General features: G+C 68.7%; 214 protein-coding genes, 3 tRNA genes, 1 pseudogene and 1 riboswitch (2 of these 219 only partly in view). Of the genes and pseudogenes, 138 read left to right on the top strand and 80 right to left on the bottom strand.

What is annotated here, in order from left to right:
- Window positions 1-770: the 5' portion of a S1C family serine protease gene (locus UC35_RS08540; RefSeq protein WP_158513875.1), read on the bottom strand. It extends 508 nt beyond the left edge of the window; the window shows 770 of its 1,278 coding nt (coding positions 1-770); it begins with the start codon at window positions 768-770; its stop codon lies off the left edge, out of view.
- Between the two features lie 67 nt (window positions 771-837).
- A complete protein-coding gene (gene ffh / locus UC35_RS08535; RefSeq protein ID WP_061498035.1) occupies window positions 838-2,220 on the bottom strand; it encodes a signal recognition particle protein in 1,383 nt (460 codons plus the stop codon).
- Between the two features lie 83 nt (window positions 2,221-2,303).
- On the opposite strand from ffh, the gene UC35_RS08530 reads away from it, so the two are divergent.
- The 8 genes from UC35_RS08530 to UC35_RS22980 all read left to right on the top strand — a co-directional run bounded on the left by UC35_RS08530 (window position 2,304) and on the right by UC35_RS22980 (window position 12,234).
- Window positions 2,304-3,101 (top strand): inner membrane protein YpjD, encoded by a 798-nt coding sequence (locus UC35_RS08530; RefSeq protein WP_061498033.1) that lies wholly within the window; start codon window positions 2,304-2,306, stop codon window positions 3,099-3,101.
- Complete coding sequence (locus UC35_RS08525) at window positions 3,098-3,349, top strand: PP0621 family protein (RefSeq protein WP_321572382.1); 252 nt, start codon at window positions 3,098-3,100, stop codon at window positions 3,347-3,349. The genes UC35_RS08530 and UC35_RS08525 overlap by 4 nt, the downstream gene beginning before the upstream one ends.
- A gap of 5 nt (window positions 3,350-3,354) precedes the next feature.
- Window positions 3,355-5,061: a two-component system sensor histidine kinase NtrB gene (locus UC35_RS08520; protein ID WP_061498028.1), complete on the top strand. Its 1,707-nt coding sequence runs from the start codon at window positions 3,355-3,357 to the stop codon at window positions 5,059-5,061.
- Window positions 5,061-6,470 (top strand): sigma-54-dependent transcriptional regulator, encoded by a 1,410-nt coding sequence (locus UC35_RS08515; protein ID WP_061498026.1) that lies wholly within the window; start codon window positions 5,061-5,063, stop codon window positions 6,468-6,470. Before UC35_RS08520 ends, UC35_RS08515 begins: the two co-directional genes overlap by 1 nt.
- Window positions 6,463-7,035 carry a 1,6-anhydro-N-acetylmuramyl-L-alanine amidase AmpD gene (gene ampD / locus UC35_RS08510; RefSeq protein WP_061498024.1) on the top strand — a complete coding sequence of 191 codons (573 nt, stop codon included), beginning with the start codon at window positions 6,463-6,465 and terminating at the stop codon, window positions 7,033-7,035. The genes UC35_RS08515 and ampD overlap by 8 nt, the downstream gene beginning before the upstream one ends.
- A gap of 328 nt (window positions 7,036-7,363) precedes the next feature.
- Entirely contained in the window at window positions 7,364-10,231 is a 2,868-nt protein-coding gene (locus tag UC35_RS08505; protein WP_265331340.1) for a ribonucleoside-diphosphate reductase subunit alpha, read from the top strand.
- Between the two features lie 153 nt (window positions 10,232-10,384).
- Window positions 10,385-11,596: a ribonucleotide-diphosphate reductase subunit beta gene (locus UC35_RS08500; RefSeq protein WP_061498019.1), complete on the top strand. Its 1,212-nt coding sequence runs from the start codon at window positions 10,385-10,387 to the stop codon at window positions 11,594-11,596.
- A 164-nt stretch (window positions 11,597-11,760) separates the two neighbouring features.
- Window positions 11,761-12,234: a histone H1-like DNA-binding protein gene (locus UC35_RS22980; RefSeq protein ID WP_082792952.1), complete on the top strand. Its 474-nt coding sequence runs from the start codon at window positions 11,761-11,763 to the stop codon at window positions 12,232-12,234.
- Window positions 12,235-12,318: 84 nt separating this feature from the next.
- On the opposite strand, the gene UC35_RS08490 is transcribed toward UC35_RS22980, so the two are convergent.
- The 3 genes from UC35_RS08490 to UC35_RS08480 are packed head-to-tail and all read right to left on the bottom strand — an operon-like array spanning window position 12,319 to window position 14,767.
- Window positions 12,319-12,966, bottom strand: a complete 648-nt coding sequence (locus UC35_RS08490; protein WP_061498018.1) for a hypothetical protein — start codon at window positions 12,964-12,966, stop codon at window positions 12,319-12,321.
- Window positions 12,963-13,946 (bottom strand): MlaD family protein, encoded by a 984-nt coding sequence (locus UC35_RS08485; protein WP_061503745.1) that lies wholly within the window; start codon window positions 13,944-13,946, stop codon window positions 12,963-12,965. Before UC35_RS08485 ends, UC35_RS08490 begins: the two co-directional genes overlap by 4 nt.
- Window positions 13,947-13,966: 20 nt before the next feature.
- A complete protein-coding gene (locus tag UC35_RS08480) occupies window positions 13,967-14,767 on the bottom strand; it encodes an MlaE family ABC transporter permease (RefSeq protein ID WP_061498015.1) in 801 nt (266 codons plus the stop codon).
- Window positions 14,768-14,905: 138 nt separating this feature from the next.
- Between UC35_RS08480 and UC35_RS24385 the strand changes: the two genes are divergently transcribed.
- Both UC35_RS24385 and UC35_RS08470 read left to right on the top strand, forming a co-directional pair.
- Window positions 14,906-16,924, top strand: coding sequence for a DUF6600 domain-containing protein (locus UC35_RS24385; RefSeq protein WP_061498013.1), 2,019 nt, complete (start codon window positions 14,906-14,908; stop codon window positions 16,922-16,924).
- Between the two features lie 91 nt (window positions 16,925-17,015).
- On the top strand, window positions 17,016-18,746 hold the full coding sequence (locus UC35_RS08470) for a DUF6600 domain-containing protein (RefSeq protein ID WP_145979381.1): 1,731 nt from the start codon (window positions 17,016-17,018) through the stop codon (window positions 18,744-18,746).
- Window positions 18,747-18,757: 11 nt separating this feature from the next.
- Here UC35_RS08470 and UC35_RS23485 read toward each other — a convergent pair whose 3' ends face one another.
- Window positions 18,758-19,018 (bottom strand): hypothetical protein, encoded by a 261-nt coding sequence (locus UC35_RS23485; protein ID WP_145979380.1) that lies wholly within the window; start codon window positions 19,016-19,018, stop codon window positions 18,758-18,760.
- Window positions 19,019-19,161: 143 nt separating this feature from the next.
- Between UC35_RS23485 and UC35_RS08465 the strand changes: the two genes are divergently transcribed.
- Window positions 19,162-20,655: an AMP nucleosidase gene (locus UC35_RS08465; RefSeq protein WP_061503744.1), complete on the top strand. Its 1,494-nt coding sequence runs from the start codon at window positions 19,162-19,164 to the stop codon at window positions 20,653-20,655.
- Window positions 20,656-20,846: 191 nt separating this feature from the next.
- Here the strand turns inward: UC35_RS08465 and asd are convergent, their stop codons facing one another.
- On the bottom strand, window positions 20,847-21,710 hold the full coding sequence (gene asd / locus UC35_RS08460) for an archaetidylserine decarboxylase (protein WP_061498010.1): 864 nt from the start codon (window positions 21,708-21,710) through the stop codon (window positions 20,847-20,849).
- Window positions 21,711-21,928: 218 nt separating this feature from the next.
- On the opposite strand from asd, the gene UC35_RS08455 reads away from it, so the two are divergent.
- The 5 genes from UC35_RS08455 (at window position 21,929) to UC35_RS08435 (ending at window position 27,987) form a co-directional block, all read left to right on the top strand.
- A complete protein-coding gene (locus UC35_RS08455) occupies window positions 21,929-22,852 on the top strand; it encodes an ATP-binding cassette domain-containing protein (RefSeq protein ID WP_061498008.1) in 924 nt (307 codons plus the stop codon).
- A 104-nt stretch (window positions 22,853-22,956) separates the two neighbouring features.
- Entirely contained in the window at window positions 22,957-23,769 is an 813-nt protein-coding gene (locus tag UC35_RS08450; protein ID WP_061498006.1) for an ABC transporter permease, read from the top strand.
- Window positions 23,766-24,254, top strand: a complete 489-nt coding sequence (locus tag UC35_RS08445; protein WP_061498004.1) for a hypothetical protein — start codon at window positions 23,766-23,768, stop codon at window positions 24,252-24,254. The genes UC35_RS08450 and UC35_RS08445 overlap by 4 nt, the downstream gene beginning before the upstream one ends.
- Window positions 24,251-25,588, top strand: a complete 1,338-nt coding sequence (locus tag UC35_RS08440; RefSeq protein WP_061498003.1) for a GAF domain-containing protein — start codon at window positions 24,251-24,253, stop codon at window positions 25,586-25,588. The genes UC35_RS08445 and UC35_RS08440 overlap by 4 nt, the downstream gene beginning before the upstream one ends.
- 74 nt (window positions 25,589-25,662) lie before the next feature.
- Window positions 25,663-27,987 (top strand): xanthine dehydrogenase family protein molybdopterin-binding subunit, encoded by a 2,325-nt coding sequence (locus UC35_RS08435; protein WP_061498001.1) that lies wholly within the window; start codon window positions 25,663-25,665, stop codon window positions 27,985-27,987.
- Between the two features lie 63 nt (window positions 27,988-28,050).
- Here UC35_RS08435 and UC35_RS08430 read toward each other — a convergent pair whose 3' ends face one another.
- On the bottom strand, window positions 28,051-28,770 hold the full coding sequence (locus UC35_RS08430) for a hemerythrin domain-containing protein (protein WP_061497999.1): 720 nt from the start codon (window positions 28,768-28,770) through the stop codon (window positions 28,051-28,053).
- 135 nt (window positions 28,771-28,905) lie between these two features.
- Window positions 28,906-30,555: a GMC family oxidoreductase gene (locus UC35_RS08425; protein WP_061497997.1), complete on the bottom strand. Its 1,650-nt coding sequence runs from the start codon at window positions 30,553-30,555 to the stop codon at window positions 28,906-28,908.
- Between the two features lie 116 nt (window positions 30,556-30,671).
- Between UC35_RS08425 and UC35_RS08420 the strand changes: the two genes are divergently transcribed.
- From UC35_RS08420 to UC35_RS08405, 4 genes are all read left to right on the top strand, one after another.
- Entirely contained in the window at window positions 30,672-31,481 is an 810-nt protein-coding gene (locus tag UC35_RS08420) for a crotonase/enoyl-CoA hydratase family protein (RefSeq protein WP_061497994.1), read from the top strand.
- An 83-nt stretch (window positions 31,482-31,564) separates the two neighbouring features.
- Window positions 31,565-32,011, top strand: a complete 447-nt coding sequence (locus UC35_RS08415) for a MarR family winged helix-turn-helix transcriptional regulator (protein ID WP_061497992.1) — start codon at window positions 31,565-31,567, stop codon at window positions 32,009-32,011.
- 46 nt (window positions 32,012-32,057) lie between these two features.
- Window positions 32,058-32,474: an organic hydroperoxide resistance protein gene (locus UC35_RS08410; RefSeq protein ID WP_061497991.1), complete on the top strand. Its 417-nt coding sequence runs from the start codon at window positions 32,058-32,060 to the stop codon at window positions 32,472-32,474.
- 40 nt (window positions 32,475-32,514) lie between these two features.
- Entirely contained in the window at window positions 32,515-33,603 is a 1,089-nt protein-coding gene (locus UC35_RS08405; protein WP_061497989.1) for a DUF2855 family protein, read from the top strand.
- Window positions 33,604-33,634: 31 nt separating this feature from the next.
- Here UC35_RS08405 and UC35_RS08400 read toward each other — a convergent pair whose 3' ends face one another.
- Window positions 33,635-34,813, bottom strand: coding sequence for an acyl-CoA dehydrogenase (locus tag UC35_RS08400; RefSeq protein WP_061497987.1), 1,179 nt, complete (start codon window positions 34,811-34,813; stop codon window positions 33,635-33,637).
- Between the two features lie 96 nt (window positions 34,814-34,909).
- Here UC35_RS08400 and UC35_RS08395 point away from each other — a divergent pair, with 96 nt between their 5' ends.
- The 9 genes from UC35_RS08395 to UC35_RS08355 all read left to right on the top strand — a co-directional run bounded on the left by UC35_RS08395 (window position 34,910) and on the right by UC35_RS08355 (window position 41,621).
- Complete coding sequence (locus UC35_RS08395) at window positions 34,910-35,845, top strand: LysR substrate-binding domain-containing protein (protein ID WP_061497985.1); 936 nt, start codon at window positions 34,910-34,912, stop codon at window positions 35,843-35,845.
- A 36-nt stretch (window positions 35,846-35,881) separates the two neighbouring features.
- Window positions 35,882-36,631 (top strand): metallophosphoesterase family protein, encoded by a 750-nt coding sequence (locus UC35_RS08390; RefSeq protein ID WP_061497983.1) that lies wholly within the window; start codon window positions 35,882-35,884, stop codon window positions 36,629-36,631.
- Between the two features lie 267 nt (window positions 36,632-36,898).
- Entirely contained in the window at window positions 36,899-38,365 is a 1,467-nt protein-coding gene (locus tag UC35_RS08385; RefSeq protein WP_061497981.1) for a serine/threonine protein kinase, read from the top strand.
- The gene (locus UC35_RS08380; protein WP_061497979.1) at window positions 38,362-39,372 is read left to right on the top strand and encodes a serine/threonine protein kinase; all 1,011 of its coding nucleotides are present in this window, start codon (window positions 38,362-38,364) and stop codon (window positions 39,370-39,372) included. The genes UC35_RS08385 and UC35_RS08380 overlap by 4 nt, the downstream gene beginning before the upstream one ends.
- Window positions 39,373-39,384: 12 nt before the next feature.
- Window positions 39,385-39,786, top strand: coding sequence for a VOC family protein (locus UC35_RS08375; RefSeq protein ID WP_061497977.1), 402 nt, complete (start codon window positions 39,385-39,387; stop codon window positions 39,784-39,786).
- Window positions 39,787-39,818: 32 nt separating this feature from the next.
- Window positions 39,819-40,259 carry a GFA family protein gene (locus UC35_RS08370; RefSeq protein WP_061497976.1) on the top strand — a complete coding sequence of 147 codons (441 nt, stop codon included), beginning with the start codon at window positions 39,819-39,821 and terminating at the stop codon, window positions 40,257-40,259.
- A 14-nt stretch (window positions 40,260-40,273) separates the two neighbouring features.
- The gene (locus UC35_RS08365) at window positions 40,274-40,534 is read left to right on the top strand and encodes a hypothetical protein (protein WP_061497974.1); all 261 of its coding nucleotides are present in this window, start codon (window positions 40,274-40,276) and stop codon (window positions 40,532-40,534) included.
- Between the two features lie 10 nt (window positions 40,535-40,544).
- Window positions 40,545-41,024 carry a GNAT family N-acetyltransferase gene (locus tag UC35_RS08360; protein WP_227820504.1) on the top strand — a complete coding sequence of 160 codons (480 nt, stop codon included), beginning with the start codon at window positions 40,545-40,547 and terminating at the stop codon, window positions 41,022-41,024.
- 126 nt (window positions 41,025-41,150) lie between these two features.
- Window positions 41,151-41,621, top strand: a complete 471-nt coding sequence (locus tag UC35_RS08355) for a GNAT family N-acetyltransferase (RefSeq protein WP_227820503.1) — start codon at window positions 41,151-41,153, stop codon at window positions 41,619-41,621.
- A 9-nt stretch (window positions 41,622-41,630) separates the two neighbouring features.
- On the opposite strand, the gene UC35_RS08350 is transcribed toward UC35_RS08355, so the two are convergent.
- Window positions 41,631-42,554, bottom strand: a complete 924-nt coding sequence (locus tag UC35_RS08350; RefSeq protein ID WP_082792947.1) for a LysR family transcriptional regulator — start codon at window positions 42,552-42,554, stop codon at window positions 41,631-41,633.
- A gap of 106 nt (window positions 42,555-42,660) precedes the next feature.
- On the opposite strand from UC35_RS08350, the gene UC35_RS08345 reads away from it, so the two are divergent.
- The 6 genes from UC35_RS08345 (at window position 42,661) to UC35_RS08320 (ending at window position 48,571) form a co-directional block, all read left to right on the top strand.
- Window positions 42,661-43,629, top strand: coding sequence for a Bug family tripartite tricarboxylate transporter substrate binding protein (locus UC35_RS08345; RefSeq protein WP_061497968.1), 969 nt, complete (start codon window positions 42,661-42,663; stop codon window positions 43,627-43,629).
- A 61-nt stretch (window positions 43,630-43,690) separates the two neighbouring features.
- A complete protein-coding gene (locus UC35_RS08340) occupies window positions 43,691-45,061 on the top strand; it encodes an MmgE/PrpD family protein (protein ID WP_061497966.1) in 1,371 nt (456 codons plus the stop codon).
- A 7-nt stretch (window positions 45,062-45,068) separates the two neighbouring features.
- Window positions 45,069-46,151 (top strand): isocitrate/isopropylmalate dehydrogenase family protein, encoded by a 1,083-nt coding sequence (locus UC35_RS08335; protein WP_061497964.1) that lies wholly within the window; start codon window positions 45,069-45,071, stop codon window positions 46,149-46,151.
- An 11-nt stretch (window positions 46,152-46,162) separates the two neighbouring features.
- A complete protein-coding gene (locus UC35_RS08330; protein WP_061497962.1) occupies window positions 46,163-47,188 on the top strand; it encodes a zinc-binding dehydrogenase in 1,026 nt (341 codons plus the stop codon).
- Window positions 47,189-47,291: 103 nt separating this feature from the next.
- On the top strand, window positions 47,292-48,089 hold the full coding sequence (locus UC35_RS08325; protein ID WP_227820501.1) for a metal-dependent hydrolase: 798 nt from the start codon (window positions 47,292-47,294) through the stop codon (window positions 48,087-48,089).
- A gap of 143 nt (window positions 48,090-48,232) precedes the next feature.
- Window positions 48,233-48,571, top strand: coding sequence for a DUF2845 domain-containing protein (locus tag UC35_RS08320; RefSeq protein WP_082792944.1), 339 nt, complete (start codon window positions 48,233-48,235; stop codon window positions 48,569-48,571).
- Here UC35_RS08320 and UC35_RS08315 read toward each other — a convergent pair.
- Window positions 48,550-49,398: an AraC family transcriptional regulator gene (locus UC35_RS08315; RefSeq protein ID WP_082792942.1), complete on the bottom strand. Its 849-nt coding sequence runs from the start codon at window positions 49,396-49,398 to the stop codon at window positions 48,550-48,552. The two genes, UC35_RS08320 and UC35_RS08315, sit on opposite strands and share 22 nt — an antisense overlap.
- Before the next feature lie 75 nt (window positions 49,399-49,473).
- Between UC35_RS08315 and UC35_RS08310 the strand changes: the two genes are divergently transcribed.
- Both UC35_RS08310 and UC35_RS08305 read left to right on the top strand, forming a co-directional pair.
- Window positions 49,474-50,679, top strand: coding sequence for an MFS transporter (locus UC35_RS08310; RefSeq protein ID WP_061497957.1), 1,206 nt, complete (start codon window positions 49,474-49,476; stop codon window positions 50,677-50,679).
- Window positions 50,612-53,527, top strand: a complete 2,916-nt coding sequence (locus UC35_RS08305; protein ID WP_321572381.1) for a cation-translocating P-type ATPase — start codon at window positions 50,612-50,614, stop codon at window positions 53,525-53,527. Before UC35_RS08310 ends, UC35_RS08305 begins: the two co-directional genes overlap by 68 nt.
- Window positions 53,528-53,566: 39 nt before the next feature.
- Here UC35_RS08305 and UC35_RS08300 read toward each other — a convergent pair whose 3' ends face one another.
- Window positions 53,567-54,139: an NADPH-dependent FMN reductase gene (locus tag UC35_RS08300; protein WP_061497955.1), complete on the bottom strand. Its 573-nt coding sequence runs from the start codon at window positions 54,137-54,139 to the stop codon at window positions 53,567-53,569.
- A 213-nt stretch (window positions 54,140-54,352) separates the two neighbouring features.
- Between UC35_RS08300 and UC35_RS08295 the strand changes: the two genes are divergently transcribed.
- On the top strand, window positions 54,353-54,925 hold the full coding sequence (locus tag UC35_RS08295; protein WP_061497953.1) for a GAF domain-containing protein: 573 nt from the start codon (window positions 54,353-54,355) through the stop codon (window positions 54,923-54,925).
- Between the two features lie 40 nt (window positions 54,926-54,965).
- On the opposite strand, the gene gdhA is transcribed toward UC35_RS08295, so the two are convergent.
- Window positions 54,966-56,309 (bottom strand): NADP-specific glutamate dehydrogenase, encoded by a 1,344-nt coding sequence (gene gdhA, locus UC35_RS08290; protein ID WP_061497951.1) that lies wholly within the window; start codon window positions 56,307-56,309, stop codon window positions 54,966-54,968.
- Between the two features lie 173 nt (window positions 56,310-56,482).
- Between gdhA and UC35_RS08285 the strand changes: the two genes are divergently transcribed.
- Window positions 56,483-56,812 (top strand): DUF962 domain-containing protein, encoded by a 330-nt coding sequence (locus UC35_RS08285; RefSeq protein ID WP_061497945.1) that lies wholly within the window; start codon window positions 56,483-56,485, stop codon window positions 56,810-56,812.
- Window positions 56,813-56,846: 34 nt separating this feature from the next.
- Here the strand turns inward: UC35_RS08285 and UC35_RS08280 are convergent, their stop codons facing one another.
- Entirely contained in the window at window positions 56,847-57,722 is an 876-nt protein-coding gene (locus UC35_RS08280; RefSeq protein ID WP_061497943.1) for a fumarylacetoacetate hydrolase family protein, read from the bottom strand.
- A gap of 63 nt (window positions 57,723-57,785) precedes the next feature.
- Between UC35_RS08280 and UC35_RS08275 the strand changes: the two genes are divergently transcribed.
- Genes UC35_RS08275 through UC35_RS08265 form a run of 3 tightly spaced genes read left to right on the top strand, consistent with a single transcriptional unit; the run spans window position 57,786 to window position 60,467 of the window.
- Entirely contained in the window at window positions 57,786-58,766 is a 981-nt protein-coding gene (locus tag UC35_RS08275) for a Bug family tripartite tricarboxylate transporter substrate binding protein (protein WP_061497941.1), read from the top strand.
- A gap of 50 nt (window positions 58,767-58,816) precedes the next feature.
- Window positions 58,817-59,782 (top strand): tripartite tricarboxylate transporter substrate binding protein, encoded by a 966-nt coding sequence (locus UC35_RS08270; RefSeq protein ID WP_145979379.1) that lies wholly within the window; start codon window positions 58,817-58,819, stop codon window positions 59,780-59,782.
- Window position 59,783: 1 nt separating this feature from the next.
- Complete coding sequence (locus UC35_RS08265; RefSeq protein ID WP_061497936.1) at window positions 59,784-60,467, top strand: molybdate ABC transporter substrate-binding protein; 684 nt, start codon at window positions 59,784-59,786, stop codon at window positions 60,465-60,467.
- Here the strand turns inward: UC35_RS08265 and htpG are convergent.
- The 6 genes from htpG to UC35_RS08235 form a co-directional block, all read right to left on the bottom strand.
- Complete coding sequence (gene htpG / locus UC35_RS08260) at window positions 60,464-62,377, bottom strand: molecular chaperone HtpG (RefSeq protein WP_061497934.1); 1,914 nt, start codon at window positions 62,375-62,377, stop codon at window positions 60,464-60,466. The two genes, UC35_RS08265 and htpG, sit on opposite strands and share 4 nt — an antisense overlap.
- 124 nt (window positions 62,378-62,501) lie before the next feature.
- Entirely contained in the window at window positions 62,502-62,795 is a 294-nt protein-coding gene (locus UC35_RS08255) for a DUF4148 domain-containing protein (protein WP_061497932.1), read from the bottom strand.
- A 163-nt stretch (window positions 62,796-62,958) separates the two neighbouring features.
- Window positions 62,959-63,327 carry a DUF4148 domain-containing protein gene (locus UC35_RS08250; protein WP_061497929.1) on the bottom strand — a complete coding sequence of 123 codons (369 nt, stop codon included), beginning with the start codon at window positions 63,325-63,327 and terminating at the stop codon, window positions 62,959-62,961.
- Between the two features lie 270 nt (window positions 63,328-63,597).
- Entirely contained in the window at window positions 63,598-65,019 is a 1,422-nt protein-coding gene (locus tag UC35_RS08245; RefSeq protein WP_082792941.1) for a sensor histidine kinase, read from the bottom strand.
- Window positions 65,016-65,714, bottom strand: a complete 699-nt coding sequence (locus UC35_RS08240; protein WP_061497927.1) for a response regulator transcription factor — start codon at window positions 65,712-65,714, stop codon at window positions 65,016-65,018. Before UC35_RS08240 ends, UC35_RS08245 begins: the two co-directional genes overlap by 4 nt.
- Window positions 65,715-65,732: 18 nt before the next feature.
- Window positions 65,733-65,951, bottom strand: a complete 219-nt coding sequence (locus tag UC35_RS08235) for a hypothetical protein (RefSeq protein ID WP_061497925.1) — start codon at window positions 65,949-65,951, stop codon at window positions 65,733-65,735.
- Window positions 65,952-66,303: 352 nt separating this feature from the next.
- On the opposite strand from UC35_RS08235, the gene UC35_RS08230 reads away from it, so the two are divergent.
- The 5 genes from UC35_RS08230 to UC35_RS08215 are packed head-to-tail and all read left to right on the top strand — an operon-like array spanning window position 66,304 to window position 71,339.
- The gene (locus UC35_RS08230) at window positions 66,304-66,831 is read left to right on the top strand and encodes a hypothetical protein (RefSeq protein ID WP_061497923.1); all 528 of its coding nucleotides are present in this window, start codon (window positions 66,304-66,306) and stop codon (window positions 66,829-66,831) included.
- Between the two features lie 51 nt (window positions 66,832-66,882).
- Window positions 66,883-67,377 carry a hypothetical protein gene (locus tag UC35_RS23480; protein WP_145979378.1) on the top strand — a complete coding sequence of 165 codons (495 nt, stop codon included), beginning with the start codon at window positions 66,883-66,885 and terminating at the stop codon, window positions 67,375-67,377.
- A 44-nt stretch (window positions 67,378-67,421) separates the two neighbouring features.
- Window positions 67,422-68,147, top strand: a complete 726-nt coding sequence (locus UC35_RS08225) for a molecular chaperone (protein WP_061497922.1) — start codon at window positions 67,422-67,424, stop codon at window positions 68,145-68,147.
- 28 nt (window positions 68,148-68,175) lie between these two features.
- Window positions 68,176-70,500 (top strand): fimbria/pilus outer membrane usher protein, encoded by a 2,325-nt coding sequence (locus UC35_RS08220; protein WP_158513874.1) that lies wholly within the window; start codon window positions 68,176-68,178, stop codon window positions 70,498-70,500.
- On the top strand, window positions 70,497-71,339 hold the full coding sequence (locus UC35_RS08215; RefSeq protein ID WP_061497918.1) for a spore coat protein U domain-containing protein: 843 nt from the start codon (window positions 70,497-70,499) through the stop codon (window positions 71,337-71,339). Before UC35_RS08220 ends, UC35_RS08215 begins: the two co-directional genes overlap by 4 nt.
- Before the next feature lie 2 nt (window positions 71,340-71,341).
- Here the strand turns inward: UC35_RS08215 and UC35_RS08210 are convergent, their stop codons facing one another.
- Window positions 71,342-72,106: a pseudouridine synthase gene (locus UC35_RS08210; RefSeq protein WP_061497916.1), complete on the bottom strand. Its 765-nt coding sequence runs from the start codon at window positions 72,104-72,106 to the stop codon at window positions 71,342-71,344.
- 9 nt (window positions 72,107-72,115) lie between these two features.
- Complete coding sequence (locus UC35_RS08205; protein WP_061497914.1) at window positions 72,116-72,829, bottom strand: Crp/Fnr family transcriptional regulator; 714 nt, start codon at window positions 72,827-72,829, stop codon at window positions 72,116-72,118.
- A 163-nt stretch (window positions 72,830-72,992) separates the two neighbouring features.
- Between UC35_RS08205 and UC35_RS08200 the strand changes: the two genes are divergently transcribed.
- From UC35_RS08200 to UC35_RS08155, 10 genes are all read left to right on the top strand, one after another.
- On the top strand, window positions 72,993-74,939 hold the full coding sequence (locus tag UC35_RS08200; RefSeq protein ID WP_061503738.1) for an AMP-dependent synthetase/ligase: 1,947 nt from the start codon (window positions 72,993-72,995) through the stop codon (window positions 74,937-74,939).
- The gene (locus tag UC35_RS08195) at window positions 74,936-75,796 is read left to right on the top strand and encodes an ABC transporter ATP-binding protein (RefSeq protein ID WP_227820500.1); all 861 of its coding nucleotides are present in this window, start codon (window positions 74,936-74,938) and stop codon (window positions 75,794-75,796) included. Before UC35_RS08200 ends, UC35_RS08195 begins: the two co-directional genes overlap by 4 nt.
- Window positions 75,797-75,809: 13 nt before the next feature.
- Complete coding sequence (locus UC35_RS08190; RefSeq protein WP_061497912.1) at window positions 75,810-76,739, top strand: branched-chain amino acid ABC transporter permease; 930 nt, start codon at window positions 75,810-75,812, stop codon at window positions 76,737-76,739.
- Window positions 76,740-76,752: 13 nt separating this feature from the next.
- Window positions 76,753-77,829 carry a branched-chain amino acid ABC transporter permease gene (locus UC35_RS08185; RefSeq protein WP_061497910.1) on the top strand — a complete coding sequence of 359 codons (1,077 nt, stop codon included), beginning with the start codon at window positions 76,753-76,755 and terminating at the stop codon, window positions 77,827-77,829.
- A gap of 38 nt (window positions 77,830-77,867) precedes the next feature.
- Window positions 77,868-79,196, top strand: a complete 1,329-nt coding sequence (locus tag UC35_RS08180) for an ABC transporter substrate-binding protein (protein ID WP_061497908.1) — start codon at window positions 77,868-77,870, stop codon at window positions 79,194-79,196.
- Between the two features lie 144 nt (window positions 79,197-79,340).
- Window positions 79,341-80,150 carry an ABC transporter ATP-binding protein gene (locus UC35_RS08175; RefSeq protein WP_061497905.1) on the top strand — a complete coding sequence of 270 codons (810 nt, stop codon included), beginning with the start codon at window positions 79,341-79,343 and terminating at the stop codon, window positions 80,148-80,150.
- Window positions 80,151-80,167: 17 nt separating this feature from the next.
- The gene (locus UC35_RS08170; RefSeq protein ID WP_061497903.1) at window positions 80,168-81,415 is read left to right on the top strand and encodes a phenylacetate--CoA ligase family protein; all 1,248 of its coding nucleotides are present in this window, start codon (window positions 80,168-80,170) and stop codon (window positions 81,413-81,415) included.
- A gap of 129 nt (window positions 81,416-81,544) precedes the next feature.
- The gene (locus UC35_RS08165; RefSeq protein ID WP_061497901.1) at window positions 81,545-82,534 is read left to right on the top strand and encodes a tripartite tricarboxylate transporter substrate-binding protein; all 990 of its coding nucleotides are present in this window, start codon (window positions 81,545-81,547) and stop codon (window positions 82,532-82,534) included.
- On the top strand, window positions 82,531-82,914 hold the full coding sequence (locus UC35_RS08160) for a hypothetical protein (RefSeq protein WP_145979377.1): 384 nt from the start codon (window positions 82,531-82,533) through the stop codon (window positions 82,912-82,914). The genes UC35_RS08165 and UC35_RS08160 overlap by 4 nt, the downstream gene beginning before the upstream one ends.
- A gap of 41 nt (window positions 82,915-82,955) precedes the next feature.
- Window positions 82,956-83,918 (top strand): Bug family tripartite tricarboxylate transporter substrate binding protein, encoded by a 963-nt coding sequence (locus UC35_RS08155; RefSeq protein WP_227820554.1) that lies wholly within the window; start codon window positions 82,956-82,958, stop codon window positions 83,916-83,918.
- A 154-nt stretch (window positions 83,919-84,072) separates the two neighbouring features.
- Here the strand turns inward: UC35_RS08155 and UC35_RS08150 are convergent, their stop codons facing one another.
- Together UC35_RS08150 and UC35_RS08145 are read right to left on the bottom strand one after the other, a co-directional pair.
- Window positions 84,073-84,396 (bottom strand): DUF1840 domain-containing protein, encoded by a 324-nt coding sequence (locus UC35_RS08150; RefSeq protein WP_061497897.1) that lies wholly within the window; start codon window positions 84,394-84,396, stop codon window positions 84,073-84,075.
- Window positions 84,397-84,403: 7 nt separating this feature from the next.
- The gene (locus tag UC35_RS08145) at window positions 84,404-85,666 is read right to left on the bottom strand and encodes a class I SAM-dependent methyltransferase (protein ID WP_082792937.1); all 1,263 of its coding nucleotides are present in this window, start codon (window positions 85,664-85,666) and stop codon (window positions 84,404-84,406) included.
- A 139-nt stretch (window positions 85,667-85,805) separates the two neighbouring features.
- Between UC35_RS08145 and UC35_RS08140 the strand changes: the two genes are divergently transcribed.
- The 23 genes from UC35_RS08140 to UC35_RS08030 all read left to right on the top strand — a co-directional run bounded on the left by UC35_RS08140 (window position 85,806) and on the right by UC35_RS08030 (window position 114,048).
- Window positions 85,806-86,276: a MarR family winged helix-turn-helix transcriptional regulator gene (locus UC35_RS08140; protein WP_061497894.1), complete on the top strand. Its 471-nt coding sequence runs from the start codon at window positions 85,806-85,808 to the stop codon at window positions 86,274-86,276.
- Window positions 86,273-87,907 carry an AMP-binding protein gene (locus UC35_RS08135; RefSeq protein WP_061497891.1) on the top strand — a complete coding sequence of 545 codons (1,635 nt, stop codon included), beginning with the start codon at window positions 86,273-86,275 and terminating at the stop codon, window positions 87,905-87,907. Before UC35_RS08140 ends, UC35_RS08135 begins: the two co-directional genes overlap by 4 nt.
- A 126-nt stretch (window positions 87,908-88,033) precedes the next feature.
- Window positions 88,034-89,260 carry a type II secretion system inner membrane protein GspF gene (gene gspF, locus UC35_RS08130; protein ID WP_061497890.1) on the top strand — a complete coding sequence of 409 codons (1,227 nt, stop codon included), beginning with the start codon at window positions 88,034-88,036 and terminating at the stop codon, window positions 89,258-89,260.
- A gap of 15 nt (window positions 89,261-89,275) precedes the next feature.
- The gene (locus tag UC35_RS08125) at window positions 89,276-90,172 is read left to right on the top strand and encodes a 5'-nucleotidase (RefSeq protein WP_061497888.1); all 897 of its coding nucleotides are present in this window, start codon (window positions 89,276-89,278) and stop codon (window positions 90,170-90,172) included.
- A gap of 284 nt (window positions 90,173-90,456) precedes the next feature.
- Window positions 90,457-92,145, top strand: coding sequence for a DUF1302 domain-containing protein (locus UC35_RS08120; RefSeq protein ID WP_227820499.1), 1,689 nt, complete (start codon window positions 90,457-90,459; stop codon window positions 92,143-92,145).
- A 32-nt stretch (window positions 92,146-92,177) separates the two neighbouring features.
- Entirely contained in the window at window positions 92,178-93,530 is a 1,353-nt protein-coding gene (locus UC35_RS08115; protein ID WP_061497886.1) for a DUF1329 domain-containing protein, read from the top strand.
- 110 nt (window positions 93,531-93,640) lie between these two features.
- On the top strand, window positions 93,641-94,813 hold the full coding sequence (locus tag UC35_RS08110) for a WD40/YVTN/BNR-like repeat-containing protein (RefSeq protein ID WP_227820498.1): 1,173 nt from the start codon (window positions 93,641-93,643) through the stop codon (window positions 94,811-94,813).
- Window positions 94,810-97,161 (top strand): efflux RND transporter permease subunit, encoded by a 2,352-nt coding sequence (locus tag UC35_RS08105; RefSeq protein WP_061497881.1) that lies wholly within the window; start codon window positions 94,810-94,812, stop codon window positions 97,159-97,161. The genes UC35_RS08110 and UC35_RS08105 overlap by 4 nt, the downstream gene beginning before the upstream one ends.
- A gap of 247 nt (window positions 97,162-97,408) precedes the next feature.
- Window positions 97,409-98,380 (top strand): ABC transporter substrate-binding protein, encoded by a 972-nt coding sequence (locus tag UC35_RS08100; RefSeq protein WP_061497879.1) that lies wholly within the window; start codon window positions 97,409-97,411, stop codon window positions 98,378-98,380.
- Between the two features lie 21 nt (window positions 98,381-98,401).
- Window positions 98,402-99,427, top strand: a complete 1,026-nt coding sequence (locus UC35_RS08095) for an amidohydrolase family protein (RefSeq protein WP_061497877.1) — start codon at window positions 98,402-98,404, stop codon at window positions 99,425-99,427.
- Between the two features lie 4 nt (window positions 99,428-99,431).
- Window positions 99,432-100,277 carry an amidohydrolase family protein gene (locus UC35_RS08090; RefSeq protein ID WP_061497875.1) on the top strand — a complete coding sequence of 282 codons (846 nt, stop codon included), beginning with the start codon at window positions 99,432-99,434 and terminating at the stop codon, window positions 100,275-100,277.
- Window positions 100,278-100,298: 21 nt separating this feature from the next.
- Window positions 100,299-101,558: an MFS transporter gene (locus tag UC35_RS08085; protein ID WP_061497873.1), complete on the top strand. Its 1,260-nt coding sequence runs from the start codon at window positions 100,299-100,301 to the stop codon at window positions 101,556-101,558.
- A 52-nt stretch (window positions 101,559-101,610) separates the two neighbouring features.
- Complete coding sequence (locus UC35_RS08080; RefSeq protein WP_061497871.1) at window positions 101,611-102,609, top strand: protocatechuate 3,4-dioxygenase; 999 nt, start codon at window positions 101,611-101,613, stop codon at window positions 102,607-102,609.
- A gap of 27 nt (window positions 102,610-102,636) precedes the next feature.
- Entirely contained in the window at window positions 102,637-103,497 is an 861-nt protein-coding gene (locus UC35_RS08075; protein ID WP_061497869.1) for an HpcH/HpaI aldolase family protein, read from the top strand.
- Window positions 103,498-103,500: 3 nt separating this feature from the next.
- Window positions 103,501-105,045, top strand: coding sequence for an acetolactate synthase large subunit (locus UC35_RS08070; protein ID WP_061497867.1), 1,545 nt, complete (start codon window positions 103,501-103,503; stop codon window positions 105,043-105,045).
- Between the two features lie 27 nt (window positions 105,046-105,072).
- Window positions 105,073-105,966, top strand: a complete 894-nt coding sequence (locus UC35_RS08065) for a hypothetical protein (protein ID WP_061497865.1) — start codon at window positions 105,073-105,075, stop codon at window positions 105,964-105,966.
- 41 nt (window positions 105,967-106,007) lie between these two features.
- Window positions 106,008-106,940 carry a helix-turn-helix domain-containing protein gene (locus tag UC35_RS08060; RefSeq protein ID WP_227820497.1) on the top strand — a complete coding sequence of 311 codons (933 nt, stop codon included), beginning with the start codon at window positions 106,008-106,010 and terminating at the stop codon, window positions 106,938-106,940.
- A 113-nt stretch (window positions 106,941-107,053) separates the two neighbouring features.
- The gene (locus tag UC35_RS08055) at window positions 107,054-108,229 is read left to right on the top strand and encodes a lactonase family protein (RefSeq protein ID WP_227820496.1); all 1,176 of its coding nucleotides are present in this window, start codon (window positions 107,054-107,056) and stop codon (window positions 108,227-108,229) included.
- A 26-nt stretch (window positions 108,230-108,255) separates the two neighbouring features.
- Complete coding sequence (locus UC35_RS08050) at window positions 108,256-110,175, top strand: PD40 domain-containing protein (RefSeq protein ID WP_082792935.1); 1,920 nt, start codon at window positions 108,256-108,258, stop codon at window positions 110,173-110,175.
- A 67-nt stretch (window positions 110,176-110,242) separates the two neighbouring features.
- Window positions 110,243-111,376 (top strand): ABC transporter substrate-binding protein, encoded by a 1,134-nt coding sequence (locus tag UC35_RS08045; RefSeq protein WP_061497863.1) that lies wholly within the window; start codon window positions 110,243-110,245, stop codon window positions 111,374-111,376.
- Window positions 111,377-111,386: 10 nt separating this feature from the next.
- A complete protein-coding gene (locus UC35_RS08040) occupies window positions 111,387-112,355 on the top strand; it encodes a Bug family tripartite tricarboxylate transporter substrate binding protein (RefSeq protein ID WP_061497862.1) in 969 nt (322 codons plus the stop codon).
- 16 nt (window positions 112,356-112,371) lie between these two features.
- Window positions 112,372-113,811 (top strand): aldehyde dehydrogenase family protein, encoded by a 1,440-nt coding sequence (locus tag UC35_RS08035; protein WP_061497857.1) that lies wholly within the window; start codon window positions 112,372-112,374, stop codon window positions 113,809-113,811.
- Between the two features lie 9 nt (window positions 113,812-113,820).
- A complete protein-coding gene (locus UC35_RS08030; RefSeq protein ID WP_061497855.1) occupies window positions 113,821-114,048 on the top strand; it encodes a LuxR C-terminal-related transcriptional regulator in 228 nt (75 codons plus the stop codon).
- 36 nt (window positions 114,049-114,084) lie between these two features.
- Here the strand turns inward: UC35_RS08030 and UC35_RS08025 are convergent, their stop codons facing one another.
- From UC35_RS08025 to UC35_RS08015, 3 genes are read right to left on the bottom strand one after another with little or no spacing between them, the layout of a single operon-like run.
- Entirely contained in the window at window positions 114,085-114,693 is a 609-nt protein-coding gene (locus UC35_RS08025; protein ID WP_061497854.1) for a DUF6064 family protein, read from the bottom strand.
- A gap of 6 nt (window positions 114,694-114,699) precedes the next feature.
- Window positions 114,700-115,602 carry an aldo/keto reductase gene (locus UC35_RS08020; protein WP_061497853.1) on the bottom strand — a complete coding sequence of 301 codons (903 nt, stop codon included), beginning with the start codon at window positions 115,600-115,602 and terminating at the stop codon, window positions 114,700-114,702.
- Window positions 115,603-115,654: 52 nt separating this feature from the next.
- Window positions 115,655-116,584, bottom strand: coding sequence for a DMT family transporter (locus UC35_RS08015; RefSeq protein ID WP_227820495.1), 930 nt, complete (start codon window positions 116,582-116,584; stop codon window positions 115,655-115,657).
- A gap of 104 nt (window positions 116,585-116,688) precedes the next feature.
- A riboswitch (FMN riboswitch) is annotated at window positions 116,689-116,860 on the top strand.
- 122 nt (window positions 116,861-116,982) lie between these two features.
- On the opposite strand from UC35_RS08015, the gene ribB reads away from it, so the two are divergent.
- From ribB to UC35_RS07995, 4 genes are all read left to right on the top strand, one after another.
- Window positions 116,983-117,642, top strand: a complete 660-nt coding sequence (gene ribB, locus UC35_RS08010) for a 3,4-dihydroxy-2-butanone-4-phosphate synthase (protein WP_415752704.1) — start codon at window positions 116,983-116,985, stop codon at window positions 117,640-117,642.
- A gap of 148 nt (window positions 117,643-117,790) precedes the next feature.
- On the top strand, window positions 117,791-118,540 hold the full coding sequence (locus UC35_RS08005; protein ID WP_061497852.1) for an electron transfer flavoprotein subunit beta/FixA family protein: 750 nt from the start codon (window positions 117,791-117,793) through the stop codon (window positions 118,538-118,540).
- 1 nt (window position 118,541) lies between these two features.
- Window positions 118,542-119,474, top strand: coding sequence for an electron transfer flavoprotein subunit alpha/FixB family protein (locus UC35_RS08000; protein ID WP_061497851.1), 933 nt, complete (start codon window positions 118,542-118,544; stop codon window positions 119,472-119,474).
- Window positions 119,475-119,484: 10 nt separating this feature from the next.
- Window positions 119,485-119,715, top strand: coding sequence for a hypothetical protein (locus UC35_RS07995; protein WP_061497850.1), 231 nt, complete (start codon window positions 119,485-119,487; stop codon window positions 119,713-119,715).
- Between the two features lie 106 nt (window positions 119,716-119,821).
- Here UC35_RS07995 and UC35_RS07990 read toward each other — a convergent pair.
- Together UC35_RS07990 and UC35_RS07985 are read right to left on the bottom strand one after the other, a co-directional pair.
- Window positions 119,822-119,898, bottom strand: a tRNA-Met gene (locus UC35_RS07990).
- Window positions 119,899-119,967: 69 nt separating this feature from the next.
- A complete protein-coding gene (locus UC35_RS07985; RefSeq protein ID WP_061497849.1) occupies window positions 119,968-120,747 on the bottom strand; it encodes an enoyl-CoA hydratase in 780 nt (259 codons plus the stop codon).
- A 96-nt stretch (window positions 120,748-120,843) separates the two neighbouring features.
- On the opposite strand from UC35_RS07985, the gene UC35_RS07980 reads away from it, so the two are divergent.
- Genes UC35_RS07980 through paaK form a run of 3 tightly spaced genes read left to right on the top strand, consistent with a single transcriptional unit; the run spans window position 120,844 to window position 123,438 of the window.
- Window positions 120,844-121,647, top strand: a complete 804-nt coding sequence (locus tag UC35_RS07980) for an enoyl-CoA hydratase-related protein (RefSeq protein ID WP_061497847.1) — start codon at window positions 120,844-120,846, stop codon at window positions 121,645-121,647.
- Window positions 121,647-122,081, top strand: coding sequence for a hydroxyphenylacetyl-CoA thioesterase PaaI (gene paaI, locus UC35_RS07975; RefSeq protein ID WP_061497845.1), 435 nt, complete (start codon window positions 121,647-121,649; stop codon window positions 122,079-122,081). The genes UC35_RS07980 and paaI overlap by 1 nt, the downstream gene beginning before the upstream one ends.
- A 58-nt stretch (window positions 122,082-122,139) precedes the next feature.
- Window positions 122,140-123,438, top strand: a complete 1,299-nt coding sequence (gene paaK, locus UC35_RS07970) for a phenylacetate--CoA ligase PaaK (RefSeq protein WP_061497844.1) — start codon at window positions 122,140-122,142, stop codon at window positions 123,436-123,438.
- Window positions 123,439-123,474: 36 nt separating this feature from the next.
- Here paaK and UC35_RS07965 read toward each other — a convergent pair whose 3' ends face one another.
- From UC35_RS07965 to UC35_RS07935, 7 genes are all read right to left on the bottom strand, one after another.
- On the bottom strand, window positions 123,475-123,738 hold the full coding sequence (locus UC35_RS07965) for a hypothetical protein (RefSeq protein ID WP_061497843.1): 264 nt from the start codon (window positions 123,736-123,738) through the stop codon (window positions 123,475-123,477).
- A gap of 420 nt (window positions 123,739-124,158) precedes the next feature.
- Window positions 124,159-124,752, bottom strand: coding sequence for a hypothetical protein (locus tag UC35_RS07960; protein WP_061497842.1), 594 nt, complete (start codon window positions 124,750-124,752; stop codon window positions 124,159-124,161).
- A gap of 66 nt (window positions 124,753-124,818) precedes the next feature.
- Window positions 124,819-125,901 carry a hypothetical protein gene (locus UC35_RS07955; protein WP_145979376.1) on the bottom strand — a complete coding sequence of 361 codons (1,083 nt, stop codon included), beginning with the start codon at window positions 125,899-125,901 and terminating at the stop codon, window positions 124,819-124,821.
- Between the two features lie 109 nt (window positions 125,902-126,010).
- A complete protein-coding gene (locus UC35_RS07950; protein WP_061497838.1) occupies window positions 126,011-127,135 on the bottom strand; it encodes a DUF3108 domain-containing protein in 1,125 nt (374 codons plus the stop codon).
- Window positions 127,114-128,871, bottom strand: a complete 1,758-nt coding sequence (locus tag UC35_RS07945) for a M61 family metallopeptidase (protein ID WP_061497836.1) — start codon at window positions 128,869-128,871, stop codon at window positions 127,114-127,116. The genes UC35_RS07950 and UC35_RS07945 overlap by 22 nt, the downstream gene beginning before the upstream one ends.
- Window positions 128,868-129,551: a DsbC family protein gene (locus UC35_RS07940; RefSeq protein ID WP_227820553.1), complete on the bottom strand. Its 684-nt coding sequence runs from the start codon at window positions 129,549-129,551 to the stop codon at window positions 128,868-128,870. Before UC35_RS07940 ends, UC35_RS07945 begins: the two co-directional genes overlap by 4 nt.
- Before the next feature lie 48 nt (window positions 129,552-129,599).
- Entirely contained in the window at window positions 129,600-130,691 is a 1,092-nt protein-coding gene (locus tag UC35_RS07935) for an FAD-dependent monooxygenase (RefSeq protein WP_061497832.1), read from the bottom strand.
- 36 nt (window positions 130,692-130,727) lie between these two features.
- Here UC35_RS07935 and UC35_RS07930 point away from each other — a divergent pair, with 36 nt between their 5' ends.
- Window positions 130,728-131,588 carry an MOSC domain-containing protein gene (locus UC35_RS07930; RefSeq protein WP_061497830.1) on the top strand — a complete coding sequence of 287 codons (861 nt, stop codon included), beginning with the start codon at window positions 130,728-130,730 and terminating at the stop codon, window positions 131,586-131,588.
- Here UC35_RS07930 and UC35_RS07925 read toward each other — a convergent pair.
- Complete coding sequence (locus UC35_RS07925) at window positions 131,566-133,410, bottom strand: 7TM diverse intracellular signaling domain-containing protein (protein ID WP_061497827.1); 1,845 nt, start codon at window positions 133,408-133,410, stop codon at window positions 131,566-131,568. The two genes, UC35_RS07930 and UC35_RS07925, sit on opposite strands and share 23 nt — an antisense overlap.
- A gap of 31 nt (window positions 133,411-133,441) precedes the next feature.
- On the opposite strand from UC35_RS07925, the gene ychF reads away from it, so the two are divergent.
- The 3 genes from ychF (at window position 133,442) to UC35_RS07910 (ending at window position 135,906) form a co-directional block, all read left to right on the top strand.
- Window positions 133,442-134,536 (top strand): redox-regulated ATPase YchF, encoded by a 1,095-nt coding sequence (gene ychF, locus UC35_RS07920; protein WP_061497825.1) that lies wholly within the window; start codon window positions 133,442-133,444, stop codon window positions 134,534-134,536.
- Window positions 134,537-134,705: 169 nt separating this feature from the next.
- Window positions 134,706-135,329 (top strand): hypothetical protein, encoded by a 624-nt coding sequence (locus UC35_RS07915; RefSeq protein WP_061497823.1) that lies wholly within the window; start codon window positions 134,706-134,708, stop codon window positions 135,327-135,329.
- Window positions 135,313-135,906, top strand: a complete 594-nt coding sequence (locus UC35_RS07910) for a hypothetical protein (RefSeq protein WP_061497821.1) — start codon at window positions 135,313-135,315, stop codon at window positions 135,904-135,906. The genes UC35_RS07915 and UC35_RS07910 overlap by 17 nt, the downstream gene beginning before the upstream one ends.
- A gap of 108 nt (window positions 135,907-136,014) precedes the next feature.
- On the opposite strand, the gene UC35_RS07905 is transcribed toward UC35_RS07910, so the two are convergent.
- Window positions 136,015-136,482, bottom strand: coding sequence for a YqaA family protein (locus tag UC35_RS07905; RefSeq protein WP_061497819.1), 468 nt, complete (start codon window positions 136,480-136,482; stop codon window positions 136,015-136,017).
- 127 nt (window positions 136,483-136,609) lie between these two features.
- On the opposite strand from UC35_RS07905, the gene dusB reads away from it, so the two are divergent.
- From dusB to purH, 3 genes are read left to right on the top strand one after another with little or no spacing between them, the layout of a single operon-like run.
- Window positions 136,610-137,656 carry a tRNA dihydrouridine synthase DusB gene (gene dusB, locus UC35_RS07900; RefSeq protein ID WP_061497817.1) on the top strand — a complete coding sequence of 349 codons (1,047 nt, stop codon included), beginning with the start codon at window positions 136,610-136,612 and terminating at the stop codon, window positions 137,654-137,656.
- Window positions 137,653-137,892 (top strand): Fis family transcriptional regulator, encoded by a 240-nt coding sequence (locus UC35_RS07895; RefSeq protein WP_061497815.1) that lies wholly within the window; start codon window positions 137,653-137,655, stop codon window positions 137,890-137,892. Before dusB ends, UC35_RS07895 begins: the two co-directional genes overlap by 4 nt.
- 35 nt (window positions 137,893-137,927) lie before the next feature.
- A complete protein-coding gene (gene purH / locus UC35_RS07890) occupies window positions 137,928-139,499 on the top strand; it encodes a bifunctional phosphoribosylaminoimidazolecarboxamide formyltransferase/IMP cyclohydrolase (protein ID WP_061497813.1) in 1,572 nt (523 codons plus the stop codon).
- Window positions 139,500-139,633: 134 nt separating this feature from the next.
- Here purH and hemL read toward each other — a convergent pair whose 3' ends face one another.
- A complete protein-coding gene (gene hemL / locus UC35_RS07885; protein WP_061497811.1) occupies window positions 139,634-140,935 on the bottom strand; it encodes a glutamate-1-semialdehyde 2,1-aminomutase in 1,302 nt (433 codons plus the stop codon).
- A gap of 38 nt (window positions 140,936-140,973) precedes the next feature.
- On the bottom strand, window positions 140,974-141,909 hold the full coding sequence (gene thiD, locus UC35_RS07880) for a bifunctional hydroxymethylpyrimidine kinase/phosphomethylpyrimidine kinase (RefSeq protein WP_061497809.1): 936 nt from the start codon (window positions 141,907-141,909) through the stop codon (window positions 140,974-140,976).
- A gap of 94 nt (window positions 141,910-142,003) precedes the next feature.
- Here thiD and UC35_RS22970 point away from each other — a divergent pair, with 94 nt between their 5' ends.
- The 12 genes from UC35_RS22970 (at window position 142,004) to UC35_RS07825 (ending at window position 156,420) form a co-directional block, all read left to right on the top strand.
- Window positions 142,004-142,177 (top strand): rubredoxin, encoded by a 174-nt coding sequence (locus tag UC35_RS22970; protein WP_082792933.1) that lies wholly within the window; start codon window positions 142,004-142,006, stop codon window positions 142,175-142,177.
- Between the two features lie 71 nt (window positions 142,178-142,248).
- Window positions 142,249-142,641 carry a response regulator gene (locus tag UC35_RS07875; protein WP_061497807.1) on the top strand — a complete coding sequence of 131 codons (393 nt, stop codon included), beginning with the start codon at window positions 142,249-142,251 and terminating at the stop codon, window positions 142,639-142,641.
- Complete coding sequence (locus tag UC35_RS07870) at window positions 142,641-143,006, top strand: response regulator transcription factor (RefSeq protein ID WP_061497805.1); 366 nt, start codon at window positions 142,641-142,643, stop codon at window positions 143,004-143,006. Before UC35_RS07875 ends, UC35_RS07870 begins: the two co-directional genes overlap by 1 nt.
- Window positions 143,007-143,024: 18 nt before the next feature.
- Window positions 143,025-143,555, top strand: coding sequence for a chemotaxis protein CheW (locus UC35_RS07865; protein WP_061497803.1), 531 nt, complete (start codon window positions 143,025-143,027; stop codon window positions 143,553-143,555).
- A gap of 205 nt (window positions 143,556-143,760) precedes the next feature.
- Complete coding sequence (locus tag UC35_RS07860) at window positions 143,761-145,842, top strand: methyl-accepting chemotaxis protein (protein WP_415752703.1); 2,082 nt, start codon at window positions 143,761-143,763, stop codon at window positions 145,840-145,842.
- Between the two features lie 44 nt (window positions 145,843-145,886).
- Window positions 145,887-151,742 (top strand): Hpt domain-containing protein, encoded by a 5,856-nt coding sequence (locus UC35_RS07855; RefSeq protein WP_061503731.1) that lies wholly within the window; start codon window positions 145,887-145,889, stop codon window positions 151,740-151,742.
- A 73-nt stretch (window positions 151,743-151,815) separates the two neighbouring features.
- The gene (locus tag UC35_RS07850; protein ID WP_061497799.1) at window positions 151,816-152,412 is read left to right on the top strand and encodes a YqgE/AlgH family protein; all 597 of its coding nucleotides are present in this window, start codon (window positions 151,816-151,818) and stop codon (window positions 152,410-152,412) included.
- On the top strand, window positions 152,409-152,822 hold the full coding sequence (gene ruvX, locus UC35_RS07845; protein ID WP_061497797.1) for a Holliday junction resolvase RuvX: 414 nt from the start codon (window positions 152,409-152,411) through the stop codon (window positions 152,820-152,822). Before UC35_RS07850 ends, ruvX begins: the two co-directional genes overlap by 4 nt.
- Window positions 152,819-153,319 (top strand): bifunctional pyr operon transcriptional regulator/uracil phosphoribosyltransferase PyrR, encoded by a 501-nt coding sequence (gene pyrR / locus UC35_RS07840; protein WP_227820494.1) that lies wholly within the window; start codon window positions 152,819-152,821, stop codon window positions 153,317-153,319. The genes ruvX and pyrR overlap by 4 nt, the downstream gene beginning before the upstream one ends.
- Before the next feature lie 86 nt (window positions 153,320-153,405).
- A complete protein-coding gene (locus UC35_RS07835) occupies window positions 153,406-154,368 on the top strand; it encodes an aspartate carbamoyltransferase catalytic subunit (protein WP_061497794.1) in 963 nt (320 codons plus the stop codon).
- A gap of 28 nt (window positions 154,369-154,396) precedes the next feature.
- Window positions 154,397-155,689 (top strand): dihydroorotase, encoded by a 1,293-nt coding sequence (locus tag UC35_RS07830; RefSeq protein WP_061497791.1) that lies wholly within the window; start codon window positions 154,397-154,399, stop codon window positions 155,687-155,689.
- Window positions 155,689-156,420, top strand: a complete 732-nt coding sequence (locus tag UC35_RS07825; protein ID WP_061497790.1) for a lysophospholipid acyltransferase family protein — start codon at window positions 155,689-155,691, stop codon at window positions 156,418-156,420. The genes UC35_RS07830 and UC35_RS07825 overlap by 1 nt, the downstream gene beginning before the upstream one ends.
- 9 nt (window positions 156,421-156,429) lie before the next feature.
- Here UC35_RS07825 and UC35_RS07820 read toward each other — a convergent pair whose 3' ends face one another.
- Window positions 156,430-156,660, bottom strand: coding sequence for a hypothetical protein (locus UC35_RS07820; RefSeq protein WP_145979375.1), 231 nt, complete (start codon window positions 156,658-156,660; stop codon window positions 156,430-156,432).
- Between the two features lie 218 nt (window positions 156,661-156,878).
- Window positions 156,879-157,433 (bottom strand): HdeD family acid-resistance protein, encoded by a 555-nt coding sequence (locus UC35_RS07815; protein ID WP_061497786.1) that lies wholly within the window; start codon window positions 157,431-157,433, stop codon window positions 156,879-156,881.
- A gap of 182 nt (window positions 157,434-157,615) precedes the next feature.
- Between UC35_RS07815 and UC35_RS07810 the strand changes: the two genes are divergently transcribed.
- A complete protein-coding gene (locus UC35_RS07810) occupies window positions 157,616-157,945 on the top strand; it encodes a hypothetical protein (RefSeq protein WP_061497785.1) in 330 nt (109 codons plus the stop codon).
- A 114-nt stretch (window positions 157,946-158,059) separates the two neighbouring features.
- Here UC35_RS07810 and ygiD read toward each other — a convergent pair whose 3' ends face one another.
- On the bottom strand, window positions 158,060-158,965 hold the full coding sequence (ygiD, locus tag UC35_RS07805; protein WP_061497783.1) for a 4,5-DOPA dioxygenase extradiol: 906 nt from the start codon (window positions 158,963-158,965) through the stop codon (window positions 158,060-158,062).
- Between the two features lie 160 nt (window positions 158,966-159,125).
- On the opposite strand from ygiD, the gene UC35_RS07800 reads away from it, so the two are divergent.
- Window positions 159,126-160,805: an alkaline phosphatase family protein gene (locus UC35_RS07800; protein ID WP_158513873.1), complete on the top strand. Its 1,680-nt coding sequence runs from the start codon at window positions 159,126-159,128 to the stop codon at window positions 160,803-160,805.
- Window positions 160,806-160,863: 58 nt separating this feature from the next.
- Here UC35_RS07800 and UC35_RS07795 read toward each other — a convergent pair whose 3' ends face one another.
- Together UC35_RS07795 and UC35_RS07790 are read right to left on the bottom strand one after the other, a co-directional pair.
- Window positions 160,864-162,390: an arylsulfatase gene (locus UC35_RS07795; RefSeq protein WP_061497780.1), complete on the bottom strand. Its 1,527-nt coding sequence runs from the start codon at window positions 162,388-162,390 to the stop codon at window positions 160,864-160,866.
- Window positions 162,391-162,997: 607 nt separating this feature from the next.
- Window positions 162,998-163,072, bottom strand: a tRNA-Arg gene (locus tag UC35_RS07790).
- A gap of 78 nt (window positions 163,073-163,150) precedes the next feature.
- On the opposite strand from UC35_RS07790, the gene UC35_RS07785 reads away from it, so the two are divergent.
- Entirely contained in the window at window positions 163,151-163,408 is a 258-nt protein-coding gene (locus UC35_RS07785; protein ID WP_061497778.1) for a hypothetical protein, read from the top strand.
- A 9-nt stretch (window positions 163,409-163,417) separates the two neighbouring features.
- On the opposite strand, the gene UC35_RS07780 is transcribed toward UC35_RS07785, so the two are convergent.
- The 4 genes from UC35_RS07780 to UC35_RS07765 are packed head-to-tail and all read right to left on the bottom strand — an operon-like array spanning window position 163,418 to window position 166,978.
- Complete coding sequence (locus tag UC35_RS07780; protein WP_061497776.1) at window positions 163,418-164,608, bottom strand: vWA domain-containing protein; 1,191 nt, start codon at window positions 164,606-164,608, stop codon at window positions 163,418-163,420.
- Complete coding sequence (locus UC35_RS07775) at window positions 164,602-165,546, bottom strand: CPBP family intramembrane glutamic endopeptidase (protein ID WP_061497774.1); 945 nt, start codon at window positions 165,544-165,546, stop codon at window positions 164,602-164,604. The genes UC35_RS07780 and UC35_RS07775 overlap by 7 nt, the downstream gene beginning before the upstream one ends.
- Complete coding sequence (locus UC35_RS07770; RefSeq protein WP_061497773.1) at window positions 165,543-166,136, bottom strand: GNAT family N-acetyltransferase; 594 nt, start codon at window positions 166,134-166,136, stop codon at window positions 165,543-165,545. The genes UC35_RS07775 and UC35_RS07770 overlap by 4 nt, the downstream gene beginning before the upstream one ends.
- Window positions 166,136-166,978, bottom strand: coding sequence for an AAA family ATPase (locus UC35_RS07765; protein WP_061497771.1), 843 nt, complete (start codon window positions 166,976-166,978; stop codon window positions 166,136-166,138). Before UC35_RS07765 ends, UC35_RS07770 begins: the two co-directional genes overlap by 1 nt.
- Before the next feature lie 146 nt (window positions 166,979-167,124).
- Between UC35_RS07765 and UC35_RS07760 the strand changes: the two genes are divergently transcribed.
- Window positions 167,125-167,832, top strand: a complete 708-nt coding sequence (locus tag UC35_RS07760; RefSeq protein ID WP_061497769.1) for a c-type cytochrome — start codon at window positions 167,125-167,127, stop codon at window positions 167,830-167,832.
- Between the two features lie 61 nt (window positions 167,833-167,893).
- On the opposite strand, the gene UC35_RS07755 is transcribed toward UC35_RS07760, so the two are convergent.
- Entirely contained in the window at window positions 167,894-168,325 is a 432-nt protein-coding gene (locus tag UC35_RS07755; protein ID WP_061497767.1) for a DUF1841 family protein, read from the bottom strand.
- A gap of 105 nt (window positions 168,326-168,430) precedes the next feature.
- Here UC35_RS07755 and pcaF point away from each other — a divergent pair, with 105 nt between their 5' ends.
- From pcaF to UC35_RS07740, 3 genes are read left to right on the top strand one after another with little or no spacing between them, the layout of a single operon-like run.
- Window positions 168,431-169,636 carry a 3-oxoadipyl-CoA thiolase gene (gene pcaF / locus UC35_RS07750; protein ID WP_061497766.1) on the top strand — a complete coding sequence of 402 codons (1,206 nt, stop codon included), beginning with the start codon at window positions 168,431-168,433 and terminating at the stop codon, window positions 169,634-169,636.
- A complete protein-coding gene (locus UC35_RS07745; protein WP_061497763.1) occupies window positions 169,636-170,907 on the top strand; it encodes a serine hydrolase domain-containing protein in 1,272 nt (423 codons plus the stop codon). The genes pcaF and UC35_RS07745 overlap by 1 nt, the downstream gene beginning before the upstream one ends.
- Window positions 170,904-171,665: a sulfite exporter TauE/SafE family protein gene (locus UC35_RS07740; RefSeq protein WP_061497761.1), complete on the top strand. Its 762-nt coding sequence runs from the start codon at window positions 170,904-170,906 to the stop codon at window positions 171,663-171,665. The genes UC35_RS07745 and UC35_RS07740 overlap by 4 nt, the downstream gene beginning before the upstream one ends.
- A 29-nt stretch (window positions 171,666-171,694) precedes the next feature.
- Here the strand turns inward: UC35_RS07740 and kefC are convergent, their stop codons facing one another.
- The gene (gene kefC, locus UC35_RS07735) at window positions 171,695-173,572 is read right to left on the bottom strand and encodes a glutathione-regulated potassium-efflux system protein KefC (RefSeq protein WP_061497759.1); all 1,878 of its coding nucleotides are present in this window, start codon (window positions 173,570-173,572) and stop codon (window positions 171,695-171,697) included.
- Window positions 173,565-174,194 carry an NAD(P)H-dependent oxidoreductase gene (locus tag UC35_RS07730; protein WP_061497758.1) on the bottom strand — a complete coding sequence of 210 codons (630 nt, stop codon included), beginning with the start codon at window positions 174,192-174,194 and terminating at the stop codon, window positions 173,565-173,567. Before UC35_RS07730 ends, kefC begins: the two co-directional genes overlap by 8 nt.
- 62 nt (window positions 174,195-174,256) lie before the next feature.
- On the opposite strand from UC35_RS07730, the gene UC35_RS07725 reads away from it, so the two are divergent.
- Both UC35_RS07725 and UC35_RS07720 read left to right on the top strand, forming a co-directional pair.
- Window positions 174,257-174,880: a ParA family protein gene (locus UC35_RS07725; RefSeq protein ID WP_061503730.1), complete on the top strand. Its 624-nt coding sequence runs from the start codon at window positions 174,257-174,259 to the stop codon at window positions 174,878-174,880.
- 22 nt (window positions 174,881-174,902) lie between these two features.
- Complete coding sequence (locus UC35_RS07720; protein WP_061497756.1) at window positions 174,903-175,358, top strand: MaoC family dehydratase; 456 nt, start codon at window positions 174,903-174,905, stop codon at window positions 175,356-175,358.
- Here UC35_RS07720 and UC35_RS07715 read toward each other — a convergent pair.
- Both UC35_RS07715 and UC35_RS07710 read right to left on the bottom strand, forming a co-directional pair.
- Window positions 175,339-175,815 (bottom strand): tRNA (cytidine(34)-2'-O)-methyltransferase, encoded by a 477-nt coding sequence (locus UC35_RS07715; protein WP_061497754.1) that lies wholly within the window; start codon window positions 175,813-175,815, stop codon window positions 175,339-175,341. The two genes, UC35_RS07720 and UC35_RS07715, sit on opposite strands and share 20 nt — an antisense overlap.
- 16 nt (window positions 175,816-175,831) lie before the next feature.
- Entirely contained in the window at window positions 175,832-176,536 is a 705-nt protein-coding gene (locus UC35_RS07710; protein WP_061497752.1) for a phosphoribosyltransferase family protein, read from the bottom strand.
- 89 nt (window positions 176,537-176,625) lie between these two features.
- Between UC35_RS07710 and UC35_RS07705 the strand changes: the two genes are divergently transcribed.
- The 8 genes from UC35_RS07705 to UC35_RS07675 all read left to right on the top strand — a co-directional run bounded on the left by UC35_RS07705 (window position 176,626) and on the right by UC35_RS07675 (window position 182,886).
- Window positions 176,626-177,513 (top strand): methyltransferase domain-containing protein, encoded by an 888-nt coding sequence (locus UC35_RS07705; protein ID WP_061497750.1) that lies wholly within the window; start codon window positions 176,626-176,628, stop codon window positions 177,511-177,513.
- Between the two features lie 80 nt (window positions 177,514-177,593).
- A complete protein-coding gene (locus UC35_RS07700; protein ID WP_061497748.1) occupies window positions 177,594-178,070 on the top strand; it encodes a DUF2244 domain-containing protein in 477 nt (158 codons plus the stop codon).
- 73 nt (window positions 178,071-178,143) lie between these two features.
- A complete protein-coding gene (coxB, locus tag UC35_RS07695) occupies window positions 178,144-179,301 on the top strand; it encodes a cytochrome c oxidase subunit II (protein WP_061497746.1) in 1,158 nt (385 codons plus the stop codon).
- A 33-nt stretch (window positions 179,302-179,334) separates the two neighbouring features.
- On the top strand, window positions 179,335-180,981 hold the full coding sequence (gene ctaD, locus UC35_RS07690) for a cytochrome c oxidase subunit I (protein ID WP_061497743.1): 1,647 nt from the start codon (window positions 179,335-179,337) through the stop codon (window positions 180,979-180,981).
- 33 nt (window positions 180,982-181,014) lie between these two features.
- Window positions 181,015-181,131, top strand: coding sequence for a cytochrome oxidase small assembly protein (locus UC35_RS24205; protein ID WP_227820493.1), 117 nt, complete (start codon window positions 181,015-181,017; stop codon window positions 181,129-181,131).
- A gap of 8 nt (window positions 181,132-181,139) precedes the next feature.
- The gene (locus UC35_RS07685; RefSeq protein ID WP_061497741.1) at window positions 181,140-181,718 is read left to right on the top strand and encodes a cytochrome c oxidase assembly protein; all 579 of its coding nucleotides are present in this window, start codon (window positions 181,140-181,142) and stop codon (window positions 181,716-181,718) included.
- Between the two features lie 58 nt (window positions 181,719-181,776).
- Window positions 181,777-181,956, top strand: coding sequence for a DUF2970 domain-containing protein (locus tag UC35_RS07680; RefSeq protein ID WP_061497740.1), 180 nt, complete (start codon window positions 181,777-181,779; stop codon window positions 181,954-181,956).
- 48 nt (window positions 181,957-182,004) lie between these two features.
- On the top strand, window positions 182,005-182,886 hold the full coding sequence (locus tag UC35_RS07675) for a cytochrome c oxidase subunit 3 (protein ID WP_061497738.1): 882 nt from the start codon (window positions 182,005-182,007) through the stop codon (window positions 182,884-182,886).
- A gap of 63 nt (window positions 182,887-182,949) precedes the next feature.
- Here the strand turns inward: UC35_RS07675 and UC35_RS07670 are convergent, their stop codons facing one another.
- A complete protein-coding gene (locus UC35_RS07670) occupies window positions 182,950-183,168 on the bottom strand; it encodes a twin transmembrane helix small protein (RefSeq protein WP_061497737.1) in 219 nt (72 codons plus the stop codon).
- 15 nt (window positions 183,169-183,183) lie between these two features.
- Here UC35_RS07670 and UC35_RS07665 point away from each other — a divergent pair, with 15 nt between their 5' ends.
- From UC35_RS07665 to UC35_RS07640, 6 genes are read left to right on the top strand one after another with little or no spacing between them, the layout of a single operon-like run.
- Window positions 183,184-183,909: an SURF1 family protein gene (locus tag UC35_RS07665; RefSeq protein ID WP_227820492.1), complete on the top strand. Its 726-nt coding sequence runs from the start codon at window positions 183,184-183,186 to the stop codon at window positions 183,907-183,909.
- Window positions 183,857-184,588 (top strand): SCO family protein, encoded by a 732-nt coding sequence (locus UC35_RS07660; protein ID WP_061497735.1) that lies wholly within the window; start codon window positions 183,857-183,859, stop codon window positions 184,586-184,588. Before UC35_RS07665 ends, UC35_RS07660 begins: the two co-directional genes overlap by 53 nt.
- Before the next feature lie 8 nt (window positions 184,589-184,596).
- On the top strand, window positions 184,597-185,748 hold the full coding sequence (locus tag UC35_RS07655) for a COX15/CtaA family protein (RefSeq protein WP_061497734.1): 1,152 nt from the start codon (window positions 184,597-184,599) through the stop codon (window positions 185,746-185,748).
- On the top strand, window positions 185,745-186,650 hold the full coding sequence (cyoE, locus tag UC35_RS07650; protein ID WP_173861252.1) for a heme o synthase: 906 nt from the start codon (window positions 185,745-185,747) through the stop codon (window positions 186,648-186,650). The genes UC35_RS07655 and cyoE overlap by 4 nt, the downstream gene beginning before the upstream one ends.
- 4 nt (window positions 186,651-186,654) lie before the next feature.
- Complete coding sequence (locus UC35_RS07645) at window positions 186,655-187,248, top strand: SCO family protein (RefSeq protein WP_061497732.1); 594 nt, start codon at window positions 186,655-186,657, stop codon at window positions 187,246-187,248.
- 10 nt (window positions 187,249-187,258) lie between these two features.
- On the top strand, window positions 187,259-188,071 hold the full coding sequence (locus tag UC35_RS07640; RefSeq protein WP_061497725.1) for a hypothetical protein: 813 nt from the start codon (window positions 187,259-187,261) through the stop codon (window positions 188,069-188,071).
- A 25-nt stretch (window positions 188,072-188,096) separates the two neighbouring features.
- Here UC35_RS07640 and UC35_RS07635 read toward each other — a convergent pair whose 3' ends face one another.
- From UC35_RS07635 to UC35_RS07620, 4 genes are all read right to left on the bottom strand, one after another.
- Window positions 188,097-189,080 carry a Bug family tripartite tricarboxylate transporter substrate binding protein gene (locus tag UC35_RS07635; RefSeq protein ID WP_061497722.1) on the bottom strand — a complete coding sequence of 328 codons (984 nt, stop codon included), beginning with the start codon at window positions 189,078-189,080 and terminating at the stop codon, window positions 188,097-188,099.
- A gap of 10 nt (window positions 189,081-189,090) precedes the next feature.
- Complete coding sequence (locus UC35_RS07630; protein WP_145979374.1) at window positions 189,091-190,803, bottom strand: 7TM diverse intracellular signaling domain-containing protein; 1,713 nt, start codon at window positions 190,801-190,803, stop codon at window positions 189,091-189,093.
- Between the two features lie 160 nt (window positions 190,804-190,963).
- Window positions 190,964-191,896: an RNA polymerase sigma factor RpoH gene (gene rpoH / locus UC35_RS07625; protein ID WP_061497718.1), complete on the bottom strand. Its 933-nt coding sequence runs from the start codon at window positions 191,894-191,896 to the stop codon at window positions 190,964-190,966.
- A 199-nt stretch (window positions 191,897-192,095) separates the two neighbouring features.
- A complete protein-coding gene (locus tag UC35_RS07620) occupies window positions 192,096-192,557 on the bottom strand; it encodes a DUF962 domain-containing protein (protein ID WP_061497716.1) in 462 nt (153 codons plus the stop codon).
- 48 nt (window positions 192,558-192,605) lie between these two features.
- Between UC35_RS07620 and cutA the strand changes: the two genes are divergently transcribed.
- A complete protein-coding gene (gene cutA, locus UC35_RS07615; protein ID WP_061497714.1) occupies window positions 192,606-192,941 on the top strand; it encodes a divalent-cation tolerance protein CutA in 336 nt (111 codons plus the stop codon).
- On the opposite strand, the gene selD is transcribed toward cutA, so the two are convergent.
- The gene (gene selD / locus UC35_RS07610) at window positions 192,931-193,980 is read right to left on the bottom strand and encodes a selenide, water dikinase SelD (RefSeq protein WP_061497712.1); all 1,050 of its coding nucleotides are present in this window, start codon (window positions 193,978-193,980) and stop codon (window positions 192,931-192,933) included. The two genes, cutA and selD, sit on opposite strands and share 11 nt — an antisense overlap.
- Before the next feature lie 3 nt (window positions 193,981-193,983).
- A complete protein-coding gene (gene ftsY, locus UC35_RS07605) occupies window positions 193,984-195,120 on the bottom strand; it encodes a signal recognition particle-docking protein FtsY (protein WP_061497710.1) in 1,137 nt (378 codons plus the stop codon).
- Between the two features lie 28 nt (window positions 195,121-195,148).
- Here ftsY and UC35_RS07600 point away from each other — a divergent pair, with 28 nt between their 5' ends.
- From UC35_RS07600 to coaD, 4 genes are read left to right on the top strand one after another with little or no spacing between them, the layout of a single operon-like run.
- Window positions 195,149-196,558 carry a M16 family metallopeptidase gene (locus UC35_RS07600; RefSeq protein ID WP_061497708.1) on the top strand — a complete coding sequence of 470 codons (1,410 nt, stop codon included), beginning with the start codon at window positions 195,149-195,151 and terminating at the stop codon, window positions 196,556-196,558.
- 1 nt (window position 196,559) lies between these two features.
- Window positions 196,560-197,936, top strand: a complete 1,377-nt coding sequence (locus tag UC35_RS07595) for a M16 family metallopeptidase (RefSeq protein WP_061497706.1) — start codon at window positions 196,560-196,562, stop codon at window positions 197,934-197,936.
- A gap of 10 nt (window positions 197,937-197,946) precedes the next feature.
- Entirely contained in the window at window positions 197,947-198,519 is a 573-nt protein-coding gene (rsmD, locus tag UC35_RS07590; protein ID WP_082792929.1) for a 16S rRNA (guanine(966)-N(2))-methyltransferase RsmD, read from the top strand.
- 33 nt (window positions 198,520-198,552) lie between these two features.
- Window positions 198,553-199,050: a pantetheine-phosphate adenylyltransferase gene (gene coaD, locus UC35_RS07585; protein WP_061497703.1), complete on the top strand. Its 498-nt coding sequence runs from the start codon at window positions 198,553-198,555 to the stop codon at window positions 199,048-199,050.
- A gap of 16 nt (window positions 199,051-199,066) precedes the next feature.
- Here coaD and UC35_RS07580 read toward each other — a convergent pair.
- From UC35_RS07580 to UC35_RS07545, 8 genes and pseudogenes are all read right to left on the bottom strand, one after another.
- Window positions 199,067-199,807: pseudogene (locus tag UC35_RS07580) on the bottom strand (alpha/beta fold hydrolase); the annotation flags it as partial.
- The gene (locus tag UC35_RS23475; protein WP_061497700.1) at window positions 199,771-201,099 is read right to left on the bottom strand and encodes a tetratricopeptide repeat protein; all 1,329 of its coding nucleotides are present in this window, start codon (window positions 201,097-201,099) and stop codon (window positions 199,771-199,773) included. The pseudogene UC35_RS07580 and the gene UC35_RS23475, both read right to left, overlap by 37 nt.
- Window positions 201,089-202,519 carry an amidase gene (locus UC35_RS07570; RefSeq protein ID WP_061497697.1) on the bottom strand — a complete coding sequence of 477 codons (1,431 nt, stop codon included), beginning with the start codon at window positions 202,517-202,519 and terminating at the stop codon, window positions 201,089-201,091. The genes UC35_RS23475 and UC35_RS07570 overlap by 11 nt, the downstream gene beginning before the upstream one ends.
- 14 nt (window positions 202,520-202,533) lie before the next feature.
- The gene (locus UC35_RS07565; protein WP_061497696.1) at window positions 202,534-204,036 is read right to left on the bottom strand and encodes an ABC transporter substrate-binding protein; all 1,503 of its coding nucleotides are present in this window, start codon (window positions 204,034-204,036) and stop codon (window positions 202,534-202,536) included.
- A gap of 371 nt (window positions 204,037-204,407) precedes the next feature.
- Entirely contained in the window at window positions 204,408-205,214 is an 807-nt protein-coding gene (locus UC35_RS07560) for an ATP-binding cassette domain-containing protein (protein ID WP_061497694.1), read from the bottom strand.
- Between the two features lie 58 nt (window positions 205,215-205,272).
- On the bottom strand, window positions 205,273-206,301 hold the full coding sequence (locus tag UC35_RS07555) for an ABC transporter ATP-binding protein (protein ID WP_061497692.1): 1,029 nt from the start codon (window positions 206,299-206,301) through the stop codon (window positions 205,273-205,275).
- Window positions 206,302-206,314: 13 nt separating this feature from the next.
- The gene (locus UC35_RS07550; protein ID WP_061497691.1) at window positions 206,315-207,190 is read right to left on the bottom strand and encodes an ABC transporter permease; all 876 of its coding nucleotides are present in this window, start codon (window positions 207,188-207,190) and stop codon (window positions 206,315-206,317) included.
- A complete protein-coding gene (locus UC35_RS07545; protein WP_061497689.1) occupies window positions 207,187-208,137 on the bottom strand; it encodes an ABC transporter permease in 951 nt (316 codons plus the stop codon). Before UC35_RS07545 ends, UC35_RS07550 begins: the two co-directional genes overlap by 4 nt.
- A gap of 24 nt (window positions 208,138-208,161) precedes the next feature.
- On the opposite strand from UC35_RS07545, the gene UC35_RS07540 reads away from it, so the two are divergent.
- A complete protein-coding gene (locus UC35_RS07540) occupies window positions 208,162-208,419 on the top strand; it encodes a YfhL family 4Fe-4S dicluster ferredoxin (protein ID WP_061497687.1) in 258 nt (85 codons plus the stop codon).
- Between the two features lie 13 nt (window positions 208,420-208,432).
- Here the strand turns inward: UC35_RS07540 and UC35_RS07535 are convergent, their stop codons facing one another.
- The 8 genes from UC35_RS07535 to UC35_RS07500 all read right to left on the bottom strand — a co-directional run bounded on the left by UC35_RS07535 (window position 208,433) and on the right by UC35_RS07500 (window position 214,793).
- Window positions 208,433-208,807, bottom strand: coding sequence for a hypothetical protein (locus UC35_RS07535; RefSeq protein WP_061497685.1), 375 nt, complete (start codon window positions 208,805-208,807; stop codon window positions 208,433-208,435).
- Window positions 208,804-209,436 carry an aminoacyl-tRNA hydrolase gene (gene pth / locus UC35_RS07530; protein ID WP_061497684.1) on the bottom strand — a complete coding sequence of 211 codons (633 nt, stop codon included), beginning with the start codon at window positions 209,434-209,436 and terminating at the stop codon, window positions 208,804-208,806. Before pth ends, UC35_RS07535 begins: the two co-directional genes overlap by 4 nt.
- A 79-nt stretch (window positions 209,437-209,515) precedes the next feature.
- Complete coding sequence (locus UC35_RS07525) at window positions 209,516-210,205, bottom strand: 50S ribosomal protein L25/general stress protein Ctc (protein ID WP_061497682.1); 690 nt, start codon at window positions 210,203-210,205, stop codon at window positions 209,516-209,518.
- An 89-nt stretch (window positions 210,206-210,294) separates the two neighbouring features.
- The gene (locus tag UC35_RS07520; RefSeq protein WP_061497681.1) at window positions 210,295-211,275 is read right to left on the bottom strand and encodes a ribose-phosphate pyrophosphokinase; all 981 of its coding nucleotides are present in this window, start codon (window positions 211,273-211,275) and stop codon (window positions 210,295-210,297) included.
- 56 nt (window positions 211,276-211,331) lie between these two features.
- Window positions 211,332-211,408, bottom strand: a tRNA-Gln gene (locus UC35_RS07515).
- 18 nt (window positions 211,409-211,426) lie between these two features.
- Complete coding sequence (gene ispE / locus UC35_RS07510; RefSeq protein ID WP_061497679.1) at window positions 211,427-212,287, bottom strand: 4-(cytidine 5'-diphospho)-2-C-methyl-D-erythritol kinase; 861 nt, start codon at window positions 212,285-212,287, stop codon at window positions 211,427-211,429.
- Window positions 212,288-212,559: 272 nt separating this feature from the next.
- On the bottom strand, window positions 212,560-213,054 hold the full coding sequence (locus UC35_RS07505; protein WP_061497678.1) for an outer membrane lipoprotein LolB: 495 nt from the start codon (window positions 213,052-213,054) through the stop codon (window positions 212,560-212,562).
- Complete coding sequence (locus tag UC35_RS07500) at window positions 213,051-214,793, bottom strand: tetratricopeptide repeat protein (RefSeq protein ID WP_061497676.1); 1,743 nt, start codon at window positions 214,791-214,793, stop codon at window positions 213,051-213,053. The genes UC35_RS07505 and UC35_RS07500 overlap by 4 nt, the downstream gene beginning before the upstream one ends.
- A gap of 23 nt (window positions 214,794-214,816) precedes the next feature.
- Here UC35_RS07500 and mutM point away from each other — a divergent pair, with 23 nt between their 5' ends.
- Genes mutM through mutY form a run of 3 tightly spaced genes read left to right on the top strand, consistent with a single transcriptional unit; the run spans window position 214,817 to window position 218,710 of the window.
- Window positions 214,817-215,632: a bifunctional DNA-formamidopyrimidine glycosylase/DNA-(apurinic or apyrimidinic site) lyase gene (gene mutM / locus UC35_RS07495; protein WP_061497674.1), complete on the top strand. Its 816-nt coding sequence runs from the start codon at window positions 214,817-214,819 to the stop codon at window positions 215,630-215,632.
- Between the two features lie 49 nt (window positions 215,633-215,681).
- Window positions 215,682-217,679, top strand: coding sequence for a dynamin family protein (locus UC35_RS07490; RefSeq protein ID WP_082792926.1), 1,998 nt, complete (start codon window positions 215,682-215,684; stop codon window positions 217,677-217,679).
- Window positions 217,676-218,710: an A/G-specific adenine glycosylase gene (mutY, locus tag UC35_RS07485; RefSeq protein ID WP_061497672.1), complete on the top strand. Its 1,035-nt coding sequence runs from the start codon at window positions 217,676-217,678 to the stop codon at window positions 218,708-218,710. Before UC35_RS07490 ends, mutY begins: the two co-directional genes overlap by 4 nt.
- Before the next feature lie 178 nt (window positions 218,711-218,888).
- Here mutY and rapZ read toward each other — a convergent pair whose 3' ends face one another.
- The gene (gene rapZ, locus UC35_RS07480; RefSeq protein WP_082792924.1) at window positions 218,889-219,779 is read right to left on the bottom strand and encodes an RNase adapter RapZ; all 891 of its coding nucleotides are present in this window, start codon (window positions 219,777-219,779) and stop codon (window positions 218,889-218,891) included.
- A gap of 14 nt (window positions 219,780-219,793) precedes the next feature.
- Window positions 219,794-220,784: the 3' portion of a DNA repair protein RecN gene (gene recN / locus UC35_RS07475; protein ID WP_061497670.1), read on the bottom strand. It continues 683 nt past the right edge of the window; only the last 991 of its 1,674 coding nucleotides appear in the window; its start codon lies off the right edge, out of view; the stop codon is at window positions 219,794-219,796.

Genomic DNA, 220,784 nt, shown 5'->3' with positions numbered 1-220,784 from the left:
GTGGCCACGCCGGCGCGCAGCAGCGTCACGTTCTTGTTCAGGGCTTCACCGCCGGGCCGGGCGCCGGCGAGCTTGAGGACCTCCATCCCGGTCGCGGCGCCCTGCGGCGCGGCCGCGGCGGGCACGGCGAGCACGGCGGCCTGAAAGCGCTCGTCGGCCAGCAGGTTGCGCGAGGCGGCGGCGAAGGCGCGCACGAAGAAGGTGGTGAGGGGCGTCTTCTCCGGCGTGCCTGGCTGGTAGCTGCCTTCGGTCGTGGTTTCGAAGATGACTTTCTGGGTGTCGACCTGCAGCACCTGCCAGAACAGCTGCATGTAGACGCCGCCGCTGGTCTCGCCGCTGCGCACGCAGAAATTGGCGCCGACGTCCTTGATCAGGACGCCCACATGCAACTGGGCCGATGAGCGCTGGCGCTCGCGGTCGGCCGGGGTGTCGAAGATCGCATCGGATTGCACGGGCACCGGGTAGCCGGCCGTTTCCAGCTCGGCGCGGAAGGTGCGCGACAGCTGCGTGTTGAACGCCTGGTACAGCTTGTCGTTCCAGGTGGCGGTGCCCCGGGTGCTGCAGAACAGGCCGTCCTGCAGCACGCCGATGCGCGCCGGCGGCGTCTCGAAGCGCGTCTTGATGGTGCGCAGCATCAGGGGCCGTCCGCCGGACCCCGCCGGCAGGGCGAGGGGCGTGCGCGCCTCGACTTCCTTGACCCGCGGCACCTCGGCATGCGCCGCCGCCGCGATCATCGTGCAGGCGGCCAGTGCCGCCCATGCTGCTTGCATTCCCCTCATCGCGCTCCTCCGCGTCCCGCCACTGCGCGGGAGTATTGTGCAGCCGCCGGCAGCGGCGTCAGAACGGCAGTTTGGGCATCCCGCCCTTGCCCCCCTTGCCGCCCATCCCGCCCATGCGCTTCATCATCTTCATGAGGCCGCCGCCCTTCATCTTCTTCATCATGCCCTGCATCTGCTCGAACTCGTTGAGCAGGCGGTTGACTTCCTGGACCTGGACGCCGGCGCCGGTGGCGATGCGGCGCTTGCGGGTGGCCTTGATCAGTTCGGGCTTGCGCCGCTCCAGCGGCGTCATGCTGTTGATGATGCCTTCCTTGCGGCGGATGTCGCGCTCGGCCTTGGCCATGTCGACGTTGCCGGCCTTGGCGGTCATCTGCGCCGGCAGCTTCTCCATCAGGCTGGACAGGCCGCCCATCTGCTTCATCTGCTGGATCTGCGCCAGGAAGTCGTTCAGGTCGAACTCGCCGGTCTTGACCTTGGCGGCGAGCCTCTGCGCCGCCTGCACGTCGACGCCGGCGGTGACCTGCTCGACCAGCGCCACGATGTCGCCCATGCCCAGGATGCGACCGGCGTGGCGCTCGGCGTCGAACACCTCCAGGCCGTCGATCTTCTCGGACACGCCGGCGAACTTGATCGGCGCGCCGGTGACCTGGCGCACCGACAGCGCGGCGCCGCCGCGCGAGTCGCCATCCATCTTGGTCAGGATGATGCCGGTCAGCGGCAGCGCCTCCTTGAAGGCCTTGGCGGTGTTGATCGCGTCCTGGCCCTGCATGGCGTCGACCACGAACAGCGTCTCGACCGGGTTGAGCGCGGCATGCAGCTCGCGGATCTCGCGCATCATGGCCTCGTCCACCGCCAGCCGGCCGGCGGTGTCGACCAGCAGCACGTCGAAGTACTGCCTGCGCGCGAAATCGACCGCGGCGCGGGCGATGTCCACCGGCTTCTGCTCGGGCGAGCTGGGGAACCATTCGGCGCCGGCCTGCCCGGTCACCGTTTTCAGCTGCTCGATGGCGGCCGGACGGTAGACGTCGCCCGAGACCGTCAGCACCTTCTTCTTGCGCTTTTCGATCAGGTACTTGGCGAGCTTGGCCGTGGTGGTGGTCTTGCCCGCGCCCTGCAGGCCGGCCATCAGGATCACCGCCGGCGGCTGCGCGGCCAAGTTGATGTCGGACACGCCTTCGCCCATGGTGGCGGCGAGCTCGCGGTTGACGATGCCCACCAGGGCCTGTCCGGGCGAGAGCGAGCCCAGCACCTCCTGGCCCATCGCCTTGTCCTTGACGCGCGCGATGAAGTCGCGCACCACGGGCAGGGCGACGTCGGCCTCGAGCAGGGCCAGGCGCACTTCGCGCAGCATGTCCTGGACGTTGGCTTCGGTGATGCGGGCCTGGCCGCGCAATTCCTTGGCCAGTCGCGAGAGTTTTTCGGTGAGGGCGGAGGTGGCCATGAGGGTTGGAGGGGAGTGGGGCGCCGGAAGACCCGGGCCTTTGCCGGGGTGCGGCGTGGCCGGAAACACCTAAACTGTGAGCCATGATTCTATCCAGTGCCTCCCCCGCGAACGTCGTGCTTTCGCTGGCGGCGGCCTTGGCCTATGCGGTGCCCGCTGCGGCGGCCGCGCGGCTGTCCGAGCGCGGGGCGCGCCTGGCCCTGCTGGCGGCCTGGCTGTTGCACGTGTTGGCGATCGCCGCCGGCCTGCTGGGCGATCCGCCGCGCTTCGGCTTTGCCCCGGCCCTGTCGGTCACCGCCTGGCTGGTGCTGACCGTCTACGCGGTGGAGCGCCAGATGTTTCCGCGCCTGCAGGCGCGCTGGGCGCTGGCCGGCCTGGGCAGCGCCGCGGTGCTGCTGGCGCTGGTGTTTCCGGGCTCGACCCTGCACGCCACCGCCTCGCCCTGGCTGCCTCTGCACTGGGCGCTGGGCATCGCCTCCTACGGCCTGATTGCCGCCGCCGTGGTGCACGCCTGGCTGATGACGCGGGCGGAGCGCGATATCCGCCAGGCCACCGACCCGCACGCGGGCATTCCGCTGCTGACGCTGGAGCGCCTGACGTTCCGGTTCGCCACCGCCGGCTTCGCGCTGCTGTCGGCGACGCTGCTGGCCGGCGTCGTTTTCAGCGAGTACCTGTACGGGCAGCCGGCGCGCTGGGACCACAAGACCATCTTCTCGCTGCTGGCCTGGGCGGTGTTCGCCTTCCTGCTGCTGGGCCGGCTGCGCTTCGGCTGGCGTGGACGCAAGGCCGTGCGGGTGCTCTATACCGGCTCGGTGCTGCTGTTGCTCGCCTACGCCGGCTCGCGTTTCGTGCTCGAAGTGATCCTGAGGCGCGCCGCATGATGAAGTTCCTGTTGCTGCTGGCCGTGGTGCTGGTGGTGATCTGGTTCCTGCGCGGCGGCGCGCGCCGGCCGGACGAAGCCGGGCGCGAGCAGGCGGCGCGGCGCGCCGCGCCGCCCGCGCCATCCGCGCCGCAGGACATGGTGGAATGCCCGGTGTGCCATGTGCACCTGCCGCGCGCCGACGCATTGCCCGGACCGGGCGGGCAGCTCTATTGCTGCGCCGAACACCGGCTGCGGGGCGAAGGCTGAATACCTTGGCACCGCTGACCGAAGCCCCGCGCGACGGCGCCGAAGAGCGGGCGCGCGGGTCGGCCTTCGACCGCCTGTGGCGCGGCTTCATGACCGCGCGCACGACCATCGCGCTGGTCCTCACCGTGCTGCTCGGCGCCCTGCACACGCTGGCCCCGGCGCTGGGCGTGACCCGCTGGCTGATCGGGCTGTGCGCGGGCTACCTGCTGGTGGCGCTGGCGGGGCGGGTGTTCTTCGTGCCGGCGCCGCCCGGCCGAACCTTCGATCGACAGTGGCTGCCGACCGCCGGGGCGGACCTGCTGGCGATCTCGACCCTGCAGTTCCTGCAGGTCGCCAGCATCAACTATTCGCCGCTGTTCGCGCTGCCGGTGCTGATGTCGGCGGTGCTGGGGTCGTCGGTGGCGGCGCTGGCCACCGCCGCCGGCGTCGCCTTGCTGCTGCTGGTCGACGTCTGGATCCAGATCCCGCACCTGGCGCCGGAGTCGACCGAGCTGCCTTCGCGCTTCCTGCAGGCCGGGCTCACCGGTGTCGGCTATTTCGCCCTGGCCTTCCTGGTCAACCAGCTGGCCGCGCGGCTGGCGCGCGAGGAGCAGGCGGCGCTTCGCGGGCGCCGGGCGGCGCGCACCCACGCGCAGGTCAACGAGCTGGTGATCGAGGCGCTCAGCGAAGGCGTGCTGGTGGTCGACGCCAGCGGCCGCGTGCACGCGGCCAATCCGGCCGCCCGCATGCTGCTCGGCCTGGCCGACGTCGCCAGTCAGTCGTCCTTCGCGCTGGCGGCGCAGGCCGGCTGGGAGCCCCTGCGCGAGCTGGCGCGGCAGACCTTCGAGCTGCGCGGTCCCCAGCTGCGCGAGCTGGCGCTGGACGAGCCGGCCGCCGGCCGCCGGCGCATGCATGTGCGCACCCGCCTGACGGAAGAAAGCTACGGCGAGGGGCTGTGCGTCATGTTCCTGCACGACCTGCGCGAGATGGAAGCGCGGCTGCGCACCGAGAAGCTGGCGGCCATGGGCCGGATGTCGGCGGCCGTGGCGCACGAGATCCGCAACCCGCTGGCCGCCATCGCCCAGGCCAATGCGCTGCTGGAAGAAGACCTGCGCGAGCCGGGCCTGCGCCAGCTCAGCGCGCTGGTGCGCAAGAATGCGCAGCGGCTGGCGCAGATCGTCGAGGAGATCCTGGACGTCTCGCGCGCGCGCGCTGCGGCCGGCGGCTCGCCGCCGCTGGCGCTCGATGCCTCGGTGGCGGCGGCCTGCAAGGATTGGGCGGCGCAGACCGGCAGCGGCCCGCGCCTGCAGCTGTCGCTGGGCGCGCCGGGCGTGCGGGTGCGCTTCGAGCCCGACCACCTGCGGCGCGTCCTGGTCAACCTGCTGGACAACGCGTTGCGCTACTGCGGCGAACGCCCGGATTCGATCCGGGTGCTCACGCGCGAGTCGGCCGACCAGGTGAATCTGCACGTCTGGAGTGACGGCGAACCGATGGAAGCGTCGGTCCAGCGCCACCTTTTCGAGCCTTTTTTCACCTCGGAGAGCCGATCCAGCGGCCTGGGGCTGTTCATCTGCCGCGAGCTGTGCGAACGTCACGGTGCGACCATGGCCTACCAGCGCCGCATCGGAGGCACGGTGGGGACCCAGCGCGAGGGGAACGACTTCGTCGTGACCTTCGGACCCCTGAACGCGAGGGCGACGGGCAACACAACCTTTGACAAAATAAACGCCTAATGTCCGCCACTTCCACCGCGCAGGTACTGGTCGTCGATGACGAACCCGACCTGCGCACGCTGTACGAGCTCACGCTGCTGCGGGAGGGCTACCGCGTGGACGCCGCCGGCAGCGTGGCCGAGGCCTGGCAGCAGCTGGAGGCCAAGCGCTTCGACGCTGTGATCACCGACATGCGCCTGCCCGACGGGCAGGGGCTGGAGCTGCTGCAGCGCATGTCGCAGCAGCAGCGGCCCGAGCGCTGCATCGTCATGACCGCCTACGGTTCGGCCGAGAACGCCGTCGAGGCGCTCAAGGCCGGCGCCTTCGACTACCTCACCAAGCCGGTCGACCTGCGGCAATTTCGCAACGTGGTCGCATCGGCGATCCAGGAAGTCACGCCGGCGCGCGGCCGCGTCGCGGCGCGCACTGCCGCGCCGGCAGAGCGGCCGACCGGTGGCGATGCCGCCCTGCAGCGGCTGGTGGGGGAGTCCCAGGCCGTGCGCGCCGTCAAGGAGCGCGTGGCCAAGGTGGCGCGCAGCATGGCGCCGGTGCTGGTGCGCGGCGAGTCCGGCACCGGCAAGGAACTGGTGGCGCGGGCGATCCACGCCTGCAGCCACCGCGCCGACGCGCCCTTCGTGGCAGTGAACTGCAGCGCGATCCCGGAGGCCCTGCTCGAAGCCGAGTTCTTCGGCGCCAAGAAGGGCTCCTACACCGGCTCGGCCGCCGACCGCGAGGGCTACTTCCAGGCGGCGCGCGGCGGCACGCTGTTCCTCGACGAGATCGGCGACCTGCCGCTGCCCATGCAGTCCAAGCTGCTGCGCGCGATCCAGGAGCGCCAGGTGCGGCCGCTCGGCTCCACCCAAGAGGACGCCGTGGACGTGCGCATCGTCAGCGCCACGCACAAGGACCTGGTGGCCGACGTCCAGGCCGCCCGCTTCCGCCAGGACCTGTACTACCGCCTCAATGTCATCGAGATCGTGGTGCCGCCGCTGCGCGAGCGCCGCGAGGACCTGCCGCGGCTGTGCGAGGCGCTGCTGGCGCGCATCGCGCAGGACACCGGCGTGCCGGCGCCGGTGCTGACGCCGGAGGTGATGGCGCAGCTGTGGGCCCATCCGCTCGGCGGCAACGTGCGCGAGCTGGAGAACCTGCTGCACCGTGCCGTCGCGCTGTCGGACGGTCATGAAATGCATCTGGACCTCGAGCCGGCAGCGGCTCCGGCGCTGGCGCCGGAGCCCGAGATGCCGAACGACCTGCAGGCCTGGCTCGACCAGAAGGAGCGCGACGTCCTGGTGAAGGCGCTGCAGGACAGCGGCTTCAACCGCACCGCCGCCGCGCAACGCCTGGGGCTGACGCTGCGCCAGATCCGGTATCGCATCGCGCGCCTGCAGATTCCCGTGCCGGGCGGCGCCGACGAAGGCGACGATGCCTGAATCGGGCGCCCTGTGGGACGCGGGCTGGTACCGCTTCGCCCGGCGCCTGGATTCAGCGAACTTCGGACCGCGGCCGGCGGGCGCCCAGGTCGACCTGATCGTGCTGCACTCGATCAGCCTGCCTCCCGGCGAGTACGGCGGCGACGCGGTGCAGCAGCTGTTCACCAACACGCTCGACTGGGACGCCCATCCCTATTTCAAGAGCATCGAGGGGCTGGAGGTCTCGTCGCACTTCTATATCCGGCGCGACGGCCAGCTCTGGCAGTTCGTCGACTGCGACCACCGCGCTTGGCACGCCGGCGCCTCCAGCTGGCGCGGCCGCGCCAACTGCAACGACGATTCCATCGGCATCGAGCTGGAGGGCCTGGAAGGCGCCAGCTTCGAGCCGCCCCAGTACGAGACGCTGGCGCAGCTGTGCGCCGCCCTGGCGCAGCGCTACCCGATCGCGCACGTGGCCGGCCACGAGCACATCGCGCCCGGGCGCAAGTGCGACCCCGGCCCCGGCTTCGACTGGGCCGAGTTGCGCCGCTCGCTCGGCTGGCCGGGCGAGCAGTTCGCCGCCTGATAGGCAACAAACTGTTACGGTGCCGCAGCCGCTGCGCGCGGCAATGCAGAGGCAGAGCTGCCAAGCACCTTGTGGATGCGCAATCGAGCATTGGCGCGGCTGTGCGAACTCAGCCGGAGAGGCTCTTCAACAGCCTGTCCACAAAATATCGACAACCTAGCAAAACCACTAGATGTAGTGAGCTTGACTCCGTACAGACCCCATATATAGTGCCTGACTGAGCCGCACGGCGGTACACTTCGCGTCCCAAATAAAGACTACAGCCGAGGAAACCAGCAGCATGCAATCCGTCCTGAGCACGACCGAAACCAGCGTCAGCAACAACGCCATGTTCAGTGCCCCGCAGCCGGCGCAAACCGCGGCCACCCCCCTGGCGCACTACCAGATCATCCGCCGCAACGGCGCGGTGGTTCCGTTCGAGCCCAACAAGATCGCGATCGCGATGATGAAAGCCTTCCTGGCGGTGCACGGCACCCAGGGAGCCGCCTCGGCCAGCGTGCGCGAGGTGGTGGACCAGCTCACGCAGGCCGTGATCCGCGCGCTGGTGCGCTCGCGCCCGGGCGGCGGCACCTTCCACATCGAAGACGTGCAGGACCAGGTCGAGCTCGGCCTGATGCGCGGCGGCCACCACGAGATCGCCCGCGCCTACGTGCTGTACCGCGAGCGCCGCACGCAGGAGCGCGCCGCCAAGCAGGTCCGCGAAGAACCCCAGGCGCCGCAACTGCAGGTGCTCGACGGCGGCCGGCGCGTGCCGCTGGACCTGAACGCGCTGAAGGCCCTGATCGAGTCGGCTTGCGCCGGCCTGTCGGCCGATGTCAAGGCCGATCCGATCGTGGCCGAAACCATGCGCAACCTGTACGACGGCGTGCCGATCGACGAAGTCTACAAGGCCTCGATCCTGGCCGCGCGCACGCTGATCGAAAAGGATCCCGACTACACCTACGCCACCGCCCGTCTGCTGCTGCACACCATCTTCAAGGAAGTGCTGGGCCGCGAGATCGCGCCGGCCGACGCCGCCGCCGGCTACGCCGAGTACTTCCCCGGCTTCATCCGCAAGGGCGTGGAAGCCGAGCTGCTCAGCCCCGAGCTGCTGAACTACGACCTCGCCAAGCTGGGCGCGGCGCTGAAGGCCGAGCGCGACCAGAAGTTCGACTACCTCGGCCTGCAGACGCTGTACGACCGCTACTTCCTGCACGTGCGCAAGACCCGCATCGAGCTGCCGCAGGCCTTCTTCATGCGCGTGGCCATGGGCCTGGCGCTGAACGAGATCGACCGCGAGACGCGCGCCATCGAGTTCTACGAGGTGCTGTCGAGCTTCGACTTCATGTCCTCGACCCCGACCCTGTTCAACAGCGGCACGCTGCGCTCGCAGCTGTCCTCGTGCTACCTGACCACGGTGCCGGACGACCTGGACGGCATCTACGAGTCGATCAAGGAGAACGCGCTGCTGTCCAAATTTGCCGGCGGCCTGGGCAACGACTGGACGCGCGTGCGCGCGCTGGGCTCGCACATCAAGGGCACCAACGGCGAATCGCAGGGCGTGGTGCCGTTCCTGAAGGTGGTCAACGACACCGCGGTGGCGGTCAACCAAGGCGGCAAGCGCAAGGGCGCGGTCTGCACCTACCTGGAAAGCTGGCACCTGGACATCGAGGAATTCCTCGAGCTGCGCAAGAACACCGGCGACGACCGCCGCCGCACCCACGACATGAACACGGCCAACTGGATCCCGGACCTGTTCATGCGCCGCGTGATGGAAAAGGGCGAGTGGACGCTGTTCTCGCCGTCCTCGGTGCCCGACCTGCACGACAAGTTCGGCGCCGAATTCGAGAAGGCCTACGTCGCCTACGAGGAAAAGGCCCGGCGCGGCGAGATCAAGCCCAGCCGCACCCTGCCGGCCACCGACATGTGGCGCAAGATGCTGTCGATGCTGTTCGAGACCGGCCATCCCTGGATCACCTTCAAGGACGCCTGCAACGTGCGCTCGCCGCAGCAGCACGCCGGCGTGGTGCACTCGTCCAACCTGTGCACCGAGATCACGCTCAACACCAGCGACACCGAAACGGCGGTCTGCAACCTCGGCTCGGTCAACCTGCTGCAGCACCTGAAAGACGGCGGCATCGACCACGACAAGCTGAAGAAGACCATCGCCACGGCGATGCGGATGCTCGACAACGTGATCGACATCAACTACTACGCGGTCAAGAAGGCGCGCGACTCCAACATGAAGCACCGCCCGGTCGGGCTGGGCGTCATGGGCTTCCAGGACGCGTTGTACGAGCTGCGCATCCCCTACGCCTCGCAGCAGGCGGTGGAATTCGCGGACCAGTCGATGGAGGCGGTTTGCTACCACGCCTACTGGGCCTCGACCGAGCTGGCCCGCGAGCGCGGCCGCTATTCCAGCTACCGCGGCTCGCTGTGGGACCAGGGCGTGCTGCCGCTGGACACCCTTGAGCTGCTGGCGCGCGAGCGCGGCGGCTATGTCGAAGTGGACCGCTCGGCCACGCTGGACTGGGACGCGCTGCGCCAGAAGATCGCCCGCGACGGCATGCGCAACAGCAACTGCGTCGCCATCGCGCCGACCGCCACCATCTCCAACATCATCGGCGTGGACGCCTCGATCGAGCCGTGCTTCGGCAACCTCTCGGTCAAGTCCAACCTGTCGGGCGAGTTCACCGTGGTCAACCATTACCTGGTGCGCGACCTCAAGCGCCTGGGGCTGTGGGACGACGTGATGGTCATGGACCTGAAGCACTTCGACGGCTCGCTGCGGCCGATCGACCGCGTGCCGCAGGACGTCAAGGCGCTCTATTCCACCGCCTTCGAGGTCGAACCCGAGTGGCTGGTGGAAGCCGCCGCACGTCGCCAGAAGTGGATCGACCAGGCGCAGTCGCTCAACATCTACATGGCCGGCGCCTCGGGCAAGAAGCTGGACGAGACCTACAAGCTGGCCTGGCTGCGCGGCCTGAAGACCACCTACTACCTGCGCACCACCAGCGCCACGCAGGCCGAGAAATCGACCGTGCAGTCGGGCCGGCTCAACGCGGTGTCCTCCGGTGCGGCCAACGGCGGCATGAGCGCGCTGGAGAAGGCGGCGGCCGCGGCGCAGACGCAGATGAATGCGAGCACCGACGGCGGGCCGGCGACGGACATCAAGTTCTGCGCCATCGACGATCCTGGTTGCGAGGCCTGCCAGTAATTCGTGGAAGCGCTCGACATGAAAGGGCGCTTCGATGTATCGGCGTTCTCCGACAGAACGCCGATGCAATTGAGCAACAAAATCGCGCGGTGATGTGAACGGACACTTTGACTTTCACATCGCTGCTCACATAATCCGAGCACTGGAATACTTATGTTGACCTGGGACGACGAAGTCAAGCCCGCATCGCCAGCATCATTCAACAGCGGTTCGCATCTGCCGAACCGCGAGGTGGGACTCTCTCCCTCGCCTGTCACTTCCTTCACCAACGGCCCTTCCGAAAGCGCGCTGCAGTCGTTCAACGACGCGCCGCTCGCGCCGGCCGCCCCCGTGCAGTCCACCTCCACGCGCCGCGTGGTCGCCGCCGACAAGCGCATCATCAACGGCCAGACCGACGTCAACCAGCTGGTGCCCTTCAAATACAAGTGGGCCTGGGAGAAGTACCTGGCCACCTGCGCCAACCACTGGATGCCGCAGGAAGTGAACATGACGCGCGACATCGCGCTGTGGAAAGACCCGAACGGCCTGACCGAAGACGAGCGGCGCATCATCAAGCGCAACCTCGGTTTCTTCGTCACCGCCGATTCGCTGGCCGCCAACAACATCGTGCTGGGCACCTACCGCCACATCACGGCGCCCGAGTGCCGCCAGTTCCTGCTGCGCCAGGCCTTCGAAGAGGCGATCCACACCCACGCCTACCAGTACATCGTCGAGTCGCTCGGCCTGGACGAGTCCGAGATCTTCAACGCCTACAACGAGGTCGCGTCGATCCGCGACAAGGACCAGTTCCTGATCCCTTTCATCGAGGCGATCATGGACCCCAACTTCCACACCGGCACGCCCGAGGCCGACCAGCGCCTGCTCAAGAGCCTGATCGTGTTCGCCTGCCTGATGGAGGGCCTGTTCTTCTACGTCGGCTTCACCCAGATCCTGGCGCTGGGCCGGCAGAACAAGATGACGGGCGCCGCCGAGCAGTACCAGTACATCCTGCGCGACGAGTCGATGCACTGCAACTTCGGCATCGACCTGATCAACCAGCTCAAGCTGGAGAACCCGCACCTGTGGACGGCGGAATTCAAGGCCGAGATCAAGGCGCTGTTCCTCAAGGCCGTCGAGCTCGAATACCGCTATGCCGAGGACACCATGCCGCGCGGCGTGCTGGGCCTCAATGCCTCCATGTTCAAGGGCTACCTGCGCTACATCGCCAACCGGCGCGCCACGCAGATCGGCCTGGAAGCGCTCTATCCGAACGAGGAAAACCCGTTCCCGTGGATGAGCGAAATGATTGACCTGAAGAAAGAGCGCAATTTCTTCGAGACCCGTGTGATCGAGTACCAGACGGGGGGCGCTCTTTCCTGGGATTGAATCGCCTGCCTTGATTGACCGGCCACAGAAGAGCGCGGCGCAAGGCGGGCAACGGTGTTCATGCAGCTGGGCGCGTGCCCAACTTCATGGATCGCTCCATGCCACCCAACAAGGCATGGGGTGCTTCTTTGGTTGATGTTGATCAACTTGAACAGGAGATAGAAATGGCAACTGCGAAGAAAGCGGCCGCGAAGAAGGCCCCGGCCAAGAAGGCCGCGAAGAAGACGACGGCGAAGAAGGCCCCGGCCAAGAAGGCCGCAGCGAAGAAGGCCCCGGCCAAGAAGGCCGCGGCCAAGCGTCCGGCGGCGAAGAAGGCCGCCGCGAAGCGCCCCGCTGCGAAGAAGGCAGCGGCGAAGCGCCCGGCCGCGAAGAAGGCGGCGAAGAAGGCCCCCGCGAAGAAGGCGGCGGCGAAGAAGACCACGGCCAAGAAGGCCGCGGCCAAGAAGAAGCCGGCGGCCAAGAAGGCTGCGAAAAAGCCTGCTGCGAAAAAGGCTGCGAAAAAGGCTCCTGCGAAAAAGGCCGCGAAAGCACCTGCTGCCAAGCCGGCTGCGACGAGCCCCGCTCCGGCTGCCCCTGCGGCTCAGACCACACTGAACCCGCAAGCTGCCTGGCCGTTCCCGACGGCTGGCAAGCCCTGAGGCAGGCGGACACTCCGCTCAGAAACCGGCGCTTCGGCGCCGGTTTTTTCTTTTAAGGCCTCTAGCCTCTCAACTCGAACGACGTCAACGCCCCTCGCCGGCCAGCTGCATGCGCCGGCGGATGCGTTCGGCCTCGTCGCGCGCGCCGGCCCGCTCGGCGCGCTGCGCCTGCACGCCCAGCCAGGCGAGCAGCGGGCGCCGCCAGCCCTGCTGCGAAGCCGTGTCGGACGCGAGGGTGAGCACCTGGGGCGATGCGCGTCCGTTGCGAAACAGCACGCCTGCCGCCACCAGTCGCGAGAGCGGATCGCCGATCGCCTGCAAGGCCGCCGCGTCCTCGCGCCCGCCGGCGACGGCCCGATACTGCGGCGGCAGCAGCGCCACCTGCGTCGGCGCCACGCGCCCGGCCAGGTAGTCGGCGTAGGCCCGCTCGGGGGCCGGTGCATCGGCGCGCAGGCGCTCGAAGCCCTCGCAGGGCTCCTGCACCAGGCTGGCCACCATCGCCGCGCAGCGCGTGAGCTCGGCGCGCGCCACCAGGCCGGCCTGGCCGGTGCTCGCCAGCTCGCCGCGGGCGCGCTGGAACTCGCTGTCGGCGCGGCTGTCGCCCTTCAGGTAGGCGGTGGTGAACCGGCCCAGGGAGTCGTGGGCGCTGCCCTGCCAGCCGGGGGCGGGCGGCTGGCTGCCACAGGCGGCCAGCGCGAGCAGCAGCGCGAGCGCGGCCGGGCGCCAGCTCATGGCAGCTTGACCTCCGTGTCGCGGGCGAACGGCCACTTGCGATTGAGCTCCTCGATCATGCCTTCGATCCTGTGCAAATTGACCTCCACTTCGGCGCGCAGCTTGCCCAGGTCGGTGGTCGCCCCGCGCACATCGGTGGCGATGCCTTGTGCCTCGACCAGGACGGCGTCGACCTTCTTCAGGCTGGTGCGAGCGTCGCCCAGCAGCAGGTTGAGCTGCTGCATGCTGGCCCGCGCGTCCTTCATCATGCCGTCGGGGCCGAAGACCTGCGTGTCGGTCTTCGCCGCGAGTGCATCCATCCGCGCGAGCAAACTGTTGGCCCGCTCGATCGCCGTGACCAGCTTCTGCGCATCGGCATCGTTGCCCAGGGCCGCGCCGGCCAAGCCGCGCGGGCCCTTGAGCCGCTCGCTCACTTCCTGCAGGTTGGCCAGCGTGGCTCGCAGTGCGCCTTCCTGCGCCGTCAACGCGGCGACGTTCTCCAGCACTTCGCGGGCCGAGGAAGCCACCCGCTGCAACTCGGCGGTGGCGTCGCCGCGCAGCGCCGGCCGCTCAGCACCGTCGGGCAGCGGCGGATCGGTGAGGACGCCGCTGAAGGCGCGGATGCTGGTGCCGCCGACCAGGCCCTTGACCACCGTGAAGACGCTGGAGGTGCGCAGCCAGCGCGCGTCCTGGGTCGGCACGTCGACGATGATGCGCACACCGCCCGATTCGGCCAGTTCGACCCGCCGCACCCGGCCGATCGGAAAACCGGAGAAGGTCATGTCCATGCCCACCACCACGCCTTCGGCATCATCGGTGAGCAGCACCACCGTCTGCTTGGCCTGGAACGCGCCGCGCGCATACAGCAGGTAAAGCACCGCGCCGGCCACCAGCAGCGCGCTGAACAGCAGCAGCAGCAGCGCCTTGAGTTCGAGATGCCGCACGGCCCGGGTCCCGGCCGAAGGCTCGGAGCGCTGGACGGGCGAATCGGGCTCTTCCATCATGGGCTCAGCTCAAGGCCTCAGTAGTAGTTGCCCGCCAGCGAGGCGGCTTCGATCACCAGCAGCACCGCGAACATGCGGACCAGGCCCTGGAGCGCGGCGCTCTCGCGCGAGCCGACGCCTTCGATGTCGTACAGCCCCGAGGCCATGGGGATGATGGACACGGCGAGGCTGAAGAACACGGTCTTGAGCACGAAGATCAGCGACACCGCGTGGTTGAACACGTGGCCGAACACATGCGTGTAGGCCGGGATGCCGGCCAGCGTGAAGCCATACACCGCCACGTAGGCGATGACCAGCGCGACCACGCAGCTGAGCGCCGCCAGCGTGATGGTGGCGTAGATGCCCGCCAGCGCGCGCGGCAAGGCTTCGGTCCGCACGGGGTCGCGCCCTGCGCGCTGCAGGCGCTCGAAGTGGCCGGTGCGCCGCATCTCGGCCAGGGCGGCGCCGTTTGGGATTGTGCAGCGCAGGGCGACGAACAGCGCCGCGGTCAGCGGGATCAGCTCCAGCACCAGCACCCGGATCACCATCTCGAGCGCGTACTGCGACAGTCCGTAGCTCAGCGCCGTGATCACGACGATGCGCGTGATGATCAGCGTCAGCAGGGCGCACAGAACGGTGAACCCCAAAAGGATGGGCGCGGTGTCCACGTAGATGTGGCGCAGCAAGGCGCGGCGCGTGTCGCGCGTGTAGCTGGACGGCGATCCGCCCAGCACCAGCAGCGAGGCGCCAAAAAGAAGGATGCGCCACCAGCCCGCCAGCCAGCGCAGCGGGGCGCTGCCGGCGTGGCCAACACGCTGTTGCCAGGACAGGGGCGTCATGCGCCGATGATAGCCAGCGGCGCGCTGAGGCAGGCGCACGGCTTCACACAGCGGATTACAAAAAATCGCATGCCTGACGCGCCGTTTGCCCCCAGGGACCCCAGCCCCAGCGTTCTACTCCCTAAAGAGGTTGTTGCCGTGGGCCGCTTGCTCCCCTTCATCGTCCGCTGGTGCACGCTCGCGCTGGTGACCGTGGGCGGCAGCGCGATGGCGCAGGTGGAACCCCCTGCGCGCGTGGCGCGGCTCAATCATGTCGAAGGCCGCGTCATGTTCGCGCCGGCCGGCGCCGCCGAATGGGGTGCCGCCGAGCCCAACCGGCCGCTGGTCCGCGGCGACAGGCTGTGGGCCGAGCAGGGCACCCGGGCCGAGATCCAGGTCGGCTCGGCGGTGCTGCGCATCGACGGCGGCACCCGGCTGGAGGTGCGGGCGCTGGCGGACGACACGGCCCAGCTGGGCGTGACTGAAGGTTCGGTGCAGCTGCGCGTGCGCAGCCTGCCCGAGGGCGAGAACTTCGAGATCGACACGCCCCAGCTCGCCTATCGCGTCGCCTATCCGGGCGAGGCGCGCATCGATGTCGACCGGGCGCAAGGCCGCACGCGGGTGACGGTCAGCTCGGGCGCCGGCGCCGTGTTCGGCGAGCGCGGACAGACTTTGCCACTGGGCGGCGGCCAGCAGCTGACATTCAGCGGGCGCGGGCTGGAGCGCGTGGCGCAGCGCCAGACCCGGGCCCCGGACAACTTCGACCGCTGGGTGGCCGAGCGCACCCGGCGTGATGCGCAGTCGCTGGCGGCGCGCTACCTGCCCCGCGAACTGGTGGGTTACCAGTCGCTCGACGACAACGGCCAGTGGGGCCAGGATCCCGCCTTCGGCACCGTTTGGTTCCCCAACGCCCGGGCCGACGACTGGGCGCCGTATCGCCACGGGCGCTGGGCCTGGATCGCCCCGTGGGGATGGACTTGGATCGACGAAGCGCCGTGGGCCTTCGCGACCTCGCACTACGGGCGCTGGGCGCTGGTGGGTGCGCGCTGGGCCTGGGTGCCGGGGCGGCTGCCGCTGCGGCCGGCCTACGCACCGGCGCTGGTCGCCTTCGTCGGCGACGCGGGCGCGGCGGCCCTGTCGCTCGGTGGCAAGGCCAGCGTGGCCTGGTTTCCGCTCGCGCCCGGCGAGCCCTGGCAGCCGGGCGGGCGAAGCGAGGGGCCCTACGTCGGTGTGGTGAACCTGCACACCAAGCCGCCGCCGGCCAACGGGTACGCCTACCAGCGCCGGCCGGAGGCGGTCACGGCCATCGCCGCGGCCGACTTCACGCTGGGCAAGCCGCGCGCCGGCCGCCTGGCGGTGAATGACACCGTGCTGGCCCGCGCGCAGGTGGTGGCGCCCCCGCCTGCGCTCGAGCGGGCCACCGATCCGGCGCAGCTGCCGGCGCAGTCGGCGCAGGCGCGCAAGGCCGAGCAGGAGCAGGCCGCCCGGCAGCAGGAACAGCAGCGCGTGCAGGCCGCCGAGCAGGCGCGGGCGCAACAGGCCGCTGCCGAACGGGACCAGGCGCAATCGAAGGCGGAGCAAGCGAAAGCGGCGCAGGCCAAGGCGCAACAAGCCAAGGAGGAGCAGGCCAAAGCAGCATCAGCGAGGGCGGAACAAGCCAAGGCCGAGCAGGCCCGGGCGCAGCAGGCGGCGTCGACCCAGGCGCAGGTGCGGGCGCAACAGGCCAAAGCGGAGCAGGCCAAAGCGGAGCAGGCGAGGGCGCAGCAGGTGGCCGTCGAACGGGCTGCGGCGCAAGCAAAGACGGACAAGGCAAAGACGGAGAAAGCGAGGGCGGAACAGGCCAAGGCGGAGCAGGCGAAGGCGAAGAAGATGCAGCAGGCGCAGGCCAGTCCACCGAAGCCGAAGCCCGCCGCGGCGGCCGCCCGTCCCGAGCCCGTCGCCAAGCGCGAGACCCCGGCGGCCCGCGCGTCGCCGCCCGCGCCGCGCGCCGTCCCGGCGGCCAAAAAGCCACCGGAAGAACCCAGCGCCCACGCCCAGAACGTCGAGGCGGCACGCCGCGCCGCCGAGCGCGACGCCCAGTTGCTGCGCGCCCAGCTCGAGGAAGCGGAGCGGCGGCGCGCGCAGCAGGAGCGCCTGCGCGGCGGGGCCGGGCGGCCGCCCCAAGGGCAGAGCGGGTGACACGCCCGCGGCCGGTCTTTACACATCCTTTTCATCCACCGGCGGCCCTCGCGCGTTGTAGCGCTATGGAGCCTGCCCACGGAGTCGAATCATGAGAGTGCCTGTCTTCCTCTGGCGCGGGCTGGCCGCGATCGCACTGGGCGGCGCCTGCGCGGCGGCACTGGCGCAGACCGACCCGCCGGGCCGGGTGGCGACCCTGACGCAGATCGAGGGCCGGATCGGTTTCGCGCCGGCCGGCGAGGCGCAGTGGACCGAGGCCGTGCGCAACCGCCCGATCACCAATGGCGACCGGCTGCGCACCGAGGCCGACGCGCGCGCCGAGCTGCACCTGGGCACGGCCGTGCTGCATCTGGACCGCAACACCCACCTTGAAACCGTCGCGCTCGACCTGCAGGCGGCGCGGTTCGCCGTCGGCGAGGGCAGCCTGAATGCGCGAGTGCGCGAGCTGGCGGCCGGCGAGAGCTTTGAGATCGGGACGCCGCAGCTGGCGCTGCGCGCCGTCGAAACGGGCGATTGGCGCATCGACGTGGACTTGGCAGGCGGCTTCACGCGCGTGACGGTGCATGGCGGGGCGGTCATGGTGCACGGTGACAGCGGCGCCGGGATGCGCCTGCAGGCGGGCCAGCAGATGATGTTCGCCGGCCGCGAGCTGGCGCCGGTGGCGGGCGTGCCGGCGCCGCTGTCGGATGCCTTCGACCTCTGGGCCGCCGAGCGCAACCGCGTCGAGGATGAGTCGCTCGCGGCCCACCACCTGCCGCGCGAGGTGGTCGCCTATCCGGAACTCGATCGCCACGGCAGCTGGTCGCAGCACCCGGCGTACGGCGCGGTGTGGTATCCGCGGCACGCGATGGCCGACTGGGCGCCCTATCGCTACGGACGCTGGGAATGGATCGCGCCCTGGGGCTGGACCTGGATCGACGATGCACCCTGGGGCTTCGCGCCTTTCCACTACGGGCGCTGGGCGCTGATCGGCTCGCGCTGGGCCTGGGTGCCCGGGCCCATCGGGCCGCGCCCGGTCTATGCGCCGGCGCTGGTGGCCTTCGTCGGCGGCCAGGGCTGGAGCCTGGCGGTCGGCTCCGGGCCGGGCATCGGCTGGTATCCGCTGGCGCCCGGCGAAGCCTGGCAGCCCGCTTTCCATGCCAGCGCCGTCTACCTGCGCAACGCCAACCGCCACCTGGGGCCAGGACACCGTCATCCCGACGGCGCGGCGCATTACTTCCAGCGCCGGCCCGAGGCGATCACCGCGGTACGGGTCAACGATTTCCACCGCGGCGCCCCGATCGGCCGCCGCTGGGCGCGGGTCGATCCTGCGGACCTGGAGCGCGGACGCAGCGTCACGCCCCCGGCGCCCTCGCCGGAAGCGCGCCCCGGCAACGAGCGCGCCCGACCCGGCTTGCGCATCGTGCCGCCGCCGGCCCAGGCGGCGCCCCAGCCCGCTGCGCCGCAGGTGCCGCCGCAGATCGTGCCGCGGCCGCGCGACGATCGCACGCGTGACCACCGGCCGCCGCAGCAGCGGGATGAGCAGCGCATCCCGAGCCTTGCTGCCGAACCCCGCACCTTGCCGCATCCGGTGCGGCCGGCGGAAGTGCCGCGATTCGTGCAGCGGGAGCAGCCGCGCCCGGTCCAGATGCAGGCGCAGCCGCCGGCCCTGCCACGGCCAGGGCACCAGCCCCCCGGGCACGAGCGGTCCGGCGCCGACAAGCCGCCGCAGCGACCCTCAGCGCCCGGGCACGCCCGCGCGCACGGCCGCGAGGAGCGCGGCGCGCGCGAACCGGGGACGGAAGAGGATGGAGACCGGGGCCGCGGACGCGGCCGGCATTGAAGACGGCTGACTCAGTTGAGCGTCTTGGCGTGCGAACGGGTGACGGGGGAGGACTTGTCTTCTTCGGGCGGCAGGTACACGGTGGTGCGGTCGATCTTGGCGTCATAAGCCGCCAATTCGGCGGTGGCGCTGCGGATCACGGCGCGGTCAAGCGGATGGCATTGACGCTGGCTGAGGCGGCTCAATGACTCGGAGCCGTCAACCCTCTGGCGCACTGCAGCCGGGTCCATCATCAGCGCAAAAGGGTTGTCGACCGTCGTTGCTGTTGTCATTCGCTCACTCCTGAAGGGCAGATGTCGATGTCCCCCAATGTGGCAGGGTGCTCAGTTTTGTAACGTCAGGGGCTTTCGTTACACCCTGTAGGACGGTTTCCCGGCGCGACAGCAGCCCCGCGCGCATGGGCAAAATGGTGTTCATGCCCTATCTGCCGCCCTTTATTGCGCCCACGCGCCACAGCGATGCGGACAGCGCGCTGGCCCAGGTCCGCGCCATTTATTCCCAGCAGATCAATCACTTGCGCGAGGCCATGCAGCGCTTCGTGGCGGGCGACAGCCTGCCCGGACACGTGCGGGCCTGCTATCCCTTCGTGCGCATCCACATCGATACGTTGCGGCGCCAGGCCGAGCTGGAGAACTCGGGCTTGAGCTACGGTTTCGTGTCCGGGGCCGGCCGCTTCGAGACCACGCTCACGCGTCCCGACCTGTATTCGAACTACTACCTGGAGCAATTCCGGCTGCTTCAGCGCAACCATGGCGTGGACCTGGAAGTGGGCACCAGCACCCAGCCGATCCCGGTGCACTTCTCATTCGCCGAGCACGACCACATCGAAGGCGTGATGTCGCCCGACCGGCGCCACCTCATGCGTGACGTGTTCGACCTGCCGGACCTGGGCGCCATGGACGACGGCATTGCCAACGGCACCTGGGAGCACCTTCCCGGGGAGTCCTACCCGCTGTCGCTGTTCACCGCGGCCCGGGTGGACTATTCGCTGCATCGGCTGCGCCACTACACGGGGACCGCGCCCGAGTGGTTCCAGAACTTCGTGCTGTTCACCAACTACCAGTTCTACATCGACGAGTTCGTGCGCCTCGGGCACGAGGCGATGGCCAACCCGGCCAGCGAGTACACCGCCTTCATCGAGCCGGGCAACGTGGTGACCCGGCGCGCCGGCACGCCGTCGGCGCCAGGCGATGCGCTGGGCGCCGCGCCGCCGCGCCTGCCGCAGATGCCGGCCTACCACCTGATCCGGCCGGGGCACGGCGGCATCACCATGGTCAACATCGGCGTCGGCCCGGCCAACGCCAAGACCATCACCGACCACGTCGCGGTGCTGCGGCCGCACGCCTGGATGATGCTGGGCCACTGCGCGGGCCTGCGCAGCAGCCAGCAGCTGGGCGACTACGTGCTGGCGCACGCCTACGTGCGCGAGGACCATGTGCTGGACGAGGACCTGCCGCTGTGGGTGCCGATCCCGGCGCTGGCCGAGATCCAGCTCGCGCTGGAACACGCCGTCGCCGATGTCACCGGCTTCAAGGGTGCCGACCTGAAGCGCATCATGCGCACCGGCACGGTGGCCAGCACCGACAACCGCAACTGGGAGCTGCTGCCCTTCAACACGCCGCAGCGCCGCTTCAGCCAGAGCCGCGCCGTGGCGCTGGACATGGAAAGCGCCACCATCGCCGCCAACGGCTTCCGCTTCCGCGTGCCCTACGGCACCCTGCTGTGCGTCAGCGACCGCCCGCTGCACGGCGAGATCAAGCTGCCCGGCATGGCCAACGAGTTCTACCGCCAGCGCGTCGACCAGCACCTGCGCATCGGCATGCGCGCCATCGAGATCCTCAGATCACAAGGCAGCCAGCGGCTGCACAGCCGCAAGCTGCGCAGCTTCGACGAAGTCGCATTTCAATGATTCACTCGAAAAACGCTGGCGCGTTTTTCGAGTGGTTCGATTTGATGAGGCCGGACCGGCGAAGCCGGACCCGGCCTCATGAGGTGCCCGCGCTGCGTGTTACTACGCGCGGACGCTGCCCCTGCGGGGACTTGGTGCTTGCCGTACCCGCCGGGGCGGGTGCCAGCATCGAGCGAGTCTTGAGATGAAGCCTAGATCACGCTCTCGGCGCCGGCGAAGGTCGCCATCGCTTCGCCCAGCTTGACCGGGTGGGTCGGCGCCCAGTCGGCGTTGAAGGTGACGACGTTCTGCGGGAACAGCATCACGACCGTGGAGCCGAGCAGGAAGCGGCCCATCTCGTCGCCCTTGGCCAGGCGGATGTCCTTGCCGTCGTAGCGCCACTCGCGGACGTGGCCGGTGCGCGGCGGGTTGACCACGCCGTGCCACACGGTGGCCATGCTGCCGACGATGGTGGCGCCCACCAGCACGTTGACGAAGGGGCCGTACTCGGTGTCGAACACGCAGACCACGCGTTCGTTGCGTGCGAACAGGCCGGGCACGTGGCGCGCGGTGAGCGGATTCACCGAGAACAGGTCGCCCGGCACGTAGATCATCCGCTTGAGCACGCCGTCGCAGGGCATGTGGATGCGGTGGTAATCCTTGGGCGCGAGGTACAGCGTGGCGAAGTGGCCGTGGTCGAACTGCTGCGCGAGTTGCGCATCGCCGCCGACCAGCGCGCGCGTCGAGTAGCTGTGGCCCTTGGCCTGGAAGATCTGGTCGTGCTCGATCGGCCCGAACTGGCTGATGGCGGCGTCCACCGGGCAGACGAAGGGCGCATCGGCGATGGTGCGCGTGCCGGGGCGCAGCGGGCGGGTGAAGAACTCGTTGAAGGTGGCGTAGCTCTCGACGCGCGGGTCGGCCGCCTCGGCCATGTTCACCTTGTAGCGCGCGATGAACTTGCGGATCGCCCAGCGCGTGATCGCGCCGCCGTGCCAGCGCGCCAGCAGCCCCATCACCTGCGTCAGCAGCCGCTTGGGAAGGAGGTACTGCGGCGCGACGGCGAGGCGGGTGGACATGAGGTGCGACTGATGAAGGGAAAAATTCTAGCGGTGACCGGACGGCGGCAGCTGCCGCGCAGACGCCAAGGGTGCGACACAATAGCAGCACCGCCCATGAGCCGCCCGGCCGCTCCGAAGGCTCATAGCACCGCAGCCCGGAGGGCGAAGGTTTTCATGAGCCGCCCGGCCGCTCCGAAGGCCCATAGCACCGCACCCTGGAGGGCCAAGGTTTTCGAATGAGCGAACTCCTCTTCCAAGCCAGCCATCTCAACAAGCGCTACGGCGGCCAGGAGGTGGTGAGGGACCTGTCCTTTTCCATCGCCGCCGGCGAGTGTCTGGGCGTGATCGGCCCCAACGGCGCCGGCAAGACCACCACCATCCGCATGTGCCTCGGGCTCACGGTGCCCGACCGGGGCGAGGTCAAGGCCCTGGGGCTGGAAATGCCGCGCGATGCGCTGGCGATCAAGGCGCAGCTGGGCGTGGTCAGCCAGTTCGACACGCTCGACCCGGATTTCACGCTGGCGGAAAACCTGCTGGTGTACGGCCGCTACTTCGGCATGAAGGACGCGCAGATCCGCGCGCGCATCCCGCAACTGCTGGAATTCGCGGCGCTGACGCACCGGGCGAACGCCAAGCCGGTGGAGCTGTCCGGCGGCATGCGGCGCCGGCTGAGCCTGGCGCGGGCGCTGGTCAACGACCCGCGCCTGCTGCTGCTGGACGAGCCGACCACCGGGCTGGACCCGCAGGCGCGCCACCTGATGTGGGAGCGGCTGCAAGTGCTGCTGCAGCAGGGCAAATCCATCCTGCTGACCACGCATTTCATGGACGAAGCCGAGCGCCTGTGCACGCGCCTGATCGTGCTCGACCATGGGCGCAAGATCGCCGAGGGCCGCCCGCGCGACCTGATCCAGCAGCACCTGGAACCCGACGTGGTCGAGGCCTACGGCAACGGCGCGATGGCCTTGGTGGATTCCTCGGTCAAGTCGCACGCGTCGCGCGTCGAGGTGAACGGCGAAACGGTGTTCTTCTACACCCACCGGGCCAAGCCGCTGCTCGATGCCCTGGCCGCGCACCCGATGCTGCGCATCCTGCACCGGCCGGCCAACCTGGAGGACCTGTTCCTCAAGCTCACCGGCCGGCAGATCCGGGAGGAAGCATGAAAAAAATGGCCCCCACGCTTGTCACTTCGTGTACTACGCTGCCCCCCGAGGGGGCCTCAGCCTCCTTGAGGCGGCTCGGCGGAGGCTGACCTGCGGAGGCTGACATGAACGATGTATTGATCGCCCCTTCCATCTGGCGCGTCCCCGACCTGTCGCTGCGCTGGTGGCCGGTGTTCCTGCGCAACCTGCTGGTCTGGCGCAAGCTGGCCATCCCCAGCCTGGTGGGCAACATCGCCGAGCCGCTGATGTGGCTGGTGGCCTTCGGCTACGGCATGGGCGCGCTGGTGGGCAGCGTGCGCCTGGCCGGGGTCGAGGTGCCCTATATCCTGTTCCTGGCCAGCGGCTCGATCTGCATGAGCGCGATGAATGCGGCCTCGTTCGAGGCGCTGTACTCGGCGTTCTCGCGCATGCACGTGCAAAAGACCTGGGACGGCATCATGAACGCGCCGGTCAACCTGGACAACATCGTGCTGGCCGAGATGCTGTGGGCGGCCTTCAAGGCCCTGTTCACCGTCACCGCCATCCTGGGCGTGATGCTGGTGCTGGACATCAGCCACAGCCCCAAGCTGCTGGCCGCCTGGCCGGTGCTGCTGGGCGTGGGCATCGCCTTCTCCTGCATTGCCCTGATTTTCAATGCGCTGGCGAAGAACTACGATTTCTTCACCTACTACTTCACGCTGTTCCTCACGCCCATGATGTTCCTGTCCGGGGTGTTCTTTCCACGCGATCAGTTGCCGGTGCCGCTGCGCGCGTTCTCCGACTGGCTGCCGCTGACCAACGCGGTGGAGCTGGTGCGGCCCATGTTCATGGACCAGTGGCCGGCGCAGCCGCTGCGGCATGCGCTGGTGCTGGCCGCCTACGCGGTGGGCGCATTCTGGGTGGCGCTGGCGCTCACCCGCCGGCGGTTCCGGGCATGAGCGTCCCGCCGATCCCGGCCGCGCTGGTCGACATGGTGGGGCGCGGCGTGTCGGTGCACGTCGCCTCGCGCGATGCACGCATGCGCCCCAGCGTGATGCGCGGATTGGGCCTGGACCTGGACCTGGCGGCCGGTCGGATCACCGTGTTCGTCTCGCGCGAACAGGCGGGCCAGCTGGTGCTGGATCTCAGCGCCAACGGCCACGTGGCGGTGGTGGTCAGCGAGCCGCTCTCGCACCGCGCGATGCAGCTCAAGGCAACGCGCGCGACCCTGCGCAACGCCGTGGCCGCCGACGAGGCGGTGCTGGCGCGCTACCTCGCCTCCATGGAGCGCGCGGTGCAGTCGGTCGGCCATGCCCCGCGCATGGCGCGCGCGATGCTTGCCCATCGCATCGAGGACCTGGTGGCGGTCAGCTTCACGCCGGACCAGGCTTTCGACCAGACCCCGGGCCCCAAGGCCGGCGCCGCGCTGGGAGGCCAGCCGTGAACGGGCCGCAGCTGTGCGACATCCGGCCCTGCCTGGAGGGCGTGATCCCCGCGGTGATGGCCACCTGCGCCGCCGACGGCACGCCCAACGTCGCCTACATCTCTCAGGTGTACTACGTGGACGAGCGCCATGTGGCGCTGTCCTTCCAGTTCTTCAACAAGACGCGGCAGAACATCCTGGCCAACCCGTACGCCACGGTGCTGCTGCTGCATCCGCAGACGGCGGCGTACTACCGGCTGCACCTGCGCTACCTGCGCACCGAGACCGAGGGGCCGCTGTTCGAGGGCATGAAGGCGCAGCTGGCCGGCATCGCCTCGCACACCGGCATGCAGGACGTGTTCCGCCTGCTCGGCTCCGACATTTACGCGGTCGAACGGATCGAGGCGCTGGCGGGCGAGCCGATGCCGGCGCCGCCGGCGCGCGGCGGCATGCTCGCTGCCGCGCGCCGTTGCAGCGAGCGGCTGGCGCGCGGCACCTCGCTGGACGAAGCGCTCAACGCGGTGCTGGCGACGCTCACCGACTTCATGGAGGTGCGCCACGCCATAGTGCTGATGCTCGACGGCGCCGGGCAGCGGCTCTACACGGTGGCCAGCTGCGGCTACCCGACCTCGGGCGTGGGTTCGGAGATCGGCCTGGGGCAAGGGGTGATCGGGATGGCCGCGCGCGAGCGCACGCCGGTGCGCATCATGCACATGACCAACGCCTACCTGTACAGCCAGGCCATGCGCAGCAGCCTCGAAGGCAGCGCGCCCGACGCCGCGGCCGGACCGGAGATCCCCTACCCGGGGCTCAAGGAGCCGCACAGCCAGCTGGCGGTGCCGGTGATGTCGGCGGGCCGGCTGCTCGGCGTGCTGTTCGTCGAAAGCCCGCGCGACATGGTGTTCGGCTTCGAGGACGAGGACATGCTGGTGGCGATGGCCGGCCACCTGGGCGCTGCCATCGACCTGCTGCAGGCCGGCAGCGAGGCGCCGGAGGCGGCGCCCGCCGCGCCGCCGCGCCCCAGCGCCAGCGGCGAGCCGCTGCAGGTCCGGCGCTTCGCCAGCAACGGCAGCATCTTCATCGGAGGCGAGTACCTGATCAAGGGGGTGGCCGGCGCCATCCTGTGGAAGCTGCTGAAGGAGCACGCGCAGGGCCGCTGCGACTTTTCCAACCGCGAACTGCGGCTCGATGCGGCGATCGGCCTGCCGGACGTCGGCGACAACCTGGAGGCGCGCCTGGTGCTGCTGCGCCGGCGGCTGGACGAGCACGGGCCCCACCTGCGCATCGAGAAGACCGGGCGCGGCCGCTTCCGGCTGGCGCTGACCCGGCCGGTGAGCCTCACCGAAGTCGCCTGAGTCCGCCGGGCCGGCTGCCCGCAGGCATTTCCGATTGCTGGCACAGTGAGGTGGAATTTTTTCGGTGCCTGAAGATGACTCAACCTGAAGACTTGGCCCAGCGCTTCGGCAGCGGGCAATCGGTGCGGCGCATCGAGGACGATGGCCTGCTGCGCGGCGAGGGACAGTACACCGACGACGTGGTGCCCGAGGGCCAGCTGTCCATCGTGTTCCTGCGCTCGCCGCATCCGCATGCGCGCATCGCGTCGATCGACACCCGGTCCGCGCGCGCCATGCCGGGCGTGCGGCTGGTGCTGACCGGCGAGCAGCTCGAGGCCGATGGCCTGCAGCCCCTGGCCGGCACCACCGGCTTCAAGCGGCCCGACAGCACGCCCGGGGCCACGCCGGCGCGCCGCGTGCTGGCGCTGGGGCAGGTGCGCTACGTGGGCGAGGCGGTGGCGGCGGTGGTCGCCGACACCGTGCAGCAGGCCAAGGATGCGGCGGAAGCGATCGCGATCGACTACGAAGCGCTGCCGCATGCGGTTACCGTCGCCGCTGCCACGGCGGCCGGGGCGCCGGCCCTGTGCGCCGAGGCGCCGGACAACATCTGCGCCGAATCCCATCATGGCAACGCCGGCGCCTGTGACCGGGCCTTCGCGCGCGCCGCCCACGTGGTGCAGCTGTCCATCGTCAACCAGCGGCTGGCGGCGCTGGCGATCGAGCCGCGCACGGTGCTGGCGTTCATTGCCGATGACGGGCGCCTGACACTGCGCATGAGCACGCAGATGCCCTCGGGCGTGCGCAACAGCCTGCAGGACGTGCTGGGGCTGAAGCGTGAGCAACTGCGCGTGCTTGTCGGCGACGTCGGCGGCGGCTTCGGCATGAAGACCGGCATGTACCCCGAGGACGCGGCCGCCGCCTGGGCCGCCTGGCAGCTCAAGCGCCCGGTCAAGTGGGTGTCCGAGCGCAGCGAGGAGTTCCTGTCGACCTCGCACGGGCGCGACCTGCGCAGCGACGCGCAGCTGGCGCTCGATGCCGACGGCCGGATCCTCGGCCTGCGGCTGCGCTCGCGCGCCAATGTCGGCGCCTACGCGACCGGCGCCGGCGTGGCGATCCAGCTGATGATCGGCCCCTGGGTGCAGACCAGCGTCTACCACGTGCCGGCGATCGACTTCCACCTGCAGGCGGTGCTCACCCATAGCGCGCCCACCGGGCCGTACCGCGGCGCCGGCCGGCCCGAAGCGATCTACAGCATGGAGCGCCTGATGGACGAGGCGGCGCGCCAGACCGGCATCGACCGCGTCGAGCTGCGGCGGCGCAACTTCATCCAGCCGGCGCAGATGCCCTACCGCAATCCCATGGGCCAGGAGTACGACGTCGGTGCGTTCGAGAAGATCATGGACCAGACGTTGGCACTGGCCGACTGGCAGGGCTTCGAGGCGCGCGCCGCGGCCAGCCGGGCAGCGGGCCGGCTGCGCGGCCAGGGCATCGCCACCTTCCTCGAATGGACCGGCGGCATGGTGCTCGAGGAGCGCGTCACCGTCACCGTGCGCGCCGACGGCATCATCGAGGTGTTCTCGGCGGTCAACCAGATGGGCCAGGGCATTGCCACCACGCTGGCGCAGCTGGTGGTCGATGTGTTCGGCGTGCCGCTGGAGCAGGTCAAGGTGGTGCTGGGCGACACCGACCGCGGCGACGGCTTCGGCAGCGCCGGTTCGCGCTCCATTTTCACCGGCGGCTCGGCGCTGGCCATCGGCTCGAACAAGACGCTGGACCAGGCGCGCGCCCTGGCGGCGCGGGCGCTGGAAGCCGCTGCCGCCGACCTCGACTACCGCGCCGGGCGCTTCATGGTGAAGGGCACGGACCTCGGCATCGGCCTGTTCGAGCTGGCGGCCCGGCAGGACGGCCAGCGCATCCATGTCGAGAGCACCAGCGCGGTGGCTGGGCCGAGCTGGCCCAACGGCTGCCACACCAGCGAGGTGGAGATCGATCCGGCCACCGGCGAGGTGCAGGTGGTGCGCTATGCCAGCGTCAACGACGTCGGCCGCGTGGTGAACCCCATGATCGTGCGCGGCCAGCTCGATGGCGGCGTGGTGCAGGGCATGGGCCAGGCCCTGTGCGAAGGCGTGGTCTACGACGCCGACAGCGGCCAGCTGCTCACCGGCACGCTGATGGACTACGCGGCGCCGCGCGCCGACATCATCGCCTGCGAGCTGGTCAACGAGATGGACACCTCGGTGCCCTGCACCAACAACCCGCTGGGCGTGAAGGGCGTGGGCGAACTCGGCACCATCGGCGCCACGCCCTGCATCGTCAACGCGGTGGCCGACGCCTTCGCCCGCGCCGGCCGCGTGCAGCAGGCGCGCGAGCTGCAGATGCCGCTCACGCCGCCCAAGGTCTGGACCGCCCTCACCGCTTGATAGGCTGGGCGGGTACTCCCTCTCCCTCCGGGAGAGGGTAGGGGTGAGGGCGCTGGGCCGCGACTACTCCCCCGCCGTCAATTCCAGCGCCCGTGCCAGCTTGTCCCACTCGCGCGGCGTCAGATGCGGCCGCACCGTGTCCAGCACTGCCTCGAACGCCGCCGCCGGCGCGTTGGCCTTCATCCCGCCCAGCATGCCGGCGCGTTCGGCCGGGTTCAGCTGCGGCACCATCCAGCGCATCACCAGCATCATCTCCTGCGGCGGGATCGAGGCCACCAGTGCGTCGTGGATGCCCTGCAGCTCGGCATCAGTGTAGCGGGCCCAGAGCACCGCGTTGTGCGCGGTTTCCTCGACGTTCATGTGTTCGAAGTTCTCCGCCACGAACAGGGCGAGCTGCCGGTACAGGGCCTGCGCGATGCCGGCGCGCTGCGCGGCGGGCGCCAGCCGCAGCGCCTCGACCGCCTGCGTGAGCTCCGCCAGGCTCTTCAGGTGCCCGCGATGGTCGCGCTCGGCCTGCGCGGTCGAACCCGGCGCGCGCGCTTCCATCGCGCGGTGCACGAACTCGTTCTCGTGCTCCAGGTGCGAATGGCACATCGCCAGCAGCTCGGCCACGCGGGCGCTCGCCTGGCCGACGTCCTGCTCGTCCGCCGGGTCCATGCGGCCCACGGCCAGCAGGGTGTCGGCCATCAGCGCGCGCAGCGCCTTGTGGATGCCCGAATACAGGTCCAGGCGCGGGGTCTCGGCGGCGGCGACCTCGCGCAGCTCTTGGGTTTCGATCTTCATTTCCAGCTCTTTCAAGGGAGGCCATGTGGCGAGCGCCCCATGCGCCGTCGCCTGGAAAGCAGTCTAGAAACCGGGGCGCGGGCGCGCCGCTAAGAATCGCTTAGGCAATCCCTCAAATTTCCTTAAGCCAGCCGCTCAGGCCGCCAGCGCACCCTCTGCCGCCGCGCCCTGGACCACATCCGCCCTGCCGCGCGCGTCCTGCCGGATCATGTCGGCCGCCTTCTCACCGATCATGATGGTGGGGGCGTTGGTGTTGCCGCTGACGATGCGCGGCATGATGGACGCATCGACCACGCGCAGCCCGGCGATGCCGCGCACCCGCAGCCGCGCATCGACCACGTCCATCGGGCCCGCGCCCATGCGGCAGCTGCCGACCGGGTGGTAGACGGTGTCGGCATGGCTGCGAATGAACTGGACGATCTCCGCGTCGCTCTGCGCACTGGCTGAAGTGCTGAGCTCGCGCCCGCCCAGGCCCGCCAGCGCCGGCTGCGCGAGCACCCTGCGCATCAGCTTGAAGCCGCGCACCAGGCGCTGCAGGTCGTCCGCGTCGCCCAGGAAGTTGGGGTCGATCAGGGGCGGCGCCATCGGGTCGGCGCTGGTCAGGCGCACACTGCCCCGGCTGAGCGGACGCAGCAGGCAGACATGGCAGGAGTAGCCATGGCCGAGCATGGTCTTGCGGCCATGGTCGGCCAGCTTGGCGACGACGAAATGCAGCTGCAGGTCCGGGATGGCTTCGCCCGGCGCGCTTTTCACGAAGCCGCCGGCCTCGGCGAAGTTGCTGGTGAGCATGCCGCTGCGCCGCTCGCGCCACTCGAAGATCCCGCGCACGGTGCGCACTAGGCCGCTGAGCGACAGGCCGAACAGGTCCTTCAGGTGCGGCGCATCGACCACCAGCACCACGTCCACATGGTCATGCAGGTTGGCGCCGACGCCGGGCAGGTCGTGCGCCACGGCGATCCCGTGTTGCTGCAGCTGCGCCGCCGGGCCGATGCCCGACAGCATCAGGAGCTGCGGCGACATCAGCGCGCCGGCCGACAGGATCACTTCGCGCGCGGCCCGGAGCTGGTGGCGCGCGCCGGCTTGCAGGTACTCGATGCCGGTGGCGCGGCGCCCTTCCAGCCGCACGCGCGTGGTGTGGGCCTCGGTGATCACCTTCAGGTTGGGGCGGCCGAGGTTGGGCGTGACATAGGCCTTGGCGGCGCTGAAGCGCTCGCCGTTCTTGTGCGTGACCTGGTAGAGGCCCACACCCTCCTGCTCGGCGCCGTTGAAGTCGCGGTTGACCGGCAAGCCGGCCTGCGCGCCGGCGTCGACGAACACCTGCGCGAAGCGGCTGGGGCTGCGCAGGTCCATCACGTTCAGCGGGCCGCCGGTGCCGTGCCACTCGTCGGCGCCGCGCTCGTTGTGCTCGGCGCGCTTGAAGTAAGGCAGCACCTCGCGCCAGCTCCAGCCCTCGTTGCCCTGGGCCGCCCATTCGTCGTAGTCGCTGTGGTGCCCGCGCGCGTAGATCATCGCGTTGATCGAACTGGAGCCCCCCAGCACCTTGCCGCGCGGCTGGTAGCCGCGGCGGCCGCCCAGGCCCGGCTGCGGCACCGTCTCGAAGGCCCAGTTCGCCTGGCCGTTCTTGGCCAGCAGCGCCAGGCCGGCCGGGCAATGGATCAGCACGCTGCGGTCGGGCGGCCCGGCTTCGACCAGGGCGACCTGCACGCCCGGGTCTTCCGAGAGGCGCGCGGCCAGCACGCAGCCGGCGGAGCCGCCGCCCACGATCACGTAGTCGAAGTCAACCATGGATGGGTCTGAAGAAGATGGACAACCATACCGGGAAAGCCGCCGCCTGCCCATCCGGCCGGCACCAAGGGCAACACCTATAGTGGACTCCGTCTAATCATCTCCAGGCTTCGGACATGCAAGCTCCACCGTCACCTCCCGAAGGCTGCATCAGCTGCGAGCAGCGCGGCGAGTTGCTGCTGATCGGCATCAACCGGCCCGCCAAGTACAACGGATTCACGCCGCGCATGTTCCGCGAACTGGGCGAGGCCTACACCCGGCTGGACGACGATCCGCAGTTGCGGGTGGGCGTGCTGCACGCCTTCGGCCCGCACTTCACGGCGGGCCTGGACCTGCCGACCATCGCGCCGCTGATGCGCAGCGGCGAGAAGGCGATCCCGCCCGGGCTGGTCGAACCCATGGACCTGGGCACGTCAGGCTACCGCCGGCGCACCAAACCCATGGTCGTCGCCGTCAAGGGCATCACCTACACCCTGGGCATCGAGCTGATGCTGGCGGCCGACGTGGTGGTGGCCGCCGACGACTGCCGGTTCTCCCAGCTGGAAGTCAAGCGCGGGATCATGGCCACCGGCGGCGCCACCCTGCGCATGGCGCAACGCGCCGGGCTGGGCAACGCCCTGCTGCACCTGCTCACCGGCGACGAGTTCGGCGCCGCCGAAGCGCTGCGCCTGAACTTCGTGCAGAAGCTCGTGCCCGCCGGCCAGGAGCTCGGGGAGGCCCTGCGGATCGCCGAGGCGATTGCCGCGCAGGCGCCGCTGGCGGTGGTGGCCACGCGCCTGAATGCGCTCAAGTCCGTGGAGGCCGGGCCGATCGCGGCCATGCGGGAGTTCATCGCGGTGCAGCAGCGCCTGTCCCACACCGAGGACGCCGCCGAGGGCGTGCGCTCCTTCGTCGAGAAGCGTTCGGCCAGGTTCAGCGGGCGCTGACGGCCATCCCCGCAATCCGTCTCCCGGAGTGGCCGGCGGCAAATGAATTGCACGCAATTGAATTGAGTGCTATAATTCAGCCCATGCCGCATCCCGCCGACTCCGACCACGCCCTGCTGCTGGACAACCAGCTGTGCTTCGCGCTGTATTCGGCGTCGCTGGCGATGACCAAGCTGTACAAGCCGCTGCTCGACGAGCTGGGCCTGACCTACCCGCAGTACCTGGCCATGCTGGCGCTGTGGGAGTGCGACGAGCTGACGGTTTCGGAGCTGGGCGAGCGCCTGTCGCTCGACTCCGGCACGCTGACGCCGCTGCTCAAGCGCCTGGAAGCGGCTGGGCTGGTGGCGCGCACCCGTGACGCCCAGGACGAGCGCCGCGTGCACATTTCCCTCACCGCCGCCGGCCGCCGGCTCAAGGCGCGGGCCCGCAAGGTGCCCGGCTCCATGGTCGAAGCCACCCAGTGCACCATGCCCGAGATCATCCGCCTGACGCGCGAACTGCGCGGCCTGCGCGAGCGGCTGGCCGCCTGAAACTTCCCTTCCCGCTTTTCCCCTCTCTGTTCCTGAAAGGATCACCATGAAGACGCTGGACAAAGTCCTGTACACCGCGCGTGCCCACACCACCGGCGGGCGTGACGGTGCTTCGCGCACCGACGACGGCCGCCTCGACGTGAAGCTGTCGCCGCCCGGCACGGCCGGCTCCGGAACCAATCCCGAACAGCTGTTCGCGGCGGGCTATTCGGCCTGCTTCATCGGCGCGCTCAAGGCGGTGAGCCCCCGGGTCAAGGTGCCGGTGCCCGCCGATGTCGCGGTCGACGCGGAAGTGGACCTCGGGCCCACCGCCAGCGGCTACGGCATCGCCGTCCGCCTCAAGGTGAGCCTGCCGGGCCTGGAGCGCGCGCAGGCCGAGGCGCTGGTGCATGCGGCGCACCAGGTCTGCCCGTACTCCAACGCCACCCGCGGCAACATCGACGTGAAGCTGACGGTCGCCTGAGCTGGTTGAACGCGCCGGCGGTTTCGGGTACCGTGCGCCGATGGTCACCACCACCTTGCTCGTGCGGCAGGACCAGCTGGCAACGGCGCGCCTTCGCACCACCGAAGACGTCCGGCTGAACGAAGGCCAGGTGCGAGTGCGCATCGATTCGTTCGCGCTGACCGCCAACAACATCACCTACGCCGCCTTCGGCGAGGCCATGAGCTACTGGCAGTTCTTCCCGAGCGGCGAGGACGGCTGGGGCATCGTGCCGGTCTGGGGCTTCGCGCAGGTGGTGCAGTCGACGCACCCGGGCGTGGCCGTCGGCGAGCGGCTGTACGGCTACTGGCCGATGGCCAGCCATGCGGTGCTGCAGCCGGAGCGCCTCAACGACTCGGGTTTTTCCGACGGCGCGCCGCACCGGGCCGCGCTGCACGCGATCTACAACCGGTACTTGCGCAGCAGCACCGACCCCTTCTACGCGCAGGACACCGAGGACATCCAGGCGCTGCTGCGGCCCCTGTTCGTCACCTCCTGGCTGATCGACGACTTCCTGGCCGACAGCGGCTTCTTCGGCGCCGGCACCGTGCTGCTGTCCAGCGCGTCCAGCAAGACCGCCTATGGCACCGCCTGGCTGCTGGCGCAGCGTGGCGGCATCGAGGTGGTGGGGCTCACCTCGCCGCGCAACCGCGCCTTCTGCGACAGCCTGGGCTGCTACGGCCGCGTGCTGGGCTATGAGGAACTGGGCGCGATCGATGCGAACACGCCCTGCGTCTACGTCGATTTCGCCGGCGATGCGCCGCTGCGGCGCCAGATCCATGAACGCTTCTCGCAGCTGAAGTACAGCTGCTCAGTGGGCGGCACGCATGTCGAGCAGCTCGGCGGCGCGAAGGACCTGCCCGGACCGCGCGCCACCCTGTTCTTCGCGCCGGCGCAGTCCAAGAAGCGGCAGGCCGATTGGGGGCCGGCGGAATTCGGCCGCAAGCTGGTGGGCGCGTGGCAGGACTTTGCCCGTGTAGTCACCGAGGCGCGCGCGCCCTGGCTGCTGGTTGCGCACCATCGCGGCCCGGAGGCGGTGCAGGCGGCCTATGCGCAGGTGCTGGCTGGCCGCGGCGATCCACGCCAGGGCCACATTCTTTCCCTGAACTGAAGCCGCGCGCACCGGTCTCCGGGGCGCACGCTCAGAACGCGCTGATCCCCGTTTGCGCCCGGCCCAGGATCAGCGCATGCACGTCGTGCGTGCCTTCGTAGGTGTTGACCACCTCCAGGTTGACCAGGTGGCGTGCCACGCCGAATTCGTCGCTGATGCCGTTGCCGCCCAGCATGTCGCGTGCCGTGCGGGCGATCTCCAGCGCCTTGCCGCAGGAGTTGCGCTTCATGATCGAGGTGATCTCCACCGCCGCCGTGCCCTCGTCCTTCATGCGCCCCAGCCGCAGGCAGCCCTGCAGGCCCAGCGTGATCTCGGTCTGCATGTCGGCCAGCTTCTTCTGCACCAGCTGGTTGGCCGCCAGCGGCTTGCCGAACTGCTTGCGGTCCAGGGTGTACTGGCGTGCGCGGTGCCAGCAGTCTTCGGCCGCACCCAGGGCGCCCCAGGCGATGCCGTAGCGCGCTGAGTTGAGGCAGGTGAAGGGCCCTTTCAGGCCGCGCACCTCGGGGAAGGCGTTCTCCTCGGGGCAGAACACCTCGTCCATCACCACTTCGCCGGTGATCGAGGCGCGCAGACCCACCTTGCCCTGGATCTTGGGCGCGGTCAGTCCCTTCCAGCCCTTTTCCAGCACGAAGCCGCGGATCGCCCCTTCGTCGTCCTTGGCCCAGACCACGAACACGTCGGCGATCGGCGAGTTGGTGATCCACATCTTGCTGCCCGAGAGCTTGTAGCCGCCGTCGACCTTGCGGGCACGGCTGACCATGCTGCCGGGATCGGAGCCGTGGTTGGGCTCGGTCAGGCCAAAGCAGCCGATCCACCCGCCGCTGGCCAGCTTGGGCAGGTACTTGCGCCTGGTCTGCTCGTTGCCGAACTCGAAGATCGGCACCATCACCAGCGAGGACTGCACGCTCATCATCGAGCGGTAGCCGGAGTCGATGCGCTCGACCTCACGGGCGATCAAGCCGTAGCACACGTAGTTCAGCCCCGCTCCGCCGTACTGCTCGGGGATGGTGGCGCCCAGCAGCCCGAGCGCGCCCATCTCGCGGAAGATGGCGGCGTCGGTGGTCTCGTGGCGGAAGGCCTCGAGCACGCGCGGAGCGAGTTGCTCCTGGCAATAGGACGCGGCGGCGTCACGCACCGCGCGCTCGTCGCCGGTCAGCTGCTGGTCCAGCAGCAAGGGGTCGGCCCAGTTGAAGCTTGCCTTGGCGGCCATGGGAAATCTCCTGTGTAGCGTCCAACTATCCGCCGGCACCGGCGCATTGACAAACGATTCTTTTTCCCCAAGATGTGCGGAAAACGCACTTGTTGAATGCGCCGCAAGATTCCTTCCACCATGGCCCTCGCCGCCTTCGAGGCGGCGGCCCGGCACCAGAGCTTCACGCTGGCCGGTGAAGAGCTCGCCCTGACGCAAAGCGCGGTCGGCCGGCAGGTGGCGAACCTGGAGGCACAGCTCGGCGTGAAGCTGTTTCGCCGCACCAAGCGCGGCGTCGTGCTGACCGAATCCGGGCAGCACTACAGCCGCACCATCCGCAACCGGCTGGACGATGTGGAGCGGGATACGCTCGACCTGATGGCGCGGGCGGGCGGCGCCGGCTCGCTCGACCTGGGGGTCGTCCCCACCTTCGCCACGCACTGGCTGCTGCCGCGCCTCGCCCGCTTCCGCCAGCTGCAGCCGCAGCTGACGATCCACCTGCACGCCCGCTCGCGTCCCTTCCTGTTCGAGGAGGAAAAGCTGGACGCGGCCATCTACGCCGGGGCGACGCCCTGGCCCGGCACCACGGCGGTCCGGCTGATGCCCGAGCCGATGCGGGTGGTCTGCGCGCCCCGGCTGGCAGGCGCCCGGCGGCGCCTGACGGCCGCCCAGGTCGCCGAGCTGCCCCTTATCCAAATGAGCACCCGGCCCTATGCCTGGCGCGAGTGGTTCCAGGCGCAGGGCCTGGCCCCGGAGCACGCCTTGTCCGGCCCGCGCATGGAACTGTTCTCCATGGTCGTGCAGGCCGCCCTCCATGGCATGGGCGCGGCCCTGGTGCCGCAGTTCTTCGTCGAGGACGAGATGCGCAAGGGCGTGCTGGTCAGCGCAGGTCCGGTGTTCCTGAGCGGACGCAGTTACTACCTGAGTTATCCGCAGCAGGACGCGGCCCGCGCGGAACTGGTGGCATTCGGGAAATGGCTGGCGACCGAGGCCGAGCTGTATGCCTCCAGCCCGCCGGACGGTCGCCCCGCCCGCAAAACTCGGCCCTCCTAGGGCCAGCGCGATGAGGGATGATTCGACCATTGCCCCATGAAGCTCGCGCTGCTGTCGGACCTGCATGCCAACCTCCAGGCGCTCGAAGCCTGCCTGGCGGACGCGCGTGCGCGCGGCGCCACCCACTACGCCTTTCTCGGCGACCTGGTGGGCTACGGCGCCGACCCGGCGCCGGTGCTGGACATCGTGATGACCTTGGCGCAGCAGGGCGCCTGGGTGGTCAAGGGCAACCATGACGACGCGGCGGTGAACCCGCAGCCGGGCAGCCAGCGCGCCGACCAGGTGGGCGGGCGCTGGTCCCATGGCCGGCTGGGCCGCCAGCACCGTGCCTTCCTCGCCGACCTGCCGCTGGTGGTGCGCCACGGCAAGTTGCTGCTGGTCCACGCGAGCGCGGTGGAACCCGAGCGCTGGACCTACATCACGCGCCCGGCCGAGGCCACCGAGAGCATGACCGCGGCGCAGGCCCAGCAGGCGACCCATGTGTTCTGCGGCCATGTGCACGAGCAGCGCCTGTTCTACACCGGCGCTGCCGGACGCACCATGGCCTTCGAGCCCACGCCGGGGGTGGCGCTGCCGGTGCCGGCGCACCGGCAGTGGCTGGCCACCATCGGTTCGGTCGGACAGCCGCGCGACGGCAACGCCGACGCGATGTACGCCATGCTCGACGTCGCGGCGCTGCAATTGACTTTCCTGCGCGTGCCGTACGACTGGCGCGCGGCCGCCACGGCGATCGTGCACGCCGGCCTGCCGGCGTTCAACGCGGTGCGCCTGGGCATCGGGCAGTAGGGCCTGTTAACGCTATGGGAGGGCTCGCGTGACCCAGGAAACGGGCGCCATTAAGGCGCAAAGCACAGCCGGGGTGGGGCCCCGGCGAGCATTTGCAACGCGGAGGGCGCCCGTTTCCTGGGTCACCCTTCGGGCCGGTGGCTGGCAGGCCGCAGGGCGTCGTTGCGGCCTCGTTGTGTGCGCGAGCACACGGCCTCGGCCGCGCCTAGCCCTGCAGCCTGCCAGCCACCGGCGCGAGCCCTCCCATAGTGTTAGCAGGCCCTAGCCATGAAACTGATGGCGCCCGGCACCGAGATCGACGGCTTCGTCGTCGGCGAGTGCCTGCACGCGGGCGGCATGGCGCACATCTACCGGGTCGGCTACGCCCAGCCGGAGCGCGAGCCGCCCTTTCCGCTGGCGATGAAGGTGCCGCGCATGACCGCGGGCGACGGCGCCGAGAACATCGTGGGCTTCGAGGTGGAGCACCAGCTGCTGCAGGTGCTGCACGGCCCGCACGTGCCGCGCTTCGTGGCGGCCGGCGACCTCACGCGCGTGCCCTACCTGGTGATGGAGTACATCGAGGGCCGGCCGCTCTCGCATTGGCTGGATGAAGCGGCGCGCGCACGGCAGCGTCCGGCGCCGGCCGAGACCGCGGCGCTCGGCGCCGCCCTGGCCACCGCCGCGCACAGCCTGCACATGCAGAACGCGGTGCACTTGGACCTCAAGCCCGGCAACGTGATGATCCGCCCCGACGGCAGCGCGGTGCTGCTGGACTTCGGCCTGAGCTGGCACGGGCACTACCCCGACCTGCTGGCCGAGGAGACCCGCCTGCCGGTGGGCTCGGCGGTGTGGATGGCGCCGGAGCAGGTGGTGGGCATGCGCGGCGACCCGCGCAGCGACATCTTCGCCATCGGCGTGATGCTGTACGAGCTGGCCTGCGGCGAGCTGCCCTTCGGCGACCCGCAGACCCGCGGCGGGCTGCGCCAGCGGCTGTGGATGGATCCGGTGCCGCCGCGCGTGGTCGCGCCGGCGACGCCGGACTGGCTGCAGGAGATCATCCTGCGCTGCCTGGAGCCCGAAGCGGATCGGCGCTATCCGTCGGCGGCTCACCTGGCGTTCGACCTCGCGCATCCGGAGCAGGTGCTGGTGGGCGAGCGCGGCCGGCGCACCATGCGCGAAGGCGTGGGCGCGCGCTTCAAGCGCTGGATCAAGGCGGCGGGCATGCACTACCAGCCCAGCCCGTTGCCCAGCCTGCAGGTGGATCAGGTGCCGATCGTGATGGTGGCGGTGCCGTGGAAGGACGCGAGCGATGCGACCCTCTATTCGCTGCGCACCGCGACCAACCGCTCGCTGGGCATGCGTCCCGGCGCGCGGCTGGCCTGCGTGACCGTGCTCTCGCCCGGCGCCACCGACCACATGGTGCCGGGGCGCGCCGAGACCGACGTGCACCGCGCGCACCTGGACCGGCTGCGCCAGTGGGCGCGCGGTCTCGACCTCGAAGGCCACCAGGCCTCCTTCCACGTGCTGGAGGCGAGCGATGTGGCGCGCGCCCTGATCGACTACGCGCGCGCCAACGCCATCAGCCTGATGGTCCTGGGCGCCGCGACGCACGGCCTGAAGTTCCAGCGCCTGGTGGCCACCGTGCCGGTGCGGGTGGCCATGGAGGCGCCCTGCAGTGTGATGCTGGTGAAACAATCGCTGCCCTTCGAACGGCTGGGCGAAGAGACCAGCCTGGCGGGCGACAATGCCGGATGAACCCGACGACGGCGCACCCCTACGACGCGCTGACCCCCGACGTGGTGCTGGACGCGCTCGCCAGCGTGGGCCTGCTGTGCGACGGCCGGCTGATGGCCCTCAGCTCCTACGAGAACCGCGTCTACCAGCTCTGGCTCGAGGATGAATTCGAAGGCCACCGCGCAGTGGTGGCCAAGTTCTACCGCCCCGGCCGCTGGAGCCGCGCGCAGATCCTGGAAGAGCACGCCTTCGCCGCGGAACTGGTGGCGGGCGAGGTGCCCGCGGTGGCGCCGCTGCGGCTGGAGGGCGGCACCCTCAATGAGTTCGGCGGCTTTGCCTTCAGCGTCAGCCCGCGCCGCGGCGGCCGCGCGCCGGAGCTGGAGGACGGCGAGGTGCTGGAATGGATCGGCCGCTTCCTGGCACGCATCCACCTGGTGGGGGCCCGGCGCGATTTCGACACCCGGCCGCGCCTCGACATGCGCAGCTTCGGCCTGGAGTCGCGCGACTGGCTGCTCGAGCATCACCTCATTCCGCTCGATGTGCAGTCGGCCTGGCAAGTTCGCTGCGACGAGGCGCTGGCGATGATCGCGGACACGGCGCTCGGCGAGGGTGGCGCCGGCGGCATCCGCATGCTGCGCGCGCACGGCGACTGCCACCCCGGCAATATCCTGTGGACGCCCGACGAAGGCCCGCACTTCGTAGACCTGGACGACGCGCGCCTGGCACCGGCAGTGCAGGACCTGTGGATGCTGCTGGCCGGCGAACGCGGCCAGCGGCAAAAGCAGCTCGGCGCGCTGGTGGACGGCTACGAGCAGCTGCGCGAATTCGACCGCGCCGAACTGGCGCTGATCGAACCGCTGCGCACCTTGCGCCTGATCCAGTACAGCGCCTGGCTGGCGCGGCGCTGGAAGGACCCGATCTTCCCGATCAACTTCCCGTTCTTCGGCAGCAGCGACTACTGGCAGGGTCAGGTGCGCATGCTCGAGGAGCAGATCGAGGCGATGGCGGAGCGGCCGCTGCTTGTTTGAGGGAGTCGTGACATGGCAATCGCACTGGACCACCTGATCGTCCCGGCGCGTGACCGCACGGCCTCGGCACAGCTGCTGGCCAGGCTCCTGGATGTGCCCTGGTCGGAGTCGGCCGTCGCGCCGTTCACCGAGGTCTACGTGAGCGACAGCCTCACGCTGGACTTCGACCAGCACGACGCGCCCTTTCCGGTGCTGCACTTCTGCTTCCGTGTCGACGAGGCGAAGTTCGACGAGATCCTCCAGCGCCTGACGGCCGCCGGCATCCCCTACCGCAGCACGCCGGGCGGCGAAACCGACATGAAGATCAACACGCATGGGGGCGGGCGCCTGATGTACTGGAACGAACCGGACGGGCATGTGTGGGAAGCGCTGACGGTGAGCTATGCGAGGCAGGCGCCGGCCCGCCCGGGCTGATCGCGGCGGCCGTCCAGGGCCAAGGAGTGCGCATGAGCGAAACGGCGGTGTTCGAAGGGGGCTGTCTCTGCGGCGCCATCCGCTATCGCGCCACGTCGGCGCCGCTGCGGGGCGTGATCTGCCATTGCGGCATGTGCCGCAAGCACTCGGGGGCGCCGGCGCTCGCCTTCGTCCACTTCCGCCGCCAGGACTTCAGCTGGCTGCAGGGCGAACCGGCGCGGTATGCCTCCTCGCCGTTCGCGCAGCGCGGGTTCTGCCCACGCTGTGGCAGCACCCTGAGCATGCATGAGGAGGTGCTGGCCGACCGGGTCCAGGTCACGGTGGGCAGCCTGGACGACCCGGCGCGCGTGCGCATCGACGATCACGTGTGGACGCAGGAGCAGATCCCCTGGTTCCGGATCGACGACCGGCTGCCCCGCTTTCCCACGAACAGTGCCGCCGTGCCGAGCAAGGCGGCACAATCACAGGGTTGAGTCTCAATCCCTGAATGTCGAAGCCAAAGTTCATATCGATTGCGGCGGTCGCCCTGCTGGCCCTTGCCGCCGTGTTCAATCCGTCGCCCGAGCGGCACCGCAGCGAGATCAAGGAAGTCATGGCCCAGCGCAGCCCGATTGCAGGCGCGCTCGGGATCGGTTCGCTGGCGGCCTTTGCATCGACCTACCACTCGCTGGGTGTCGCGTCGTACACCACCGCGGGCGAGCGCACGCTGTCCATTGGTGTGCTGGGCCTGGTCTTCGTGCTGCAGTAGCGCGCCCGAATTGCTCCGATTTCGCTCGCTCACGGCCGCCGACCAGGACAAGCTCTGGCATTGGCTCCACATCGCACTGTGGGACCCGCCGCCGGCAGGCCTGCGACCGATCGAGGTCTTGCAGGCGGAGGGCGTCCGCATCTATGCGCAGAACTGGGGCCATGCCTCCGACGTCGGCGTCGTGGCGCAAGTGGGTGGCGTGGATGCCGGGGCTTGCTGGCTGCGCCTTCTGCCCGCAGGCGTCGGCCTGGGCTTCGTGGACGAGTCCACGCCCCAACTCGGCATTGCCCTGGAGCCCCAGTTCCAGCACCGGGGCCACGGTCGCCCGCTGATGCTGGCGGCGCTCGCCGCGGCCCGGCAGGCCGGCTACCGGCAGGCGTCCTTGACCGTGCACCCCGAGAACCCGGCGCAGCGCCTCTATGAGCAATGCGGCTTTCGCAAGGTGGAGCGCCGGAACAACTATTGGTTGATGCTTGCCAGGGTGGCCTGACAACTCGCAAACACCGGTGCGCGTCGATTCAGCGCGGCTGGCTGTAGCATGCGAACACGATGTCTGCGGGCGACTGGAACTCGTCTTGGCAGGGCAGCTGACCGTCCATGCGCATTGGAGTTCTTGGTGACAACGCACACTCGCACTTCCCTGGTCCGGCATCCGGCAGCGCTCGACTGGTCCTCGTCCCTCGAGACGCTCGACTGGTCCGAACTGCAATCGCTCTATCGCCTGGCGCCCCTGGGCAACAAGGACCAGGCGCTGCTGCGGACGGTGTTCGCCAACAGCCGCTTCAAGTGGTTCGTCCGCGACGCGGGCAAGCTGGTCGCGGCCGGCCGCGCGCTGTCGGACGGCGGCGACTGCTCCTACATCTGCGACGTCGCCGTGCTGCCCAGCCACCAGGGCACGGGCATCGGCAAGGAAGTGGTCGCGCGCCTGGTGGCCGACTCGCACGGCCACAAGAAGATCATCCTGTACGCCGTGCCCGGCAAGGAAGACTTCTACCGCCAGTTCGGCTTCCTGCCGATGCGCACCGCGATGGCCATCTTCGAGGACCAGGAAGCTGCGATCCGGCGCGGGCACCTGGCGCCCGACTGATTCTCGCGCTCAGGCCGCCTTGCGTGCCGCCCCCTGGCCACTGGCCCGGCTGGCCTGCGTGAGCATGCGCGCGAACGCGGCCGCGGCGGGCGAGAGGCTGCGTCCGGTGCGCTTCACCAGGCCGATGGTGCGGGTGATCGCGGGCTTGTCCAGCGGCACGCCCACCACCGAGCCCGGCTTGCGCGGCAGCGCCAGCCGCGGCACCACCGCGATGGCCAGCCCGTGTTCCACCAGGCCGATCAAGGTGGAAACGTGCCGCACTTCGCACACCGGCCGCGGCAGGCGCGCGACCTCGGCCAGCGCCTGGTCGATCAGCACGCGGTTGCGGCTGGCATGCGAGACCAGCGCATAGGGATGGTCGGCGAGTTCGTCCCAGCGCACCGCGCGCCGCTGAGCCAGCGGATGGTCCGCGGGGCAGGCGACCACGAATGGCTCGCGCAGCAGTGGCGTGAACTCCACTTCGGGGTCCTGCATGCCGGTGTAGTTCAGCGCGAAGTCGGCTTCGCCCGTCTTGACGAAGGTCAGGACCTCGTCAGCCCCTTCCTCGATGATGCGCACCAGCACGTGCGGATGCTGGGCGCGAAACGAGCGGATCACCCCGGGCAGGAAGTGATGGACCGCTGAGAACACGCAACCGACCGTGACGTCGCCGGCCTCCAGCTGAGCCACGTCGTGCAGGCTGACCACCGAACGGTCGAGGCTGGCGATCAGGCTGCGGATCTCCCCGAGAAAGCGCTGCCCCAGGGGTGTCAGCTCGACGCTGCGGGTGGTGCGGTCGAGCAAGCGCACGCCCAGCTGGTCCTCCAGGTGCGCGATGCGCCTCGACAGTGCCGGCTGCGACAGGTGCAGCGTGCGCGCCGCTGCCGCGAAGCTCTGCAGTTCCCCGACGGCGGCAAAGGCGCGCAGGTCCGCCAATGTGGGTTTCGCATGCACGAAGCGGTCCTCCTATTGATGCAGCGCGTGCAACAAGACATCTGAAAGATGCAATTTACAGCAGAACCGGATGGCACCAAGATATGAGGCAGAAGGAGACAGCACCATGAAACGCCGGCACCTGCTCGTTGCGGCCCCAGCGGCGATCGCATTGCCGCGGCTGGCCCTGTCACAGGCCTATCCATCCAAGCCCATCCGTTACATCGTCCCGGTGGCGGCCGGCGGCGGCAACGACATGATTGCCCGCGTGGTGACCGAGCGCTGGGGCAAGCTGCTGGGGCAGAGTTTCGTCGTGGACAACCAGAGCGGCGGCGGCGGCGTGGTGGCCTGCCAGGCCACGATGCGCGCGCCGGCCGACGGCTACACCCTAATGCAGGGCTACGTGGCCACCCATGGCACCACGCCGGCCACGCGCAAGTTCAGCTATGACGCAGTGAAGGACTTCACGCCGATCGGCATGATCGGCGCCACGCCCAACGTGCTGGCGATCCATGCCGGCGTGCCGGCGAAGAACGTCGCCGAGTTCATCGATTACGTCAAGCGCAATCCCGGCAAGGTGAGCTACGGCTCGGCCGGCGCCGGCTCGCTGACGCACATGACGATGGAGCTGTTCAAGCAGGAGACCGGCGCCTTCATGCTGCACATTCCCTACCGCGGCATCGCGCCCGCCATCAACGACCTGCTGGGCGGGCAGACCCAGGCCATGTTCCCCGGGCTGGCGGCGGCGCTGCCGCACCTGCGCTCCGGACGCATGCGGGCGCTGGCCGTCACCGGCAAGCAGCGCAATGCTCAGCTCAAGGACATTCCCACCATGGAAGAGGCCGGCTTCAAGGGCTTCGACGCCATGCAGTGGTATGGTTCGGTCGGCCCGGCCAACCTGCCTGCCGACATCGTGCGCCGGCTGAACGAAACGCAGGTGGCGGTGCTGAAGGCGCCCGACCTGGCCGAGAAGCTCGCCGGCGAAGCCGTCGAACCCTGGCCGATGTCGCCTGAGCAGTTCGGCCAGTACATCCGTTCCGAGATCGAGCGCTGGAGCGCGCTGGCCAAGGCCAGGAAGATCCAGCTCGACGAGTGATCTCCCCCTTTTTTCCGCATATCCGCATTTTCCGCATTGCTGCGTTTCCGGAAGCTTCCAATTGGCTCGCAATACCCAGGTCCTCGCCGACACCACGGCGCCCCCCGTCACCTCCATCCTGGCCCGCTTCGCCGCGACGCATCCGTCGCGCGGCTGGAGCGATGCCGTCGAGCACGAGGCCGTTCGCACCTTCTACAACTGGCTCGGCTGCGCCATCGGCGCGGCGCGCCATGAAGCGGCCGATGCCGCCGTCGCGGCCGTGCAGATGCTGCGACCGGCGCCCCAGGCCACGCTGATGGGCCGCAGCGAGCGGGTGGACATCGGCAGCGCGGCGCTGGTGAATGGCATCACCTCGCACACCTTCGACTTCGACGACACCCACCTCAAGACCATCATCCATCCGGCCGGCCCGGTCGCCTCGGCCGTGCTGGCGCTGGCGGAGTTCGAGGAGTCGAGCGGCCGCGAGGTGATCGATGCGCTGGTGCTGGGCATCGACGTGGCCTGCCGCATCGGCAACACCATGTACCCGGACCACTACGACCGCGGCTGGCACATCACCGGCTCCACCGGCATGCTGGGCGCCGCCGCCGGTTGCGCGCGGCTGATGCGGCTCGACGAGAAGCAGACCACGATGGCGCTGGGCATCGCCGCCTCGCAACCGGTCGGCTTGCGCGAGCAGTTCGGCACCATGACCAAGCCGCTGCATCCGGGTGCCGCCGCACGCGCCGGCCTGATGGCCGCGCTGTTGGCCAGCCGCGGTTTCACTTCCAGCCCGCGCGCCCTGGAAGCGCCGCGCGGCCTGGTGCAGGTGGTCTCGGACAAGCGCGCCTGGCACGAGGTGACCGACGAGCTGGGCCAGCGCTTCGAGATCTCCTTCAACAGCTACAAGCCCTTCGCCTGCGGCATCGTGATCCATCCCAGCATCGATGCCTGCGTGCAGCTGCGCGAGCAGGGCGTCCTGCCCGAGCAGGTGGAGCGCATCGAGCTGCGCGTGCATTCGCTGGTGCTCGAGCTCACGGGCAAAAAGGAACCCCGGGACGGCCTCCAAGGCAAGTTCAGCGTCTACCACGGATGCGCCGCCGGCCTGATCTACGGCCGCGCGGGAGAGGCGGAGTTCTCCGACGCGGTGGTGAACGACCCGCTGGTGGTCGAGACGCGCAACAAGGTGGTGGCCACGGTCGACGACGCGATCGACGAGCAATCGGTGCGGGTGGCGGCGGTGCTCAAGGATGGCCGCCGCATCGAAGTGCGCGTGGAGCACGCGATCGGCTCGCTGCAGAACCCGCTGTCGGACCGGCAGCTGGAGGAGAAATTCGGCCAGCTCGTGGAGCCGGTGCTGGGCGCGGGCAAGGCGCGCGACATCACCGGGATGTGCTGGTCGCTGGCGACCGTGCCCGATGTGCGCGCGCTGACCGCGCTGTGCCAGGCCTGAGGCGCGGATGTCCGGCCATCCGCTTCGCATCGGCATCCTCCACGGCGACGACATCGGGCACGAGATCGTCCCGGCCTCGGTCGAGGTCGCGAAGGCGGCCGCCGGCCTGTACGGCGTCGCCATCGACTGGCAGCCGCTGCCCATAGGCGCGGCGGCGCTGCAGTCGCATGGCCACACGCTGCCGCCCGGGACCATGGAGGCGCTCAAGACCCTGGACGGCTGGATCCTCGGCCCGATCGGGCACCGCGCCTATCCCAAGGTGGCCCATGCCATCAACCCGCACCCGATCCTGCGCAAACAGTTCAACCTGTTCGCCAACGTGCGGCCGACGCGCTCCTACCCGGACCTCGGCTGCCTGCACGACGGTGTGGACCTGGTGATCGTGCGCGAGAACAACGAAGGCTTCCAGCCGGACCGCAACATGGTGATGGGCTCGGGCGAGTTCCGCCCCACCGACGAGGTGACGCTGTCGGTGCGCGTGATCACCCGCACCGGCAGCCGCCGTGTCGCCCGCGCCGCCTTCGAGCTGGCGCGCCAGCGCCGCAAGCACCTCACCTACGTCCACAAGGACACGGTGTTCAAGCTGTCCTGCGGCATGTTCGTGGAGGAATGCCAGAAGCTCGCGGCCGAGTACCCCGACGTGCGCGTGGACGACGTGATCGTCGACACCTTCGCGATGCGCTTGGTGCGCGATCCGCAGTCCTTCGACGTGGTGGTCACCACCAACATGTTCGGCGACATCCTGTCCGACGAGGCGGCCGGCCTGGTCGGCGGCCTGGGCATGGCGCCGGGCCTGTGCATCGGCGACGGCGACGTGGCGATGGCGCAGGCCACGCACGGTTCGGCGCCCGACATCGCCGGCCGGGGCATCGCCAACCCCTACGCGATGATCGAGTCGACCCGCATGATGTTCGACTGGCTGGGCCACAGCCGCGGCAACGCCGGCGCGGTGCGCATGGCCGCCGCGATGTCGCAGGCCACCACGGCGGCGCTGGCCGATGCCGAAGCCCGCACCGGCGACGTCCACGGCCGCGGCAACACGGCGACCTTCACGCAGGCCATCCTGCGCGAGCTCCGCAACGCACGATAGGGGAACGCGGCATGCAGTCCTGGTGGATGAAACTGGACGATGCCGGCGCGATGCTCGAGATGCGCGATGCGCCGGTGCCGCAACCCGGGCCCGGCCAACTGCTGGTGCGCATGGAGGCCGCGGGCCTGAACCGGGGCGAGTTCATCGCCGGCCACGGGCTGCACGGCGCCGCCGGCGCCTGGAAGGCCCTCGGTGGCGAAGGGGCCGGCGAAGTGGTGCAGCTCGGCGCGGGGGTCTCCACCTGCCGGCCCGGTGCCCGCGTCATGGGGCGCTGCACCGGCGCGTTCGCCGAGTACGCCTTGATGAACGCGACCGAGGCCATGGCGGTGCCGGCGCGGCTGTCGTGGGAGGAAGCCGCCGCCATCCCCCTGACCTACCTGGTCGCCTTCGACATGCTGGTGCTGCAGGGACACCTGAAGCCGGGCGAGTGGCTGCTGGTCAACGGCGTGTCCTCCGGGGTCGGCGTCGCTTCGCTGCAAATGGGCAAGGCGCTGGGCGCCCAGGTGATCGGCACCTCGGGGTCGCCGGACAAGCTGGAGCGGCTGCAAGCGCTTGGGCTCGACAGGGGCTTGCTCACGCGCAGCGCCGGTTTCGCGCCGCAGGTGATGGAGATCACCGGCCAGCACGGCGCGGACCTGGTCGTCAACGCGGTGGGCGGCTCGGTCTTCGCCGAGAACATCCGCTGCATGGCCTTCGAGGGGCGGCTCGCGACCGTGGGCTATGTCGATGGCGTGCTGAATGCCGAGCTCGACCTCGCGGCGCTGCACGCGAAGCGCCTGACGCTGTTCGGCGTGTCCAACAAGCTGCGCAGCCCGGCGCAGCGCGCGGCCGGGGTCGCGCGGTTCGCGCTCGAGATGCTGCCGCGCTTCGCCTCGGGGGCGATGCGGCCGCAGGTCGACGAGGTATTGCCGCTGGACCGGCTGCTGGATGGGAAGGTCCGGATGGAAACCGGCGGCCACCTCGGGAAAATCGTGCTTCGCTTGGGAGGCCGAACCGCGTCCTCCATGCGGGCGCAACCCACGGCCGGGGTCGATTGATCGGCCGGAACCAACTCGGGAGACAAGGATGACGAAGCTAACCGTTGCTTTCCTTCTCGCGGCCGCAGCACTTGCAGGCTGCGCCAACGCGCCCGTCACTTCCATGGCGCCGGAGCTCAAGCCGGCGGCGCCCGGCAGCATCTCCGCCGGAAAGGGCGAAGTGCTGTGGCTCGGCCAGGCGGCGGTACGCATCACGACACCGAGCGGCAAGGTGATCATGATCGATCCCTGGCTCGTCAACAATCCGAAAACGCCGGCGGCGTACAAGCAACTTGGCGCGCTCGGCAAGGTGGACATGATCCTCGTCACGCACGCGCACGCTGACCACCTCGGCGACGCACCGGCGCTGGCCAAGATGCACAACGCGCCGATCTACAACGGGGGCGGCATCGGCCAGAGCCTCGTCGCGCTCAACATCGTTCCGGCAGCCCTGGCTCAGCGCTTCGGCAAAAGCGGCACCGCCGCGCCCTTCGGTCCGGGCGGGCCGAAGATTACGGCGGTGCGCGCCGAACACGCCTCCGAACTGGTCTGGAAGAACCCGGCCACCGACAAGGACGAAGTCCACTACGGCGGCGAGCCGGTGGGTTACATCATCGAGATGGAGAACGGGTTCAAGATCTGGCACATGGGCGATACTGGTTTGTTCGGCGACATGCGGCTGATCGGGGAACTCTACAAGCCTGACCTCGTGCTGATCCCGATCAGCGGCTACACCGCCATGGGCCCGAACGAGGCGGCCATCGCCGTGCGCGACATGATCAGGCCCCGATACGCCATCCCTATCCACTATGGCACCAACCCCTTGGCCAAGGGCACGCCGGCGGAATTCATTTCGGCGCTCGGCAGCCAGTCCACGACGCGGGTGGTGGTGCCCGAGCCGGGCCAGAAGGTCGATTTCTGATGCAAGGCGCCCGCCGCAGCGCCGCTGAGGCGTGCGTGGGCGTTGCTGAGCCTCACGTGGCAGTCAGCGGCAGATAATCACGACTGGCATGACATCAGGTCGCCGGCCCGCCAAGGGGCCGCGGCGGCCTGCAGGAGTGGGCCATGAAGCTCTCTCATCTCGCGTGGTTGGTGTTGGCGGCAGGGCCCGTGCTGGCTCACGGGGAGACGCTGCGATGCTCCGGTGGCATCGTGTCCGAAGGCGACTCACGCATCTCGATCGTGTACAAGTGCGGTCCCCCTGTGCTCGCCGATACGTATTGCGCGCCCGTGTTCTACCCGGGCGGCCTGCACGTGGTGCCGGAACCTTGGGCCTCGTACGCCGTGCCCTGCCAGCCGATTGAACAGTGGCTCTACGAACGCGGCCCGGGCGCGCTCACGGCGACCATCTACCTGCGTCGTGGCACGGTGCAGTCCATCGTCTACGGCCGCTCCCCGCCTTGATCCAGTGAACCGGGCGTGCGCAGCATCGCCCCCGGCGTGGTTCCCATCACCTGCCGGAAGGCATGGGCGAAGGCGGCGCTGCTGGAGAACCCCAGCTGCGCCGCGACCTGCTTGACCGACAGGCGGCCCGTGCCCAGCGCTTCCACCGCGGCCATGATGCGCGCGCGTTGCCGCCATTCCTTGAAACTTAGCCGGGTCTCGGCGCTGAACAGGCGCGTGATGGTCCGCGCCGACGCGCCGGCATCGGCGGCCAGCTGTTCCAGGTCCTGCGCGCCGGTGGGATCGGCCAGCACCAGCCGCGCCACGCGCGCGGCGCGCGAATCGGACGGCAGCGGCATGAAGGTGCTCACGTCCTCCGCCTCGGGCAGCTCGAACAGCGCCAGCTCCAGTAGCAGGCCGGCGCGCCGCGGGTGCGGGCCGGCCGGTCCGAAGCAGGCCAGGATGACTTCGCGCAGCAGCGGGCCGACGTTCACCACGTATTCCTTGTCCAGGCGGTCGGCCTCCGGGTGCACGGCCAGCCAGTCCGCATCCACCAGCAGCGCCCGCATTTCGATGTCGACCAGCACGTCCACCGCATGCTCGACGCGCGGCGGAATCCACACCGCGCGGTCGTGCGGCACCAGCCAGCGTCCCCGCGGCGTGGTGACCTGCATCAGGCCTTCGGCGGCGAACAGCAGTTGCGCCTCGCGGTGCATGTGCAGGCCCAGGCGCGTGCCGCGCGGGTAGGAGCGCGGCAGCACGGGCGGGGCGTTGTCGGCCGGTCCGGCGCGTGAGAAGGGCGCGGCGGGGGCGCGGGCGGGCGCGACTGGCGGCTTGGCGATGCGCATTGGCTTCCGGTCGATGAGCCGCCAGTCTAATCTTGCGGCATCCCTTTCGCCGGCCGCCGGCACAGGCCATCCCCCATGAGCAACACGCCCCGCACCGTCATCAGTTTCATCAACGCCGCGCACTTCATCGACCACTACGCCATGCTGGTGTTCGCCGCCGCCGTGCTGGTCATGGCGCCGGTGTTCGGCATGCGCTACGGCGACCTGCTGCCCTACGCCACGCCCGGCTTCATCGCCTTCGGCGCCGGCTCGCTGCTGTCGGGCTGGCTGGGCGACCGCTGGAGCCGCCGCCACATGATGCTGGTGTTCTTCCTGGGCATGGGGGCCTCGCTGGTCGCGGTCGGCCTCACCCGCACGCCCTTCGAGCTGGGCGCGGCGCTGCTGGCGGTGGGCCTGTTCGCCTCGATCTACCACCCGGTGGGCACCGCGATGCTGGTGGCGCATGCCCAGCGGCTGGGCCGCGACATCGGCATCAACGGCGTCTGGGGCAACCTGGGGGTCGCCTCGTCGGCGCTGGTGACCGGGCTGGTGTGCCAGTACCTCAGCTGGCGCTGGGCCTTCATCCTGCCGGGCGTGATCACCGCGCTGCTGGGCCTGGCCTTCGCCGCCCGCGTCCGGCACCAGGCGCCGCCCGCCAAGTCCGCCGGCCCGGCCGCGGTCGCGGCGCCGCGGGTGTCGCGCGAGGTGATGTGGCGCGTGATCGCGTCCCTGGTGCTCACCATCATCGCCAGCTCGACCACCTTCAACGCCTTCACCGTCGCCCTGCCCAAGCTGTTCGCGGAACGGCTGGATGCGCTGGCGGGCAGTCCGGCGACCATCGGCGCGGTCGCGGCCGGCGCCTATGTGTTCGGCGCCCTGGCGCAATACACCATCGGCAACCTGCTGGACCGCCATTCGCTCAAGACGGTCTTCCTGCCCTTGTCGCTGCTGCTGTCGCCGCTGCTGTTCGCCAGCGCCGGCCTGTCGGGGATCGCGCTGGTGGCGGCCAGCGTCGGCGTGATCATCGGCATCTTCGGCCAGGTCACCGTGAACGACGCCATGATCGGCAAGTACACCAGCGACGAATGGCGCGCGCGCGCCTATTCGGTGCGCTACTTCCTCGGTTTCACCGCCGCCGGCGCCTCCGTCGGGCTGGTGGCCTGGCTGCATGAGCTCGGCGGCTTCGCGCTGATGCTCCGGGCCTTCGGCGCGCTGGGCTTGCTGGTGATCGCCGGTGCCTTGGTCTTCCCGTCCGAGCGGCGCGAGCGGCAAGCGGAGCGCGCGGTGGGCCGGGCGGCGTAGCGCGCAGGTCACGGGCCGGCCCTACACTGGGCCGCAGCCCGAGGACCTCCCCATCGACACCGCCGCCGCTTCGTCGCCGCCACAGGATTTCTCGCTGCAGGACGCCGCGGCGGCGGCACGCGCCTTCGGCACCGATGCGCAGCGCGGGCTGACGGGCGCCGAGGCCGCGCGCCGGCTCCAGCAGCACGGCCCCAATGAATTGAGGGCCAAGCCGCCGCGGCCGCTCTGGCGGCGCGCCGCCGCGCAGCTGCACGATCCGCTGGTGTACCTGCTGCTGGCCGCGATTGGCGTCTCGCTCTTTGCCTGGACGATCGAAGGCGGCGAGGGCTGGCCGGTCGATGCCGTCGTGATCTCGGCGGTGGTGCTGGTGAACGCGCTGCTGGGCGTGGTGCAGGAGGCCAAGGCCGAGAGCGCCGTCGCCGCGCTGGCCCGCATGACCGCGGTGACCTCCGCCGTGCTGCGCGCCGGCGAGCTGCGCCGCATCCCCAGCAGCGAACTGGTGCCCGGCGACCTGCTGGTGCTGGCCGAGGGCGATGCGGTGGGCGCCGATGCGCGGCTGCTGCGGGCGGCCAGCCTGCGGGTGCAGGAGGCCTCGCTGACCGGCGAGAGCGAGGCGGTGCTGAAGGACCCGGCCACGCTGGCGCAGGCGGCGCCGCTGGGCGACCGGCTGTGCATGGTGTTCAAGGGCACGGCGGTGGTCCAGGGCAGCGGCCGCGCCGTGGTCACGGCCACCGGCATGCGCACCGAGATGGGCGCCATCGCCGGCATGCTGGAGGCCACGCAGGAAGAGGCCACGCCGCTGCAGAAGGAGGTCGCCCACATCGGCCGCATGCTGGGCATCGCCGTGGTGGTGATCGCGGTGCTGGTGGTGGCGACCATCCTGCTGCTGTCCGACCTGCGCAGCACCTCCGACCTGATCGCAGTGCTGCTGCTGGGCGTCTCGCTGGCGGTGGCGGCCGTGCCCGAGGGCCTGCCGGCGATCCTGTCGGTGGTGCTGGCGCTCGGGGTGCAGCGCATGGCGCGGCACCAGGCGATCGTCAAGAAGCTGTCGTCGGTGGAAACACTCGGCTCGGCCTCGGTCATCTGCACCGACAAGACCGGCACGCTGACGCGCGCGGAGATGACGATCGAGCGGGTGGTGACGGCCTCGGGCAGCAGCCAGGTCACGGGCGTGGGCTACGCGCCCGAAGGGCAGGTGCAGCATGAGGGCCGCCGGCTGGCCGCCGGGCCGGTGCATGCGGAGCAGGTCGTCGTCCTCAGCGGCGGCAGCCTGGCCGGCAACGCCGCGCTGCGCCAGGAGAACGGCCAGTGGGTGATCGGGGGCGACCCGACCGAGGCCGCCTTCCTGGTGGCCGAACGCAAGCTGGGGGCGCACGAGCGGCGCGCGCAGCGCTTCGAACGCGTGGCCGAGATTCCGTTCAGTTCGGACCGCAAGATGATGTCCAGCATCGAGCGCGATCACGAGCACGGCGACGCGCTGGTGGTCGTCAGCAAGGGCGCACCGGACGTGCTGATCGGGCGTTGCACCCAGGTGCGCGTCGGCCTCGAGGTGCGGCCTCTCGACGCGGCGATGCGCGAGCGCGCGCAGGCCGACGTCGCCCGCCTGTCCGGCGCCGCGCTGCGCACGCTGGCGGTGGCCTACCGGCCGCTGGCGCCCGGCGAGAGTTCGCAGGATGCCGACGCGCTGGAGCGCGACCTGATCTTCGTCGGGACGGTCGGCATCATCGATCCGCCGCGCGCGGAAGCGGGGGTCGCGGTGCGCGAGGCCCGCCGCGCCGGCCTCCGGGTGATCATGATCACCGGCGACCACCCGCGCACGGCCGGGCGCATCGCCGCCGACCTCGGCCTGGTCGAGCCGGGTGCGCAGGCCCTCAGCGGCGCCGAACTCGACGCGCTGGACAAAGCGGCCTTTGCCGCCGCGGTGCGCCGCGTGTCGGTCTATGCGCGGGTGGCGCCCGCGCACAAGCTGCGCATCGTCAACGCCCTGCAGGCGCAAGGCCAGGTGGTGGCGATGACAGGCGACGGCGTCAACGACGCGCCCGCGCTCAAGGCCGCCGACATCGGCGTGGCCATGGGCATCACCGGCACCGAGGTGAGCAAGGAGGCGGCCCGGATGATCCTGGCCGACGACAACTTCGCCACCATCGTCGAGGCCGTGCGTGAAGGCCGCGTCATCTTCGACAACATCCGCAAGTTCCTGCGCTACCTGCTGTCGTCGAACATGGGGGAGGTGCTGACGGTGTTCCTCGGCGTTGTCGGCGCCGGCGTGATCGGCCTGCGCGCGGGCGGCGAGGCCGGCGCGCTGGTGCTGCCGCTGCTGGCCACCCAGATCCTGTGGATCAACCTGATCACCGATGCCGCCCCCGCGCTGGCCATGGGCGTGGACCCGCAGACCGAGGACGTGATGGCGCGGCCGCCGCGGCGGCGCAATGAGCGCGCCATCGATGCGCGCATGTGGCAAGGGGTGGTCGCTGGCGGGCTGGTGATGGCGCTGGCGACGCTGCTGACGATCGACCTCTACCTGCCGGGCGGGCTGGTGGAAGGCGAGGGCAGCCTCGACGGCGCCCGCACCGCGGGCTTCACGGTGCTGGTGCTGGCGCAGCTGTTCAACTGCTTCAACGCCCGGTCCGAAACCGCCAGCGCCTTTCGCCACCTGTTCGCCAATCGCTGGCTGTGGGGCGCGATCGGGCTGTCGCTGCTGCTGCAGGTGGCGGTGGTCCACGTCGGCGTGCTCAACGTGGCCTTCGGCACGGTGCCGCTCACGCCGGGGCAATGGGCGGTGTGCGTCGCCGCCGCGAGCAGCGTGCTGTGGTTCTCCGAAGCGCGCAAGTGGTTGCTGCGGCGCTAGTGTCCTGTCCCACAAATAGCTTGCACAGGACACCTCCCTTCAGGCGTCGCGCGGCAGCACCGTCAGGACCCGGGCGACGAAGAGGTGGAACTCTTTCATGTAGTTGCGCAGGAACTCGGCGGTCTTCTCGTTGGTGACTTCGCCCTCCGCGCTGATCAGGCCGGGGGTGAACTGGATGTAGGCCTCCACCGTGTTCATCAGCGGCGAATTGCAGAAACACAGCACGCCGCGCAGGCTTTGCTGCGCCACCGCGGTGCCGATCGAACCGGGCGAGGTGCCGATCACGCCCGAAGCCTTGCGTGCGAAGGAGTTCTGGCCCCAGGGGCGGCTGGCCCAGTCGATCGCGTTCTTCAGGCCACCGGGGATCGAGCGGTTGAATTCGGGCGTGACGAACAGCACCGCATCGACCTCGGAGATGGCCTGCTTGAACGTGCGCGCGACCGGCGGGAAGTCGGCGTCGTAGTCCTGGCTGTAGAGCGGCAACTCCTTGATCGGGATCTCGCTCATCACGAGTTCCTTGGGCGCCAGCTTCACGAGCGCTTTCGCCAGCAGGCGGTTGATCGATTTGGATGACAGGCTGCCGACGAAATAGCCGACCTTGTACGTAGCCATGGCTGCTCCTTGCTGTCGTGGTTGAACTGCTGCTGCCCGGCGCGTCGGGGCTCGCAAGGGCAGCTTATGCCCGGGGGATGTGGCCGTGTGGCGAAGTTCTAACCATGTGACGGCTATTGCCGCGCCCCGCAATCGCCGATCGCGACCACTGACGGCTCACGATTGCAGGATGAGGCTGGCTCCCTTAACCTCTGCGGTATCACGGAGCCCGCCATGCCGCCATTGCCGCACTTTCTAGACTATGACCCCGCCGACATCGAAGTCCGCATCGCCGAACTGCTGGTGGCCACGCACGAAGGCGGCGATCCGCTGGTGCACGCGAAGGTCAAGGAGGCGCTGGGCATCCTGCGCCACTCGCTGGACATGGACGTGGTCTTCGTCTCCCAGTTCCAGCAGGGCCGGCGCACCTTCCGGGTGGTCGACAGCAAGCCGAACATGACCAAGGTGGTGGCAGGCCAGTCGGACCCGCTCGAGGAGAGCTGGTGCCAGTACGTGGTGTCGGGCCGCGCGCCGCAGCTGATGAAGGATGCCCGGCCCTTCGTCGAGGATGGAACCTTGCCGGTGCCGGGCTTCGAGATCGGCACGCACCTCAGCACGCCGGTGGTGCTGAAGAACGGCCAGGTCTACGGGACGCTGTGCTGCTTCAGCCAGGATGTGAAGGACGGCGTGAGCGAGATGGACCTCAGGCGGCTGCGGATCACGGCCAGCCTGCTGTCGGACGAACTGCACCAGGCCGGCATCGGCGGCGAGCTGAGGCTCGAGCCGATGCCCGGCCAGGGAAGGTAACGGGCGGGCGGCCGCCCGCGCGCTGTGTGGATCCCGGCGCTTAGACGACGCCCTGCGCCAGCATCGCGTCGGCCACCTTCACGAAGCCCGCGATGTTGGCGCCCTGCACGTAGCTGATCTTGCCGTCGGCCTGGCCGCCGTGCTGCACGCAGGCGGCGTGGATGCCCTGCATGATCTGCAGCAGGCGCGCGTCCACTTCCTCGCGCGGCCACGACAGGCGCGCCGCGTTCTGGCTCATCTCCAGGCCCGAAGTGGCGACGCCGCCGGCGTTGCTGGCCTTGCCCGGCGCGTACAGCACGCCCGCGCCTTCGAACACCTTGATCGCTTCCAGCGTCGAGGGCATGTTGGCGCCTTCGGCCACGCACAGCACGCCGTTCTTCACCAGCGTGCGGGCATCCTCGCCGTCCAGCTCGTTCTGCGTGGCGCAGGGCAGGGCGATGTCCACCGGCAGCTTCCAGGGCCGGGCGCCCGGCAGGAACTTGGCGTGGGTGCGCTCGGCGTAGTCGGCTACGCGGCCGTAGTGGTGGTTCTTGACGTCCATCAGCACCGCCAGCTTCTCGGCGGTGAAGCCGTTCTCCTCGACGATGGTGCCGCTGGAGTCGGACACAGTGATCACCTTGGCGCCCAGCGCCATGGCCTTCTCCACCGCGTACTGGGCCACGTTGCCCGAGCCGGACACCGCCACGCGCATGCCCTCGAAGCTCTTGCCCTGGCGCTTGAGCATCTCCTGCGCGAAATACACGGTGCCGTAGCCGGTGGCTTCGGGACGGATCAGCGAACCGCCGAAGGACAGGCCCTTGCCGGTGAACACGCAGTCGGAGCGGTTGGTCAGCTTCTTGACCATGCCGGCGATGTAGCCGACTTCACGGCCGCCCACGCCGATGTCGCCGGCCGGCACGTCGGTGTCGGCGCCGACGTGGCGGAACAGCTCGGTGGCGAAGGCCTGGCAGAAGCGCATGACCTCGCCCGGGCTCCGGCCCTTGGGGTCGAAGTCCGAGCCGCCCTTGCCGCCGCCCATCGGCAGGGTGGTCAGCGCGTTCTTGAAGGTCTGCTCGAAGGCCAGGAACTTCAGGATCGACAGGTTGACCGAGGGGTGGAAGCGCAGGCCGCCCTTGTACGGGCCGATCGCCATGCTGTGCTGGATGCGGTAGCCGCGGTTGACGCGCACGCTGCCGTGGTCGTCGAGCCAGTTCACGCGGAACATGATCACCCGCTCGGGCTCCACCAGGCGCTCGAGCACGCCCTGCTCGGCGTAGCGCGGATGCTTCTCGATGAAGGGCCACAGGCTGTGCATCACCTCGGTGACGGCCTGCAGGAACTCGGGTTGGTGGGGATTGCGCGCGGCGACGTCGGACAGGAAACTGTCCAGGGACTGGTGTTGCATGGGGGACTGCTCAGGAGGGGACTGCTGGGAAACCACTCCATTTTCGCAGACGGGGCTGCAAGTTCCGCGTCAGGCAGGCCGCGTAAGCCCCCTCTTGTCCGGGGGGAAAGAGGCTGCCCTCAGCGCGCGAAACCCAGGTTCATAATGTGGCGGCCGCGTTCCGGGAGACAACGATGCAATTCGATTCCTTCTCGCAGTTCTATCGGTACTACCTGACGCAGCATTCCAATTCGGTCTGCCGCACACTGCACTTCATCGGCTTGACGCTGGTGCTGGCGGTCCTGGCCTGGACGATCGCCACGGGCAACTGGTGGGCGCTGCTTGCCGTGCCGGTGATCGGCTACGGCTTCGCCTGGGTGGGCCACTTCGGATTCGAGAAGAACAAGCCGGCCAGCTTCGGCCATCCCTTCTACAGCCTGGCCAGCGACTGGGTGATGTGGTGGCACATGCTCACCGGCAAGGTGCCCTTCAGCGGCAGCATCGCGGGCCCCAAGAGCGCCTGAGGCCCTCGCCGCCTTCGCCGGCCCGCGCGCGGGCTCAGCGCACCGGGTTCTCGAGCGTCCCGATCCCGCCGATCTCGATCTTCACCACGTCGCCGGTCTTCAGGTAGCGGGGGGGATTGAAGCCGATGCCCACGCCCACCGGCGTGCCGGTGGCGATCAGGTCGCCGGGATAGAGGGTGATGCCGGCCGACAGCGTTTCGACCAGGGCGGGAACGTCGAAGATGAAGTCGATCGTGCCCGCATTCTGGCGCGGCTCGCCGTTGACCCAGAGCCGCACCGTGGTGTCGGTTCCATCGCATTCGTCGGCGCTGACCAGCCACGGCCCCATCGGGCAGAAGCTGTCGAAGGACTTGCCCATGTGCCACTGGTGGTGGCGGCTTTGCCAGTCGCGCGCGGTGACGTCGTTGATGATGGTGTAGCCCCAGACGTGCTTCATCGCGTCCTCGCGCCGGATGCCCTTGCCGCCGCGGCCGATCACCACGGTAAGTTCCGCCTCGTAGTCGATCGCGCTGGACACGCCCTGCGGGATGACGATGGGGTCGCCCGGGCCGATCACGCTTTCGGGCACCTTGGTGAAGATGATCGGGTGCGAGGGAATGTCGCCGCCGGTCTTGGCGCTGCTGTCGAAACCGCTGCCGGCGAACTCGCGGGCGTGCGCGTGGTAGTTCTTGCCGACGCAGAACAGGTTGCGGCGCGGCCGCGGCAGCGGTGCCGTGAGCCGGACCGTGTCCAGCGCGACCGGCTGGCCGGTGGCCGGCATGGCGCCGCCGGCCGCCAGCAGCTCGATGAGGGGCAGGGCGCCCAGGCCGGCCGCCGTGGCCGGCAGCTCGACCGGGCGGATGGACTGCAGGTCGGCTGAAACCAGGCCGACGCCGGGGCGGCCGTTGTCGAGGTAGGCGGCAATCTTCATCGGGAAAACTCTGTTCAGGGCGAGTGGGCTATCCGGTGATGCTAACCACATCAGGAGGTTCGCATGCAACGCAGACCCGTGTTCACCGCCGCGCTGGCCGCGGTCCTCATGGCCGGCCTGGCCGGGCCGGCGCTCGCCCAGGGCGGCTATCCGACCAAGGCGATCACCATGATCGTGCCGTTCCCGCCCGGCGGGCTGGCCGACATCGTCGCGCGGCCGGTGGCCGAATCGATGTCGCGCGAGCTCGGCCAGCAGGTGGTGATCGAGAACAAGCCCGGCGCCGGCGGCGGCATCGGCATGGCCCACGTGGCCAAGTCGCCGGCCGACGGCTACACCGTGCTGCTGGCGCTGTCCTCCCTGACGGTGATCCCGGAAGCCGACGTGGTGCTGGGGCGGGCGCAGATGTTCGCCCCCAACTCGCTGCGCCCGCTCGCGCGCTTTACCGCCGACCCCACGGTGCTGGCGGTCAGCGCCGACGCGCCGTGGAAGACGGTGAAGGACTTCGTCGACCACGCGAAGCACCACCCCGGCGCGATCAACTACGGCTCCTCCGGCAACTACGGCACCATGCATGTGCCGATGGAGATCCTGGCGCAGAACGCCGGCATCAAGCTCACGCACGTGCCCTACACCGGCGCCGGGCCGGCGGTGGTCGCGCTGCTGGGCGGCCAGATCCAGGCGGTGTCTTCCGGCCCGGCCACGGTGCTGCAGCACGTCAAGGCCGGCAAGCTGCGCGTGCTGGGGCATTGGGGCAACGGCAAGCTCGAATCCATGCCTGAGGTGCCCTCGCTCAGGCAGGCCGGCTACGAGGCCGAGTACGCGCAATGGTCGGGCCTGTTCATCCCGTCCGGCACGCCCGAACCCATCGCGCAGCGTCTGCGCGCGGCCGCCCGCGCCGCCGCCAACGATGCGAAGGTCAAGGAAGTGATCCTCAACGCCGGCAGCCCGGTGCTCTACCTCGATGCGCCCGAGTTCGAGAAATACGTGCAGGCCGACGCCCGGCGGATGGCCGATGTGGTGAAGAAGATCGGGAAGGTGGAATAGCCGACAACGCGGCCGCCGGCCAGGCCGGCCATGACAAGGAGGGCGAAGACATGAAACCGATGCAGCGATTCTTCCTGTGGGCAGCGGCCGCGTTGGCCGTGACGACTGTCCACGCGCAGTCCTGGCCCGACCGGCCCGTCAAAATCGTCGTGCCCTTCGCCGCGGGCGGGCCGGCCGACAATTACGCCCGTTTCCTGGCGCAGCGCCTGCAGGACACGCTGGGCCAGCCCTTCGTCATCGACAACAAGCCGGGCGGCGGATCGGTGATCGGCACCGACCTCGTCGCCAAGGCGCCGCCCGACGGCTACACGCTGCTGTTGATGTCGAACACGCACACCGTGAACGAGACGCTGCTGGCAAATAAGCCCTTCGTGCTGACGCGTGACTTCGTGGGCATTGCGCCGATCAACTACTCGGACCTGGTGCTGGTGGCGCATCCCTCGGTCAAGGCCGCCAACGTGCGCGAGCTGATCGCGCAGGCCAAGTCCACCCCGGGCAAGATCAACTACGCCTCCTCCGGGCCGGGCACGCCCTATCACATGGCCGGCGAGCTGTTCAAGAGCATGGCGGGTGTGTACCTGGTGCACATTCCCTATCGCGGCAGCTCCGGCGCACGCACCGATGTGATGGGCGGCCAGGTCGACCTGATGTTCGATGCGGTGACGACCATGGCCGAAGTGGTGAAGGCCGGCAAGGTCAAGGCGCTCGCCACCACCGGCCTGCAGCGCTCGGCCGTGCTGCCCGAGGTGCCGACGGTGCACGAGTCGGGCGTGCCGAACTACGAGGCGACGATCTGGCTGGGCCTGCTGGCGCCCAAGGGCACGCCCCGGCCCGTGGTCGACAAGCTGAACGAAACGGTGTCCAGGATCGCCAGCCAGCCCGAGGTGCAGCAGCAATGGTCGCGCCAGGGCGCGACGGCCATGGTCATGAACCCCGCCCAGTTCGACAAGTACATCCAGGACGACATCGCGAAATGGGCGCGCGTGATCAGGGCCGCCAACATCAAGGCCGATTGAAATGAGCTTGAAGTTGATCAGCGGCGGCGCCGCCCAGGCGCTGGTCGGCCGGCTGCAGGACCGCTGCGCGCTGCCGGTCGAAGGGACTTTCGGCGCCGTCGGCGCCATGCGCGACAAGCTGCTGGCGGGCCAGCCCTGCGACGTATTGATCCTGACGCAGGCGCTGATCGACGCCCTGGCGGCGCAGGGCCATGTGCGGCGCGACACGGCGGCGGCGCTCGGGGTCGTGAAGACCGGCGTGGCGGTGAAAGCGGGCGAGGCCCGGCCCGACGTGTCCACGCCCGATGCGCTCAAGGCCGCGTTGCAGCGCGCACCGGGCATTTACTTTCCCGATCCCGAGAAAGCCACGGCCGGCATTCACTTCATGAAGGTGCTCAGGGCGCTGGGTATCGACGCCGAGCTGCGCGAGCGCATCCGCACCTTCCCGAACGGCGCGACCGCGCTGGGCAAGATGGCGCAGGCGCCGGAGCCGGGCGTAATCGGTTGCACCCAGGTCACCGAGATCCTGCATGTGCCGGGCGTGGAGCTCGTTGCCCTGCTGCCCCGGCAGTTCGAACTCGCCACGGTCTACACCGCCGCGGTCTGCACGCAGGCGCAGTCGCCGGCAGCGGCCGAAGCCTTCGTGCGGCTGCTGGCCGGCAGTGAGGCTGCGCCCGATCGCGCGGCCTGCGGCTTCGAGGCTTAGGCCAGCAGCGCGTTCACCCGCTTCACGTAGGCTGCCGGATCTTCCGGCAGTCCGCCTTCGGCCAGCAGCGCCTGGTCGAACAGGATGTGCGCCAGTTCGTTGAAGTGCACCGCATCGGTCTCCAGCCGCTTCACCAGCGCGTGGCCGGCGTTGACCTCCAGCACCGGCTTGACCTCGGGCGCCTGCTGGCCGGCCTGCTTGAGCATGCGCGCGAGCTGCATGCTCATGCCGCCCTCGGTGACCACCAGGCAGGCAGGTGAGTCGACCAGGCGCGAGGTCACGCGCACGTCTTCGGCCTTGTCCTTGAGCGCTTCCTTGAGCCGGGCCAGCACCGGCTTGAAGGCTTCGGCCGCTTCCTCGGCGGCTTTCTTCTCGGCTTCGTCCTGCAGCTTGCCCAGGTCCACCGCGCCCTTGGCCACCGACTGCAGCGGCGTGCCGTCGAACTCGGTCAGGTAGTTCAGCGCCCACTCGTCCACGCGATCCGTCATCAGCAGCACCTCGATGCCCTTCTTGCGGAAGACTTCGAGCTGCGGGCTGTTCCTGGCCGCAGCCAGCGTGTCGGCGGTGATGTAGTAGAGCGCCTCTTGGCCTTCCTTCATGCGCGCCCTGTAGTCGGCCAGCGACACGCTGACGGCGTCGGACTGGGTCGAGGCAAAGCGCAGCAGCTTGGCCAGGCGCTCGCGGTTGGCGTGGTCCTCGCCCAGGCCTTCCTTGAGCACCGCGCCGAACTCGGCGTAGAACTTGCCGTATTTGGCCTTGTCCTCTTCGCTGGCGGCCTCGTCCTTCTCCTGCTTCGCCAGGTCTTCCAGCATGGCCAGCACGCGCTTGGTGCTGCCCTCGCGGATCGCCTTGACGTCGCGGCTCTCCTGCAGCAGCTCGCGGCTGACGTTGAGCGGCAAGTCGGCCGAGTCGATCACGCCCTTGACGAAGCGCAGGTACACCGGCATCAACGCCTCGGCGTCGTCCATGATGAACACGCGCTTGACGTACAGCTTGACGCCGGCTTTTTTCTCGCGGTTCCACAGGTCGAAGGGCGCCTTCGAGGGGATGAACAGCAACTGCGTGTATTCGGTCGCGCCTTCCACCCGGTTGTGCGACCAGGCCAGGGGCATCTCCCAGTCGTGGCTGATCTGCTTGTAGAACTCCTGGTACTGCTCGGCCGTGATGTCCTTCTTGGGACGCGACCAGAGGGCGCTGGCCTGGTTGACGCGCTCCCATTCGTCGGTGAGCACCATCTCGCCGCCTTGGTTGTCCTCGCCTTCCTTCCACTCCTCCTTGCGCATCAGGATGGGCAGGGAAATGTGGTCGGAATATTTGCCGATGATGGACTTGAGCTTCCAGGTCGACAGGTAGTCGGCCGCGTCCTCGCGCAAGTGCAGCGTCACGCTGGTTCCGCGCGCCGGCCGGCTGATGGTCTCGACCTCGAAGTCGCCGGCGCCGGCGCTCACCCAGCGCACGCCTTCTTCAGGCGGCAGGCCGGCGCGGCGCGACTCCACGGTGATCCTGTCGGCCACGATGAAGCCGGAATAAAAGCCCACGCCGAACTGGCCGACCAGCTGGGCGTCGGCCTTCTGGTCGCCCGACAGGCGATTCATGAACTCGCGCGTGCCGCTCTTGGCGATGGTGCCCAGGTTCTCCACGGCTTCGATCTGCGACAGGCCGATGCCGTTGTCGGTGATGGTGAGCGTGCGGGCGTCCTTGTCGAAGCCGACCCGCACCTCGAGGCTGGGCGCGTCCTCGTACAGGGCGGCGTTGTCCAGGGCTTCGAAGCGCAGCTTGTCGCAGGCGTCCGAGGCGTTGGAGATCAGTTCCCGCAGGAAGATCTCCTTGTTGGAATAGAGCGAATGGGTGACCAGGTGGAGCAGCTGCGCCACCTCGGCCTGGAAGGAAAGCTTCTGTTTCTGGCTCATGTTCGCAATGACGGAAAAATCGCCCCCGGACAGCGGGGGCGGCCCGGCGATTTTCGTGCAATGGTAAGCGCCCATGTAAAAAGCGCCCCGAAGGGCGCTTTTTTGCTGCCGGAGCCGGCGGTGCTTACATGCTGGCTTCGCCGCGGCTGATCTGGCCCAGGCGCACGGCCTGAACCGCTTCGGCGCGCACGTCGCTCACTTGCGTGTTCGACTGCAGCACGGGATGCACGCGCGAGCCGGCCGGCTCGGTGCTGCGCGTGGTCGGCACGCGGGCCGCTTCGGCCTGCACTTCGGCGCGCGTGCGCGTGCTCTGGATCTGCAGCGCGAATTGCTGCGACGGGTCGATATCGTCGGCACGGGCCGCACCGGCGGCGATGGAGGCGAAGGCGGCCAGGACGATCAGGGGCTTGGCGTTCATTTGAGGGACCTTTCTTCTTTCAGTGGTTGAGGGTTCAATCGCTTCTTGCTTCTCCCGGCTGCTGCGCTGACTGGTGCATCAACCGTGATCTCAATGTAGGCGCCGCCTTTTAGCTGCCTCTTAGCGTTGGCTTAGCTGGGAATTAGCCGGCGGCGCCTGCCGTTCAGCGCGCATTCGCCGAGGTGCCGGCGAGGTGCATGCGGTCGGCGCGCGCGTTCGCGGCGGCCAGTTGCGTCAGGTATGCGGAGCCTGCGTCCTCACCCGTCATCGCGGCCACGACGTTGCGGTCGGCCAGGTATTCGGCGCGCACCTGGTCGCGCGTCAGCGACGACTGGAAGCTCGAGAGCTGGTTGTAGTCCGTGGCATAGGTGTCGTAGCCGGATTGCCTGTTCTGCATCAGCTCGGCGCGCACTTCGGCGCGGGTGCGCGAGCTCTGGAACGGGGTGTTGTCGATGGTGATGTCATCGGCGCGCGCGGCGGCGCTGGCAAGCGCGGCGAAGGCGGCGACGGCGAAAATGGTCTTGGCGTTCATGGCTGCTTCCTTTCAGTGACTTTGCGAACCTTGCTCGGTTGAACGATCAACCGTGATGTCACTGTAGGAGCCGCCGCTTAGGCGACGCTTAGCGTTTCTTTAGCTGCGAATTAGGGCGGCGCTCGTCAATTCGCCGATTGAATTCATCCGTGAAAGCGGATCGGCGCGCCCCGCGAGGAAAGAGAGAAAGAGAAGCAAGCTGATGAATCTTCGCCCGAGCCATCAGCCCACCATGAACCATCGCTTCAGCGACGGTCTAGGACTGGCCGATCAGGCGGCGCGTTCGAGGCGGGCAACGAGCCCGCTGCGGTCGGTGCGATTGCGCAGCACCACCCGCAGGCCGCAGCGCTCTGCGGCCGCCTGCGCGATGGCCAGTCCCAGGCCGCTGCCGCGCGCGCTGGTGCCGGGCACCCGGAAGAAGCGATCGAAGACGCGCTCCATCAGCTCCGGCGGAATGCCCGGACCGGTGTCGATCACCTCGATCGCAGCCCGGCCATGCTCGTTCACCACGCGCACGTCCACCACGCCGCCTTCCGGCGTGTAGCGCAGCGCGTTCTCGATGAGGTTGTCCAGCGCGCTGCGCAGGTCGCCGGGCGAGCAGCACAGCTGGACCACGCCGGGTGCGCCGCCCTGGGCGACGCCGAGGTCGATGCCGCGCTGGTCGGCCAGCGCGATCAAGGTGCTGATGCTCTCGTGGACCTGCGCATGCAGGTCGATGGAAGTGGTGACCTCGCCACCCGTGCCTTCATGGCGCGACAGCTTGAGCAGCTGGTCGACCAGCCGCTCGGCCCGTTTCACCCCTTGCTCCAGCTGCGCGAAGCTTTGCGCGCAGGCATTCGGCGGCAGGTCGCGGCGCAGGTTCTCCAATTGCAGCGAGAGCGCCGTGAGCGGCGTGCGCAGCTCGTGGGCGGCGTCCTGGACGAAGCGGCGCTTGGCCGCGAAGGCGTCGCGCAGTCGCGTCAGCACGCTGTTGAAGGATTCGACCATTGGCCGCAGTTCGGCCGGTACGCGTTCGAGCGAGAGCTCCGTGATGTTCTCGGCGTTCTGCCGGGCCGCTTCGTCGCCGATGTCCCGGACCGCGCGCGACACGGCGCCCGACAGGCCCCACAGCACCAGCAAGGCGAGGGGCAGCAGGATCAGCACGGGCGCGATGGCGGCCGTCGCCCGCTCGAAGGCAAGGTGCGTGCGGAACTTTCCGCTCTGCAAGACCTGCACGACGCGCGCCGTACTCGTATCGGCTGCGTTGGTGAACACGCGCCAGCCGGTGCCGTCGATACGGACATCGGCGAAGCCCTGGGCCGCTTGCAGTTCGACGTTCGCCCCGTCGGGCCAGGTCGACTGCAGCAGGCGCCCGTCGAGCGCGTACACCTGCACCACGTACGTGCCCCACTTGTGCACGCGCTCCTCGTTGGTGGGCGGGGGCATCAGCTGCCCCTTGTTGTCGGCCAGCGAATGGGCCAGCTGCTCCATCTGGTCGTCCATGAACTCGCGCACCATGTGCGCGTAGCTCCAGTACGAAAACGCCGCCGACAGGCCGCCGACAATGAGGAACATCGGCACCAGCCACAGCAGCAGCGCGCGCCGCAGCGAGCACAGCCGGCCCTCCGGGAACACATGGAAGTGCCAGGGTTCCCCGCGGTGGCGGCGGCCCCAACCGCCCGCCTCGATCGAGCCTTCGTGGAACTTCATCATGGTGTGGCGGACGTGCTGGTGTTGGCAAGCGAAGCGCCGGCCGGCGCGATGCGCCAGCCCAGCCCGCGCACGTTGCGGATGGTGTCGGCGCCGAGCTTGCGGCGCATGCCGTGGATTAGCACGTCGACGGCGTTGCTGCTGACTTCTTCGCCCCAGCCGTAGATGTGGTTCTCCAGCTGCTCGCGCGAGAGGATCGCGCCCGGACGCTCCAGCAGGGCGTGCAGCAGGGCGAACTCGCGCGCCGACAGCTGCGAGCGCTCGCCGCGCACGATCACCTCGCGCGTGGTCAGGTCCAATTGCAGCTCGGGCGAGCCGATCAGGGAATGCGCGCTGCCGTCGCGGCGGCGGATCACCGCCCGCATGCGCGCCAGCAGCTCGCGGAATTCATAGGGCTTGACCAGGTAGTCGTCGGCGCCGACGTCCAGGCCCGTGATGCGGTCGTCGACGCCGTCGCGGGCGGTGAGCACCAGCACGGGGGTGCGGTCGCCGCCGGAGCGGGCCTTGCGAAGCACCTCGATGCCGTCGCGCTTGGGCAGGCCCAGGTCGAGCAGCACGCAGGCGTAGTCGCCGTCGTCCAGCGCGCTCTCGGCCAGCAGGCCGTCCTTGACCCAGTCGACCGACCAGCCGTTCGCGCCCAGGGCCTGCTTCAGGCTCTGGCCAATCATCTCGTCGTCTTCGACCAGCAGGACTCGCATGGCTTTCCTAGTGAGGTCCTAGCGCAAACGGTGGCCCGCGTCCCAGCGCGCTGTTCGCAGGGCGTCGTGCACGAAGGCCATGGCGGCGAACAGCACCCCCGCCACGACGAACGCGCCGGCCGCTACGCCCGCGGTCAACTCCATGCCCATCACGGTGATGCCGGCGAGCACAAGCGCCGCCAGCGCGCAGAGCAGCAACAGGGCCAGCGCCAAATGGTAGTAGCGATGGGAGTGCATGGTGGCTCGTCCTCAGACTGGTGTGGATGTCAGGCAGGACTTTAGGGCTGTCGATTTAGCGCTGAATTAGCCGGTACCCATTCCAAACAAGCCGGATCGCGCGCTGAGTGCCTGTCCACTCAGGCACCACATCGGTGCAGAGTAACTAAATGTTTTCAACTGTGAAAACATTATCAGAATGCATCAGGACGGCAAACGGACTCAAAAGAGTGACAAAAGTCTCGAACCAAAAAACACCTCATCCAAGTTGTGGAGAATCTGCAACGATGTGTTTGCAAAACGTTACAAGTCCAGTACAGTCGAGCCACCTGTCCCAACTTCCAAATTCCTACGGGTTTACACCGGAGTCTTTATGAAAAAGTTCACACTCATCGCGGCGGCTCTGGCGTTTTCGGCCGCAGCTTCCGCAGGAACGGACCAGACCAACTTCAACGTGAGCGTCAGCGTCACCCCCGTGTGCAAGATCAAGACCGGCGCTTCGGACATCAACTTTGGTACTTACACGCCGTTCACGCAGACGACCATCACGCTGGCGAACGCGACCTCGGCAACCTTTCGGTGCTCGCACGGCCTGACCCCCACGATCGGATTCGACGCCTCGGATGCCGCTCGCACTGCCAGCGCCACCGGCACGGGGGCGCCCACGGCCGAGGGCGTCCTGGCTGGCTTGCGCTATACGATGACTGGCTCGACCGTGGCGGCTGCGCTGTCGGCGGGCAGTGCTGGCACGGTCGCGGTTGCTGGGGCGGGCGGCACCGGCGGTGTCGACAGCGTTGCCAAGGAGTACACCTTCAGCATCAGTGCCGTCATGGCTGGCGGCCAGGCCGGTGACACGAGCGGCACTACCAGCCATCAGCGCACGCTGATGATGACGTACTAAGCAACTGCTGACAAAGTCCAAACCGGGAATCCCGTAAGTTCGACAGTCGCAATGAAGTCTGCGCGACTCACGTTCAACGGATTTTCGGGCGGATTCGGGCCAGGGCGGAGCCGAAAGCGCCCCTACCTTGGGATCGCGCCGGTCATTGCCGCGGCGCTTTCGCTGGGGTCCGGCATTCCCTCGCATGCTGGACAGTCCAGTTCGTCCTTTCTGGTTAGCGTGACCCTGGCGCCGCCTGCGTGCAGCGTTTCCAGCGGTTTCGGCTCGCTCAGCGTTTCATGCGAAGGCGGCAACCCGGTCATCGGGGTGGTCTTGGAGCGGCCTGGGTCTTCCCCCGTGGTGGCCGTCCCCGGTTCAGACCCCCAGGTCGGATATCGATCCCCGGACCCGAAGCCGTCCGACGGCGGCTGGGACTCCGACCGCCTGCTGTCTTTTGTGGTGGACCGCAGCGCGCGTGTCCAGTCCCCGACAGCTGTGGGGGAATATTCATCAAGAGTGGTCTGGCTGAACGATCGCGAATATCTGGAAATGACCGTCACCTGGTGAGTTGGTAAGCTCAGCCGGTCGAACCATTCGGGACTCCAACAACCATGAATCCGATCCTCAGGGCCGCCCTGCTGGCCCTCTGCGTCGCCACTGCTGCGCCCGTCGCTCTTGCTGCAGAGTTCACCGTCACTCCGGTCCGCATCTTCATGACTCCCCGCGACCGCGCCGTCGCGGTGACGATCACCAACGACAGCAGCGATGAAATCGTCATGCAGGCGGAGCTCTACAGCTGGAAGCAGAGCCCTGACGGCGTGGACCAGTTGGAACTAACGGATGACGTGGTCCTGTCGCCTCCGATCCTGAAAGTGCCCGGCAAGTCCCGGCAGGTGGTGCGCCTGGCGCGCCTGACGCCCCCGCCCGCCGGGCAGGAGCAGACCTATCGGCTCATCGTGCGCGAAGTCCCTGAAGCCAAGCCGCAAGACAAGCTCAGCGTCCAGCTCGCCCTGGCTTTTTCGCTGCCCGTGTTCATCACGCCGCCGGGCGCCAAGCGCTCGCTCGCCTGCGAAATCCAGCGCAGCGCTCCCGACGCCGTATTGGCAACATGCGAGAACGCGGGACGGGCGTACGCGCAGGTCCGCACATTCGAACTCCAGGGCGGCAACAGCGAAAAGCTGGCGGCCCGCGAAAACGGCGGATACATCCTGCCGGGGGTGAAAAGAAGTTTCGAGCTGAAGCGTGCGGCGGGCAAGATCCCCGGCGGCGCTGTCACGCTCCAAGTGGCTCTCGATGACGGAACGACCCAGTCATTCGAGGGCAAGTTGCTCGAGTAGCGGTGTGATCGCACGCAGGTGGGGCGCAGTGGCTGTGTCGGCTGTTCTCGCAATGCCCCTGGGAGCACAGCCGATCCGTTCGGAGGCGCCGACGGCGTCCCCACTCGCGGTTCGCATTGTTCCGCTGGAAGCCACCGTCAACGGTCTCAAGGTCGGCACCTGGACCTTCGTCGAGCGGCAAGGGCAGCTGTTCGTCGGCAAGGATGCGCTGGACGAGTGGCGCCTGGAGATGCGCCCAGGAACACAACCCATTGCAGTGCGCGGCGCCGAATACTGGCCCTTGGACAGCGTTCCCGGGTTCAGCTTCAAGGTCAACTACTCCCAACAGTCGGTTGAGATCAACTTTGCGCCTGAAGCGTTCGCCGCGACCAGGCTCGCGCAACCGCAGGTCGCAACCAGGTTGAGCCCGGTGCTGACCAGTTTTTTCGTCAACTACGACCTCAATCTCCAGGCGACCAAAGTCCGGGACACCCAGACCGTCAACAATCTGGGTGCCTTGGTGGAGCTCGGCACATCCGGGCGATGGGGGGTGCTGACGAGCAGCCACGTGGGCCGTGACCTCAGCCACTCAAAGGCTTTGGATTCGGGATGGCTCAGGCTGGAAACCACATTCACGCGCCACATGCCGGAGATCAACCGAACCTTGCGTATCGGCGATTCGGCCACCGTGCCAGGCCTTTGGGGCAGCAGCGTCTATTTCGGCGGTGTCCAGTTCGGCACCAACTACACCCTCAGCCCGGGATTGATCACCCAGCCCTTGCCGTTGGTATCGGGCGTCTCGGCCGCGCCCTCGACGGTGCAGTTATACGTCAATGATGTGCTGCGCAAGACGACTGACGTGCCCGCGGGCCCTTTCGTGATCGAAAACTTCAACGAGCCGATGGGCAGTGGCGAGGCCAAGCTCGTGGTCCGGGATATCCTGGGCCGTGAAACGGTGATCGTGCAGCGGTACTTCACCAGCGGGCAGCTGCTGGCTCCAAGCCTGTCCGACTGGAACGTCGCCGCGGGCTCTCTGCGACGGGGCATCGGGCTCACCAGCAACGAATACGGACCGGGTTTCGCCAGCGGCACCTGGCGTCGAGGCTTGACCAACCTGGTGACGGTCGAGGCGCGCGGCGAATTCACCGCTGACACCCAAACCGCAGGCGTGGGCCTGCTCGCGGGGCTTCCCTTCGATTTCCTGGGACGCGCGGCTTTGGCTGGTAGTACGGCATCACGGAGAGGCTCGGGACAGCGCTGGCTGGTCGGAGCGGAGCGGCAATGGACCGACTCTGCGGTTTTTTTCCAGGCCACCGGCGCATCTCGGGATTTCGTGGAATTGGGGCGCCCGATCCCATCGAAGCTCGAATGGGCCGCCAGCGCAGCGCGGGATTTGGGCGCCTTGGGGCGGGTCGGTTTCAACCTTGTCGGCGTGGAGCGCTTCGAGGCGCCCTCCATCACCACGGCTTCGGCACAGTGGTCGAAACGGCTGCCGAAGAACAGTTGGCTGAACGTGAACCTGAGCCGCGCGATGCGCGGCAGTTCGGCATCGATGCTTGGTGTCAGTGTCACGATTCCGCTTGACCAGCAGCGAGTGGTCGACACGGCCGTGAACGCGCACAAGGGCGGGACCGACTTCTATGCAAGCGCGACCAGCAACTCCAGTATTGACCTGGACTTTGGCTGGCGCGTCCTTGGCGGGCGGATCAATGACGAGGCCCATGCCGAAGCAGGTCTCTATTACGGCGGCCAATACGGACGCGTCTACTCCGACCTGAGTGCTTCCGGCAACCAGCAGACGATTCGCGGCGGCGCCACCGGAGGCATCGCGTGGGCCGATGGCCATACCTTCTTTACCAAGCGTGTGGACCAGAGCTTCGTGATCGCCGAAGTGAAGGGATATGGCGATGTCGGGGTCGGCCTCGGCAGCTATCCGACGACCAAGACGAATGCCGACGGCATCGCTCTGGTGCCCTACGTGTCACCGTACCAGGCCAACCAGGTGCGGCTCAATGCCAACGACCTTCCACTAAGCGCCGAAGTCGAGTCGATCGAACAGGTGGTCGTGCCGGCCTGGCGCAGTGCGGTGAAAGCACAGTTCGCGGTTCGATCGGGCAAGGCTGCCCTGATCAAGGTGGAGTTCGACGACGCACAAGCGGCACCGGCGGGCGCCGTGCTGGCCATCGAAGGTGACAAGGAGGAGTTCTACGTGGCTCGAAAAGGCGAGGCCTACGTCACGGGACTCCAGCCCTCCAATGTGGTGAAGCTGACCTGGAAAAACCGGGCCTGCAGTTTCCAGGTGAAGCTGCCCGCAGCGGCCAACGACGAGGTCCTGCGCCTGGGTCCCTATCGCTGCATGGGAGTGGCCCGATGATCCAGCGCCTGTTGTTCCGGCTCGCCGGTTTCTTGATGCTGATGACGGTGCTGCAGCCCGCAGCTGCCATCACCTGCACGGCCCCGACATCGAGCGGCTTCCTCATCTACTACGCGAGCGGCAGCACGACCTCGGTCCAGGCCACGTTCTCAGTGACGTGCACACGGGCCGCCGGTGACGCGGCGACCTCGGTGACCTATGACGTTCAGGCGGGCAACGGGAACAATCCCCAGGGGCAAAACAATCAAGCGTCACTGGGCGCCGCCAGGTTGCGCTACGACGTCTACAGGGACTCGGGTTGCAGCAACCAGTGGAAGGGAAACCAGAAGATCTCGGACACGATCACCTGGACCGCCGGCAGCACCGGCCCGATCACCAGGACCAGCTCTTACTGGGGGTGCATCAATACGGCCCAGACCCCCGCGGCATCAGGAACTTTCACCGACTCCGTGTCGATGACGCTCTCTTATCCGGGTGGCACGACCGTTACCGGCAACATCCCGGTCAGCATCTTCGCCCCGGCCCAGTGCACTTTCACCAGCGCGCCGGGTGCGATTGCGATGAACTACGTCGCCCTGGGGCCGCAGGTGCAGAGGTCCACCTCCTTCGCCGTCCAGTGCACGAACGGCATGCCCTACACGGTCACGACCAACGTGACCGAAGGCGTCCTGATGAACCTGCGCTACATCCTGTCGGTCAGTCCCACCGCGGCGAACGGCACCGGTGCGCCACAATCGTTCCAGATCACCGCCACGATTCCGGCAAACCAGGCGGACAATTGCGTCACGAGCACAGGCTGCACCCAAAGTGCGACGCATCAGGTCATCGTGACGTATTAGGGCTAGAAGCGCTCCTCCGCCCCCAAGTACCGCCACTGCCCCAGCGGCAACTGCCCCAGCACCAGCCGGCCGATGCGGATCCGCTTGAGGCCCACCACCTTCAGTCCGACCAGCTCGCACATGCGGCGGATCTGGCGCTTCTTGCCCTCGGTGAGCACGAAGCGCAGCTGCTCCGGGTTCTGCCAGTCGACCTGCGCCGGTTTGAGCGGCTGGCCGTCCAGGCTGAGGCCGTGACGCAGGCGGGCCAGCTGCGCGGGCGGGAAAGCCGCCTGGACATTGGCGGCGGTGGGGCCGAAGCTGACCCGCACCAGGTACTCCTTCTCGACCCCGCTGTCCTCGCCGATCAGCTGGCGGGCGACCCGGCCGTCCTGCGTCAGCACCAGCAGTCCGGTGGAGTCGATGTCCAGTCGGCCGGCCGGCGCCAAGCCCCGGAGTTGCGCCGGCGCAAAGCGCAGCCGGCTGGCATCGCCGCGCCAGTGGTTGCGCGGCTGCACCAGCATGGCGGCCGGCTGGTAGCCGTCCTCGGCCTGTCCGCTGACGTAGCCGATCGGCTTGTTCAGCAAGATCGTGACCTGCTGCTGCTGTTGCCCCTGCGCGCGCTGGTCGACTTCGATGCGCGCCTGCGCGCCCACCTGCAGTCCCATCACCGCGACCTGGCCGTCCACGCGCACCCAGCCGCGGGCGATCCAGTCGTCGGCCTCGCGGCGCGAGCACAGGCCCAGTTCGGCCATGCGCTTGTTCAGTCGAGTGGTGGAAGGCTCAGACATCGAGCGATGCTACCCGCGCAGCGCACTCGATCGCAGCGCGTGCAGGTCCAGGATGCGCACGCCGCCGTACTCCACGCGGATGGTCCCGCGCGACTCCAGCACCGACAGCGCCTCGTTCACGCGCTGGCGCGACAGCCCGACCAGGTAGGCGAGCTCCTGTTGCGTGATGCGCAACACGTCGCCCACGCCCGGGAACAGCACCGGGTTGAAGAGGGCGGCCAGGCTGCGGGCCACGCGCAGGTCGGGATCGTTCATGCGGTCGATCTCGCGCGCCGCGATGAACTGCGCCAGCCGCTCGTTGAGCTGGTTCATGATGAAGCGGTTGAAGCCGAGCGAATGATCGAGCAGCCAGTGGAAGGTGTCGGCCGGCAGCCCCGCCACCACGCTCTTGCGCAGCGCCTGCACGTTGTAGCGGTAGACCTCGCGCTTGATCACCGTGCCTTCGCCGAACCAGCCGCCGGGCGGCAGGCCGCTGAAAGTGACGCTCTGGCCCTGCTCGGTGTCGGTGCTCATTTTCAGCAGGCCCTCGATCACGCCGAACCAGTAAGTGACGGGGCGCCCGACGCGGCACAGGTAGTCGCCCGGATTCGCATCGCCCACCTTCAGGGTGGGCACGGCCACTTCGTATTCACCGGACTTGAGCACCTTCAGCCACGGGATGCCGGCCAGCTCCGACGCGGTCGGATCGCGCCGGCGCTGGTGGAGCGTGAGTTCTGTGGCCATGCGAAATGCGATTGCGCCTTGATTTAACGTTGAGCCAACCAATCCTGCTCAGGTGACGCCCTACTAGGACATTCCCTAGGAATGTCGTTGCAAAGACAAGTCGACGTCAAAGTCGATCCTAGCATTCGCGTCATTGATGTACCTGCATCACGAACGGCAAGACATGGACACCACGTTTCCGCGCCTGCTCCTGCAGCATGCCGCCCAGCGTCCCCAGGACGCTGCCATGCGCGAAAAGGAATTCGGCATCTGGCAGGGCTACAGCTGGTCCGGCATGGCCGAGCTCGTGCGCAGCATCGCCTGCGGCCTGCACGCGGCCGGGCTGAAGCCCGGCGAGCACCTGGTGGTGATCGGCGCCAACCGTCCGCGCCTGTACGCCATGATGCTGGCCGCCCAGTCGCTGGGCGCGGTGCCGATCCCGCTGTACCAGGACGCGGTCGCCGCCGAGTGCGCCTTCCCGATCAACAACGCCGAGGTCCGCTTTGCCCTGGCCGAAGACCAGGAGCAGGTCGACAAGCTGCTGGAAGTTCGGCCGCAGTGCCCGCAACTGGCCACCATCTACTACGACGATCCGCGCGGCCTGCGCAACTACAGCGAACCCGGGCTGTACTCGCTCGATGCGCTGGTGGCGGCGGGTGCGGTGTACGCCCAGGAGCATCCGGACTTCTTCGCCGCCGCCGTCGAGAAGACCCGCGCCGACAACGTGGCGGCGATGTTCTTCACCTCGGGCACCACCGGCAGCCCCAAGGGCGTGGTGCACACGCACCGCACCTTGCTCGACCGCGCCAGCGCCGGCGCCGAGTTCGACAAGCTGACGCACCGCGAGGAGGTGCTGGCCTACCTGCCGCCGGCGTGGATCGGCCAGAACATCTTCAGCTACGCGCAGTGGCTGGCCTGCGGCTACGTGGTCAACTGCCCGGAGTCGGCCGGCACGGTGGCGATCGACCTGAAGGAGATCGGGCCCACCTACTACTTCGCGCCGCCGGCCATCTTCGAGCGGCTGCTCACCACGGTGATGATCCGCATGGAAGATGCCGGCTGGTTGAAGCGCACCATGTTCAACCGGTTCATGGCGCTGGCCCGGCGGGTCGGTCCGGCCTTGCGCGACCGCAAGCCGGTGGGGACGCTGGACCGCATCAAGTTCGCGGTCGGCGACCTGCTGGTCTACGGGCCCCTGCGCAACAACCTGGGCTTTTCGCGGGTGCGCGTCGCCTATACCGCGGGCGAGGCCATCGGGCCGGACCTGTTCACCTTCTACCGATCCATCGGCGTCAACCTCAAGCAGCTATACGGCTCGACCGAGACGGCGGTGTTCGTCTGCCTGCAGCCCGATGACCAGGTCAAGGCCGACACGGTGGGCGTGCCGATCAGCGGCGTCGAGCTGAAGGTGACCGACAGCGGCGAGGTGCTGGTGCGCTCGCCCGGCCTGCTCAAGGAGTACTACAAGAACCCCGGCGCCACCGCCGAAGTCCTGACCGCCGACGGCTGGTACCACACCAGCGACGCCGGCTTTCTGGATGCCCAGGGCCACCTGAAGATCATCGACCGCGTCAAGGACGTGGGCCGCATCAAGGGCGGCTCGAACGACGGCGCGATGTTTGCGCCCAAGTACGTGGAGAACAAGCTGAAGTTCTTCCCCTACATCAAGGAAGCGGTGGCCTACGGCGACGGGCGCGAGCGCGTCTGCGCGATGATCAACATCGACTTCGAGGCCGTGGGCAACTGGGCCGAGCGGCGCAACCTGCCCTATGCCGGCTACACCGACCTGGCGCAAAAGCCCGAGGTCTACGAGCTGGTGAAGGAGTGCGTGCAGAAGGTCAATGCCGACCTGGCCTCGGATCAACGGCTGGCCGGCTCGCAGATCAGCCGCTTCCTGGTGCTGCACAAGGAACTGGATGCCGACGACGGTGAACTGACCCGCACCAACAAGGTCCGGCGCGGCTTCATCGCCGACAAGTACCAGGTGCTGGTGGACGCGCTGTACGGCGGCAAGGCCGAGCAGTACATCCAGACCCAGGTGAAGTTCGAGGATGGCCGCACCGGCAGCGTCAGCGCCACCTTGCGCATCGTCGACACTTCGGTCTTCAACCCCGTGAAGGCGGCCGCATGAACCTGGTTTCCAAAGTGGCCATCCCGTCCGCGGTGGTCCCGGCTGAGGCCGAAGAGCGCGCCCCGCAGGTCGTCAACGGCCGCAGGATCGGCGAGGTCATCCTCGACGTGCAGAACATCTCGCTGTCCTTCGGCGGCGTGAAGGCGCTGACCGACATCTCCTTCAACGTGCGCGAGCACGAGATCCGCGCCATCATCGGCCCCAACGGCGCCGGCAAGAGCTCCATGCTCAACTGCATCAACGGCGTCTACCAGCCGCAGCAGGGCTCGATCACCTTCCGCGGCAAGACTTTCCGGCACATGAACAGCCGCCAGGTGGCGGAGATGGGCGTGGCGCGCACCTTTCAGAACCTGGCCCTGTTCAAGGGCATGAGCGTGCTGGACAACATCATGACCGGCCGCAACCTGCGCATCAAAAGCAACCTGCTGCTGCAGGCGCTGCGCGTCGGTCCGGCCGAGCGCGAGGAGATCCGGCACCGCGAGTTCGTCGAGCGCATCATCGACTTCCTCGAGATCCAGGCCTACCGCAAGACGCCGGTGGGCCAGCTGCCCTATGGCCTGCAAAAGCGCGTGGACCTCGGGCGCGCCCTGGCCATGGAGCCGCAGCTGCTGCTGCTGGACGAGCCCATGGCCGGCATGAACGTCGAGGAAAAGCAGGACATGTGCCGCTTCGTGCTGGACGTCAACGACGAGTTCGGCACCACGGTGGTCCTGATCGAGCACGACATGGGCGTGGTCATGGACATCAGCGACCGCGTGGTGGTGCTCGACTACGGCAAGAAGATCGGCGACGGCTCGCCCGACGAGGTGCGCGCCAACCCCGAAGTGATCAAGGCCTACCTGGGCACCAGCCACTGAGGACTCGAGAGCGATGGGATTCTTTCTTGAAACACTGATCGGCGGCCTGATGACGGGCATGCTGTATTCGCTGGTGGCCCTGGGCTTCGTGCTGATCTTCAAGGCGTCCGGCGTCTTCAACTTCGCGCAGGGCGCGATGGTGCTGTTCGCGGCGCTGGCCATGGCCCGCTTCGCCGAATGGATCCCCGCCTGGACCGGCATTGCCAGCCCGGTGTTCGCCAACGTGGCGGCCTTCGTGCTCGCCGGCGCGGTGATGTTTGCCGTTGCCTGGCTGATCGAGAAGCTGGTGCTTCGCCATCTGGTCAACCAGGAAGGCGCGACGCTGCTGATGGCCACGCTGGGCATCACCTATTTCCTCGAAGGCGTGGGCCAGACCTTCTTCGGCAGCAACATCTACAAAATCGACATCGGCATGCCCAAGGACCCGATGATGGCGTTCGAGTCCACCTTCCAGGGCGGGATACTGATCAACAAGGAAGACCTGGTGGCCGCCCTCATCGCCGCCGCGCTGGTGGCGCTGCTGTCGCTGTTCTTCCAGAAGACCTCCACCGGCCGCGCCCTGCGCGCCGTGGCCGACGATCACCAGGCGGCGCAGTCGATCGGCATTCCGCTCGCCCGCATGTGGGTGATCGTCTGGTGCGTGGCCGGCGTGGTGGCGCTGGTGGCCGGGATGATCTGGGGCAGCAAGCTGGGCGTGCAGTTCTCGCTGACCACGGTCGCCTTGCGCGCGCTGCCGGTGGTGATCCTGGGCGGCCTGACCTCGGTGCCGGGCGCCATCATCGGCGGGCTGATCATCGGCGTCGGCGAGAAGCTGTCGGAGGTCTACCTCGGGCCCTTCGTCGGTGGCGGCATCGAGATCTGGTTTGCCTACGTGCTGGCCCTGGGCTTCCTGCTCGTCCGGCCGCAGGGGCTGTTCGGCGAGAAGATCATCGATCGCGTGTAAGGAAGGAAGAGAAATGCTTTACCGCGAAAACGGCCAGTTCAAGACCAGCTACCGGGCCGACCAGCAGATCTTCCCGATCGTGCAGGACCGCTGGGCCATGCTGGCCATCCTGTTGATCGGCTTCGTGCTGGTGCCGGCCTTTGCCAGCGACTACATGTTCCGCGCCATCCTCGTTCCCTTCCTGATCATGGCGATGGCGGCCGTGGGCGTGAACATCCTGGTCGGCTACTGCGGCCAGATCTCGCTCGGTTCCGGGGCTTTCATGGCGGTGGGCGCCTATGGTGCCTTCAACTTCTTCGCCCGCATCCCGGGCCTGCCGCTGATCCCGGCGCTGATCCTGGGCGGGCTGTGCGCCACGGTCTTCGGCATCCTGTTCGGCTTGCCCAGCCTGCGGGTGCGCGGCCTGTACCTTGCGGTGGCCACGCTGGCGGCCCAGTTCTTCGCCGACTGGATGTTCCTGCGCATCAAGTGGTTCACCATGGACACGCCCTCCGGCTCGGTGTCGGTGTCCAACCTGCAGGTGCTGGGCTGGCCGATCGAGAGCGCGACTTCCAAGTACCTGTTCTGCCTGGCGCTGCTGGTGCTGGTGGCGCTGGCCGCCAAGAACCTGGTGCGCAGCGCGATCGGGCGCGAATGGATGGCCATCCGCGACATGGACGTGGCCGCCGCCGTGATCGGCATCCGCCCGATGTATGCCAAGCTGAGCGCTTTTGCGGTCAGCTCCTTCATCATCGGCGTGGCCGGCGCGCTGTGGGCCTTCGTTTACCTCGGCGCCTGGGAGCCGGCCGCGTTCTCGGTGGAGATGTCGTTCCGGCTGCTGTTCATGGTGATCATCGGCGGCCTCGGCTCCATCATGGGCAGCTTCTTCGGCGCCGCCTTCATCGTGGTGCTGCCGATCTTCCTCAACCAGTTCCTGCCCTGGGCGGCCGGCCTGGTCGGCTTCGTCATCTCGACTGCGGGCGTGTCGCACGCCGAACAGATGATCTTCGGCGCGCTGATCGTCTGGTTCCTGATCGTGGAGCCGCACGGGCTCGCCAAGCTGTGGTCCACCGGCAAGCAGAAGCTGCGCCTGTGGCCGTTCCCGCATTGATTTTTCACCCCGAAGTCCTAAACCCGAAGGAGACAAGCATGAAGTTGCGCAAAGTAGTCCTGGCAGTGGCCGTCGTGGCGGCCGCTGCATCGTCGGCCCTGTCGACGAGCGCCCTCGCGCAGGCGAAGGAGCAGTTCATTCCGGTGCTGTCCTACCGCACCGGCCCGTACGCACCCAACGGCACGCCCTGGGCCAACGGCTATGTCGACTACATCAAGCTGATCAACGCCCGCGGCGGCATCAACGGCGTGAAGCTCGCCTGGGAAGAATGCGAAACCGGCTACGACACGGCCCGCAGCGTCGAGTGCTACGAGCGCCTGAAGAGCCGCGGCGCCTCGCTGGTGCAGCCGCTGTCCACCGGCGCCACGTTCGCCATCACCGAGAAGGCCCCGGGCGACAAGATTCCCGTGGTGACCATCGGCTACGGCCGCAGCGAGAGTGCCGACGGCACCGTGTTCAAGTGGAATTTCCCGATCGCCGGCACCTACTGGGTCGCCGCCGACGCCATCCTGCAGGCGGTCGCCAAGAAGGAAGGCGGCCTCGACAAGCTCAAGGGCAAGAAGATCGCGCTGGTCTACCACGACAGCCCCTACGGCAAGGAGCCGATCCCGCTGTTGCAGGAGCGCGCCAAGATGCACGGCTTCGACCTGCAGCTGCTGCCGGTGGCCGCGCCGGGCGTCGAGCAGAAGGCCACCTGGCTGCAGGTGCGCCAGAGCCGTCCCGACTACGTGTTCCTGTGGGGCTGGGGCGTGATGAACTCCACGGCCTTGAAGGAAGCGCAGGCCACCGGCTACTCGCGCGAGAAGATGTACGGCGTGTGGTGGGCCGGCGCCGAGCCGGACGTGAAGGACGTGGGCGACGGCGCCAAGGGCTACAACGCGGTGACCATGCAGCACGGCGCCGAGCCGCAGTCCAAGGTGGTCAAGGACATCCTGGAGCAGGTGCACGCCAAGGGCCAGGGCACCGGGCCGAAGGACGAGGTGGGCCAGGTGTTGTACATGCGAGGCGCCATGAGCGCGATGCTGGGCATCGAAGGCATTCGTGCCGCCCAGGATCGCTACGGCAAGGGCAAGGTGATGACCGGCGAGCAGGTGCGCTATGGCCTGGAGAACCTGAACCTCACGCAGCCGAAGCTGGACGCGCTGGGCTTTGCCGGCGTGATGCGGCCGATCAGCACTTCCTGTGTCGACCACATGGGGGCCGCCTGGGCCCGCATCCACACCTGGGACGGCAAGCAGTGGAAGTTCAGCTCGGACTGGCTGCAGGCCGACGAGCAGGTGATCAAGCCGCTGGTGCGCTCCACGGCGGCCAAGTACGCGGGCGAGAAGAAGATCACGCCGCGGGCTGGCGAAGACTGCCAAAGCTGACGCTTTGGCAATCTCCCCGCCCGCGGCGGTGCCGCCGAACTGACGGCACCCTCCCCAACCCCTCCCGCCGGGCGGGAGGGGGAGCGGCTCCGAAGGAGCCGCCAAACGAAAGGGCACGCCCTTTCGTTTGGTAAAGGCCAATGCATGGAACAAACCAACATCGTTCTCAACGTCAACGGCATCGAGGTCATCTACAACCACGTGATCCTGGTGCTCAAGGGGGTGTCGCTGCAGGTGCCCGAGGGCCGCATCGTCGCGCTGCTGGGCGGCAATGGCGCCGGCAAGACCACCACGCTGCGCGCGGTGTCCAACCTGCTCAAGGGCGAGCGTGGCGAGGTGACCAAGGGCTCGATCGAGCTGCGCGGCGAGCGCATCGAGAACCTGTCGCCGGCCGAGCTGGTGCGGCGCGGCGTGGTGCAGGTGATGGAAGGGCGGCACTGCTTTGCCCACCTCACCATCGAGGAGAACCTGCTCACCGGCGCGTATACCAGCGCCAGCAGGTCCGAAGTGGCCGCCAATCTCGAGAAGGTGTACGCCTACTTCCCGCGCCTGAAGACGCGCCGCGGCTCGCAGGCGGCCTACACCTCGGGCGGCGAGCAGCAGATGTGCGCGATCGGCCGCGCGCTGATGGCCAGTCCCAGCGTGGTGCTGCTCGATGAGCCCTCGATGGGGCTGGCGCCGCAGATCGTGCAGGAGGTGTTCGAGATCGTGAAGGACCTCAACGCCAAGGAGCGCGTCACCTTCCTGCTGGCCGAGCAGAACACCAACATGGCGCTGAAGTATTCCGACTACGGCTACATCATGGAAAGCGGCCGCGTGGTGATGGACGGCCCGGCGGCTGAACTGGCGACCAACGAGGACGTGAAGGAGTTCTACCTCGGCGTGGGCGGCGGCGAGCGCAAGTCCTTCCGCGAAGTCAAGAGCTACAAGCGCCGCAAGCGGTGGCTGGCCTGAGGGGAGCGATGGGAGCGATGGACAAGCATTTCGACGCGCTGGAAACCCGCGCCGCCGCCGAACGGGAAGCCGCATACATGGCGGCGCTGCCGCGGCTGGTCGCGCACGCACGCGAGAACACCGGCGCCTTTGCCGAGATACTGAAAGACGTGGACGCGAACACCGTGAGTTCGCGCGCCGCGCTGGCCCGGCTGCCGGTCACGCGCAAGCACGAACTGCTGGAGCGCCAGCAGGCGCGCCGGGCCGAGGACGCCTTCGGCGGCTTCTCCGCGATCCGGCGCGGGCCGCGGATGCGCCGCGCCTACGCCTCGCCGGGCCCGATCTACGAACCCGAAGGCATGGCGGACGACTACTGGCGCTGCGCCCGCGGCCTGTTCGCCGCCGGTTTCCGCGCCGGCGACCTGGTGCACAACGCCTTCAGCTATCACATGACGCCCGGCGCCTTCATCATGGAGTCGGGCGCCTTCGCCCTGGGCTGCACGGTGTTCCCGGCCGGCGTCGGCCAGACCGAGCAGCAGCTGCAGGCGATCGCCGAGCTGCGGCCCGACGGCTACACCGGCACGCCCAGCTTCCTGCGCATCCTGGTCGAGAAGGCGCGCGAGACGGGGGTCGACATCTCCAGCATGCGCAAGGCCATGACCGGCGGCGAGGCGCTGCCGCCCTCGCTGCGCGACTGGTTCGCCCAGCACGGGCTGGACGTCTACCAAAGCTATGCCACCGCCGACCTGGGCCTGATCGCCTACGAGACCTCGGCGCGCGAAGGGCTGGTGCTGGACGAGGGCGTGATCGTCGAGATCGTGCGCCCCGGGACCGGCGATCCGGTGCCCGAGGGCGAGGTGGGCGAGGTGGTGGTGACCACCCTCAACCCCGACTACCCGCTGATCCGCTTCGGCACCGGCGACCTGTCGGCGATCCTGGCCGGGCCCTGCCCGAGCGGGCGCTCCAACACCCGCATCAAGGGCTGGATGGGGCGGGCCGACCAGACCACCAAGATCCGCGGCATGTTCGTGCATCCCGGCCAGGTGGCCGACATCGCCCGCCGCTTCCCCGAGGTGCGCAAGGCCCGGCTGGTGGTCAGCGGCGAGATGGCCAACGACATGATGACGCTCAAGGTGGAGGCCGGTTCGGCGCCGCAGGACCTGGGCGCGCGCATCGGCGAGGCGATCCGCGAGGTCACCAAGCTGCGCGGCGAGGTCGAACTGGTCCCGCCGGGCAGCCTGCCCAACGACGGCAAGGTCATCGAAGACGCCCGCAGCTACAAGTAAGCTGGGCGTCAGCAGGGCCTTTTTCTTGAGCGGCGTCAACGTCCAGGTGGGGCGCTACGTAATTTCCGCGATGGCGCCGACAGGGGCCCCGCCTACCATCGCGGCTTGCAGAACTTGTAAGGAAGCGTCATGAAGCGAATGCTCAAACCCCTCGCGGCCCTGGCCGCGTTTGCCCTCGTCGCCGGCGCGCAGGCCGCCGACTTCCCGGCCAAGGACAAACCCATCACCATCGTCGTGCCCTTCTCGGCCGGCGGGCCCACCGACCGGGTCGCGCGCGACCTGGCCGAGGCGATGCGCAAGCCGCTGGGCGGCATCAGCATCGTCGTGGACAATGCCGCCGGTGCCGGCGGCTCCATCGGCGCCAACAAGGTCGCCAAGGCCAGCGCGGACGGCTACACGCTGCTGGTGCACCACATCGGCATGGGCACCATGCCCACCCTCGTGCGCAACATTCCCTTCAAGGTCGAAAGCGACTTCGAGTACCTCGGCATGATCAACGACGTGCCGATGACGCTGATCGGCCGTCCGTCGCTGGAGCCGGCCAACTACAAGGATCTGGTCAGCTGGATCGGCAAGAACAAGGGCAAGGTCAACCTGGGCAATGCCGGGGTGGGCTCGGCCTCGCACCTGTGCGGGCTGTTGCTGCAGAACGCGCTGCAGGTGGACATGACCACGGTGCCGTACAAGGGCACCGCGCCGGCCATGACCGACCTGATCGGCGGCCAGATCGACCTGATGTGCGACCAGACGACCAACACGACGTCGCAGATCGAAGCCAAGAAGGTCAAGGCGTTCGCCGTCACCACGACCAAGCGGCTGACGACCCCGTCGCTGAAGGACCTGCCCACGCTGCAGGAGTCGGGCCTGAAGAACTTCGAGGTCACGATCTGGCACGGCCTGTACGCGCCCAAGGGCACGCCGCCCGACGTGCTGAAGAAGCTGAACGAAGCGCTCAAGGTCGCGCTGAAGGATCCCGACTTCATCAAGAAGCAGGAAGGCCTGGGCGCGGTCGTGGTGACCGACAAGCGCGCCGAGCCGGCCGAACACAAGAAGTTCGTGCAGGCCGAAATCGCCAAGTGGAGCCCGATCGTCAAGGCCGCCGGCGTTTACGCGGATTGAGCGCAACCGTCCGCATCGTCGACTCGATCACCGAGCTCGACGAGGCCGACGCGGGCTGCATCGCCGTCACCGGATCGCACGGTGGCGTCAGTGCAGCCCGTTTTGCATTGGCGGCCCGGCCGCTGCTGGCGGTCTTCAACGATGCCGGCGGCGGGCGCGATGACGCCGGCTTCGCCGGGCTGCGCCTGCTGCAGGCCGCCGGCCTGGCCGCCTGCACGGTCTCCCACTTGAGCGCGCGCATTGGCGACGCGCAAAGCAGCCTGAACGATGGCATCATCAACCGCGTGAACGACTTGGCCATCGGGCTCGGTGTTCGCGAAGGGCAGGCCTGCAGCGCCGCCCTCGAGTCGGTGGCCCAAACACGAAGGAGACCCGCATGACAAGAGACGGCCGCATTTCCCGCCGCGCGCTGATCGGCTCGATGGCGGCCGGCAGCGCCGCGATCGCGCTGCCCGCGCTGGGCCAGGCCGGCTGGCCGAACAAGCCGGTGCGCATCGTGGTGCCTTTCGCCGCCGGCGGGACCACCGACATCCTGGCGCGCGCGCTGGCGCCGGAGCTGTCCAAGGCCTTCGGCCAGCAGTTCATCGTCGACAACCGGGCCGGGGCGGGCGGCAACGTGGGCGCCGAGGCCGTGGCGCGGTCACCGGCCGACGGCTACACGCTGCTGATGGGCACCGTCGGCACGCATGGCATCAACCGCGCGCTCTACCCCAAGCTGCCCTACGACCCGATCAAGGATTTCGCACCGGTCACGCTGGTGGCGGGCGTGCCCAACGTGATGGAGATGCAGACCGAGCGGGCGCAAAAGCTGGGGATCGCCAACGTGCGCGACTTCATCCAGTACGCCAAGGCCCATCCCGGCAAGCTCAACATGGCCTCCAGCGGCAATGGCACCTCGATCCACCTGGCCGGCGAGCTGTTCAAGAGCATGACCGGCACCTACCTCGTGCACTTTCCGTTCCGGGGCTCGGGGCCGGCGCTGCTGGACCTGCTGGCCGGCACCCAGGACGTCATGTTCGACAACCTGCCGTCCTCGCTGCCGCACATCAAGGCCGGCAAGCTCAAGGCGCTGGCCGTCACCAGCCGCGAGCGCTCCGCCGCGCTGCCGGACGTGCCGACCGTCGAGGAAGCGGCGGGCCTGAAGGGGTTCGATGCCACCTCCTGGTTCGGCCTGCTGGCGCCCGCGGGCACGCCGGCCGAGATCGTCAACCGCATCCAGCAGGAATCGGCCAAGGCGCTCGCCACCCCCGGCATGAAGGAAAAGCTGCTGGCGCAGGGCGCGATCCCCAGCGGCAACACGCCCGCGGAATTCGCCCGCCACATCGAGGCCGAACACGCCAAGTGGGCGAAGGTAGTCAAGGATTCGGGCGCGAAGGTGGATTGAGACCGCAAAGGTATTCCCCCGCGCAGCGGCACGTGGACCGGGCGAAACAACGTGCAGGCCGGTCCCACCTGTGAAGGAGAACCGGCTTCGCCGGGCTCCTTCACTCTGTTCGACTCACTGAAAGATTTGCGACAGCAAATCTTTCAGTGAATGTTCAGACGCCCCAGACGATCTCGGCGTCGGCGTTGGCGCAACGCCGCAGCATGTCAATGAAAGGCACCGCGCGCTGGCGCAGCGAGATGGCCTCGAACTGGGGCGGCACCTCGCCCTTGGCCTTGGCTTCCTCGACCGCCGCCTTGTGCTCGGCGTCTTCGTTGACGATCGCGGCTTCCAGCGCGGCAATCGCCCCGGACATCTCGCTGGGCTGGATGATGCCCTTCGGCCCCGGGTCCTTGCCGATCACCTGCAGCACGCGCCGGCCATTGGGCTCCAGCATGATCAGGTCGCCGGCCGCTTTCGATTTGAACTTGTAGAGCATTTCTGGACTACCGGTACATGTACTCGCGGTTGAACGGATAGGCCGATTGTGCGCCGTGCAGCCGGCCGCTTTCCATGTGGCCGTCGGGCCAAGTGGCCAGGATCTGGTGCAGGCTGATCCAGTTGCGCTCGAAACACATGGCGCAGCCGGCCAGGTAGAGCCGGTAGGCGCGCAGGACCTTGGCCGCGTCGGGCGCGCTGCCGGTCGTTTCGAGTACGCGCTGCGCCTCCGGCAGGCGCTCTTCCAGCCCGTCCGACCAGGCCCAGAGCGTGCGTGCATAGTGGGGGCGCAGGTTCTCGACATCGGCCATCTCCAGGCCGGCGGCGGCGAGCTCGCGCAACACATGGCTGATGTGCAGCAGTTCGCCGCCGGGAAAGATGTACTTGCCGATGAAATCGCCCATGCCGGCGCCGAGCTGGCCGGGGTCGATGCCGCCGGCGGTGATGCCGTGGTTCATCACCAGACCCCCCGGCTTGAGCAGGTCGCGGATCTTGCCGAAGTAGGCGGCCATGTAGGCCTGGCCGACGTGCTCGAACATGCCGACCGAGGCGATCTTGTCGTAGACCGCGCTGCCTTCCAACTCGCGGTAGTCGCGCAGCAGCATGCGCACGCGGCCCTTGAGCCCCTTGCTTTCGATCAGGCGCTGCACGTGCGCGTGCTGGTTCTTCGACAGCGTGATCCCGGTGGCGTCGACGCCGTAGTGCTCCGCCGCCCACAGCAACAGGCCACCCCAGCCCGCGCCGATGTCGAGGAACTTGTCGCCGGACCGGAGCATCAGCTTGCGGCAGATGTGGTCGAGCTTGGCTTCCTGGGCCTGCGCCAGCGACATCTCCACGTCGCGGAAGTAGGCGCAGGAATACACGCGGCGCGGGTCCAGCCACAGCGCGTAGAAGTCGTCGGACACGTCGTAGTGGAACTGCACCTGCTGCGCGTCCTTCTGCGGCGTGTGCTGCGCCAGCGACTTGGCGCGCCGCCTCATCTGCGTCCACCACCCGGTGTCCGAGGCCACCGGCGTGCCCGGCAGCAGCTGCGAAGCCACGTTCATGACGTCGCGCATGCTGCCCGTCAGGCGCACCCGCTCTTCGACGATGTCTTCGGCCAGGCGCCCGATTTGGCCGCCGGCCAGCGTCGCCAGGCTGGACCAGTCGCCGAACGCCAGCTCCACGACCGGGCTGGCAGGCCCGACGCGGCGCCCGCCCGGCAGCTGCACTGCGAGCGGCGGGGACAGTCCGGCCAACTGCGAGTCGATCTTGCGCACCAAAGGTTCCACGGATGAGCTCCTTTTTTCTTGCTTGATCTGGCTGAGCAGGCTCCTTGCCCATCCCTAGATTAGCGCAGGAATGACTCGGCGTGTTGACAGCAATTCGTTGAGGCTTAAACTATTTAGACATTACCAAGAGGGCCCTCGCATGGACATGGAAGCGCGCGCGCACAGCGAGCATCCGCAGGAGCTTCGGCTGTGGCTGCGCCTGCTCACCTGCACGCAGATCGTCGAGAAGCAGGTGCGCACGCAATTGCGGGCGCGGTTCGACACCACGCTTCCGCGCTTCGACCTGATGGCGCAGCTGGAGCGCGCGCCCGAAGGCCTGAAGATGAAGGAGCTGTCGCGCCGCATGATGGTCACCGGCGGCAACGTCACCGGCATCACCGACCAGCTGGCGGCCGAAGGCCTGGTCGACCGGGTCGACGTCGAGGGCGACCGCCGGGCCTATTGCGTGCGGCTCACCGCCAAGGGGCGCCGCGTCTTCAACGACATGGCGCAGCAGCACGAGCAGTGGATCGTCGAGGCTTTCCGCGCCCTGTCGGACAAGGACATCGCCACGCTGTACAAGCTGCTGGGCAAGGTCAAGGACCACGCCCGCGAACGGGCCCAGGGATGAACACCAATACCGCAACGGCACCCTCGGCGCAGGCCGACCGCTTCGTCCACGATCGGCTGCCACCGCCCGACCAATGGCCGCAGCTGCGCTACGAGCTGCCGGAACTGCAGCTGCCGGCCCGCTTCAACCTCGTGGAGGAACTCCTCGACAAGGCGCCTGACAAGGGATTCGCGGCGCGCCCGCTGCTGCGCTCGGCCGGGACCACCCTCAGCTACGCGGATGTGCGCGACCGGGTCGACCGCATCTGCCGCGTGCTCACCGAAGACCTGGGCCTGGTGCCCGGCAACCGGGTGCTGCTGCGCGGGGGCAATTCCATCGGGCTGGCGCTGGCCTGGCTGGCGGTGGTGAAGGCGGGGCTGGTGGCGGTGGCGACCATGCCGCTGCTGCGCGCGCGCGAGCTTGGCGACATCATCGACAAGGCGCAGCCGACGGCGGCGCTGTGCGACGTCCGGCTGCTGGAAGAGCTGGAACTGGCCCGCCAGGACCGGCCGGTGCTCGCCACCGTGATTCCGTTCAACGCGCCCACCGAGCCGGGCGCGCTGGAGCTGCGCGCCGCCGCCAAGCCGGGCGCGTTCAGCGCCTGCGCCACGGCGGGCGACGACATCGCCATGATGGCCTTCACCTCCGGCACGACCGGCAAGCCCAAGGCGGCGGTGCACACGCACCGGGACATCCTGGCCGCCTGCGAGGCCTGGCCGCGCCACGTGCTGCGCGCCACGCCCGAGGACGTCGTGGTCGGCTCGCCGCCGCTGGCCTTCACCTTCGGGCTGGGCGGGCTGCTCGTCTTCCCGATGTGGGCCGGCGCCAGCGTCTACTTCCCGGAAGCGCCGTACACGCCGGAGCTCCTGGTCAAGACCATCGTCGAGTCGGGCGCGACGATCTGCTACACCGCGCCCACCTTCTACCGGCAGATGGCGCCGTTTGCTCGCCAGCTGGGCGTGGGGCGGCTGCGCACCAGCGTCAGCGCCGGCGAAGGCCTGCCTCATGCAACACGCCAGCTCTGGAAGCAGGCCAGCGGCGTCGAGATGATCGACGGCATCGGCGCCACCGAGATGTTCCACATCTTCATCTCCTCGGCCGACAGCGAGGTGCGCCCCGGCGCGATCGGCAAGGTGGTGCCCGGCTACAGCGCCCGCGTGGTCGACGAAGACGGCCACGAGCTGCCGCGCGGCACGATCGGCAAGCTGGCGGTGATCGGCCCCACCGGCTGCAAGTACCTGGACGACGCGCGCCAGTCCAACTACGTGAAGGATGGCTGGAACTACCCCGGCGATGCCTTCATGCAGGACGAGGACGGCTACTTCTTCTACCAGGCGCGCACCGACGACATGATCATCACCTCGGGCTACAACGTGGGCGGCCCGGAGGTCGAGGACGCGCTGCTGCGGCATGCGGCGGTGGCCGAGTGCGGCGTGATCGGCACGCCGGACGAGGCGCGCGGCATGATCGTCAAGGCCTTCTGCGTGCTCAAGCCCGGTCACGAAGCCGGGCCCGCCATGGTGCGCGAGCTGCAGGAGCACGTGAAGGCGACCATCGCGCCGTTCAAGTACCCGCGCGAGATCGTGTTCCTTCCCAGCCTGCCGCGCACCGAGACCGGAAAACTGCAGCGCTTCAAGCTGCGGCAGATGTGACGTCTTTCTCCCTCCCCCTCCGGGGGAGGGCGGGGGTGGGGGCTCGCGTCCGTCGCGAGGCGCGAGGCGCGCCCCCACCCTAACCCTCCCCTGGCGGGGGAGGGAACAAAGCACATAATCCCTCCCATGCCTGCCTACTCCTTCGAGGCCCTGGACGCGCAGGGCGCGACGCGCCGCGGCGTGATGGAGGCCGACACGGCCAAGGCCGCGCGCGGCCTGCTGCGGGCGCAGGAACTGGTGCCGCTGCAGGTGCAGCCGGTGACCGGCGCCGCCAACGACCCCAATGCAGCCCTGGGCCAGCAGCTATTCAGCCGCGGCGTGTTCACCGGCACCGGTCTGGCGATCTGGACGCGCCAGCTGGCCGGCCTGATCACCGCCGGGCTGCCGCTGGAGCGAGCGCTTACCGCGCTCACCGATGAAGCCGAAACCGAGCGCGAGCGCAACCTGGTGGCGGCGCTGCGGGCGGAAGTCAATGCCGGCTCCCCGTTCGGCAAGGCGCTGTCGCGTTTCCCGCGCGAGTTCCCCGAGATCTATGTCGCCGTGGTCACGGCCGGGGAGCAGAGTGGCGCCCTCGGTGTGGTGCTGGAGCGGCTCGCGACCGATTTGGAGGAGCGGCAGGCGCTGAACGCGCGGCTCCTGGGCGCGGCGCTGTATCCGGCGATCGTCTCGCTGGTGGCCGTGGTCATCGTGCTGTTCCTGGTGGCCTATGTGGTGCCGCAGGTCGCCAACGTCTTCGCCGGCACCAAGCGCGCGCTGCCTTTCCTCACCGTGGCCATGCTGGCGATCAGCGGCCTGGTGCGCAGCTGGGGTTGGCTGGTCGCCCTGGTGCTGGGCGCCGGACTCGTGCTGTTGCGGCTGTCCCTGCGCAACGACGCGGCGCGCGAGCGCTTCGACGCGGCCTGGCTGAAGCTGCCGGTGATCGGCCGGCTTTCGCGCGGCTACAACGCGGCGCGCTTCGCCAGCACGCTGGCCATGCTGGCCGGCGCCGGCGTGCCCATCCTGCGCGCGCTGCAGGCGGCGGCGGAGACCCTGAGCAACCGGGCCATGCGTGCCGACGCCATGGACGCGCTGGTGCTGGTGCGCGAAGGCGCGCCGCTGGCGTCGGCCATGGCGCAGAAGAAGCGCTTCCCCGGGCTGCTGCCGATGTTTGCCCGCCTGGGCGAGCAGACCGGGCAGTTGCCGGCGATGCTGCAGCGCTGTGCCAACCAGCTCGGCGCCGAAGTGCAGCGCCGCGCCATGCAATTGGCCACCGTGCTGGAGCCGCTGCTGATCGTCGGCATGGGCGCGGTGGTGATGCTGATCGTGCTGGCGGTGCTGCTGCCCATCATCCAGCTCAACCAATTCGCGCGCTGAGGCGTTAAGGACGGCATGGCGGCAACCCTCGACGACAAGCTGGTGGTGGCGATCTCCTCGCGGGCGCTGTTCGACTTCGAGGAAGAGAACGCGGTCTTCGAAAGCGGCGACCCGCAGGCCTACATGGCGATGCAGCTGGCGCGCCTGGACGTGGCGGCGCGCCCGGGCATCGCCTTCTCCCTGATCAAGAAGCTGCTGGCGTTCAACGACACCTCGGCCCAGCGGGTCGAGGTGGTGATCCTCTCGCGCAACGACCCGGTCTCGGGCATGCGCATCTTCCGCTCCGGCAGCGCCAACGAGCTGCAGCTGCACCGCGGCGTGTTCACCCAGGGCCGCTCGCCGTTCCGCTACCTCAAGCCCCTGGGCGCGCACCTGTTCCTGTCGGCCAACGCCGACGACGTGCGCGAGGCGCTGTCGGCCGGCTTTCCGGCGGCGCGCGTGCTGACCGAGTCCGTGCTGGCCGGCGGCAACTACCCGAGCGAGGTGCGCATCGCCTTCGACGGCGACGCGGTGCTGTTCTCCGACGAGGCCGAGCGCGTGTTCCAGAGCGGCGGCCTCGATGCCTTCCAGCAGCACGAGCAGGACAAGGCCTTCCAGCCACTGCCCGAAGGCCCGTTCAAGCCCTTCCTGGCGGCCTTGCACCGGCTGCAACGGGCCGGCGACTGCGGCATGCGCATCCGCACCGCGCTGGTCACCGCGCGCAGCGCGCCGGCGCACGAACGCGCCATCCGCACCCTGATGAACTGGGAGATCCGGGTGGACGAGGCGATGTTCCTGGGCGGCCTGCCCAAGGGCGAGTTCCTGCGCGAGTTCGAGCCCGACTTCTTCTTCGACGACCAGACCGGTCACGTCAACCACGCCGCGCGCCACGTGCCTTCCGGCCACGTCGCGGCCGGCGTCACCAACTCCTAGCAGCGGCCGCGGCGCCCGCGGCGTCGCGGTGCCGGCGCCGCCCGGGCGGCCGCGCGGCCCGCATCCCGGAAACCGGCGTCTTCCGGCCGCCAGGGCCTGCCCCGCGCCCGGCCGGTGAATGCGGCCGTGCGGCCTCGATGCAGCAACCCCACGGGCAAAAAGTGCCAGCGAATCTGATTTTTGTGTAGAGGCTTGCATACGGGCAATCAATAAAGTTCCGCTGTCAGGAATGACTCTCCGACCCGAGAGGGGCGGCTCCGAACACAAGAAAAGAGGAGACAAGCGTGGACAAGCTCGTAGGCAGCACATGCAGGCTGCAGCACCAAGAGAAGCAGCGCCGTCCGGCGCCAGCCCGCTCGCTGATCGCGCTGGCGATCGCGGCGCTGGGCAGCGGCAGCGGTTTCGCCATGGACCTGAACCCCGATGGCGAGTGGCAGGTTCGCTGGGACAACACCGTCAGGTACAGCGCCGGCTACCGGCTCAAGGCACCCGCATCCGAGCTGATCAGCCCGGTGTCGGTGAAGGCCAACGCCGATGACGGCGACCGCAGTTTCAATCGCGGACTGGTCTCCAGCCGCGCCGACCTCCTGAGCGAGTTCGACATCCAGAAGGACGGCTTCGGCCTGCGCTTGAGCGGCGCGGCCTGGTATGACCAGGTCTACAACCGCACGAACGACCACGACTCGCCGATCTCGGCCAACCGCGTGCCGTTCAACGAGTTCTCGCCCGGCGCGCGCGAGGTGGCCGGACGCAAGGCGGAGATGCTGGACTGGTTCGTGTTCGGCCGCAACGAGATCGGCGGCAAGACGCTGTCGTACCGGCTTGGCCAGCACTCGCTGATCTGGGGCACCAGCCTGTTCTTCGGCATGAACGGCCTGGCCAAGGGCATGGCGCCGATCGACGTCTACAAGCTCAATATCCCCGGCACGCAGGCCAAGGAAACAACGATCCCGGTGCCGCAGCTGTCGTCGACGCTGCAACTGACCGAGGACACCAGCGTCGAGGGCTACGTCCAGTTCAAGTACCGTCCGACGCGCCTGCACCCGGCCGGCAGCTTCCTTAGCAGCACCGACATGTTGGGCGACGGCGCCCAGCGCATGTTCATCGGCAACCCGACCGCCAACCGCTGCGGCAGCACGACGGTGCCGATCGCACAGCGCTTCAACAACTGCTTTCTCGACTTCGCGGGCATGGACGAGGGCGAGAACCGCCACAACTTCGGCTTCGCGCTCAACACCCGCAGCGAGCTGCTGAACCTCGACCTGGGCCTGTACGCCATCAGCTACCGCGACACCGGGCAGATCATCCAGACCAATACCGCCGGCGGCAGCTACAAGCTGATCGTGCCGACCGAGCCGGTGCGCTCGATCGGCGTCAGCGTGGCCAAGCTGGTCGGCGACGCCAACGTCGGCATGGAGGTCTCGCTGCGCGACCGCCAGCCGCTGGCGGTCAAGGAGGGCGTCGTCACCGCGGCGGATCCGGCCTACGTGACCGGCCGCACGGCCCACCTGAACCTGTCCTGGACGCTCCTCGGCGGCAAGGCCGGCTTCTGGGATGGCTCCAGCCTGGTCGGCGAGTTTGCCGCCAATCACGTGATGGACATCCAGGATGTGCGGACCAAGGTGGCCGGGCGCTATCCGGTCGGGACCGAGAAGGTGAACCGCGACAGGCGCGAGTCCAGTTCCGGCATGCGCGTGATCTTCACGCCGACCTGGTACCAGGTCGCGCCGGGCCTGGACTTGAACGCGCCGATCAACCTGGGCTGGTCCTTCCGCGGCTTTTCGATGATCGACAACTCCTTCCCCTTCGGCGGCAGCCCCGACCGCAGCGGCGAACTGATCCTCGGCCTGGGCCTCGTCTACCTCAACAAGTGGGTCGCCAATATCTCCTACATCAACTACCTGGGCAAGCCTGACCGCCAGCCCGTGCTGGACCGCGACTACGTCCGCCTCAGCCTGCAAACCACCTTCTGACATCGAGCACAAAGAATTCGGAGAGACACGCCATGCGCACCCTTTCCCTGCATCGCCTGAGCGGAGTGGCCGCCGCACTGTTCGTCGCCGGAGCAGCCTTCGCCGCGCCCGAAGACGTGGCCGCCCTGAAGTCCGGCAGCCTGACGCCCTATGGCGCCGAGCGCGCCGCCAACAAGGAGGGCACCATCCCCGCCTGGGACGGCAAGGCCCCGGCCACCGGCGGCGCTGCCGGCAAGCGCAGCGACCCGTTCGCGGCCGACAAGCCGCGCCTGACCATCACCCCGTCCAATGCCGGTGAGCATGCCGGACAACTGAGCGACGGCACCAAGGCGCTTCTGGCGAAGGTGCCGGGCTTCAAGCTGGAGGTCTACCCGACGCGGCGCAGCGCCGTCTTTCCCCAGGCCATCTACGACCAGGTGCTGAAGAACGCCACCCGCGCCAAGCTCGTCAACGATGGCCTCACTGTCGAAGGCGCGTATGGCGGCATTCCCTTTCCGGTGCCCCGCAATGGCCATGAGGCGATCTGGAACCACATGCTCAGTTATCGCGGCCAGGTCACCAGCTTCGTCGCCGACAAGTACGTCATGACGGCCGCCGGCGACCAGCTCCTGACCAGCCGCCAGCGCACCAACCTGATCTACCCGTTCTACGACACCGCCGGCAGCGCCGAACAGTTCAATGGCGAATGGGCGCGGGCGCGCATCGACATCAACGAGCCGCCGGCCAATGCAGGCCAGGCGCTGATGACGATCGACTATGTCGACAACTACGGCAAGCCCAAGGACGGCTGGCAATACCTGCCCGGCCAGCGCCGCGTGCGCAAGTCGCCGTCGATCGCCTACGACACGCCTGACGGGTCGGCCGCCGGTCTGGCGAACTTCGACGACGTGAACCTGTTCATCGGCTCGCAGGACCGCTACCAGATGAAGCTGCTGGGCAAGCGCGAGATCTTCGTGCCCTACAACAGCAACGGCCTGATGACCAAGCCGATCAAGGAAGTCATCGGCAAGAGCTCGCTGAATCCCGCGGCCGTGCGCTGGGAGCTGCACCGCGTCTGGGTGGTGGAAGGCACGCTGCGCGACGGCAAGCGCAATGTCGCCGCCAAGCGCCGTCTCTACCTGGACGAAGACACCTGGCAGGCCGTGCTGGCCGACAGTTGGGACGCCCAGGGAAAACTGTGGAAGACCGGCCAGGCCTTCACGATGGTGGCGGGCGACCAGCCGCTGGCGACGACCCTGAGCTATGCCTGGTTCGACCTGGTTTCCGGTGGCTGGGTCTTCGCCGGGGCCGTCAACGAAACCGGCGGCGTTACGTACCGCCCGTTCGACGGCAAGCAGATGAACAACTTCTCGCCCACGGCCCTGGCCAGCGGCGGAGTGCGCTAACCCGCGTACGCGCTGCGCGCCGGGGCCGGGAAGCCCGGGCGCTGGCCGCAAGCAGTCCTCCGGCTGTTTGCGGCCGCGGCACAGGGATCGAGACGAGCAGGCGGTCGAAGATGAAGTTAGCAGGAATGACGCGCCGCGGTGCGCTGTTGGGGACGCTGGGCCTGGGGCTGGTGGCTCCGGCAGTGCGTGCAGCCGAGCGCATGGCGCGGGCACTGGACCAGCCGGCCGTGCGGGTGGCGCGGCCCACGCAGGCGGTGCTGCAGGCGGTCGTGCGCGCAGGAAACAGCAAGCGCCTGGTGGCCGCCGGCGAGCGCGGCCTGGTGATCTATTCGGACGATGCCGGCCAGAGCTGGACCCAGGCGCGGGTGCCGGTCGGCTGCACGCTGACGGCGCTGCGCTTCGCCGATGCCCGGCGCGGCTGGGCGGTCGGCAACATGGGCGTTGTGCTGCAGACCGAGGACGGCGGTGCGAACTGGTCCAAGCGCCTGGACGGCCACACCGCGGCGGCACTGGCCTTGCAGGCCGCGCGTGCGCAGCTCGAAAGCAGCAAGGAGGGCAGCGATGCGGCGGCGCGAGCCGGCGCGCTGGTCGAGGACGCCACGCGCCTCGTGGCCGAGGGTGCGGACAAGCCGCTTCTGGACCTGGCGCAGCGCGCCGACGGCACGCTGCTGGCCGTGGGCGCTTACGGCCTGGCCTTCACCAGCGGCGACGGCGGGCGCGGCTGGCAGTCGCAGATGGATCGCCTGCCCAATCCCGACGGCCTGAGCTACTACGGTGTGGTCGAGCGCCGTGGCGAGACGCTGCTGTTCGGCGAGCAGGGCCTGCTGCTGCGCTCGGCGTCGCCCGGTGATCCGTTCACGGCACAGGCCTCGCCGGCCAACGGCAGTTTGTTCGGCGCGCTGGCGTTGCGCGAGGGCCCGTTGCTGCTGTTGGGCCTGCGCGGCAGGGTCTGGCGCAGCGCGGAACCGGGCGAGGCCTGGAGCGCCTTGCAGACCTCGGTCGAAGCCTCCTTGATCGCCGGCACCCAGCTGGCCGACGGTACCGTGCTGCTGGCCGGCGCCGCGGGTCAGCTGCTGCAAAGCCGCGACGGCGGCCAGCACTTCCGGCCCGTGGCGCTGACGCAGCGCTTCCCGTTCACCGGCCTGGCCCAGGCCGACGATGGCGCGCTGCTGCTGGTCGGCATGCGCGGCCTGCTGCGGCTCACGCCCGCCGACCTGAAGGCCGCCCACCCGGGCGGTCATTCATACCCCTCCGGTCCTCCTGAAAGAAAGCCCACCGTATGAGCGTGGCGCCGCCATTCGACCCCAGCTCCGGCAGCCGCCTGGAGCGCCTGGTATTCAACCACCGTGCGCCGGTAATGCTGCTGTGCCTCGTGCTGACCTTGCTGCTGGGCTGGCAGGCCACGCGCATCGCGCCCAATGCCAGCTTCGAGGGGATGCTGCCGCTTTCGCATCCCTATTTGCAGAACTACCTGGCCGAGCGCAAGAAGATCGTCTCGCAGGCCAACAGCCTGCGCATCGTGCTCGAGCGCCGCGACGGCGGCAGCATCCTCGATGCCGACTACCTGGCCCGCCTGCGCGCCCTGAACGATGAACTGTTCCTGCTGCCCGGCGTCGTGCGCAGCCAGATGAAGTCCTTGTGGACGCCGTCCACCCGCTGGACGGCGGTGACCGAGAGCGGCTTCGAGGGCGGCACCGTGATGCCCGACAGCTACGACGGCTCGCCGGCGGCGCTGGCGCGGGTGCGCCTGAACATCGAGCGCTCCGGCGAGGTCGGCCAACTGGTGGCGCGCGACTACCAGTCCAGCGCACTGATCGTGCCGCTGGCCGAGCGCGACCCCGAGACCGGCCAGCCGCTGGACTATGCGCAGCTGTCCCGGCGCCTGGAGGAGTTGCGCGCGAAATACGACGACGACAAGCTGGCGCTGCGCATCACCGGTTTCGCCAAGGTGGCCGGCGACCTGATCGAGGGCCTCGGCGAAGTGCTGCTGTTCTTCGCGCTGGCGGCAACGATCGCCACCGCCGCGGTGCTGTGGTACACGCGCTGCCTGCGCAGCACCTTGCTCGTGATGCTGTGCTCGCTGGTCGCCGTGGTCTGGCAACTCGGCCTGCTGCCGCTGCTGGGCTTCGCGTTGGATCCGTACGCGGTGCTGGTGCCCTTCCTGGTGTTCGCCATCGGCATGAGCCACGGGGCGCAGAAGATGAACGGCATCATGCAGGACATCGGCCGCGGCATGCACCGGCTGGTCGCCGCACGCTACACGTTCCGGCGCCTGTTCATCGCCGGCTTTACCGCACTGGCCTGCGACGCCGTCGGCTTCGCCGTGCTGCTGCTGATCGACATCCAGTCGATCCGCCAGCTTGCCGTCATCGCCAGCCTGGGGGTCGCGATCCTGGTGTTCACCAACCTCATCCTGCTGCCGGTGCTCTTGAGCTTCACCGGCGTCAGCCCGGTGGCGGCGCGCCGCGCCGTGAAGGACGAGCCCGGCGCCCAGCGCGCCGGGGCCTGGCTGTGGGAGCTGCTGTGCCGCTTCACCGACCGGCGCTGGGCCTGGGCGGCGATCGCCGGTGCCGCCGTGCTGGCGGCATGGGGGCTGCACCAGGGCCGGCTGCTGCAGGTCGGCGACCTCGACGCCGGCGCTCCGGAGCTGCGCCCGGACTCGCGCTACAACCGCGACAACGCCTACCTGACCACGCATTACGCGACCAGCAGCGACGTGCTGGTGGTTCTGGTGCGCACCAAGGAGCAGGGCGCGATGGCGCACGCCGCGCTGGAACGCGTCGACGAGCTGGAATGGGAACTGCGCCAGCTCGCTGGCGTCGAGGGCACGCAGTCGCTGGCCTCGCTGGCGCGCCAGACCGCGGTGGCGATGAATGAGGGCAACCCGCGCTGGTACGAGCTGCAGCCGAACCAGGGTGCGCTGAACACCGCCGGCTCGCGTGCGCCGCGCCAGCTGGTCGACGCCGGTTTCTCGCTGTTGCAGCTGCAGGTCTACCTGGCCGACCACAAGGCCGAAACCTTGCGCCGGGTCAGCGCCGCGGTGGAGGACTTTGCCAGGCGCAACGACGGGGAGGACCTCCACATCCTGCTGGCTGCCGGCAACGCCGGCTTCGAGGCCGCCACCAATGCTGTGGTCGAGAAGGCCAACCGCCGGATCCTGCTGCTGGTCTACGCGGCCGTCGCCTTGCTGAGCTACCTGACCTTCCGCAGTTGGCGTGCCGCCGCCTGCGCCATCGTCCCGCTGGCCGTCACCTCGGTGCTGGCGGAGGCGCTGATGGTGCAACTGGGCATCGGGCTGAAGGTCGCCACCTTGCCCGTGGTGGCGCTGGGGGTGGGCATCGGCGTGGACTACGCGCTCTATGTGCTGAGCATCATCCTGGCCCAGCTGCGCCAGGGCGTGCCACTGCGCGCGGCCTATCGGCAGTCGCTGCTGTTCACTGGACGGGTCGTGATGCTGACGGGCGTCACACTGGCCCTGGGCGTGGCGACCTGGGCGCTGTCGCCGATCAAGTTCCAGGCTGACATGGGCTTGCTGCTGGCCTTCATGTTCGTGGTCAACATGGTCGGTGCCTTGGTGCTGCTGCCGGCGCTGGCGCACTTTCTGCTCAAGCCCGCGGCGATGCGCAGCTGACGCAGGCGAAACCGAATCGGAAAAAGCATTGGTCCGCCGGAGTCTTTGACCAGGTGCGGGGCATCGCACCTGGCATTGAAGCCGCGGGCCGACGGATTCACAGGAAAGTGCAAGCGAATCTGCTTTTTGTAGATGGGCGTTCGGACGGGCGACGCATAACCTTCAGCCTGTCAATGAAAACATGTCCTGTCGCTGCGGCCGCAGCCCCTGGCAGCCGGCCACAGGACGCTCACCGGAGACGCACGTTTTGTCCAAGAAAGTCCGCCTGAAGATTGCCATCGCCGAACACCCGCATACCTCGGCGATCCGCAAAGGCACCATTCCCATCGAGGGCGTGGATCCCGAATTCATCACCGTCCAGCCGCAGATCGGCGCGTTCCGCCGCATGGTGCGTGACGTCGAGTTCGACGTGTGCGAGCTGGCGCCGACCACCTACATCATCGCCCGCGCCTACGGCGCGCCCTTCGTCGCGCTGCCCATCTTCGTGGTGCGCCGCTTCCACCATGCCGGCCTGCTGGTGCGCCCCGATGCCGGCATCAGGACGCCGAAGGACCTGGAAGGCAAGAAGGTGGGCGTGCGCGCCTACTCGGTGACCACCGGCGTGTGGACGCGCCAGGTGCTGATCGACGAATTCGGCCTGGACTCCTCCAAGGTGACCTGGGTGGTCGATGACGAGGAGCACGTCAAGCAGCTGAAGCTGCCGGGCAATGTCGTCCACGCACCCGAAGGAAGCTCGCTGGCCGACATGATGGCCAGCGGCGAACTGTCCGCCGGTTTTGCCGCGGCTGCCGGCATCGGCCGCACCGGCGCGCCCACGGGCGGCTGGAAGGAGGTCGATGCGGACTACCCCGATCTGCTGCCGAACGCCGCGGAGCTGGAAGCCGGCTACTACGCGCGCACCGGCATCTACCCGATGCACGGCACCATCGTGGTCAAGGACTCGGTGCTCTCCGAGCATCCCTGGATCGCGAAGTCGATCTACGACGCCTTCGCCCAGGCCAAGCAGGAATGGCTGGCCCGGCTCGACGCGGGCGAGGCCAACAGCGCCGGCGACAAGAAGTACCTGGAGCTGCGCAAGATCGTCGGCCACGATCCGCTGCCCTATGGGCTGAAGGAAAACCTGAAGACCATCGAGGCGCTCGAAGCCACCGCCTTCAAGCAGGGGCTGACGCCGCGCCGCATGTCCCTCCGCGAGCTGTTCGTGGATCCCCAGGCCTGACCCCGCGAACGGATTGCCAGCATGATCATCGATTGCCACGGTCACTTCACGACCGTCCCCGCGTCCTTCCGCAACTGGCGGGCCAAGCAGGTCGAGTCCGCGAACGACCCGGCCAGCGCGCCGCCGCGCGCCGGAGCCCATGTCACCGACGACGAGATCCGCGAAGGCGTCGGCAACGGCCAACTGCGGCTGCAAAAGGAGCGGGGCAGCGACCTGACGCTCTTCTCGCCGATCGCCGGCCTCATGAGCCACCACCTGGGCAACGAGCGCACCAGCCTCGAGTGGGCCGAGGTGTCGAACGACCTGGTGCGGCGCGTCTGCGACCTCTACCCGGACAACTTCGTGCCGGTGTGCCAGCTGCCGCAGTCGCCGCTGGCGCCGCCGAAGAACTCGATCCCCGAGCTGCGCCGCTGCGTCGAGGAGATGGGCTTCGTCGGCTGCAACCTGAACCCGGACCCCACCGGCGGCTACTGGACAGGCAAGCCGATGACCGATCGCGAGTGGTATCCGCTGTACGAGGCGCTGTGCGACCTCGAAGTGCCGGCGATGATCCATGTGGCGGCCTCCTGCAACCCCTGCTTCCACGGCACCGGCGCGCACTACCTGAATGCCGACACCTCGGTATTCATGCAGCTGCTGCAACGCGACCTGTTCAAGGATTTCCCGACGCTGCGCTTGGTCATCCCGCACGGCGGCGGCGCGGTGCCTTACCACTGGGGCCGCTACCGCGGCATGTCGCTGGAGATCGCCAACCGCCCCCTGGAAGGGCTGCTGGACAACATCTTCTTCGACACCTGCGTGTACCACCACCCGGGCGTGGAACTGCTGACCAAGGTCGTTCCCACCAGCAACGTGCTGTTCGGCTCCGAGATGATCGGCGCGGTGCGCGGCCGCGACCCCAACACCGGCGAGTACTTCGACGACACCAAGCGCTACCTCGATGCCTGTGGGGCGCTCTCGGATGCCGACCGCCGCGCCATTTTCGAAGGCAATGCGCGGCGCGTCTATCCGCGCCTGGACGCGCAACTGCAGGCCAAGGGGAAATAAGAACATGGACATCATCGACATCCACCCCCACATCATCTCGGACGATGAGAAGCGCTACCCGCCGGCGCCCTTGTTCGGCAAGCGCTCGGACTGGTCGCAGGAGCGTCCCAGCACCGTCGAGGCCCTGATCGCCGCCATGGACGCGGCGGGCGTGGCCAAGGCCGCCGTCGTGCACTCGTCCACCACCTACGGCTTCGACAATTCCTATGTCGTCGACGGTTGCAACCAGTACAAGGACCGGCTGGTGGCGGTCGGATCGGTCGACATGCTGGCTGACGACGTCGCCGCCACCGTCCGCGGCTGGGCCGGCAAGGGCCTGGCGGGCCTGCGCATCTTCACCGGCGGCTCCACCAAGGATTTCGATCCCAGCGAGCTGGACAACCCCCAGTCCTTCAAGGCCTGGGACGCACTGGCCGAACTGGGCCTGCCCATGTGCATCCAGACGGGACCGATCGGCTTGCCCCAAGTCACCCTGCTGGCCAGGAAGTTCCCCTCCGTGAACATCATTCTCGACCACCTCGGCCGACCCGAGGTGCTCGACGGCCCGCCGTATGCGAACGCGGCCAGCCTGTTTGCGCTGGCGGATATTCCCAACATCTACATGAAGCTCACGCCACGCATCTTCGGCGATGTGAGGAAGGAGAAGGCCAGCGCCGAAACCTTCTTCCCGCGCGTGGTGGCGGCCTTCGGCGCGCGGCGCCTGGCCTGGGGCTCCAATTTCCCGACCTCGCCCGGGACGCTGGAGGAAATCCTCTCGACCGCCCAGGCCGGACTGGCCTGCCTTGACGAGGAAGATCGCGCCTGGATCTTCGGAAAGACCGCGCAGCAGCTCTACCCGGGGCTGGCCTGAGCCAGTGAAGGAGAAAGAACGATGGAGACAAGTACATCGAAAAGCCCAGGCGCCACGCCCGTCTGGGGCATCCTCGCGCTCCTCACGGTCGGCCTGCTGATCTCCTTCATCGACCGCACCAGTCTGTCCTCCGCGCTGGCGGACAAGAACTTCGTGGCCGAGTTCGCGCTGACCAGCGTCGACCGAGGCTGGCTCAACTCGGCCTTCTTCTGGTCCTACGGCCTCATGCAGCTGCCGATGGGCTGGGTCGTCGACCGGTATGGCGTGAAGTGGCCTTACGCGATCTGCTTCTTCCTGTGGTGCCTGGCCACGGCGCTCACCGGCATGGTCACCGCGCTGGCGGGCCTGATCCTCATGCGGCTGATCGTGGGCGCGGCCGAGGCCATCGTGATCCCGGCCAGCTACCGCTGGATCGGCAACAACATGGGCGAGAACCACAAGGGCCTGGCCGCGGGAATCCTGTCGATGGGCGGCAAGTTCGGCCCCGCCATCGGTGCGCCCATCGCCGCCTGGCTGATCGTGAGCTACTCCTGGAAGCTGATGTTCGTCGCCACCGGCCTGCTGGGGCTGATGTGGCTGCTGCCGTGGCTCATGTTGGCCCGCAACGACCTACCCGGCAAGACGGAACTGGCGCTCTCCAAGACGCGGGCGTCCTCGGTGTCGCTGGGCAGCATCCTCAAGAGCCCCGTCATCTGGGGCGCGATGATCAACAACTTCTGCTACGGCTACTTCACGTTCTATTGCATGACGTGGATGCCGGCCTACCTGGTCGAGCAGCGCGGCCTTTCGCTGGGCAAGTCGGGCCTGTACACCTTCTTCAGCTTCGCGGGCATCGCCATCGTCGCAACGGCCGCGGGCTGGCTCGCCGACCGGATCATCGAGCGCGGCCGCGACGCGGTGTTCGTGCGCAAGGCCTTCGTCATCGCGGGCTTCATCGGCGGCAGCACCGTGCTGCTCGGCGCCCACGCGACGACGCTGGAGGGCGCGCTGTTCTGGAACGTGTGCTCGCTCACGCTGCTGGGCCTGGCCACGGCGAACAACCTGGCGCTGTGCAAGCTGACGCTGATCCCCAGGCAGGCGATCGGCCTGGCCACCGGCGTCCAGCAACTGGCCACCAGCCTGGCGGGCGGCGTATCCGCCAGCCTGTCCGGCTGGCTCCTCCATGTCAGCGGCAGCTACGACCTGCCGATGAAGGTGATCGTCATCTTCCTCCTGATCGGCGCCACCAACACGGCCATCCTGCTGCGGCCCAAGTGGTCGCCCAAGGTGGCGGCCGCCTGACCGTCGTCAGTTGACGAATCGAATCTCAGAACAACAGAACAACAGAACAGACATGGCAAAAATCGTATTCGGGATGGCGGTGCCACACAGCGGGATGCTGGGGCAGGCGCCGGAGGACTGGCTGAAGAACGGCGAGCGCGATCGCAACAACCCGGCACTGTGGTTCCGCAACCGGACCTGGACCTATCCGGAACTGGAGGCGCACCGCGGCGGCGCGTTCGAGAAGTACCTGACCCTGGAGGAACGAACGGCACGCGCCGCGCGCTGCCGCAAGGCGCTGGACGAGATGGCGGCGGCATACCGCCGCGCCAAGGTCGACGTCGCGATCATCCTGGGCAAGGACCAGAAGGAAATCTTCACCGACCTGTCGCCTTCCATCGCGATCTACTCGGGCGAGGAAGTGCACAACGGCCCGCCGCAGCGCTCCGTCTATGCGCCGGACCATCACGTGGTGCACAAGTGCCATCCGAAGCTCGCCACTTACCTGGTCGAGACTTTCCAGAACAAGGGCTTTGACATCTGCGACCTGATCGCCTGGCCCGAGAACGTATGGATGGAGCAGCAGCTCAAGCAGAAAGCCGACTACCCCGTCGTGCCGCACGCCTACAGCTTCGTCTACCACCAGATCATGGGCGACAACCCGCCGCCCCATGTGCCGGTGCTGATGAACCTCTTCTACCCGCCGACGCAGCCGTCGATGGCGCGTTGCATCGAGTTCGGCCGCGTGCTGCGCGACGCCATCGCGGCCTGGCCCGAGGACGTGCGCGTGGCCGTCATCGCCTCCGGCGGCCTCTCGCACTTCGTCAACGACGAGGAGTTCGACCGCGACATCATGCGGCGGCTGGCGAGCTACGACTACGAGGGACTGTCGGCCATCCCGAACGGCTACTACCAGTCGGGCACCTCGGAGATCAAGATCTATTCGACCGTGATGATGGCCCTGCAGCACACCGGGGCCCAGATGACGCTGGTCGACTACGTGCCCTGCTGGCGCACCCCTGCCGGCACCGGCGAGGGCATGGGCTTCATGTACTGGGACGCCGCGTCCTGACCCCCATTTGAATCGAAAGAACCCCCCATGAGCGACACCCGCCTGAACAGCATCATCCGCGCCTTCGAAGCCGGCAAGCCGGCCTTTGCGGCCTTTTCCAAACTCGACAAGCAGACCGCCATCGACATGAGCGACTCGCCCTACGACGGCCTCGTGTTCGAGATGGAGCACAACCCCTACGACGTGTCCGCGCTCGGTGATGCGCTGCAGTACCTGCTCAATCGCAAGCAGATCGCCGAGTCGGGTTCGGTCGCGCCGCGCGTCACCCCCATCGCCCGCATTCCGGCCAACGGCGTGGAGATGAACCAGGCCTTTGCCAAGCAGGTGCTGGACCGCGGCGTCTACGGCGTGCTGTGGCCGCATGTGTCCACCGTGGAGCAGGCGTACAACGCGGTCGCGTCCTGCCGCTATGCCCGGCCCAGGAACGCTCCGCTGTACGAGCCCAAGGGCGTGCGCGGCGACGGCCCGGCCACGGCCTCGCGCTACTGGGGCCTGAGCATGCAGGACTACTACGCCAAGGCCGACGTCTGGCCGCTGGCGCCGCAAGGTGAAATCCTGGTGGGCTTGATGTGCGAGAGCGTGCAGGCCGTGGAGAACCTGGACGACATCCTCGCCAACGTGCCCGGCATCGGCTTCATCATGATCGGCGAGGGCGACCTCAGCCAGGAGCTGGGCTTCCCGCGCCAGTACGAGCATCCGGAAGTGGCGGATGCCATGCGCAAGATTGTCGAGACCTGCCGCAAGCACGACGTGGTGGTCAGCCATCCGCACGTCAGCGCCAAGAACCACAAGCGTGTGCTGGAAGAAGGCTACCGCCTGCTGGTGTCGGCACCGCAGCGCACCTACGGCGTGGTCGGCCTGGCGCGCGAAGCGGCCACCGCCTACTGAAAGATGAACGGCGCGGAAAGCCTGGTCGCCACGCTGGTCGGCCAGGGCGTTGACATCTGCTTCGCCAATCCCGGCACGTCGGAGATGCATTTCCTGGCGGCGCTGGAGAACCCGGGCATGCGCAGCGTGCTGTGCCTGTTCGAGGGCGTGGCGACGGGCGCGGCCGACGGTTGGTACCGCATGAAGGACAAGCCCGCGGCGACTCTGCTGCACCTCGGGCCGGGCCTGGCCAACGGGCTGGCGAACATCCACAACGCGAAGCGCGCGTCGTCGGGGATGGTCAACATCGTCGGCGAGCACTCGGCCGCGCACCTGAAGTACGACCCGCCGCTGACATCCGACATCGAGGGCCTGGCACGGCCGCTGAGCCACTGGGTGCGCCGCGCCGGTTCGGCGGACGCGATCGCGTGGGATGCCGCGCAGGCGGTGGCCGCGGCGTCCGCGCATCCCGGGCAGGTCGCGACACTGATCCTGCCTGGCGACACCTCGTGGCAGCAGGCCGGCACGCCGGTGCTGCCGACGCCCGCGGCGCCAACGCGCAAGGCACCTGACGCAGCGCGGATCGAACACGTGGCCCGCGTGCTGCGCTCGGGCGAACCGACGCTGATCATCCTGGCCAACAAGGCGACGCGCGGCGCCGCGCTGGCGCGCGCCGGCCGGGTGGCGGCCGCCACCGGTGCGCGGCTGGGCTCGCAGTTCTTCACCGCGCGCATCGAGCGCGGCGCCGGCCGCGTGCCGATCGAGCGCATTCCCTACGCCGTGGCGCAGGCCATCGCCTTCCTGAAAGGGTTCAGGCACATCGTCACCGTCGAGACCAGGGAGCCGGTCGCCTTCTTCAGCTACCCGGACAAGCCGAGCCTGCTGAAGGCCGAAGGCACGCTGGTGCATCCGCTGGTGGAGGCGGACGAGGACAGCGAACTGGCGTTCGACATGCTGCTGGAAGCGCTGGGCGCGACGAACGCGCGGCCGGCGCTGCAGCCGCGCATCGAAACTCCGGTGCCGACGGGCGCGCTCAACCCGGCGAGCGTGGCGCGCGCGCTGGCCGCCGCCCTGCCGGAGCACTGCATCCTGGTCGACGAATCGTTGACCACCGGCCGCGAGTCCATGGGCCTCACGATGGGCGCCTTGCCCCATGACCTGATCAACAACATGGGCGGCTCCATCGGCTACGCGACGCCGGTGGCGACCGGGGCGGCGCTGGCCTGCCCCGACCGCCGCGTGTTCTGCATGGTGGGCGACGGCAGCGCGATGTACACGATCCAGTCGCTGTGGACCCAGGCGCGCGAGGACCTGGACGTCACCACCATCATCTTCGCCAACAACAGCTACGCGATCCTGAAGGCGGAGTACGCCAACATGGGCGCGGGCGTGCCGGGCGCGCGCGCCCTGTCGATGATCGACATCGACCGGCCCCGCATCGACTGGCAGGCGATGGCGAAGAGCATGGGCGTGCCGGCCGTCGCCGTGGACACCGCCGAGGGCTTCCACCGGGCCATGGTCGATTCGACCCGCGAGCCCGGACCCCGCCTGATCGAAGTCAGGCTCTGAATGACCCCCAACACCAAGAGACAAGCAATGCCCACCACAGCAAGCGAAGCGACTGCCCTGCGCACCAACCTGGCCGACTATGCGGTGACGAAGGCGATGAAGGACGGGCGCGTGAAGTCCGACCTCGTGACCCTCGACTTCTGCGGCCCGACGCCGGCGCACAACGGCTTCAAGGCCATGGTGCGCGAGCAGGCTTTCGATGCGGGCGAGCTGGCCATCGTCACCTACCTGCAGGCCAAGGCCTACGGCAAGCCGTACGTGCTGCTGCCCGCGCCGATCTCCGGGCGCTTCCAGCACCACTGCGCCGGCTTCAACGTCGACTTCGGCCACCTGGATCCCAGGGACATCGAGGGCAAGAAGGTCGGCGTGCGGACCTATGCGCAGACCACGGGCCTGTGGATCCGCGGCGTGCTGCGCCACGAGTACGGCGTCGACCTCGACAAGGTGACCTGGATGACGCTGGGCGATGGTCACCTGGCCGAGTACAAGGATCCCGAGAACTGCGTGCGCCTGCCCGCCGCATCCTCCATTCCGGACATGATGCTCGAGGGAGAGCTGGCCGCCGCGCTGCTCGGCGAGGACATGCCCAAGGACCCGCGCGTGCGCACGCTCGTCCCGGACGCGCAGGCCGCGGCCAAGACCTGGTATGCCCGCGCGGGCATCGTGCCGATCAACCACATGTTCGTGGTGCACAAGGATCTCTCGAAGAAGCGGCCGGACGTCGTGCGCGAGATCTACCGGATGATTGCCGAGAGCCGCGCTCTCGCCGAAGGCGTGCCCGCCGTCTTCCCGCCCCTGGGGCTGGAGGCGAACCGCAAGGGGCTGCAGCTGGCGATCGACTGGGCGCTCGACCAGAAGATCATTCCTCACAGGCTGTCGGTTGACGAATTGTTCGACGAGGTCACCGGCAGCCTGGGCTGAGCCTGGGACCGCGCGCGCAGCCACATAATCCGGGGACGCCCATGCATTCCACGATGGCCAGGACCCAGCGCGAATCCCACCTGCAACCGGCCCCTGCCCCGGTTCCGAAAGTCCGCCTGTACGTCGAGAATCCGGAGAAGGAATCCTGGTTCGTCAACGTCGGACACGTCACCCAGGGCGGTCGCCGGCGGACCTTGCCACACGCGCATCCGGCCTACGGGCAGGTGATCTTCGTGCGCAATGGGCGGGGCGTGATGAACCTGGAGGGCCGCAGCGTGCCATTCCAGGCCCCTTGCGCCCTGCTGCTGCCCAACGAGTGCGTGCATGGCCTGGACTACGAAATCGACGTGGACCGGTGGGTCGTGACGATCGAGGACACCTACCTGGCGCAGGTCAACGCCAAGTTGCCCGAGTTCAGCCAGCTGTGGACCGAACCCCGGGTGATCTCGCTCGACTACGACACGGAGGCCGCGACGGAGTTCCACGGCCTGGTGAGCAAGCTGCAGCAGGAGATCCGGTCCCGCATCGTGGGTCACATCGTCGGCACCGAGGCCGTGTTGACTTCGCTGCTGCTGATGCTGGTGCGCGGAACGCGCCTGGACCAGATCGACAAGGAAGGCGCCACCCGCAACGCGATCCGCCTGGCCGACCGCTTCCGCGAACTGGTCCACCAGCACTACCGCGAGAACCTGCGGCTGCAGGACTATGCGTCGATGATGGCGGTCTCCATCGGCCAGCTGCGCACGGCCTGCGTCGCCGCCACCGGCCTCAGCCCCACCAAGCTGATCCACGCACGCCTCATCACCGAGGCCAAGCGCAACCTCATCTTCGGGAACATGTCGATCGAGCAGATCGCCTACGGCCTCGGTTTCATCGACACGGCGTACTTCACGCGCTTCTTCCGCAAGGAAGTAGGCCAGTCCCCCAGTCAGTTCCGCACGGCGGCGCGCGACCAGACCCATCCCGCGATGTGAAGGCGCGCGGGCTGCGCCTGCAAAAAGTGCCAGCGAATCCGCCATTCGTGTAGGGACGTCCCCGCCAAGCTCTCCTATTCTTCCAGCGTCACCGGGCAATATGCTCGCTGGCCATGGAAATGCAGGAACGACACTCGACGCAACCGCTCTGCCGCCGCCCCTGGATCGCGATGGTGCTCGCAGGACTGGCTCTGGTCCTCGGTGGCGCACGGGCGGCCACGGCAGCGGATTGCGGCCAGGCGGACATCGCCTACCTGGGAACGGATGGCAGCCGCATCCGCGCGCTGCGCTTCGACGCCTGCGCCGGCCGGCTGGGCGCGGTCACTCCGGCCGCGGAAGTCGACAAGCCGCGCTGGATCGTTCCCCACGCCAGGCTGCCCCTGGTCTATGCCGCGATTGACGGGAGCGGCAAGGAAGGCCGTGTCATCGCCTACGCGTTCGATCGCGCCAGCGCTGCGTTGACGCGAGTCAACGAGGTGACCGCGGGCGGCGGCGGCACCACGCACCTCTGGCTGGACACCGCCTCGATGACCTTGCTGGCGGCGAACTTCGCCAGCGGTTCCGTCTCCAGCATCGCCGTCAACCAAAACGGAAGCCTTGGCGCACGCCTGGCCACGCTGCAGGCAACGGGGTCCGGGCCCCATCGCCGCCAGGCGAGTGCCCACGCGCATGGCGGCGCGATCGATCCTTCCGGCCGCTACGCGCTGGTCGCCGACATGGGCGCGGACCGCGTGTTCGTCTACGGCTTCGACCGCACGACCGGTGCGCTGTCGCCGGACGACGCTTCTCCTCCCCGGACTTTCGCCACGGTGGCGGGCAGCGGCCCGCGCCGGGCCATTTTCGGCGCGAGCGGTCGCTTCGTGTACGTGCTCAACGAACTGAGCGCGCAGGTCCTGGTGTTGCGCTGGGACCCGCAGGACGGTCGCTTGACGCAGGTGCAGTCGCTGGCCATCTCGAGCCCGGAGTTCCAGGGCAGCAAGAGCGCCTCCGAGATCGCAGTCAGCCGCGATGGCCGTTTCATCTACGTCGCCGACCGGGGCGAAAACGCGCTGCTCGCCTATCGCGTGCATCCCGAGGCCGGGACCTTGAGCCTGCTCCAGCGCCTGCCCAGCGGCGGCGAGGCGCCCTGGGCCTTCGACATCCATCCCTCGGGCAAGTGGATGCTGGTCGCCAACTACCGCAGCAACCGCATGAACCTGTTCGGCATCGACTTGCAGTCCGGAAGGCTGACGGACACCGCGCAGGCCGCGGAATCACCCTCGCCGGTGAGCGTTTCATTCATCCCCTAACAAGACTTCGCAGGAGACAAACAATCGTGGATCGCAGGAAGTTTCTCGGTGGCGCCTCGGCGTCCCTCGTCGCCTTCGGCCAGCAGCCGCTGGCGGTGCTCGCGGCGGAAGAAAGGAAGAAGCAGGGCGTCCTGCTCCTCAACCGCATCGGCCCGGTCGCCTCGCAGATCTACATCGCGAACGCCGACGGGTCCGGCGAGCGCAAGCTGGTCGACAGCGGCACCCTGGACTACAACGCGTCCTTCTCGGCCGACGGCCAGTGGATCGTCTTCACGTCCGAGCGCGATGGCCTGGGCAACTCCAACATCTACCGGGCCCGCGCCGACGGCACGCAGGCCGAACGCCTGACAGACTCGCCCGCGGTGGACGATGCGGCCGTCTTCTCCCCCGACGGCGGCAAGATCGCCTTCGTCAGCACGCGCGATGGCTTTCGCGCCAACATCTGGACGCTCGACCTGCGCACGCGGAAGCTGCGCAACCTGACCGGCGCCAAGGGCGTGCAGGGCCGCTCGGACCTGCCGAACGGCTTCTTCCGCCCGGCCTGGTCGCCGGACGGCCGGTGGATCGCGTTCTCGTCCGACCGCAACACGGAGTGGAAAGGCCATCACGACGGCGCGGGCTGGGAGCACACGCAGGAACTGAGCATCTACGTCATCCGCGCGGACGGCACCGGCTTCCGCCGGGTGGCGAGCCGGCCGGAGCACTGCCTCGGCTCGCCCAAGTGGTCGCCGGACGGCAAGCGGATCTTGTTCTACGAGACCCTGGCCGAGTACACCTACTGGGTGCTGCGTCCGGACCTGCTGCCACAGATCGAATCGCAGATCGTTTCCGTGGACGTCGCCACCGGCCAGCGCACCGTGCACACCAGCGGCCCGGGCATGAAGCTCGGCGCCCAATACATCTCCAACGACGAGATCGTCTACCGTCGCAAGGGCGGGCCGGCAGCGGGCCTGTACTCCACCGCCGCGGGCAAGACGCCGGTCAAGATCGACCGGCTGCGCACGCCCGCATGGTCGCCGGACGGCCGGCAGCTGGTGTACGAGAAGTTCACCTGGGGCGGCTGGAAGCAGGATCAGCCCCTCTACAGCTGGGACGCGGACCGCGAGTACCGCTACACCGACGTGTGGCCCGCCTTCTCGAGGGACGGCATGTTGGTGCTCACCGCGAAGGGCGAGAACTCATCGGTGGACATCATGCGCCCGGACGGTTCCGAGCGGAAACGCATCTACGACGTGGCCCAGAGCGGGCTGGACCCGGTGCTCGTCAAGCGCGGCCTGGCCGGCGCTTTCTTCCCGGTGTGGTCGCCCGACGGCGAATGGGTGGTGTTCGGCCTGGGCAACTGGTTCACCGAGCGCGGCAAGGGCAGCGCGAAGCTGATGCGCGTGCGCCGGGACGGCAGCGGCGCGGAAGTCCTGACCGACGACACTGTCTTCAACGCGGGTTTCCCCAGCTACTCGGCGGACGGCCAGGAGGTCGTCTTCCGCGCCTGGCCCAGGGACGGCCAGGGCTACGACAAGCAGATGGGCCTGCGCGTGCTCAATCTGGAAACGCGCCAGGTGCGCGTGCTGACGACCGGGTACGACAACCTGCCGATCTGGTCGCCGGACGGCGGCCGCATCATGTTCACGCGCGGGGTGAAGAAGGAGGGCAGCAAGTGGTCCAACTTCGACATCTACACCGTGCGCCCGGACGGCACGGACCTGCGCCGCCTGACCACCAGCGAGGCCAGCGACGGCCACGCCGTGTGGACCAACGGCGGCAAGCAGATCCTGTGGAACAGCGCGATCGCGGGCTACCGCGACGAAGCCTGCCTGTACGACCAGACCTTCCAGCCGTACGGACAGCTGTTCATCATGGACGCCGACGGGCGCAACAAGCGGCAGCTGACCGACAGCATCTGGGAAGACTCGACCCCGCAGTACACGCCGCCGGGATCCCGCGGTTGACAGGGACCTAAGAGAGGCGCGCCAGACGCCATGCAACGGCCCTGCGCGTCAGGGCCCCGGAGACAACATGCGCATCGACTTGAAACGCCGCGGCCTGCTGGCCGCCACGGCGGCGGCCGCCGCCATCCTGCCGAGCCGCGGCTGGTCTGCGGGCGAGGACATCGTCGCCGGTCAGATCGGCCCCTTCACCGGCATGCCGGCGCCAGACGCGCGGGAGGTCAACCAGGGCATCCGTGCGGCCTTCGCGCAGATCAACGCGGGTGGCGGCGTGAACGGACGCCGGCTCGCGCTGTTCGAACTGGACGACGGCTACAAGGACGAGGGCTTCGTGCGCCAGTTCGCCGAGGCCATGAAACGCCGCCCGGTCGCGCTGCTGTCGCCGGTGGGCACGCGCTCCATCCAGCGAATGCTCGACGAGAAGTTGCTGGATGCCGCCGACACGCTGGTGCTCAACGCGATTCCCGGTGCCGAGAGCCTGCGCAGCCCGGGCCATCCCAAGCTGTTCCACATCCGTGCGGGCGACCGGCAGCAGGTCGAACGCATCATCCGCCACGCCGTCACGCTGGGCATGACGCAGATGGCCGTGCTGGTCCAGGATGTCCCCATTGGCAAGTCCCAGCTGGCGGCGGCCGTGAAGGCTGCCGAAAGCCTGAACGTGAAGCTCACGACGTTCACGGTTGCCGCGAACGCGGCATCCCTGGCGGAGCCGGCCGCGCGCGCCGCAGCGACGCCGTCGCACAGCGCGTTGGTGTTGGGCAGCCCAAAGTTCGGGGCCGACGCCATCGTGGCGCTGCGCAAGGCGGGCCATGCCAAGTCCGTCTACGCCCTCAGCTACGTGCCGCCGGCCATGGTCATGCAGGCCGCCGAGGGGGCGTCACGCGGCGTCGCGCTGGCGCAGGTGTTCCCCAATCCCAACGGCAGCAAGATGGCGCTGCAGCACCGCTTCCAGGACGCGATGAAGCGCGCCGGGGTAACGGGCCCCTACACCGTGTTCCACCTGGAGGGCTACGTGAACGCGCGGGTGCTGGCGGAGGGGCTGCGCCGCACCCGCGAAGCCGGAGCCGCCGGGCTAGCGCGCGCGCTGCGCGCGATGGGTGACTGCGACCTCGGCGGCTACCACGTCGATTTCTCCAGGGACAACGTGGGCAGCAGCTTCGTTGACATCGCAGTGATCAACGGCGCCGGCCGGCTGGTGTATTGAAGGAAACGCCGTGCGAAAGAAGAACTCCCTGAAGCGCTGGCTCGCTGCACTGGCACTGGCGGCCGTGGGTGGGCTGGCCTGGGCCCAGTCCTACCCGTCCAAGCCCATCCAGTTGGTCGTGGCGTTTGCTCCCGGTGGCACCGGAGACATCGTGGCGCGCATGGTGGCCCAAAAGATGGGTGACAGCCTGGGGCAGCCGGTGGTCGTCGAAAACCGGCCGGTTCCGGTGGCAGCCGTCTCCATGGTGGCGCATGCCAGGCCGGACGGCTACACGCTGCTGATGGCCGGCAGCGGCACCGCGCTCACCTCGGCGCTCTTCACCAAGCTGCCGTATGACCTGATGAAGGACTTCATCCATGTCTCGACCCTCGCGACCTTCGACCTCGCACTGGTCACGGACAGGCAGTCCGGTTTCAATTCGGTGGCAGACATCATTGCCTTCGCCAAGGCCCATCCGGGCAAGCTCAACATCGGCACTGCGCGGACCGGCAGCACCCAGAACCTGGCCGCCGAGATGCTGAAGGCCCGGGCAGGCATCGATGTGGTGATCGTGCCCTTCAAGACGACCAGCGACATGGTCGGCGCGATGCGCGCCAAGGATGTCCATGCCGCCATCGAGATGCTGCCGGCCATCCAGGGACAGATCAGCAGCAAGTCGGTCAAGGCGCTGGCCGTGGCTTCGAGCAAGCGGCACCCTGGGTTGCCGGAGATCCCGACCCTGGCGGAAAGCGGCATGCCCGGCTTCGAGGCGAGTTCGTGGAATGGCATCGCCGTGCCCGCCGGCACGCGGCCCGAGGTGGTCAAGCGTCTGGCGCAGGAGATCGGTAAGGCCATCGAATCGCCGGAGCTGCAGGGCAAGCTGCTGGCGCTGGGCATCGCGGCCAAGGCCAGCACGCCCGAGCAGATGACGCAACGCATGCGCAGCGACATTGCGAAGTGGCGCGCGCTGATCGACAAGGCGGGCATCCCGCGGCAGTAGAGAGAGTCAACACACCATGTTCAGGAACTTCATCGGCGGCGCCTGGCTGGAGGGGCCAGGCGTCGCGCGCAACATCAATCCGTCGGACACCCGCGACCTCGTGGGCGAATATGCGCAGGCAGACGCGGACCAGGCGCGCCAAGCCATCGCGGCGGCCGAAGTCGCCTTCCCGGCGTGGAGTCTCTCCACGCCACAACAGCGCTTCGACATCCTGGATGCCGTGGGCGCCGAGGTTCTGGCGCGCCGGGCCGAACTGGGCGACCTGCTGGCGCGCGAGGAAGGCAAGACCCTGCCTGAGGCCATCGGCGAGGTCGTCCGCGCGGGCAACATCTTCAAGTACTTTGCCGGCGAGGCGCTGCGCCCGGGCGGCGAGGCGATGCCCTCGGTGCGGCCGGGGGTCGGCGTCGAGATCACGCGCGAGCCGCTGGGCGTCGTGGGCATCATCACGCCCTGGAATTTCCCCATCGCCATCCCGGCCTGGAAGATCGCTCCCGCCCTGGCCTACGGCAACTGCGTGGTCTTCAAGCCCGCGGAGCTGGTGCCGGGATCCGCCTGGGCGCTGGCCGAGATCCTGTCGCGCAGCGGCCTGCCGCAGGGCGTGTTCAACCTCGTGATGGGCCGGGGCCAGGAAGTCGGCGCGACGCTGCTGGAAGACCCGCGGGTTGCCGCCATCACATTCACCGGCTCCGTCGCCACCGGGCAGAAGGTCGCGGCGGCCTGCGTCGCCCGCATGGCCAAGTTCCAGCTGGAGATGGGCGGCAAGAACCCGATGATCGTCCTGGACGATGCGGACCTCGACGTGGCGGTGAACTGCGCCGTGAACAGCGGCTTCTTCTCGACCGGGCAGCGCTGCACCGCCTCGTCGCGCCTGATCGTCACCGACGGAATTCACGACCGCTTCATGCTTGCCATGGTCGAGCGCATGAAGTCATTGACCGTGGATGACGCGCGCAAGCCGGGCACCGACATCGGCCCGGTGGTCGATCAAACGCAACTGGAGCGGGACCGCGCGTATGTGGACCTCGCCCAGGCCGAGGGCGGTCGGCTGGTGCTCGGCGGCGAGGCCATCGCGCACAGCGTGGATGGACAGCCCGGCTTCTACATGAGCCCGGCGCTGATCACGGACAGCACCCCCGGGATGCGCATCAACCGCGAGGAAGTCTTCGGTCCCGTGGTCAGCGTGCAGCGTGCCCGGGACTACGAGCACGCGCTGGCGCTGGCCAACGACACGCCCTTCGGCCTGGCCTCCGGCATCGCCACCACATCGTTGAAATACGCCACGCACTTCAAACGACACGCGCAAGCCGGCATGGTGATGGTGAACCTGCCCACGGCCGGGGTCGACTATCACGTGCCCTTTGGCGGCCGCAAGGGATCGAGCTGGGGGGCGCGCGAGCAAGGGCGCCATGCGGCGGAGTTCTATACGACCCTGAAGACGTCGTATACGCACGCCTGAGCGGTCACCATGAACGTTCGGCTGGAACAGTCGCCGACGGATCTGCTCGACGAGCGCGAGTTGACGGTCTTCAGGTTGCTCGCGCGAGGCGTGACGCATGCCGAGGCCGCGTCGGAACTGCACCTGCCTCCGAAGACGATCGGCCTCGTCAGCCGGGCCATCTGCGCCAAGTTGCCGCTGGGCCATCCGATCGACTTGTGGCACCTGACGCGGAAGTGCCTGTTGGCCAATGAGTAGCCCGCTGCGCAAAGGGCCGCCGCCCGAACGCCAACGCTAGCGCTTCCACAGTTCCCACTGTGTCGCTGCGCCAAACACCAGCGCGAGCGCCGGCACCACCATGAGCAGCCAGCGCGGCACGCGCGCGAGCCGCAAGCCGCTGGCCAGCAGCAGTCCCAAGCTGACCAGCGCCGTGGGATCGGGCATCCAGCCGAACACCTCGGCCTGGCTCCAAGGGCGTCCCAGCGCCGGCGCCAGCAGGGGATAGCCGAGCAGGCCCAGCACCGCGAGGCCCATGCCGGTCCGCCTGGCCAGGCGGCTTGTGGGTGCGCTGCGCGTGACCGGGGCGCACGCCAGCAGCGCGAACAGCAAGGCCTGGATCTCGAACGCGAGCGCCAGGTGCGGGGCCGCGAGGAAGATGGTCGCGTAGTGCTGCGTCAGGAAAGCCCAGGCCACCCAGAACCAGGCCAGGGCCAGCAGCGCCATCAGCGCGCGGCCCGCGCCCACGCCGCCGCGCATCGCCAGGGCCAGCGCCACCACCCCGAGCAGGCCAGCGGCCAGGGGCCCCGGCCACAGTTGCTGGTTGTAGGTCTCCACCAGCCGGCCGTAGGCCTGCGGCGAGAACATCAGGAAATCCGACAGCCGGTAGGTCCACCACTCGGACATGGCGCCCTACACGAGCTGCTTGATGTGCTCGGCGATCCGGCGGCGCAGTTCCGCATCGGGCAGGCGGCCCTGGGCCGCGCCCATGTTTTCGCGCAGGTGCTCGATGCGGCTCGTGGCCGGAATGGCGCAGGTCACCGCCGGGTGCGTGACGATGAACTTCAGCACCAGCTGGGCCCAGCAGCCGCAATCGGTTTCCGCCGCCCACGCCGGCAGCGGATGGCGCTGCAGCCGCCGCAGCAAGGCGCCTTCCTGGAACGGCCGGTTGGCCAGTACCGCGATGCCGCGCTCGGCGGCCAGCGGCAGCAGGCGTTGTTCGGCTTCGCGGTCGACCGGGTTGTAGGTGAGCTGCACGAAATCGAGCGGCTGACTGCGCATGATCTGCTCGATCTCGCGGTGGCGCCGGCCCTCCGAGGTGGTGATGCCGACGTAGCGCAGCCGGCCCTGCGCCTTCATGGCTTCGATCAGCGGCAATTGCTTCTCCCAGGCCAGCAGGTTGTGCACCTGCAGCAGGTCGAAGCGGTCCACTCGCCAGTGGCGCCGCGAAGCTTCGGCTTGCGCGGCGCCGTCGCTCGAAGTCCAGACCTTGTCGGCCGAGAACACCCGCGCCCGCGCCCCCAGGGACTGCAGGGCGTCGCCGATCACCGATTGCGAGGAGCCGTACATGGGCGAGGAATCGATCAGCCGGCCGCCGCGTGCAAAGAACTCGCCGATCACCTGCGCGCAGCCCCTGCGCGCCGCGGCATCGTCGCCCACGTTGAAGGTGATCCAGCTGCCCAGTCCGATCGCCGGGAGGCGTTCGCCGGAGGAGGGGATCGGCCTGGTGAGCAGTGGCGCGGCCGTCCCGGCTTGGGCCCAGGCGCTCGCCGGCAGCGATGCGGGAAGCCACAGCAGGAGCGGGCGCCTTTGCATGCGGCCAGCGTAGCACGCAGGCTGCCGGCCATGCGCTAGGAGCAGCGCGACTTCAGGCCACCATGCGGCGCGCTTCGCGATGCGCGATCCAGAGCGTCGCCGCGCAGATCACGGCGCCGCCGATCAGGGTCGACTGGCTCGGCATGTCGCCGAACACCAGCCAGCCGAGCATCGTCGCCCATACCAGGTCGAGGAACTTCACCGACTGCGTGGCCGAGATGTCGGTCACCGAGAACGAGCGCGTGAGCATGTAGTGGCCCAGGCTGCCCAGCACGCCGCACAGGGCAAAGCTGAACCACTGCCAGGCGCTCGGCATGGTCCAGTGCAGCGCCGCCATCGGCAGGCTCAGCAGGGCTACCGAGATCGACTGCCAGGCCACGATCACCTCGGGGCGTTCATGGCGCGTCAGGCCCTTGGTCATCAGGAAAGACAGCGCGAACACCGGCGCCGAGGCCAGCATCACCAGCGTGTACCAGCCGCCCGAGCCGGCCAGCTTGGGCGCCACCACGATCAGCACGCCGGCGAAGCCGATGCCCGCGGCCACCCAGCGCTCCCAGCGCATGCGCTCGCGGAACATCCAGGCGGCGCCCAGCATGATGAAGATCGGCCCGGTGAACCCGATCGCGGTGGTGTCGGCGATGGTGATGTGCGCGATCGCCGCGAACCACAGCAGCAGCCCGACGGTGTGGACGGCGCCGCGGGCAAACTGGCCGGCGATGTTGTGCGGCCGGTAGGCCGCGATGCCGGCGCGCAGGATCAGCGGCATCATCACCGCCAGGCCGAAGGCGTAGCGCAGGAACTGGGTTTCGAAGGCGCCGACTTCCACGGTGAGCTGGCGCATCAGCGTATTGAGCAGGGCGAAGGTAAATCCCGCGCCGCTGGACCAGAGCAAGCCGCGCACCGTGGGCGGCAGCCGCGATGCGCGCCGCTGCGCTACCGCCGCGCGCCGCACCAGCACGTGGCGCTTGGATCCAACTGCCACCTTTCGACTCCTTGCGCGACCACTATAGCGGAGCTTGCAATTCCGAGTGGTCCGAGGGGCGTCGCGCACGCGTCTGCCCGCGGCCATGCGAGCCGCTATAGTCAAGCGGTCTTCAGGGCGGGGTGTGATTCCCCACCGGCGGTAAGCGGCGCGAGCCGCGAGCCCGCGAGCGCTTCCAGTCTCCCGTAGCCTGGAAGGTCAGCAGACTCAGTGCGATGCTGAGGCCGACGGTGTTGGAAGGTTTTCCTTCCTCAGTCCGGATGGAAGAAGATTCGTTGCGTGGCTGGTCCATGCGGCGATGTGCTGCCGCGAGCCTGGGTGTCGGGCCCACGGCGGGCGTCAGCGTTCTTGCGTGCCTTGAAGCGTTTTTGTTCAACCAACAGGAGCGTTTCATGTCGATGGTTTCCACCGCTTCCCTTTCGGCGTCCCGCGATCCGGGCGTCGTTCCCCTTTCACCTCTGCCCGAGGTGCTCGCCGCGATCGCGGCGGGCCGGCCGGTGCTCGTGCTCGATGATGCGCAACGCGAGAACGAGGCCGACCTGATCTGCGCGGCCGAGCGCATCACCCCGGCGGTGATGGCCATGATGATCCGCGAGGGCAGCGGCATCGTGTGCCTGTGCATCCCGCCGGACAAGGCCAGCGAACTCAAGCTGCGGCCCATGGTGGAGATCAACCGCTCGCGCTTCGCGACCGCCTTCACCCAGTCGATCGAGGCCGCGCACGGCGTGAGCACGGGTGTGAGCGCGGCCGACCGCGTGCAGACCATCCAGTGCGCGCTGCGCACCACCCTGGAGCGCAGCGAGATCGTCAGCCCCGGGCACGTGTTCCCGCTGATTGCGCGCCCGGGCGGCACGCTGGAGCGCGACGGGCACACCGAAGCGGCGGTCGACCTGGCCGTGCTGGCCGGCCTGGCGCCGGCCGGGGTGCTTTGCGAGCTGATGAATTCCGACGGCACCATGGCGCGCGGCGCGCAGGTGCGCGCCTTTGCCGAAGCCCACGGCCTGCCGTGCACCACGGTGGCGGCGGTGGCGGACTTCCGGCGGCACCACCGCTGTTGAGCCATTTGAGACTCCGCTGAGCCGCCCGGCCGCGCACGATGCGGAATCGGGGGGCCTGAAAATCCGCTGTCCCCCTCCTATTGGGAGGGGCACGCGCCGCCTGCCTGCGCTTAACCTCCTGTCAGTGTCATCAGACAGGGAAAGACCCATGAAAGTGCTGGTAGCGGTCAAGCGGGTGGTCGACTTCAACGTGAAGGTCCGCGTCAAGTCGGACAACACGGGCGTCGACATCGCCAACGTCAAAATGAGCATGAACCCGTTCGACGAAATCGCCGTCGAGGAGGCCGTTCGGCTGAAGGAGAAGGGCGTGGCCACCGAGGTGATCGCCGTCTCCTGCGGGGTGGCGCAGTGCCAGGAGACCCTGCGCACGGCCATGGCCATCGGCGCCGACCGCGCCATCCTGGTGGAAACGGCCGACGAGCTGCAGCCGCTGTCGGTGGCCAAGCTGCTCAAGGCGGTGGTCGACAAGGAGCAGCCCGGGCTGGTGATCCTGGGCAAACAGGCGATCGACGACGACTGCAACCAGACCGGCCAGATGCTGGCGGCGCTGCTGGATGCGCCGCAGGCCACCTTCGCCTCCAAGGTCGAAGTGGCCGACGGCAAGGCCAAGGTTACGCGCGAAGTCGACGGCGGCCTGGAGACCGTGTCGGTCACGCTGCCGGCGGTGGTCACCACCGACCTGCGCCTGAACGAGCCGCGCTACGTGACGCTGCCCAACATCATGAAGGCCAAGAAGAAGCAGCTGGACACCCTCAAGCCGGCCGACCTGGGCGTGGACATCAAGCCGCACCTGAAGATCGTGAAGGTCACGGAGCCGCCCAAGCGCTCAGCCGGCATCAAGGTGCCGGACGTGGCGACGCTGGTGGCCAAGTTGAAGAACGAAGCGAAGGTGATCTGAGATGACTGCACTTGTTATTGCCGAACACGACAACGCCTCCATCAAGGGCGCCACGCTCAACACCGTCACGGCGGCCGTCAAGTGCGGCGGTGAGGTGCATGTGCTGGTGGCCGGCCACAACGCCGGCGCTGCCGCGGCCGCTGCCGCCAAGATCGCCGGCGTGGCCAAGGTGATCCACGCCGACGGCGAGCACCTGGCGCACGGCCTGGCCGAGAACGTCGCGGCGCAGGTGCTGGCGCTGGCCGGCGCCTACAGCCACATCCTGTTCCCGGCCACCGCCGCCGGCAAGAACGTCGCCCCGCGCGTGGCCGCCAAGCTCGATGTCGGCCAGATCTCCGACATCACCCGCGTCGATGCCGCCGACACCTTCGAGCGCCCGATCTACGCCGGCAACGCCATCGCCGTGGTGCAGAGCCTGGACAAGACGAAGGTGATCACCGTGCGCACCACCGGCTTCGACCCCGCCGCGGCCGAAGGCGGCGCGGCGGCGGTCGAGACCTTGGGGCCCGTGGTCGACAGCGGCAAGAGCGCCTTCGTGGGCAACGAGATCGCCAAGAACGACCGCCCGGAGCTGACGGCCGCCAAGATCATTGTCTCGGGCGGGCGCGCGCTGGGCTCGGCCGAGAAGTTCCAGGAAGTGATCACGCCGCTGGCCGACAAGCTGGGCGCGGCCATCGGCGCCAGCCGCGCCGCGGTGGACGCCGGCTATGCGGCGAACGACCTGCAGGTCGGGCAGACCGGCAAGATCGTGGCGCCGCAGCTGTACGTGGCCTGTGGCATCTCCGGCGCGATCCAGCACCTGGCCGGCATGAAGGATTCCAAGGTGATCGTGGCGATCAACAAGGATCCGGAAGCGCCGATCTTCTCGGTGGCCGATTTCGGCCTCGAGGCCGACCTGTTTACCGCCGTTCCCGAACTCGCGAACGCGGTCTGAGAGAGAGCCCATGGCACTGCTGAGGCAATGCTTGCAGCAATTGCGCGTCCGCCGCGGGGAGTGGGACGCGACCGCCGAGGTCTGGCCGGAATCCGATCAGCCCGCCTGGGACGACTCGCTCGCTGCGCTGCCGTCCCCCTTCGAGGCCGGCGCCGCCATGGCGCTGGGCCACCCGCTGCCGATGGGCCCCGCCGGGGCCGGCGCGGATGGCCGTCGCGCGGCCGACCGCATCCAACGCTGAAACCTGCCAAAACGCCGTCCCTGCGCCGCTGAACTGCGGACGCGGGGCTCAGGCATGGGCTGAAAAAAGAAAAACCCGCGCAGCCTTGCGCGGGTTTCGGGTGTCTTGGTGGCGCTTCACGGACTCGAACCGCGGACCTGTGGATTATGATTCCATCGCTCTAACCGACTGAGCTAAAGCGCCATCCGGCGCTTTTTTCATGGCGCCGAGCCACTGATTATAGCCGTTCGCGGGCGACTCAACCGAGCCGGGTCAGGCGTTCTTGAAAGCCGGTTCGCGCTTGCCGAGGAAGGCGTCCATGCCCTCGTTCTTGTCGGCCGTGGCGAACAGGGCGTGAAAGATGCGGCGCTCGAACATGACCCCGTCCGACAGGCCGCTTTCGAAGGCGCGGTTGACCGATTCCTTGGCCGCCATCGCCGCCACGCGCGGCATGCCCGCGATCACCAGTGCGGCGCCGAGCGCTTCCTGCATGAGCTTGTCCAGCGGCACCACCCGGCTGACCAGGCCGGCCCGCTCGGCTTCGGCCGCGTCCATCATGCGCGCGGTGAGCACCATGTCCATGGCCTTGGATTTGCCGAGCGCGCGTGGCAGGCGCTGCGTGCCGCCGGCGCCCGGGATGATGCCGAGCTTGATCTCGGGCTGGCCGAACCGGGCGTTGTCGGCCGCGATGATGAAGTCGCACATCATCGCCAGCTCGCAGCCGCCGCCCAGGGCGAAACCGGCCACGGCCGCGATCACCGGCTTGCGCACGCTGCGGATCGTCTCCCAGTTGCGGCCGATGACGTCGCTCTTGTAGGCGTCGGCGAAGTCGTACTTCCTGAGCGTGCCGATGTCGGCCCCGGCGGCGAACGCCTTCTCGCTGCCGGTGACGACGATGCAGCCGATCGCCTCGTCGGCATCGAAAGCCTTGAGCGCGGCGCCGAGCTCGTCCATGAGCTGGTCGTTCAATGCGTTGAGCTGCTTGGGACGGTTGAGCGTAATCACGCCCACTTTGCCGCCTTCGGTGCGGACTTCGATCGCCTCGTAGGCCATGTGTTTCTCCAGTGCTTGGCGGCACTATACCCAAGCGCTGCAAGGACCCGCCAAGCGGAAAAGCCGATGGTAAAGTGACCGCGCAAGGAGACACCGATGACCGAACCGACCGTGCTGTATGAGGCGCGCGGCGCCGTGGCTCTCGTCACGCTGAACCGCCCGCAGTCGCTCAACAGCTTCACGCGCGCGATGCACCAGGAGCTGTGGGCTGCGCTGGACCGCATCGAGGCCGACAAGGCGATCCGCGCCTGTGTCATCACTGGTGCCGGCCGCGGGTTCTGCGCCGGCGCCGACCTGGCCGAGTTCGATTTCGCGCCAGGCCCCGATCTGGTGAAGCGGGCCGATCCGGGGCCGATCATCGAGCAGGCCTTCAATCCCACCACGCGCCGCCTGCAGTCGCTGCGCGTGCCCACCGTGGCCGCGGTCAACGGCGTGGCGGCGGGTGCCGGCGCATCGATTGCCATGGCCTGCGACCTGGCCATCGCGGCGCCGGGCGCCTCCTTCATCCAGGCCTTCATCAAGCTGGGGCTCGTTCCCGATGCCGGCGGCACCTGGTTCCTGGTCAAGAAGCTCGGGGTGGCGCGTGCCATGGGCGCGGCGATGCTGGGCGACAAGATCAGCGCCCAGCAGGCCAAGGACTGGGGAATGATCTGGGACGTGGCGCCGGCGGGCAAGGACTGCGTCGAGGCGGCGCTGGAGCTGGCGCAGCGCCTCGCAGTGCTGCCGACCCAGGGCCTGCTCGCAACGCGCAAGCTGGTGCGCGCCGCCGCCAGCCATGACCTCGATGCCCAGCTCAACCTCGAGCGCGACACGCAATCGGCCCTGGGCCGCACGCACGACTACATCGAGGGCGTGCAGGCGTTCCTCGAAAAGCGCGCACCTGTATTCAAAGGAGAGTGATGACCCCGCAAGAGACAGCCGCGAAGGTCGGCGAAGTGATGTTCGCGGCCGACCGCGCCAGCCGCGAATTCATGCAGATGGAGCTGGTCAGCTGCGAGCCCGGCCGCGCCGTCATGCGCATGACGGTGCGCGAGGCCATGCTCAATGGCCACGAGATCTGCCACGGCGGCCTGATCTTCACGCTGGCCGATTCGACCTTCGCCTTTGCCTGCAACAGCCACAACAAGGTGACGGTGGCGGCCGGCTGCAGCATCGAGTTCCTCAAGCCCGGGCGGCTGGGCGACGTGCTCAGCTGCGAAGGCGTCGAGCAGGTGCTGCAGGGACGGCACGGCATCTATGACATGAAGGTCACCAACCAGCGCGGCGAGGTGGTGGCCATGTTCCGCGGCAAGAGCGCGCACATCCAGGGGACGGTGATACCGGAAACCACATGAGCCGCACGGCCGCTCCGAAGGCTCATAGCACCGCAGCCCGCAGGGCGGAGGTTATCCAATGAAAGGCAAGTTGCAACTCGAGCCGATCGAGACGGCATCCGTCGATGAACTGCGCGCGTTGCAACTGAAGCGGCTGCAGGCCACCCTGGCGCAGGCCTATGCGAACTCGCCGGTGTACCGCGCCAAGTTCGACCAGGCCGGGGTGCGCCCCGAGGACTGCCGCCAGCTGTCGGACCTGGCGATGTTCCCCTTCACCAGCAAGGCCGACCTGCGCGAGAGCTATCCCTTCGGCATGTTCGCCGTGCCGCGCGAGGAGTGCGTGCGCATCCATGCCTCCAGCGGCACCACCGGCAAGCCCACGGTGGTGGGGTACACGAAGAACGACATCGACACCTGGGCGACGGTGATGGCGCGTAGCATCCGCGCCTCGGGCGCGATGCCGGGCGACCTGGTGCATGTGAGCTACGGCTATGGGCTGTTCACCGGCGGGCTGGGCGCCCACTACGGCGCCGAGCGCCTGGGCCTCACCGTGGTGCCCTTCGGCGGCGGCCAGACCGAGCGCCAGGTGCAGCTGATCCACGATTTCCGGCCCGACATCATCATGGTCACGCCCAGCTACATGCTGGCGATCGCCGACGAGTTCGAGCGGCAGGGGCTGAACCCGCGCGAATCGAGCCTGCGCGTGGGCATCTTCGGCGCCGAGCCCTGGACCAACGACATGCGCGCGGCGATCGAGCAGCGCATGAACATGGACGCGGTGGACATCTACGGCCTGTCGGAGGTGATGGGACCCGGCGTGGCCAACGAGTGCATCGAGACCAAGGACGGACCGACGATCTGGGAAGACCATTTCTATCCCGAAATCGTCGATCCGGAAACCGGCGCGCCGGTGCCCGAAGGTGAATTCGGCGAGCTGGTGTTCACCAGCCTGACCAAGGAGGCGCTGCCGATCATCCGCTACCGCACGCGCGACCTCACGCGGCTGCTGCCGGGGACGGCGCGCACCATGCGCCGCATGGAGAAGATCACCGGCCGCAGCGACGACATGATGATCGTGCGCGGCGTCAATGTGTTCCCTACCCAGATCGAGGAGCTGATCCTGAAGGTCCGCGAGCTGGCGCCGCACTACCAGTGCATTCTCACGCGCGACGGCCCGCTGGACGCGCTGACCGTGGCAGTGGAGGCGCGCCACGACCTGCTTCACGACAGCGAGCAGGCGCGCGCGGCCGCCGAGCGGCTGGCGCACGAGATCAAGGTGTACGTCGGCACCACCGCGCGAATCGAGCTGCGCCCGGCCGGGGGCATCGAGCGCAGCCTGGGCAAGGCCAAGCGGGTCATCGACCAGCGCAAGCTGTAGTAGTCCGCTGATGATTCAGCGGACTGGCCTTCGCCGTCAAAGGCGCTTGACGCCCTCGATCACGCCGACCAGCACCCCGTCGACGTAGAGCGCGCCTTCCGGTGCGCCCGCTTCGCGGTGCAGGGCGTGGAACTCCACGGTGGTGGCCATCGCGGCTTCATCCCGGACTTCGCTCAGGGCCTGGGCCCGGCGGCTCGCCAGCTCGCTGGCCGCGCGCAGGGCGGCGGCCACCAGGTACAGCAGTGTCGCGGACAAGGGCCGGGCCGTGTTGGCCTCTGCCCAGGTCAAGGTCTTGCTCATCGCATTTGCTCCTTGTGTGGCCGCCTTCGCTTTTGGCGCGGCGGCCTTGGTTGAGTTATTTCTCCTGCGGTGGGCCCAAAAACAAAACGGCCCGGGGTCAATGCCACGGGCCGCTGCGCTGTCCTGCGAGATCGTCGTCAGGTGGGTGGCGCGGCGGCCCCGGCGGCAAGCAGTGCCGATCGACTCGCGCCGAATGCGAGAGCGGCAGCCTGGGGCGCGGGGCCTTGGGCTTGGATCGCGATCGGTGCGGAGTAAGAGATCAACTGCATGCGGTGAAAGGTTGAAGAAAGGGCGTCATCGAGATCCGGGCTCGACTTGCGCAAATGATAAACGATTGATTATCTTGGGCAAGCTGAATTTATCGAGCGGCCGCGCACCTGTGTGTTCGCCGCGACACGGCGGACAGGCGCCAACGGGCGTTCAGCGCTTGTGCTTGAGGGGTGCCACGCCCTGCTGCGAGCGTTGCCACAGGCTGCTGCCGTCCTCGGCCGGGGGCGCGGCCGGCCGTTTCCCTGCGGGGGCCGCGGCCGGGCTGGCGGCCGGCGACCCGGTGGCGGGCGGGGTCAGCACCTCGCCCAGCAGGTCCAGCAGCCGGGCGCGGGCGCGCTGCGGGTGCCGGCGGTAGTAGGTGAGCACCAGGCCGACGATGAAGCGCTCGTCCTCGTCCTGGGGCAGCGGGCTGTCCGGTGCGGGCGCGGGGGTGGCGCCGGGCACTGCCGGCGTCCCCCGCGACATGGCCGGCGCGCTGCCGTCATGCGGCAGGTCCATCCAGCCGGGCGGCTTGTGGCACAGCTGCTCGAACTGGCGCGCCAGCCGCTCACCGATCTGGCGCGAGCGGCTCTTGATCTGGCTCCAGTAGCTGGGCTGGATCTGGAGCCGCTCGGCAAAGCGGCGCTCCAGTCCCCGGAGCGTGGCGATGTCGGGGTCTTTGACCGTGCTGCGCACGAACTCGTCGAACAGCGCCATCGCGTTGTCCAGCCGGATTTGCGCGATGTCGCGCGGGCGAGGGTGCATGGACGGCGATGATAAATCTTCCTTCATCTGGCGGCGATGCCGGCCGCACCGGCCGCCCGCTCCGGTTCAGGCGCCCGCCAGCGCCTGCAGCGCCCGGTGCAGGAAGGCCCCGCGCCGCACCTCCCGGCCCAGCGCCATCGCGTTGGCGGCCATCTCCAGGTACTCCGGGGAGGACAGCCGGGCCGGGATGGCGCCCAGCTCGCGCAGGCTGCCCACCGTGAGGCCAATCCGATGCGCCTGCACGAACGACGCGGCCGCGGCTTCGCGCCACACCACGACCGGCAGGCCGAGCGCCAGGTAGAGCGATACCTTGTGCGGGATGTTGTAGCGCATGTAGCGGCCGGAAATGCCGTCGCAACTGTCGACATCGTCCCCGTCCCAGACCAGCCCGAAATGGCAGCGCGCCTGCAGCGCGGGTTGGTCGGGATCGAACACGCCGAGGCAGTTCAGGGGCGAGCGCATGCGTTCCGGCTCGAAGTAGGGCCCATAGAGCGACAGCTCGACCCCTGGCAGCTGGGCCAGGCGCGGGTCGTAGACGAAGCCGGCCTTGGCCGGCGCCAGGTTGCCGGCGCAGGCCACCTTCAGCGGCGTGTCAAGGCCGCCCTCGTGCCACGCCGGGCCGGGGGCGGCGCAGTAGTCGAACAGTTCCAGCTCGGCGATGGGTGCCGCGACGCCCTGCTCGCGCAGCCAGCGGGTCATGGCGGGGCTGTGCGAGATGAGGCCGTCGAAGGTCTTGAGGATGGCCACCTCGCGCTTCACGGACGAGTCTGCGTTACGCAGCGAATCCAGGTCGTGGATCAGCCCGTACAGCTTCAGGCCGCGCCGCCGGCACAGCAGGCGCAGCAGGAAGGATCGCTTGCGCTGGGCGAAGGGGTACTCGATGAGCACATGGCCACCGCTCGGCAGCATGGCCTGGGCCGTGTCCCCCAGCCTGAGCCATTCACGCCAGCGCCAGGTCGAAGGCAGCGGCAGGGACGCATAGCCGAGCCGCCCCAGCAGGCCGCCGACGTCGCGGCGCGCCTTGCTCCAGGCCGTGGACTCATCGGGGAGTGCGGTGGTCAGGAAGATTCCCGCCGGTGCCGGCGCGCCGGAAGAACGCTCCGGCAGTTGCCAGGCGTGAGCCATCGCTTCGGCTTCAGGGATTCTCATGCGAAGTTGCGGCGCCTGGTCCGCCAACCCATTCTGCGCAATCCCGATCCCGCCCGTGTGCGAGGCGGTCCTTCGACTTGTATCCGCCAGTCACCGGCGCCCTCCGGCGCTAGCGCTGCTCGATCTTCTCCGCGGTCAGCTCGACGAAGGCTTCCGTACCCATGTTGACGCGGATGCGCACCGGCAGGTACTGCAGCGCCGGCGCGAACCAGATCTCGGCCGTGAAGTTGCCGCGGGGGTTGGTGATCCGGCGCGGCTTCAGGTGGAAGGCCTCGACCACACCCATGCCGCGCAGCTCGAGGGCCTGCCGATCCACGATGTCGTAGGTCCACAGGTCCACGCCGTTGGGGCGCGCCAGCCAGAACTCGATGTGATGGCCGACTTCCAGTTTCTCCTGGCCCATCGCGAAGCGATGGGCGAGCTCGACGAACTGGCTGGCGGCGTCCTGGATGCTCGGCGGCCGGGGCACGCGCCGGCCGTCATTGAGCACCACATCGTCCGCATTCAGTTGCACGCTGCGCGTGCTCGAGCGGCGCTGTTCCTGATATGCCCGGGGCGACAGGCCCTGCGGCGTGACATCCCCCTGGCTGGTCAGGATGAACCAGGCAAAGGGCGGCACGTCGATGTCCACGCGGTTCTGGTAGCGGTCCTCTTCGCGCTGCCATTGCACGCGAGCGCTGCCGTACAGCTCGCCGCCGCGAAACAGACCGCTCAGGCGGTAGCTCAGACGGGTGTCGGCCGGCCAGCTGTCGAAATGCGGGGGCGCTGCCGGCGCCGAAGCCGCGCTCTCCGGCGCCTTCGCCATGCTCTCGCCCTGGCCCGGCGCACTCGCGGCCTGCTGCTGGGCCACAGCCGCGTCCGACGCCGGTTCAGCCGGTGCCGATGCGACATCGGCAGGCGCCGCTGCGGATGCGACTTCTTCGGGTGCTGCGGCGGACGCGGGTTTCGAGGCCGGCTTGGCGGGCTTGGGCGCAGCCTTCTTGGCCACCGAGGTGACCGCCGCGCGTCGCGGTGGGGGCGGCGCTTCGGGCGCGGGCGCCGCGGCCACCGGTGGCGGCTCCTGCGGCTGGAGCACGCGGGTGAACATCGGCGTCGCCATCTGCTTGAGCAGCGCCGGTTCCTCGAGCGCGTCGGACAGCCGGTCCAGAGCCAGGCTGTGGACCAAGATCACCAGCGCGACCAGGGCCGCGAAGCGGAAGGGCCGCCGGACCCTCAGCTGTGTGCGCTCAGCCACGGTTGCGCCCGCGCGGCATCGCGCAGCACCAGCCGCCAGGTCGTTGCGGCCGCCGGCAGGTTCAGGTCCAGCCGCAGCAGGCGCCGGTCGCGCGCGACGATGGCCGTGAGCTTGCGGTGATTGCCGGCGTACAGCAGCAGGTCGTCCAGCTTGGTCAAACGCCAGGCCTGGCCCGCCACCTCGACGCCGACCCACTCGTCGTTGGCGGCGATGCCGGCCTGCTCGGCCACCCCGCCGCGCAGCACGGTCTTGACCTGCACGGCGCCGCTCTCGCCGACGCGGATGCCCAGGCGCTGCTGCAGCTGGGCGGGCTCGTCCAGCGCAAAAATGCCCTGCGCCTTCAGCAGTTCGGCCAGCGGCAGGTCCCGGGTGCCGTGCACCCAGGCCGCGATCTCGCGCGTGAAGGCGCGCCCACCCAGTTCCTTGAGCACTGCGGCGAAGTCGGCCTCGGTCATCGGCCCGGCCTTGCAGCGCTGCCACAGCCCGCGCATCACTTCGTCGAGCGTGGTCTGGCGCTCGGCCCGCAGGGTGAGGTCGAAGCACAGCGCCACCAATGCGCCCTTGGTGTAGTAGCTGACCGTGGCGTTGGCCGTGTTCTCGTCCTGCCGGTAGTACTTGACCCAGGCGTCGAAGCTGGCCTGCGCCACCGGCTGCACCTCGCGGCCGGGGGTCTGCAGCACCTGGTTGATGGTCTTGTTCAGCAGCTTGACGTAGGTGGCGTCGTCGATCACGCCGGCGCGCCGCAGCAGCAGGTCGTCGTAGTAGCTGGTGAAGCCCTCGAAGAACCACAGCAGCTGCGTGTAGTTCTCGCGCGAGTAGTCGTAGTGGGTGAACTCCGCCGGCCGCAGCTGCTTGACATTCCAGGTGTGGAAGTACTCGTGGCTGATCAGGCCCAGCAGCGTGACGTAGCCGTCGGACTGGCGCGCGTCGCCCACGCGCGGCAGGTCGCGGCGCGAGGCGATCAGGGCCGTGGAATTGCGGTGCTCCAGGCCGCCGTAGCCGTCGTCGACCGCGTTCAGCATGAACAGGTAGTTCTTGTGCGGCGGGCGCTTGCGGTCGTGCCAGAAGCGGATCTGCGCCTCGCAGATCTTGTGCGTGTCGGCCAGCAGGCGATCGCCGTCGAAGGCTTCTGTGACCCCGGCGACCACCAGGCGGTGCGGCACGCCGGCCGCCTTGAATTCACCGCTCCAGAAGACGCCCATCTCGACCGGGCAGTCGACCAGCTCGTCGTAATCGGCCGCCAGGTAGGTGCCGAACCCGCGCTTGCCGACCTTGAGCGGCGCCAGGCCCGTGGCCGCCTGCCATTGGGGCATCCCGTCCACCGGCGCGAGCTCGAGCGAATGCGCCGTGCTTTCCTGACCGTGCACCTTCAGGCACAGGCTGGTGCCGTTGAAGAAGCCCCGCTGCGTGTCGAGCCAGGCGGTGCGCACCGAGTTGTCGAAAGCGTAGACCTCGTAGCTGAGCACCAGCGGGCTGCTGGGCACGCACTCGAGCTGCCAGGAGCATTTGTCCAGCTGGTGCAGCGCCACCGGCCGGCCGTCCTGGCGCGCGCTCAGGCGCTGCAGGTTCTTGGCGAACTCGCGCACCAGGTAGCTGCCGGGAATCCAGACCGGCAGCGAGACCTGCTGCTGCGCCGCCGGCTGGTCGATCTGGAGCGTGACGCGATAGAGGTGCGCGTGCAGGTCGGCCGCTTCGATCCGGTAGTGCACGCTCGCCGCGCGGGCCGCCGACGTCATTTATCGGCCAGCAGCTTTTCGACCTGTTGCGCGCTCACGGCGCCGGGCACGCGCGTGCCGTCGGCCAGGATCATGGTCGGGGTGCCGGAAATGCGGTACTTGCGTCCGAACTCGACGTTGCGTGTGAGCGCCGCGGTGTCGCACTGCGCGTTGGGCGCGGCCTTGTCGCGCACCATCCAGTCCTGCCAGGCGGCCCCACGGTCCTTGGCGCACCAGAGGTTGCGCGACTTGTCGGTCGAATCCGAGCCGAGGATCGGATACAGGAACATGTGCACAGTGACGTTGTCCACCTTCTGCAACTCGCGCTCGAAGCGCTTGCAGTAGCCGCAGTTCGGGTCCTCGAAGATGGCGATCTTGCGCTTGCCGTTGCCGCGCACGATGGTGAAGGCGTCCTTCAGCGGCAATGCCGAGAAGTCGATCGCCATCAGCTTGTTTTCCCGCTCCTCGGTGAGGTTGCGTTGCTGCTTGGTGTCGATGATGCTGCCCTGGACCAGGTAGTTGCCCTCGGCGTCGCTGTAGAACACCTCGGTGCCCACGCGCAACTCGTACAGGCCCGGGATCGGGGACTTGCTCACCTCGTCGATCTTGCCCAGCTGCGGCAGGCGCTCAGCGAGGTTCTTCTTGATCGCAGCTTCCTGCGCGTGGGCCGCCGTGGCGAGCACCAGCGCGCCCGACATCATGATCCATGCGCTTGCGTTCCTGATCGATTTCATTGTCATTTCCATACTTCAAATCTGTCCCATGGCCTGGCGGGCCACCCAACCCTTGATCGGCCCGCTGCGGTCGAAGCCGGTCATGCCCCAGTTGCGAAGCATGCCCCAGGGCGCATCATCGCGCGAGAACAGCTGCTGCAGCCCGTCGGTGACCGCGCCCATCGCCAGCATGTCACCTTTGCGCGCGCGCTCGTAGCGGCGCAGCAGCCGCAGGTCGCCGGGGTTTCGCCAGTAGTCTCGTTCGTGCAGCACCCGGGCCAGCTCGTTGGCATCGGCCAGCCCCAGGTTCAGGCCGTGGCCCGCCAGCGGATGCACGTTGTGCGCGGCGTCGCCGCACAGCGCCCAGCCGGGGCCACACCAGCGGTCGGCCCGCGCCAGCTGCAGCGGCCAGGCCGCGCGCTCGCTCTCGAGCGTCAGGCGGCCCAGTGCCCCATGGCAGGCTTCTTCCAGGTGCGCCGCGAATGCGGCCGGCTCCAGCGCCAGCAGGTCGGGGGCGCGCTGTTCCCGCACCGACCAGACCAGCGAGACCCGGTTGCCGTCCAGCGGCAGCAGGGCCAGGATCTCGCCCTGGCTGAACCACTGCCGCGCGATGTGCCCATGCGGCCTCTCGCAGCCCAGCCGCGCCGCGATGGCGCGTTGCGGATAGGGCGTGACCTCGAAATTGACCCCGTATTCGTCGCGCGTGGCGCTGGCGCGTCCCTCGCAGATCACCGTGAGGGCCGACGGCTGCGGCGCGTCCAGCCACTGGATCTGCGACTGGTAGCCGATGGCGTCGGCCAGCCGCTCCTGCAGGGCCGGCACGTTGACGATCCAGGCCAGCGCCGGTGCGCCCTGGTCTTCGGCGCGGAAGCACAGCTCGCCGCCGCCGTCGCCGTGGATCTCCATGCGCGCCACCGGCGTCGCGTGGGCTTCGGCGGGCCAGCCGCGCACCAGTTCGAGCAGGTCCTTGGACTGCGCATTCAGCGCGTAGGCCCGGACGTCGCCGCCGCCGCCATTGACCGGCGCCGGGCCGCGCACCAACCCCACGCGCAGCCGGTCGCGCGCGAGCAGCAGGGCCAGGGTCCGGCCCACGATGCCGGCGCCGCGGATACACACATCGAGGGCCATGGGTGAGATTGTAGGAGGCGGGCACAATCCGGGCTCATGAGCACCACAGAGTCCGACGTCAGCACCCGCATCGCCCGCCTCTTCGTCTACCCCGTGAAGTCATGCGCGGGCGTCGAGGTGAAGGAAGCGCTCCTCACCGAGACCGGCCTGGACCTGGATCGCGCCTGGATGGTGGTGGACGCGGACGGCGAGTTCGTCAGCCAGCGCGAACTGCCGCGCATGGCGCTGGTGAAGGTCCAGCTGAAGGTGCATGAGGTGGTGCTGCGCGCGCCCGGCATGCTGGCCCTGCACCTGGCCGTCGATGCCGCCGAATCGCCGATGCGGGTGCGGGTCTGGGACGACGAGGTGCCGGCCTGGGACATGGGCGCCGTCGCCGCCCAGTGGTTCAGCGACTTCCTCGGCCGGCCGCTGCGGCTGGCGCGCTTCGATCCCGAGCACCGGCGCCTGTCGGACCGCAAGTGGACCGGCGAGGTCGAGGCGGCCAACCAGTTCAGCGACGGCTATCCGCTGCTGGTGGCCAGCGAAGGATCGGTCGCAGAGCTCAACCGGCGGCTGGCCGCGGCCGGCCATGCGCCGGTCGGCATCGAGCGCTTTCGTCCCAACATCGTCCTGGCCGGGCTGGAAGCGCAGGACGAGGACCGCGTGGATGTGCTGCGCATCGCAGCGGACGAGGAAGTCCTGCTGCGCCCGGTGAAGCCCTGCGCGCGCTGCACGATTCCCGACGTCGATCCGGTCAGCGCCGAACCGGCGCCCTTCGTGAGCGAGGTGCTGCGCGCCTATCGCGCCAATCCGCAGATGGGCGGCGCGATCACCTTCGGCATGAATGCCGTCACGCTCCAGGGCGAAGGCCAGGTCCTGCGCGTGGGGCAGGCCGTCACGGGACGCTGGCGGTTCTGACCGGCGCCGCCGCCGGCACCGATTCCGCCGCCGCCGCGGGCAGGCCGCTGTCGCTGCCCAGAATCGACGAGTCCGGTTCGAGCGATACCGGCCGCGTGTGCTCAGGATCCAGGAAGCGGATCGGCCGGCGGGTGCGCGGCGACATGCCGGCCAGCAGGTCGTTCAGCGCGTCCATCAGGTCCTCGGGCTCCGCCGTGCGTTCCTCCAGCAGCACCGCGCCGATGTGGAACTGCAGCGTGACCTCGGGCTTGAGGCCCTTGAGCGGCATCAGCCCGGCGGCGATCAGGCGCGCCGCCCGCTCGGTGACCGCGATGCGTGACAGTTCGCCTTCGAGGATCAACCCGAAACGGGCCTCGCCGATTCGGCTCACGGTGTCGGCGTCGCGCAGCAGCCGGCGCAACTTGATCACGCTGCGCAGCAGGCTCTGCTCGGCCACGGCCGTGCCGAAGCGCGCCTTGATCGCGGGGTAGTTCACCAGGTCGATGAACACGATGGCAGAGTTGTCGCGGTGGCGCCGGTAGCGCGCCACGACTTGTTGCAGCCGGTCGTGGAACAGGTGCGCGGCCAGCAGGCCGGTGAGCGCGTCCTGCGTCGACAACGCCAGTTCGCGGATCTGCGCACCGTGGCGCTCGCGCGAGCGGATGGTGAGCGCCACCAGCAGCAGCGGCACCTCGATCGCCATGGCCACCACGACGGCGTACTGGGTGGCGAAGAACACCGGCAGCCAACCGAAGACGCGCATCATGGTGATCACCACGGCCAGGCACAGGGGCACGAAGGCGGCCAGCACCCAGGCGCCGACGACGTCGCCGCGCCGCCAGGCGGCCCAGGCGACCCACAGGTTGACGAAGGTCGCGCCGGCCACGTACACCCCGACCATGGCCACCCCGGCGGGCTTGGCCATGAACGGGTAGGCCACCGCCAGCACGATGCCGGCCAGGCCCGCCGCCCGCACCAGCTGGTCCTGCAGGCGGTAGCGTCCGGCCAGGCCGATGAGGTTGCGCACGAACAGCATGGCCGCCCCGCCGGCGAGCAGCGCCAGCATGCTCTGCGGCGCATCGCCCAGCAGCGCGAACCGTGGCCACAGCAGGTGCGCGGCAGCTCCGGTGTAGGCGGCGACGCACAGCGAGGTGATCACGGCATAGGCCGCATACCAGGCGTAGACGCTGTCGCGGTACAAGCGCGCTTGCGCGACGCAGGCCGCCACCAGCAGGAGCAGGGCGCCGAACGCCATCCCGAGGCCCAGGTATTCGACCTGGATGCGGTCGTCGTAGGCCGTGTCCGAAAGCAGCTCCACCGGGAAATTGGCGGGCGTGAGATGCTGGATGCGCGCGTAGACGTCGCGCACCTGCCCCGGCGGCAGGTCGAGGCGGAAATGCGGATAGCGCCCCGGCGCCGGCCAGGCGCTGACGGCCAGCGAGTCGCCGGCCGTGCGGGCGATCCACTGGCCCTTGTCGTTCTGCTGGTAGACCGTCACCGCGTCGAGCGTGGGCATGGGGAACACCAGCTCCCAGCTCTCGGCGTCGTCGCGGTTGCGAACCAGGCGCCAGTGCATCCAGAGCTGGCCGCGTTCGCCCAAGGCGTGGATGCGGTCCGGCTGCCCGGGCGTGAAATCCATGCCGCCGCGCCGCAACACCTGCTCGAAAGTGGCGGTGCCGGCCGGGTCCAGCCAGACCCTTCCGAGCTCGGTGGCTTCGAGTTGCGCCGCCGGCGGCAGCTGGTCGACCGCGAGGGGCGCCGGCTGGGCCGCGAAGGCACCCGGCAGCGCCGATCCCAGCAGCAGCACCAGGCAGGCCAGCGCGGCGCGCAGCAGGCATCGCATACACTTTCCCGCTTGTCTTTGTGGAACGGCCATGAGTTTGAAGTGCGGGATTGTAGGTTTGCCCAACGTAGGGAAATCCACCTTGTTCAATGCGTTGACCAAGGCGGGCATCGCGGCTGAGAACTATCCCTTCTGCACCATCGAACCGAACGTCGGCATCGTCGAACTGCCGGACCCGCGTCTCGACCAGCTGGCCGGGATCGTCAAGCCCGAGCGCATCGTGCCAGCCATTGTCGAGTTTGTCGATATCGCCGGCCTGGTGGCGGGCGCCAGCAAGGGCGAGGGCCTTGGCAACCAGTTCCTGGCGCACATCCGCGAAACCGATGCGGTGGTCAACGTCGTGCGCTGCTTCGACGATCCCAATGTCGTCCACGTCGCCGGCAAGGTGGATCCGGTGGCCGACATCGAAGTGATCCAGACCGAGCTGTGCCTGGCCGACCTGGGCACGGTGGAAAAAAGCCTGGCGCGCTACCAGAAGGCGGCCAAGTCCGGCAACGACAAGGAAGCCGCCAAGCTGGTGCAGGTGCTGACCAAGGCCCAGGCGCACCTCGATGAAGGCAGGCCGGTGCGCACGCTGGCGCTCAACGACGAGGAGCGCCAGCTCCTCAAGCAGCTGTTCCTGATCACCGCCAAGCCGGCCATGTTCGTCGCCAACGTCGACGAAAGCGGCTTCGAGAACAACGCCTACCTGGACCGCCTGCGCGAATATGCCGCGGCGCAAAACGCGCCGGTGGTGGCGATCTGCGCCAAGATCGAATCCGAACTCGCCGAAATGAGCGACGACGACAAGAAGATGTTCCTCGCCGAGATCGGCCAGGACGAGCCGGGGCTGGACCGCCTGATCCGGGCGGCCTTCAAGCTGCTGGGCCTGCAGACCTACTTCACCGCCGGCGTCAAGGAAGTGCGCGCCTGGACCATCCACATCGGCGACACCGCGCCGCAGGCGGCCGGCGTGATCCACACCGACTTCGAGCGCGGCTTCATCCGCGCCCAGACCATCGCCTTCGACGACTTCATCAAGTTCAAGGGCGAGCAGGGCGCCAAGGACGCCGGCAAGATGCGCAGCGAAGGCAAGGAGTACGTCGTCAAGGACGGCGACGTGCTGAACTTCCTGTTCAACGTCTGAGCCGGTACGCGCGGCGCGTTGCGCTGTGCGTTGCGTACAGGCCGCGCAGCGAGCGCCTGAATGCTTTGTCGTTGATCCAGGCGGTATCGTCTGGATCCTGATTGCTGCTAGATTCGGCGAGCCCCTGCGCCGCGGGGGTTCTCACAAGACCAAATCTAGGAGGGGTTCCATGTCCGCATTCCAACCGGCCGCGTCGCGGCCGCTTCGCCGTTTCCTGGGCGCCGCCCTGCTGTCCTGTCTTGCGCTGCTCACAGGCTGCGCGACGCACTACGTCGACGGCTCCGTCAAGGACACGCCGTCCGCGCAGTTCGTCAAGCCGGCCCAGCCCAAGCCGGCGCAACTGCTGTTCGAGTTCCAGACCAAGGGGACGGCCAACGCACGCGCCACGGACCATATCAAGCCCATGGTGAGCGAGGCTGTGCGTTCCACCGGACTGTTCTCCGAGTTGCAAGACACGCCCGCCGCGGGCGGCGGCGTGCTGAGCGTGACCCTGAACAACGTCCCGCTCAGCGATGACGCTTTTTCCAAGGGCTTCGTTGCCGGGCTCACCTTCGGGGCCGCAGGCCAACAGGTGACCGACGGCTACATCTGCACGGTCAGCTACCTGCCGCCAGGCCAGAGCAAGCCTGTCGTGAAGACCGCGCGCCATGCGATACACACGACGGTGGGCGCCAAGGATGGCCCGGTCAACGCCTACAAGGCCAGCAACATCGAGGACGCGGTGCGCACCATGGTGCGCCAGGTGATGGGGGTGACGCTCGCGGACCTTTCGCGCGATGGCGCGCTGCGCTGAACCCCTGGGGCGGGCAGCGCGTGCGCTGTTCGCCGCCGCGTCGCTGCTGGCGCTGGCCGGTTGTGCCATTGCGCCCATGGGCACGCCGATCCCCAGCGTCGACAACATCGGCAAGGCTCGCGCTGCCGGCATCCCGCCATTGGCGCTGGGCCAGTTCGCGCTGGCGCCCGGCAAACCGCCGGGGCTCGACCAAAGCATTTCGATTCGCACCAACACCGTCCACTCGCCGTTCGGCAGTTCGTTCTCGGCCTACCTCAAGGAAAGCCTGGCAGCCGACCTGCGGGCAGCCGGCTTGCTCGACCCGGCCTCACCCTTGGTGCTGGCCGGGGAATTGACCGACAGCCGGATCGAAGTGCCCGTCGGCACCGCCAGCGGCACGGTGGCGGCGCGCTTGACCCTGACCAGAAGCGGAACGCAGTTGTACGCCAAGGAGTTGCGCGCACAGGCCAGTTGGCAGGCCCCGTTCGTGGGCGTGGAGGCGGTGCCGATGGCGGTCAACCACTACCAGGAGCTGTACCGCCAGCTGACCCGGACGCTGCTGGAAGACCCGGAATTCCAGGCCGCTGTGCGGCGCTGAACGCGCACTTCGCAGGCCCTGCTTTTTCGCCGGATCGTGAAGGTCGTCCTGGTGCCGGGCTGTGGCGCCGCCTGATCGGCGTGCGCTACAGCACGGCCACCGCCGTCACTAGGCCGGGAACACGTACAGCAGCGCCGCGGTGTAGATCAGGTAGCGCAGGAACTTGCCCACGAGCATGTAGGCCACGCAGGGCCAGAACGGCATGCGCAGCCAACCGGCCACGGCGCACAGGGGATCGCCGACGATCGGCACCCAGGCAAGCAGGCAGGCCTTCGGCCCGAGCCGCTCCAGCCACTCGATCGCCTTCAGGTGCGACTTGGAGTGCGAGTACTTGTCCACCACCTTGTGCGCGCCCCAGCCCATCCACCAGTCGACGACGCCGCCCAGGGTGTTGCCGGCGGTGGCCACCAGGATGGCGCTCCAGAACAGGTCCGGATTGAGCCGCAGCAATCCGTAGAGCGCGGGCTCGGACACCACGGGCAGCAGCGTCGCCGACACGAAGCAGGCGATGAACAGCGTGGTCAGGCCGAAGCGCGGAAGCGCCAGCAGGTTCAGGATGGGATCGAGCCACTCCATGCCGACGCGAGTATAGGGAGCGCTGCCGGTTCGCGCCCGTCGCGCTGCCCGGCGATTTCAGCGCCTGAAATGGCAGCGGAATACAATCGTGCCTCATTTTTCAGCAGCACCGTTTCCCAGCCCGCGCATGAACATCGGCCCCTACCCATTGGCGAACCAGCTGTTCGTCGCGCCGATGGCGGGCGTCACCGACCGGCCATTCCGCCGCCTGTGCCGCCAGCTCGGCGCCGGCCATGCGGTCAGCGAGATGGTGACCTCGCGGCGCGAGCTCTGGGACAGCCTGAAGACCTCGCGCCGCGCCAACCATGAGGGCGAGCCCGGTGTGATCGCGGTGCAGATCGCGGGCACCGAGCCGGCCATGATGGCCGAGGCGGCGGCCTACAACATCGACCGCGGCGCCCAGATCATCGACATCAACATGGGCTGCCCCGCCAAGAAGGTGTGCAGCAAGTGGGCCGGCTCCGCGCTGATGCAGGACGAGCCGCTGGCGCTCGCCATCGCGCAGGCGGTGGTGCAGGCCTGCGCCCCGCGTGGCGTGCCGGTGACGCTGAAGATGCGCACCGGCTGGTCGCAGGCCAACAAGAACGCGGTGCGGCTGGCGCGCGCCTTCGAGGACGCGGGCGTGCAGCTGCTCACCGTGCACGGCCGCACGCGCGAACAGGGCTACGGCGGCCAGGCCGAGTACGACACCATCGCCGCGGTGAAGGCCGCGGTGCGCATCCCGGTAGTGGCCAACGGCGACATCACCACGCCCGAGAAGGCGCGCGAGGTGCTGGCCTCGACGCGGGCCGACGCGATCATGATCGGCCGGGCGGCGCAGGGGCGGCCCTGGATCTTCCGCGAAGTGGCGCACTTCCTGGCGACCGGCACGCGCCTGGCGCCGCCGCTGGTGGGCGAAGTGCGGCGGCTCCTGCTGGACCATCTGCAGGACCACTACGCGCTGTATGGCGAATTCACCGGTGTGCGCAGCGCGCGCAAGCATATCGGCTGGTACATCAAGGGATTGCCGGGCGCGGCGCCGTTCCGCGAGCGCATGAACACCATCGAGGACTGCGGCGCCCAGCTGCAGGCGGTGGCGGAGTTCTTCGACGCCCTGGCAGCCGCGGGCGACCGCATGCCCGAGTCGGACGCCGCGAGCGGCAGTGAAAAAGTGGCGTTGGAGGAGGCGCAATGAGCAAAAAACACATAGAGGAATGCGTGCGGGCCAGCCTGGAAGGCTATTTCCGGGACCTGCGCGGCACCGAGCCGGACGGCATGTACGAAATGCTGGTCAAGGTGGTGGAGAAGCCGCTGCTGGAATTCGTCATGGCCAAGGCCGACCAGAACCAGTCGCGCGCCGCCGAATGGCTGGGCCTGAACCGCAACACCTTGCGCAAGAAGCTCGTCGAACACAGGCTCCTGAAGGGCTGAGGCCCGGTCCACGGCGCTAGGCGCCAAGAAAAAACATGAACGCACTGATCTCCGTATCCGACAAAACCGGCATCATCGAACTGGCGCAGGCCCTGCACGCGCTGGGGGTGGGCCTGATTTCCACCGGCGGCACCGCCAAGCTGCTGGCCGACAAGGGCCTGCCGGTCACCGAGGTGGCCCAGCTCACCGGCTTTCCCGAGATGCTCGATGGCCGCGTAAAGACGCTGCACCCCAAGGTGCACGGCGGCCTGCTGGCGCGCCGCGACCTGCCCGAGCACATGGCGGCACTGGCGCAGCACGGCATCGCCACCATCGACCTGCTGGTGGTCAATCTGTATCCCTTCGAGGCGACCGTCGCCAAGCCCGGCTGCACGCTGGAGGACGCGATCGAGAACATCGACATCGGCGGCCCGGCCATGGTGCGCTCGGCGGCCAAGAACTGGAAGGACGTGGGCGTGCTCACCGACGCCGCGCAGTACGGCCCGGTGGTCGAGGAACTGAAAGCCCAGGGCAAGCTCTCGGACAAGACGCGCTTCGCGCTGGCGGTGGCGGCGTTCAACCGCATCAGCAACTACGACGCGGCGATCAGCGACTACCTCTCCAGCATCGGCGAAGGAGGTGAGCGCAGCCCGTTCCCGGCGCAGGCCAACGGCCGCTTCGTCAAGCTGCAGGACCTGCGCTACGGCGAGAACCCGCACCAGCAGGCTGCGTTCTACCGCGACCTGCACCCGGCACCCGGTTCGCTTGCGGTGGCGCAGCAGCTGCAGGGCAAGGAGCTCTCGTACAACAACATCGCCGACGCCGATGCGGCCTGGGAGTGCGTCAAGAGCTTCGACGCGCCGGCCTGCGTGATCGTCAAGCACGCCAACCCCTGCGGCGTGGCCGTGGGCACGGACCCGCTGGAGGCCTACTCCAAGGCCTTCCAGACCGATCCCACCTCCGCCTTTGGCGGCATCATTGCCTTCAACCGCCCGCTGGACGGCGCCGGCGCGCAGGCGGTGGCCAAGCAGTTCGTCGAGGTGCTGATGGCGCCGGACTTCAGTCCCGAGGCGCTGCAGATCTTCGCCGGCAAGGCCAACGTGCGGCTGCTGAAGATCGCGCTGCCGCCGGGCGGTGCCACGGCCTGGGACAAGGGCCAGAACCTGATGGACGTGAAGCGGATCGGCTCGGGCCTGCTGATGCAGACCGCGGACAACCGCGAGCTGAGCCTCGGCGAGCTGAAGGTGGTGACGAAGAAGCAGCCCACGCCGCAGGAACTGAAGGATCTGCTGTTCGCCTGGAAGGTGGCGAAATTCGTGAAGTCCAACGCCATCGTGTTCTGCAAGGATGGCATGACCATGGGCGTGGGTGCCGGCCAGATGAGCCGCCTCGACTCGGCGCGCATCGCCAGCATCAAGGCGCAGCATGCGAACCTGCCCCTGCAGGGCACGGTGGTGGCGAGCGACGCCTTCTTCCCGTTCCGCGACGGCCTCGACGTGGTGGTCGATGCCGGCGCCACCTGCGTGGTCCAGCCGGGCGGCAGCATGCGCGACGAGGAAGTGATCAAGGCCGCCGACGAGCGCGGCGTGGCGATGGTCTTTTCGGGCGTGCGCCACTTCCGCCACTAAGCCATTCACTTGCAAAGCGCGGGCGCGCTTTGCAAGTGCCTTGATCAGATGACGAAGGCCGGAGTGAATCCGGCCTTCGTCATGGAGGGACCGCGCTGCGCGTTGCTTCGCGCGGTCGATGCCGCTGCGCGGGGTTAGAGTTTTGCGAACACCTGGCGCGCGGCGGCGACCGTTTCGGCGATGTCCGCTTCGGTGTGCGCGCTGCTGACGAAGCCGGCTTCGTACAGGGCGGGCGCGATGTAGATGCCGCGGTCCAGCAGGCCGTGGAACAGGGCGTTGAAGCGGGCGGACTCGCTCCTCATCACCTGCGTGTAGTTCTGCGGCAGCTCGGGCAGCAGGAAGAAGCCGAACATGCCGCCTTCGCAGTCGGCGCTGAAGGCCACCCCGGCCTGGGAGGCGGCGTACTTCAGGCCCTCCACCAGCGAGGCGGTGCGCGCCGACAGGGTCTCGAAGAAGCCGGGCCGGGAGATTTCCTTGAGCGTGGCCAGGCCGCAGGCGGTGGCCACCGGGTTGCCCGACAGCGTGCCGGCCTGGTAGACCGGCCCCAGCGGCGCCAGCAGTTCCATGATGGCGCGCGAGCCGCCGAACGCGGCCAGCGGCATGCCGCCGCCGATCACCTTGCCCATGACGGTCAGGTCGGGCGCGAAGCCAGGCAGCGACTTCGCGTACACGCTCTGGGCGCCGCCGAGCGCGACACGGAAGCCCGTCATCACCTCGTCGAACACCAGCAGGGCGCCGTTTTTCGTGCACAGCTCGCGGCACTTCTTCATGAAAGGCAGGCTGGCGCGCACGAAGTTCATGTTGCCCGCGATCGGCTCGATCATCAGGCAGGCGATGTCCTGGCCGTGCAGCGCGAACGCCTGTTCCAGCTGGGCGAGGTTGTTGTACTCGAGCACCAGGGTGTGCTGCACCACCTCGGGCGGCACGCCGGCGCTGGTCGGGTTGCCGAAGGTCGCCAGCCCCGAGCCGGCCTTGACCAGCAGGGCGTCGGCGTGGCCGTGGTAGCAGCCCTCGAACTTGATGATCTTGCTGCGGCCGGTAGCGCCGCGTGCCAGCCGGATCGCGCTCATCGCGGCCTCGGTGCCGGAGCTCACCAGTCGCACCATCTCCAGCGAGGGCACCAGCGAGATGATGGTCTCGGCCAGGTCGATCTCGCGCTCGGTCGGCGCGCCGAAGGAAAAGCCGTCCTGCGCGGCCCGCAGCACGGCCTCGAGCACCGCCGGGTGCCCATGCCCCAGGATCATTGGCCCCCAGGAGCCGATGTAGTCGATGTAGCGCGTGCCCTGCGCGTCCCAGAAATGCGGCCCCTGCGCGCGCTGCACGAAGCGCGGCGTGCCGCCGACGGCCTTGAACGCCCGCACCGGCGAATTCACCCCGCCGGGGATGGACCGGCGCGCGCGGTCGAACAATTGCTGGTTCAGGTCGGGATTCCCCACTCTCGTCACTCCGTTTGGTGGATGCCTGGCGCGCGCGCTCAGTGCTTGGTGTCGGGCGCCGGCATGTCGAACACCTGAAGCGCTTGCGCTTCCTCGGGCGTGGGCTCCCCGGGGTCGTCCTCGGGCTGCGCCCAGAACAGGCGGTCGGGGACGACGTTGCCCATGCCGGGGCGAAAGCCCGCGTCCAGGCAGCGGTCCAGGTAGGCCAGGGCCTCGGTCGCGGCACCCGCGAGGTCGGTGCCGCTGGCGACCAGCGCCGCCAGCGCGGCCGACAGGGTGTCGCCGGCGCCGGAGAACACGGCCTCGAAGCGCTCGAACTTCTCGTTGCCCAGGACGGTCTGTGGCGTGGCCAACACGTTGTCGATGAATTGGTCCGGCAGCGGGATGCCTGTCACCAGGGTGTAGGGCACGCCCATCTCGGAGGCCGCCTTGGCGATGTCGCGGGCGCTGGGGCTGCGCTCGCCGCTCCACTCGGGCAGCAGCCAGCGCCACAGGGTGCTGTGGTTTCCCACCAACACGGTGGTCTGGGGCAGCATCAGCTCCCGGAAGGCGTCGAGGTAAAGATCGATCTGGCCCTCGTCCCACCAGGACAGGTTGGGCATGTAAGCGATCACCGGGACATCGGCGTAGTCGGCCGCGACTTCCGCCACCACGCTGACCGCCTCCGGCGTGCCGACGAAACCCACCTTGAACACCTGCGCGCTCACGTCCTCCAGGATCGCGCGGGCCTGTTCGGCAATCGCGTCCTCGTCAAGCGGGAAGTGGGCGAAAACCTCCGCGGTGTCGCGGGCATAGACGCCGGTCACCACCGGCAGGGCGTGGGCGCCGACCGAGGCGATGGCCGTCACGTCGGCGGCGATGCCGCCGGCCCCGCTGGGGTCGCTGGCGTTGAACACGATCACGCACGCGGTGCCCGCGTCGTCGTCCGCGGCGCCGGACTCGGCGTGTTCGCTATCGGAACTGGGGTGTGTCATAGGCCTGATTCTTCCAGCCGACGGCCGGCGGTGCGGCTTAGCAGCGAAGGCCCTCGATACAATCGTTGCATTCTATTCGAAGCCCCTTTAAGCTGTGACCGAGACAAAAACCTGGATGTGTCTGATTTGCGGATGGATCTACGACGAGGCCGCGGGGGCGCCTGAGCACGGACTTGCACCCGGAACGCCTTGGTCCGAGGTTCCGATGAACTGGACCTGCCCGGAGTGCGGCGCCCGCAAGGAAGATTTCGAGATGGTGCAGATCTGACGACGGTGTAAGGCGCATCCTGGGACGGTGCAGCCGCGAAGCAGTAACAAATATATGAGGAGCAGCGTCAAGTGAGCACAACTGGGTTCAAGGTGCTGGTGATCGATGACAGCAACACGATCCGCCGCAGCGCCGAGATCTTCCTGAAGCAGGGCGGTCATGACGTGCTCCTGGCCGAGGACGGGTTCGACGCGCTGGCCAAGGTCAATGACTACCAGCCCAACCTGATCTTCTGCGACATCCTCATGCCCCGGCTGGACGGCTACCAGACGTGCGCCATCATCAAGCGCAACGCCAAGTTCGCATCCGTGCCCGTGGTGATGCTGTCCTCCAAGGACGGCGTCTTCGACAAGGCCCGCGGCCGCATGGTCGGTTCGCAGGACTACCTGACCAAACCGTTTACCAAGGACCAACTGCTCCAGACGGTGCAGCAGTTCGGTGCCGCGAATGAAGGAGCGATGTGATGGCGATCAATAAGGTGCTCGTTGTGGATGATTCCAAAACCGAGCTGATGTTCATGACGGACCTGTTGCAGAAGAACGGTTTTGCCGTCAAGACGGCCGAGAACGCCGACGACGCGTTCAAGCGCCTGGCCGAAGAGAAGCCGGACCTGATCCTGATGGACGTGGTGATGCCCGGCCAGAACGGCTTCCAGCTGACGCGCGCGATCACCCGCGACCCGCTGTATGCCGACGTGCCGATCATCATGTGCACCAGCAAGAACCAGGAAACCGACCGCGTGTGGGGCATGCGCCAGGGCGCACGCGACTACATCACCAAGCCCGTCGACGCCGACGAGCTGATGGCCAAGATCAAGGCCCTCGGCTAGTGCCGCAGCCCACCGGAAATGGCCAACCGCGAAGCGCTTAGAGAACTCCAGAGCCGGCTCGCCAGCCGCCTGCAGGCCGCCCGTACCGAGGGCGTGCAGGCGTCATGGCTCGCGGTGGAATCCGGCGGGCGCAAGTTTCTCCTTCCGCTCACCCAGTCGGGTGAGATTTTCCCGTTCACCGCTTCCCAGCACGTGCCGTACACGCAGCCGTGGTTCCTGGGGGTGGCCAACCTGCGTGGCGGCCTGTACGGCGTGGTCGACCTGGCCAGCTTCGTCGGCGGGCAGGCGCCCGCGGTGCGCTCGGATGCCACGCGCGCGGAGTCCCGGCTGATCGCCCTGAACGCCGCGCTCGAAATCAATTGCGCCTTGCTGATCGACCGTCTGGCCGGGCTGCGCAACATGGACGCGTTTTCCTCCTCCAGCGAGCCGCCCGAAGGCTCGCCGGAATTCTTCGGCAGCGGCTACACCGATGCCAATGGCGCTTACTGGCAGGAGCTCGACCTGCAGGCGCTGTCGCAACAATCCCAGTTCCTGAGCATCAGCGCTTAAGAGGCACCGCACCATGTCGTTGATTGACAAACTCAACAACCTGTTCTCGAAGAAAGAGGCCGAGCCCCCGGCGGAAACCAGCGCCAGCGGTGAGCTGAGCCTGGCGATGCCCGACATCGATCCGCTGATGGCTGATCCACGGCCGCGCCCGGCGGCCGCCCAGGAGCCCGACAGCGTCTCCGACGATTCGATCGCCACGGAGCAGATGGCCGAAGACCTCGAACTGGTCTCGGTGCCGCTGCTTGGCCGGCGCACGGTGGCCACCCACCAGCGCGCGCTCTTCACTTTCCTGGTCGTGGCGCTGCTGGTGCTCGGTGCCGTGGCCTTCCTCGCGGTGCAGCAGGCCGATCGCGTCGCGCAGCAGGTGGCGGGTACCGGCCAGTCGCTGATGCAGTCGCAGCGCCTCGCCAAGTCCGTGTCGCTGGCGCTGGTGGGCAACGCCCAGGCCTTCCCGGACGTGAAGGAAGCTTCCGAGACGCTGGCCAAGACGGTGCGCGGCCTGAAGACGGGCGACGAAGCGATGAACCTGCAAGCGGTGGCCGAGGCCCTGCAGGCCGACGTGGACAAGATCACGCCGCAGATGGAGCGCGCGGAAAAGAACGCCGCCACCGTGATGGGCCAGCAGAAGATCCTGACGCAGATCGGCGCCGCCCTGCGCACCATCAACCGCCAGTCGTCCGACCTGCTGGAAATCGCCGAGACGGTGTCCTCGCTCAAGCTGCAGCAGAACGCGCCCGCCGCCGAGATCTCCGCCGCCGGCCAGCTGGTGATGCTGACGCAGCGTATCGGCAAGTCGGCCAACGAATTCCTGACGGCCGAAGGCGTGTCGCCGGAAGCGGTGTTCCTGCTGGGCAAGGACCTGAACTCGTTCAAGGAAATCGCACAGGGCCTGCTCGATGGCAGCCCGGAGCTGCGGCTCGCCGGCTCCAAGGACCCGCAGACGCGCGAGCGCCTGGAAGCGCTGCTCAAGCTCTACGAACAGACCCGCACGCAGGCCGGCGCCATCCTGGGCAACCTGCAGGGCCTGGTGTCCGCGCGTGAAGCGCAGTCGGTGATCAACACCGACTCCGAGCCGCTGCGCAAGGCGCTGGAAGACCTGCAGAACAAGCTGCAGGCCCAGACGGGCCTGGGCCTGGTCGCCCTGTTGGCCCTGGCCCTGGCGGCGATCTTCGCGATCACCTCCGCCGTCGGCCTGGCCTACGTGACGCTGCAGGACAGCCGCAAGCGCCAGCTGGTCGCGGAACAGCAGCGACTGCAGGCCGAGCAGCAGGAGCAGGAAGCCAAGCGCGTGAACGACGCCAACCAGGCGGCCATTTTGCGATTGATGAACGAACTGCAGACGGTGGCCGAAGGCGACCTGACGCAGGAAGCCACCGTGACCGAGGACATCACCGGCGCCATCGCCGACTCGGTGAACTACACGGTGGAAGAACTCCGGCAGCTGGTGGGCAACGTACAGTCGACGGCGACCCGCGTGGCACAGACGACGGCGCAGGTGGAAAGCACCTCCACCGAGCTGCTGGCGGCCTCCACCGAGCAGCTGCGCGAGATCCGCGAAACCGGCCAGTCGGTGCTCGACATGGCAGGCCGAATCAACCAGGTGTCCGGGCAAGCGCAAGAGTCGGCCCAGGTGGCGCGCCAGTCGCTGCAAGCCGCATCGTCCGGCCTGTCGGCCGTGCAGAACGCGATCGGCGGTATGAACGCGATCCGCGACCAGATCCAGGAAACCTCCAAGCGGATCAAGCGCCTGGGCGAATCCTCGCAGGAGATCGGCGAAATCACCGAGCTGATTTCCGACATTACCGAACAGACCAACGTGCTGGCCCTGAACGCCGCCATCCAGGCGGCGTCCGCCGGTGAAGCGGGACGCGGCTTCTCGGTGGTGGCCGAAGAAGTGCAGCGGCTGGCCGAACGCTCCGCGGACGCCACGCGCCAGATCTCGGCGCTGGTGAAGGCGATTCAGACCGACACGCAAGACGCGGTGGCCGCCATGGAGCGCTCCACGCAGGGTGTGGTCGAGGGGGCGAAGCTGTCCGACAACGCGGGCACCGCGCTGACCGAGATCGACCAGGTGTCGCGCCGGCTCGCCGAACTGATTGAGAACATCTCGCGCACGGCGGCCAAGGAAGCCGTGTCCGCGAACGAGGTGGCGGGCAACATCCAGCACATCTTCGCGGTGACGGAACAGACCGGAGAGGGCACGCGTTCGACGGCGCAGCAGGTGCGCGAGCTCTCGCGCATGGCCGAGGAACTGCGCCAGTCGGTGTCGCGATTCAAGATCGCCTGACCGGGCGAGTGAACGCGGCAAGGGTGACCCAGCCAGGGCTGTTCATGCAAGTCAACGAAAACGATATCGATCTGGCAACGAACGACCTGGGCCCGCTGGCCTGGGTGCTGGACGAGTTGCGCAAGTCCCTGGACTCGGCGTCCTCGGCGCTGCGCCGCTTCGTGCGCGACACGGCGCTGGCGCGCGGCACCGACATGGCGTCGGTCGACGGCGGCCAGCTGCGCATCGCGCGGCAGCAGCTGCACCAGGCGGTGGGCGCGCTGGAGATGGTGGGCCTGGGCGCCCCGGCCCATGTGCTGCGTTCGATGGAAGGCGCGGTCCAGAAGTTCGTCGAACGTCCCGAGCTGTGCACCGAAGCGGCCGCGGCGAAAGTCGAGCGCGCGGGCTTCGCCCTGACCGAATACCTCGAGGCGCTGCTGCTCGGCAAGCCGGTGTCGGCGGTCGCGCTGTTCCCGCAGTACCGCGACATCCAGGAGCTCGCCGGCGCCGACCGCGTGCATCCCGCCGACCTGTGGAACATGGAGTGGCGCTGGAACGATCCCGCCACCCCGCCGGCCGCGGAGCGCGCGAGCTACGAGCCCGCGGTGCGTTCGCGCCTGGACCAGCGGGTGCTCAAACTGGTGAAGTCGGGCGACCCTGATGCGGCCCGCGAACTCGCCGGGCTCAGCCTGTCGCTGGCCGCCACGCAAACGGCCCGGCAGCCCGCCATCTTCTGGAAGGTCTGCGCCGCCTACTTCGAGGCGGTGGGCCAGGGCCTGCTGCCGCTGGACATCCCCGTCAAGCGCGTCGGCTCGCGCATCCTGCAGCAGTACGCCGCGCTCGCCAAGGGCGAGCAGGCCGTCTCCGACCGGCTCGCGCATGACCTGGTGTTTTTCTGCGCGCAGGCCGTGCCGGCCCGCGCCACCGATGCCCCGGCCCTCATGGCCGTGCGCCAGGCCTGGGCACTGGACCGCTTCCAGCCCATCGACTACCAGACGCCGCACTTCGGCCGCTACGACCCCGCGCTGCTGGCGCAGGCGCGCAAGCGCATCGTGACCGCCAAGGACACCTGGTCCGGATTGTCAGGAGGCGACGCCGGCAAGCTCAAGGGCGTGACCGACCAGTTCAACCTGGTTCGCGAGTCGCTGTCCAAGGTCCTGCCGCAGGGCGCTGCGCTCGGGCAGGCCCTCGTCAACGCGGTCGAGGGCGTGGCCCGCTCGGCGCGCGCGCCGGGTGCCGAACTGGCGATGGAAGTGGCGACCGCCGTGCTGTTCCTGGAGGCCGTCTACGCGGACCTCGACCCGTCCGACGCGCAGCTGGCGCCGCGCATGGCGCGCCTGGCCGAGCGGCTGGACACCGTGCGCCAGGGCGGCCAGCCCGGACCGCTCGAGTCGTGGATGGAGGAGCTGTATCGCCGCGTGAGCGATCGCCAGACCATGGGCAGCGTGGTGGGCGAGCTGCGCGGCACCCTGTCCGAGCTGGAAAAGCTGCTCGACCAGTTCTTCCGCGACCCCGCCGACAAGGCGCCGCTGGCCGACGCGCCGGCGCACCTGTCGCAGATGCGCGGGGTGCTCTCGGTGTTGGGCCTGGACAAGGCGGCCCATGCGGTGCAGCACATGCGCGACACGGTGGACGAGATCATCGCCACCGAGGTGGACGAAGGCCAGGCCCGCGCCGCGGGCACCTTCGACAAGCTCGGAAACAACCTGGGCGCGCTCGGCTTCCTGATCGACATGCTTCACTACCAGCCGGTGCTGGCCAAGAAGCTGTTCGTCTACGACGAGGCCACCGGCGAGCTCCGGCCGCTGATGGGCCGGGTCGCGCATCCGCACGAGACGGCGCAAGCTCCTGCCGAGGCGGCGCCGTCCGTGCCGGTGTTCGAGGCGATCCCTGCCACGGTGACCCTGCCGCAAGTCCCGGCCAGCGCGGCCCCGCAGGCCACGGCGCCGGTGTCCGATGACACGGGCGAGGAAGACGAGCTGCTGGACATCTTCCTGGAAGAAGCGCGCGAAGTGGTGGCCAACGGCCTGGCCGCCATCGAGGCGCTGGCGGTTGCGCCGAAGGAAGTCTCGGAGATCACCACGCTGCGGCGCGCCTTCCACACGCTCAAGGGCAGTTCGCGCATGGTCGGACTCAACGAGTTCGGCGAAGCGGCCTGGTCCCTGGAGCAGGTACTCAACACCTGGCTGGCCGACCAGAAGCCCGTCGGCGATGAGCTGCGCTCGCTCGCCACCGAGGCCATGAAGGGCTTTGGCCGCTGGATCGAGGACATCTCTCAGCACACCGACCAGGCCTGGAAGTCCAGCATGTTCCGCGGCGCCGCGGACGCGATGCGGCTGGAAAACCGGCTGGTCGCGCTGGCGCTGCCGGGCGCTGCGGCGCCCGCGGCCGCTGCCGAACTGACGTTCGAAATCATCGAAGCGGTGCCGGTCCCCGAACTGCCGCCGGAGCCGGTCGCCCCGGCGCTCATGCCCGAGCCGGCCGCTGCCGCGCCTGAAGCGCATATCGAGCTACCCGCGGACCTGCCGGCCTTCGATCTGTCCCTGGAACTCGAGCCCGTCGACCCGGCGCCGCCATCGGCGCCCGAAGCCACGGCACAGGCTGCACCGATCGAGGTGATCGAGATCGAACTCGACGCCCAGGAGCCGGCCGCCGACTTCGCGGCGTCCGGCCGTCCGCCGCTGACCGAAGCGGTCGAGATCACGGTCGACGAACTGCCGGCCGACTTCGACTTCCCGGCGGCCGAGGCTGCCGCCGCCGACGACGAGCCCGCGCCTGCGGCCCTGCCCGAGCCGGTGGAGATCGAAGGGATCGATTTCGAGAGCCTGTCGGCGCTGTCCGAATCGGCGCAGCCCGGAGCGCCTGCAGCGCTTCAGGCCGAACCGCAGCCGCAGCCGGAAGCGCTCGCCGTGCCCGCCGAACCGGCGGACGACGAACAGGTCAAGGTGATCGGCCCCCTGCGCATCGGCATCCCGCTCTACAACGTCTACCTCAACGAGGCCGACGAATGGTCGCGGCGGCTGGCGACCGAAGTCGCCGAATGGGCGCTCGAACTGAGCCAGCCGGTCCCAGACTCCGCCGTGGGCCTGGCGCATGCGCTGGCCGGCAGTTCCGCCACCGTGGGTTTCCACAGCCTGTCGGACATCGCCCGCGCGCTCGAAACATCGCTGGGCCAGACGCAGCGCCTGGCCTACGGCACGCCGCTGCATGGCCGGGCCTTCACCGCGGCGGCCGATGAAATCCGGCGGCTGCTGCACCAGTTCGCGGCCGGCTTCCTGAAGGACCCCCAGCCTGGCGTCATCGCCGCCCTCGAAGCCCTGGCATCGCTCGAAATCCCCAAGCGGGAGCAGCTGCGCGATTCCTCCTTTGGCATCGACGAGGACGAGGCGGCCTCCGAATTGGCGGCCCCGCCAGAGGCTGCCGCGGCCGAACCGGCCGTTGCAGCCGCGCAAGCGGCGTCCCTGCACAGACTGCCCGTGGCCGCACCCAAGGCGTCGCGCCTGGATGATCTCGGCGACGACGAAGACATCGACGTCGCCGATGCGGTCGATCCCGACCTGTTCCCGATCTTCGAGGAAGAGGCCGTGGAACTGATGCCGCAACTGGGCGCGGCGCTGCGCCGCTGGTCGGCGCACGCCGGCGACCGCGACGCCCGCGACGCCTCGCTGCGCGCGTTGCACACCCTGAAGGGCAGCGCCCGCCTGGCGGGCGCCCTGCGCCTGGGCGAACGCGCGCACCGGATGGAGTCGCACATCGAGACGCTCGGCATGGAGCCGGTCGCCGCCGATATCGAGCCCCTGCTGCACCGCTTCGACGACATGCAGGCCAACTTCGACGTGCTGCGCGGCGGTGCCGGCATCGCCGCCGTCGGCGTCGAGGCCTCGCCGCAGCCTGAGCCGCAAGCCGCGCCGCAGGTGATGCGCGCCGAACCGGCGGCGCCCGCGGCCGAATTGGCGCCGCTGGCGGCGCCCCTGCAGGTCCAGGTGGCGGCCATGCGCGGCGCCGAAGCGGCGCGCGCGGCCACGCAGTCCGTGCCGCAGCGCGCTTCGGCGAACCAGGCAGTGCGCGTGCGCGCCCAACTGCTGGACCGGCTGGTGAACCAGGCCGGCGAGGTGATGATCACCCGCACCCGCCTGGAGGCCGAACTGGGCCAGCTGCGCGGCTCGCTGTCCGACCTGACCGGCAACCTGGACCGCCTGCGCTCGCAACTGCGCGACATCGAACTGCAGGCCGAAACGCAGATGCAGTCGCGGCTGGCGCAGGCCAAGGATTCGGCGGCCGGCTTCGACCCGCTGGAGTTCGACCGCTTTACCCGGGTGCAGGAACTCACCCGCATGATGGCCGAGTCGGTCAACGACGTGGCCACCGTGCAGCGCAACATCCAGCGCGTGGTGGAATCCACCGAAGACGACCTGATCGCGCAGGCGCGCCAGACGCGTGAACTGCAGCGCGACCTGCTGCGCACCCGCATGGTGGAGTTCGAGGGCATCTCGGACCGCCTGTACCGCGTGGTGCGGCTCGCGTCCAAGGAGACCGGCAAGCAAGTCAAGCTGGACATCACCGGCGGCTCGATCGAAATGGACCGCGGCGTGCTGGACCGGATGACGCCCTCGTTCGAGCACCTGCTGCGCAACTGCATCGCACACGGCATCGAGGAGCCGCAGGTACGCGTCGCCGCCGGCAAGGACCCGGCCGGCACGATCCAGATCGCGCTGCACCACGAAGGCAACGACGTGTCGGTCGAATTCCGCGACGACGGTGCCGGCCTGAACCTGGCGCGCATCCGCGAGAAGGCGCTCCAGCAGGGCCTGGTGTCACCGGGCCAGCAGCTGAGCGACGCCGAAGCCGCCCAACTGATCTTCATGTCGGGCCTGTCGACCGCCTCGCAGGTCACCGAACTCGCGGGACGCGGGGTCGGCATGGACGTGGTGCGCGCCGACGTGAACGCGCTGGGGGGTCGCATCGAGACCGCCACCGCCGCCGGGCAGGGCACGAGCTTCAAGCTGGTGCTGCCTTTGACCACCGCCGTGACGCAGGTGGTGATGATCCGCGCCGGCAACCTGACCATCGGTGTGCCCGCCAACATCGTCGAGATCGTCCGCCGCGCCACCGGCCAGGAAGTCGATCGGGCCTACGAGAGCGGCCTGTACGCTTTCGGCGAAGAGCAACTGCCCTTCCACTGGTGCGGGGCGCTGCTGCAATCCTCGCACCGCAGCATCGAGCCGGTGGGCAAGACCATGCCGGTGATGGTGTTCCGAAGCGCCGCGCAGCGGGTTGCCATGCACGTGGACGAAGTGCTGGGCAACCAGGAAGTGGTGGTGAAGAACCTCGGGCCGCAGCTCGCGCGCCTGCCAGGCCTGGCCGGCATGACGGTGCTCGCTTCGGGTGCGGTAGTGCTGATCTACAACCCCGTCGCCCTGTCCGCCGTCTATGGCGAGCAGTCGCGCCGCCTGAGCGCCGCCGCGGCGCAGCAGCCGTCGCCGCAGGCGCCCGACGCGCAAACGCCGGCGCCGGTCGGGCCCGCGGAGTCCGGGGCTGCGCAGATCCCGCTGGTGCTGGTGGTGGACGACTCGATCACCGTGCGCCGCGTGACGCAGCGACTGCTGCAGCGCGAAGGCTACCGGGTCGCCCTGGCGGCCGACGGGCTGCAGGCGCTGGAGCGGCTGGCCGAGGAGAAACCCGCCGTCGTGCTGTCGGACATCGAAATGCCGCGCATGGACGGCTTCGACCTGGCGCGCAACATCCGCGCCGACGCCCGCATCCGCGACCTCCCGATCATCATGATCACCTCGCGAATCGCCGAAAAGCATCGGGAGCACGCCAAGGAGCTCGGCGTCGACCATTACCTGGGCAAGCCCTACTCGGAAGAGGAACTGCTGGGCCTGGTGAAGCACTACAGCGGCGCCACGGCGCTTGCCTGATCGCGGGTAAGTGGCAACCCCGCGCGCCATCCACCCGGGTGGCACGCGGCGGGGGCAAAGCTAAAATGGCGCTATGTCTGCCGATGCCTCTCCCATCAACCTGACGCATCACTTCCTGATCGCGATGCCGGGTCTGCAAGACGAGGCTTTTGCCGGCAGCGTGGTCTACCTGTGCGAGCACAGCGCGCGTGGCGCCCTCGGCCTGGTGATCAACAAGCCCAGCGACATCAACCTGCGCCATCTGTTCGACAAGGTCGAACTGCCGCTGGGCCGCGACGACCTGGCGGCGACGCCGGTGTTCCAGGGCGGCCCGGTGCAGACCGAGCGCGGCTTCGTGCTGCACGAGGCCGTCTTCAAGGACAGCGCGCCCAACGAGACGGTGTACGCCTCCACCATGACCATTCCCGGCGGGCTGGAGATGACCACCTCCAAGGACGTGCTCGAGGCGATCTCCACCGGGGCGGGCCCGCGCAAGGTGCTGGTTTCGCTGGGCTATTCGGCCTGGGGCGAAGGTCAGCTCGAATCCGAGCTGGCGGAAAACAGCTGGCTCACCGTGGGCGCGGACCTGTCGGTGATCTTCGATACGCCTGTCGAGCGGCGTTACGAAAAGGCCCTGGCGCTCTTGGGCTTGCAGGCCTGGATGCTCGCACCGGAAGCGGGACACGCATGATGGGGCAACCCATCGACGTCCCCGATCACTTCCAAACCTTTCTTGCTTTTGATTTCGGCCTCAAGCGCACCGGTGTGGCGGTGGGCAACCGGTTGCTGCGCACGGCGACCGGGCAGGCGACGATCCGCGCCGAGGGCGACGCTCGGCTGGCGGCCGCCGAGCAGCGGGTGCGCGACTGGCAGCCCGATGCGCTGGTGGTGGGCGTGCCCTTCCATCCCGACGGCGCCAGCCACGACAATACCGCCCGGGCCCGCAAGTTCGCGCGCCAGTTGCGCAGCCGCCTGAAGCTGCCCGTCTTCGAAGTGGACGAGCGCTACAGCACGGCCGAAGCGCTGGGCGCGGGTGCGGCCGATCCGGATGCGGGGGCCGCACAGATCATTCTTGAACAATTCCTGAGGAGCCTGCCGTGAAACTGACACTGGACGCGGAAGCCCTGTACCGCGAGCTCGTGCGCGGCGTTCAACAGCTCGGTGCGGCCGAAAGCCGGCTGGTGGGAGTCACTTCAGGCGGCGCCTGGCTGGCCGAGCGCCTGCAGAAGGACCTGGGCCTGCCGGGCGCGGCCGGCGCGATCTCGTCGGCCATGCATCGCGACGACTTCGCCACGCGCGGCCTGGCCGGCGCGGGCCGGCAGACGCAATTGCCGTTCGAGGTGGACGACGCGCACATCATCCTGCTCGATGACGTGCTCTATACCGGCCGCACCATCCGGGCCGTGCTCAATGAGCTGTTCGACTACGGCCGTCCGGCCAGTGTGAAGCTCGCCGTGCTGGTGGACCGGGGCGGGCGCGAGCTGCCGGTGCAGGCCGACTACGCCGCGGCGCGCGTGGCACTGCCGGCCACCCAGTCGCTGGCGCTGGCGCGCGGCGAGGACGGGCGGTTCAGTTTCCAGGTCGAGGGACAAACATGAGCCCCCACGTTTGCGGCTACGCCGCTGCTCTGCCCCCCAAGGGGGCGCAAACCGCCCTAGGGGCGGCCCGTCGGACGGTTTGATCCATGTTGTACAAAAGAAACCCACAACTCAACAAGAACGGCGAACTGGTCCACCTGCTCTCGGTCGAGGGCCTGCCGCGCGAGATCGTCACCCACATCCTGGACACTGCCGCCAGCTTCGTGAGCGTGAGCGACCGCGAGGTGAAGAAGGTGCCGCTGCTGCGCGGCAAGAGCGTGTTCAACCTGTTCTTCGAGAACTCCACGCGCACCCGCACCACTTTCGAGATCGCCGCCACGCGGCTGTCGGCGGACGTGATCAACCTGGACATCGCGCGCTCCTCCGCCTCCAAGGGCGAGTCGCTGCTCGACACCATCGCCAACCTCTCGGCCATGGCGGCCGACATGTTCGTGGTGCGCCACAGCGAGTCGGGCGCGCCCTACCTGATCGCGCAGCACGTGGCCCCGCATGTCCATGTGATCAACGCCGGGGACGGGCGCCACGCGCACCCTACCCAGGGCCTGCTCGACATGTACACGATCCGCCACTACAAGAAGGACTTCTCCAACCTCACGGTGGCGATCGTCGGCGACGTGCTGCATTCGCGCGTGGCGCGCTCGGACATCCATGCGCTGACCACGCTCGGCTGCGCCGAAGTGCGCGTAGTCGGCCCCAAGACCCTGGTGCCGGGCGACATGGCGCAGATGGGCGTGCGCGTGTGCCATACGCTGGAGGAGGGCATCCGCGGCTGCGATGTGGTCATCATGCTGCGACTGCAGAACGAGCGCATGAGCGGCGCGCTGCTGCCCAGCTCGCAGGAGTTCTTCAAGGAGTACGGCCTGACGCCGGAGAAGCTGCAGCTGGCCAAGCCCGATGCGATCGTCATGCACCCCGGTCCCATCAACCGCGGCGTCGAGATCGATTCCTCGGTGGTGGACGGCCGGCAGAGCGTCATCCTGCCGCAGGTCACCTTCGGCATCGCGGTGCGCATGGCGGTGATGAGCATCGTGGCGGGCAACGAAGCCTGAGGGCAAAGCGAGGCGGGGAACAAGCAAGATGAAGATACTGATCAAGAACGGCAGGGTGATCGATCCCGCGTCCGGGCTGGACAAGGTGTGCGATGTCTCCATCGCCGCGGGGCGCATCGTCTCGATCGGCGAGGCCGCGAATCACAACTCCGGCAAGGTGGTCGACGCCAGCGGCTGCATCGTGGCGCCCGGGTTCGTCGACCTGGCCGTGCGCCTGCGCGAGCCCGGCCACGAGCACGAAGGCATGCTCGAGAGCGAGATGGCCGCGGCCGTGACGGGCGGTATCACCAGCCTGGTGTGCCCGCCCGACACCGATCCCGTCCTCGACGAGCCGGGTCTGGTGGAGATGCTCAAGTTCCGCGCCGAGAAGCTGCACCAGGCGCGGGTGTTCCCGCTGGGCGCGCTCACCGTCGGCCTGCAGGGCGAAACCCTCACCGAGATGGTGGAACTGACCGAGGCGGGCTGCGTCGGCTTCAGCCAGGCCGACACGCCGGTGCAGAACACGCAGGTGCTGCAGCGCGCCTTCCAGTACGCGTCCACCTTCGGCTACACGGTGTGGCTGCGGCCGCAGGACGCGCACCTGGGGCGCGGCGTGGCGGCAAGCGGGCCGCTGGCCACGCGCCTGGGCCTGTCCGGCGTGCCGGTCGCGGCGGAAACCATCGCACTGCACACGATCTTCGAGCTGATGAAGATCACCGGCGCGCGCGTCCACCTGTGCCGCCTGAGCAGCGCCGCCGGCGTCGAGCTGGTGCGGCAAGCGAAAGAGCAGGGCCTGCCAGTCACCTGCGACGTCAGCATCCATTCGCTGCACCTGACGGACGTCGACATCGGTTACTTCGACAGCCGCATGCGGCTGAATCCGCCGCTGCGGCAGCAGCGCGACCGCGATGCCTTGCGCCAGGGCTTGGCCGACGGAACGGTCGATGCGCTGGTGTCCGATCACACCCCGGTGGACGAGGACGCCAAGACCCTGCCCTTCGCGGAAGCCGAGCCCGGCGCCACCGGCCTGGAGCTGCTGCTCGGACTGGCGCTGAAGTGGGGCCACGACAGCGGCGCCAGCCTGCCCGACACGCTGGCCGTCCTGACCAGCCGCCCGGCCAAGGTGCTGGGGGCGGCGCTGGGCACGCTGCAGGCCAGCGCCGGCCGGCTCGTGCCCGGCGGCGTGGCCGACGTCTGCGTGTTCGATCCGCAGGCCGAGTGGACCGTTACCGCGCAGGCCTTGCGCAGCCAGGGCAAGCACACGCCCTTCGCCGGCTACGCCCTGCCGGGGCAGGTGCGCTGCACGATCGCCGCGGGACAGGTGGCGTTCGAAAGAGCCTAGTGCCGGGCTCGCTGAGCGCCGCGTGCCGGCTGGTGCGAGCGACGGCGCTTGCGCTGCGCGGCTGGTACACCATCCGCTTCGAGTTTCCCGGACTCACGCCGCTCGAGCGCGAGGAGCGGGTGCAGGCCTGGGCCGGGCGCATGCTGCAGGCACTGGGCGTCCGGCTGCGCTTGCGTGGCGCGCCGGCCGCCGGGCCGGTGCTGCTGGTGGCCAACCACATCTCCTGGCTCGACATTCTGGTGCTGCATGCGGCGCGTCATTGCCGCTTCGTGTCCAAGGGGGAAGTCCGGCACTGGCCCTTGATCGGCACGCTGGCCACCGGCGCCGGCACGCTCTACATCGAGCGCGAATCGCGGCGCGACGCCATGCGCGTGGTGCACCACATGGCCGAAAGCCTGCGTGCCGGGGAGGTGCTGGCGGTCTTTCCCGAGGGCACGACCAGCGACGGCCGCCAGCTGCTGCCCTTCCACGCCAACCTGATCCAGGCGGCCATCTCTGCCGAGGCGCCGGTGCAGCCGGTGGCGTTGAGCTTCGTTGACGTTGCGACGGGCCAGCCCAGCTTCAGCCCGTGCTACATCGGCGACGACTCGCTCGTAGGATCCGTCTGGCGAACCCTGACCGGTCCGCCCATCGCGGCGGTCGTGAGCTTCGGCTCGCCGCAGGTCGCAGCAGGCCGCACCCGCCGGGCTTGGGCAGATGAGCTGCGAGGGGCGGTGGAGCAGCTTCGCTAGGCGCCCTGCTCAGGGTTCGTCGCTGAACTCGGAACGGCCGCCGGGGGCCTTGCGGAACACGACTTCGCCCGTGGGCACGTGCACCACCCGGATCTCGCCGGAGGGCTTGGTAAAACTCTTGGCCGCCATGGCCACGGCGAGGGCGCGGTCGTGAACGACATACTGCTGTTCACCTTGCGCCGGCAGGAAGCGACCGGCCATGGGATGGTTGGCTTCGACTCGGAAGTCACCAGATGTCATGTGAGTCCTCTCTGTTCTTGAACTGCCTGTGTGTGCTCAGCCTGATTAACTGCTGGTTGCTGAATCACCATCGTTATTCCCGCTCGTGACACATTTGTGAAGCGGTCGGGGAAAGCTTTCAGAGTCCTGACAGCTTAGTCTCGCTGGCAGAGGAGTCTGTAGGACTCCGCTGATGCGGCAAGTAGGAACCTCGGAAACGCCGGGCTGTAGAGCTGGCGTTACGGCCCGCCGCTGGGCATGGGGCGCAGGTCGCGCTGGCGCCGAAGGCGCAAGCCCAGCGCCAGCATCAGCGCGCCGGTGGCGATCGCGTAGAAGCCGACCAGCCAGACCAAGGCCAGCGCGCCCGCGCCGGGCGCCCAGATCACCAGCACGCCGAACACCAGCGACAGCACGCCGGTCAGGATGAGCAAGCCGCGCCCGCGCTCCAGACGCATCGCCTGCGCGATGTCCAGGGCCCCGGTGAAGACGGCGTTGACGCCCATCACGATGATCAGCACCAGGGCGGTGAGCCCCGGGTACATGAAGGCGTACACACCGGCCACGACGCTGACGATGCCCAGCAGCAAGGGGATCCACCAGCGCTGTTCGGTCCGGCGGACCTGGAACGCGGCGGCCGCGGACACGGCGCCGCCGAAGATGGCGTAGGCCGCGAACAGCGCGACCAGCCAGAGCAGGGTGAGGCCCGGCCAGATGACGGCCAGGACGCCGAACACCAGTGCGATGACGCCGCGCAGGATCAGCATCCAGGGAGGCGTGCCAATGTCAGCGTTCATGTGGGCTCCTCATCAGACGAGGGTCAATGCAACCAGGACGATGTTCGCTCACGGCGCCCGCGCCCATTGTTAAGACTTATTGCCGTCCCGCAGCCGCCCCCGGAATTGCACCTTCGTCCCATTGGAAAGAAGTCGTCGACGTGCCATCTTGAAAAGCACATCGAAGGTGAAGGAGATTGATCATGCGCCTCGTGCTCATCGTCGCCACGCTCATGCTGCCGGCCTATGCCATGGCGGGAAAGCTGGACCTGAAGCAGGACCTGTCCGGGCTCGATCTGACCGTCGCCCCGGTACCGGCGGACAACCCCGATGCGATCAAGATCACCAACAACACCGCCAAGGCTGTCCGATGCAGCGGCAGCTTTACCGGGGCCGACGCCGGCCCGCCGCGGTCGGTCACCATTCAGCCGGGCAAGTCCGCGACCGTGCGGGTCCCCGGCACCTATACCGACATGCCGCGCTCCGCGGACCTCAAGTGCGCGGAGTACGTGAAGAAGGCTGCCAAGAAGTGATGTGCACTGGCGCCCCCCCGAGAATCTACCTGAGGCCGAGTAGGCGGCGAGCGGAAATCTGCGGAAGCGGGAAAGCAGGGCGGAGCGACGGCTGATCGATGTCCGTCGAGATCGCTAACCGAACTGCACGCAGCGCATGCTGAGCGTGCCTGACTGAAAAGACGCGTACGTCGTCTTCAGCCTATCCGACCGATCCGCCGCGCCGAGCGCGTACAGGAACGGCCAGTAGTGATCGGGCGTCGGGACCGCCATGCTCGCGCCTGCGTCGAGACGCTGGTAAGCCACCAGGGCCTTGTCGTCCCGGCCATCGAGCGCCAATCGGATCGCGTCGTCGAACGATTGGGCCCAGGGTGCGGTCGCGCGCGCGGCCTCCGGCGCGCCTCGCTCGGTGGCCCGCAGGTTGTGGACCACATTCCCGCTTCCCATGATCAGCACGCCTTGCTCGCGCAGGCGGGCCAGCCGGCGCCCCAGCGTGTAGTGGAAGTCGGCCGGCCGCTCGTAGTCGATGGACAACTGGAAGACCGGCACGTCGGCGTGCGGGAACAGGTGGTGCAGCACCGTCCAGGTGCCGTGGTCGAAGCCCCAGTCGTCCGCGGGGCGCGCGTGCAACGGCGCCACGACCTCCAGCGCCTGCCTGGCGATGGCAGGCGCGCCGGGGGCGGGGTAGCGCATGTCGTGCAGGGCCCGGGGAAAGCCGCCGAAGTCGTGGATCGTCGGCGGCCGGGCCTGCACGTCGACCAGCGTTGCGCCTGGGGTCAGCCAGTGGGCGGACACCGAGAGGATCGCGGCCGGGCGCGGAAGCTCCGTGCCCCAGCTGCGAAGCCGGCGCGTGAATGCGTTGTCGGCAATGGCATTCATCGGACTGCCGTGGCCGACGAAGATCACGGGCATGCGGGCCGGGCTGCCGCCGGCCGCCGCGAACGCGGACCTGGTCGCCAGGAGGGACAAGGCAGACAGCATCGAGGCGAGGGAAGCGGTGCCGATGAAGCGGCGCCGGGCGGGAAGGAACGATCCGGTCATGGCGTGGTCGATAGGCTGGATTGGCTGAGACGGGAAAGAGCAGGAAAGTTCCCTTAGCGCATTGCCCTGAGCGTGATAGCGCGGGCCTTTCCGTATGCCGCCACGCCGGCAGGGTTTTCGTTGCCGTCCGGGCGTGGAGCTCGCTTTAAACTGAACCATGATGATGCGCCGCCTTTTGCTCCGATCCTTTGCCCTTCGCGCCGTCGGCCTTGCCCTGATCGCCGGCGCGCTCGCCTCGTGCGGCACGCCACAGGCCAGCACGCCAGATGGCAGGCGGCCCGCACCGCCGCGCCTGGTGGTGTTCATGGTGGTCGACGGCCTGCCACAACGCCAGGTGGTGGACTATCGCAGCCAGCTCGCGCCGGACGGCCTGGCACGCTTTCTCGATCGCGGCGCCTGGCTCTCCGATGCGCACTACGGCTACGCCTTCACCGTCACCGCGGCGGGGCACGCGAGCATGCTGACGGGGACGTATGCCTGGCGGCACGGCATCATCGGCAACGACTGGCGCGACGCGCAGACCGGCGAGCTCGAGTACTGCACCGGCGACACGCGCTACAGCTATATCGGAAACAGCACCGACAAGCTGGACGGAACGAGCCCGAAGAACCTGATGGTGGAGACGGTCGGCGACGTGCTCAAGCGCCGCAACCCTGGCGCCAAGGTCATCGGCATCTCCGGCAAGGACCGCGGTGCCATCCTGCCGGCCGGTAAGACCGGCGTCGCCTACATGTACATGTCGAAGTCGGGCCAGTTCGCCTCGTCGACCTTCTACATGCCGCAGCACCCGGCCTGGGTCAACACCTTCAACGCCGGCAAGCCGGCCGATCGCTACTTCAGGCAGGACTGGCGGCCGGTGCGCGACAACGCCGCCTACGCGTCGTCGCTGCCGGACGAGCAGCCTTGGTTCCTGGCCAAGGGCGGAAAGCTGCCGATGACCATGGGCGCGGCCCAGGACAAGCCCGACGGTGCGTACTACGCGGCGCTGCTGCGCAGCCCATTCGTGGACGAGCTGTCGCTGGAGTTTGCCCGGGCGGCCATCCGCGGCGAGGCGCTGGGCCAGGACGACGTGCCCGACATCCTCGCCATCAGCCTGTCGGGCCACGACTACGTGAACCATGCATTCAGCGCCGAGTCGCGCCTCTCGCACGACCATCTCTTGCAGCTCGACCGGATGTTCCAGGCATTCTTCAAGGACCTGGACACGATGGTGGGCAAGGACAACTACGTCGCCGTGCTCACCGCCGACCACGGCTTCATGCCGGCACCCGAGACCAGCCTGGCAGCCGGTCGCAACGCCGGGCGGGTGAGCGGCAGTGCCGTGCTGTCGCGGATCAATGCCGGCCTGCAGCAGAAGTTCGGCCCCGGCAACTGGGCCCGCTACTTCACGGCCTCGGCGCTGGCGCTCGACCACCAGCTGATCGCCGAGCGCAAAGTGGACCGGCTCGCCGTGCAGGACGAGGCCCGTGCCCTGCTGCTGAAGGAGGAGGCCTTCGCCGCCGTGTACACGCGTGACGAGCTGGCCGGCAACACGCGCGCGGGTGCGCCGCTCTTCGACCAGATGCGCAAGTCATGGAACGCGGAGCGGTCCGGCGACCTGCAGGTGGCGCTGAAGCCCTACTGGATGTTCGGATCCAGCACCTCGACCACGACGCACGGCTCCCCGCACCCCTACGACACCAACGTGCCCATCCTGTTCTACGGGCCGCGCTGGGTGAAGGCCGGTCGCTACAGCGAGCGCGCCGAAGTGTCGGGCATCGCGCCGACGATCGCCGCGCTGCTGCAGGTGCCGCCGCCCTCGGCCTCGGAAGGGCGGCTGCTGCCGTTGCTGGCGCCGTGAGGAGCGCGCAAAACCGCATCGAGTGCCGCCTCGGGATTGCACAAGGCGGCGCCGAAAGCTAGAGGCTTGGAGGGCTCTTCTCGACACCACCTCCAGTGGCTGCGGCTGTCATCTTCTCGATCACCTGGTCTAGGCTGAAACTCGCCGACTTCTGCCGCGGCGGGAACTCCTTGAAGGTCGCCAGGAACTCCGCGACCATGGCTTGCGCAGGGACCAGCAGGTAGACATGCCGGAACATCCAGTCGTAGTAGGTGTTTGACGTGATCTGTGCGTGCTCGTACGGGTCCATCCGCATGTTGAAGATGTAGGGTACGCGCAGCACCACGAACGGTTCCTGCCAGATCTTGAACGTGCCGGTGATGCGCTGCTCCATGAACAGCATCTTCCAGTTGTCGTAGCGCAATGCCGCAAGATCGCCGTCATCGGTGAAATAGAGGAAGCCCGGACGCGGGCTCTTGGTTTCCTTGCCCGTCAGGTACGGCAGCAGGTTGTAGCCGTCGAGGTGGACCTTGTAGGTCTTGTTGCCGATCTTGTGGCCCTTCTTGAGCTTCTCCTTGATGTCGGGCTCTCCGGCCAATGCCAGGATGGTGGGGAACCAGTCCAGGTGGCTGACGATTTCGTTCGACTCTGAACCAGCCGCGATCTTCCCTGGAAATCGAACCACCAACGGGATGCGGTATGCGCCCTCCCAACTGGAGTTCTTCTCGTTGCGGAACGGGGTCGTGCCCGCATCCGGCCAGGTGTTCATGTGCGGGCCGTTGTCGGTGCTGTACTTCACGAACGTGTTGTCGGCGATGCCGAGTTTGTCCAGAAAGTCGAGCATCGCTCCGATGCACTTGTCGTGGTCGATCATCACGTCGTGGTACTCGGACTGCCAGCGCCCGGATTGACCACGGCTCTCCGGCTTCACGTGCGTCCACGCATGCATGTGCGAGGTGTTGAACCACACGAAGAATGGCTCGCCGGCATCGTGGGCGGCCTGGATGAACTTCTTGGCCGCCGCCATGAATTCGTCGTCGCAGGTTTCCATGCGCTTCTTCGTCAGCGGGCCTGTGTTCTCGATCTTCTGGCCGCCTTTCCCGTCGGCATAGCAGTGCAGCACGCCACGTGGGCCGTACTTTTTCTTGAACTCCGGGAAGTCCTTGGCGTTCGGGTAGTCCACTTCCTCCGGCTCCTCCTCGGCGTTCAGGTGATACAGGTTGCCGAAGAATTCATCGAAGCCATGCATGGTCGGCAGGTGTTCGTCGCGGTCACCCAGGTGGTTCTTGCCGAATTGGCCGGTCCGATAGCCGAGCGGCTTGAGCGCCTCGGCGATGGTGATGTCCTCGCCCTTGAGGCCCAGCTCGGCGCCAGGCAGGCCCACCTTGGTGAGGCCGGTGCGCAGGCCACACTGGCCGGTGATGAATGACGCCCGCCCGGCCGTACAGCTTTGCTCGGCGTATGCGTCGGTGAAGATCATGCCCTCCTTGGCGATTCGGTCGATGTTGGGCGTGCGGTAGCCCATCATCCCTTTCGTGTAGCAGCTGAGGTTGGACTGGCCAATGTCGTCACCCCACATCACCAGGATGTTCGGCTTCTTTGCCATTGCATTGCTCCTTGAAAGAAGGTTGAGTCTCAGTTGGAGTTGGCGACCCGTTCGTGTCACCTTCGTGGCCCGGCTTGCTGCCGGACTTCATGGTGCGCGTCCCAACGTGGGTCAGTTCCAATCCGCGCATTCCGCAGACGCTGCGCTTGACCTGGCAAGTTGAAACGGGCGACACAATAGCGGCGCATTGGCGGTTTGCCTATAGCCCCTTAGTGCCATCTGCCCGAGACGCTGAGGTCGTTGCGCGCGACGCGGCGGTTCATGTGGATCACGTCCGGCCGGGTCTGCTATTCGGGCCTGTTGGGTTCACCCACGGAGCGCCGGCTCGGGGCTTCGGCGGTGATGGGCGGGCCACTGCGGCTGGTCCGTGGGCGCGGGGACGACGGCGACGGGCGGCACGGGCAACCGGCCGGAGGACTGCGCGGGCTGCGGTTCTGGCGTGATCGCCTCGCTCAACTCGCCACCGGACGCCCAAGGGCATCTCGGTGCAAGGCGCAGCGCATGGTGACGTCGTCAAACGGGAGTGCCGCGAATTCCTGGGAGAGGGAAGCGAGGCGTTGCCTGGAAGCCAAGCAAGCAAGCCAAAAAACGGGGCTGGACTGCGCTGTGGCGCCCCCGACAGGAATCGAACCTGTATCTAGCGCTTAGGAGGCGCTCGTTCTATCCATTGAACTACGGCGGCGGGGCTGATCATTGTAATTGTCCGGCCTGGGGGCCGCCCCCGGCACAATGCAAGCTTCTTTCTTAGGAGGAGAGAAGCATGAACGCATTGCGCATGGCCCTCGTCAGCGGCCTCCTTGCCATCGCGGGTCTGGCCCACGCCGCGGCCAGCGACGCCTTCAACGAACTGCTGGAAGCCAGTATGAAGGACAAGAAGGGCGTGATGGTGTACGTGAAGGGCCAGGCCATCGGCGGGCGGGTGACCCGGATCACGGCCGAAGCGATCGAAATGACGGCGCGCGACTACGCCCGCATCGTGATCCGCCGCGACGCCATCGACGCCATCGCGGCGAACTAGCGCCGCCCCCTATTTCGAAAGCAGCCGCATGGCCTCTTCGAGGCCCTTGATCGTCAGCGGGTACATGCGCTGATTCACCAGCTGCTGGATCACCGCGATGCTCTGGCGGTACTGCCAGACGCCCTGCGGCTCGGGATTGATCCAGGCGAACTTGGGGAAGGCGTGGGTGAGGCGCTGCAGCCACTCGGCGCCGGCTTCCTCGTTGTTGTATTCGACGCTGCCGCCCGGCTGCAGGATCTCGTAGGGACTCATGGTCGCGTCGCCCACGAAGATCAGTTTGTAGTCCTTGTTGTACTTGCGGATGATGTCCCAGGTGGCGAACTTCTCGGAGAAGCGCCGCCGGTTGTTCTTCCACATGAAATCGTAGACGCAGTTGTGGAAGTAGTAGAACTCCAGGTGCTTGAACTCCGCCTTGGCCGCCGAGAACATCTCCTCGACGCGGTGGATGTGCTCGTCCATGGTGCCGCCCACGTCCATCAGCAGCAGCACCTTCACGTTGTTGTGCCGCTCGGGCACCATCTTGATGTCCAGGTAGCCGGCGTTGGCGGCGGTGGCGCGGATGGTGTCGTCCAGGTCGAGTTCTTCCTCGGCGCCCTCGCGCGCGAACTTGCGCAGCCGCCGCAGAGCGACCTTGATGTTGCGCGTGCCCAGTTCCTGGCTGTCGTCGTAGTCCTTGTAGGCGCGCTGGTCCCACACCTTCACCGCGCTGCGGTTGCGGCCCTTGTCCTGGCCGATGCGGATGCCCTGCGGATTGAAGCCGTAGGCGCCGAAGGGCGAGGTGCCGCCGGTGCCGATCATCTTGCTGCCGCCCTCGTGCCGCTCCTTCTGCTCCTCGAAGCGTTTCTTCAGCGTCTCCATGAGCTCGTCCCAGCCCATCTTCTCGATCTTGGCCTTCTCTTCGGGCGACAGCTCGAGCTCGAGGTTCTTGCGCAGCCACTCCAGCGGGATGTCCTTGGTGAAGTCGGCGACCGTCTCCACGCCCTTGAAATACGCCGCGAACGCGCGGTCGAACTTGTCGTAGTGCTTCTCGTCCTTCACCAGCGCGGTGCGCGAGAGGAAATAGAAGTCGTCGATGGCATAGCCGCCGTCGCTGGTCGGGCCGACCACGCCGGCCTTCACCGCTTCGAGCAGCGCGAGGTATTCCTTGACGGACACCGGCAGCTTGGCGCTGCGCAGGGTGTAGAAAAAATCGATCAGCATGGGATGCCGGCAGAAGGTGCCGCCTCCATCATAGGTCGGTGCCGCCGCATCGGCACGAAGGTCCGGTGGCGCCAGGCATGGGCCAGCAGTGCCGCGCTCAGCAGCGCCGACACGGCCACGGCCAGCACCGAGGCCTCGGCGCCGAACACGCCGCCGGTAAGCCAGTCGGGCCCCGGGCGTTCCGAGATGAGCCAGCCCTTGGCGTCGGTCCCCGACACCGGGATGCCGAACACGGTGCCCTGCGAGTAGTTCCAGCCCGTGTGAATGCCGATGCACAGCGGCAGTGAGCGGGTGAGGTGGAAGACCAAGGCCAGCATCAGGCCCGCCTCGATCGCAATCGCTGCCAGGCTCCAGAAGGTCGCGCCCGGATTGCCGCCATGCACCGCGCCAAAGAACAGGGCGGATACGCCGAGCGCCCACCAGGTGCCCGCCGCCTCCTCGACGGCGCGAAACAGCACGCCGCGGAACGCGATCTCCTCGGCGATGGCCGTCCCCAGGCCGACGGTCAGCAGCGGCGTCCACCAGTCGACGCCAGGACGGGTGCCGACGATGCGGTAGGCGCCCGCAAGCCACAGCAGCGCCACGGTCAGCGCGATCAGCCCCAGGCCGGCCAGCGCGCCCGCCGTCAGGTGGGCCAGGCCCCGTGACGGCCACAATTCGACCGGCGGGCGGCGTTCGATCACCCGGGCCAGGAACAGGTAGGCCCCGACCGTACAGGCCACCATGACGGCCACGCGCACCAGCCCGCGCCACTCGGGCGGAAGCTGGCGCAGTCCCGGTCCCGGCACCCCGTGCATGAGCAACCAGGCGGCCCCGGCCGTGGTGCCGAACGCCAGGGCGGTAAAGATGACGATGCGCGCCAGCGCCGAATACAGCAGCCGGCGCTTCCAGCGCGGCGCGTCCGGCGGCGGCTCGAAGGCCAGCGGCGCGCCGCTCACCGGGGCCGTTCCAGCTGGTAGCGCAGGTGCGCCTTCACCTCGGGCCACTCGCCGGCCGTGAGGCTGTACATCACCGTGTCGCGCACCGTGCCGTCGCGGCGCAGCGCGTGATGGCGCAGCACGCCGTCCTTCGTCGCGCCCAGGCGCTCGATCGCGCGCTGGCTGGCGAAATTGAAGTTGTCGGTGCGCCAGCCCACCAGCTGCGCGCCCAGGGTCTCGAAGGCGTGCGTCATCAGCGCCAGCTTGCAGGTGGTGTTGACGTGGCTGCGCTGCCAGCTCTTGGCGTACCAGGTGTAGCCGATCTCCAGCCGCTCCACCGCCGGCACGATGTCGTGGTAGCGGCTGGTCCCGATCACCTGGCCGCTGGCCAGGTCGCGCACGACGAAGGGCAGCATGTGGCCGTCCCGCATGCCCTTCAGGGCGGCCTCGACGTAGGCCTGCGTTTCGCCGGGTGCCGGCACCGAGGTGATGCGCAGGTTCCACAACTCGCCGTCGCGCGCCGCCGCTTCGAGGCCGGCCACATGGTCCAGGGTCATGGGCTCCAGCCGCACCCGCGGCGTTTCGAGCGTGATGGGCTGCGGGTCCTGCATCAGCGGTTGTGCCTTTGCATGAACACCAGCTTTTCGAACAGCGTCACGTCCTGCTCGTTCTTCAGCAGCGCCCCGACCAGCGGCGGCACGGCGACCTTGTCTTCCTTGCTTTGCAACGCTTCCAGCGGGATGTCCTCGGCCATCAGCAGCTTCAGCCAGTCGAGCAGTTCGCTGGTGGAGGGCTTCTTCTTCAGGCCCGGCAGGTTGCGCACGTCGTAGAAGGTCTTCATGGCCGCCGTGAGCAGCTCCTTCTTCAGCCCCGGGAAGTGCACGTCCACGATCTGCTTCATCGTGTCGGCATCCGGGAACTTGATGTAGTGGAAGAAGCAGCGACGCAGGAAGGCGTCGGGCAGCTCCTTCTCGTTGTTCGAGGTGATGAACACCAGCGGCCGGTGCCGGGCGCGAATCAGCTCGCGCGTCTCGTACACATAGAACTCCATGCGGTCGAGTTCGCGCAGCAGGTCGTTAGGGAATTCGATGTCGGCCTTGTCGATCTCGTCGATCAGCAGCGCCACCGGCTTGTCCGCGGTGAAGGCCTGCCACAGCACACCCTTGACGATGTAGTTGTGGATGTCCTTCACCCGCTCGTCGCCCAGTTGCGAATCGCGCAGGCGGCTGACGGCGTCGTACTCGTACAGGCCCTGCTGCGCCTTGGTGGTCGATTTGATGTGCCACTGCAGCAGCGGCATGTCGAGCGCGCCGGCCACTTCCTCGGCCAGCATGGTCTTGCCGGTGCCGGGTTCGCCCTTGACAAGCAACGGGCGCTTGAGCGTGATGGACGCGTTCACCGCCAGCATCAGGTCCTGGGTGGCGACGTAGTTCTGTGAGCCTTGGAACTTCATGGATCTCGGTCGAAAAGGCGCAGTGGCGCGGAAAAGTGCCGTGGTGCAAAAGCGCCAATGGCGGGAAGGCGCACCGGTGGCGGTGCCTATAATGAACGGTTTTTGAGTTGCCTCAAGTCACCCCTTAGCCGGATTTTGCTCGCAAAATGAACAAGCTGTTGAACACGCTTCTTGCCGTCGCTGTCGCTTGCGTGACGGCAACGGCGTTCGCCCAAGCTCCCGCGCCTGCCAAGGGCCAGCCGCAGCCGGCCGCCCAGGACGCCGCGCCCAAGGGCGGCGCGACGTCGATCGAAGCGAAGGTCGCGATGTGCATGGGTTGCCACAACATCCCCGGCTACCAGGCCAGCTTCCCCGAGGTCTACAAGGTGCCCATGATCGCCGGGCAGAACGCCAAGTACATCGCCTCGGCCCTGACGGCCTACAAGAACGGCGACCGCAAGCATCCGACCATGCGCGGCATCGCCGCCAGCCTGTCCGAGCAGGACATCAACGACGTGTCCGCCTACTACGCCGCCCTGGCGCCGGCCGGCGCCGCCGCCCTGGCCGAGCAGCCCCGCCAGCCTGACGCCCAGGTGTCCGCGCTGCTGCAGAAAGCCGCCTGCGCCTCCTGCCACGGCGCCAACTTCTCCAAGCCGGTCGACCCCAGCTACCCCAAGATCGCTGGCCAGCACTCCGACTACCTGTACGTCGCCCTGAAGTCCTACAAGACCGACGGCGCCACCGTCGGCCGCAGCAACGGCGTGATGGGCGCCATCACCAAGCAGTTCAGCAACGCCGAACTCAAGGCCCTGTCCAAGTACGTGGGTTCGCTGGACGGCGAAGTCAAGACGGTGCCGCAGAACCGCTTCCACTGAGCGCTTCGGCGCCCCTGGCAAAAAGCCCGCTCCCCGAGCGGGCTTTTTTGTAGTCAGTCCACTAGCGCGTTGCCCGGCGCTGCACGCAATCGACGTAGGACGCGCCATCGGGGGCGCGTCCGGCGCGCTGGCTTTCCCACAGCATCTGGCCCAGGCATTCCATCGCCTCGTGGTGCGCTTCGTGCAGCGAGCCGCGCCGCGCCGCCAGCAGTTCCACCGCCTGCCGGATGCCGCGCGGCTGGTCGATCGAGCACTGCTCGCTGATCGACAGGTGCATGGACAGGTGCAGGAAGGGGTTGCTGCGGCCGTCCGAGCCGTCGTAGACGCGTGCCACGGCGGCTTCCGCGTCCTGCAGGTCGGGGTCGTATTCCGGGTGCTCGCGCAGCCACTGGCTGGCCAGCGTTTCCAGCGCATCCAGCATCTCGCCGGCGCGCGCCTTGCCATGCACGTTGCAGAAGAAGCGGCGGACGTCTTCCTGCGAGGGATTGAACATGGCGGCGAGGGTAGCACGCGCCCCGCGCTGTCCAGTTCGCGCCTGCGCGAATGTCGAGGCAGTTCCATAATCGATGTTCCCGCACGTCCCCACGACCCGATCACCATGACTCGACACGCCTTCATCTGCGATGCGATTCGCACACCATTCGGCCGTTACGGCGGCGCGTTGTCGTCGGTGCGCACCGACGACCTCGCGGCAATCCCGCTCAGGGCGCTGATGGAGCGCAGCCCGCGGGTGGACTGGCAGGCCGTGACCGATGTCATCTACGGTTGCGCCAACCAGGCCGGCGAGGACAACCGCAACGTCGCCCATATGGCCAGCCTGCTGGCCGGGCTGCCGGTCGAATTGCCGGGCGCCACCATCAACCGGCTGTGCGGCTCCGGCCTGGACGCTGTCGGCACGGCCGCGCGCGCCATCCGCTCCGGCGAGGCCGGGATGATGATCGCGGGCGGCGTCGAAAGCATGAGCCGCGCCCCCTTCGTCATGCCCAAGGCCGACAGCGCCTTCTCGCGCGCCAATGGGGTCTACGACACCACCATCGGCTGGCGCTTCGTCAACAAGCTGATGAAAGAGCAGTTCGGCATCGACTCCATGCCCGAGACCGCGGAGAACGTGGCGGCCGAGCACAAGATCGGGCGCGAGGCGCAGGATCGCATGGCGCTGGCCTCGCAGCTGAAGGCGGTGGCGGCGCAGAAGGCGGGCTTCTTCGACGCCGAGATCATCCCGGTGACCCTCGCGCAGAAGAAGGGCGATCCCATCGTGGTCGCCCGCGACGAGCACCCGCGCGAGACCAGCCTCGAGGCGCTGGCCAAGCTCAAGGGCGTGGTGCGGCCGGACGGCAGCGTGACCGCCGGCAATGCCAGCGGCGTCAACGACGGCGCTTGCGCGCTGCTGCTGGCCGACGAAGCGAATGCCGCACGCCATGGCCTGACGCCGCGCGCGCGGGTGGTCGGCATGGCCACCGCCGGCGTACCGCCCCGCGTGATGGGCATCGGCCCGGCGCCCGCCACCCAGAAGGTGCTGGCGCTCACCGGCCTGTCGCTGGAACAGATCGACGTCATCGAACTCAACGAAGCCTTCGCCGCCCAGGGCCTGGCGGTGTTGCGCCTGCTCGGGCTGAAAGACGACGACCCGCGCGTCAATCCCAACGGCGGCGCGATTGCGCTCGGCCACCCGCTGGGCGCTTCGGGCGCGCGGCTGGCGACGACGGCGGTGAACCAGCTGCACCGGACCGGCGGGCGCTACGCGCTGTGCACCATGTGCATCGGCGTGGGCCAGGGCATCGCCGTGATCCTCGAGCGCGTGTGATGGACGGCACGCTGGAATTCGACGGCGTGCGCTACCCCGACGGGCGCGCGTCCGACCCGCGCGCGCTGGGCTGGATGCAGGGCACGCCGCCGGCCGAGGCGCTGTGCATCCGCTTCGCCGACGACCGGTTCCTCTCGTTCCCGCAGATCCGCTGGTCGCTCTCGCACATGCGCGAACTGGTGCCCACGGTGAACGTGTGGCGCGGCGAGGCCAGTGCTTCGCCGTTGGGCGACGTCAGCGCGGCGGACGAGGCCGCGATCGACGACCTGGCCTTCACAGACATGCACGGTCGCCCGCGGCGCTTCGGCGAGTCGCTGTTCGACGTGTACACCGACGGCATCGTGGTGCTGCACCGTGGCCGGCGCGTCTACGAGCGCTACTTCGGCGCGCTGGCGCCGCAGGTGCCGCACAGCTGCTTTTCGATCACCAAGTCCTACGCCGCGACGCTGTGCGCCACGCTCGTGCACGAAGGCGCGCTGGACGACCGGAGGGCCGTGCCGCACTACCTGCCGGAGATGCGCGCCACCGCCTACGCGGATGCCACGCTGCGCCAGGTGATGGACATGCAGATCGGCGTGTCGTACTCGGAGCTGTACGCCGACCCCAAGGCGCACATCTGGGACTACTCGCGCGCGGGCGGCCTGCGGCCGCGTCCGGCCGGCTACAGCGGGCCGGCGAGTTTCTACGAATACCTGCAGACGCTGCAGCCCGAGGGCACGCACGCCCAGGCGTTCGCGTACAAGACCGTGAACACCGAGCTCATGTGCTGGATCATGAAGCGAGTGACCGGCCGGCCGCTGGCCGACATGCTGTCCGAACGGCTGTGGTCGCAGCTCGGTTGCGAGCAGGACGCCTACCTCACCGTCGACCCTATCGGCGTTCCAATGGGCGGCGGCGGGCTGCATGCCAGCCTGCGCGACCTGGCGCGCTTCGGCGAACTGATGCGGCGCGAGGGCGACTGGCACGGCCGCCAGCTCGTGCCCGCCGAGGTGGTGCGCGACATCGCGCGCGGTGACGACCCCGCGAAGTTCGCCAAGGCCGGCTACACGCTGCTGCCTGGCTACTCGTACCGCAGCATGTGGTGGGTGTCGCACAACGAGCTGGGCGCGTTCGAGGGCCGTGGCATCCACGGCCAGCGCCTGTACGTGGCCCCGAAGGCGGAGATGGTGGTGGCGCGCTTCGCCTCGCACCCCGTCGCGTCGAGCGCCGCCAACGATCCGCTCACGCTGCCCGCGCTGCTGGCGCTGGGACGTCTGCTGCAATCCCGTTGACGTCCTTTCCCCTGATCACCGACCCGTGGTTCTACGCCGTGGCGGTGCCGGCCGTGCTGCTCATGGGCATCAGCAAGAGCGGCTTCGGCTCGGGCTTCGGCTCGCTGGCGGTGCCGCTGATGGCGCTGGCCGTCACGGTGCCGCAGGCGGCGGCGATCATGATGCCGATCCTGTTCGTGATGGACGTGCTGGGCCTGGCGGCGTTCCGGCGCCACTTCGACTGGAAGCTGATCCGCTTCCTGGTGCCGCTCGGGCTGGTGGGCACGGTGATCGGCACGCTGTCGTTCCGCTACCTGGAGCCGCGGCTGGTGGCCGGCATCGTCGGCGTGTTCACGCTGCTGTTCCTGGCGCAGCGCCTGCTGTTCCCGCCGGGGCCGAACAGCCCGCACCCGCCCAGGTGGCTGGGCGCAGTCCTCACGGTGACCTCGGGCTTCACCAGTTTCGTGTCGCACGCGGGCGGGCCGCCGGTGAGCGCCTATGTGGCGCCGATGCGGCTGCCGCCGCTGGTTTTCACCGCGACCATGGCGGCCTTCTTCTTCGTCGTGAACCTGAGCAAGTGGATTCCCTACGGCTGGCTCGGGCTGCTCGATGGGCGCAACATGGCCACCTCCTTCGCCCTGCTGCCGCTCGCGCCGGTGGGCGTGTACATCGGCGTGAAGCTGGCCCGCCGCATCCACCCGGACCTGTTCTACAAGCTGATCTACCTGGGCATGCTGCTCACCGGATGCAAGCTGGTGTGGGATGGGTTTGTTCGCTAAGAAAGTCGCGACCTTTCTTTACTGGCCTGTCATTCCGCGCGGTCCACGTGCCGCTGCGCGGATAGGGCCGCTTCGCTTCGCTCGAGGCGCCGGGCTTCCTCGCGCCGGCGCTCTGCCTGCTCTGCCCGTTCGCGCGCCATCTGCTCCTCCAGCTGCTGCCGGCCCTGCTTGACGACAGCGATCAGCTTGGCGCGATCGCGATAGTGCGGATGCATCTGCTCGAACAGCGCGAAGTTGTGGCGGCGAAAGCGCATCGCGTGCCGGCGGGCCTCGTGCGGAGCCTGGCCCAGCAGCTCCAGCACGGTGCGGCCGCTGCGCAGGCTGGACTCGAACAGCTCGCGTTCGACCCGCAGCACGCCGCGGTCGCGCAGCTGGTTCCAGTGCGTCACGTCGCGGGCACGCGCCACCAGCTCCAGGTGCGGGAAGTTCTCGCGGGCCAGGTCCACGATGGCCAGCGACTGCTCGACATCGTCCACCGCGACCAGCAGCACCTTGGCCTGCTCCGCGCCGGCGGTGCGCAGCAGGTCCAGCCGGGTCGCGTCGCCATAGAAAACCTTGTAGCCGAAGGCCCGTGCGGCCTCCACCATGTCGACGTCATGGTCCAGCACGGTGGCACCGAAGCCCTGCGCGGCGAGCAGGCGTCCCACGATCTGGCCGTAGCGCCCGAAGCCGGCGATGATGACCGGCGCGCTTTGCGGCTCGCTGATCTCCTCGAGCGTGCGCCCGTTGGCGCTGGCCCAGCGCGGCATCAGGAACCGGTCGATCGCCACCAGCAGCAGCGGCGACAGCAGCATCGACAGCGTCACTGCGCCGATCAGCAGCGAGGCGGTGCGCGCGCTCATCACCTGCTCGCCCGCCGCGGCCTGGAACACCACGAAGGCGAACTCACCGCCCTGCGCCAGCAGCACGGTGAACACCGGCCGCTCCTGCAGCGGGAGCTGGATGGCGCGCGCGAAGGTGTAGATCAGCGCCGCTTTCAGCGCCACGAAGCCGACCACGATCGCCGCCACCCGCCAGGGCGACTCGGCCAGCACGCCGAAGTCCAGGCTCATGCCCACGGCGATGAAGAACAGGCCCAGCAGCATGCCCTTGAACGGCTCGAGGTCGGTTTCCAGCTCGCGCCGGTATTCGCTTTCGGCCAGCAGCACGCCGGCGAGGAACGCGCCCAGCGCCATCGACAGGCCGGCCGACTGCACCAGCGCCGCGGTCGCGATCACCAGCAGCAGTGCGGCGGCGGTGAAGATTTCCGGCGTGCGGCTCCTGGCGATCCAGCGGAACAGCGGACGCAGCGCCAGCCGCCCGCCCAGCACGATGACGGCGATCACGCCAACGATCCGCGCCGCCTGCAGCCACCGGTTGGTGTCGGCGGCGGCCTCGTCGGCGACGCCGCCGAGCAGCGGCAGCAAGGCCAGGATCGGGATCGCCGCCACGTCCTGGAACAGCAGGATCGAAAAGCCCGCCTGCCCGCTGGAGGTGGGCAGCAGGTTGCGCTCGTTCATGACCTGCAGGGCGATGGCGGTCGACGACAGGGCCAGGCCGAGCGCGGCCACCAGCGAGATGCGCCAGGGATAGCCGGCGGCCAGGCCGATGGCGAACAGCAGCGCGGCGCAGCCCAGCACCTGCACGCTGCCGCCGCCGAAGATCGGCCGGCGCAGGTTCCACAGCCGCCTCGGCTCCAGTTCGAGCCCGACCAGGAACAGCATCAGCACCACGCCGATCTCGGCGAAGTGCAGGATGCTGTCGACATCGGAGACCAGCCCCAGCCCCCACGGCCCGATCACGATGCCCGCCGCCAGGTAGCCGATGATGGAGCCCAGGCCGACGGCGCGCGCCAGCGGCACGGCGATGACGGCCGCGCTCAGGTAGATGAGCGCGTTGGTCAGCCAGCCCGGGATGTGCTCAGTCATGGCTGGGCCGGTCGGTGGTGGGGACCTCGCACACGGGGCAGGGCGGCAGTTCGTCGATCTCCGGCCAGTCGGGGTAGCTGCGCAGCCGCTCGACAAAGACCTGCACGTGTGCGGCCAGCGCCTCCTCGCTCGCCCGGCGGGCGCCGTGCAGCACCAGCGGCGGCAGGAAGCGCATGCCGCACAGGGCCGCGGTCTGCTCGTACGGCGGCAGGAAGGCGTCGAAGAAGTACCGGTTGTAGCCCTGCGGATGGTAGGCGCTCTCGGGCCCGCCGGTGGTCGTCACCAGCCACAGGTCCTTGCCCTGCAGGGCGTCGCCGCCCGGGCCATAAGCCCAGCCGTAGGCGAGCACTTCGTCCAGCCACAGTTTCTGCAGCGGCGGCATCGAATACCACTGGATCGGGTGCAGCAGCACGATCAGCGAGGCCGCCTGCGCCAGGCGCTGCTGTGCCGCCACGTCGATGTCGAAGTCGGGGTAGAGCGAGTACAGGTCCTGCACCTGCGCGTCCGGCACGGCGCGCGCCGCTTCCAGCAGGCGCCGGTTGGCGCGCGAGCCGCGCCAGTCGGGGTGGGCGGCCAGCACCAGCGGGCCCTTGCCAGATCCTTTTGTTACTAACTCATCCATAAGCGTTAACATTAGGCCAGCAGCCTGTTCCCGGGCCGCACGCACGCGAGGAGATGCCCATCATGCCGGTCGTCGTCGTTGCCAATCCCAAGGGTGGAGCCGGAAAGTCCACGCTGGCCACCAACATCGCCGGCTACTTCGCCGGCCAGGGCCACCGCGTGATGCTGGGTGACGCCGACCGCCAGCAGTCCTCCCGATTGTGGCTGGGACTGCGCCCGGCTGCTGCGCGGCCTATCGCGGCCTGGGATGTCGGCGACGGCCAGATCGCCAAACCGCCCAAGGGCACCACCCACGTCGTGCTCGACACCCCCGCCGGTGTGCACGGCAAGCAGCTCAGGCAACTGGCGGAGATCGCCGACAAGGTGCTGGTCCCGCTGCAGCCCAGCATCTTCGACATCTATGCCACCCGGGCCTTCCTGGACGAGCTGGCCACCCTGCGCAAGCTGAGCAACAAGGCGATCGGCATCGTCGGCATGCGCGTCGACGGGCGCACCATTGCCGCCGACAAGCTGCAGGAATTCGTGGGCGGCCTGGGGCTGCCGGTGCTTGGCCACCTGCGCCACACGCAGAATTACATCCACCTGGCCGCGCGCGGCCTCACGCTGTTCGACGTCGCGCCCGGCCGCGTCGAGCGCGACCTCGAGCAGTGGCAGGAAATCTGTCGCTGGCTGGACAAGCCAGCCTGAGCGGGGCCGCTACATTGCGGGGATGAAGACCTTCCAGAATCTGTCCGAGCTGCCGGCGCTCGTGGGCCAGGAAGTGGCGGTGAGCGACTGGCTCACGATCACGCAGGAGCAGGTCAACCTGTTCGCGCAGGCCACCGGCGACCACCAGTGGATCCATGTGGACGTGGAGCGCGCCAAGGGCGGCCCCTTTGGCGGACCCATCGCGCATGGCTTCCTCACGCTGTCGCTGCTGCCCAAGTTCTTCGAGACGGCCGTCGACGTGCGCGACAGCCGCATGGGCGTGAACTACGGACTGAACAAGGTGCGTTTCACCGCGCCGGTGCCCGTGGGCAGCCGCCTGCGGGCGCGCATGACGCTGCTGGCGGCCGACCCGATCGACAACGGCGGCCTGCAGATGGCCTGGCAGGTGACCGTCGAACGCGAGGGCAGCGAGCGGCCGGTGTGCATCGCCGAGTCGCTCACCCGCCGTTACCCGTAGCAAAGCCATTCTGGCGCCAGGCTTCGAACACCGTCACCGCGACCGCGTTCGACAGGTTCAGGCTGCGCTGGCCGGGGCGCATCGGCAGCTTCAGCCGCTGCGCCGGCGCAAAAGTCTCGCGCAGCTGCGGATCCAGCCCGGCCGTCTCGGAGCCGAACACCAGCCAGTCGCCGGCCTGGAAGGCCGTCTCGTGCACGAAGCGCGTGCCGCGCGTGGTCATGGCGAACATGCGCGCGGGGTCCGGTCCCATGGCCTGCAGGAACTGCGCCCAGCCGGCGTGCCGCCGCACCTGCGCGTACTCGTGGTAGTCCAGGCCCGCGCGCCGCATCAGGCGGTCCTCCATCGAAAAACCCAGCGGCTCGATGAGGTGCAGCGCGCAGCCGGTGTTGGCGGCGAGCCGGATCACATTGCCCGTGTTGGGCGGGATCTCCGGCTGGACCAGGACGATATGGAACATGGCGCTGGGAAAAGAACTAGCCGGGCTCGTCGGTGCGGGCCAGCACGATGCCGGTGACCCCGGCCGCCTGCGCGGCGCGAAGCGCCTCGGCGGCGGCATACATCGAGGCGCCGCTGGTCATCACGTCGTCGACGATCACCACGCGCCGGCCGCGCACGTCGGCGACGCGCATCGGATCGACCGCGAAGGCGCCCTTGATATTGGCCAGCCGCGCCTGGCGGTCCAGGGCCGCCTGCGAACGCGTGTGCCGCACCCGCAGCAGCAGGTCGTGCCGCACGCGCCGCGGCGCCAGCCGGCGTGCCAGCACCAGCGACTGGTTGAAGCCACGCTCGGCCAGGCGCTCGCGCGACAGCGGCATGGGCACGACCAGGTCGGCCTGTTCCAGCACCGGCTCCACCCAGGGGGCGCTGCGCAGCAGGATGGCGAAGGCGCGGGCCCAGCCCGCCTGGCCGTTGAACTTGTACTGGCCCAGCAGCCCCGACCACGGATAGGCGTAGGACACGGCGGCGTGGCAGGCGTCCAGCGGCGGCGGGGCCGAGACGCAACGGCCGCATTGGCGCACGCCGGACGGCACCGGCAGCGCGCAGGTCAGGCAGCGCGGCTGCGGCTGCGCGAAGCGGGCGACGCAGGATTCGCACAGCGGCTGCGCGGGCCAGGCGCGGCACACCGCGCATTGGCCTGGCAGCGCCGTGCGCGCGCGATGAATCAGCCGCCTGAACATCGGGTCAATATACTCGTTGGCCCTGCATGAACCGTACGGCCGCCCCGAACGTTCATGGCACCGCAGCCCGAAAGGGCGAAGGTTATCCAATGACCGCCGATCGTCCGCCCACCATCGATCCCGTCGCCGCCCGGCGCTGGGCGCAGCGCGCGCCGGCGCGCCCGCCCTGGCTGCACGAGGAGGTGGGCCGCCGCATGGCCGAGCGGCTGCAGTGGATCCGGCTCGAGCCCGAGGCCTGGGCCGACTGGGAGCCGGTGCGCGGCGGCCTGGAGGCGCATGCGCTGGTGGCCGCGCGCTACCCCAAGGCGCGCCGCTGGATCGTCGAACGCGAGCCGCGGCAGGCAGCGTCGGCGAAAGCGGCGATCAAGCGGGCCTGGTGGCGCCCCGGAGCGCCCGCCCTGGAGCATGGGCCGGTGCCGGACGGTGCCGCACGCATGCTGTGGTCGAACATGGCGCTGCACATGGCGGCCGATCCGCAGGAACTCATCGCCCGCTGGCACCGCGCGCTGGCCGTGGACGGCTTCCTGATGTTCTCCTGCCTGGGGCCGGACACCGTGCGCGAACTCAAGGCCCTGCACGCGTCCCAGGGCTGGCCGCCGCCGGCCCACGACTTCACCGACATGCACGACTGGGGCGACATGCTCATTCATGCCGGATTCGCCGAACCGGTGATGGACATGGAGCGGATCGTGCTCACCTGGGAGTCGCCCGGGCGCATGGTGGAGGAACTGCGCGAACTGGGCGCCAACCTGCACCCGGCGCGCTTTGGCGGGTTGCGCGGCCACGCCTGGCGGCGCGGATGGGACGAGCAGGCCGGCCAGTTCCTGCGCGGCGCCGACGGCCGGCTCAGCCTTACCTTCGAGATCATCTACGGCCATGCGCTCAAGCCGCCGCCCAAGGTCCGCCTGGCCGGCGAATCGGCGGTGTCAGTGCAGGATTTGCAGGCCTTGTTGCGCTCAGGCCGCAAGCCGCGCTGAAAGCCGCTGCCTGGCTGGGCGGGCGGTGCAGATGGCCGCGCTACAATGTTTGTTGATCTCGATCAAAGTAACGACAGTCAGTGCCGAATCCGGTGTTTCGCTTCGCTACCGTCCAGGGTCAGGCCGTCCAGTGGTTGCTGAAACGCAATTGCTCGGTCACCCCGGCGCAGCTGGGCTGCTTCTACGCGGTGCTGTGTGTCGTGTCGCTGGTGATCGCGGGCGTTTGCTGGGCCATGGGCGCGGTGCTGGTGCTGCCGTTCACCTGGCTGGAACTGGCGGCGCTGGGCCTGGCGTTCCTCGCCTATGCGCGGCACGCCACCGATGGCGAGAAGATCTCGCTCAAGGGACGCCAGCTGGTGGTCGAGGTGGAGAGCGCAGGACAGCTGCGGCGTGCGGAGTTCAACCGCGAATGGGTGCGGGTGGAGCCGCTCGCCGATGACGGCTCGCTCATCGAGCTGTCGGGGCAGGGACGCAAGGTAAACGTCGGGCGCTACCTGCGTCCCGAACTGCGGCCGGTTCTGGCGCAGGAGATCAGAAGGGCCTTGCGGGAAGCGTGAGCGCGATGCCGCGCAGGGGTGCCACCGCGAGGATGGCGGGACGGATTTTGACAAGCTGGGTAGTCCAACAAACATGAAGAGCATTTCCAACAAGCTGGCTTCGCTGCTGTGCGCCCTGGGCGTCTTCAGCCCCTTGGCCCATGCGACGAACGACCTGCCCGGCGGGCCCGCTGTCCTGCAGCTGAACCTGCATCCCGCGGTCACGCGCATCGCCTCCGAGGTGGCCTGGCTTCACTGGTTCATGCTGATCACCTGCATCGTGATCTTCATCGCGGTTTTCGCGGTGATGTTCTATTCCATCTGGAAGCACCGCAAGTCGGTCGGCGCCAAGCCCGCCAACTTCCATGAGTCGGTCACCGTGGAAGTGGTCTGGACGATCATTCCGTTCCTGATCGTGATCGGCATGGCGCTGCCCGCCACCAAGGTGCTGGTCGCCTCCAAGGACACCAGCAACGCCGACCTCACCATCAAGGCCACCGGCTACCAGTGGAAGTGGGGCTACGACTACATCAAGGGCGAGGGCGAGGGCATGTCCTTCCTGTCCACGCTGGACAGCACGCACCGCGCGATGTCCAACGCCGGCGCCAAGGGCGACGTGCCGGACGACTACCTGCTGAAGGTCGACAACCCGCTGGTCGTGCCGGTCAACAAGAAGGTCCGCATCATCACCACCGCCAACGACGTGATCCACGCCTGGGGCGTGCCGGCCTTCGGCGTCAAGCAGGATGCGATCCCCGGCTTCGTGCGCGACACCTGGTTCCGCAGCGAAAAGACCGGCGACTTCTACGGCCAGTGCTACGAGCTGTGCGGCAAGGAGCACGCCTACATGCCGATCCACGTGAAGGTGCTGTCGCAGCAGGACTACACCGCCTGGGTCGCCGACCAGCAGAAGAAGATGGCCGCCAAGCTGGATGACCCGAAGAAGGTCTGGGCGCTGCCGGAGATCACCGCGCGCGGCGAGAAGGTCTACGCCGCCAATTGCGCCGCCTGCCACCAGGCCAACGGCAAGGGTGTCGCCGCCTTCCCGCCGCTGGACGGCGCGGCCATCGTGCAGGACGCCGACAAGAGCAAGCAGATCCAGGTCGTGCTCAATGGCCGCAATGCCATGCCCGCCTGGAAGCAGCTGAGCGACACCGACCTCGCTGCGGTCATCAGCTACACCAAGAACAACTGGTCGAACAAGACCGGCCAGATCGTGCAGCCCGCAGACGTGCTGGCGGCGCGCAAGTAAGCACCGGGCCGACAGAAATACAAGAGGACATCCATGAGCGCAGTTCTTGACCATTCGCAGGCCGGCCACGGCGAGCATCACGATCACGCGCCCACCGGCTGGCGCCGCTGGGTCTTCGCCACCAACCACAAGGACATCGGCACGCTGTACCTGCTGTTCTCCTTCACCATGCTGATGGTGGGCGGCCTGCTGGCCCTGATGATCCGCGCGGAGCTGTTCCAGCCGGGCCTGCAGCTGGTCAACCCTGAGCTGTTCAACCAGCTCACCACGATGCACGGGCTGATCATGGTGTTCGGCGCGATCATGCCGGCCTTCGTCGGCTTCGCGAACTGGATGATCCCGCTGCAGATCGGCGCGCCGGACATGGCGTTCGCGCGCATGAACAACTTCAGCTTCTGGCTGGCGGTGCCCGCCGGCATCATGCTGGTCGGCTCCTTCTTCATGCCGGGCGGCGCGCCCTCGGCCGGCTGGACGCTGTACGCGCCGCTGACGCTGCAGATGGGCCCGTCGATGGACGCCGGCATCTTCGCGATGCACATCCTGGGCGCCAGCTCGATCATGGGCTCGATCAACATCATCGTCACCATCCTGAACATGCGCGCGCCGGGCATGACGCTGATGAAGATGCCGATGTTCACCTGGACCTGGCTGATCACCGCCTACCTGCTGATCGCGGTGATGCCGGTGCTGGCTGGCGCCATCACCATGACGCTGACCGACCGTCACTTCGGCACCACCTTCTTCAACCCGGCCGGCGGCGGTGACCCGGTGATGTACCAGCACATCTTCTGGTTCTTCGGCCACCCCGAGGTCTACATCATGATCCTGCCGGCCTTCGGCATCATCAGCCAGGTCGTGCCCGCCTTCGCCCGCAAGCGCCTGTTCGGCTACGCCTCCATGGTGTACGCCACCAGCTCGATCGCGATCCTGTCCTTCATCGTGTGGGCGCACCACATGTTCACCACCGGCATGCCGGTGACGGGCCAGCTGTTCTTCATGTACGCGACCATGCTGATCGCGGTGCCCACGGCCGTGAAGATCTTCAACTGGATCGCCACCATGTGGCAGGGCTCGATGACCTTCGAGACGCCCATGCTGTTCTCGGCCGGCTTCATCTTCGTGTTCACGATGGGCGGCTTCACAGGCCTGATCCTGGCGATGGCGCCGATCGACCTGCTGCTGCAGGACACCTACTACGTGGTGGCGCACTTCCACTACGTGCTGGTGGCCGGCTCGCTGTTCGCGCTGTTCGCGGGCTTCTACTACTGGGCCCCGAAGTGGTCCGGCGTGATGTACCACGAAGGACGCGGCAAGCTGCACTTCTGGTGGTCGCTGATCTCCTTCAACGTCACCTTCTTCCCGATGCACTTCCTGGGCCTGGCCGGCATGCCGCGCCGCTATGCCGACTATCCGATGCAGTTCGCGGACTTCAACGCACTGGCCTCGGTGGGCGCCTTCTTCTTCGGCCTGGCACAGGTGTACTTCTTCTTCTTCATCGTGCTGCCGGTCATGCGTGGCCAGGGCAAGACCGCCCCGCAGCGCCCGTGGAACGACGCCGACGGCAAGGGCGCCGAGGGCCTGGAGTGGGAAGTTCCCTCGCCCGCGCCCTTCCACACCTTCGAGACGCCGCCGCGCCTGAACGCGGCCGCCAACAAGGTGCTGGGTTCGGCCCACCACTAAAGACGAACGCACCGGGCACAACGGGACCGCGCCATGCCGCAGAACCCTGAGCAGAAGAAGAGCAACCTGCGACTGGCGCTGATCCTGGCGACCATCGCAGCGGTGTTCTTCATCGGCTTCATTGTCCGCATGGTCTGGTTCGGGCATTGAGGTCGGCCATGGGTGCGCGCTCCGAAAACAGGAAGATGGTGGGCAAGCTGGTCGTGGTCGTGGCCGGCATGTTCGCCTTCGGCTACGCGCTCATCCCCATCTACAAGCACATCTGCGAAGTCACCGGCATCAACGTGCTGGCGATCGGCGAGAAGGAGGTGCCGGGCACCTCGCGCGCCGCCGCCAACACCCAGGTCGACTTCAGCCGCACCATCACGGTCGAGTTCGACGCCAACGCGCGCGGCCCCTGGGAGTTCAAGCCGGCCACGCGTTCGGTGCAGGTGCACCCAGGCGAACTGGCCACGGTGATGTACGAGTTCCGCAACGTGCAGGACCGCCGCATGTCGGCCCAGGCCATCCCCAGCTACGCGCCGCGCCAGGCCGCCTCGCACTTCAACAAGCTCGAATGCTTCTGCTTCCAGCAGTACACGCTGGAGCCCGGCGAGTCCAAGCAGTGGCCGGTGGCTTTCGTGATCGATCCCAAGCTGTCGAAGGACGTCAAGACGATCACCCTGTCCTACACCTTCTTCGAGGTCGGCGGCAAGATGCCGGCGCCCGGGGCGGTCACGGTGGGAGCAGCCTCATGAGCCGCACGGCCGCTCCGAAGGCTCATGGCACCGCAGCCCGCGGGGCGGAGGTTTTCCAATGAGCGTGGGCCGCACCATCAAGGCAGTGGCCTGGTCGTTCTTCGGCATCCGCAAGGGCAGTGAATCCCAGGAAGACCTCGGCCGGCTGAATCCCCTGCACGTCATCGTCGTCGCCATCGTGGCGGTGGGGCTGTTCGTGGCCGGGCTGATCGCTTTCGTGAATTGGGTCGCGGGCTGACCGCATGCAAGAGCAAGAGACAAACAAGGTACACAGGAGTTAGTTGCAATGAGTTCAAGCGCCACCGGCACCACGCCCTACTACTTCGTGCCCCATCCTTCACGCCACCCGGTGATGGCCGCGGTGGGGCTGCTGCTGGTCATCTTCAGCGCCGCCGAATGGATCAACGGCGCCGACTGGGCCAAGTGGACGCTGCTGTTCGGCTTCCTGTGGGTGCTCACCGTGCTGTTCCAGTGGTTCCGCGACGCCATCGGCGAGAGCGAGTCGGGCCAGTACGGCCACAAGGTCGACGTCTCCTTCCGCTGGAGCATGAGCTGGTTCATCTTCTCGGAGGTGATGTTCTTCGGCGCCTTCTTCACCGCGCTGTGGTGGCTGCGCTCGCACTCGGTGCCGGCGCTGGGCGGCGTGGAGAACGCGCTGCTGTGGCCCGACTTCAAGGCGCTGTGGCCCTCGGTGGCGCCCGGCGTTACCGCCTCGCCCGCCGGCGTGATCGAGCCCTTCTCCACCATGGGCCCGCTGTGGCTGCCCACCATCAACACGGCGCTGCTGCTGTCCTCGGGCGTGACCATCACCATCGCCCACCACCTGCTGCGCGTCAACAACCGCCCCGCGACCATCCTGTTCATGTGGCTCACCGTGCTGCTGGGCTTCTCCTTCGTCTGCGTCCAGGGCTACGAATACTTCCACGCCTACACCGACCTGAACCTCAAGCTCAGCTCCGGCGCCTACGGCTCCACCTTCTTCATGCTCACCGGCTTCCATGGCCTGCATGTGCTCATTGGCATGCTGATGCTGTTCTTCATCACGCTGCGCCTGATGAAGGGCCACTTCACGCCCGAGCGCCACTTCGGCTTCGAGGGCGCGGCCTGGTACTGGCACTTCGTGGATGTGGTCTGGCTGGGCCTGTATACCCTGGTCTACTGGACCTGAGACCCCGCCACCAAGACAAAGGGCCGCTCAGCGGCCCTTTGCGCTTTGGTGGCGACCTTCCGGCTACCCGGTCCGCAATCCGGTAGGCTGGATGTATCCCAGTTTCCACGCCAACAGGATGCACACGAACAGCAGGACGGACAGGCCGACGCGCCAGGCGAGCGCGCGCGCCATGTTGCTCGTCTTCGGCTTGCCGTGCTGGCCGTCGCGCATCATGAAGTACAGCGCCGACCCGAGGCTCCCGAGGATGCCGAGAAAGGCGAGGAGCACGAAGTATTTCATCGATGGAATTATCCGGTGAGAAGCGTGCGCGCGTTCGCCTTCTGGGCCATCACGGTCGTGGCGGCGCTGGCCGTCGCCGCGACGGCGGCGCTGGGGTTCTGGCAGCTCGGCCGCGGCCGGGACAAGGATGCACTGCAGGCCGCGATCGAAGCGCGCGAGGCCCTGCCGGCGGTGCCGCCGGAAGCAATGTCGGGGACCGAGCTGCCGCCGCTGATGCATCGCAGCGTGGTGCTGCGCGGCACCTGGGACGAGCGCCACACCGTGTTCCTCGACAACCGGCAGATGCACGGGCGGGTGGGCTTCTACGTGGTCACGCCGCTCAAGCTCGAAGGCGGCGGCGCGGTGCTGGTCCAGCGCGGCTGGGCGCCGCGCGATTTCATGCAGCGAGAGAAGCTGCCGGCGGTGCAGACGCCGCCGGGCGTGGTCGAGGTGCGCGGGCGCATCGCCCCGCCGCCGGCGCGGCTGTACCAGTTCGGCGGGGCGGGTGCCGCGGCGATCCGGCAAAATCTCGACTTGGATAGCTTCCGCGCCGAGACAGGATTGCCCTTGCCGGAGCTGGCAGTGGTGCAGAATGGCGCGGCTTCGGAAGGGCTGCTGCGCGACTGGCCGCGAGCCGGCAGCGGAAGTGAAAAGAATTACGGTTACGCCTTCCAGTGGTGGGCCTTGAGCGCCCTGATCGCCATCCTTTATGTCTGGTTCCAGTTCATCGCCCCACGCCGCCGCAAGGTCCCCCCTGCTTGACGAGCCCCTGGGCCTGACGGTGCATTCGATGCCGGAGCCGCGCGCGGCCGTCATCGGCGACGGCGCGCGCACGCGGACCGGGCGCCTGAAGATGCTGCTGGTGCTGGCCGTCTGCGCCGCGCCGGTGGTGGCGTCCTATTTCACCTACTACGTGGTCCGGCCCGAAGGCCGCCGCAGCCACGGAGAGCTGATCGAGCCGCAGCGCTCGCTGCCGGCCGTGACGGCGGAGTCGCTGCAAGGCCAGCCGGTGTCCCTGCCTTCGCTGAAAGGCCAGTGGTTGCTGGTCAGCGTCTCTGGCGGTGCCTGCGGCGACAACTGCGAAAACAACCTGTACCTGCAGCGCCAGCTGCGCGAGAGCTTCGGCAAGGACAAGGACCGCGTCGATTGGGTCTGGCTGATCGACGACCGGGCGACGGTGCGGCCTGATTTGCAGGCGGCGGTGGCGCCGGCCACGGTGCTGCGGGTGGACGCGGCGCAGCTGTCGCAATGGCTGGCACCGGCGGCGGGCAATTCCCTGCACGACCACCTGTACCTGGTGGACCCCATGGGCAACTGGATGATGCGCTTCCCGCCGGTGCGGGAGCGCGACGCCGCGTCGGCGCGCAACATCAAGCGCGACGTCGAGCGGCTGCTGCGCGCCTCCGCGTCCTGGGACACCGCCGGGCGGCCGGCCCGCTGAGAGCTGCCATGTCCTCGCAATCGCTTTACGACCTCACGCCCGCCCTGCACGTGATGGCCATGGGCATCGCCGTGGCGGTCGGTCCCCTGGCCTGGATGTGGTCGCGCCATCTGCGCGGCGGCGCCGCCCGCCAACTGCAGGCGCTGACGCTGCTGACGCTGTTCCTCACCTTCGACCTGGTGATGTTCGGCGCCTTCACGCGGCTGACCGACTCGGGCCTCGGCTGCCCGGACTGGCCCGGCTGCTACGGCAATGCCAGCCCCGTCGGCGCCGTGGAGCACATCGCCCAGGCGCAGGCACAGATGCCGGACGGCCCGGTGACCCACACCAAGGCCTGGATCGAGATGATCCATCGCTACCTCGCCACCGGCGTGGGGGTGCTGATCATCACGCTGCTGGCGGCCACCTGGCGCGAGCGCCGCCGCGGCGCCGCCGTCAGCCCCTGGTGGCCGGCCGTGACGCTCGCCTGGGTGTGCCTGCAGGGCGCGTTCGGCGCGCTCACGGTGACCATGAAGCTGCTGCCGGCCATCGTGACGCTGCACCTGCTGGGCGGCATGGTGCTGTTGGCGCTGCTGTGCCGGCAGGCGGTGGCCTATGAACATGCGCAGCGCGGCGCCGGCCGCGTCCCCATCCCCCCCGGCCTTCGCCTCGCGCTGATGGGCGTGGTCGCGCTGGTCTGGCTGCAGATCGCCCTCGGGGGCTGGGTGAGCACCAACTATGCGGTGCTGGCCTGCAGCGACTTCCCGACCTGCCAGGGCAGCTGGTGGCCGGCCATGGAATTCCGCCAGGGCTTCGAGCTCTGGCGCCCGCTGGGCATGACCTCGGGCGGTGAGCACATCGTCTTCGCCGCGCTCACGGCCATCCACTACGCCCACCGGCTGGTGGCCTACCTGGTGCTGGCGGCGCTCGCCGTGCTGGCCTGGCGCCTGCAGCGCACCGCCTTGCAGCGGCAGGGTCAGTGGATCGCGACGCTGGCGCTGCTGCAGCTGGCCACTGGCCTGTCGAACGTCGTGCTCGGCTGGCCGCTGCTGGCGGCGGTGCTGCACACCGGCGGCGCGGCCGCCCTGGTGACGGTGCTGACTTGGGCGATCTGCGAAAGCCGTGCGGCCGGCGCCGAGGCCCTGGCGCCTTCGGCCGTGGGCCGGGGAGCGTCGGCATGAGCAGTATGGGAGAGCAGGGCGTAGCCGCGCCCGCCGCATCCAGGGTGACGCAGTTCTACACGCTGATGAAGCCGCGCGTGATCCAGCTGATCGTTTTCTGCGCGCTGATCGGCATGGTGCTGGCGGTGCCGGGCGTGCCGACGCTGGCCAACCTGCGCCTGATGGCGATCGCCTGCCTGGGCATCTGGCTGGTGGCCGGCGCCGCCGCCGTCTTCAACTGCCTGGTCGAAAAAGGCATCGATGCCAAGATGCGCCGCACCGCCTGGAGGCCGACCGCCAAGGGCGAACTCGGCGACTGGCAGGCGCTGGGCTTCTCGGCCGCGCTGTGCGCGCTGGGCTCCTGGCTGCTGTACCAGGTGAATCCGCTCACCATGTGGCTCACCTTCGCGACCTTCGTCGGCTACGCGGTGATCTACACCGTGCTGCTCAAGCCGCGCACGCCGCAGAACATCGTGATCGGCGGCGCCTCGGGCGCCATGCCGCCGGTGCTGGGGTGGGCGGCGATGCGCGGCGACGTCGGGCCCGAGGCGATGATCCTGTTCCTCATCATCTTCCTGTGGACGCCGCCGCACTTCTGGGCGCTGGCGCTGTACCGCGTGGAGGACTACCGCAAGTCCGGACTGCCGATGCTGCCGGTCACCCACGGCAACGAATTCACGCGGCTGCAGATCCTGCTCTACACGCTGGTGCTGTTTGCGGCCTGCCTGCTGCCGTTCGCCTACGGCATGAGCTCCTGGCTTTACCTGGTGGCGGCCGTCATCCTGAACGCCGGCTTCACGCTGCACGCCGTGAGGCTGTGGCGCGAGTATTCCGACGCGCTGGCCCGCAAGACCTTCCGCTTTTCCCTGATCCACCTGAGCCTGCTGTTCGCTGCCCTGCTGGTGGACCACTACATGCCCTGAATCGATGAACCGACGCTTTGCCCTATCCGCCCTGTCCGTCTCTGCCGCCCTGCTGGCGCTGGGCTGCTCGCCGTCGAAGCCGCAGTTCAGTGGCATCGACCTGAGTGGCGCGGACTACGCCAAGGACTTCCAGATGCCCGACCAGAACGGGCAGATGCGCAGCCTGAAGGACTTCCGCGGCAAGCTGGTCGCGATCTTCTTCGGCTACACGCAGTGCCCGGACGTCTGCCCGACGACGCTGACCGAGATGGTGGAGGCCAAGCGCCTGCTCGGCCCCGACGGCGACAAGCTGCAGGTCATCTTCGTCACCGTCGATCCCGAGCGCGACACCCAGGAACTTCTCAAGGCCTACATGGCCAACTTCGATCCCGGCTTCATCGCCCTGCGCGGCTCGCCCGAACAGCTCGCCGCCATGGCCAAGGACTTCAAGGTGTACTACAAGAAGGTCGATGGCAAGACGCCGACCAGCTACACCATGGACCATTCGGCCGCGAGCTACGTCTACGACGCCGAAGGCCGGCTGCGCCTGTACACGCGCTACGGCAGCGGCGCCCAGCCGCTGGCGTCGGACATGAAGCTGCTGCTGAAGCAGGGTTGAACCCCGGACGATGCAGCACCTGCTGGGACGCAAGGGCGCCGCGCGTATCGCGCTGATCCCGCCCGAGGTGCTGCAGGCGCTGAACGACGGGCTGCTGCCCACTGTCAACCTCAACGAGTTCCTGGCGCTGGACCTGCCGCGGCTGGCGCGGGCGGTGGCCGGCCACATCGGCGTGGATCCGCAGGCCGAACGCCTGGCCGATGCGCTGGCCATGCTGGCCGCGTTCAGGCCGGTCAAGCGGCACGAGCATGTGGCGCGGGCCTTCTACGACCTGGTCGAGCCGCGCAGCGACCGCGATGCCCTGGCGCACGCGCTGGCCACGCACGCGAGCGACGTCGCGCGCTCGTGGGCCGCGCAATGGGTGATGTTCTCGGCCCTGTCCCTGCCGCGCAAGCTGGAGGCGGTGCGCCGTTTCGCGGCCGACCCGCACTTCGCGGTGCGCGAGACCGCGTGGATGGCGGTGCGCGACGAGGTTGCGGGCGACCTGGACCAAGCCGTGGCGCTGCTGGTGCCCTGGGTGCGCGATGCCGATGCGAACATCCGGCGCTTCGCCAGCGAGCTCACCCGCCCGCGCGGCGTGTGGTGCACCCAGATCGAACCGCTCAAGCGCGAGCCCTGGCGTGGCCTGCCGCTGATCGAGCCGCTGCGTGCCGACCCCAGCCTGTATGTGCGCAACTCGGTGGCCAACTGGCTGAACGACGCCAGCAAGACGCAACCCGAATGGGTGGAGCAGGTCTGCACCCGCTGGCTGCGCGAATCGGCCGGGCCCCACACCGCCTACATCGCGCGGCGGGGCATGCGTTCGTTTCCCGAGACGCCCTAGGGGCCTGCCGCGCCGGCTCCCGCGCTCACTCCGCCTTGATGTTGCGGGTGCGGATCACTTCGCCCAGCAGCGCCGTGTCGGCCTTGATGCGGTTGGCCAGGCCCTCGGCGGACGTGCCGGCCACCTGCCAGCCCTGCTGGAACAGCTTGGCGCGCACATCGGGCGTGCGGACGATGTCGGCGATCAGCGCCGACAGCTTGGCGGCGATGGGCCGGGGCAGGCTCGCCGGCGCCGCGGCCGCATTCCAGATCTCGAGCTGGAAGTCGCGGGTGACGCCGCTTTCGTTCAGGCTCGGGAACTCGGGGGCGAGCGAGCTGCGGCCGCTGGAGGTGACGCCGATGGCCTTGAGCTTGCCGGCGCGGATCTGCGGCGCCGCCAGGCCCGGGGGCAGCAGCGCGAGCTGGATCTGGCCGCCGATCATGGCGTTGATCACCTGCGGATTGCCGGGGTAGGGCACGTGCACCGGGTCGATGCCGCCCTTGGTCTTGAGCAGTTCCATGCCGATGTGGCCCACGGTGCCCACGCCGGGTGTGCCGTAGCTCCACTTGTTGCCGGCCTCGCGCGCGGCGGCAAAGAACTCCTGCGCATTGCGCCCGGGCGCTGCGGCCGCGGCGGCGAGCAGCAGCGGCGCCGTGCCGATCAGGCTGAGGGGCGCCAGGTCCTTGAGCGGATCGAAGGGCGTGGCCGGATTCAGCAGCTTGGCAATGGTCATGTTGCCGTTGATCAGCACGCCGATCGTGTGCTCGTCGGTGGCCTTGGCCAGCAAGTCGGCAGCGATGTTGCCGCCCGCGCCCGGCTTGTTCTCGACGACCACCGGCTGGCCCAGGGCCCGCGACAGCGGCTCGGCGATCGTGCGCGCCGTCAGGTCGGGCGTGGAACCGCCGGGGAAGCCCACCAGGATGCGAACCGGCTTGGAAGGCCAGGCTGGCGCCTTGGGTTGGGCCCAGGCGGTGCCGGCGGCGGCCATGCCGAGCGCCAGCACGGTCCGGCGGGGAAGCTGTGAAGCCATGGTGAGGTTCCTAGAAGTTCAAGACGCGAATCAGTTTGCGGGCATCGGGCCAGGCTGAGTTCACGGCCTCGATCAGCCAGTTGAGGCTGGCCTCGGCGCCGAGGTCGCGGTCCGGCAGCAGCGCCACCGCCACCTGCAGCTTCAGCACCAGGCCCGGCGGCAGGCCCGGCGAGTTCCGCAGGCCACTGGCCACCAGCTGCTGCGCGCGGCTCGCGGCTTCCTGCGGCGTTGCCGGCCCCTCCAGCAGCAGTGCGAACTGGTGGTCGCCGACGCGCGCCGCCATGTCCATGTCGGTGACCACGTTGCGCAGCAGCGAGGTCGCCACCACCAGCGCGCGTTCGGCGGTGTCACGCCCGTACTCGGCGATGATGGCCTCGTAGTTGGCGATCTTCACGCCCAGCACGGCGCAGGTGTGCTTGAGGGTCGCGCAGCGGGCCAGCGATCCCTCCAGGCGCTCCAGCAGGGTGCGGGTGTGCGCCAGACCCGTGAGCGTGTCATTGCTGGCGAGCCCGGCGGCCCGCGCCTGCGCCTCGCGCCGGAAGCTGCCGCGCAGGATCAGCGCATAGAAAAGTATGGGCATCTCCAGCGCCGCCCCGATGGTGACGCCGTAGCGGGTCAACGCGCTGATCGGGATGAGGTTGAAGGCGCGCGCCACAGGGAACATGGCCATGACCAGCACGGGCAGGAAGCCCAGCGCGATCAGGCGCACGTGCGGATCGTGGCCCTTGATCCAGACCAGCGCGATCAGGGCCGCGATCACCACCAGCGCCACCGCGGTGAGGGCGACCACCAGCAGGATGGAGCGGCGCGACATCAGCACCGCATCGAGCGCCACGGCGGAGAGCAGCGCCGCGATCAGCGCCCAGACGGTGAGGTCCAGGGCGCGTGAATAGCGCGCCGGCTCGGTGACGACCTTGGCGAACCACAACGCCACGGCGCCCGAGATGAAGGGCAGCACGGCGGCGGCCATCTCGTTCCAGTGCTGCCAGGATTCCCACACATGCTGGGCGCCCACCCCCAGGTAGGCGAGCTGGCCGCACGCCAGCGCAAAGACATAGACGGCATAGGCCGCGAAGTTGCGGTCGCGGTAGGCAATCGCGTTGGCCGCCGACACCAGGGCGATCAGCAGGGCCAGGCTGAAGTAACCGCCGAGCAGGAACTGCTCGCGCTCGCGCGAGGCCAGCAGCGTGGCCTGGTCGACGACGAACAGCGGCGAGGCGAAGTCCACCCGCTCGTGCTCCACCCGCAGCCAGTAGCGCACCGGTTGCTCGCTCGGGCCGGCGAGCTCGAAGGTCGGCAGGCGCCCGGGCAGGGGCCACTCCGACACCATCTTCGAGTCGCCCGCTTCCTGCGTCACCCACTGCCCGTTGGCGGCGCGGTAGAACAGCTGGACGCGATCCACGCCGGACGACCCGACCTCCAGGAACCAGCGCTGCTGGCCGCGGTTGTGGGCGTCGAACTGAATCCACAGGACCTTGTCGTCGAGCCGGTAGCTGTAGCCGGCGTCTCGCATTGCCCAGGGAATGCTGTCGCCGGCGGTCTCCAGGCTGTCGGGTGTTTCGAGTCTCCGCTCATCGAGCCAGAACCGGCTGCGCAGGGTCAGCGGGATCTCTTGCTGCGTCCTGCCGAGCTCCAGGGCCGGCGGCGCGGCGACAGGCTCGGCCGGCCCGGCATCGCGCGCCCAGCCTGAGCCGGCCAGCAATGCCGTCAGTACAAGACCCATCAGCCAGGGCCATATCCGGTTCAGTCCGCCCCTCACCAAGGCATTGTCCCAGCAATTGGCTGTTTCGGCACCGGAAAGGGCAAGGCCCGGACGGGCCGGGCCTTGGATGTGTTGCGAAGCCGACGCCGGAGCGCGCCAGCGTCATCTCGAGGCGCTTGCCTCAGGCGTAGGCCGCCAGCGCCTTGCGCATCTTCTTCATCGCGGCCGACTCGATCTGGCGGATGCGTTCCGCGCTCACGCCGTACTCGGCCGCCAGCTCGTGCAACGTCATGCCGCCCGAGCCGTCGTCGTTGACCTTGAGCCAGCGCTCCTCGACGATGCGGCGGCTGCGCGGGTCGAGTTGCTCCAGCGCCGCGGCGATGCCGTCGGTCGCCATCACGGCCCGCTGCTGGGTTTCGATCACCGCGGTGGGCTCATGGCTGGCGTCGGCCAGATAGGCGATCGGACCGAAGGCGTCCTCGCCATCGTCGCCGGGCGACGGGTCCAGCAGCACGTCGCCGCCGGCCATGCGCGCTTCCATCTCGATCACTTCCTCGCGCTTGACGTTCAGCTCGCGGGCCATGACGTCGATCTGGGCGTCGGTCAGGCTGTCGCGGTGCGTCTGGGCATCGGCGTCGTCCTTGAAGCCCTGCTTCATCGAGCGCAGGTTGAAGAACAGCTTGCGCTGGGCCTTGGTGGTGGCCACCTTGACCATGCGCCAGTTCTTCAGGATGTATTCGTGGATTTCGGCCTTGATCCAGTGCAGGGCGTAGCTGACCAGGCGCACGCCCTGGTCAGGGTCGAAGCGCTTGACCGCCTTCATCAGGCCGATGTTGCCCTCCTGGATCAGGTCGCCGTGCGGCAGGCCGTAGCCCAGGTATTTGCGGGACACCGCAACCACCAGCCGCAGGTGCGAAAGCACCAGCTTACCGGCCGCTTCCAGGTCGTTGTGCTCCTTGAGCTTGCGCGCGTATTCCTGCTCCTCCTGATGGGTCAGCATGGGCAGGCGGTTCACCGCCGAGATATAAGCGTCCAGGTTGCCCAGCGAAGGCACGACCGCCCACGGATTGGCCATTGCCACAGCCGTGCCGGGTGCTCCTACAGGATTGGACATACCAAGGGCTCCTTTCATATATGGATCTATGTTAGCACTCTCTTTGATCGAGTGCTAAGCCCCGAGTTCAACAGGGTTTCAGGCCCCGGAACCCGGCGACGCCCGGCTCAGCCGTTGCCGGCCCCGGGCATATGAATGTCATTGATCGCTGGCGCTGACCAGGGTTCCCCAACGGCGACCGGATGGGCTGGCGGAAGGCCTACCAGCGGATGCCCAGCTTGACGAACAGCTTGCTCAGCACGAACAGCGGGCCGACCCAGAGGTACTGCAAGTCCTCGAAGAAGGAGGGTTTGCGGCCCTCGATGGCGTGCCCAATGAACTGCCCGATCCAGGCCAGCACGAAGATGGCGATGGAGATCGGTAGAACCATCGTTCCCATGGCCCAGACCAGCGCCAGCCCGACCGCCGACAGCAGGGTCATGGTCAGCAGGAACACCGCCGACAGCCGCGCGTAGTAGACCAGGCTGGCGCCGAGGAAGGCATAGGCCAGCCAGGGATGGACGGCGTAGATCAGCCCGATCAGGCTGAGCATGATCAGCGGGATCGCCACGCAGTGGATCGCGCCGTTGGTGGGGTTGCGGTGGCTTTCGCCGTAGTGCGCCAGCAGCTGGTCGACGCGGCGCTCGCCGGCCGCGGCGACGTTGTCGGTCATCGTGCTCATCGTTCTTCTCCTTTTTGGAAGAATCCAGGGGGTGCCCAGGGGGACATCATGCAAGACCGTCGAGAAGACCATATTTTGACCGTGACCACCACCGTGGCTTCCCTCGATCAGGCGCGCGCGCTGGCCGCCCTGATCATGGACCGGCGGCTGGCCGCCTGCGTGCAGCTGGACGCGATCGCGGCGTCGCTGTATCGCTGGCAGGGAGAGTTGTGCGAGGAGCCGGAGGTGCGCCTGTCCATCAAGACCGTGCCCGGGCAGGAGGCCGCGCTGGAGGCGCTGTTCGCGCAGCACCATCCCTACGAGCTGCCGCAGTTCCTGGCCGGCACGCAGGCGGCCAGCGCGGCCTACGCGCGCTGGGTGCGCGAGGCGGTCATCAGCGGATGACCAGCCGCGCCTGGGGCGCGGCCACGCACTCGCCGATCACCGCCGCCTGCGCGAAGCCATGGCGCTGGAACAGGTCCAGCACCGCCCCAGCCGCGCCCGGGTCGCAGGACACCAGCAGCCCCCCGCTGGTCTGCGGGTCGGTCAGCAGCGCCTGGTCGACGGCATCAAAGCCGGCCGGCAGCTGCACCCCGGATCCATAGCCGGCCCAGTTGCGCCCGGAGGCGCCGGTGACGAATCCAGCCTGCGCGAGCTCGCGCACGCCCTCGAGCAGCGGCACCCGAGCCCAGTCGATCTGCAGTTCCAGGCCGGCGCCGCGCGCGATTTCGAGCGCGTGGCCCGCGAGTCCGAACCCGGTCACGTCGGTGAGCGCATGCACACCCGGCAGCGCCGCCAGCTCGGGCCCCGGCGTGTTCAGCCGCGTGGTCGTGGCCAGCATGCGCGCGTAGCCTTCGCGATCGAGTTGCTCCTTCTTGAGCGCGGCCGACAGCACACCGACCCCGAGCGGCTTGCCCAGCACCAGCAGGTCGCCGGCCCGGGCGTCGGCATTGCGCTTGACGCGCTTGGGGTGCACCAGGCCCAGCGCTACCAGCCCGTAGATCGGCTCCACCGAGTCGATGGTGTGGCCGCCCGCCACCGGGATGCCGGCGGCGCGGCACACCGACTCGCCGCCCTCCAGGATGCGGCCGATCGTCTGGGTGGACAGCACGTTGACCGGCATGCCGACCAGCGCCAGCGCCATGATCGGCTGGCCGCCCATGGCGTACACGTCGGAAATCGCATTGGTCGCCGCGATCCGCCCGAAATCGAAGGGATCGTCGACGATGGGCATGAAGAAGTCGGTCGTCGCGATCAGCGCCTGCTCGTCATTGAGCTGGTAGACGGCCGCATCGTCGGCCGTCTCGATGCCCACCAGCAGCTGCGGCGGCACCGGCAGGCGCGCCGTCTTCTGCAGGATCTCCGACAGCACGCCGGGGGCGATCTTGCAGCCGCAGCCGCCGCCGTGCGAGAGGGAGGTGAGCCGGGGTTCGGTGGTGGCCATGCTTTAGGCGAGCAGCGCCAGCGCGAACTCGCGTGCGTCGAAGGTCTCGAGATCTTCCAGCTTTTCGCCCACGCCGATGAAATAGACCGGCACGGGCTTTTCCTGGGCGATGGCGGCCAGCACGCCACCCTTGGCGGTGCCATCGAGCTTGGTCACGATCAGGCCGGTCAGGCCCAGCGCGTCGTCGAAGGCCTTGACCTGGGCCAGCGCATTCTGGCCGGTGTTGCCGTCGATCACCAGCAGCACCTCGTGCGGGCCGCTGGGTTCCGCCTTCTGCACCACGCGCTTGATCTTGCGCAGCTCCTCCATCAGGTGCAGCTGCGTCGGCAGGCGTCCGGCGGTGTCGACCAGCACCACGTCCTTGCCGCGCGCGCGGCCGGCGCTGACGGCGTCGAAGCTGACGGCCGCGGGATCGCCGCCCTGCTGGCTCACGATTTCCACGGTGTTGCGGTCGGCCCAGACCGCGAGCTGCTCGCGCGCCGCCGCCCGGAAGGTGTCGGCCGCGGCCAGCAGCACCGATTCGCCCTCGTCGGCCAGGTGCTTGGTCAGCTTGCCGATGGAGGTGGTCTTGCCCGCGCCGTTCACGCCCGCGACCATGATCACGGTGGGCTCGTGTTCGCCGATCACCAGGTCCTTTTGCAGCGGACGCAGCAGCTGCGTCAGCGCATCGACCAGGATGTTCTTGGCCTGCACCGGGCGCGAGGCGCCGCTGGCCTGCACCCGCCGCTTGACCTCGTCCAGCAGGTGCTGGGTGGCCTTAACGCCGGTGTCGGCCATCAGCAGGGCCGTTTCCAGCTCTTCGTAGAAGGCCTCGTCGATCTGGCCGCCGGTGAACACCTGCGAGATGGACGAGCCGGTCTTGCGCAGGCCGACCGTCAGGCGATTGAGCCAGCCCTGGCGCTCGGGCGCGACGGCGGGCACCACCGGGATGTCGATGGCCTCGACGACGGCCGTGCCGATCAGGCTGCCGCGCGCGGGCGCGGCCACAGGCGCAGCCGTCGCAGCGGGCGCGGCGGTAGAAGCCGGCGGCGGCTCGGCGGGCGCCGCCAGGGGCGCCGGGGGCGGCGCCGCCGGCTCGGGAGTTGCGATGGGCGCTGGCGCGGGGGTCGCGGCAGGCTTTTTCCGGAAGAAGCTGAACATCAGGACGGTTCTTAGAATCCGGAATTCTATGAAACCCACCCTGCAACGACTGCTCCAGGTCCCGCTGCTCCTGCTTGCGCTCGCGTTGGAGCCCGCCTTCGCCCAGAGCGCGCCCAAGGCGCCCGATACCCAGCAATTCAAGCTCGACAACGGCATGACCGTGATCGTCAAGCCCGATCACCGCGCGCCCACGGCGGTCCAGATGGTCTGGGTGCGGGTGGGCTCGCTCGACGAGGTCGATGGCGCCAGCGGCCTGGCGCACATGCTGGAGCACATGCTGTTCAAGGGCACGAAGACACTGGGACCCAACGAGTTCTCGCAGCGCGTGGCGGCCCTGGGCGGGCGCGAGAACGCCTTCACCATGCGCGACGCCACCGGCTACTACCAGCAGATTCCGGCCGGCAAGCTCGAGGAGGTGATGAAGCTCGAGTCGGACCGGTTCGCCAACAACCAGTGGCCCGACGACGAATTCAAGCGCGAGCTCGAAGTGGTCAAGGAGGAGCGCCGCTGGCGCACCGAGGACCAGCCGCGCGCGCTGCTGTGGGAAACGCTCAATGCGACGGTGTATTCGGCCTCGCCCTACCGCCGGCCGGTGGTCGGCTGGATGAGCGACCTGGAGTCCATGACGGCGCAGGACGCGCGCGATTTCTACAGGCGCTGGTACGTGCCCGGCAACGCGGTTCTGGTGGTGGCCGGCGACGTGGACCCGGCGCAGGTCAGGCGGCTGGCGCAGAAGTACTATGGCACGATCCCCGCGCGCGCGGTGCCGGTGCGCAAGCCCCGCATCGAGCCCGATCAGGCCGGCATCCGCCGCCTCGAGTTCAAGGCGCCGGCCGACCAGGCTTATGTGGCGCTGGCGTTCAAGGTGCCGCAACTGACGTCCTTCGAATCCACCCCGGACAACGATGACGCGCTGGCGCTCACCGTGCTGGCGGCGGTGCTCGATGGCTACAGCGGCGCGCGGCTGGAGCGCGCGCTGACGCAGGGCGCGGACCGGGTGGCCGATGGCGCGGGCGCGGGCAACGGCCTGTGGGGCCGCGGGCCGCAGCTGTTCACGCTGGACGGCATTCCCGCCAAGGGCAAGACGCCCGAGCAGGTCGAAGCGGCCTTGCGCGCCGAGGTGACGAAGGTGGCGCGCGAGGGCGTCACCGAAGCGGAGCTCAACCGCGTCAAGACCCAGTGGGTGGCCAGCCAGGTCTACAAGCGCGACTCCATCGTGAGCCAGGCGAACGAATTGGGCGGGCAGTGGGTGATCGGCATGCCGGTGGATGCGCAGGAGCGCCTGATCGAGCGCCTGCGTGGTGTGACGGCGGCGCAGGTGCAGGCGGTGGCCGGCAAGTATTTCGGCGACGACCAGCTCACGGTGGGCACCCTGCGCCCGCAACCGCTGGACCCCAACCGCAAGCCGCGCGCGCGTCCCGCCGGCGTGAGGGACTGACATGACAAACGACCCCCGTGGCGCGGTCCGCGCGCTCGCCTTCCTCTGCCTGCTCTGCGCGTGCCTGGCCGCGCGCGCTGCCATCCCGATCCAGCATTGGGTGCAGCCCAGCGGCGCGAAGATCTACTTCGCCGCCAGCCCCTCGATCCCCATCGTCGACGTGCGCGTCGACTTCGATGCCGGCGGCCGCCGCGAGCCAGGCGACATGGCGGGCCTGGCCAACATCACGGCGGACATGACGGCCAAGGGCATCGCCGCGCATGGCAGCGAGCCGGAGTTGGACGAGAACCAGCTCGGCGAAGCCTGGGCCGACCTGGGCGCAGGACTGGAGGAGAGTGCGACGTCGGACCGCATGAGCTTCTCGCTGCGCACGCTGGCCTATCCGGACATCCTGCCCAAGGCCGTGGCGCTGGCGGCGCGGCAACTGGGCCAGCCTTCGTTTCCCGATGAGGTCTGGCAGCGCGAGCGCCAGCGCCTGGCGGCCTCGGTGCGCGAGGCGAACACGCGCCCCGGCGTGGTGGCGGGCAAGGCCTACGCGGCCTCGGTGTACGGCAAGCACCCTTATGGCCACGAAGTGACGGAGGAGTCGCTTGCCCGCATCAACGTGGCCGACATGAAGCGGCACTACCAGATGCTCGAGCCGTGCCGCGCCAAGGTGAGCATCGTGGGCGCGCTGACGCGCGAGCAGGCGGATGGCCTGGCCACCGCGCTCCTTTCGCGCCTGCCCGCCGCGGTGAGCGGCAAGTGCGATGCGCTGCCCGCCGTGCCCGACGTGCCGCCGCTGGAAGCTTCGTCACTGAAGTCGATTCCCTTCGCCTCGGCCCAAGCCCATGTGCTGATGGGCCAGCCCGGCTACAAGCGCAACGACCCGGACCACTTCCCGCTGATCGTGGGCAACTACATCCTGGGCGGCGGCGGACTGGTGTCGCGCCTGGCGATCGAGGTGCGCGAGAAGCGCGGCCTGAGCTACAGCGCCGGCAGCAGCTTCTCGCCCGGCCTGTCCGCGGGCGCGTTCACCGTCAGCCTGCAGACCCGCCCCGACCAGGCCCAGCAGGCCCTGCAGGTGGCCCGTGACGTGGTGTCGCGCTTCATCGCCTCCGGCCCGACGCCGGTCGAATTGAAGGCCGCCAAGGACTACCTGGTCGGCGGTTACCCGCTGCTGATCGACAGCAACCGCAAGCTGCTGGACAACATCGCCAACATCGCGTGGTACGACCTGCCGCTGGACTACCTGGACACCTGGACCGCGCAGGTGCAGCGCGTCACGGCGGCCGACGTCAAGTCGGCGTTCGGCCGCAAGCTGCATCCGGACCGCATGGTGACGGTGACGGTCGGCGCGCCTGCCGCCCCGGCCGCGCCTGCCGGGGCCGCGCGCTGATGCCGGCCGCATGAAGAGCAGGGGCGCCCCACCGCGCGAGGTGCGGATCATCGGCGGGCAATGGAAGCGCACCAGGCTGCCGGTGCCCGACCGGCCCGGCCTGCGGCCGACGCCCGACCGCGTGCGCGAGACCCTGTTCAACTGGCTCGGCCAGGACCTGAGCGGCTGGCGCTGCATGGACGTGTTCGCCGGCACCGGCGCGCTCGGTTTCGAGGCGGCCTCGCGCGGCGCCGCCCAGGTGCTGCTCATCGAGCAGGACCCGCAACTGGCCGAGCTGCTGCGGGCCGCCCAGCGCAAGCTGGACGCTGCGGCCGTGCGCGTGCAGCGCGGCGACGGCCTCGCCACCCTGGCCGGGGCTGCGCCGGGCAGTTTCGATCTGGTGTTCCTCGACCCGCCCTTCGATGCCGGGCTCTGGGAGCAGGCGCTCGCTGCCGCGGCCGCCGCCGCCGGACCCGATGGCTTCGTCTACCTGGAGGCGCCGCGCGAGTGGGATGAGGCCGCGCTGTTGCCCTTCGGCCTGACGCCGGCCCGCCACCTCAAGGCCGGCGCCGTGCACGCCCACCTGCTGCGCCGCGCTGCATAATGCAGCGCAACAAGTGCCGCTCAGGAGATCCCCATGGCCCGCGTGATCGCCGTCTATCCCGGCACCTTCGATCCCATGACCTTGGGTCATGAGGACGTGGTCCATCGCGCGGCTCAGCTGTTCGACCAGGTCATCGTGGCGGTGGCCGCGGGTCACCACAAGAAGGCCATGTTCACGCTGCAGGAGCGCATCGACATGGCGCGCGAGCTGGTGAAGGCCTTCCCGCAGGTGCAGGTCGAGAGCTTCTCGGGGCTGATGCGCGACTTCGTCGTCGCCCGCGGCGCCAAGGCCATGGTGCGCGGCCTGCGCGCGGTGACCGACTTCGACTACGAGTTCCAGCTGGCCGGCATGAACCGCAGTCTGATGCCGCACGTGGAGACCGTGTTCCTCACGCCCAGCGACAAGTACCAGTTCATCAGCAGCACCTTCGTGCGCGAGATCGCGGTGCTGGGCGGCGAGGTGGACAAGTTCGTGTCGCCCATCGTCGCGCAGCGGCTGGCGGACAAGGTGCGCAGCCAGGGCACGCCTTAACGCCGCCAGCGGGGTCTCAGAAATCTGGCAGCAGTCGCAGCCAGTTCCGCAAGGCCGCATTGACGGCTGCGGGCTGCTCCATGGTGAGCATGTGCCCGCAGCGCGGCACCACCACCAGTTCCGAAGCAGTCAGTAGCGCGGCGATCTCCTCGGAGTTCTCCTTGGGCACCAGCAGGTCCGTGTCGCCGCACATCACCAGCGCAGGACACCGGAGCCGCGGCAAGTGCGGGCGGGCGTCCGGGCGCGCCATCACGGCGCGGTTCTGGCGAATCAGTTGATGCGCGCCGGCGCGCAGGACGAACTCCAGGTAGGCGGCGGTGATGGCCGGATCGGCGGCCTGCGCCGGGTGGAAGGCGAGGCGCACATTGGGTTCGATCACCTCCGCGACGCGGCCCTGCTCGAACAGGCGGATCGCGTCCTCGCGCACCCGGCGCATCTCCGCGCTCTCCGGCCGCGCCGTGGTGCCCAGCAAGGCCAGGCCGGCGATGCGCCCGGGGGCCAGGCGCGCGGCCTCCATGGCGATCATGCCGCCCATCGAGGCGCCGCACAGCGCCAGCGGACCCGGGTGCTCGGCCAGCAAGGCCGATGCCATGGCTTCGATGCTGGCATGCCGCATGTGCACGTCGGTGATCAGCGGCTGCCAGTCGGCAAGGGCCTCGCGCTGCCAGCGCCACATCACGGCATCGCCGGCCAGTCCCGGCACCAACAGCAGCTGCGCCGTCAAGGGACAACCCCGGCCAGGCCGAGCGCCCGGTACACCTGCGCGGCCTGGCGCTTCAGGCGCAGCGACTCGGGTTGCGCGCGGACCTGCTGCGCGAGCAGGTGCTGCGCGCCGGCCAGCCGGCCGCAGCGGATCAGGGCGTCGAGGTAGACCTGCGAGAACAGGTCGCGCTGCGCGTGGCTGCCGCCGATCTCGGTCATGCGCGGCAACGCCTGGCCGAGTTCGTCGACGGCGCGCGCGTGCTCGCCGCGGGCATGGGCCAGCAGCCCCCGGCTGGCCGGCAGGGCCACCCGCTGCCAGGCGGCGCGCGCAGGGGCGGGGGCCTGCTGTGCATGGCGCTCGATATGGCGCAGCAGCGTGTCGGCTTCCGCGCGGCCGGCACGCGCCAGCCCGTACAGGTACTGCATGTCCAGGAAGGGCAGCACCTGGTCATCGAGCCGCCGCGCGAGGTAGCTGCCCACGTCCTGCCAGCGATCCCCGACGTCGACCCCAGACAGTTCCAGGCGCGCCAGCAGCGACACGGCGTTGACCTGGTCCTGCGAATACTCCTTGACCACGCCCCAGACCCGCGTGTCGTACAAGTCCAGCACCTCCTCGATGCGGTCCAGTTCGAGGGCGAACAGCGCCTGGTGCCACCAGTTGTGCGTGACCATGAAGGAGTTCAGCCCGGTCCAGGTGCCGCTGACCCCGGCGAGGAACTCGTGGCCCTCGCGCAGGCGTCCCTGCGTGAGCATCACGTGCGCCAGCGCGTGGTGCGCCCAGGGTTCCTTGCGGCGCATCTGGATCGCGCGCCGCGCCGCGGCTTCGGCCTGCTCCAGCAGGTGGCACTGCTCCCAGGCGAAGGCCAGCATGCCGTGCAGGTAGGGCACGTCGGCCGCTGCCGGCAGCGCCTGCAGCGCGATGCGCAGCATGCCGGGCGAATCGCCGGCATTGAACGCGTGGTATTGGCCGAGCTTGAGCGAGGCGAGGTCGCGCGGGCACTCCTTCGCCTGCTCTTCGTGCAGTGCGAAGGCGCGCGTCGTGTCACCTTCGGCCCAGGCGGCGACGGCGGCAATGAAGCGCTGCTCGCCCGCGGTCGCCTCATGCGCGCGGGCCTGCGCGCGCTCGATGAAGGGCCGCGCGTTGGCCGGGGCATCGCGCGACTCCGCGAACAGGTGGACGGCGGCGGCGCAGGCCTGCACGAGCGGGCTGGTGTCCGACGCGGCGGCACCGATGATGTTGAGCGCGCGCTCTTCGCTCGCGATGAAGCCTTCGACGAAGTCGTTGAGAAGCGGGAGGCTGCGCTCGCTGTCCAGCGTGACCGGGTTGCCCAGGCAATCAGTCCACATGGTCCACCGCCTCCGAAGGCGGCTGTGGCCAGGGACGCTGCTCGCCGCGGATCAGTTCGAAGGCGCGCGAGACCTGCAGCACGCCCAGGTCGTCGAAGCGGCGGCCCGCGATCTGCAAGCCGATCGGCAGTCCGGCGCGGGTGTAGCCGCAGTTGATCGAGGACGCGGGCTGCTCGGACATGTTGAAGGGCACCGTGAAGCCGATGTGCTCCAGCGGCCGCATGGGATCGTTGGTGGGCGAGGCGTGGTCCGCCGGGGCGGCAGTTACCGGCGACGTGGGCGAGATCACGTAGTCGAAGGCCGCGCAGGCCGCCACCGTGCGCACCCGCGTTTCATGGAACTGGCTGAAGGCCCTGAACACCGCCTCGCCGTTCATCGAGGCCGCGCTGTCGCCCCATTCGCGGATGTAGGGCAGCACCTGCGCCTTGCGCGCGGACGGCAGCGCCTTCATGTCGACGTGGCAGCGCATGCGCCAGAAATGGTCCATGCCGTCGAGCATGGCTTGCGTCATGAAGGGCTTCATCGGCAGCACCGTGGCGCCCGCGTTTTCGAACAGGCGGGCCGCCTGCGCGACCGCGGCGCGGATCTCCGGGTCGACCGGCAGACCGCAACCGGCCTCCAGCAGCAAGCCGATCCGCAGGCCCTTGAGCCGGTCGGCGCCCTGGTCGAAGGTCTCCCAGTCGATCTGCTGCGGCGGCAGGTTCATGCTGTCGCGGGCGTCGGCGCGCGCCAGCACCTGCATGAACCAGGCGGCATCGACCACCTCGCGCGTCATCGGCCCGGCGGCGCGGCCCATGTAGGGCGGATCGATCGGGACGCGCCCGAGGCTGGGCTTGAGGGTGAAGATGCCGCACCAGCCCGCCGGCAAGCGCAGCGAGCCGCCGATGTCGGTACCGATGTGCAGCGGCCCGTAGCCGGCCGCGGCCGCCGCGCCGGCGCCCGCGCTGGAGCCGCCCGGCGTGAGGCGCAGGTCCCAGGGATTGCGCGCCAGCGGGTGGAAGCTCGACAGTCCCGAGGACAGCATGCCGTAGTCGGGCATGGTGGTCTTGGCGATGATCACGCCGCCGCTTTCGCGCACACGGGCCGCCGGCGGGGCGTCGGCGGTGGCCGGCATCAGCTCGACCGCGGCGGTGCCCAGCGGCGTGGGGTCGCCGCGGGTGGCGATGTTGTCCTTGATCGTCACGGGCACCCCGTCCAGCGGCCCCAACGGCGCGCCGCGCAGCCAGCGCGTCTCGCTGGCGCGCGCCTGCTCCAGCGCGAGCTCCGGACGCAGCAGGTACAGCGCCTGCAGCCGGTGCTCCCAGCGCTCGATGTGGCCGAGCACCGACTGCGTGACTTCCAGCGGCGAGAGCTCGCGCCGGCGGTAGGCGCCGATCAGCGCGGGCGCCGACCACTCATGGAGCGCACGCGGATAGCTCATCTGCCAGCCTGCACTCAGGCCGGCGAGGACCAGGACAGCGCCGACAGGTCATTGACGAAGATCGGCATGTCCTTCCACAGGCCCTTGATGTTCTTGTTGGCGATGGTGATCCACTGCGGCTGGTAGAGGAAGCCGTGCACGCTGTCCTCGGCCAGCAGGCGCTGGGCATCGCCGAGCAGCTTGGCGCGGTCGGCCGCGCGCGGCGCGGTCTTGATCTTGTCGTAGATATCGTTGAACTTGGGCGACTTGTAGCCCCAGTAGTAGTCGGGCTTGGCGAAGTTGCCGAGGTCGAAGGGCTCGACGTGCGAAATGATGGTGAGGTCGTAGTTGTGCGCGCCGCCGTAGGTGTTGGACAGCCATTGCGCCCACTCGACGTTCTGCAGCTTGGCGGTGATGCCGACCTTGGCCAGCTGCGAGGCGATCACCTCGCCGCCCTGGCGGGCATAGGGCGGCGGCGGCAGCGTGATCGTCAGCTCGAGCGGCGTCTTCACGCCCGCTTCCTTCAGCAGCGCCTTGGCCTTCTCCGGGTTGTAGGGATTGACGCCGGTGGTGTCCACGTAGCCGAAGGCGCCCGGCGTGTAGTGGCTGCCAATGGGCGCGCCGTAGCCGTCGGCAGCGCCCTGGATCACCGCCTTGCGGTCGATGGCCGCCGCGATGGCGCGGCGCACGCGCACGTCGTCCAGCGGCTTCTTCTGGTTGTTGATGGCCAGGATAGTCTTGGCGCGCGAGCCGCCCACCAGCACCTGGAATTTCGAGTTGGTCTTGAACTGCGGAACCGCACGCGGCGTGACGCGCGAGAACACGTCGACATCGCCGGCCAGCAGGGCCGCCACTTGCGCGGCCGGGTCGGGAATGATGCGGAAGGTGGCCTTCTTGAGCTTGATGGCGGCGGCGTTGCGGTAGCCGTCCCACTTGGCCAGCGTGATCGAGGAGCCCTTGACCCAGTTCTCCAGGCGGAAGGGGCCGGTGCCCACCGGCTTGGTGCCGTTGGTGTCGGCGCTCTTGGGCTCGACGATGATGGCCGTGCCCTGGCCCAGCAGGAAGGGGAAGTCGGGGTCGATCTCCTTGGCCAGGATCACCACCGTGTGCTCGTCGACCACCTGCGTGGTGATGTTGGCGAAGGTGCGCTTGTCCTTGTTGGTGCTCTTCTCCCCGGCGGCGCGGTCGAAGGAGAACTTCACCGCCTGCGCGTTGAAGGGCTCGTCGTTGTGGAACTTGACGCCCTTGCGCAGCTTGAAGGTGTAGGTCTTCAGGTCGGGCGAGACCTCCCAGCTTTCGGCCAGCAGCGGCGTCACGCTGCCGTCCGAATTGATCTTGGTCAGCGTCTCGTAGATGTTGTAGAGCGTCACCTCCGAGATCGACGAGGCCGCGCCGCCGGTGGGGTCGAGCCCGGGACTCGGCTCCAATGTCATGGCCAGCACCACGGAGTCCTTCCGGCTCTGCGCGAAGGCCTGGGGCAGGGCCAGCGGCAGCGTGGACAGCGCGGCGGTGGTGAGCACGGTGCGGCGTTTCATCATGGTTTGATCTCCTGCGAAGACGGAAATTAGACGCGTTCTGTTGGTTGCCGTTTCCGGCTCGTCTTGCATCATCGGCCAGATTGTTACGCCAATGCAAGAGGCAAGGGCCTGTTAGGGCTATGGGAGGGCTCGCGCCGGTGGTTGGCAGGCTGCAGGGCTAGGCGCGGCCGAGGCCGTGTGCTCGTGCACACAACGAGGCCGCAACGACGCCCTGCGGCCTGCCAGCCACCGGCCCGAAGGGTGACCCAGGAAACGGGCGCCCTCGGCGTTGCAAATGCTCGCCGGGGTCCCGCCCCGGCTGCGCTTTGCGCCTTGATGGCGCCCGTTTCCTGTGTCACGCGAGCCCTCCCATAGCCCTAACAGGCCCTAGCTTATCCGGCGGCCCTGGGCGGTTCCGGCTCGGGCACCGCCTCCAGCAGCGCCCGGGTGTAGGGGTGCCGGGCGTCGCGGAACAGGCGCTCGGGCGGCCCCTGCTCCACGATCAGTCCTTCGCGCAGCACCGCCACCTCATCGCACAGGTGATGCACGACCGCCAGGTCGTGGCTGATGAGCATGTAGGTGATGCCGAACTCCGCCTGCAGGTCCTGCATCAGGTTGAGCACCTGGGCCTGCACCGACACGTCCAGCGCGCTCACCGGTTCATCGGCGACGATCAGGCGCGGGCGGGTGATGAGCGCCCGCGCGATGGCGATGCGCTGGCGCTGCCCGCCGGAGAACTCGTGCGGGTATTTGCCCAGGTCGCTGGCGCGCAGCCCGACCGAAGCCAGCACGTCCGCGGCGCGCTGGTGCTGCTCATCGCGCGGCGCACCCTGCGCCGCCAGCGGCTCGGCGACGATCCGGCCGATGGTCTGGCGTGGGTCGAGCGAGCCGTAGGGGTCCTGGAACACCATCTGGATGTCGCGCCGCGCCTGCCGCAGTTCCTCGCGCGGCAGCGCATGCAGGTCGCGGCCCAGCAGCCGGACGCGGCCGGCCGTCGGCTGGTCCAGCGCCATCACCAGCCGCGCCAGGGTCGACTTGCCCGACCCCGATTCGCCGACGATGCCCAGGCTGCGCCCGGCTTCGATGGTGAAGCTCACGCCGTTGAGCGCATGGACCTTGGGCGGCGGCTGCGTGAGCTTCTCGCGCGGCAGCGTGTACTCCCTGGCCAGACCCTCGACCTGGAGCAGCGGCGCGTTCATTGGATAACCTTCGCCCTGCGGGCTGCGGTGCTATGAGCCTTCGGAGCGGCCGTGCGGCTCATGGCTGTTGCTCCCTCTCCCTCTGGGAGTGGGCGGGGGTGAGGGCCAGCTCCTTGTGCGCGGCGACGGCGTCCAAACGGATGCAGCGCGCCCGATGCGCCGGCCCCACCTGATGCGACGGCGGCGCCGTCACATGGCACTCGGGAACGGTGAAGGCGCAGCGCCCCGCGAACGGGCAGCCCGGCGGCAGGTCCACCAGTTCCGGCACTGTGCCGGGAATGGTCGCCAGCCGCCGTCCCTTGGCCGTGTGCAGCCCGGGACGCGCGGCGAACAGGCCCAGCGTGTAGGGATGCGTGCGGTGCTCGAAGACCTCGGCCGTGGGCCCGTTTTCCACCACGCTGCCGCCGTACATCACCAGCGTGCGCGCCACGTTCTGCGCGATCACGCCCAGGTCGTGCGAGATCAGGATCAACGCCATGCCGCGCTCGGCGACCAGCTCCGAGATCAGCGCCAGGATCTGCCGCTGGATGGTCACGTCCAGCGCCGTGGTCGGCTCGTCGGCGATCAGCAGCTGCGGGCCGCAGGCCAGCGCCATGGCGATCGTGATGCGCTGGCGCTGGCCGCCGGAGAACTGGTGCGGATAGGCGTCCAGCCGGCGCGCCGCATCGGGAATGCCGACACGGTCGAGCAGGGCGACCGCTTCCTTGCGCGCGTCGGCGGCCGACATGCCGCGGTGCAGCCGCAAGGGTTCCGCGACCTGGCGGCCAATGGAATGCACCGGGTTGAGCGCGGTCATCGGCTCCTGGAAGATCATGCCGATGCGGTCGCCGCGGATGCGGCCCATCTCGCCGTCGCTCTTGCCGGTGAGTTCCTCGCCGTCGAAACGGATGCTGCCCGACACCTGCGCGTTTTCCGGCAGCAGCCCCATCAGCGCCATCGCGGTGATCGACTTGCCGCAGCCCGACTCGCCGACCAGCCCCAGCGTCTGGCCGCGCTCGAGCGTGAAGCTGACGTCGCGCACGGCGCGCGCCGGGCCGCGGTGCGTCTGCAGCAGGACCGACAGGTTTGCGACCTCTAGTAGCGCCATGGTCAGGGCGGCCCTACCGCTTGCGCGCGAGGCGCGGGTCGAACAAATCGCGCAGACCGTCGCCCAGCAGGTTGAGCCCGAGCACCGCCAGCGCGATCGCCAGGCCCGGATACACCGCCAGCATCGGCGCGTCGAACATCAGCGTCTGTGCCTCGCTGAGCATGCGGCCCCACGAGGGCTGCGGCGGCTGCGTGCCCAGGCCCAGGTAGGACAGCGCGGCCTCGGCCAGGATCGCGATCGCGAAGCGGATCGTGGCCTGCACGATCAGCACCGAGGCGATGTTGGGCAGCACATGCTCCATGGTGATGGCGAACGCGCCCTTGCCGCAGGCGCGCGCGGCCATGACGAATTCGCGCGCCCACACCGCGTTGGCCGATGCCCGCGTGATGCGGGCGAAGGTCGGGATGTTGTAGATGCCGATGGCGATGATGGCGTTGACCATGCCCGGGCCGAACACGGCCGTGAGCATGATGGCCGACAGGATGGCGGGGAAGGCGAAGCCGAAATCGGCCACGCGCATGATGATTTCTTCCCACCAGCCGCGCTTGGCCGAAGCCAGCAGCCCGAAGGCCGTGCCCGCGATGAGGCCGATGCCCACGGCAATCACGCCCACCGCGATCGAAGCGCGCGCGCCCACCAGCAACAGCGACGCGAGGTCGCGGCCGTAGGCGTCGGTGCCCAGCCAGTACGAGCCGCTCGCCGGCTGCAGCCTGATGGCCATGTCCACTTCGTAGGGCGAGTGCGGCGTCCACACCAGCGACAGCGCCGCCGCCAGCGCCAGCAGCAGGCTGAGGACCGCGCCGATGGCGAAACTGCGGTGCGCGAGCGCGCGCCGCCAGAACGCCGGGCCATGTGGCAGCGGGGCGGTGGCGACGGGAATGGAACTCATATGTCGCTGGCCTTTACCCGCGGGTCGATCGCCGCGTAGAGCAGGTCCACCACGAAGTTGACGATCACCACCATGGCGGCCAGCAGCATCACGCAGTTGCGCACCACGATCAGGTCGCGGTTGGAGATCGACTGGAAGATCAGGCGCCCGAGTCCCGGCAGGTAGAACACGCTCTCGACCACGATGGTGCCGGCCAGCAGCTCGGCGAACTGCAGGCCCATGATCGTGATCACCGGGATCATGGCGTTGCGCAGCACATGGCCCCACAGCGTGCCGGTGCGCGACACGCCCTTGGCTCGCGCGGTGCGCACGAAATCCTCGCGCAGCACGTCCAGCACGGCCGAGCGCGTGATGCGCGTGAGGATCGCCGACTGCACCACCGCCAGCGAGATCGCGGGCAGCAGCAGCGCCTTCAGGCCGGGCAGCAGGCCTTCCTCCCAGCCCGGGAAGCCACCGGCCGAGAACCACTTCAGGTACACCGAGAACAGCAGGATCAGCAGGATCGCGAACCAGAAGTTCGGGATGGCGATGCCGACCTGCGACAGGCCCATCACGCCGACGTCGCCCAGCTTGTTGTGGCGGGCCGCGGCGAAGATGCCGGCCGACAGCGCGATGACGGACGTGAAGGCCATGGCCAGCAGCGCCAGCGGAACCGTGAGCAACAGCCGCTCGACCACCAGCTCCGACACCGGCGAGCCGTAGGCATAGCTCAGCCCGAGGTCGCCGGTGAGCATGCCGGCCACCCAGTGCCAGTAGCGCTCCAGGGGCGGCCGGTCGATGCCCAGCTTGACCGCCAGCGCGTGCACGGCCTCGGGCGAGGCGTCCGGCCCCATGAGGATCTGCGCGGCATTGCCCGGCAGGATCTCCAGCACCAGGAACACCACCACCGAGGCGCCTACCAGCGTCGCAATCAGGGTGATGAAGCGCTTGAAGAGGAAGACGCTCATGAAGCCGGGGATAATGCCAGAACTATGGCACTGATGATCACCGACGAGTGCATCAACTGCGATGTGTGCGAGCCCGAGTGCCCGAACCAGGCGATCTCGCTCGGGCCGGAAATCTATGTGATCTATCCGGCCCGGTGCACCGAATGCGTGGGGCATTTCGACGAGCCCCAGTGCGTGCAGGTCTGCCCCGTGGCCTGCATCCCGGTGAACCCCGCCCACATCGAAAGCCGCGAGACGCTCTGGCAGAAGTACCAGCGGCTGACGGCGGCCAAGGTCCCCTGAATTCTTACGGTCGCTACTTCTTCGGCTCGGCCGGCGGGACGGCGGAGAAATACGGGGACGGAGGCCGCTTCACGTTTTTCAGGCTCCCGGGCTTGCCCGGTTCCGACGCGGCTTCGTGTTTCTCCGGCGGAATATAGACCGGCACGGGCTTGGCTTCTTCCTTCAGCCGCGCCCGTTCCATCGCGTCGGCGGTCCGGGCTTCGTTGCGGGCCTCTTGCCGTGCGCGCGCCTGCTCCCGGGCGCTGGGCCCCGCCGGCGCCTTGAGTTCGTTGCCGCCGGGACAGGGCTGCTGGCTGTAGCTGTTGCCGCAGCGGTAGATGCCCTGCGCGGCGGCGGGCAGGGCGGCCGAAGCGGCGGCCAGGGCGAACAGGGCAAGTCTTCCGATCATGGTCCCTCCTCCTTGTTCTCGGCCAGGCCCTCGGGCCGCGGCGGCTTGGGCCGCGGCGGCTTGCTGGTGTGCACGAGCAGGGTGGCCTTGTTCATCTCGCCGGCGATGAAGGCCGGCGCCGCTTTGAGCGTGCGCGCGACGCATTCCTCGATGGCCGTGCGCTGCTCGGGCGCGGGCTTCTTCAGCACCCAGTTCGCCACCTCGGACTTCACGCCCGGGTGGCCGATGCCGATGCGCAGCCGCCAGTAGTCGTCCGTGCCCAGCTGTGCGTGAATGTCGCGCAGCCCGTTGTGGCCGGCGTGGCCGCCGCCGAACTTGAGCTTGGCCTGGCCGGGGACGATGTCCAGCTCGTCGTGCGCGACCAGGATCTCCGAGGGCTGGATCTTGTAGAAACGCGCCAGCGCCGCCACCGATTTGCCCGATAGGTTCATGTAGGTCTGCGGCTCGAGCAGCCAGACGGTGTGGCCATGCACGTTGGTGCGCGCCACCAGCCCGTGGTAGCCCCTGTCGGCCACCAGCGGCGCCTTGAGCTCGCGCGAGAGGGCGTCCACCCACCAGAAGCCGGCGTTGTGGCGGGTGGCCTCGTATTCGAAGCCGGGATTGCCCAGGCCGACGAAGAGTCTGATCATGTTTTGTGTCCTCCCGCGGATTGTCCACAAAAGAAAACGGCCCGCCGAAGCGGGCCGTTCACACCACCTTGGTGATGGATTACTTCTTGGCCTTGGCGTCCTTGGCCGGAGCCTTCGCCGGAGCCTTGGCAGGAGCGGCCTTGGCATCCGCCGCAGGGGCGGCAGCAGCGGCGCCCTCGGCGGCGGCGCCTTCGGCGGCCTCTTCACCGCCGCCGGTCACCACGACCGAGACCAGCACCGGGTTCGGCTTGCCGCGCGTCACGGCCGTCACACCCTTGGGCAGCTGGATCTCGTTCAGGTGCAGCGTCATGCCCTTCTTCAGGCCGGACAGGTCGATCTCGATGAACTCGGGCAGGTCGGCCGGCAGGCAGGAGATGTCCAGTTCGGACATCACGTGGTTCACCACGCAGCTCTCGAACTTCACGGCCTGCGATTCCTCGGCCTTCACGAAGTGCAGCGGCACCTTCATGTGCAGCTTGGTCTTGGCGTCGACGCGCTGGAAGTCGATGTGCGTGATCTGCTGCCTGAAGGGGTGGTACTGCACATCACGCAGCAGCACCTTGCCGGTCTTGCCGGCCAGCTCCATGTCCAGGATGGTGGAATGGAAGGCTTCCTTCTTCAGGGCGTGCCACAGCGCGTTGTGATCGAGCTCGATCAGTTGCGGCTGGCCTTCGCCTCCGTAGACGATGCCTGGGGTCTTGCCCGTATTGCGGAGACGGCGGCTCGCACCCGTGCCCTGCTTTGCGCGCTCAAAAGCGACGAATTTCATGTTTCACTCCAAATGGGAATCCACCGCGACCAGTGTGATTCCGTCCAAAAAAAGGCCGCGCGCGAGGCGCAGCCCACTTGATGCCTCGGTCAGAAGAGGTTTTCCTGCTCCGAGAACAAACTCATGACCGACTCGCCGCGGGCGATGCGCTGGATCGTCTCCGCGATCAGCGGCGCCACCGACAGCTGGCGGATCTTGGTGCAGTGGCGGGCGGCATCCGACAGCGGGATCGTGTCGGTCACCACCACCTCGTCGAGGGCCGAGCCCTTGGCGATGCGGTCGATGGCCGGGCCCGAAAAGATCGGGTGCGTGCAATACGCATAGACCTTCTTCGCGCCGCGTTCCTTGAGCACCTCGGCCGCCTTCACCAGCGTGCCGGCGGTGTCGATCATGTCGTCCATGATCACGCAGTTGCGCCCGTCGATCTCGCCGATGACGTGCATCACCTCGCTCACGTTGGCCTTGGGCCGGCGCTTGTCGATGATGGCCAGGTCGGTGCCCAGCTGCTTGGCCAGCGCCCGGGCGCGCACCACGCCGCCGACGTCGGGCGAGACCACGATCAGGTCTTCGTAGTTCTGGTGGCGCAGGTCCGACAGCAGCACCGGCGAGGCGTAGATGTTGTCCACCGGGATGTCGAAGAAGCCCTGGATCTGGTCGGCGTGCAGGTCCATGGTCAGCACGCGCGACACGCCCACGGTCTGCAGCAGGTTGGCCACCACCTTGGCCGAGATCGGCACGCGCGAGGAGCGCGGGCGGCGGTCCTGGCGGGCGTAGCCGAAATAGGGGATGACGGCGCTGATCCGCTCGGCCGAGGCGCGCTTGAGCGCGTCGACCATGATCAGCAGTTCCATCAGGTTCTCGTTGGTCGGCGCGCAGGTGGACTGCACCACGAACACGTCCCGCGCCCGCACGTTCTGGGTGATTTCGACGGTGACTTCGCCATCCGAGAAGCGGCCGATGGTCGCTTGTCCGAGCGTGATGCCCAGGTGACCGGCGATTTCCGAGGCCAGCGCCGGATTGGCGTTGCCCGTGAACACCATGAAGTCGGAATGGGAAGGTGGAGCCTGCATTTGGGACCAGCTACAAGATCAATGCCAACCGGGAATTTAAATGCCAACCGGGAATTTGGCAGGGGAGGAAGGACTCGAACCCTCGAATGCCGGAATCAAAATCCGGTGCCTTAACCAACTTGGCGACTCCCCTACACAGGTTGACGGCCTTTCAGCCGCCCACCGATGAATCGTCGCTGGATGCCCATCCCGCCAGAGGATGAGCCTCCATATTGCTGCATTCCCTCGCAAGCCAGCCTGGTGGCGCATCTTGCAACCCGGTCCCGTAGGCCAGCGGCGCGAACACCGCGCTGCCCGAACCGGTCATGCGGGCGGTGAGGCCCTGCGAGCCCAGCCACTGAAGGGCTTGGGCGACGCCGGCACACAGCCTTTGCGCAACCGGCTGCAAGTCGTTGGCTCCGAAAGCGTACGGGTTTGCAGCAAAGCCTGAAATTATAGCAGGCTCGCTGCTGCGGTTCAGGAGCGCGTCCGAAAAGATGCGCGCCGTCTCCAGTCCTGCGTCCGGTTTGACCACCGCGAAGCGGGCCGGCGGCAGCGAAATCGGGGTGAGGCGCTCGCCGACGCCTTCGACCCAGGCGTTGCGTCCGAACAGGAAGAAGGGCACGTCGGCGCCCAGCGCCAGGCCGATCTGCGCCAGTCGGGGCAGCGGCAGCTTCAGGTTCCACAGGCGGTTCAGGGCTAGCAAGGTGCTGGCGGCGTCCGACGAGCCCCCGCCCATGCCGGCCTGGCTTGGGATGCGCTTGTCGATCGCGATGTGCGCCCCCGCCGTGCCCCCGGCCGCCTGCCGCAGCGCGCGCGCGGCCCGCAGCACCAGGTCGTCGGCCGGCAGCGCATCGCCTAGGTCCTCGCGGCTGAGCGCGCCGTCCGCTCGCAGCTCGAAGTGCAGGGTGTCGCACCAGTCGATCAGCATGAAGGCCGACTGAAGCAGGTGCATGCCGTCCGGGCGGCGCCCCAGCACATGCAGGAACAGGTTCAGCTTGGCCGGGGCGGGGACGTCGTAGAGGGTTCGCAATTAGTGTCCTGCCTCAGAAGTAGCTGACATTTCGTTCGGATGCCCGCGGGGATGATCGGTGGGTGGCCAGAGGGGGTCAAGACTGGGCGTCTTGACCCCCTCTGGACGCACGCCGAGGGCCCCGCAGGCGCCGAACCCTTCGGGCTGCGCCGTATCGGAGCGCATGCCGCGTTGCGGCCACGGGTCAAGCCGTCCAGGCTTGACCCGCACCCGCGCCTTGCCTGCGCTCCGATACGGCGCAGCGAAATGCCAGCTATTTCTGAGGCAGGACACTAACGCTCCAGCACCACGCGCAGGTCCGCTTCCGGCAGCGGGTCCAGGCGCTTGGCGGCGATGCGGCCGTGCGCCAGTTGCGACAGGTCGGCCTGCCAGCCGGCCACCGGGGTGGCGATGCCGCGCAGCCAGTCGAACAGGGCGCGAACCGGGATGGCGGCCCCCGAAAGCTCGGTCATGAGCGCATCCACCGATGCGAATTCGCGGGTGCGCGAGTTGGCCTGCAGCCGGGCCCGGCCGGGCTGCCAGTCGAGCACCGCCAGCGTCCCGCCGATCGGCGAGAACAGCTGGAGCTCGCCGGCGAGCGCGCTACCCTTGAGCTCGAAGCCGGCCGAGAACGATTCGCTGGGCCGGTCCTGCACCTGCAAGGCGAGGCGGCCGGACCAAGGGCCGCTGACGGCATCAGCCGGCGGCTTGGGCGCGCTGGCGCAGCCGGCCAGGGCGAGCACCAGGGCTGCCAGACAGGCGCCGGCCCAGCGGCGCGAACCCATCATGGCTTGACGCGAAGGCGGCTCAGCGTTTCCTGCAGCGTGTCGTTTTCGCTGTTGAGCAGCAGGCCTTCCTTCCAGATGGCCTGCGCGCGGTCGCGCTGGCCCATGCTCCACAGCACCTCGCCCAAATGCGCCGCGATTTCGGCGTCGGGCCGCTCCTTGTAGGCCGCCTCGAGGATGCGCAGCGCTTCGGCCTTGTTGCCCATGCGGAACTCCACCCAAGCCAGGCTGTCGCTGATGTAGGGGTCGCCGGGCGCGAAGCTGAGCGCCTTCTGGATCAGCTCCTTGGCCTCGGGCAGCCGCACGTTGCGCTCGGCAAAGGCGTAGCCAAGCGCGTTGTATGCGTGGTGATAGTCCGGCCGGGTCGCGATCACCTGGCGCAGCAGCCGCTCCATCTCGCCCAGGTCGCCCATCTTCTCGGCGATCATGGCGCGGTCGTACACCAGGTCCGGATCGACCGGCGGCTTGGCCGTCGCCTGCCCGAGAAGGTCGAAGGCCTGCTTGTAGGCCTTGTTGTCGCGCAGCAGCTGCGCTTCGGCCAGCACCTTCATGCGTGCGTCTTCGGGGTCGCGCTCGGGCAGGGCGCGCAGCAGCTTGCGTCCCTCGTCGAGCTTGCCCTGGCGGGCCAGCAAAGAGGCGCGGCGCTGCTGGGCTGCCACCAGCTGCTGCGGGTTCTCGATCTTGTCGAGCCACGCGCTCGCCATGGCGTAGTCCTTGCGCTTTTCAGCGATGCGCGACAGCCCCAGGTAGGCCTGGGCCTGCCCGCGGCTGCGGTCCTCGGACGGGCGGGACTGCGCCAGCTCGAGGTAGCGCTTGTAGGAGGTTTCGGCCGCCGCGTCCTGGTTCTCCTGCAGCTGCAGGCTGCCCTGCACCAGCCAGGCCTCCGGGTAGTCGGGCTTTGCCGCCGTGACGGCCTGCAGTTGCTGCGCCGCTTCGCTGTAGCGCTGCGCGTCCACCAGCGCCCGCGCGTAGGCCATGCGCAGTTCGGGCATGGGCTGCGGGCCCTCGAGGTAGCGCTTGACCAGCGGCTCGGCCTCGGGCCGCTTGGGCTCCATCAGCTCCAGCGCCAGCAGGGCCGGGCCTTCGGACTGCGGGTCGATCTCCTGGGCGCGGCGGGCCGCCTCGACGGCCGCGACGCCGTTGTCGGCGGCCAGGCGCATGCGCCCGACGGCCGTCCAGGCGGCGGCGCCGGTGTCCTTTTGCTGCAGGTAGGGACGCAGCGCCTGCTCCACCACCGCGGCGGCGGTGATCTTGTCAGCGGCCCGCGCGTAGCTGCGCGGAACGAGCGCGAGCGCGGCGTTGCGCTCCTTGGGGTCGGCCAGCGCGATGTCGGTCTTCAGTGGCTCGGCGGTCTCGCGGACCCGGTTCAGGGCCACCAGGATCTGCAGGACGTAGCGGTTCGCCTCGCGCGAGCGGGGGTGCGCCGACTTCCAGGCGCGCGCCGCTTGCAGCGCTGCTTCGCCCGAGCGCGCCTGCAGGGCGATTTCCACCGCCCGCTGGTACAGGGCCGGATCGCCGTTGCGGCGGGCCGCATCGAGCATCAGCGCCAGGCCTTCGGCCGGCTCGCCGCTGCGCGCGTTCAGTTCCCCCAGGAGCAATTCGTAGAACAGGCGGGAATCCATCGGGCTGGAAACCGGCGCCGGGTCGGTCTCCGGCGCCTTGGCGACCGGCGTCTGGGCGCATGCGGGGAGTCCGGCCACGAGCACGGCCAGTGCAAGGGCCGCAAGAGGAAATCGGAGCATCGAACCATAATAATCCAAGCGCCATGCCCGAACTGCCCGAAGTCGAAGTCACGCGCCTGAGTTTCGCCGACCGCATCGCCGGCGCGCAGATCCAGTCCGTGCGCACCGGCAAGCCCCTGCGCTGGCCGCTCGGCATCCCGGCGCAGAACCTCGTGGGGCGGACGGTGCGCGGGGTGCGGCGCCGTGGCAAATACCTGCTGCTCGATCTGGACCAGGGGCTGTTGCTCATGCATTTGGGCATGTCGGGAAGCCTCAGTTTCGCGCCCTCCCAGCCGGCGCCCGGCCTGCACGACCACTTCGACCTGGTGACCACGCGCGGCACCCTGCGGCTGAACGACCCGCGCCGCTTCGGCGCCGTGGTCCATGCGCCGGCCGAAGACGCGCCGCAAAGCCTGAAGCTGCTCGGGGGCCTGGGCATCGAGCCGCTGTCGGAGGCGTTCGGCGCCGACGCCTTCCATGCCGGCCTGAAGCGGCGCACGGCGCCGATCAAGCAGGTGCTGCTGGCCGGCGACGTGGTGGTGGGCGTCGGCAACATCTACGCCTCCGAGGCGCTGTTCCTGGCCGGCATCCGGCCGACGCTGCCGGCCTCGCGCATCAGCCGGCCGCGCGCCGAGAAACTGCGGCAGGCGGTGCGCGACGTGCTGGGTCGGGCGGTGGCGCGCGGGGGCAGCACGCTGCGGGATTTCGCCAACGCCTACGGGGAGGCCGGTTATTTCCAGCTGGAGGCCATGGTGTACGGGCGTGCGGGCCAGGCGTGCAAAGTTTGCGGCGGCGTGATCAAAACGATCCGCCAGGGCCAGCGCGCCACGTTCTACTGCCCTCATTGCCAGAAATCCTGAGGGTGTCCGCAGGGTCGGGTGCTATATTCAATAGCACCCGGGGACTCTTTTGGCCATCTCCTTCAACGAACAATTCGACGAGCACGGCGCGTGGCGCCGACAATTCGCGCTGCGGCTGAAGCTCCTGTCGGAGTGGCTGAAGGACCACGAGCTGCTGGATGCCGGCGTCGAGGAGCGGCTGCGCCGCCTCGAGACGCAGATGCGCTCCGACAAGGTGATGGTCGCCTTCGTCGCCGAGTTCTCGCGCGGCAAGTCGGAATTGATCAACGCGATCTTCTTCGCCGGCTACCGGCGCCGCATCATGCCGGCGAGCGCGGGGCGCACCACCATGTGCCCGACCGAGCTCGGCTACGACAGCGACGTGCCGCCCTGCCTGCGCCTGCTGCCGATCGAAACGCGCCTGCAGCCGCAGCCCCTGATGGAATGGCGCGGCGCGCCCGAGAAGTGGACGCGGGTCGACCTCGATGTGAACGACCCCTCGCAGCTGGCCCAGGCCTTCGAGAAGGTCTCGGAAGTGCTGCACGTTCCCAAGGAGGAAGCGGCCGCCCTGGGCTTTTGGCACGAGGACTCGCCCGAGGACAACCCGCTGGTCGACGCCGAGGGCCGGGTGGAGATCCCGCGCTGGCGCCATGCGCTGATCAACATCGCCCACCCGCTGCTCAAGCAGGGCCTGGTGATCCTGGACACGCCGGGCCTGAACGCCATCGGCGCCGAGCCGGAACTGACGGTGAACCTGATCCCGCAGGCGCATGCCGCGGTGTTCATCCTCGGCGCCGACACCGGCGTGACCCGCTCCGACCTGTCGATCTGGCGCGAGCACCTGGCGCCGGCGGGCGACAACGTCGATTCGCGCCTGGTCGTCCTGAACAAGATCGACACGCTGTGGGACCAGCTGAGCACCGGCGAGCAGGTGCAGGCGCAGATCGAGCGCCAGCGCGTGACCTCGGCCGAAATCCTCGGCCTGCCGCCGGAGCAGGTGATTCCCGTGTCGGCGCAGAAGGGCCTGCTGGCCAAGGTCAAGGGCGATGCGGAGCTGCTCGAAGCCAGCCAGTTGCCGCTGCTCGAACTCGCGCTGGCCGAAGGCGTGATGGGCCGGCGCCAGAAGATCCTGCGCGCGGCGGTGGCCACCGGCATGGACGAACTGCGCGTCGAGGCCGAGCGCGCCATCGGCGTGCGCCGCCGCGACCTGGCGGAACAGACGCTGGAGCTGCGGGGCCTGCGCGGCAAGAACATGGCCGTGATCAAGCACATGCGTTCGCGCATCGAGCAGGAGCAGCGCGACTTCGACGTGAGCGGCGCGCGCATCCACGCGGTGCGCTCCGTGCACACGCGGCTGCTGCGCGAGGTGTTCACGCTGCTGGGCACCGGCACGCTCAAGCGCGAACTGGCCGAACTGACCGAGGCCCTGCGCCAGCCCGGCATCAAGCTGGGCGTGCGCAAGGCCTACGCGGCGACCTTCGAGCGCCTGCGGCTCGGGCTGCAGAAGGCCCAGGCCAGCAGCGCCGAGATCCATTCCATGCTCACCGGCACCTTCCGCCAGCTGAACGCCGAGTACGGCTTTACGCTGCAGGCGCCGCGCGAGCCCGACCTCGCGCGCTACGAGCGCGACCTCGACCTGGTCGAGCGCAGCCACACCCAGTACATGGGCATGGGCAACACCTTCCGCTTGGCGCAGCCCGAGTTCGCCGACCGCCTGGTGCGAGCGCTGGCCACGCGGCTGCGCGTGGTGTACGAGTCGGCGCTGGGTGAACTGGAGCTGTGGAACAAGTCGGCGGCCGCCCAGCTGGACGCCCAGTTGCGCGAACGCCGCCGCAACTTCACCCGCCGCATCGAGGCCATCGAGCGCATCCAGCAGGCGGCCAGCGGCCTGGACGACCGCATCGCCGAAATCGGCCTGCAGGAAGAAGCGCTGGAGGCGATGAACGTCAAGCTGATCGACCTCACCGACCAGCTGATCGAGACGCACGAAGTCGCCAACGAGCCGCACGAGTCCACCGAGCGGCACGAAGCTGTCACCGAGCCCGCGCCGCTTTTCAACATCGCATGACGACCCTGCCCCGGGGATTCGCCGGCCACGTGGTGCGCTGGCAGCAAAGCCATGGGCGCAGCCAGCTGCCCTGGCAGTCCACGCGCGACCCGTACCGCGTGTGGCTGTCAGAGATCATGCTGCAGCAGACGCAGGTGGCCACCGTGCTGGACTACTACCCGCGCTTTCTCGCGCGCTTCCCCGACGTGGCCGCGCTGGCCGCCGCCGGCGAGGACGACGTGCTGGCGCTGTGGAGCGGGCTGGGCTACTACAGCCGCGCCCGCAACCTGCACCGCTGCGCGCGTGAGGTCATGCAGGCGCACGGCGGCGCGTTTCCGCGCAGCGCGCAGGCGCTGCAGGCGCTGCCCGGCATCGGGCGCTCGACCGCTGCGGCCATTGCCGCCTTCTGCTTCGGCGAGCGCGCGGCGATCCTGGACGGCAACGTCAAGCGCGTGCTGGCGCGGGTGCTCGGCTTCGATGGCGACCTTGCGAGCGCGGCGGCCGAGCGCGAACTCTGGCAGCACGCCGAGGCGCTGCTGCCGCGCAGCGGCCTGCAGGAGGCGATGCCGCGCTACACCCAGGGCCTGATGGACCTGGGTGCCACCGTGTGCACCGCGCGCAGCCCGGCGTGCGAGCGGTGTCCGGTGCAGCGCCTGTGCGCTGCCTCGGCGCAGGGCGACCCGCAGCGCTACCCGGTGAAGACGCGCAAGTTGAAACGCAGCGCCGAGTCGCTCTGGCTGCTGCGCGCCCACACCGGCGCGGGCGCGGTGTGGCTGCACAAGCGTCCCCGTACCGGCATCTGGGCTGGCCTGTACTGCCTGCCGGTCTTCGCCAGCCGTGAGGCGCTGCAGGCGGCGCTGCCGGCGTCTTGCGAGCTGGAGGACGACCGGGCGTTCCTGCATGTGCTGACGCACAAGGATTTGCATTTGCATCCGGTGCGGGCGCGCCTTGCCGCCAAGCAGGCGCCGCGGTGTGAAGGTGCCTGGGTCGCGCCGCTCGACTGGGAGCGCCTGGGGCTGCCGGCGCCGATCCGCAAGCTGCTGGAAGGCTGAGGCCGCTGCCCTCACCCCCGCCCTCTCCCCGAGGGGAGAGGGAGCGAGCCCTCAGGACCTGGGTGCCGCTGCCCTCACCCCAGGAGAAGGGAGTGAAGTATCAGGACCTGGATGCCTTGCTCCCTCTCCCGCTCGCGGGAGAGGGTTGGGGTGAGGGTTCGGGCGAGGGACAGATCCGTCAGGGCGCGACTGCGTCGAGTTCGCGGTGGCGCTTGAGCGTGATCCAGCGCTCGCCGAACGAGCGCGCCAGTTTCTCGACCAAAAACACCGACCGGTGCTGGCCGCCGGTGCAGCCGATCGCCACCGTGACGTAGCTGCGGTGATCGCGCGCCAGCGGCTCCAGCCAGTGGTTGAGGAACTGCTCGATGTGGCTGTACATCCGCTCGACGTCGGCGTGCTGCTCCAGGAACTTCACCACCGGCTCGTCGCGCCCGGTGAGGTCCTTGAGCGCCGGCTCGTAGTGCGGGTTGGGCAGCATGCGCACGTCGAACACATAGTCGGCGTCCACCGGGATGCCGCGCTTGAAGGCGAAGGACTCGAACACCAGCGTCAGCTGGCTGATCGGCGCGGACAGCAACGATTTCACGTGCGCCTGCAGCTGCGAGGGCCGGATCACGCTGGTGTCGAGCACATGGGCCTGCTCGCGCAGGTCGGACAGCAGCTCCCGCTCGAGTTCGATCGCGTCCACCAGCGCGTGCCGGCGGTCGTGCGCGACATGGCTGGCATCCTCGGACCGGTGGCCCGACAGCGGATGCCGACGGCGCGTCTCGGAGAAGCGGCGCACCAGCGTCTCGGTGGTGGCGTCGAGGAAGAGCGGGCGGACCTTCACGCCCTGGTTCTTGAACTCGCGCAACTGCCGCGGCACCAGCGGCAGCGACGTGGCGCTGCGCACGTCGATGGCGATCGCCACGCGCTCGGCGCCGGTCTGCTGCTCCAGCGCCACGAAGGACTGCAGCAGCTCCGGCGGGAGGTTGTCCACGCAGTAGTAGCCGGCGTCCTCCAGCGCGTGCAGCGCGACCGACTTGCCGGAGCCCGACATGCCGGTGATCAGCACCACTTCGAGCGTCACGGCCGGCCCCTGCGCTACCTGCCGGCCGGTGCCGCGGCGCCGCCGGTGGACAGCATTTCCTTGGCGTGCGCCAGCGTCGTGCCCGACAGGCGTTCGCCGCCCAGCATGCGCGCGACCTCGGCGACCCGCTGCTCGCCCTGCACCGGGGCCACGCTGCTCGAGGGGCCGCCGGCGTCGCTCCTTTTCGCGACGACCAGGTGGTGGTCGGCGCAGGCGGCGACTTGCGGCAGGTGCGTCACTGCCAGCACCTGCCGGTCGCGGCCCAGCTGCTTCATCAGCCGGCCCACCGTCTCGGCCACCGCGCCGCCGACCCCGGAATCGACTTCGTCGAAGATCAGCGTCTGCGCCGCACCCAGCCGGCTGGTCGTGACGGCGATCGCCAGCGCAATGCGTGACAGCTCGCCGCCGGAAGCCACCTTGCCCACTGGCCGCGGCGTGCTGCCGGCGTGCCCCGCCACCAGGAAGGCGATGTCCTCCAGCCCGCATTGCTGCGGCTCGGCGCCGGACTGCAAGTGCACCTCGAAACGCCCGCCCTGCATGCCCAGCCCCTGCATGGCCTGCGTCACCGCCTTGGCCAACTGCGGCGCGGACTTGGCGCGCGCCTTCGACACGGTGCCGGCGTCGCGCTGGTAAGCATCGGCGGCCTGCTTCTCGGCCGCTTCCAGCGCGGCCAGGTCGGCGGCCGCGTCCAACCGGCCGAGCTCCTCCTTCCAGGCGGCGAGCAAGGCGGGCAGCTCGGGCGGCGTGCGCTTGTAGCGGCGCGCCAGCGACACCCACAGCGACATGCGCTCGTCGAGTTCGGCCAGGCGCGCCGGGTCGAGTTCGGTCTTGCGCAGCCAGGCGTGCAGCGAATGCGCCGCGTCTTCCGCCTGCGCCAGGCTGGACGCCAGCACCTGCGCGATCTCGCGAAACGCCGGCTCGATCCCTTCCTGCGCCTGCAGCAGGTTCATGCCTTGCGACAGCGCGCGCGTGGCGCCGTGGTCGTCGCCTTCCAGCGTTTCGATC

Origin of the sequence: Ramlibacter tataouinensis, assembly GCF_001580455.1 — a bacterium.
GTDB lineage: Bacteria > Pseudomonadota > Gammaproteobacteria > Burkholderiales > Burkholderiaceae_C > Ramlibacter > Ramlibacter tataouinensis_B.
This window is presented reverse-complemented; position numbering and strand designations above follow the sequence as displayed.

What these genes read in the sequence shown, in the direction of transcription:
- UC35_RS07965 (WP_061497843.1), bottom strand. Translation starts at nt 123,738, where the DNA reads ATGAGCAAGACCTTGACCTGGGCAGAGGCCAACACGGCCCGGCCCTTG.
- UC35_RS23475 (WP_061497700.1), bottom strand. Translation starts at nt 201,099, where the DNA reads ATGTGGACTGATTGCCTGGGCAACCCGGTCACGCTGGACAGCGAGCGC.
- UC35_RS07815 (WP_061497786.1), bottom strand. Translation starts at nt 157,433, where the DNA reads ATGAACGCTGACATTGGCACGCCTCCCTGGATGCTGATCCTGCGCGGC.
- UC35_RS08365 (WP_061497974.1), top strand. Translation starts at nt 40,274, where the DNA reads ATGTCGAAGCCAAAGTTCATATCGATTGCGGCGGTCGCCCTGCTGGCC.
- ygiD (WP_061497783.1), bottom strand. Translation starts at nt 158,965, where the DNA reads ATGACCGGATCGTTCCTTCCCGCCCGGCGCCGCTTCATCGGCACCGCT.
- coxB (WP_061497746.1), top strand. Translation starts at nt 178,144, where the DNA reads ATGAAGAGCATTTCCAACAAGCTGGCTTCGCTGCTGTGCGCCCTGGGC.
- UC35_RS07925 (WP_061497827.1), bottom strand. Translation starts at nt 133,410, where the DNA reads ATGCGATGCCTGCTGCGCGCCGCGCTGGCCTGCCTGGTGCTGCTGCTG.
- UC35_RS07730 (WP_061497758.1), bottom strand. Translation starts at nt 174,194, where the DNA reads ATGGATGAGTTAGTAACAAAAGGATCTGGCAAGGGCCCGCTGGTGCTG.
- UC35_RS07935 (WP_061497832.1), bottom strand. Translation starts at nt 130,691, where the DNA reads ATGGCCCTCGATGTGTGTATCCGCGGCGCCGGCATCGTGGGCCGGACC.
- rsmD (WP_082792929.1), top strand. Translation starts at nt 197,947, where the DNA reads ATGAAGAGCAGGGGCGCCCCACCGCGCGAGGTGCGGATCATCGGCGGG.
- UC35_RS07850 (WP_061497799.1), top strand. Translation starts at nt 151,816, where the DNA reads ATGTCTGCCGATGCCTCTCCCATCAACCTGACGCATCACTTCCTGATC.
- UC35_RS08250 (WP_061497929.1), bottom strand. Translation starts at nt 63,327, where the DNA reads ATGAACGCCAAGACCATTTTCGCCGTCGCCGCCTTCGCCGCGCTTGCC.
- UC35_RS08405 (WP_061497989.1), top strand. Translation starts at nt 32,515, where the DNA reads ATGGTCACCACCACCTTGCTCGTGCGGCAGGACCAGCTGGCAACGGCG.
- UC35_RS08020 (WP_061497853.1), bottom strand. Translation starts at nt 115,602, where the DNA reads ATGCAAAGGCGCCCGCTCCTGCTGTGGCTTCCCGCATCGCTGCCGGCG.
- UC35_RS08430 (WP_061497999.1), bottom strand. Translation starts at nt 28,770, where the DNA reads ATGAAGATCGAAACCCAAGAGCTGCGCGAGGTCGCCGCCGCCGAGACC.
- UC35_RS08115 (WP_061497886.1), top strand. Translation starts at nt 92,178, where the DNA reads ATGCGCACCCTTTCCCTGCATCGCCTGAGCGGAGTGGCCGCCGCACTG.
- UC35_RS08255 (WP_061497932.1), bottom strand. Translation starts at nt 62,795, where the DNA reads ATGAACGCCAAGCCCCTGATCGTCCTGGCCGCCTTCGCCTCCATCGCC.
- paaI (WP_061497845.1), top strand. Translation starts at nt 121,647, where the DNA reads ATGACCCCGCAAGAGACAGCCGCGAAGGTCGGCGAAGTGATGTTCGCG.
- gspF (WP_061497890.1), top strand. Translation starts at nt 88,034, where the DNA reads ATGCCTGCCTACTCCTTCGAGGCCCTGGACGCGCAGGGCGCGACGCGC.
- UC35_RS08180 (WP_061497908.1), top strand. Translation starts at nt 77,868, where the DNA reads ATGAAGTTGCGCAAAGTAGTCCTGGCAGTGGCCGTCGTGGCGGCCGCT.
- UC35_RS08505 (WP_265331340.1), top strand. Translation starts at nt 7,364, where the DNA reads ATGTTCAGTGCCCCGCAGCCGGCGCAAACCGCGGCCACCCCCCTGGCG.
- UC35_RS07550 (WP_061497691.1), bottom strand. Translation starts at nt 207,190, where the DNA reads ATGAGTTCCATTCCCGTCGCCACCGCCCCGCTGCCACATGGCCCGGCG.
- UC35_RS08465 (WP_061503744.1), top strand. Translation starts at nt 19,162, where the DNA reads ATGCCCTATCTGCCGCCCTTTATTGCGCCCACGCGCCACAGCGATGCG.
- UC35_RS08425 (WP_061497997.1), bottom strand. Translation starts at nt 30,555, where the DNA reads ATGGTTGACTTCGACTACGTGATCGTGGGCGGCGGCTCCGCCGGCTGC.
- UC35_RS07800 (WP_158513873.1), top strand. Translation starts at nt 159,126, where the DNA reads ATGATGCGCCGCCTTTTGCTCCGATCCTTTGCCCTTCGCGCCGTCGGC.
- UC35_RS08030 (WP_061497855.1), top strand. Translation starts at nt 113,821, where the DNA reads ATGAACGTTCGGCTGGAACAGTCGCCGACGGATCTGCTCGACGAGCGC.
- UC35_RS07565 (WP_061497696.1), bottom strand. Translation starts at nt 204,036, where the DNA reads ATGATGAAACGCCGCACCGTGCTCACCACCGCCGCGCTGTCCACGCTG.
- UC35_RS08400 (WP_061497987.1), bottom strand. Translation starts at nt 34,813, where the DNA reads ATGGCCGCCAAGGCAAGCTTCAACTGGGCCGACCCCTTGCTGCTGGAC.
- mutM (WP_061497674.1), top strand. Translation starts at nt 214,817, where the DNA reads ATGCCCGAACTGCCCGAAGTCGAAGTCACGCGCCTGAGTTTCGCCGAC.
- UC35_RS08125 (WP_061497888.1), top strand. Translation starts at nt 89,276, where the DNA reads ATGGCGGCAACCCTCGACGACAAGCTGGTGGTGGCGATCTCCTCGCGG.
- UC35_RS07680 (WP_061497740.1), top strand. Translation starts at nt 181,777, where the DNA reads ATGAGCGTGGGCCGCACCATCAAGGCAGTGGCCTGGTCGTTCTTCGGC.
- UC35_RS07725 (WP_061503730.1), top strand. Translation starts at nt 174,257, where the DNA reads ATGCCGGTCGTCGTCGTTGCCAATCCCAAGGGTGGAGCCGGAAAGTCC.
- UC35_RS08135 (WP_061497891.1), top strand. Translation starts at nt 86,273, where the DNA reads ATGAACACCAATACCGCAACGGCACCCTCGGCGCAGGCCGACCGCTTC.
- UC35_RS08185 (WP_061497910.1), top strand. Translation starts at nt 76,753, where the DNA reads ATGCTTTACCGCGAAAACGGCCAGTTCAAGACCAGCTACCGGGCCGAC.
- UC35_RS08105 (WP_061497881.1), top strand. Translation starts at nt 94,810, where the DNA reads ATGAGCGTGGCGCCGCCATTCGACCCCAGCTCCGGCAGCCGCCTGGAG.
- pcaF (WP_061497766.1), top strand. Translation starts at nt 168,431, where the DNA reads ATGACTCGACACGCCTTCATCTGCGATGCGATTCGCACACCATTCGGC.
- UC35_RS07755 (WP_061497767.1), bottom strand. Translation starts at nt 168,325, where the DNA reads ATGTTCAATCCCTCGCAGGAAGACGTCCGCCGCTTCTTCTGCAACGTG.
- UC35_RS08200 (WP_061503738.1), top strand. Translation starts at nt 72,993, where the DNA reads ATGGACACCACGTTTCCGCGCCTGCTCCTGCAGCATGCCGCCCAGCGT.
- UC35_RS07630 (WP_145979374.1), bottom strand. Translation starts at nt 190,803, where the DNA reads ATGGGTCTTGTACTGACGGCATTGCTGGCCGGCTCAGGCTGGGCGCGC.
- UC35_RS07560 (WP_061497694.1), bottom strand. Translation starts at nt 205,214, where the DNA reads ATGAACGCGCCGCTGCTCCAGGTCGAGGGTCTGGCCAGGGAGTACACG.
- UC35_RS08530 (WP_061498033.1), top strand. Translation starts at nt 2,304, where the DNA reads ATGATTCTATCCAGTGCCTCCCCCGCGAACGTCGTGCTTTCGCTGGCG.
- UC35_RS08320 (WP_082792944.1), top strand. Translation starts at nt 48,233, where the DNA reads ATGAAGCTCTCTCATCTCGCGTGGTTGGTGTTGGCGGCAGGGCCCGTG.
- UC35_RS07540 (WP_061497687.1), top strand. Translation starts at nt 208,162, where the DNA reads ATGGCACTGATGATCACCGACGAGTGCATCAACTGCGATGTGTGCGAG.
- UC35_RS08165 (WP_061497901.1), top strand. Translation starts at nt 81,545, where the DNA reads ATGAAGCGAATGCTCAAACCCCTCGCGGCCCTGGCCGCGTTTGCCCTC.
- UC35_RS07715 (WP_061497754.1), bottom strand. Translation starts at nt 175,815, where the DNA reads ATGTTCCATATCGTCCTGGTCCAGCCGGAGATCCCGCCCAACACGGGC.
- UC35_RS07535 (WP_061497685.1), bottom strand. Translation starts at nt 208,807, where the DNA reads ATGATCGGAAGACTTGCCCTGTTCGCCCTGGCCGCCGCTTCGGCCGCC.
- paaK (WP_061497844.1), top strand. Translation starts at nt 122,140, where the DNA reads ATGAAAGGCAAGTTGCAACTCGAGCCGATCGAGACGGCATCCGTCGAT.
- UC35_RS08195 (WP_227820500.1), top strand. Translation starts at nt 74,936, where the DNA reads ATGAACCTGGTTTCCAAAGTGGCCATCCCGTCCGCGGTGGTCCCGGCT.
- ffh (WP_061498035.1), bottom strand. Translation starts at nt 2,220, where the DNA reads ATGGCCACCTCCGCCCTCACCGAAAAACTCTCGCGACTGGCCAAGGAA.
- UC35_RS07745 (WP_061497763.1), top strand. Translation starts at nt 169,636, where the DNA reads ATGGACGGCACGCTGGAATTCGACGGCGTGCGCTACCCCGACGGGCGC.
- dusB (WP_061497817.1), top strand. Translation starts at nt 136,610, where the DNA reads ATGAACATCGGCCCCTACCCATTGGCGAACCAGCTGTTCGTCGCGCCG.
- UC35_RS08285 (WP_061497945.1), top strand. Translation starts at nt 56,483, where the DNA reads ATGCAATTCGATTCCTTCTCGCAGTTCTATCGGTACTACCTGACGCAG.
- UC35_RS23485 (WP_145979380.1), bottom strand. Translation starts at nt 19,018, where the DNA reads ATGACAACAGCAACGACGGTCGACAACCCTTTTGCGCTGATGATGGAC.
- UC35_RS07895 (WP_061497815.1), top strand. Translation starts at nt 137,653, where the DNA reads ATGAGCAAAAAACACATAGAGGAATGCGTGCGGGCCAGCCTGGAAGGC.
- UC35_RS08455 (WP_061498008.1), top strand. Translation starts at nt 21,929, where the DNA reads ATGAGCGAACTCCTCTTCCAAGCCAGCCATCTCAACAAGCGCTACGGC.
- UC35_RS08170 (WP_061497903.1), top strand. Translation starts at nt 80,168, where the DNA reads ATGGACAAGCATTTCGACGCGCTGGAAACCCGCGCCGCCGCCGAACGG.
- UC35_RS07780 (WP_061497776.1), bottom strand. Translation starts at nt 164,608, where the DNA reads ATGCTGATCGATTTTTTCTACACCCTGCGCAGCGCCAAGCTGCCGGTG.
- UC35_RS08110 (WP_227820498.1), top strand. Translation starts at nt 93,641, where the DNA reads ATGAAGTTAGCAGGAATGACGCGCCGCGGTGCGCTGTTGGGGACGCTG.
- ctaD (WP_061497743.1), top strand. Translation starts at nt 179,335, where the DNA reads ATGAGCGCAGTTCTTGACCATTCGCAGGCCGGCCACGGCGAGCATCAC.
- UC35_RS07675 (WP_061497738.1), top strand. Translation starts at nt 182,005, where the DNA reads ATGAGTTCAAGCGCCACCGGCACCACGCCCTACTACTTCGTGCCCCAT.
- UC35_RS22980 (WP_082792952.1), top strand. Translation starts at nt 11,761, where the DNA reads ATGGCAACTGCGAAGAAAGCGGCCGCGAAGAAGGCCCCGGCCAAGAAG.
- UC35_RS08370 (WP_061497976.1), top strand. Translation starts at nt 39,819, where the DNA reads ATGAGCGAAACGGCGGTGTTCGAAGGGGGCTGTCTCTGCGGCGCCATC.
- UC35_RS08315 (WP_082792942.1), bottom strand. Translation starts at nt 49,398, where the DNA reads ATGCGCATCGCCAAGCCGCCAGTCGCGCCCGCCCGCGCCCCCGCCGCG.
- UC35_RS07860 (WP_415752703.1), top strand. Translation starts at nt 143,761, where the DNA reads ATGGCCGAAGACCTCGAACTGGTCTCGGTGCCGCTGCTTGGCCGGCGC.
- UC35_RS08415 (WP_061497992.1), top strand. Translation starts at nt 31,565, where the DNA reads ATGCCGCATCCCGCCGACTCCGACCACGCCCTGCTGCTGGACAACCAG.
- UC35_RS07820 (WP_145979375.1), bottom strand. Translation starts at nt 156,660, where the DNA reads ATGACATCTGGTGACTTCCGAGTCGAAGCCAACCATCCCATGGCCGGT.
- UC35_RS07600 (WP_061497708.1), top strand. Translation starts at nt 195,149, where the DNA reads ATGAAACCCACCCTGCAACGACTGCTCCAGGTCCCGCTGCTCCTGCTT.
- UC35_RS08265 (WP_061497936.1), top strand. Translation starts at nt 59,784, where the DNA reads ATGAGCTTGAAGTTGATCAGCGGCGGCGCCGCCCAGGCGCTGGTCGGC.
- purH (WP_061497813.1), top strand. Translation starts at nt 137,928, where the DNA reads ATGAACGCACTGATCTCCGTATCCGACAAAACCGGCATCATCGAACTG.
- UC35_RS07555 (WP_061497692.1), bottom strand. Translation starts at nt 206,301, where the DNA reads ATGGCGCTACTAGAGGTCGCAAACCTGTCGGTCCTGCTGCAGACGCAC.
- UC35_RS07595 (WP_061497706.1), top strand. Translation starts at nt 196,560, where the DNA reads ATGACAAACGACCCCCGTGGCGCGGTCCGCGCGCTCGCCTTCCTCTGC.
- UC35_RS08210 (WP_061497916.1), bottom strand. Translation starts at nt 72,106, where the DNA reads ATGTCTGAGCCTTCCACCACTCGACTGAACAAGCGCATGGCCGAACTG.
- mutY (WP_061497672.1), top strand. Translation starts at nt 217,676, where the DNA reads ATGACGACCCTGCCCCGGGGATTCGCCGGCCACGTGGTGCGCTGGCAG.
- UC35_RS08060 (WP_227820497.1), top strand. Translation starts at nt 106,008, where the DNA reads ATGCATTCCACGATGGCCAGGACCCAGCGCGAATCCCACCTGCAACCG.
- UC35_RS07720 (WP_061497756.1), top strand. Translation starts at nt 174,903, where the DNA reads ATGAAGACCTTCCAGAATCTGTCCGAGCTGCCGGCGCTCGTGGGCCAG.
- UC35_RS07915 (WP_061497823.1), top strand. Translation starts at nt 134,706, where the DNA reads ATGTCCGCATTCCAACCGGCCGCGTCGCGGCCGCTTCGCCGTTTCCTG.
- UC35_RS08500 (WP_061498019.1), top strand. Translation starts at nt 10,385, where the DNA reads ATGTTGACCTGGGACGACGAAGTCAAGCCCGCATCGCCAGCATCATTC.
- UC35_RS08480 (WP_061498015.1), bottom strand. Translation starts at nt 14,767, where the DNA reads ATGACGCCCCTGTCCTGGCAACAGCGTGTTGGCCACGCCGGCAGCGCC.
- UC35_RS08380 (WP_061497979.1), top strand. Translation starts at nt 38,362, where the DNA reads ATGAACCCGACGACGGCGCACCCCTACGACGCGCTGACCCCCGACGTG.
- UC35_RS07505 (WP_061497678.1), bottom strand. Translation starts at nt 213,054, where the DNA reads ATGATGGGTTCGCGCCGCTGGGCCGGCGCCTGTCTGGCAGCCCTGGTG.
- UC35_RS07710 (WP_061497752.1), bottom strand. Translation starts at nt 176,536, where the DNA reads ATGTTCAGGCGGCTGATTCATCGCGCGCGCACGGCGCTGCCAGGCCAA.
- UC35_RS08335 (WP_061497964.1), top strand. Translation starts at nt 45,069, where the DNA reads ATGTCCGGCCATCCGCTTCGCATCGGCATCCTCCACGGCGACGACATC.
- UC35_RS08155 (WP_227820554.1), top strand. Translation starts at nt 82,956, where the DNA reads ATGGCGGCCGGCAGCGCCGCGATCGCGCTGCCCGCGCTGGGCCAGGCC.
- UC35_RS07995 (WP_061497850.1), top strand. Translation starts at nt 119,485, where the DNA reads ATGGCACTGCTGAGGCAATGCTTGCAGCAATTGCGCGTCCGCCGCGGG.
- UC35_RS08225 (WP_061497922.1), top strand. Translation starts at nt 67,422, where the DNA reads ATGAATCCGATCCTCAGGGCCGCCCTGCTGGCCCTCTGCGTCGCCACT.
- UC35_RS08485 (WP_061503745.1), bottom strand. Translation starts at nt 13,946, where the DNA reads ATGGAAGAGCCCGATTCGCCCGTCCAGCGCTCCGAGCCTTCGGCCGGG.
- UC35_RS08070 (WP_061497867.1), top strand. Translation starts at nt 103,501, where the DNA reads ATGAACGGCGCGGAAAGCCTGGTCGCCACGCTGGTCGGCCAGGGCGTT.
- ftsY (WP_061497710.1), bottom strand. Translation starts at nt 195,120, where the DNA reads ATGTTCAGCTTCTTCCGGAAAAAGCCTGCCGCGACCCCCGCGCCAGCG.
- UC35_RS08295 (WP_061497953.1), top strand. Translation starts at nt 54,353, where the DNA reads ATGCCGCCATTGCCGCACTTTCTAGACTATGACCCCGCCGACATCGAA.
- UC35_RS07765 (WP_061497771.1), bottom strand. Translation starts at nt 166,978, where the DNA reads ATGAAGTTCCAAGGCTCACAGAACTACGTCGCCACCCAGGACCTGATG.
- UC35_RS07570 (WP_061497697.1), bottom strand. Translation starts at nt 202,519, where the DNA reads ATGAGCTATCCGCGTGCGCTCCATGAGTGGTCGGCGCCCGCGCTGATC.
- UC35_RS08310 (WP_061497957.1), top strand. Translation starts at nt 49,474, where the DNA reads ATGAGCAACACGCCCCGCACCGTCATCAGTTTCATCAACGCCGCGCAC.
- htpG (WP_061497934.1), bottom strand. Translation starts at nt 62,377, where the DNA reads ATGAGCCAGAAACAGAAGCTTTCCTTCCAGGCCGAGGTGGCGCAGCTG.
- UC35_RS07940 (WP_227820553.1), bottom strand. Translation starts at nt 129,551, where the DNA reads ATGATGTCGGGCGCGCTGGTGCTCGCCACGGCGGCCCACGCGCAGGAA.
- ribB (WP_415752704.1), top strand. Translation starts at nt 116,983, where the DNA reads ATGGTTTCCACCGCTTCCCTTTCGGCGTCCCGCGATCCGGGCGTCGTT.
- UC35_RS08080 (WP_061497871.1), top strand. Translation starts at nt 101,611, where the DNA reads ATGGCAAAAATCGTATTCGGGATGGCGGTGCCACACAGCGGGATGCTG.
- UC35_RS07640 (WP_061497725.1), top strand. Translation starts at nt 187,259, where the DNA reads ATGCAGCACCTGCTGGGACGCAAGGGCGCCGCGCGTATCGCGCTGATC.
- UC35_RS08240 (WP_061497927.1), bottom strand. Translation starts at nt 65,714, where the DNA reads ATGCGAGTCCTGCTGGTCGAAGACGACGAGATGATTGGCCAGAGCCTG.
- ychF (WP_061497825.1), top strand. Translation starts at nt 133,442, where the DNA reads ATGAGTTTGAAGTGCGGGATTGTAGGTTTGCCCAACGTAGGGAAATCC.
- UC35_RS07945 (WP_061497836.1), bottom strand. Translation starts at nt 128,871, where the DNA reads ATGACGTCGGCGGCCCGCGCGGCGAGCGTGCACTACCGGATCGAAGCG.
- UC35_RS08330 (WP_061497962.1), top strand. Translation starts at nt 46,163, where the DNA reads ATGCAGTCCTGGTGGATGAAACTGGACGATGCCGGCGCGATGCTCGAG.
- UC35_RS07660 (WP_061497735.1), top strand. Translation starts at nt 183,857, where the DNA reads ATGTCTGGTTCCAGTTCATCGCCCCACGCCGCCGCAAGGTCCCCCCTG.
- gdhA (WP_061497951.1), bottom strand. Translation starts at nt 56,309, where the DNA reads ATGCAACACCAGTCCCTGGACAGTTTCCTGTCCGACGTCGCCGCGCGC.
- UC35_RS07500 (WP_061497676.1), bottom strand. Translation starts at nt 214,793, where the DNA reads ATGCTCCGATTTCCTCTTGCGGCCCTTGCACTGGCCGTGCTCGTGGCC.
- UC35_RS07955 (WP_145979376.1), bottom strand. Translation starts at nt 125,901, where the DNA reads ATGAGAATCCCTGAAGCCGAAGCGATGGCTCACGCCTGGCAACTGCCG.
- UC35_RS07795 (WP_061497780.1), bottom strand. Translation starts at nt 162,390, where the DNA reads ATGGCAAAGAAGCCGAACATCCTGGTGATGTGGGGTGACGACATTGGC.
- UC35_RS07655 (WP_061497734.1), top strand. Translation starts at nt 184,597, where the DNA reads ATGTCCTCGCAATCGCTTTACGACCTCACGCCCGCCCTGCACGTGATG.
- UC35_RS08410 (WP_061497991.1), top strand. Translation starts at nt 32,058, where the DNA reads ATGAAGACGCTGGACAAAGTCCTGTACACCGCGCGTGCCCACACCACC.
- UC35_RS07810 (WP_061497785.1), top strand. Translation starts at nt 157,616, where the DNA reads ATGCGCCTCGTGCTCATCGTCGCCACGCTCATGCTGCCGGCCTATGCC.
- UC35_RS08280 (WP_061497943.1), bottom strand. Translation starts at nt 57,722, where the DNA reads ATGAAGATTGCCGCCTACCTCGACAACGGCCGCCCCGGCGTCGGCCTG.
- UC35_RS07870 (WP_061497805.1), top strand. Translation starts at nt 142,641, where the DNA reads ATGGCGATCAATAAGGTGCTCGTTGTGGATGATTCCAAAACCGAGCTG.
- cyoE (WP_173861252.1), top strand. Translation starts at nt 185,745, where the DNA reads ATGAGCAGTATGGGAGAGCAGGGCGTAGCCGCGCCCGCCGCATCCAGG.
- UC35_RS08325 (WP_227820501.1), top strand. Translation starts at nt 47,292, where the DNA reads ATGGCGCCGGAGCTCAAGCCGGCGGCGCCCGGCAGCATCTCCGCCGGA.
- UC35_RS08375 (WP_061497977.1), top strand. Translation starts at nt 39,385, where the DNA reads ATGGCAATCGCACTGGACCACCTGATCGTCCCGGCGCGTGACCGCACG.
- UC35_RS07980 (WP_061497847.1), top strand. Translation starts at nt 120,844, where the DNA reads ATGACCGAACCGACCGTGCTGTATGAGGCGCGCGGCGCCGTGGCTCTC.
- UC35_RS08000 (WP_061497851.1), top strand. Translation starts at nt 118,542, where the DNA reads ATGACTGCACTTGTTATTGCCGAACACGACAACGCCTCCATCAAGGGC.
- UC35_RS07770 (WP_061497773.1), bottom strand. Translation starts at nt 166,136, where the DNA reads ATGCAGGACCCGCAGCCCATCACGCTCGAAACGCCGCGGGTGCGGCTG.
- UC35_RS08525 (WP_321572382.1), top strand. Translation starts at nt 3,098, where the DNA reads ATGATGAAGTTCCTGTTGCTGCTGGCCGTGGTGCTGGTGGTGATCTGG.
- UC35_RS08470 (WP_145979381.1), top strand. Translation starts at nt 17,016, where the DNA reads ATGAGAGTGCCTGTCTTCCTCTGGCGCGGGCTGGCCGCGATCGCACTG.
- ruvX (WP_061497797.1), top strand. Translation starts at nt 152,409, where the DNA reads ATGATGGGGCAACCCATCGACGTCCCCGATCACTTCCAAACCTTTCTT.
- coaD (WP_061497703.1), top strand. Translation starts at nt 198,553, where the DNA reads ATGGCCCGCGTGATCGCCGTCTATCCCGGCACCTTCGATCCCATGACC.
- UC35_RS07635 (WP_061497722.1), bottom strand. Translation starts at nt 189,080, where the DNA reads ATGGCTTCACAGCTTCCCCGCCGGACCGTGCTGGCGCTCGGCATGGCC.
- UC35_RS08345 (WP_061497968.1), top strand. Translation starts at nt 42,661, where the DNA reads ATGAAACGCCGGCACCTGCTCGTTGCGGCCCCAGCGGCGATCGCATTG.
- UC35_RS08075 (WP_061497869.1), top strand. Translation starts at nt 102,637, where the DNA reads ATGAGCGACACCCGCCTGAACAGCATCATCCGCGCCTTCGAAGCCGGC.
- UC35_RS08275 (WP_061497941.1), top strand. Translation starts at nt 57,786, where the DNA reads ATGCAACGCAGACCCGTGTTCACCGCCGCGCTGGCCGCGGTCCTCATG.
- UC35_RS08045 (WP_061497863.1), top strand. Translation starts at nt 110,243, where the DNA reads ATGCGCATCGACTTGAAACGCCGCGGCCTGCTGGCCGCCACGGCGGCG.
- rpoH (WP_061497718.1), bottom strand. Translation starts at nt 191,896, where the DNA reads ATGTCCAATCCTGTAGGAGCACCCGGCACGGCTGTGGCAATGGCCAAT.
- UC35_RS08235 (WP_061497925.1), bottom strand. Translation starts at nt 65,951, where the DNA reads ATGCACTCCCATCGCTACTACCATTTGGCGCTGGCCCTGTTGCTGCTC.
- UC35_RS07930 (WP_061497830.1), top strand. Translation starts at nt 130,728, where the DNA reads ATGAGCACCACAGAGTCCGACGTCAGCACCCGCATCGCCCGCCTCTTC.
- UC35_RS07910 (WP_061497821.1), top strand. Translation starts at nt 135,313, where the DNA reads ATGGCGCGCTGCGCTGAACCCCTGGGGCGGGCAGCGCGTGCGCTGTTC.
- UC35_RS08150 (WP_061497897.1), bottom strand. Translation starts at nt 84,396, where the DNA reads ATGCTCTACAAGTTCAAATCGAAAGCGGCCGGCGACCTGATCATGCTG.
- UC35_RS08420 (WP_061497994.1), top strand. Translation starts at nt 30,672, where the DNA reads ATGCAAGCTCCACCGTCACCTCCCGAAGGCTGCATCAGCTGCGAGCAG.
- UC35_RS07830 (WP_061497791.1), top strand. Translation starts at nt 154,397, where the DNA reads ATGAAGATACTGATCAAGAACGGCAGGGTGATCGATCCCGCGTCCGGG.
- UC35_RS07855 (WP_061503731.1), top strand. Translation starts at nt 145,887, where the DNA reads ATGCAAGTCAACGAAAACGATATCGATCTGGCAACGAACGACCTGGGC.
- UC35_RS08190 (WP_061497912.1), top strand. Translation starts at nt 75,810, where the DNA reads ATGGGATTCTTTCTTGAAACACTGATCGGCGGCCTGATGACGGGCATG.
- selD (WP_061497712.1), bottom strand. Translation starts at nt 193,980, where the DNA reads ATGGCCACCACCGAACCCCGGCTCACCTCCCTCTCGCACGGCGGCGGC.
- UC35_RS08065 (WP_061497865.1), top strand. Translation starts at nt 105,073, where the DNA reads ATGCCCACCACAGCAAGCGAAGCGACTGCCCTGCGCACCAACCTGGCC.
- UC35_RS07705 (WP_061497750.1), top strand. Translation starts at nt 176,626, where the DNA reads ATGACCGCCGATCGTCCGCCCACCATCGATCCCGTCGCCGCCCGGCGC.
- cutA (WP_061497714.1), top strand. Translation starts at nt 192,606, where the DNA reads ATGCAAGACCGTCGAGAAGACCATATTTTGACCGTGACCACCACCGTG.
- UC35_RS07835 (WP_061497794.1), top strand. Translation starts at nt 153,406, where the DNA reads ATGTTGTACAAAAGAAACCCACAACTCAACAAGAACGGCGAACTGGTC.
- pth (WP_061497684.1), bottom strand. Translation starts at nt 209,436, where the DNA reads ATGATCAGACTCTTCGTCGGCCTGGGCAATCCCGGCTTCGAATACGAG.
- UC35_RS08085 (WP_061497873.1), top strand. Translation starts at nt 100,299, where the DNA reads ATGGAGACAAGTACATCGAAAAGCCCAGGCGCCACGCCCGTCTGGGGC.
- ampD (WP_061498024.1), top strand. Translation starts at nt 6,463, where the DNA reads ATGCCTGAATCGGGCGCCCTGTGGGACGCGGGCTGGTACCGCTTCGCC.
- UC35_RS08390 (WP_061497983.1), top strand. Translation starts at nt 35,882, where the DNA reads ATGAAGCTCGCGCTGCTGTCGGACCTGCATGCCAACCTCCAGGCGCTC.
- UC35_RS08035 (WP_061497857.1), top strand. Translation starts at nt 112,372, where the DNA reads ATGTTCAGGAACTTCATCGGCGGCGCCTGGCTGGAGGGGCCAGGCGTC.
- UC35_RS08140 (WP_061497894.1), top strand. Translation starts at nt 85,806, where the DNA reads ATGGACATGGAAGCGCGCGCGCACAGCGAGCATCCGCAGGAGCTTCGG.
- UC35_RS07645 (WP_061497732.1), top strand. Translation starts at nt 186,655, where the DNA reads ATGAACCGACGCTTTGCCCTATCCGCCCTGTCCGTCTCTGCCGCCCTG.
- UC35_RS08515 (WP_061498026.1), top strand. Translation starts at nt 5,061, where the DNA reads ATGTCCGCCACTTCCACCGCGCAGGTACTGGTCGTCGATGACGAACCC.
- UC35_RS08230 (WP_061497923.1), top strand. Translation starts at nt 66,304, where the DNA reads ATGAAAAAGTTCACACTCATCGCGGCGGCTCTGGCGTTTTCGGCCGCA.
- UC35_RS08025 (WP_061497854.1), bottom strand. Translation starts at nt 114,693, where the DNA reads ATGTCCGAGTGGTGGACCTACCGGCTGTCGGATTTCCTGATGTTCTCG.
- UC35_RS07760 (WP_061497769.1), top strand. Translation starts at nt 167,125, where the DNA reads ATGAACAAGCTGTTGAACACGCTTCTTGCCGTCGCTGTCGCTTGCGTG.
- UC35_RS08395 (WP_061497985.1), top strand. Translation starts at nt 34,910, where the DNA reads ATGCGCCGCAAGATTCCTTCCACCATGGCCCTCGCCGCCTTCGAGGCG.
- UC35_RS08435 (WP_061498001.1), top strand. Translation starts at nt 25,663, where the DNA reads ATGACTCAACCTGAAGACTTGGCCCAGCGCTTCGGCAGCGGGCAATCG.
- UC35_RS07620 (WP_061497716.1), bottom strand. Translation starts at nt 192,557, where the DNA reads ATGAGCACGATGACCGACAACGTCGCCGCGGCCGGCGAGCGCCGCGTC.
- UC35_RS07905 (WP_061497819.1), bottom strand. Translation starts at nt 136,482, where the DNA reads ATGGAGTGGCTCGATCCCATCCTGAACCTGCTGGCGCTTCCGCGCTTC.
- UC35_RS08270 (WP_145979379.1), top strand. Translation starts at nt 58,817, where the DNA reads ATGAAACCGATGCAGCGATTCTTCCTGTGGGCAGCGGCCGCGTTGGCC.
- UC35_RS08385 (WP_061497981.1), top strand. Translation starts at nt 36,899, where the DNA reads ATGAAACTGATGGCGCCCGGCACCGAGATCGACGGCTTCGTCGTCGGC.
- UC35_RS08300 (WP_061497955.1), bottom strand. Translation starts at nt 54,139, where the DNA reads ATGGCTACGTACAAGGTCGGCTATTTCGTCGGCAGCCTGTCATCCAAA.
- UC35_RS08205 (WP_061497914.1), bottom strand. Translation starts at nt 72,829, where the DNA reads ATGGCCACAGAACTCACGCTCCACCAGCGCCGGCGCGATCCGACCGCG.
- UC35_RS07520 (WP_061497681.1), bottom strand. Translation starts at nt 211,275, where the DNA reads ATGCAGGCTCCACCTTCCCATTCCGACTTCATGGTGTTCACGGGCAAC.
- UC35_RS07525 (WP_061497682.1), bottom strand. Translation starts at nt 210,205, where the DNA reads ATGAAATTCGTCGCTTTTGAGCGCGCAAAGCAGGGCACGGGTGCGAGC.
- UC35_RS07865 (WP_061497803.1), top strand. Translation starts at nt 143,025, where the DNA reads ATGGCCAACCGCGAAGCGCTTAGAGAACTCCAGAGCCGGCTCGCCAGC.
- UC35_RS08090 (WP_061497875.1), top strand. Translation starts at nt 99,432, where the DNA reads ATGGACATCATCGACATCCACCCCCACATCATCTCGGACGATGAGAAG.
- UC35_RS07545 (WP_061497689.1), bottom strand. Translation starts at nt 208,137, where the DNA reads ATGAGCGTCTTCCTCTTCAAGCGCTTCATCACCCTGATTGCGACGCTG.
- UC35_RS23480 (WP_145979378.1), top strand. Translation starts at nt 66,883, where the DNA reads ATGAAGTCTGCGCGACTCACGTTCAACGGATTTTCGGGCGGATTCGGG.
- UC35_RS08005 (WP_061497852.1), top strand. Translation starts at nt 117,791, where the DNA reads ATGAAAGTGCTGGTAGCGGTCAAGCGGGTGGTCGACTTCAACGTGAAG.
- UC35_RS08175 (WP_061497905.1), top strand. Translation starts at nt 79,341, where the DNA reads ATGGAACAAACCAACATCGTTCTCAACGTCAACGGCATCGAGGTCATC.
- asd (WP_061498010.1), bottom strand. Translation starts at nt 21,710, where the DNA reads ATGTCCACCCGCCTCGCCGTCGCGCCGCAGTACCTCCTTCCCAAGCGG.
- UC35_RS08445 (WP_061498004.1), top strand. Translation starts at nt 23,766, where the DNA reads ATGAGCGTCCCGCCGATCCCGGCCGCGCTGGTCGACATGGTGGGGCGC.
- kefC (WP_061497759.1), bottom strand. Translation starts at nt 173,572, where the DNA reads ATGACTGAGCACATCCCGGGCTGGCTGACCAACGCGCTCATCTACCTG.
- UC35_RS08490 (WP_061498018.1), bottom strand. Translation starts at nt 12,966, where the DNA reads ATGAGCTGGCGCCCGGCCGCGCTCGCGCTGCTGCTCGCGCTGGCCGCC.
- UC35_RS07685 (WP_061497741.1), top strand. Translation starts at nt 181,140, where the DNA reads ATGGGTGCGCGCTCCGAAAACAGGAAGATGGTGGGCAAGCTGGTCGTG.
- UC35_RS07785 (WP_061497778.1), top strand. Translation starts at nt 163,151, where the DNA reads ATGAACGCATTGCGCATGGCCCTCGTCAGCGGCCTCCTTGCCATCGCG.
- UC35_RS08245 (WP_082792941.1), bottom strand. Translation starts at nt 65,019, where the DNA reads ATGATGAAGTTCCACGAAGGCTCGATCGAGGCGGGCGGTTGGGGCCGC.
- UC35_RS08095 (WP_061497877.1), top strand. Translation starts at nt 98,402, where the DNA reads ATGATCATCGATTGCCACGGTCACTTCACGACCGTCCCCGCGTCCTTC.
- UC35_RS24205 (WP_227820493.1), top strand. Translation starts at nt 181,015, where the DNA reads ATGCCGCAGAACCCTGAGCAGAAGAAGAGCAACCTGCGACTGGCGCTG.
- thiD (WP_061497809.1), bottom strand. Translation starts at nt 141,909, where the DNA reads ATGACACACCCCAGTTCCGATAGCGAACACGCCGAGTCCGGCGCCGCG.
- UC35_RS08055 (WP_227820496.1), top strand. Translation starts at nt 107,054, where the DNA reads ATGGAAATGCAGGAACGACACTCGACGCAACCGCTCTGCCGCCGCCCC.
- UC35_RS07670 (WP_061497737.1), bottom strand. Translation starts at nt 183,168, where the DNA reads ATGAAATACTTCGTGCTCCTCGCCTTTCTCGGCATCCTCGGGAGCCTC.
- UC35_RS08450 (WP_061498006.1), top strand. Translation starts at nt 22,957, where the DNA reads ATGAACGATGTATTGATCGCCCCTTCCATCTGGCGCGTCCCCGACCTG.
- UC35_RS08215 (WP_061497918.1), top strand. Translation starts at nt 70,497, where the DNA reads ATGATCCAGCGCCTGTTGTTCCGGCTCGCCGGTTTCTTGATGCTGATG.
- UC35_RS07985 (WP_061497849.1), bottom strand. Translation starts at nt 120,747, where the DNA reads ATGGCCTACGAGGCGATCGAAGTCCGCACCGAAGGCGGCAAAGTGGGC.
- UC35_RS07960 (WP_061497842.1), bottom strand. Translation starts at nt 124,752, where the DNA reads ATGCACCCTCGCCCGCGCGACATCGCGCAAATCCGGCTGGACAACGCG.